171 protein-coding genes, 1 tRNA gene, 1 other RNA gene and 2 pseudogenes (1 of these 175 only partly in view) are annotated in these 194,728 nt (G+C 63.8%); 79 read left to right on the top strand and 96 right to left on the bottom strand.

Annotated features, from left to right (window positions below; genetic code table 11):
• Positions 1-97 precede the first annotated feature (97 nt).
• The 6 genes from ISG32_RS17180 to ISG32_RS17155 form a co-directional block, all read right to left on the bottom strand.
• On the bottom strand, positions 98-2,737 hold the full coding sequence (locus ISG32_RS17180) for a DUF6531 domain-containing protein (RefSeq protein WP_194772232.1): 2,640 nt from the start codon (positions 2,735-2,737) through the stop codon (positions 98-100).
• A 94-nt stretch (positions 2,738-2,831) separates the two neighbouring features.
• Positions 2,832-5,645 (bottom strand): type VI secretion system Vgr family protein, encoded by a 2,814-nt coding sequence (locus ISG32_RS17175; protein WP_267254035.1) that lies wholly within the window; start codon positions 5,643-5,645, stop codon positions 2,832-2,834.
• 244 nt (positions 5,646-5,889) lie between these two features.
• Positions 5,890-6,777: a LysR family transcriptional regulator gene (locus ISG32_RS17170; protein ID WP_194772231.1), complete on the bottom strand. Its 888-nt coding sequence runs from the start codon at positions 6,775-6,777 to the stop codon at positions 5,890-5,892.
• A gap of 68 nt (positions 6,778-6,845) precedes the next feature.
• The gene (locus tag ISG32_RS17165; protein ID WP_194772230.1) at positions 6,846-7,937 is read right to left on the bottom strand and encodes an ABC transporter ATP-binding protein; all 1,092 of its coding nucleotides are present in this window, start codon (positions 7,935-7,937) and stop codon (positions 6,846-6,848) included.
• Positions 7,938-7,972: 35 nt separating this feature from the next.
• Complete coding sequence (locus ISG32_RS17160) at positions 7,973-9,601, bottom strand: ABC transporter permease (RefSeq protein ID WP_228529897.1); 1,629 nt, start codon at positions 9,599-9,601, stop codon at positions 7,973-7,975.
• Between the two features lie 188 nt (positions 9,602-9,789).
• Entirely contained in the window at positions 9,790-11,142 is a 1,353-nt protein-coding gene (locus ISG32_RS17155) for an ABC transporter substrate-binding protein (RefSeq protein WP_228529884.1), read from the bottom strand.
• Positions 11,143-11,400: 258 nt separating this feature from the next.
• On the opposite strand from ISG32_RS17155, the gene nadA reads away from it, so the two are divergent.
• The 3 genes from nadA (at position 11,401) to ISG32_RS17140 (ending at position 15,105) form a co-directional block, all read left to right on the top strand.
• Positions 11,401-12,540, top strand: coding sequence for a quinolinate synthase NadA (gene nadA, locus ISG32_RS17150; protein WP_194772229.1), 1,140 nt, complete (start codon positions 11,401-11,403; stop codon positions 12,538-12,540).
• A gap of 14 nt (positions 12,541-12,554) precedes the next feature.
• On the top strand, positions 12,555-14,114 hold the full coding sequence (nadB, locus tag ISG32_RS17145; RefSeq protein ID WP_194772228.1) for an L-aspartate oxidase: 1,560 nt from the start codon (positions 12,555-12,557) through the stop codon (positions 14,112-14,114).
• A 178-nt stretch (positions 14,115-14,292) separates the two neighbouring features.
• On the top strand, positions 14,293-15,105 hold the full coding sequence (locus ISG32_RS17140) for an IclR family transcriptional regulator (RefSeq protein WP_194772227.1): 813 nt from the start codon (positions 14,293-14,295) through the stop codon (positions 15,103-15,105).
• 69 nt (positions 15,106-15,174) lie between these two features.
• On the opposite strand, the gene ISG32_RS17135 is transcribed toward ISG32_RS17140, so the two are convergent.
• The 5 genes from ISG32_RS17135 to ISG32_RS17115 all read right to left on the bottom strand — a co-directional run bounded on the left by ISG32_RS17135 (position 15,175) and on the right by ISG32_RS17115 (position 22,039).
• Positions 15,175-16,320 (bottom strand): D-alanyl-D-alanine carboxypeptidase family protein, encoded by a 1,146-nt coding sequence (locus ISG32_RS17135; RefSeq protein WP_194772226.1) that lies wholly within the window; start codon positions 16,318-16,320, stop codon positions 15,175-15,177.
• Positions 16,321-16,433: 113 nt separating this feature from the next.
• The gene (locus tag ISG32_RS17130) at positions 16,434-17,972 is read right to left on the bottom strand and encodes a 2-isopropylmalate synthase (protein ID WP_194772225.1); all 1,539 of its coding nucleotides are present in this window, start codon (positions 17,970-17,972) and stop codon (positions 16,434-16,436) included.
• 498 nt (positions 17,973-18,470) lie between these two features.
• Positions 18,471-19,487, bottom strand: a complete 1,017-nt coding sequence (gene ilvC / locus ISG32_RS17125) for a ketol-acid reductoisomerase (protein ID WP_194772224.1) — start codon at positions 19,485-19,487, stop codon at positions 18,471-18,473.
• Between the two features lie 111 nt (positions 19,488-19,598).
• The gene (gene ilvN / locus ISG32_RS17120) at positions 19,599-20,090 is read right to left on the bottom strand and encodes an acetolactate synthase small subunit (RefSeq protein WP_166066264.1); all 492 of its coding nucleotides are present in this window, start codon (positions 20,088-20,090) and stop codon (positions 19,599-19,601) included.
• A 167-nt stretch (positions 20,091-20,257) separates the two neighbouring features.
• Positions 20,258-22,039: an acetolactate synthase 3 catalytic subunit gene (locus ISG32_RS17115; RefSeq protein WP_194772223.1), complete on the bottom strand. Its 1,782-nt coding sequence runs from the start codon at positions 22,037-22,039 to the stop codon at positions 20,258-20,260.
• A 291-nt stretch (positions 22,040-22,330) separates the two neighbouring features.
• On the opposite strand from ISG32_RS17115, the gene ISG32_RS17110 reads away from it, so the two are divergent.
• The 6 genes from ISG32_RS17110 to ISG32_RS17085 all read left to right on the top strand — a co-directional run bounded on the left by ISG32_RS17110 (position 22,331) and on the right by ISG32_RS17085 (position 26,073).
• Positions 22,331-22,903: an RNA polymerase sigma factor gene (locus ISG32_RS17110; protein WP_194772222.1), complete on the top strand. Its 573-nt coding sequence runs from the start codon at positions 22,331-22,333 to the stop codon at positions 22,901-22,903.
• Entirely contained in the window at positions 22,900-23,361 is a 462-nt protein-coding gene (locus ISG32_RS17105; RefSeq protein ID WP_194772221.1) for a DUF3619 family protein, read from the top strand. Before ISG32_RS17110 ends, ISG32_RS17105 begins: the two co-directional genes overlap by 4 nt.
• A 221-nt stretch (positions 23,362-23,582) precedes the next feature.
• A complete protein-coding gene (locus ISG32_RS17100) occupies positions 23,583-24,254 on the top strand; it encodes a DUF3106 domain-containing protein (RefSeq protein WP_228529883.1) in 672 nt (223 codons plus the stop codon).
• 40 nt (positions 24,255-24,294) lie between these two features.
• Positions 24,295-24,867 (top strand): RDD family protein, encoded by a 573-nt coding sequence (locus tag ISG32_RS17095; RefSeq protein ID WP_194772219.1) that lies wholly within the window; start codon positions 24,295-24,297, stop codon positions 24,865-24,867.
• A gap of 191 nt (positions 24,868-25,058) precedes the next feature.
• On the top strand, positions 25,059-25,472 hold the full coding sequence (locus tag ISG32_RS17090) for a diacylglycerol kinase (RefSeq protein WP_194772218.1): 414 nt from the start codon (positions 25,059-25,061) through the stop codon (positions 25,470-25,472).
• Positions 25,459-26,073: an LOG family protein gene (locus ISG32_RS17085; RefSeq protein WP_194772217.1), complete on the top strand. Its 615-nt coding sequence runs from the start codon at positions 25,459-25,461 to the stop codon at positions 26,071-26,073. The genes ISG32_RS17090 and ISG32_RS17085 overlap by 14 nt, the downstream gene beginning before the upstream one ends.
• A gap of 174 nt (positions 26,074-26,247) precedes the next feature.
• Here the strand turns inward: ISG32_RS17085 and ISG32_RS17080 are convergent, their stop codons facing one another.
• On the bottom strand, positions 26,248-26,586 hold the full coding sequence (locus ISG32_RS17080; RefSeq protein ID WP_194772216.1) for a P-II family nitrogen regulator: 339 nt from the start codon (positions 26,584-26,586) through the stop codon (positions 26,248-26,250).
• A gap of 55 nt (positions 26,587-26,641) precedes the next feature.
• Positions 26,642-28,306, bottom strand: coding sequence for an NAD+ synthase (locus ISG32_RS17075; protein WP_194772215.1), 1,665 nt, complete (start codon positions 28,304-28,306; stop codon positions 26,642-26,644).
• Between the two features lie 362 nt (positions 28,307-28,668).
• On the opposite strand from ISG32_RS17075, the gene ISG32_RS17070 reads away from it, so the two are divergent.
• Positions 28,669-29,868: a GNAT family N-acetyltransferase gene (locus ISG32_RS17070; RefSeq protein WP_407645072.1), complete on the top strand. Its 1,200-nt coding sequence runs from the start codon at positions 28,669-28,671 to the stop codon at positions 29,866-29,868.
• Between the two features lie 67 nt (positions 29,869-29,935).
• On the opposite strand, the gene ISG32_RS17065 is transcribed toward ISG32_RS17070, so the two are convergent.
• From ISG32_RS17065 to ISG32_RS17055, 3 genes are all read right to left on the bottom strand, one after another.
• A complete protein-coding gene (locus tag ISG32_RS17065; protein WP_194772213.1) occupies positions 29,936-30,478 on the bottom strand; it encodes a chemotaxis protein CheW in 543 nt (180 codons plus the stop codon).
• Positions 30,479-30,818: 340 nt separating this feature from the next.
• Positions 30,819-31,358, bottom strand: a complete 540-nt coding sequence (ppa, locus tag ISG32_RS17060) for an inorganic diphosphatase (RefSeq protein ID WP_194772212.1) — start codon at positions 31,356-31,358, stop codon at positions 30,819-30,821.
• Between the two features lie 180 nt (positions 31,359-31,538).
• Positions 31,539-32,063, bottom strand: a complete 525-nt coding sequence (locus ISG32_RS17055; RefSeq protein ID WP_194772211.1) for an Mpo1 family 2-hydroxy fatty acid dioxygenase — start codon at positions 32,061-32,063, stop codon at positions 31,539-31,541.
• Positions 32,064-32,259: 196 nt separating this feature from the next.
• Between ISG32_RS17055 and ISG32_RS17050 the strand changes: the two genes are divergently transcribed.
• The gene (locus tag ISG32_RS17050; protein WP_194772210.1) at positions 32,260-32,817 is read left to right on the top strand and encodes a DUF2889 domain-containing protein; all 558 of its coding nucleotides are present in this window, start codon (positions 32,260-32,262) and stop codon (positions 32,815-32,817) included.
• A gap of 38 nt (positions 32,818-32,855) precedes the next feature.
• On the opposite strand, the gene ISG32_RS17045 is transcribed toward ISG32_RS17050, so the two are convergent.
• Complete coding sequence (locus ISG32_RS17045) at positions 32,856-33,698, bottom strand: type IV pili methyl-accepting chemotaxis transducer N-terminal domain-containing protein (protein ID WP_194772209.1); 843 nt, start codon at positions 33,696-33,698, stop codon at positions 32,856-32,858.
• A 162-nt stretch (positions 33,699-33,860) separates the two neighbouring features.
• Between ISG32_RS17045 and moaA the strand changes: the two genes are divergently transcribed.
• From moaA to ISG32_RS17020, 5 genes are all read left to right on the top strand, one after another.
• Positions 33,861-35,003, top strand: a complete 1,143-nt coding sequence (gene moaA, locus ISG32_RS17040) for a GTP 3',8-cyclase MoaA (protein ID WP_194772208.1) — start codon at positions 33,861-33,863, stop codon at positions 35,001-35,003.
• Positions 35,004-35,031: 28 nt separating this feature from the next.
• Positions 35,032-35,694 carry a molybdenum cofactor guanylyltransferase MobA gene (gene mobA, locus ISG32_RS17035; RefSeq protein WP_323745951.1) on the top strand — a complete coding sequence of 221 codons (663 nt, stop codon included), beginning with the start codon at positions 35,032-35,034 and terminating at the stop codon, positions 35,692-35,694.
• Position 35,695: 1 nt separating this feature from the next.
• On the top strand, positions 35,696-36,274 hold the full coding sequence (locus ISG32_RS17030) for a GNAT family N-acetyltransferase (RefSeq protein WP_194772207.1): 579 nt from the start codon (positions 35,696-35,698) through the stop codon (positions 36,272-36,274).
• Positions 36,275-37,579, top strand: a complete 1,305-nt coding sequence (gene moeA, locus ISG32_RS17025) for a molybdopterin molybdotransferase MoeA (protein WP_194772206.1) — start codon at positions 36,275-36,277, stop codon at positions 37,577-37,579.
• Positions 37,580-37,666: 87 nt separating this feature from the next.
• The gene (locus ISG32_RS17020) at positions 37,667-37,990 is read left to right on the top strand and encodes a thioredoxin family protein (RefSeq protein ID WP_194772205.1); all 324 of its coding nucleotides are present in this window, start codon (positions 37,667-37,669) and stop codon (positions 37,988-37,990) included.
• Between the two features lie 19 nt (positions 37,991-38,009).
• On the opposite strand, the gene rnhA is transcribed toward ISG32_RS17020, so the two are convergent.
• Together rnhA and ISG32_RS17010 are read right to left on the bottom strand one after the other, a co-directional pair.
• The gene (rnhA, locus tag ISG32_RS17015; protein ID WP_194772204.1) at positions 38,010-38,459 is read right to left on the bottom strand and encodes a ribonuclease HI; all 450 of its coding nucleotides are present in this window, start codon (positions 38,457-38,459) and stop codon (positions 38,010-38,012) included.
• Positions 38,460-38,466: 7 nt separating this feature from the next.
• Positions 38,467-39,303, bottom strand: coding sequence for a class I SAM-dependent methyltransferase (locus ISG32_RS17010; RefSeq protein ID WP_194772203.1), 837 nt, complete (start codon positions 39,301-39,303; stop codon positions 38,467-38,469).
• Here ISG32_RS17010 and gloB point away from each other — a divergent pair.
• A complete protein-coding gene (gene gloB, locus ISG32_RS17005) occupies positions 39,302-40,078 on the top strand; it encodes a hydroxyacylglutathione hydrolase (RefSeq protein ID WP_194772202.1) in 777 nt (258 codons plus the stop codon). The genes ISG32_RS17010 and gloB overlap by 2 nt on opposite strands.
• Positions 40,075-41,679 (top strand): transglycosylase SLT domain-containing protein, encoded by a 1,605-nt coding sequence (locus tag ISG32_RS17000; RefSeq protein ID WP_194772201.1) that lies wholly within the window; start codon positions 40,075-40,077, stop codon positions 41,677-41,679. The genes gloB and ISG32_RS17000 overlap by 4 nt, the downstream gene beginning before the upstream one ends.
• Positions 41,680-41,927: 248 nt before the next feature.
• On the opposite strand, the gene ISG32_RS16995 is transcribed toward ISG32_RS17000, so the two are convergent.
• The 5 genes from ISG32_RS16995 to dnaX form a co-directional block, all read right to left on the bottom strand.
• On the bottom strand, positions 41,928-42,980 hold the full coding sequence (locus tag ISG32_RS16995) for an ABC transporter substrate-binding protein (protein WP_194772200.1): 1,053 nt from the start codon (positions 42,978-42,980) through the stop codon (positions 41,928-41,930).
• A 200-nt stretch (positions 42,981-43,180) separates the two neighbouring features.
• Positions 43,181-43,579: an MAPEG family protein gene (locus ISG32_RS16990; protein ID WP_194772266.1), complete on the bottom strand. Its 399-nt coding sequence runs from the start codon at positions 43,577-43,579 to the stop codon at positions 43,181-43,183.
• Between the two features lie 119 nt (positions 43,580-43,698).
• Positions 43,699-44,289: a recombination mediator RecR gene (recR, locus tag ISG32_RS16985; RefSeq protein WP_194772199.1), complete on the bottom strand. Its 591-nt coding sequence runs from the start codon at positions 44,287-44,289 to the stop codon at positions 43,699-43,701.
• A gap of 33 nt (positions 44,290-44,322) precedes the next feature.
• A complete protein-coding gene (locus ISG32_RS16980) occupies positions 44,323-44,655 on the bottom strand; it encodes a YbaB/EbfC family nucleoid-associated protein (protein WP_194772198.1) in 333 nt (110 codons plus the stop codon).
• Between the two features lie 135 nt (positions 44,656-44,790).
• Positions 44,791-46,839, bottom strand: coding sequence for a DNA polymerase III subunit gamma/tau (dnaX, locus tag ISG32_RS16975; protein WP_194772197.1), 2,049 nt, complete (start codon positions 46,837-46,839; stop codon positions 44,791-44,793).
• 85 nt (positions 46,840-46,924) lie between these two features.
• Between dnaX and ffs the strand changes: the two genes are divergently transcribed.
• Positions 46,925-47,020: signal recognition particle sRNA small type (gene ffs / locus ISG32_RS16970), an RNA gene on the top strand.
• Between the two features lie 171 nt (positions 47,021-47,191).
• On the opposite strand, the gene ISG32_RS16965 is transcribed toward ffs, so the two are convergent.
• The 4 genes from ISG32_RS16965 to ISG32_RS16950 form a co-directional block, all read right to left on the bottom strand.
• Positions 47,192-47,647 carry a hypothetical protein gene (locus ISG32_RS16965; protein WP_194772196.1) on the bottom strand — a complete coding sequence of 152 codons (456 nt, stop codon included), beginning with the start codon at positions 47,645-47,647 and terminating at the stop codon, positions 47,192-47,194.
• A gap of 387 nt (positions 47,648-48,034) precedes the next feature.
• Positions 48,035-49,396 carry a TIGR03862 family flavoprotein gene (locus ISG32_RS16960; protein WP_194772195.1) on the bottom strand — a complete coding sequence of 454 codons (1,362 nt, stop codon included), beginning with the start codon at positions 49,394-49,396 and terminating at the stop codon, positions 48,035-48,037.
• A gap of 89 nt (positions 49,397-49,485) precedes the next feature.
• On the bottom strand, positions 49,486-52,971 hold the full coding sequence (locus tag ISG32_RS16955) for a UvrD-helicase domain-containing protein (protein ID WP_194772194.1): 3,486 nt from the start codon (positions 52,969-52,971) through the stop codon (positions 49,486-49,488).
• Positions 52,968-55,526: a PD-(D/E)XK nuclease family protein gene (locus ISG32_RS16950; RefSeq protein ID WP_194772193.1), complete on the bottom strand. Its 2,559-nt coding sequence runs from the start codon at positions 55,524-55,526 to the stop codon at positions 52,968-52,970. The genes ISG32_RS16955 and ISG32_RS16950 overlap by 4 nt, the downstream gene beginning before the upstream one ends.
• Before the next feature lie 135 nt (positions 55,527-55,661).
• On the opposite strand from ISG32_RS16950, the gene trxA reads away from it, so the two are divergent.
• Together trxA and rho are read left to right on the top strand one after the other, a co-directional pair.
• Positions 55,662-55,997 carry a thioredoxin TrxA gene (trxA, locus tag ISG32_RS16945; RefSeq protein ID WP_194772192.1) on the top strand — a complete coding sequence of 112 codons (336 nt, stop codon included), beginning with the start codon at positions 55,662-55,664 and terminating at the stop codon, positions 55,995-55,997.
• 306 nt (positions 55,998-56,303) lie between these two features.
• Entirely contained in the window at positions 56,304-57,566 is a 1,263-nt protein-coding gene (gene rho / locus ISG32_RS16940; protein WP_194772191.1) for a transcription termination factor Rho, read from the top strand.
• Positions 57,567-57,676: 110 nt separating this feature from the next.
• Here the strand turns inward: rho and ISG32_RS16935 are convergent, their stop codons facing one another.
• Both ISG32_RS16935 and ISG32_RS16930 read right to left on the bottom strand, forming a co-directional pair.
• Positions 57,677-58,822 (bottom strand): AAA family ATPase, encoded by a 1,146-nt coding sequence (locus tag ISG32_RS16935; protein ID WP_194772190.1) that lies wholly within the window; start codon positions 58,820-58,822, stop codon positions 57,677-57,679.
• A 41-nt stretch (positions 58,823-58,863) separates the two neighbouring features.
• Positions 58,864-59,709: an RNA ligase family protein gene (locus ISG32_RS16930; RefSeq protein ID WP_194772189.1), complete on the bottom strand. Its 846-nt coding sequence runs from the start codon at positions 59,707-59,709 to the stop codon at positions 58,864-58,866.
• Between the two features lie 566 nt (positions 59,710-60,275).
• On the opposite strand from ISG32_RS16930, the gene coaA reads away from it, so the two are divergent.
• Together coaA and ISG32_RS16920 are read left to right on the top strand one after the other, a co-directional pair.
• Entirely contained in the window at positions 60,276-61,214 is a 939-nt protein-coding gene (gene coaA, locus ISG32_RS16925) for a type I pantothenate kinase (RefSeq protein WP_323745950.1), read from the top strand.
• A gap of 111 nt (positions 61,215-61,325) precedes the next feature.
• Positions 61,326-62,528, top strand: coding sequence for an MFS transporter (locus ISG32_RS16920; RefSeq protein WP_194772187.1), 1,203 nt, complete (start codon positions 61,326-61,328; stop codon positions 62,526-62,528).
• Here ISG32_RS16920 and ISG32_RS16915 read toward each other — a convergent pair.
• Positions 62,521-63,939, bottom strand: coding sequence for a sigma-54-dependent transcriptional regulator (locus ISG32_RS16915; RefSeq protein ID WP_194772186.1), 1,419 nt, complete (start codon positions 63,937-63,939; stop codon positions 62,521-62,523). The genes ISG32_RS16920 and ISG32_RS16915 overlap by 8 nt on opposite strands.
• Positions 63,936-65,774: a sensor histidine kinase gene (locus ISG32_RS16910; RefSeq protein ID WP_194772185.1), complete on the bottom strand. Its 1,839-nt coding sequence runs from the start codon at positions 65,772-65,774 to the stop codon at positions 63,936-63,938. Before ISG32_RS16910 ends, ISG32_RS16915 begins: the two co-directional genes overlap by 4 nt.
• Here ISG32_RS16910 and ISG32_RS27770 point away from each other — a divergent pair.
• From ISG32_RS27770 to ISG32_RS16895, 4 genes are read left to right on the top strand one after another with little or no spacing between them, the layout of a single operon-like run.
• Positions 65,773-65,904, top strand: coding sequence for a hypothetical protein (locus ISG32_RS27770; protein ID WP_267254033.1), 132 nt, complete (start codon positions 65,773-65,775; stop codon positions 65,902-65,904). The genes ISG32_RS16910 and ISG32_RS27770 overlap by 2 nt on opposite strands.
• Positions 65,901-66,524 (top strand): DUF4166 domain-containing protein, encoded by a 624-nt coding sequence (locus ISG32_RS16905; RefSeq protein WP_194772184.1) that lies wholly within the window; start codon positions 65,901-65,903, stop codon positions 66,522-66,524. The genes ISG32_RS27770 and ISG32_RS16905 overlap by 4 nt, the downstream gene beginning before the upstream one ends.
• Before the next feature lie 15 nt (positions 66,525-66,539).
• A complete protein-coding gene (locus ISG32_RS16900; RefSeq protein WP_194772183.1) occupies positions 66,540-67,997 on the top strand; it encodes a TIGR01777 family oxidoreductase in 1,458 nt (485 codons plus the stop codon).
• 53 nt (positions 67,998-68,050) lie between these two features.
• Positions 68,051-68,548, top strand: a complete 498-nt coding sequence (locus ISG32_RS16895) for a flavodoxin family protein (protein ID WP_194772182.1) — start codon at positions 68,051-68,053, stop codon at positions 68,546-68,548.
• Positions 68,549-68,574: 26 nt separating this feature from the next.
• Here the strand turns inward: ISG32_RS16895 and ISG32_RS16890 are convergent, their stop codons facing one another.
• The gene (locus ISG32_RS16890; protein WP_194772181.1) at positions 68,575-68,937 is read right to left on the bottom strand and encodes a winged helix-turn-helix transcriptional regulator; all 363 of its coding nucleotides are present in this window, start codon (positions 68,935-68,937) and stop codon (positions 68,575-68,577) included.
• 171 nt (positions 68,938-69,108) lie between these two features.
• Here ISG32_RS16890 and ISG32_RS16885 point away from each other — a divergent pair, with 171 nt between their 5' ends.
• A complete protein-coding gene (locus ISG32_RS16885; protein WP_194772180.1) occupies positions 69,109-70,116 on the top strand; it encodes a zinc-dependent alcohol dehydrogenase family protein in 1,008 nt (335 codons plus the stop codon).
• Here the strand turns inward: ISG32_RS16885 and ISG32_RS16880 are convergent, their stop codons facing one another.
• Complete coding sequence (locus tag ISG32_RS16880) at positions 70,117-70,851, bottom strand: DNA/RNA non-specific endonuclease (protein ID WP_407645069.1); 735 nt, start codon at positions 70,849-70,851, stop codon at positions 70,117-70,119.
• A 619-nt stretch (positions 70,852-71,470) separates the two neighbouring features.
• On the opposite strand from ISG32_RS16880, the gene ISG32_RS16875 reads away from it, so the two are divergent.
• The 7 genes from ISG32_RS16875 to ISG32_RS16845 all read left to right on the top strand — a co-directional run bounded on the left by ISG32_RS16875 (position 71,471) and on the right by ISG32_RS16845 (position 80,903).
• The gene (locus ISG32_RS16875) at positions 71,471-72,229 is read left to right on the top strand and encodes an ABC transporter permease (protein ID WP_323745949.1); all 759 of its coding nucleotides are present in this window, start codon (positions 71,471-71,473) and stop codon (positions 72,227-72,229) included.
• On the top strand, positions 72,219-73,568 hold the full coding sequence (locus tag ISG32_RS16870; protein ID WP_194772177.1) for an ABC transporter ATP-binding protein: 1,350 nt from the start codon (positions 72,219-72,221) through the stop codon (positions 73,566-73,568). The genes ISG32_RS16875 and ISG32_RS16870 overlap by 11 nt, the downstream gene beginning before the upstream one ends.
• A gap of 16 nt (positions 73,569-73,584) precedes the next feature.
• A complete protein-coding gene (locus tag ISG32_RS16865) occupies positions 73,585-74,253 on the top strand; it encodes a class I SAM-dependent methyltransferase (RefSeq protein WP_194772176.1) in 669 nt (222 codons plus the stop codon).
• A 6-nt stretch (positions 74,254-74,259) separates the two neighbouring features.
• Positions 74,260-78,201 (top strand): glycosyltransferase, encoded by a 3,942-nt coding sequence (locus ISG32_RS16860; RefSeq protein WP_194772175.1) that lies wholly within the window; start codon positions 74,260-74,262, stop codon positions 78,199-78,201.
• A 2-nt stretch (positions 78,202-78,203) separates the two neighbouring features.
• Positions 78,204-79,304: a non-hydrolyzing UDP-N-acetylglucosamine 2-epimerase gene (gene wecB / locus ISG32_RS16855; protein WP_228529882.1), complete on the top strand. Its 1,101-nt coding sequence runs from the start codon at positions 78,204-78,206 to the stop codon at positions 79,302-79,304.
• Complete coding sequence (locus ISG32_RS16850; RefSeq protein ID WP_194772173.1) at positions 79,304-80,434, top strand: glycosyltransferase family protein; 1,131 nt, start codon at positions 79,304-79,306, stop codon at positions 80,432-80,434. The genes wecB and ISG32_RS16850 overlap by 1 nt, the downstream gene beginning before the upstream one ends.
• A 172-nt stretch (positions 80,435-80,606) precedes the next feature.
• Positions 80,607-80,903 (top strand): hypothetical protein, encoded by a 297-nt coding sequence (locus ISG32_RS16845; protein WP_194772172.1) that lies wholly within the window; start codon positions 80,607-80,609, stop codon positions 80,901-80,903.
• 18 nt (positions 80,904-80,921) lie between these two features.
• On the opposite strand, the gene ISG32_RS16840 is transcribed toward ISG32_RS16845, so the two are convergent.
• The 4 genes from ISG32_RS16840 to tolB are packed head-to-tail and all read right to left on the bottom strand — an operon-like array spanning position 80,922 to position 84,461.
• Complete coding sequence (locus ISG32_RS16840; protein ID WP_228529881.1) at positions 80,922-81,719, bottom strand: tRNA threonylcarbamoyladenosine dehydratase; 798 nt, start codon at positions 81,717-81,719, stop codon at positions 80,922-80,924.
• 22 nt (positions 81,720-81,741) lie between these two features.
• On the bottom strand, positions 81,742-82,524 hold the full coding sequence (gene ybgF / locus ISG32_RS16835; protein ID WP_194772264.1) for a tol-pal system protein YbgF: 783 nt from the start codon (positions 82,522-82,524) through the stop codon (positions 81,742-81,744).
• 2 nt (positions 82,525-82,526) lie between these two features.
• On the bottom strand, positions 82,527-83,078 hold the full coding sequence (gene pal / locus ISG32_RS16830) for a peptidoglycan-associated lipoprotein Pal (RefSeq protein ID WP_194772171.1): 552 nt from the start codon (positions 83,076-83,078) through the stop codon (positions 82,527-82,529).
• A 54-nt stretch (positions 83,079-83,132) separates the two neighbouring features.
• Positions 83,133-84,461, bottom strand: a complete 1,329-nt coding sequence (gene tolB / locus ISG32_RS16825) for a Tol-Pal system beta propeller repeat protein TolB (protein WP_194772170.1) — start codon at positions 84,459-84,461, stop codon at positions 83,133-83,135.
• Between the two features lie 128 nt (positions 84,462-84,589).
• On the opposite strand from tolB, the gene msbA reads away from it, so the two are divergent.
• Positions 84,590-86,383, top strand: coding sequence for a lipid A export permease/ATP-binding protein MsbA (msbA, locus tag ISG32_RS16820; protein WP_194772169.1), 1,794 nt, complete (start codon positions 84,590-84,592; stop codon positions 86,381-86,383).
• Between the two features lie 110 nt (positions 86,384-86,493).
• Here the strand turns inward: msbA and ISG32_RS16815 are convergent, their stop codons facing one another.
• The 6 genes from ISG32_RS16815 to mltG form a co-directional block, all read right to left on the bottom strand.
• Positions 86,494-87,240: an ankyrin repeat domain-containing protein gene (locus ISG32_RS16815; RefSeq protein WP_194772168.1), complete on the bottom strand. Its 747-nt coding sequence runs from the start codon at positions 87,238-87,240 to the stop codon at positions 86,494-86,496.
• Positions 87,237-88,049 carry a TatD family hydrolase gene (locus ISG32_RS16810; RefSeq protein WP_194772167.1) on the bottom strand — a complete coding sequence of 271 codons (813 nt, stop codon included), beginning with the start codon at positions 88,047-88,049 and terminating at the stop codon, positions 87,237-87,239. The genes ISG32_RS16815 and ISG32_RS16810 overlap by 4 nt, the downstream gene beginning before the upstream one ends.
• An 83-nt stretch (positions 88,050-88,132) precedes the next feature.
• Positions 88,133-88,492, bottom strand: a complete 360-nt coding sequence (locus ISG32_RS16805) for a PilZ domain-containing protein (protein ID WP_194772166.1) — start codon at positions 88,490-88,492, stop codon at positions 88,133-88,135.
• 28 nt (positions 88,493-88,520) lie between these two features.
• Complete coding sequence (locus ISG32_RS16800) at positions 88,521-89,537, bottom strand: DNA polymerase III subunit delta' (protein ID WP_194772165.1); 1,017 nt, start codon at positions 89,535-89,537, stop codon at positions 88,521-88,523.
• Positions 89,534-90,193 carry a dTMP kinase gene (gene tmk, locus ISG32_RS16795; protein ID WP_194772164.1) on the bottom strand — a complete coding sequence of 220 codons (660 nt, stop codon included), beginning with the start codon at positions 90,191-90,193 and terminating at the stop codon, positions 89,534-89,536. The genes ISG32_RS16800 and tmk overlap by 4 nt, the downstream gene beginning before the upstream one ends.
• Before the next feature lie 318 nt (positions 90,194-90,511).
• Complete coding sequence (gene mltG, locus ISG32_RS16790; RefSeq protein ID WP_323745948.1) at positions 90,512-91,513, bottom strand: endolytic transglycosylase MltG; 1,002 nt, start codon at positions 91,511-91,513, stop codon at positions 90,512-90,514.
• 45 nt (positions 91,514-91,558) lie between these two features.
• On the opposite strand from mltG, the gene ygfZ reads away from it, so the two are divergent.
• Positions 91,559-92,479 (top strand): CAF17-like 4Fe-4S cluster assembly/insertion protein YgfZ, encoded by a 921-nt coding sequence (gene ygfZ, locus ISG32_RS16785; RefSeq protein WP_194772162.1) that lies wholly within the window; start codon positions 91,559-91,561, stop codon positions 92,477-92,479.
• A 23-nt stretch (positions 92,480-92,502) separates the two neighbouring features.
• Here ygfZ and ISG32_RS16780 read toward each other — a convergent pair whose 3' ends face one another.
• Genes ISG32_RS16780 through tssH form a run of 3 tightly spaced genes read right to left on the bottom strand, consistent with a single transcriptional unit; the run spans position 92,503 to position 96,639 of the window.
• Positions 92,503-93,075 carry a hypothetical protein gene (locus ISG32_RS16780; RefSeq protein WP_194772161.1) on the bottom strand — a complete coding sequence of 191 codons (573 nt, stop codon included), beginning with the start codon at positions 93,073-93,075 and terminating at the stop codon, positions 92,503-92,505.
• Position 93,076: 1 nt separating this feature from the next.
• Positions 93,077-93,799, bottom strand: a complete 723-nt coding sequence (locus tag ISG32_RS16775; RefSeq protein WP_228529880.1) for a hypothetical protein — start codon at positions 93,797-93,799, stop codon at positions 93,077-93,079.
• Positions 93,800-93,852: 53 nt separating this feature from the next.
• On the bottom strand, positions 93,853-96,639 hold the full coding sequence (gene tssH, locus ISG32_RS16770; RefSeq protein ID WP_194772160.1) for a type VI secretion system ATPase TssH: 2,787 nt from the start codon (positions 96,637-96,639) through the stop codon (positions 93,853-93,855).
• A 294-nt stretch (positions 96,640-96,933) separates the two neighbouring features.
• Here tssH and tssA point away from each other — a divergent pair, with 294 nt between their 5' ends.
• Genes tssA through ISG32_RS16755 form a run of 3 tightly spaced genes read left to right on the top strand, consistent with a single transcriptional unit; the run spans position 96,934 to position 101,230 of the window.
• A complete protein-coding gene (tssA, locus tag ISG32_RS16765; RefSeq protein ID WP_194772159.1) occupies positions 96,934-97,977 on the top strand; it encodes a type VI secretion system protein TssA in 1,044 nt (347 codons plus the stop codon).
• A 56-nt stretch (positions 97,978-98,033) separates the two neighbouring features.
• Positions 98,034-100,436, top strand: coding sequence for a type VI secretion system-associated FHA domain protein TagH (tagH, locus tag ISG32_RS16760; RefSeq protein WP_194772158.1), 2,403 nt, complete (start codon positions 98,034-98,036; stop codon positions 100,434-100,436).
• Positions 100,433-101,230, top strand: coding sequence for a PP2C family protein-serine/threonine phosphatase (locus tag ISG32_RS16755; RefSeq protein ID WP_194772157.1), 798 nt, complete (start codon positions 100,433-100,435; stop codon positions 101,228-101,230). The genes tagH and ISG32_RS16755 overlap by 4 nt, the downstream gene beginning before the upstream one ends.
• A 14-nt stretch (positions 101,231-101,244) precedes the next feature.
• Here the strand turns inward: ISG32_RS16755 and ISG32_RS16750 are convergent, their stop codons facing one another.
• From ISG32_RS16750 to ISG32_RS16740, 3 genes are read right to left on the bottom strand one after another with little or no spacing between them, the layout of a single operon-like run.
• Entirely contained in the window at positions 101,245-102,681 is a 1,437-nt protein-coding gene (locus ISG32_RS16750) for an efflux transporter outer membrane subunit (RefSeq protein WP_228529879.1), read from the bottom strand.
• A gap of 17 nt (positions 102,682-102,698) precedes the next feature.
• Positions 102,699-105,851 carry an efflux RND transporter permease subunit gene (locus ISG32_RS16745; protein WP_194772156.1) on the bottom strand — a complete coding sequence of 1,051 codons (3,153 nt, stop codon included), beginning with the start codon at positions 105,849-105,851 and terminating at the stop codon, positions 102,699-102,701.
• A 12-nt stretch (positions 105,852-105,863) separates the two neighbouring features.
• Positions 105,864-107,057 (bottom strand): efflux RND transporter periplasmic adaptor subunit, encoded by a 1,194-nt coding sequence (locus tag ISG32_RS16740; RefSeq protein ID WP_228529878.1) that lies wholly within the window; start codon positions 107,055-107,057, stop codon positions 105,864-105,866.
• Between the two features lie 216 nt (positions 107,058-107,273).
• Between ISG32_RS16740 and ISG32_RS16735 the strand changes: the two genes are divergently transcribed.
• Positions 107,274-108,674, top strand: a complete 1,401-nt coding sequence (locus ISG32_RS16735; protein WP_194772155.1) for an ATP-binding protein — start codon at positions 107,274-107,276, stop codon at positions 108,672-108,674.
• An 8-nt stretch (positions 108,675-108,682) separates the two neighbouring features.
• A complete protein-coding gene (locus ISG32_RS16730; RefSeq protein WP_228529877.1) occupies positions 108,683-109,402 on the top strand; it encodes a response regulator in 720 nt (239 codons plus the stop codon).
• 20 nt (positions 109,403-109,422) lie between these two features.
• On the opposite strand, the gene ISG32_RS16725 is transcribed toward ISG32_RS16730, so the two are convergent.
• On the bottom strand, positions 109,423-110,406 hold the full coding sequence (locus ISG32_RS16725) for an AraC family transcriptional regulator (RefSeq protein WP_194772154.1): 984 nt from the start codon (positions 110,404-110,406) through the stop codon (positions 109,423-109,425).
• Positions 110,407-110,568: 162 nt separating this feature from the next.
• Between ISG32_RS16725 and ISG32_RS16720 the strand changes: the two genes are divergently transcribed.
• The 5 genes from ISG32_RS16720 to ISG32_RS16700 all read left to right on the top strand — a co-directional run bounded on the left by ISG32_RS16720 (position 110,569) and on the right by ISG32_RS16700 (position 114,934).
• Positions 110,569-111,627 carry a BKACE family enzyme gene (locus ISG32_RS16720; RefSeq protein ID WP_166302775.1) on the top strand — a complete coding sequence of 353 codons (1,059 nt, stop codon included), beginning with the start codon at positions 110,569-110,571 and terminating at the stop codon, positions 111,625-111,627.
• A gap of 111 nt (positions 111,628-111,738) precedes the next feature.
• Positions 111,739-112,737, top strand: a complete 999-nt coding sequence (locus ISG32_RS16715; protein WP_194772153.1) for a Bug family tripartite tricarboxylate transporter substrate binding protein — start codon at positions 111,739-111,741, stop codon at positions 112,735-112,737.
• 11 nt (positions 112,738-112,748) lie between these two features.
• The gene (locus ISG32_RS16710; RefSeq protein WP_194772152.1) at positions 112,749-113,165 is read left to right on the top strand and encodes a carboxymuconolactone decarboxylase family protein; all 417 of its coding nucleotides are present in this window, start codon (positions 112,749-112,751) and stop codon (positions 113,163-113,165) included.
• A 36-nt stretch (positions 113,166-113,201) separates the two neighbouring features.
• A complete protein-coding gene (locus ISG32_RS16705; protein WP_194772151.1) occupies positions 113,202-113,960 on the top strand; it encodes an SDR family NAD(P)-dependent oxidoreductase in 759 nt (252 codons plus the stop codon).
• Between the two features lie 38 nt (positions 113,961-113,998).
• Positions 113,999-114,934, top strand: a complete 936-nt coding sequence (locus ISG32_RS16700) for a BKACE family enzyme (RefSeq protein ID WP_194772150.1) — start codon at positions 113,999-114,001, stop codon at positions 114,932-114,934.
• Between the two features lie 119 nt (positions 114,935-115,053).
• On the opposite strand, the gene ISG32_RS16695 is transcribed toward ISG32_RS16700, so the two are convergent.
• On the bottom strand, positions 115,054-115,512 hold the full coding sequence (locus tag ISG32_RS16695; RefSeq protein ID WP_194772149.1) for a helix-turn-helix domain-containing protein: 459 nt from the start codon (positions 115,510-115,512) through the stop codon (positions 115,054-115,056).
• Positions 115,513-115,603: 91 nt separating this feature from the next.
• Here ISG32_RS16695 and ISG32_RS16690 point away from each other — a divergent pair, with 91 nt between their 5' ends.
• On the top strand, positions 115,604-116,083 hold the full coding sequence (locus ISG32_RS16690) for a DUF2938 family protein (protein WP_194772148.1): 480 nt from the start codon (positions 115,604-115,606) through the stop codon (positions 116,081-116,083).
• Between the two features lie 110 nt (positions 116,084-116,193).
• On the opposite strand, the gene ISG32_RS16685 is transcribed toward ISG32_RS16690, so the two are convergent.
• From ISG32_RS16685 to ISG32_RS16650, 8 genes are all read right to left on the bottom strand, one after another.
• Complete coding sequence (locus tag ISG32_RS16685; protein ID WP_194772147.1) at positions 116,194-117,573, bottom strand: spinster family MFS transporter; 1,380 nt, start codon at positions 117,571-117,573, stop codon at positions 116,194-116,196.
• Positions 117,574-117,726: 153 nt separating this feature from the next.
• Positions 117,727-118,965 (bottom strand): porin, encoded by a 1,239-nt coding sequence (locus ISG32_RS16680; RefSeq protein ID WP_194772146.1) that lies wholly within the window; start codon positions 118,963-118,965, stop codon positions 117,727-117,729.
• 278 nt (positions 118,966-119,243) lie between these two features.
• Complete coding sequence (locus tag ISG32_RS16675; RefSeq protein WP_194772145.1) at positions 119,244-120,899, bottom strand: fatty acid--CoA ligase; 1,656 nt, start codon at positions 120,897-120,899, stop codon at positions 119,244-119,246.
• Between the two features lie 24 nt (positions 120,900-120,923).
• On the bottom strand, positions 120,924-121,238 hold the full coding sequence (locus ISG32_RS16670; RefSeq protein ID WP_194772144.1) for a Rieske (2Fe-2S) protein: 315 nt from the start codon (positions 121,236-121,238) through the stop codon (positions 120,924-120,926).
• An 8-nt stretch (positions 121,239-121,246) separates the two neighbouring features.
• Positions 121,247-121,909 (bottom strand): DsbA family oxidoreductase, encoded by a 663-nt coding sequence (locus ISG32_RS16665; RefSeq protein ID WP_194772143.1) that lies wholly within the window; start codon positions 121,907-121,909, stop codon positions 121,247-121,249.
• An 18-nt stretch (positions 121,910-121,927) separates the two neighbouring features.
• A complete protein-coding gene (locus ISG32_RS16660; protein ID WP_194772142.1) occupies positions 121,928-122,497 on the bottom strand; it encodes an RBBP9/YdeN family alpha/beta hydrolase in 570 nt (189 codons plus the stop codon).
• Between the two features lie 17 nt (positions 122,498-122,514).
• Positions 122,515-123,363, bottom strand: a complete 849-nt coding sequence (locus tag ISG32_RS16655) for a TauD/TfdA dioxygenase family protein (RefSeq protein ID WP_194772141.1) — start codon at positions 123,361-123,363, stop codon at positions 122,515-122,517.
• Between the two features lie 133 nt (positions 123,364-123,496).
• Positions 123,497-124,477, bottom strand: a complete 981-nt coding sequence (locus ISG32_RS16650) for a quinone oxidoreductase family protein (protein WP_194772140.1) — start codon at positions 124,475-124,477, stop codon at positions 123,497-123,499.
• Between the two features lie 579 nt (positions 124,478-125,056).
• Between ISG32_RS16650 and ISG32_RS16645 the strand changes: the two genes are divergently transcribed.
• A complete protein-coding gene (locus ISG32_RS16645; RefSeq protein ID WP_194772139.1) occupies positions 125,057-126,847 on the top strand; it encodes an acyl-CoA dehydrogenase in 1,791 nt (596 codons plus the stop codon).
• Positions 126,848-126,871: 24 nt separating this feature from the next.
• Here the strand turns inward: ISG32_RS16645 and ISG32_RS16640 are convergent, their stop codons facing one another.
• Positions 126,872-127,846, bottom strand: coding sequence for an AraC family transcriptional regulator (locus ISG32_RS16640; RefSeq protein WP_194772138.1), 975 nt, complete (start codon positions 127,844-127,846; stop codon positions 126,872-126,874).
• 204 nt (positions 127,847-128,050) lie between these two features.
• Between ISG32_RS16640 and ISG32_RS16635 the strand changes: the two genes are divergently transcribed.
• The gene (locus tag ISG32_RS16635; protein WP_194772137.1) at positions 128,051-129,079 is read left to right on the top strand and encodes a Bug family tripartite tricarboxylate transporter substrate binding protein; all 1,029 of its coding nucleotides are present in this window, start codon (positions 128,051-128,053) and stop codon (positions 129,077-129,079) included.
• Between the two features lie 25 nt (positions 129,080-129,104).
• On the opposite strand, the gene ISG32_RS16630 is transcribed toward ISG32_RS16635, so the two are convergent.
• The 6 genes from ISG32_RS16630 to ISG32_RS16605 form a co-directional block, all read right to left on the bottom strand.
• Positions 129,105-129,551: a hypothetical protein gene (locus ISG32_RS16630; RefSeq protein WP_194772136.1), complete on the bottom strand. Its 447-nt coding sequence runs from the start codon at positions 129,549-129,551 to the stop codon at positions 129,105-129,107.
• Positions 129,552-129,615: 64 nt separating this feature from the next.
• Positions 129,616-130,554: an NAD(P)-dependent oxidoreductase gene (locus ISG32_RS16625; protein WP_194772135.1), complete on the bottom strand. Its 939-nt coding sequence runs from the start codon at positions 130,552-130,554 to the stop codon at positions 129,616-129,618.
• On the bottom strand, positions 130,551-131,237 hold the full coding sequence (locus tag ISG32_RS16620; RefSeq protein WP_194772134.1) for an RraA family protein: 687 nt from the start codon (positions 131,235-131,237) through the stop codon (positions 130,551-130,553). Before ISG32_RS16620 ends, ISG32_RS16625 begins: the two co-directional genes overlap by 4 nt.
• 65 nt (positions 131,238-131,302) lie before the next feature.
• Entirely contained in the window at positions 131,303-132,292 is a 990-nt protein-coding gene (locus tag ISG32_RS16615; RefSeq protein WP_194772133.1) for a Bug family tripartite tricarboxylate transporter substrate binding protein, read from the bottom strand.
• Between the two features lie 14 nt (positions 132,293-132,306).
• Positions 132,307-133,269 carry an amidohydrolase family protein gene (locus tag ISG32_RS16610; protein ID WP_194772259.1) on the bottom strand — a complete coding sequence of 321 codons (963 nt, stop codon included), beginning with the start codon at positions 133,267-133,269 and terminating at the stop codon, positions 132,307-132,309.
• A gap of 68 nt (positions 133,270-133,337) precedes the next feature.
• Positions 133,338-134,351, bottom strand: coding sequence for a Bug family tripartite tricarboxylate transporter substrate binding protein (locus ISG32_RS16605; RefSeq protein ID WP_194772132.1), 1,014 nt, complete (start codon positions 134,349-134,351; stop codon positions 133,338-133,340).
• 202 nt (positions 134,352-134,553) lie between these two features.
• Between ISG32_RS16605 and ISG32_RS16600 the strand changes: the two genes are divergently transcribed.
• Entirely contained in the window at positions 134,554-135,315 is a 762-nt protein-coding gene (locus ISG32_RS16600) for an IclR family transcriptional regulator (protein WP_194772131.1), read from the top strand.
• A gap of 6 nt (positions 135,316-135,321) precedes the next feature.
• Here the strand turns inward: ISG32_RS16600 and ISG32_RS16595 are convergent, their stop codons facing one another.
• Positions 135,322-136,692: a heavy metal sensor histidine kinase gene (locus tag ISG32_RS16595; protein WP_194772130.1), complete on the bottom strand. Its 1,371-nt coding sequence runs from the start codon at positions 136,690-136,692 to the stop codon at positions 135,322-135,324.
• Complete coding sequence (locus tag ISG32_RS16590; protein WP_194772129.1) at positions 136,689-137,378, bottom strand: heavy metal response regulator transcription factor; 690 nt, start codon at positions 137,376-137,378, stop codon at positions 136,689-136,691. Before ISG32_RS16590 ends, ISG32_RS16595 begins: the two co-directional genes overlap by 4 nt.
• Positions 137,379-137,599: 221 nt before the next feature.
• Here ISG32_RS16590 and ISG32_RS16585 point away from each other — a divergent pair, with 221 nt between their 5' ends.
• The 4 genes from ISG32_RS16585 (at position 137,600) to imm45 (ending at position 144,004) form a co-directional block, all read left to right on the top strand.
• Entirely contained in the window at positions 137,600-138,859 is a 1,260-nt protein-coding gene (locus tag ISG32_RS16585; protein ID WP_194772128.1) for a TolC family protein, read from the top strand.
• 6 nt (positions 138,860-138,865) lie between these two features.
• A complete protein-coding gene (locus tag ISG32_RS16580; protein WP_194772127.1) occupies positions 138,866-140,257 on the top strand; it encodes an efflux RND transporter periplasmic adaptor subunit in 1,392 nt (463 codons plus the stop codon).
• 18 nt (positions 140,258-140,275) lie between these two features.
• On the top strand, positions 140,276-143,422 hold the full coding sequence (locus tag ISG32_RS16575; protein WP_194772126.1) for an efflux RND transporter permease subunit: 3,147 nt from the start codon (positions 140,276-140,278) through the stop codon (positions 143,420-143,422).
• 171 nt (positions 143,423-143,593) lie between these two features.
• Entirely contained in the window at positions 143,594-144,004 is a 411-nt protein-coding gene (gene imm45, locus ISG32_RS16570) for an Imm45 family immunity protein (RefSeq protein WP_194772125.1), read from the top strand.
• Positions 144,005-144,018: 14 nt separating this feature from the next.
• Here imm45 and ISG32_RS16565 read toward each other — a convergent pair whose 3' ends face one another.
• Entirely contained in the window at positions 144,019-144,342 is a 324-nt protein-coding gene (locus ISG32_RS16565; RefSeq protein ID WP_194772124.1) for a hypothetical protein, read from the bottom strand.
• Positions 144,343-144,556: 214 nt separating this feature from the next.
• On the opposite strand from ISG32_RS16565, the gene ISG32_RS16560 reads away from it, so the two are divergent.
• The gene (locus ISG32_RS16560) at positions 144,557-144,898 is read left to right on the top strand and encodes a DUF4148 domain-containing protein (RefSeq protein ID WP_194772123.1); all 342 of its coding nucleotides are present in this window, start codon (positions 144,557-144,559) and stop codon (positions 144,896-144,898) included.
• 115 nt (positions 144,899-145,013) lie between these two features.
• Here the strand turns inward: ISG32_RS16560 and ISG32_RS16555 are convergent, their stop codons facing one another.
• From ISG32_RS16555 to ISG32_RS16545, 3 genes are read right to left on the bottom strand one after another with little or no spacing between them, the layout of a single operon-like run.
• Positions 145,014-146,324 (bottom strand): TRAP transporter large permease, encoded by a 1,311-nt coding sequence (locus tag ISG32_RS16555; protein ID WP_194772122.1) that lies wholly within the window; start codon positions 146,322-146,324, stop codon positions 145,014-145,016.
• 27 nt (positions 146,325-146,351) lie between these two features.
• A complete protein-coding gene (locus ISG32_RS16550) occupies positions 146,352-146,888 on the bottom strand; it encodes a TRAP transporter small permease (protein ID WP_194772121.1) in 537 nt (178 codons plus the stop codon).
• A gap of 29 nt (positions 146,889-146,917) precedes the next feature.
• Positions 146,918-147,910 (bottom strand): TRAP transporter substrate-binding protein, encoded by a 993-nt coding sequence (locus tag ISG32_RS16545; RefSeq protein ID WP_194772120.1) that lies wholly within the window; start codon positions 147,908-147,910, stop codon positions 146,918-146,920.
• Between the two features lie 523 nt (positions 147,911-148,433).
• Between ISG32_RS16545 and kaiC the strand changes: the two genes are divergently transcribed.
• The 7 genes and pseudogenes from kaiC to ISG32_RS16510 all read left to right on the top strand — a co-directional run bounded on the left by kaiC (position 148,434) and on the right by ISG32_RS16510 (position 154,648).
• Complete coding sequence (gene kaiC / locus ISG32_RS16540) at positions 148,434-150,176, top strand: circadian clock protein KaiC (RefSeq protein ID WP_194772119.1); 1,743 nt, start codon at positions 148,434-148,436, stop codon at positions 150,174-150,176.
• Positions 150,177-150,178: 2 nt separating this feature from the next.
• Entirely contained in the window at positions 150,179-150,538 is a 360-nt protein-coding gene (locus tag ISG32_RS16535; RefSeq protein ID WP_194772118.1) for a circadian clock KaiB family protein, read from the top strand.
• Entirely contained in the window at positions 150,535-150,882 is a 348-nt protein-coding gene (locus ISG32_RS16530; RefSeq protein WP_194772117.1) for a circadian clock KaiB family protein, read from the top strand. Before ISG32_RS16535 ends, ISG32_RS16530 begins: the two co-directional genes overlap by 4 nt.
• On the top strand, positions 150,879-153,197 hold the full coding sequence (locus ISG32_RS16525) for an ATP-binding protein (RefSeq protein ID WP_194772116.1): 2,319 nt from the start codon (positions 150,879-150,881) through the stop codon (positions 153,195-153,197). Before ISG32_RS16530 ends, ISG32_RS16525 begins: the two co-directional genes overlap by 4 nt.
• Before the next feature lie 73 nt (positions 153,198-153,270).
• A pseudogene (locus ISG32_RS27585) lies at positions 153,271-153,735 on the top strand (IS3 family transposase); the annotation flags it as partial.
• A gap of 198 nt (positions 153,736-153,933) precedes the next feature.
• Positions 153,934-154,155: pseudogene (locus ISG32_RS16515) on the top strand (arsenical resistance protein ArsH); the annotation flags it as partial.
• A 52-nt stretch (positions 154,156-154,207) separates the two neighbouring features.
• A complete protein-coding gene (locus tag ISG32_RS16510; protein ID WP_194772114.1) occupies positions 154,208-154,648 on the top strand; it encodes an acetyltransferase in 441 nt (146 codons plus the stop codon).
• 184 nt (positions 154,649-154,832) lie between these two features.
• Here the strand turns inward: ISG32_RS16510 and ISG32_RS16505 are convergent, their stop codons facing one another.
• The 9 genes from ISG32_RS16505 to ISG32_RS16465 all read right to left on the bottom strand — a co-directional run bounded on the left by ISG32_RS16505 (position 154,833) and on the right by ISG32_RS16465 (position 163,372).
• Positions 154,833-155,093, bottom strand: a complete 261-nt coding sequence (locus ISG32_RS16505) for a hypothetical protein (protein ID WP_194772113.1) — start codon at positions 155,091-155,093, stop codon at positions 154,833-154,835.
• An 88-nt stretch (positions 155,094-155,181) separates the two neighbouring features.
• The gene (locus tag ISG32_RS16500) at positions 155,182-156,042 is read right to left on the bottom strand and encodes a DUF3325 domain-containing protein (RefSeq protein WP_194772112.1); all 861 of its coding nucleotides are present in this window, start codon (positions 156,040-156,042) and stop codon (positions 155,182-155,184) included.
• Positions 156,039-156,341, bottom strand: a complete 303-nt coding sequence (locus ISG32_RS16495; RefSeq protein ID WP_194772111.1) for a DUF3649 domain-containing protein — start codon at positions 156,339-156,341, stop codon at positions 156,039-156,041. Before ISG32_RS16495 ends, ISG32_RS16500 begins: the two co-directional genes overlap by 4 nt.
• A complete protein-coding gene (locus ISG32_RS16490; protein ID WP_228529876.1) occupies positions 156,338-157,957 on the bottom strand; it encodes a PepSY-associated TM helix domain-containing protein in 1,620 nt (539 codons plus the stop codon). The genes ISG32_RS16495 and ISG32_RS16490 overlap by 4 nt, the downstream gene beginning before the upstream one ends.
• 78 nt (positions 157,958-158,035) lie before the next feature.
• Entirely contained in the window at positions 158,036-160,525 is a 2,490-nt protein-coding gene (locus tag ISG32_RS16485) for a TonB-dependent siderophore receptor (RefSeq protein WP_194772109.1), read from the bottom strand.
• Positions 160,526-160,719: 194 nt separating this feature from the next.
• On the bottom strand, positions 160,720-161,724 hold the full coding sequence (locus tag ISG32_RS16480) for a FecR domain-containing protein (protein ID WP_194772108.1): 1,005 nt from the start codon (positions 161,722-161,724) through the stop codon (positions 160,720-160,722).
• Positions 161,721-162,278, bottom strand: a complete 558-nt coding sequence (locus ISG32_RS16475; RefSeq protein ID WP_194772107.1) for a sigma-70 family RNA polymerase sigma factor — start codon at positions 162,276-162,278, stop codon at positions 161,721-161,723. The genes ISG32_RS16480 and ISG32_RS16475 overlap by 4 nt, the downstream gene beginning before the upstream one ends.
• A 184-nt stretch (positions 162,279-162,462) precedes the next feature.
• Positions 162,463-162,840 carry a nuclear transport factor 2 family protein gene (locus ISG32_RS16470; RefSeq protein WP_194772106.1) on the bottom strand — a complete coding sequence of 126 codons (378 nt, stop codon included), beginning with the start codon at positions 162,838-162,840 and terminating at the stop codon, positions 162,463-162,465.
• An 82-nt stretch (positions 162,841-162,922) separates the two neighbouring features.
• Positions 162,923-163,372 (bottom strand): carboxymuconolactone decarboxylase family protein, encoded by a 450-nt coding sequence (locus ISG32_RS16465; protein WP_194772105.1) that lies wholly within the window; start codon positions 163,370-163,372, stop codon positions 162,923-162,925.
• Positions 163,373-163,496: 124 nt separating this feature from the next.
• Here ISG32_RS16465 and ISG32_RS16460 point away from each other — a divergent pair, with 124 nt between their 5' ends.
• Entirely contained in the window at positions 163,497-164,426 is a 930-nt protein-coding gene (locus ISG32_RS16460) for a LysR family transcriptional regulator (RefSeq protein WP_228529875.1), read from the top strand.
• Positions 164,427-164,692: 266 nt separating this feature from the next.
• On the opposite strand, the gene ISG32_RS16455 is transcribed toward ISG32_RS16460, so the two are convergent.
• Both ISG32_RS16455 and ISG32_RS16450 read right to left on the bottom strand, forming a co-directional pair.
• A complete protein-coding gene (locus ISG32_RS16455; RefSeq protein WP_194772104.1) occupies positions 164,693-165,379 on the bottom strand; it encodes a DUF1971 domain-containing protein in 687 nt (228 codons plus the stop codon).
• A gap of 100 nt (positions 165,380-165,479) precedes the next feature.
• Positions 165,480-166,193, bottom strand: a complete 714-nt coding sequence (locus ISG32_RS16450; RefSeq protein WP_194772103.1) for a Crp/Fnr family transcriptional regulator — start codon at positions 166,191-166,193, stop codon at positions 165,480-165,482.
• 35 nt (positions 166,194-166,228) lie between these two features.
• Here ISG32_RS16450 and ISG32_RS16445 point away from each other — a divergent pair, with 35 nt between their 5' ends.
• The 5 genes from ISG32_RS16445 (at position 166,229) to ISG32_RS16425 (ending at position 171,322) form a co-directional block, all read left to right on the top strand.
• Positions 166,229-167,290, top strand: a complete 1,062-nt coding sequence (locus ISG32_RS16445) for a substrate-binding domain-containing protein (protein ID WP_228529874.1) — start codon at positions 166,229-166,231, stop codon at positions 167,288-167,290.
• Complete coding sequence (locus tag ISG32_RS16440; protein ID WP_194772102.1) at positions 167,287-168,066, top strand: ABC transporter permease; 780 nt, start codon at positions 167,287-167,289, stop codon at positions 168,064-168,066. The genes ISG32_RS16445 and ISG32_RS16440 overlap by 4 nt, the downstream gene beginning before the upstream one ends.
• A complete protein-coding gene (locus tag ISG32_RS16435; protein WP_194772101.1) occupies positions 168,059-168,715 on the top strand; it encodes an ABC transporter ATP-binding protein in 657 nt (218 codons plus the stop codon). Before ISG32_RS16440 ends, ISG32_RS16435 begins: the two co-directional genes overlap by 8 nt.
• Positions 168,694-169,134 carry a CopD family copper resistance protein gene (locus ISG32_RS16430; protein WP_194772100.1) on the top strand — a complete coding sequence of 147 codons (441 nt, stop codon included), beginning with the start codon at positions 168,694-168,696 and terminating at the stop codon, positions 169,132-169,134. Before ISG32_RS16435 ends, ISG32_RS16430 begins: the two co-directional genes overlap by 22 nt.
• A 70-nt stretch (positions 169,135-169,204) precedes the next feature.
• Positions 169,205-171,322: a TonB-dependent receptor family protein gene (locus ISG32_RS16425; protein WP_194772099.1), complete on the top strand. Its 2,118-nt coding sequence runs from the start codon at positions 169,205-169,207 to the stop codon at positions 171,320-171,322.
• Positions 171,323-171,599: 277 nt separating this feature from the next.
• Here ISG32_RS16425 and ISG32_RS16420 read toward each other — a convergent pair.
• The 10 genes from ISG32_RS16420 to uvrB form a co-directional block, all read right to left on the bottom strand.
• Positions 171,600-171,674: transfer RNA gene (locus tag ISG32_RS16420), tRNA-Val, on the bottom strand.
• 38 nt (positions 171,675-171,712) lie between these two features.
• The gene (dnaQ, locus tag ISG32_RS16415; protein WP_194772098.1) at positions 171,713-172,432 is read right to left on the bottom strand and encodes a DNA polymerase III subunit epsilon; all 720 of its coding nucleotides are present in this window, start codon (positions 172,430-172,432) and stop codon (positions 171,713-171,715) included.
• Positions 172,432-172,770, bottom strand: a complete 339-nt coding sequence (gene fdx / locus ISG32_RS16410; RefSeq protein WP_194772097.1) for an ISC system 2Fe-2S type ferredoxin — start codon at positions 172,768-172,770, stop codon at positions 172,432-172,434. The genes dnaQ and fdx overlap by 1 nt, the downstream gene beginning before the upstream one ends.
• A gap of 35 nt (positions 172,771-172,805) precedes the next feature.
• Positions 172,806-174,686, bottom strand: coding sequence for a Fe-S protein assembly chaperone HscA (gene hscA / locus ISG32_RS16405; protein WP_194772096.1), 1,881 nt, complete (start codon positions 174,684-174,686; stop codon positions 172,806-172,808).
• Between the two features lie 98 nt (positions 174,687-174,784).
• Positions 174,785-175,303 carry a Fe-S protein assembly co-chaperone HscB gene (gene hscB, locus ISG32_RS16400; RefSeq protein ID WP_194772095.1) on the bottom strand — a complete coding sequence of 173 codons (519 nt, stop codon included), beginning with the start codon at positions 175,301-175,303 and terminating at the stop codon, positions 174,785-174,787.
• Between the two features lie 311 nt (positions 175,304-175,614).
• Complete coding sequence (gene iscA, locus ISG32_RS16395; protein ID WP_194772094.1) at positions 175,615-175,938, bottom strand: iron-sulfur cluster assembly protein IscA; 324 nt, start codon at positions 175,936-175,938, stop codon at positions 175,615-175,617.
• Between the two features lie 5 nt (positions 175,939-175,943).
• Positions 175,944-176,357 carry a Fe-S cluster assembly scaffold IscU gene (gene iscU, locus ISG32_RS16390; RefSeq protein WP_194772093.1) on the bottom strand — a complete coding sequence of 138 codons (414 nt, stop codon included), beginning with the start codon at positions 176,355-176,357 and terminating at the stop codon, positions 175,944-175,946.
• An 80-nt stretch (positions 176,358-176,437) separates the two neighbouring features.
• Positions 176,438-177,658, bottom strand: a complete 1,221-nt coding sequence (locus ISG32_RS16385; protein WP_194772092.1) for an IscS subfamily cysteine desulfurase — start codon at positions 177,656-177,658, stop codon at positions 176,438-176,440.
• 135 nt (positions 177,659-177,793) lie between these two features.
• Positions 177,794-178,330 carry a Fe-S cluster assembly transcriptional regulator IscR gene (iscR, locus tag ISG32_RS16380; RefSeq protein ID WP_166070135.1) on the bottom strand — a complete coding sequence of 179 codons (537 nt, stop codon included), beginning with the start codon at positions 178,328-178,330 and terminating at the stop codon, positions 177,794-177,796.
• Positions 178,331-178,604: 274 nt separating this feature from the next.
• Positions 178,605-180,686: an excinuclease ABC subunit UvrB gene (gene uvrB, locus ISG32_RS16375; RefSeq protein WP_194772091.1), complete on the bottom strand. Its 2,082-nt coding sequence runs from the start codon at positions 180,684-180,686 to the stop codon at positions 178,605-178,607.
• Between the two features lie 174 nt (positions 180,687-180,860).
• On the opposite strand from uvrB, the gene ISG32_RS16370 reads away from it, so the two are divergent.
• The 10 genes from ISG32_RS16370 (at position 180,861) to ISG32_RS16330 (ending at position 192,030) form a co-directional block, all read left to right on the top strand.
• Positions 180,861-182,057, top strand: a complete 1,197-nt coding sequence (locus tag ISG32_RS16370) for an amino acid aminotransferase (protein ID WP_194772090.1) — start codon at positions 180,861-180,863, stop codon at positions 182,055-182,057.
• 272 nt (positions 182,058-182,329) lie between these two features.
• Entirely contained in the window at positions 182,330-183,115 is a 786-nt protein-coding gene (gene dsrO, locus ISG32_RS16365; RefSeq protein ID WP_194772089.1) for a sulfate reduction electron transfer complex DsrMKJOP subunit DsrO, read from the top strand.
• A gap of 17 nt (positions 183,116-183,132) precedes the next feature.
• Positions 183,133-184,179 carry an NrfD/PsrC family molybdoenzyme membrane anchor subunit gene (nrfD, locus tag ISG32_RS16360; RefSeq protein ID WP_194772088.1) on the top strand — a complete coding sequence of 349 codons (1,047 nt, stop codon included), beginning with the start codon at positions 183,133-183,135 and terminating at the stop codon, positions 184,177-184,179.
• A 56-nt stretch (positions 184,180-184,235) separates the two neighbouring features.
• Complete coding sequence (locus ISG32_RS16355) at positions 184,236-187,418, top strand: tetrathionate reductase subunit A (RefSeq protein WP_194772087.1); 3,183 nt, start codon at positions 184,236-184,238, stop codon at positions 187,416-187,418.
• 75 nt (positions 187,419-187,493) lie between these two features.
• Positions 187,494-188,171, top strand: a complete 678-nt coding sequence (locus tag ISG32_RS16350; RefSeq protein WP_194772086.1) for a response regulator — start codon at positions 187,494-187,496, stop codon at positions 188,169-188,171.
• On the top strand, positions 188,168-188,710 hold the full coding sequence (locus tag ISG32_RS27580) for a sensor histidine kinase N-terminal domain-containing protein (RefSeq protein ID WP_228529873.1): 543 nt from the start codon (positions 188,168-188,170) through the stop codon (positions 188,708-188,710). Before ISG32_RS16350 ends, ISG32_RS27580 begins: the two co-directional genes overlap by 4 nt.
• A gap of 72 nt (positions 188,711-188,782) precedes the next feature.
• Positions 188,783-189,634, top strand: coding sequence for a sensor histidine kinase (locus ISG32_RS27575; protein ID WP_323745947.1), 852 nt, complete (start codon positions 188,783-188,785; stop codon positions 189,632-189,634).
• 92 nt (positions 189,635-189,726) lie between these two features.
• Positions 189,727-190,497 carry a DUF1294 domain-containing protein gene (locus tag ISG32_RS16340; RefSeq protein ID WP_194772085.1) on the top strand — a complete coding sequence of 257 codons (771 nt, stop codon included), beginning with the start codon at positions 189,727-189,729 and terminating at the stop codon, positions 190,495-190,497.
• A 73-nt stretch (positions 190,498-190,570) separates the two neighbouring features.
• Positions 190,571-191,548, top strand: coding sequence for a hypothetical protein (locus ISG32_RS16335; protein WP_194772084.1), 978 nt, complete (start codon positions 190,571-190,573; stop codon positions 191,546-191,548).
• Positions 191,545-192,030 (top strand): type III secretion system chaperone, encoded by a 486-nt coding sequence (locus ISG32_RS16330; RefSeq protein ID WP_194772083.1) that lies wholly within the window; start codon positions 191,545-191,547, stop codon positions 192,028-192,030. The genes ISG32_RS16335 and ISG32_RS16330 overlap by 4 nt, the downstream gene beginning before the upstream one ends.
• A gap of 27 nt (positions 192,031-192,057) precedes the next feature.
• Here the strand turns inward: ISG32_RS16330 and ISG32_RS16325 are convergent, their stop codons facing one another.
• Together ISG32_RS16325 and ISG32_RS16320 are read right to left on the bottom strand one after the other, a co-directional pair.
• On the bottom strand, positions 192,058-194,520 hold the full coding sequence (locus tag ISG32_RS16325; protein WP_194772082.1) for a YgiQ family radical SAM protein: 2,463 nt from the start codon (positions 194,518-194,520) through the stop codon (positions 192,058-192,060).
• Between the two features lie 192 nt (positions 194,521-194,712).
• Positions 194,713-194,728, bottom strand: the 3' portion of a protein-coding gene (locus ISG32_RS16320) for a hypothetical protein (RefSeq protein WP_194772081.1). It continues 194 nt past the right edge of the window; only the last 16 of its 210 coding nucleotides appear in the window; its start codon lies off the right edge, out of view — the gene reads right to left on this strand; the stop codon is at positions 194,713-194,715.

Genomic DNA, 194,728 nt, shown 5'->3' with positions numbered 1-194,728 from the left:
ATGAACGGGGGAATGAGGGGTTGCAGTTGTTGCCACAACTCTTTGCTGATGGGGGCTCGGGACATGAGACTGTGAAGCATAAATGCTTTTGGAGCCCTCAAATTGAAGTTGTGTTAGCCGCTCTAAGGCGGCCTGCCTTGTCGTAGCCGTAACGGTGTTGCCCTTGGGCGGTATCGATCTGGATGAGCTGCCCTGCCACGTCGTAATGATGCTGTCGTTTAAACGCTTGGTCTTCCCCGATACGCGGGCTGTGGGTTTCCAGGAGGTCGACGCGTGACAGCGGATCGTAGGTGCGAATGGTTTCCACGGAACCGAACTGGCGCTTGGTTTCCCGGTGCAGCTTGTCGCGTTCGAAGTCAATGAGGCTACGACCGTCGAGCATCACGCCGTGCAGATGGCCCGAGCCATAGGTTTGCCAGGTGATGGCGGGCAGGCCTTCGTATATGGTCTGGGATTCGATGCCCAGTTCGTTGAAGCTGCGATCAACGCCGTAGCTCCAGATGGCTTCACCATTGGGGCCGGTGATGCTCTGGGTTTCACGGGTGATGCGGCCCAGGAGGTCGTGTTCGAATTCTGCGGCGATGAGGTTGTTGCCGAGTTCAGTCCGATGCCAGGCCTTGGTGAGCTGGCCGCCCTTGCCGTAGAGGAAATGTTCGGTGAACGCTTGCTCGCTTTCGCTGGCTTGGCCGATCTGCCGCTGGAGCAATCGGCCGCCCTTGTCGTAGTGGTGGTGGCTGATGGGGCCTTCGTCGTCGCTCTGCAGCAACTCGCCTGCGGCATTGAATGTGTATTGCTGGATGCGCCCGTCGAAATTCACCTGTTTGATAAGCCTGTCCATGACGTCGTAGTCAAAGGTGGTATGCGCGCCATTCTCGTTGGTCAGGCGCACGAGGCGTGCCGCCTCGTCGTAGTCAAAGCGCTGGGAATAGCCGCCGTAGTGATAGACCTTGGTTTGGCCTTGCGCGTCGCGCTCAAATCGTACGCTGTTGCCGTCCGGCCCGGTGATGCGAATGACGTCGCCCGCCTCGTCGTAGTCGTAGGTCGTCGTCTGGTTGAGCGCGTTGGTGCTGGCGGCGAGGCGTCCGCGCGGGTCGTAACGGCTGTAACTGAACGAGCCTTCCTCGCCTCGGGTCTCAATCGGTTGACCCCAGCGGTCATGGCGGTAGCGGGTGACGCTTCCCGAGCAATCCGTGTAGCTGGTGAGCTGATCTGCCGCGCTCCATGTGAGGTGTTTGGTGCCTCCACGGGCGTCGACGATGCGCTCAGGCTGCTCACTCCCTGCGTCGGCATAGTGGTAGCGCGTGATGTGGCCAAGTGCATCGGTGACGCTTGCCAATCGACCCAGTTCGTCATAGGCATAGGAGTCCATTGCCCCGTTCTCCCGCGTCGTGAAGGCGATCTGGCCTTGCATGTTGTAGTCGAACTGGATCTGCATGCCATCGGGCTGGGTGATGGATTGCAATGAGCCGGTGGAGATGTCGAGCTCGTAGCGGGTTTCGCGCCCAAGTGCATCAATGCTGGCGAGCTGACGACCGCTGTCGTCAAAGCGGCTTTGCGTGATGCTGCCATCGGCATGCTGGAGTTTGGCCACACGGCGCAAGCCCGCTTCGCCCTTGAAGTGGTACACGCGGGTGCGGCCCAGACTGTCGGTGACGGTGGTGGCGTCCTCGGCGTAATCAAAATGGTAAGACAGGGCACCCGGGTGATTCAGCTCGATCACCTTGCCCTGCTCGTTGTAGACATAGCTCACCGGTGGTCGCCCCGGATAGGCCAGTGCCGTCATGCGCCCCAGCATCTTCGGGTGATACTGGAAGCGTCGCTGCTGGCTGCCATCGCGGCCGTATACCGCAATGAGTTCACCGCGCACGCTGTATTCATAACGCACCAGCGGCTCGGTCAACGGCTCCGGCCAATGCGGGTCGTGGGTGAGATGAACGGCTGTGAGGCGCATGCCGTTGTCTGCGCCCCAGCCGTGCACGCCTTCATTGGCGATGAGCGGGAAGCTCTTGTGTTCGAGGCGGTATCTGCGGCCGGTGCCGTCTTCCACTGCGACGATGAGGCCATCACTGTTGCGACCGAGGCGTTGTGTGTGGCCGAAGCGGTCGTTCATTCCCAGCAGGCGCAATCGCTTGCCGGTGACCTCACCCTGCGGAGGCTGCGCACCCAGAATCCACCATGGGCCCAGCACGTTGTTGGTGACGAAGAACATGCTGGTGTTGCGCCTGTCGTCCGCATGCAGACCTTGCCAGGCCAGATCGAGCTTGGCCATCGGCAGTTCGGGGATGTCGTTCAAGCGCTCGAGTCCGCCGCGAACGATCCATAGGTTTTCGCTACGGCTGTAGGTGGCCTGACCGGGCTCGAGGGGTTCGAAGCGGATGCTGCGGCCTTTGCCGTCGTTCAGGGTGAGCAGTTCGTCTGTTTGGAGCAGGCTGACCTCGGAGGGCAACCACCAGCCGGGGCCGAGCAGTCCGACCGGGGCCGGGGTGTCGGTCTGGTAGCTGGAGTAGTCGCGCGAGACCACGAACGGCATGGCTCCGGGCAAGGCAAGGTCAACTTCGCCGTCTTGCACCTTGGCACCGAGCATGGGGTTGACCGGATTGGAGACCTTGACGCCGCCCGGGCAAGTGGAGCACGCGATGCCGCCCTGCGAGCCGATGAGCACCGTGCGCGAGCCTTGGATGATCGGACCGCCCTTGAGCGTCATGTCCGTCTGGCGCGCTGCTGGCAAACCTGTCATGGATGAGTTCTCCCTGATGTTTTTCTAAAGAAGCCAATGGGTGGCCAAAGGCATGCTGCGCGAAACGGTTTCGCGCAGCCATCGTCGCCAAAGCTCAAAATGTCGGCATGATCGGCACGCTGGTTTTGGGCGTGCCCATCGAGGCTGGTGATGACGATGACGCTCCGCCCAGCAGCCCGCCAGCCATGTTCAAGGCCCCACTGACCGCGCCGAGCTTGCCCTTGCCTGCGCCCATGGAGTTGGCGAGTCCGGCGACTTTGCCTGCGGCGCTCAAGGCTCCGCCGATGGTCGAGTTGCCGCCGCCGAGCATTCCGCCCACGGCTCCGGCGATGCCGCCGAGACCTCCTCCTGCGCTACCACCCATGAGACCACCGACTGCGCCAGCCAATCCGCCCAGCCCACCAAGGCCGCCGCCCGCACCGCCCATCATTCCACCAAGGCCTCCCATGCCGCCCATTCCGCCCATGCCTCCGAGTCCACCGCCGCCAGTGTCAGAAGCAACGAAAGAATTACCGCCGGGTGGGCCGCCCGCTCCGCCAGGGGCACCTGCGGCCGCGCCGTCTCCGCCGCCCGAGCCGTCACCGGCTCCGTCGCCCCCCTCTTCCTTGCCGTCTTCCTTGGGTGCGGCCGGTGGGGCCTTGCTGGCGCCGCAGTTCCACTGAACCATGCCCGCGTCGCCATTGAGCTCGCTCTCAGCCTGCAGCTCGATGTGCGCGCCCTTGAGGTAAATCCCGCCATCGCTCTTGAGCACGATCTTGGCCTTGCCGCAGACCAGCTCGAAGTGGTCTCCCACGGTGTGCACCGAGACCTTGCCCACCTCTTCGGTCTTGCGCTCGCCCACCTTGAGTTCAACCTTCTTGCCGATGGTCGCCGTGTAGGTCTGGCCCACCATCAGGCTCTTGGTCATGCCCACCTGGCTGGCCTGCATCAGGCCCACAAGAGAGTTCATCGCCAAGCCCACATTGCGGCTGTAGGCCAGGCCGATGTTCATCATCTTGGCGATGCCGGTGTTCTCCATGTAGGTGATGCCGATGGTCTCCTTCTTGTTCAGACCGATGTCGATCGTCTCGTTCTTGCCGACGTCCTCGGTGCGGTTGTCGCCGATCGAGATGGTCTCGTTGTGATCCACGCGCTCCTTGCGGTTCTGGTGGATGGTGATGGTCTCGTCGAGATCCACTTCCTCCGTGCGCCACCCATGCACATTGATCTTCTCGTTGCGGTCAACGATCTCGGTGCGGTCACGGTGAATGGTATTGAACTCGTCGCGGTCGATGACTTTGCGGCGGTCATTGCCCACCCATTTGTCCTCGTCATGCTCAACCTCGGTGAGCTGGTCTTTCTGCGCATGCAGCCAGAGTTGTTCTTCGCCTTTCTTGTCCTCGAAGCGCAGCGCATTGCAGTCCCCGGCCTCGGCCTTCATGCCGTCGCCGCCGGCACCGCCCAGACTCGAATGGGTCTTGATGCCCGACTGCGTCTTGTTGGCCGGCAGGTCCCATGGCGGCATCTGCATGGCGTTGTAGACGCGGCCGGTGATGATGGGGTAGTCAGGGTCGCCATTGAGGAAGTCGACAATCACCTCCTGCCCGATGCGCGGGATGTGCATCGTGCCGTAGTTGCTGCCCGCCCAGGTCTGGCTCACGCGGATCCAGCAGCTGGAGTTCTCGTCCATGCTGCCGTAGCGATCCCAGTGGAACTGCACCTTCACGCGACCATATTTGTCGGTGTAGATTTCTTCGCCCGCCGGGCCGGTGATGACGGCCGTCTGCGGGCCGGTGGTGTGTGGCTTGGGCGTCGTGCGCTGGCTGCGATACGGCACGCTCTTGGGCACGACGGTGAAGCTGATGCGGTACGTCGTCGGGCTGTCAATGCCCGCGCGCTTGGATGAACCTGAGCCACCCGCACCGTCGCTTCGGCGCACATTTTCTTCAAACCGGTAGTACGCCGACTCGATCAGATATTCCTTGTTCTGATCGCCCCGGATGTAGCGCGTGAGCGTGAACAGGTAACCCGGCGCGATGTTGCGCACATTGCCCTCGCCTTGCGCGATTTCACGCTGGATTTTTTGCTGCTCGATGCGCACACGTGCGTAGTTCTCGCCGTCGCCCGTGTCGGTGTAGCCGCCGGGCCAGTCATAGAGCTCACGGCTGTCGCCTGTGTGGCCCGCAGGCTGCTGCTGCTTGGTGTCCAGAATGGCCTTGGGCTTCTCGAAGTCGTAGTCGTCGGCCGCGAAGTGCCCGGACGCGATGTCCTCGGCATAGCTCCAGCCGTCGATGAAGTCCACGTCGTGGATGTGCGCAGCACGCTCGCTTGGGTAATAGGGAATCGAACTCGGACCGTTGGGCAGCGGCGAATGCGCGCCGATGTCATCGGCGAGCACCAGCTTGTGTCCGCCCTGCTGATGGGAGTGGAAGTAGTAAATTCCCTCCATTTCCATGATGCGCGAAACGAAATTGAAGTCCGTCTCTCCGTACTGCACCATGTAGTCCCAGCTGCGGTAATGGCCCGAGAGCTTGTCATCAATGCTGAAGCCATACGGTCCCAGCACCTCCTTGATGATCTGCGGCGCCGTCTTGAACTGGAAGATCTTGAAGTCCGAGCGCCGCGTCGCGTGCCACAACCACGGACGCAGCACCGCCTCGTAACTGAAGTAATCTCCATCGCGCCCGATGTAAGTGAACTGCGTCACCTGCCCCGAGAGAAAACGCTTGTCGCTGCCTGCGGATTCGGTGGTCAGATCGATCTCGATGCTCATGTCCTTGCCGAGCAGGCTCTTGGCGGGAATCGAAGCGCTCTTGCTGATCAGCCGCACGCGGTACTCAAACAGCCGCGAAATCTGCTCGCTGCCTTCCAGCGAACGGAACTCCAGTTGCTCGCCCAACGGGCTATGGGCGACAAAGGTCCTGGACATTGACTGATCTCCTCAGATTGCTCATTTGGGTTGCGCATTGGCGAGTCGGGAAACGGCACCGCTAATTACCAATTGTTATCGAATTAATAACATCGATAGAAATAATCAAGACGATAGCAAATGAGCTCAACACTTCGGAGATCGGATACAAAAAATCACATTAGTTGCGAGAACAAAATAGCTTCAGCGCCTGGAAAAATCGTCGCGAGCCGCTCAACCTTGCCACTCGACCGTGGTCAGGCACTCAACTGTCCGACAATCCCCACACCCGCCTGAGCTGTGACAACGTCGCAACAAGTGCCGGCTCGTGTTCAGTCGAGCGGGCATAGATGAACCCCAGTTGCGCGGGCACGCGTGCATGCGGCCAGATGACGAGTTCGTTCTTTTCGGCAAGATCGATGGCCTTGTCTTCTCGGAGCAGGGTCAGCCCCAGTCCGGCGCGCACCAGGCTTTCACCGGCGGCCATGGTGTCCGCTTCGAGGATCTGGTGCGGGGCGAGCCCCTGTCGGGCAAACAGCGACATCAGAAGCTGCTGGGTGTGGTGCTGTGCGGGCGTGGCGATCCATGGGAGCTGAGCCAGATCGCGCCAGCCCGCGCCGAGCACCTCGGCGCGCAGGGTTGCCGGGGCGACGATGCGGTAGTGCCGCGTCTGCAGGACCAGCGCCTCGAGTTCACGCGGCATGTTGGCGGCGATGTAGAAGGCGCCCTGCATGGCGCCCGACATCACTTGCTCGCAGAGTTCCTGCGCGAGGCCGTAGCGGGTCTTGATTTCGAGAAGCGGCAAGGCGGTGACCAGTGCGCGCAGCAGCGACCCAAGGCGCAGCGAATCGGGATCGGTGCTGGTTCCAATCACCAGCTGGCCGGTGATCTCGCCCTGAAGCTCCTTCGCTCGGCCCTGCAGATGGCCTGCGGCGTCGAGCACTTTCTGCGCATCGGCGAGCAGCGACTCGCCCGCGCGGGTGAGGCTGATGCGACCGGGCCTGCGGTCGAACAGCGCAACGCCCAGTTCCTCCTCGAGCGCCTTGATCTGCGCGGTTATGGCGGGCTGCGTCACGTGCAGCGCCTCGGCCGTGCGCGTCACGCTGCCGAGCGTGGCGGCGGTCACGTAGGCGCGCAGCTGGTACATCTCCATGCCGACGAGCCTACCGCAGCACGCTGCAGGCCATGCCTACTGGAATTCCCGTAGAGGGCGCAGAAAGCTCAGGCATCCAGATAGCGCATCTGGCTGGGCTCGATGCCAAGGCGCACCGCCGTCCCCGTGGGGAGCATGCCGATGCCCGAGTAATGCGGCTGATCGGCCACCACGGCGACCTCCCCGACGCGCACGCGGTAGCGCGAGAACTCGCCGAGGAATTCGGCGCTTTCCACGCGGCCATCCATCCAGATGCGGGACGCGTCGCCCGCGTCGTCGCGCACGGCGATCTGCACCTGATGCGGGCGAAAGGACACGGCCGCAGGCCCCACCGTAGGCGGCTCCGTCGGGCGTGGCAGGCGCAGGTTGCCGATGCCGGGCACATGAAACGACAGCGACTCGCCGCTCACCTGCGTGACCTCGCCCTCGAGCACATTGGCCGTGCCGACGAAGCCCGCGACGAAGCGGTTGACCGGGTAGTCATAGAGCCCCGTCGCCGAGCCCACCTGCTGCAGCACGCCCTTGTCGAGCACCGCCATGCGGTCGGCGGTGGTCATGGCCTCTTCCTGATCATGGGTCACGAAGATGGTGGTCAGGCCGAGCTTGTGCTGCAGGTTCTTGAGTTCTTCGCGCATCTGCACGCGCAGGTTCTTGTCGAGGTTGGACAGCGGCTCGTCGAGCAGCAGCAGCTTGGGTTCGATGACGACGGTGCGGGCAAGCGCCACGCGCTGCTGCTGGCCGCCCGAGAGCTGGCCGGGCCTGCGCTGGGCGAACTGCGAGAGCCCCACGAGATCAAGCACCTCGCCCACCTTGCGCTTGATCGCGTCGCGCGATTCGCGGCGCTCGACGAGGCCGAAGGCGACGTTGTCGAACACCGACATGTGCGGCCACAGCGCATAGTTCTGGAACACCATGCCGATGTTGCGCGCATGCGGCGGCACGGAGGTGATGTCCTGGCCGCCGACCAGCAGCTCACCGCGCTGGTGGCGGTTGAAGCCCGCGATGAGCCGCAGCAGCGTGGATTTGCCCGAGCCCGAAGGCCCGAGCAGCGCGAAGAATTCGCCTGGTTCGATCTTGAGATTCACATCGCGCAGCACCTCGTTGTTGCCATACGAGAGGCTGATGTGGCGGCATTCGAGAGACACGGGTTGGAGTTGCATGACGGGCAATCCTTCTTGGAATGGATGTGTTCTGTTCAGGCCGACTGCACCGTGGCGCGCGAACGCTCCACGAAACGATGCGAGAAGTACGTTCCGAGGCCGACGACGACCACCGCCAGCACGCCCAGTGCCGCACCCGGGCCACGGCCGGAGACGCTCTGCATGTAGAGGTAGATGCCGTAGCTCATCGGAGCCTGGCTCTCGCGCGAGACCAGCATGATGGTGGCCGAGAGTTCCACGGCCGCCGTGATGAAACTGGTGACGAAGCCAGCCATGATGCCGCCCGCCATCAGCGGCACCATCACGCGGCGAATCACGCTCATGCGCCCTGCCCCGAGGCTCTGCGCCGCCTCTTCGAGCGAAATGTGCACCTGCTGCAGCGCCGCCATGCACGAGCGCAGTGCATACGGCAGGCGCCGCACGGCGTAGGCCAGCATGATGAGCACCCAGGACGCGATCACCGGCGTGTCGGTGAATGGCAGGTTGACGTCGCGGAACAGGCGCAGATAGCCGATGGCGAGCACCAGTCCCGGAATCGCGAGTGCGACGGATGCCATGTAGTCCAGCCACTGCCGTGCGGGCAGTTTGGTGCGCAGGATGAGGTAGGCGATGGCCGTGCCGATCACCACGTCGATGGAGGCGGACAGCAGGCAGTACAGCAGCGTGTTGCCGATCATGCCGCTGGAGTCGCTGAACACCGTGGCGTAGTGCTCCAGCGTATAGCTGTCGGGCAGCACCGAGAAGCTCCAGACCTTGGCGAACGACATCAGCAGAATGCCGAAGTGCGGCGCCAGCACGACCAGCAGCACGAGCACGATCCAGCCGTAGGCGACGATGGCTTCCCATGCGGTGAGTCTGCGTTTCTGCAGCGCGCTGCCGCCCTTTTGCAGCGTGGCGTAGTCCTTGCCCTTCATGAGGCGCGCGGACATCCACAGCGCGGCGATGGAGAACACGATCATGATCACGCTGATCACATAGCCGAGGGGATCATCGAGCCCGACGGACGTGATGCGCAGATAGGCCTGGGGGGCCAGCATGTTGGTCACGCCCATGACGAGCGGCGTTCCAAGATCGTCGAACACCTTCACGAACACCAGCGCCGCGCCGGCCAGATAGCCCGGCATGGCGAGCGGAAAGATGATGCGGCGAAACAGCCGGAAGCCACGCGAGCCGAGGTTGAGCGCGGACTCCTCCATCGCACCGTCGATGTTGCGCATGGCCGCGACGAGGTTCAGCAAAATGAACGGAAAGTAGTGAATGCTCTCCACGAAGATCACGCCGGTGAGCCCGTCCATGATGGGTACGGTGAAGCCAAACCAGTCGTCAAGCAGCAGATTGACCGAGCCGCTGCGCCCGAAGATCAGCTGCAGCGCAACGGCCCCCACGAACGGCGGCATGATCAGCGGCAGCACGCCGAGCGTCTGGATCAGCAGCGCGCCGCGAAACTCGAAACGCACCGTGAGATAGGCGAGCGGCACCGCGATCAGGCTCGCGAAGAACACGCTCGCGAGCGACACCAGCACGCTGTTGATGAAAGATTCGGTGAACACGGTCTGGCCGAAGAAGTTGGCAAAGTGCCCGATCGTCAGACTGCCGGTCTCGGTGACGAAGGCGGTGTAGATCACCATGCACACCGGAACGATCAGAAAGGCCAGCAGGAACATGCCGATCAGAATGAAGGCGATCCATGGCCCGATGCCCACGAGGGCGGCCGAGGCTGGCGCGGGCGAGCCGGACGCCTGGCCCGCGGGGCCCTGCGCCGAGATGTTTGCACTCATGAAACAGCTCCCGTGAGGTGCCGCAGCGGCGGCAACCCACTCAAAGAACGACGTGATTCAGCGAATCGCCCGACTCACTTGGCCATGCCCCTGGCCTGCTGGGCCAGTTGCAGCGCCTTGGCGTAATTGGACTTGGCCTTGTCGGCCCACATCTGTTCCATGCCGGTCAATTCCTTGGCCACGGCCACGTCGCGGCGGCTCTTCTTGAAGAGCTCAAGGAACTGCGGATCGCCCGCATTCGAGGCCCCCACCAGCGGCGAGAACGCGAGCGAGCGCGCCTGCGACAGCAGGTCCTTGCCCTGCGCGTTCGGCTTGGCCTTGAGCGCCTTGTCGGCCTCGTGGATCGCCTTGGTCGCGGCCTGCAGTTCCTTCAGGCGGAAGGTCACCATCTGGTCGAAGAGATTGATCACCACCTGATAGCGCGACTCGGCCAGATTGGTGTCGAAATGCACCTTGGCGCGCTTGGCCACTTCCTGCGGAACGGGATAGCCGGCAGGCGCCTTGAGCGTGTTGTAGGGCAGGATCGGCAGACGGCTGATCTTGGGATCGAACAGCAGTTGCTGGCCCGCCGAGGACATGGTGAAGGTCATGAACTTCTTGGCCTCGTCCGCATTCTTGGCTCCGGCGATCAGCGCGATGTTGGCCGGCACGACGGCAGTCATCGACGGATAGACGAAGTCCACCGGAAAGCCCGAATACTTGCCCGCCAGCCCGAAGAAATCGATGACGATGCCGAGGCCGAACTGGCCGTTGTTCACGCCGTCCGGCACCGCAAAGCTGCGGTCGGTCACCGCTGCGGCGTTGCCCATCATCTCGAGCAGTTGGCCCCAGCCCTTCTCCCAGCCCTCGCCCTGCAGAATCGTCTCCACGGTGAGTTGCGTGGTGCCCGAGCGCGAGGGCGACGAGATCGCCACGTGGCCGAAGTATTCGGGCCGGGTCAGGTCACTCCACTCCTTGGGAGCCTCGAGCTTGTGCGCCTTGAGGTAGCGCGTGTTCCACATGATTCCGTAGCCCGCGAGCGCCTGGCCGTAGTACATGCCTTCGGGGTCGTTGAGCGGGAAGTTGCCGATCTTCGCAGGGGCGCTCTTGTTGACCGTCTCGGGGGCGGGCGTGAGCAGCTTGGCGCGCGCCAGCACCTCAAACGCATCGGGCGCGCTCGCCCACATCACATCGGGCCGCTGCCCCTCGGGCAGCTCGCGCACATAGGCCACCGAGGCGGTCGTGTTCTTGTTCAGGATCTCGACCTTGATGCCGGGGTTCGCCGCTTCGAAGGCCTTCTGGTAGGCGCTCGTGAGCTCCTTGGGAAACGATGTGAGCACGGTCACCGTTCCAGCCTGCGCGAAGCCCGCGCCGCACAACCAGCCGGTCGCAATGGCCACCGCTTTGACCGTTGTCGTCGCCGCCGCCATCCAGTTCTTCTTCTGCATGTCGTGTCTCCTGATGGTGATATTGAAGGGGATAGCCGGACTCTAGTCCCGCCCACCTCACAGGGCCAATCACAAGTTTTGATGCGACCCATCAGTCAACCAAGTGGTCGGGTATACCCGCGGCGCACAACTTCTGACCACATGGTGCAGAGGGATTGGAAAAATTGACGTTTCATATTGCTCAAAATGAGCATAATCCAGCCAAATCCATCCACCCCATTTCCATGCGGCGGATCCACAGACCCACCGGAGCGAGACATGCAGACCATCACCGTGCAATATGACCACCCCGACTCCGGCGCGAGTTGCGGCCTCAAAGGCGCCTGGGCGCGTGTCCCTTCAGACCCCGGCCCCGCAGAACGCGCGCGCAGCGAACGGCGCATCCGAGAACTGCTCCAGGAGCGCGACGCGGTGATCGTCGCCCACTACTACGTTGATGGCGCACTGCAGGAACTCGCGCGCGCGACCGGCGGCTGCGTCGGCGATTCACTGGAGATGGCGCGCTTTGGCGCGGAGCATCCCGCCTCGACCCTCGTGGTGGCGGGCGTGCGCTTCATGGGAGAGACCGCCAAGATCCTGAGCCCCGAGAAGACGGTGCTCATGCCCGACGACGACGCCACCTGCTCGCTTGATCTGGGCTGCCCCGCCGATGCGTTCAGCCGCTTTTGCGACCAGCATCCCGATCGCACGGTGGTCGTCTACGCCAACACCAGCGCGGCAGTGAAGGCCCGCGCGGACTGGGTGGTGACCTCCTCGGTCGGAAAGGACATCGTCGCGTACCTGCATGCGCGCGGTGAGAAAATTCTCTGGGCACCCGATCGCCATCTGGGTGCCTGGATACAGCAGCAGACCGGCGCGGACATGCTGCTCTGGCAAGGCTCGTGCGTGGTGCATGACGAGTTCAAGGCCGACGAGCTCGCCCTCCTCTCCAAGGACTACCCCGAAGCCGCGATCCTCGTGCATCCCGAGTCGCCCGCGTCGGTGACCGCCCTCGCACACGTCGTGGGCTCGACCACCCAGCTCATCGCCGCCGCCGGTCGCCTTGAGACCGACCGCTTCATCGTCGCGACCGATCAGGGCATCCTGCACGACATGCAGATGCGCTATCCGCACAAGCATTTCATGCCTGCGCCCACCGCAGGACAAGGCGCCAGTTGCAAAAGCTGCGCGACGTGCCCGTGGATGGCGATGAACAGCCTGGGCGGCATCGAACGCGCCCTCGGTTCAGGGATCGGTTCGGAGATCGGTTCCATCGAACTCGACGCCGCTCTGGCACAGGCCGCACGCGTGCCGATCGAACGCATGCTGAAGTTCGCTGCCGACGCCAAACAGCGCGTGCGCGCAAGCGGCGATTTCTCGAACGACGGCGCCTTGTTCAAACACTTCGGCCCCGCCTGAAAGGGAACGCCATCATGAACGACACACGTTCCACCGATGTGCTGATCATCGGCGCGGGTCTGGCGGCCATGGCGACCGCGCTCTCGCTGCCATCGCATCTGCAGATCGACATGCTCTGCAAGGGCCTGGCCCATGAATGCGCGAGCGCCTGGGCTCAGGGCGGCATTGCGGCGGTGCTCGATCCGGCGGACAGCATTGAAGCGCATGTGAACGACACGCTGATCGCCGGCGCGCACGTCAACGACGCGGATGCGGTGCGCGACATCCTCGCGCAGGCTCCTGCAGCCATCGCATGGCTGATCGAGCATGGCGTCGCATTTGACCTGCAGGACGACGGCCGCACCCTGCACCTCACACGCGAAGGCGGCCACAGCCATCGCCGCATCGCGCATGTGAAGGACCGCACGGGTCTCGCCGTGCACGAGGCGCTGCTGCGCGCCTGCCGCACGCGAGGCAACATCCGCATCCACGAATCGCACGCGGCGATCCAGCTGCTGCACGCGCATGCCGATTCGGTGAACACCTGCTTTGGGGCCTGGGTACGCCTCCCCGATGGTCAGGCCGTGCCATGGCGTGCGGGCCACACCGTGCTGGCCACCGGCGGGCTCGGACAGCTGTTCTCGCGCAGCACCAATCCGTGGACGGCCACCGGCGACGGCGTCGCCATGGCCGCGCGCGCAGGCTGTGGCGTGCGGGACATGGAGTTCGTGCAGTTCCACCCCACGGCCCTGCAGATCGACGGCCGCGCCGCAGGCCTCATCACCGAGGCGATGCGCGGTGAAGGCGCGCTGCTGCGCCTGCCGAGCGGCGAACGCTTCATGCCGCGCCACGACGCACGCGCAGAACTCGCGCCGCGCGACATCGTTTCGCGCGCCATCTATGCGGAAATGCAGCAAGGCGGCCTCACCCACGTGCTGCTCGACATCACCCACCAGCCGCGCGAATGGCTGGCGGCGCATTTCCCCTGTGTGATGCACTTGTGCGCCAGCCACGGCATCGACATCGCGACGCAGCCCATTCCCGTCGCGCCTTGCGCGCACTATGCGTGCGGCGGTGTGCGCGCCAAGGTCGACGGCAGTACCGATCTGCGCCATCTGCATGCCGTCGGCGAAGTCGCATGCACCGGCCTGCATGGCGCCAACCGGCTGGCAAGCAACTCGCTGCTCGAATGCGTGGTGATGGGTCGCGCGGCGGCAAAGACCATCGCGACGGCAAGTGTGACAACAGCGGCGACGCGGGTGACGGCCGCGCCGCCGTCCGTTCTGTGGACGGGCTCCATGGCCTCTGCGCCGAGCGACCTCGCGCAGCACTCGCCCATTGCGCAGGTGCTGGCGCATCTGATGGACGAGTGCGTGGGCATTCGGCGCAACCAGCAAGGGCTCAGCCAGACCGCACGCCAGATCAGCGCATGGCGGAAGATGCTGGGGGGCAGCGATCCCGCACTGAGCAACCGGCTCGAAGCCTGCAGCCTGATTGTGGATGCTGCACTGCAGCGCACGCAAAGCTGCGGTGCGCATGCCCGCACGGGCGCAGAAACCATCGCCCAGAACAGGTCAGAGATCGAAATGACATGAATCAAGTCATGCAATCGCTCGCTTCAACAGAACTTATCGCTGAATATCCAGATTCATCAATGCAGTCAAGCACTTGCACTCCAAAAAAAGGAGCATCTGACAGGTTTCCGCAAACAGTCGTCTCAGGCGTCAATTTCACAAGATAAAATGCCTCGCATCGTGAGACTCATGGTTTGCTATGAAAAAGAACTACTCAGACTCTCCCGCCAAGCCCAGCGTCCAGGTACTGGAACGCATGTTTGTGCTCATTGATGTCCTGGCCTCCCGAGAGGAAGCCATTTCACTCAAGGAAATCAGCGAAAAAACGGGCCTGCACCCTTCCACCACGCACCGCATCCTCAACGACCTGACGATTGGCCGTTTCGTGGATCGCCCCGAATCCGGCAGCTATCGCCTCGGAATGCGGCTGCTCGAGCTCGGCAATCTGGTCAAGGCGCGCCTGTCCGTGCGCGATGCCGCCATGGCGCCGATGCGCTCGCTGCACAAGCTCATCCAGCAGCCCGTGAACCTGAGCGTGCGCCAAGGCGACGAGATCGTCTACGTCGAGCGCGCCTACAGCGAACGCTCCGGCATGCAGGTCGTGCGCGCCATCGGTGGCCACGCGCCACTGCACCTGACGTCCACGGGCAAGCTCTTCCTCGCGGCTGACGACCCTCAGCGCGTGCGTGCCTACGCCACCCGCACCGGCCTGCCCGGCCACACGCGCAACAGCATCACGCAATTGCCTATCCTTGAGCGCGAACTCGGCAAGGCCCGCCAATATGGCATCGCCCGCGACAACGAGGAACTCGAACTCGGCGTGCGCTGCATGGCGGCTGGCGTGTTCGACGATCAGGGCCAACTGGTCGCCGGCCTCTCGATCTCCGCCCCCGCGGATCGGCTGGATGAAAACTGGCTGCCCAAACTGCAGACCACCGCCAAGGAAATCTCGCAGGCGCTCGGGTTCATCGAAGGCCAGCGCACCGCGTTCAACGGACCAGTCACGAACTGATCTACTCCGTGAAATGCAAAAAACCGCGCAGTGCGCGGTTTTTTATTGTGTCTCGACAAGCCAGCCGAATCAGCTGTCGCCGTGATTCGAGCTCGCCATCACGTGACCACCGGTGTGCGTGCGTTGCTCCACCCAGTTGCGTACACGTTCCGCATCCGCCAGACGGCTGAACTTGCCGGCCGAGTCGAGGAACACCATGATCAGCTTGCGTCCAGACACCTGTGCCTGCATCACGAGGCAGCGGCCCGCCTCATTGATGAAGCCGGTCTTCTGCAGGCCAATATCCCACGACGGGTTCTTGACCAGACGATTGGTGTTGTTGAACTGCAGAGTGCGGCTGCCGACTTCGACCTCATAGCTTGGCGAAGTGGTCAGCTCGCGCAGCAACGGGTCGTTGTGGGCCACGCTGACGAGCTGCGCCAGATCGCGTGCGCTCGCCTGATTGCTGCTCGAGAGGCCCGTGGGTTCGACATAGTGCGTGGAGCGCATGCCGATCTGGCGCGCCTTGGCGTTCATCTTGTCGACGAAGACCGCAAGACCGCCCGGATAGGTACGGCCCAGCGCATGCGCCGCGCGGTTTTCGCTCGACATCAGCGCCAGATGCAGCAGTTCGCCGCGGCTGAGCGTCGTGCCGACCGAGAGGCGCGAACGGCTGAATTTTTCGGTATCCACATCATCTTGAGTGATGGTGATGGACTCATTCATGTCCAGGCGCGCCTCCGAAACCAGCAGGCCCGTCATGAGCTTGGTGAGCGATGCGATGGGCAGCACGGCGCCCTCGTTCTTGCTCAGCAGCACTTCCTTGGTGTCCTGGTCGATGACCAGCGCCACGCTCGACTGCAGCGCCAACGGGTCCTGCACGTCATGCAGGCCGGCGATCTGCCCAAAGGACTGCGGCGGTGGCGTGTAGGCCACTGTGCGCACGGGCGCCTTGGCGCTGCGTGCGGAAAGGCGATTGGATTTGCTGAGTGATGCGGTCACGCGTCCCGATTTGCCGCGTGGCGCTTCCGCCGTCTTGCGTGCCTGCTTCTTTTCCGCAGCCTTGGCGACCGGTCGCTTGGCGCCGGATGACGCAGAAGAAGCCGACTGTTTCTTGGCGGCAACCGCTTTCTTTTTCTCGGCAGCGTGCACAGTCGGCGCGGCTAACGAGACGCTCAAGGCCACAAAGGCCAACGCGTGGAAAAAACGGGCTGCGATGCGGTTTCGGGCTTGCATCAAGATGCTCCAAGCGGCAATAAACGGTTTCAGTGTACACAATCAAAAAAAGTCGCACAAGATCAAGACCTTACGCGACTCTTCAAGAAAGTGAGTTAATTATAAAACCGTGCTCATCCTTGTGCGGCGACTCGCTCCGATTTACTTTGTAACTTATTCAACGCGCTCAGATAGGCTTTGGCTGACGCGACCACGATATCCGGGTCCGCGCCCACGCCATTGACCACGCGGCCGTTGCTCTGAAGACGCACCGTGACCTCGCCCTGGCTCTCTGTAGAACCGCTGATCGCGTTCACCGAATAGAGCACCATTTCAGCGCCGCTGTTGACATGGGATTCGATGGCTTTCAGCGAAGCATCCACCGGACCGTTGCCGTCGGATTCGCCCTGCACCTCCTTGCCTTCAGCGGTAAAGACCACTTTGGCGTGAGGGCGCTCGCCCGTCTCGCTGTGTTGGGAAAGCGACACAAAACCGAAGGAATCCTTTTGCGCTCCCGCATGTTCGTCGCTCACCAGCGCGAGGATGTCCTCGTCGAAGATGTCACTCTTGCGGTCGGCCAGTTCCTTGAAGCGGGTGAACGCGGCATTGATCTCGCCCTCGCTCTCCATCTGCACGCCCAGCTCCTGCAGGCGCTGCTTGAACGCGTTGCGGCCCGAGAGCTTGCCGAGCACGATCTTGTTGGCAGCCCAGCCCACATCTTCCGCGCGCATGATTTCGTAGGTGTCACGCGCCTTGAGCACGCCATCCTGGTGGATGCCGGAAGCGTGCGCGAACGCATTGGCGCCGACCACTGCCTTGTTCGGCTGCACGACGAAGCCGGTCGTCTGGCTGACCATGCGGCTCGCGGCGACGATGTGCTGCGTGTCGATGTTCACGTCAAGACCGAAGTAATCCTTGCGAGTCTTGATGGCCATCACGACTTCTTCGAGCGAGCAGTTGCCGGCGCGTTCGCCAAGGCCATTGATCGTGCACTCAACCTGGCGTGCGCCGCCGATCTTCACGCCGGCCAGCGAGTTCGCCACAGCCATGCCGAGGTCGTTGTGGCAGTGCACCGACCAGATCGCCTTGTCGGAATTGGGAATGCGCTCGCGCAGGTTCTTGATGAAGTCGCCGTAGAGCTCAGGGATCGCGTAACCCACGGTGTCAGGCACGTTGATGGTGGTCGCGCCTTCCTTGATCACCGCCTCGAACACGCGGCAGAGGAAGTCCGGATCGCTGCGGTAGCCGTCTTCCGCGCTGAACTCGATGTCGCCGCACAGGTTGCGCGCAAAGCGGATCGAGCTGACCGCCTGCTCGAACACCTGATCGGGCGTCATGCGCAGCTTCTTCTCCATGTGCAGCGGGCTGGTCGCGAGGAACACATGGATGCGCGCGCTGTTCGCACCCGCCAGCGCCTCGGCCGAACGCGCGATGTCGCGGTCGTTCGCACGCGAGAGCGAGCAGATGGTGGAGTCCTTCACCGCACCGGCGATGGAGCGGATGCACTCGAAATCACCATTCGAGCTGGCCGCAAAGCCGGCCTCGATCACGTCGACTTTCAGGCGCTCCAGCAGACGGGCGATGCGCAGCTTTTCATCCTTGGTCATCGAAGCGCCGGGCGACTGTTCGCCGTCACGCAATGTGGTGTCAAAAATAATCAGTTTGTCAGTCATCGTGGTCTCCAGAGCGCTGCAAGAAGAATGGCAGCCCCGCAAGTTGAAAAGAACCGTTTGCCAAGCGCAAAAAACAAATGGCCCGCTGCGCTTGCATACGGGCCATCGGATGAACAGTTCGCTCGCGCGCCAACATCACAGCCCGAAGGGCAGTAGAGCTAGGGCGAGAGCCAACGTTTTCATAGAACGACAATGTAGCACAACAGGCTTGGAACGTGGTTTTCGTCAGACTCCCGAACCCGAATCCCGGAGCGAGCCTGCGAAGCGCAGCAGACGTCCAAACGAAAACCCCAACGGCAAGACAGCCCCTCAGGCGCGACGCAAAGCCGCAGGCAGTACTGTCGTACGACAAGGCTTTGCAACAAAGCATGAGGGGCTGTCTTGCCCCCCCCCAAAAACGACCCACCATCGAAGCCGCAGGCTTCTTCAAAGAAAACAAAGAACCCCAAAAAACAAACGCCCCAAAAGGGGCGCTTGCATTTAACGGATCATCAAAGATCAGTTGCGGGTCTGGTCGACCAGCTTGTTCTTGGCGATCCAAGGCATCATCGCGCGCAGTTGGCTGCCGACGATTTCGATGCTGTGGTCAGCCGTGTTGCGGCGACGTGCAGTCATCGAAGGATAGTTCAGGCGACCTTCCTGGATGAACATCTTGGCGTAGTCACCGTTCTGGATGCGCTTCAGAGCGTTGCGCATGGCCTTGCGGGACTCTTCGTTGATCACTTCAGGACCCGTCACGTACTCGCCGTACTCGGCGTTGTTCGAGATCGAGTAGTTCATGTTGGCAATGCCGCCTTCGTAGATCAGGTCCACGATCAGCTTCAGCTCGTGCAGGCATTCGAAGTAGGCCATTTCTGGAGCGTAGCCGGCTTCGACCAGAGTCTCGTAACCCATCTTGATCAGCTCGACAGCGCCACCGCACAGAACGGCTTGCTCGCCGAACAGGTCGGTCTCGGTTTCTTCCTTGAAGTTGGTCTCGATGATGCCGGCCTTGCCGCCACCGTTGGCCATTGCGTACGACAGGGCCAGGTCACGGGCCTTGCCGGACTTGTCCTGATGCACGGCCACCAGGTGAGGCACGCCGCCACCTTGGGTGTAGGTGTTGCGCACGGTGTGGCCTGGAGCCTTGGGAGCCACCATCCACACGTCCAGATCAGCACGTGGGATGACCTGGTTGTAGTGCACGTTGAAGCCGTGGGCGAAAGCCAGCGAAGCGCCTTGCTTGATGTTCGGAGCGACGTTGTTGTTGTAGACCTCGGCGATCTGCTCGTCGGGCAGCAGGATCATGACGACGTCGGCAGCCTTGACTGCTTCATTCACTTCCATCACGGTCAGACCGGCCTTGCCGACCTTGTCCCACGATGCGCCGCCCTTGCGCAGACCGACCACGACCTTCACGCCGCTGTCGTTCAGGTTCTGTGCGTGTGCGTGGCCTTGGCTGCCGTAGCCGATGATGGCAACGGTCTTGCCCTTGATGAGGCTCAAATCACAGTCTTTGTCGTAGAAAACTTTCATGTTGGCTCCGGGGAATGGTTTTGGGGGTTGAAACTAAAAACTAAACGAAGAAGAAATGCAGCGAAAAACACTCTGCATGTGGTTTGGCGCGAGAGGGTGATCCCGTGCCGTTTACACGCGCAGAATCCGCTCGCCCCGGCCAATGCCGCTGGCGCCAGTGCGCACTGTTTCGAGAATGGCCGTACGGTCGATCGCCTGCAGGAACGCATCGTTCTTGCTCTGATCGCCCGTCAGCTCGACGGTGTAGCTCTTGTCGGTCACGTCGATGATGCGGCCGCGGAAGATGTCGGCCATGCGCTTCATTTCTTCGCGCTCCTTGCCGACCGCGCGCACCTTCACCATCATGAGCTCGCGCTCGGTGTAGGAACCTTCGGTGAGGTCGACGACCTTCACGACTTCGATCAGACGGTTCAGGTGCTTGGTGATCTGCTCGATCACGTCTTCCGAGCCCGTCGTCTGGATGGTCATGCGCGACAGCGAGGCGTCCTCGGTGGGAGCCACGGTCAGCGATTCGATGTTGTAGCCACGCGCGGAAAACAGACCGACCACGCGAGACAGGGCTCCGGGTTCGTTTTCCAGCAGAACGGCGATGATGTGTTTCATGATGTGTGATTCCTCTTTTCGCTGCCCTCCCCCGATGTCGGTAAACACCAGGCTCGGCAGGCAATAGATTCGTCAAAAAGCCGCCATTCTCGCGAATGGCGATGAAGGACCGGGAGCGGGATTACCCCTGCAACCCGGCATTATGGATGGTTGCGCTTCGAGAAGTCTTACAGATCTTCCGCGCCCAGCAGCATCTCGGTGATGCCCTTGCCGGCCTGCACCATCGGGAACACGTTCTCGGTGGGATCGGTACGGAAGTCCATGAACACCGTGCGGTCCTTGAGCTTGCGCGCCTCGCGCAGTGCGGGCTCCACATCCTGAGGACGCTCGATCAGCATGCCGACGTGGCCATAGGCCTCGGCCAGCTTCACGAAGTTCGGCAGGGAATCCATGTAGCTGTGGCTGTAGCGGCCCGAGTACTCGATTTCCTGCCACTGGCGCACCATGCCGAGGTAACGGTTGTTCAGCGCGCAGATCTTGATCGGCGTGTTGTACTGCAGGCAGGTCGCGAGTTCCTGAATGTTCATCTGCACCGAGCCTTCGCCTGTGATGCAGAACACTTCGGACTTCGGCTTGGCCAGCTTGATGCCCATGGCGTAAGGAATACCCACGCCCATCGTGCCCAGACCACCGGAGTTGATCCAGCGACGTGGCTCGTCGAAACGGTAGTACTGCGCGGCCCACATCTGGTGCTGACCCACGTCGGACGTGATGTAGGTATCAGCATCCTTGGTCATGTTCCAGAGCGTGTCCACCACGTACTGCGGCTTGATCACGCTGGTGTTGTCGCGGTCGTAAGCGAGGCAATCGCGGCTGCGCCATGTCTCGATCTGCTTCCACCACTGCGCCAACGCACCGGAGTCGGCACGGGTCGTGGTTTCCTTGATCATGTTGATCAGCTCGGTCAGCACGTCCTTCACATCGCCAACGATCGGGATATCAACCTTCACGCGCTTGGAGATGCTGGAAGGATCAATGTCGATATGAATGATCTTGCGATCGTTCTGAGCGAAGTGCTTGGGATTACCGATCACGCGGTCATCGAAACGCGCGCCAACAGCCAGCAACACATCACAGTTCTGCATGGCGTTGTTAGCTTCGATCGTGCCGTGCATGCCCAGCATGCCGAGGAACTTGGGATCGGATGCGGGATACGCACCCAGACCCATCAGCGTGTTGGTGACCGGGTAGCCCAGCATGTCGACCAGCGTGCGCAGTTCATTGCAGGCATTGCCCAGCAGCACGCCGCCGCCGGTATAGATATAGGGACGCTTGGCTGTCAGCAACAGCTGCAGCGCCTTGCGGATCTGGCCGCCGTGCCCCTTCTTGACCGGGTTGTACGAACGCATTTCCACGCTCTGTGGATAGCCGCTGTACGGGGTCTTCTTGAAGGAGACGTCCTTTGGAATGTCCACCACCACGGGGCCGGGGCGACCGGTGCGCGCGATGTGGAAGGCCTTCTTCATGGTCATCGCCAGATCGCGCACGTCCTTCACGAGGAAGTTGTGCTTGACGATGGGGCGCGTGATGCCGACGGTATCGCATTCCTGGAAAGCGTCGAGGCCGATGGCGGGCGTGGGCACTTGACCAGAGATGATCACCATCGGGATCGAATCCATGTACGCGGTCGCGATACCGGTCACGGCGTTCGTGAGGCCAGGGCCGGAGGTCACCAGCGCCACGCCGACGTCGCCGGTTGCGCGGGCATAGCCGTCAGCCGCGTGAACGGCCGCCTGCTCATGGCGCACCAGCACGTGCTGCATGGTGTCCTGCTTGTACAGGGCGTCGTAGATATAAAGAACCGCACCGCCGGGATAGCCCCAGATGTACTGAACGTTTTCGGCCTGAAGGGATTTGACGAGGATTTCGGCGCCCATCAGTTCCTGGGTGCCGGCATTGCCGCTGGCTGCTGCGGCTGCCGAGGTGATTTCGGCCTTGGAGATTTCCATGATGATGAACCTTTGTGAATTTCTCTAACGAAAAACCTTGGGTGCCCCTTGGTCGAACTCTTGTGAAGCCGCCTTGGAACTTGAGGCCTCGGTCATGAGCGACATGAGTTCTTCGCCGAACCGGGACCCGTTTGCGTTATTTGCTGCAGCGCACATTATTGCACTTTGCGGCCCTGCGCACAGCCCAGTGCTCAAAAAAACTACTCTGATGTCATAATCGCCGGATTAACAACCAAGTGGCCAGCTTCATTGTGCTGACCCAGTCAGTCCCCTTGCGGGACAGTTTTGCCATTGGCCTCCGAACAAGAACTGTCAGATTTCCTCAAGAGCGTAGACAAGCGTGCCTTCAAGCGCACGGTCTATCACGTTCGTGATGAGGAGGCCGCACTGGACATCGTCCAGGACAGCATGATCAAGCTGGCGGAGCATTACGGAGACAAGCCTGTCAACGAACTGCCGATGCTGTTCCAGCGCATCCTGTCGAACAGCACGCTCGACTGGTTCCGCCGACAAAAAACTCGTAACGCTTTGTTCACCAGCCTCAGCGACTTCGAAAGTCCGAGTGATGAAGCGGGGGATTTCGACCTGCTGGAGAACTACGCCATCGAGGGCGATCAGCGGGAAGGCAGCCAGAGCGCGGAAGACCAGATCCGCCGCAAGCAGATCTTCCACGAGATAGAAAAAGAGATACAGGAGCTGCCCGCGCGTCAACGAGAAGCCTTTCTCATGCGTTACTGGGAGGAAATGGATGTTGCAGAAACGGCCGCAGCGATGGGTTGCTCCGAGGGCAGCGTCAAAACGCACTGCTTCCGCGCCATTCAGACGTTGAGCAAGGCACTGAAGGCAAAAGGAATCGAGCTATGAACCGCCATATCTCCGACAATTCGAACAGCACAGCGGCAGACCGTTTCGCCCTTCGGGTGGTGGCCCGCCTCGACCAAGGCAGCAACGAGCTTCCTTACGACATCGCCGAACGCCTGCGTGCAGGCCGCATGCAGGCACTGGACAAGCGCAAGCGTCCTGCCGTCGTGGCGCAGCGTCCCGTGGTGGCCGAGCCCGTCGTTCTGGGCGTCGGCCACACAGCCACCATGGGTGGCGGCTGGGGCAGCGAAGGTGGAAACTGGTGGCGCGCTCTGGTGTCTGCAATCCCCGTCGCAGCGCTGCTCGTGGGTCTGTTCGTCGTGGGCGTGAACCAGAATGAAGCCGGCGCGAATGAAATTGCCGAGGTGGATGCCGCCCTTCTCACCGATGACCTGCCTCCAGAGGCCTATACTGACCCCGGTTTTCTGCAATATCTGAAAACATCCCAACACAAACCTTGAACCTGATCGGTTGACCACCGATTTGCATGCAGAGATTGGCGCCAGACGTATCCGACCGTTCCAGACCCAGCCTTGCAGCCGCCATCGTGGGGCTGCTGGTTTTGGCGTGCCTGACATTTGGCGCATGGAAAGCTGTCACGTACCTGGACATCGCGCCCACCATCTCGACGCCGGATGAGGCGCTCCCCTCGAAGCGATCCAATATTCGCCCAAGCTCGACCATGACTCGAGCGCCCCTGCCTGTCGCGCAGGGCGGTCCCATGTGGGGCGAACTCTCCAGCTCCCAGAAAGACGCCCTCTCGCCGCTGGCCACCCGCTGGAACCAGCTGAGCGAAGGACAGAAGCGCCACTGGCTGACTCTGGCGTCGAATTTCGACTCCCTGAGCGAGCAGGAACAGGCCAAGATGCTCAGCCGTATGACGGAGTGGGCCAACCTCAGCGCCCAGCAGCGCAGCCAGGCCCGGCTGAACTTTGCCGCCACGAATCGCCTGTCGCCGGACGACAAGCTCGCGCAATGGGAGGCCTATCAGGCCCTCAGCGAAGAGGAAAAGAAGCAACTCGCCGCCAAGGCCTCACGCAAGCCGTTCGGAGCTGCCGTGGTGGTCAAGTCGCCCCCATCCAAGAAATTGGTACGCATTCCGGCCGCGACAACGGTTGCGCCAAATCAACCCAACCCGCCGAAGATCCCTCCCATGACGGACTACCATGTGCCGCATGTCTTCCCTCCACCGGCGGCACCGCTTCCCAGCGCGCCCAACGTGGTGGAGACCGCGCCGGTCCAGGGCGCGTCGGCAACCGCTCAACCCCTGCCTCCCCTGACCCCGGCCTCGGCGCCGGACACCGAGGAAAAGGTGGATCTGCGGGATGTCACCTCGGTCAATTCACCTCAGTAGCCACCCGCATTCAGCTTTCACCCGCAGCCACGACCGTCGAATGAGTTCTCCGCTTCCCTCCGGCCCCATCGCCCGCCCAGACTCTCCGACGGACCTGCCTCCCGGCGCGGAAGGCAAAACGCCCTCTTTGCGGCGCCGCATGGCCTGCTGGCTGTACGAGGGCATGCTGATGTTCGGCGTGGTGTTCATCTCGGGCTATCTGTTCAGCGCCCTCACCCAGACCCGCAACGCGCTCGACAACCGTCATGAGCTTCAGGCGTTTCTGTTCGTGATCTTCGGGATCTACTTCGTGTGGTTCTGGGCCAAGGGCCAGACGCTTGCCATGAAAACATGGAACATCCGTGTCGTCGACCGGCAAGGCCGCTCCATCAGCCAGTTGCGCGCGCTCAGACGGTATGCGCTGTCCTGGCTCTGGTTTCTGCCACCGCTGCTGGTCAGCTGGGCCGCCAGACTCAGCGCCGCCGAAGCCCTGGTCATTCTGGGTGGCTGGATCGCCATCTGGGCGCTGCTCAGCCGCTTTCACCCTGAACGCCAGTTCTGGCACGACGCATGGGCAGGCACGCGCCTGATTCATTCTGCGCCGCTGCCACGCAGTCGCCGAGCCAAGTCCTGAGATCGTAAAAACGCTCTGACACGCTGAGCGAAACAAGGCATTCAGCCGATGTTCACACTGGCCGGGCAGGATCGAGCCTTCACATCTGCGCTACGATGTCTGGCCGAATATGCCCCGCACGTTCCAACTGATCGTGCACATCCGCGCCCGATGCTCCTTTCTCGCTGAATTTTTCCTCTGCCTCCATTCCCATGGCTCCACCACTTCCGCAGCCCTCCGCTTCACATCCACACAAGGCCCGCACCGGCCTCAATCGCTGGATTCACGCTTTCGGCTATTCGCTGCAAGGCCTCAAGGCGGGCTGGGGAGAGAAGGCGTTCCGTTCGGAGGCCTGCCTTGCGGTCGTCATGATTCCGGCGGCCTTCTGGCTCGGCGGTTCGTGGATTGAGGTCGCCCTGCTCGCCGGCTCGGTGCTGCTGGTGTTGATCGTCGAGCTGCTCAACACCGGCATCGAGGCGGCCATCGACCGCATCGGCCCGGAGCTGCACGATCTCTCCAAGCGCGCCAAGGACATGGGAAGCGCCGCCGTGCTGCTCTCCCTGCTGCTGTGCGGTGGCATCTGGATCACCGCCCTCTATCAAAGATTTGCCCATGCCATCCACTGACAAGAAGAAACCCGCCCCCACGTTCTCGGTCTGCGTCTACCTCGGTTCGCGCCCGGGCGAGAATCCCGCGTTCACCCAGTCAGCCATTCAGGTCGGCACCTGGATCGGCGAGCACGGCGGACAACTGGTCTACGGCGGTGGACGCAGCGGCCTGATGGGCACGGTCGCCGAGGCCACGCGCAAGGCGGGCGGACGCGTCGTCGGCGTGATCCCCAAGGCCCTCGTCGACAAGGAACTGGCCAACCAGCACTGCGACGAGCTGCACATCGTCGACAACATGCATGAACGCAAGGCCATGATGGCCGAGCGCAGCGACGCCTTCATCGCACTGCCAGGAGGCATCGGCACGTTCGAGGAGCTGTTCGAGATCTGGACCTGGCGCCAGCTCGGCTATCACGACAAGCCCATCGGCCTGCTCAACGTGGACGGCTACTACGACGGCATGCTGGGCTTTCTGGAGACCAGCGTCAAATCAGGTTTCATGGGCGAGTGGCAGATGGACCTGATCAGCGCTCACACCGACCACGACGCGCTGCTGCGCAAGCTGGTGCAGGAAGCTGGCAACAACATGTCGCAGATCCCGTTGCGCACGGTCATTTGAAGGTCTTGTGGCGCGGCGCTTCGACCTGCGCCACGCCTTGAGCGTCTTGAACGCATCGCGATGAGGTCCACTGCCCGATCCATCGCTGAATGCCGAATGCTGAATGGATACGGGCATGCGCGCATTGCACGCGCCGCCCTCCAATCAATGCGGGCTCTGAGCGTGTTGACGCTCTCAGACGGCCGCGTCGTCCAGATCGCCGGTGCGGATGCGGATCACTCGCTCGACTTCAGTCACGAAGATCTTGCCGTCGCCGATCTTGCCGGTGCGGGCCGAGTTCACGATGGCATCCACGCAGCGGTCCACGTCTTCCGCGCGCACGACGACCTCGACCTTCACCTTGGGCAGAAAGTCCACCACGTACTCCGCGCCGCGATAGAGCTCGGTGTGGCCCTTCTGCCGACCAAAGCCCTTGACCTCAGTCACAGTGAGGCCCGTGACACCGCAATCGGCCAACGCTTCTCGCACCTCTTCCAGCTTGAACGGCTTGATGACGGCGGTGATCATTTTCATGGCGGAGACTCCTGATGATTTTTCAAAAACGATCCAGACCCGACGAGCATGCTCGTCAGGCCCGGAATTTATTGGTGATGGGATAGCGCCAGTCCTTGCCGAAGCTGCGTCGCGTCACGCGCACGCCCACCGGCGCCTGACGGCGCTTGTACTCGTTGATCTTAATGAGTCGCGTGACCCGCTCGACGTCGGCCGAGGCAAAACCCGCAGAGACAATGTCGGCAATCGGCTCGTCGCGCTCCATGTAGCGCTCGACGATCGCGTCCAGCGCCTCGTACGGAGGCAAGCTGTCCTGGTCCTTCTGGTCGGGGCGCAGTTCGGCGCTGGGAGGACGGGTGATGATGCGATCGGGAATCGGATTCGCGCCCTTGCCGAACGGGTCGTTCTCGTTGCGCCAGCGCGCCAGCGCGAAGACACGCGTCTTGAGCACGTCCTTGATCACGGCAAAGCCCCCAGCCATGTCGCCGTAGAGCGTGCAGTAGCCCGTCGCCATCTCGCTCTTGTTGCCGGTGGTCAGCACCACCGAGCCGAACTTGTTGGACAGCGCCATCAGCAGCGTGCCGCGGATGCGCGCCTGCAGATTCTCTTCGGTCGTGTCTTCGGGAAGCCCGGCAAAGTCGTGCGCGAGTGCCGCCTTGAACGCTTCGAACTGCGGAGCGATGGCGATCTCCTCGTACTGCACATTCAAGCGCGCCGCCATGTCACGCGCGTCGATCCAGCTGATGTCGGCCGTGTAAGGCGAAGGCATCATCACCGTGCGGACCTTGTCCGCACCCAGCGCGTCGACGGCGATCGCCAGCACCAGCGCGGAATCGATGCCACCCGACAGCCCCAGCAGCACGCCGGGGAAACCGTTCTTGCCGATATAGTCGCGCACGCCGGTGACGAGAGCTGCCCACAGCTCGGCCTCCCAGCGCAGCACCGGAGCCATCTCGCCCGCGAGCTTGATCTTGCCGCCCTGCCGCTCAACGTCCACACGCGCCAATTGCTCGGCAAACGCCAGAGCGCGCATGGCAACCTGGCCGTCCGCGTTGAGCGCGAACGAAGCGCCCTCGAACACCACCTCGTCCTGCCCTCCCACCAGATGCGCATAGACCAGCGGCAGGCCGGTCTCGGCCACGCGGGCGCGCATGGCGTCTTCGCGCTCCGCGCCCTTGCCCATGTGGAACGGCGAGGCGTTGATGCAGGCGATCAATTCCGCACCCGCTTGCGCCGCGGCGCGCGCCGGCTCGGGGAACCAGGCGTCCTCGCAGATCAGCAGTCCGACACGCACCCCATCCACCTCGAACACGCAGGTGTCGTTGCCGGGAATGAAATAGCGCTGCTCGTCGAACACCTCGTAATTGGGCAGTCGCTGTTTGGCGTAGGTCTGCTCGATGCGGCCGTTGCGGATCACGCTGGCCGCGTTGTGGCAACGATGGCCGTACTCGCCGGAATGGGTGCCCGGAGTGGCGCGTGGATGCCCCACCACCAGCGCAAGCCCGGTCAGATCGGCCGTGGCGGACGCGATCTCGGCCAGCCCCTGCTCGCAGGCGGACAGGAAGGCGGGCCTCAGATAGAGATCCTCGGCGGCATAGGCGCTGAGCGCCAGCTCCGGCGTGAGCAGCAGGCGCGAACCTGCGGCATGCGCCTGGCGCGCGGCTTCGATGATTTTGCGGGCGTTGCCCTGGATGTCGCCCACAACGAAGTTGAGCTGGGCAATGCTGATGGGGAATGGCATGGTGCGAGCGAAAAAGACTGCGGGCAATTATGTCATTGAGCTTTCATCCTCGCGGGCAAGCGCGGAAAAGCCGCAGCGGGCACGTCGCTCAACCCACACGCCAACCCGCCGCAGTTGTCCCCAGCCGCACTGGACAGTCGTGTGGACAAGTTGAGGAGCACTTTGTATGCGATGCATAAGTGCCTGATTTGCAAGCGGAATTGAAGGGTCGCTCAAAAAATGGGCATCCTCGGACGCAAATCAAAGAATTCCAAGAAGGCTAAAAGCACGGATTCTTCCCTACGGCTTTCGAGGACGGGCAGTTTGGGCGATCATCGGTGCTCCAGACGAATTCAACCGAGCACGCCGCCATCTTGTCCGCCATCCCGCCGTCCGAAACCTCCGCCTCCGCCTCCAACGAAGACCCGGCCTACACGCTGGAGTTGCTGAACTCCGCGCAACGGGTCGACGCAGCGCAATGGGACCGGTTGCTCGCCGCGCAGAGCCAGCCCACGCCCTTCATGCGCCACGCCTATCTCGCGGCGATGGAGAGCAGCGAAAGTGCCAACCCAGACACCGGCTGGACGCCCGTCTTCTGCCTGCTGAAGAAGAACGGCGTGCTCGAAGCCGCCTGCGCGCTCTACGCCAAGACCCACTCCTACGGTGAATACGTGTTCGACTGGGCCTGGGCCGATGCCTACCAGCGCCATGGCCTGCAGTACTACCCCAAGGGCGTGCTCGCCGTGCCCTTCACCCCGGTCCCCGGAAGCCGCCTGCTGGCCACCGACGAGCAGGCGCGCACCCTGCTGCTGAACGGCGTGATCGACTGGGCGCGCGAGGCCGGACTGTCCTCCATCCACATGCTGTTCGCGGCTGACGAGGATCTGCGCGCAGCCAAGGACCTCGGGCTGATGCTGCGCCACACGGTGCAATTCCACTGGCACAACCGCCATTCGCAGACAGGCGCGCCCTTCACGTCGTTCGACGAATTCCTCGCGTCACTCAATCAGGAAAAGCGCAAGAAAATCCGCCAGGAGCGCAGACGGGTGCATGACGCGGGAGTCACCTTCGACGTGATCGAAGGCCAGCACATCAGCGACTCCGACTGGGATTTCTTCTACGCCTGCTACGAGCGCACCTACCTCGAGCACGGCAACGCACCCTATCTGACGCGCGCCTTTTTCGGGCACATGCAGCGCGACATGCCCGAGAACTGGGTGCTTTTCATCGCCAACCAGAACGGTCGCCGCATCGCAGCAAGCCTGATCGCCGTGCAGGACTCAGTGGCCTATGGCCGCTACTGGGGTGCGCTCGAGCGCGTGGACAACCTGCATTTCGAGACCTGCTACTACCAACCGCTCGAATGGTGCATCGCGCGCGGCATGGAGCGCTTTGAGGGCGGCGCCCAGGGCCAGCACAAGATGGCTCGGGCGCTCATGCCCGTTCAGACGAGCAGCGCCCACTGGCTGGCCCACCCCGGCTTCGCCGAGGCGGTGGAACGCTTTCTGGAACGCGAAGGACACGGCATCGCGCAGTACATGGACGAACTGCACGAGCGCAGCCCGTTCAAGCAGACGAGGTGAGCCGCTCTTGAGTCGCGCGAGATTCGTGCGCCATGGGTAACTGATCAGCAGATCAGCGGATCAGGGTTCAGGAGGCCGCAGCCCCTTCCGGCACAACGGCTCGCGCCTGCTGCAGCAGTCCCATCTCCGCCGGGCTCAGCAGCGCGGCGATGTCCACCACGATCAGCATCTGCCCCTCCACCTGCGCCATGCCGCGCACGTAGGTCGTGTCCACCGCGCCCTGAAACTGCGGCGCCGGCTTGATCGCGTCGTCCTGCAGCGCCACCACATCGGCCACCGCATCCACGACCGCGCCCAGCAGCATGTCCTCCACCTTGAGCACGATGACCACCGTGAACTCGTTGTAGGTCGCCTCGGCACAGCGCAGCTTCATGCGCAGATCCACCACCGGAACGATCACTCCCCGCAGCTGGATCACCCCCTTGATGAACTCCGGCGCATGCGCCATGCGCGTCGGCGGCTCATAGGAACGGATCTCCTGCACGCACAGAATGTCGATCCCGTAGACCTCCTCGCCCAGGCGGAAGGTCAGATACTTCGACACAGGCACGCTCGGCACCTGCGCCGCGCGGCGCGACGAACTGGAACGCAGAGAGGAAATGGGCAGCATGGGCAATGTCCGCAAATGAATGCTGAATGTTACTAGCTACAGAAACAAATCAACAATAGCCCCATTCACACGCCCACCCTCACCGCATTCAAACCAGCGGCCAGCGAAGCGTAGCGAGCGCTCGATCAGCCGCCCCAACGGCAATACAGGCCCTCAGGCTAGGCGTCTCACGCGCAGACAGTACTCATGTACGGCAAGCGTGAGCAACGACGCATGAGGGCCTGTATTGCCGCCTCCAAACGACCAACCCATCGAAGCCCAAAGGCTTCGTAGAACCAAAAAAGCCCACTCGAACAAACGAGTGGGCCTTGAACAAGGGGAAAAATCCCCAAGTAAAAACTCAAGCCTTCTTGGACTTCTCGTAGTTGGCTACGCCGTCGGTGAGTTCCTTGTGGGCTTCGTCCATGCCACCCCAGCCGAGCACCTTGACCCACTTGCCCGCTTCCAGATCCTTGTAATGGGCAAAGAAATGCTCAATCGCCTTCAGCTTGATCTCTGGCACGTCACCCAGCGTCTTGATGTTGGCGTATTCCTTGAGGATCTTGGCGGTCGGCACGGCCAGCACCTTGCCGTCCATGCCGGCTTCGTCTTCCATCTTCAGGATGCCGAGAGCGCGGCAGGGAACCACCACGCCTGGGGGCAGCTTGTAGGGAGTCATGACCAGCACGTCCACCGGGTCGCCGTCGCCCGAGAGGGTCTGGGGCACGTAGCCGTAGTTGGCTGGATAGAACATGGCGGCCGTCATGAAGCGATCGACGAAAATGCAGCCGGAGTCCTTGTCCACTTCGTACTTGATGGGATCGGATTCCATGGGAATCTCGATCACGACGTTGAAGGCTTCGGGCAGGTTCTTGCCTGCGGGGACATTGTTCAGGGACATGGTCGTCTCAACAGTTTGAGTGAATTGAGGAAATGAGGAATTGGGAAATTGCAGAATTTCTGATGTTTTGCCCGGCCCGACAGCCAACGATCCGTCAACGACGTCAAGCGGGAAACCGCCCATTTTAAGACCAAGCCCCTTGCGTGTAACTTTCGGGCGCTTTTTTTGCTGGACCGAACCTCAGGAAGCCGGCCCGCCCACACGCCTGCGCACCGGCCCGGCGCACTCTTCCACCGCCTGCCGGACCTCATTGCGCAGCCCCAGCGCAAAGCCCACTTCGGCGAGGACGAACAGCGGCCCAATCGCCAGTCCGATCACGTCGTCCACGAAGGCTGGCTTGCGCCCCTCGAAATAGTGGCCGACGAACTGGATCACCCATCCCACCACGAACAGGCCGATCCCCGAAGTCAGCCAGAAAGCCGTCGTTTGTGCCGCGCACCATTGTCCGGCGACCAGCATCGCGGCGATCACCAGCGCCATGCAGAAGCCATAGCGCAGATCCAGCAGAAAATAGAACACGCAAGCCGCAAGGCCCACCGCGAAGGCCGGCGTCAGGGGCATTGCGCCGAGCAGGAGCACAGGTCGCGACAGCAGAATCACCACGGCCAGCATGATCATCGGCACCCCGACGAGATGCGTCTGGATATTGCGCGGATCGCGGTGGTATTGGGCGTATTGCGTGAGCTGGTCGGTCAGGCTTCTCATGGCGTGTCTCCTGCGTCGAACCCCATCGCTTCGCTGCGAGAACAACCGAGGCGACAGCAAAACTTTCATGGCTCCCGCACAATGGGGCAAGTTTTGCGACAGCGCAATACCGTCCAGCCATGATGGACCGCTTGCGTCAGTGCCACCCAAGCCGGCGCCTGAAACTCAAAGAACAACTGCCTCGATCCGAACCACCATGCCCTTGTCCCCACCCGCTCCCCGCACCGCCAGACATGTCCGCCGCGTCACCTATCACGGGTACGAGCGCGAGGACGGCCTCTGGGACATAGAGGGCGAACTCCACGACAGCAAGGCCGAGGACACCCCCTTCATCCGCGACCCGAGCATCATTCGCCGCGCCGGTCAGCCGATTCACCACATGTTGCTGCGCGTGACCGTCAACCGTCAGCTCGTCGTGCAGGCCATCGAGGCTTCAATGGACGCCCATCCGCTCGGCGGCTGCCCCGAGGCGCTGGCGTCGCTGCAATCGATGGTCGGCTGCAGCATGTCGCGCGGCTGGCGCAAGGCCATCCAGACTCATCTCGGCGGCATTGCGGGCTGCACCCATATCCGCGAGCTGCTCTTCAACCTGGCCACTGCCGCGTTCCAGAGCATCCCCGCCGTCTTCAGCAGCGTGGGCGACGAGCCGCCGCGCCATCTGAACCAGTGCACCGGCTGGAGCTTCAACGGCGAGGGCGTCCGTGAATACTTCCCGCAGTTCTACGGACGCAACTCCAACGCCGCCGTGGAGTGAATCCCTTCAGCCGCTCTGTCGCACTACAGCTCTGTCGCTCAACCGATCACTGACTGCAGCGCGGTTTCGTAGAGTCCCGTCAGCTCGTCCGTCAACTGCAGCAACCGCTCGCTGGTGGTCGCCACATCTTCAAGACCGCGCGCATCGGGCTGGCGCTTGATCGCCGCCTCGAAAAACACGAATTGCGCCTGCCCCAGCTCCAGTGCAGTGCGAATTTGCGCGGTAGAGACCGGAGCCTCGGTCAGTTGCCTGAGCGAGGCCTGGAACAGCCCTAGGTCACCCGCCATCTGCTCACGCACGTCGCGCGAGTCAAACCCGGAGGCGATCAGCAGGTAATTCTTCGCCACCCTCTGCGACAGCATGCGCTGGCGACCGGCGACATTCACGATGCGCGCCGTCTGGGACTGGGTGAGCTTCTCGAACGCCTCGGTGGCCGTATTGGCCAGCATGAGCATCTGGTTGGACTGCTGGGAGACGGCCAGAAAGCCGTCCCTGCTCGCAGGGGTCGCCACCATGGCATCAAGCTTGACGGCGCTCGCGTGCACATCGGCGATGAAGCGCCCGACTTCCTTGGGCCAGTTCTGGCGCTCCAGCTCGGCAAGGCCCGCCTGCACCTGCTGGCGCGTCTGCTGCAAGACCTCACGGGTCCGCTCGACAAGCGTCTTCAGATATAGTTGCCCGTATGCCTTGGCCATGCGCTGCGACAGCGCGCGAAATTTGGCCGTCCGGTTGATGGCCGTGGCGATCGCCATGCGCTCCTGAGCCGTCAGAGAAACCGCGGCGGGCGCACACATGGCCATGACCAGCAGACGCACGGCGGTCCTGCGGCTGTTGCCACTGCAGACCTCCGGCTCGATCAATGTGGTGTCAATATCGTTCATGAAGCGAATTTTGCGCAGGGACAAACCCTTAAGTCCTGCTCACGAACGCATCACGTGATCCTTATTAACGGATATGCGATATTGACGGCACGCGCTCCAAAAATTGAAGAAATTCAAGGCTCCCGCGCACAGGCAGTTGTAGAAAACATAAAAACCACCCACATGGCAGAACGCGTCATTCCCATCGTCGATCAGCGCAAAGGCGCCTTGCCCGCCGTCGTGCCCGCGGGCGCGGCGACGCCCCTCGGCGCGCAGCTCATCGACGCCCACCAGCGGCCTCTGCGGGACCTGCGCATCAGCGTCACCGACCGCTGCAATTTCCGCTGCTCCTACTGCATGCCCAAGGACGTGTTCAACAAGGACTATCCGTACCTGCCGCACAGCGCCCTGCTGAGCTTTGAGGAAATCACGCGCCTTGCCCGTCAGTTCCTGCGCCTTGGTGTGCACAAGATCCGCCTGACAGGCGGCGAGCCGCTTCTTCGCAAGCACATCGAGCGCCTGATCGCCCAGCTCGCCGACTTACGCACGCTCGACGGCAAGGTGCCCGACCTCACGCTCACGACCAATGGTTCGCTGCTTGCGCGCAAGGCGCAGGCGCTGCGCGATGCCGGGCTCTCGCGGGTCACCGTCAGCCTCGACAGTCTCGACGACGCCATCTTTCGCGGCATGAACGACATGGACTTTCCGGTCGCCGAGGTGCTCTCGGGCATCGAGGCCGCGCAGAAAGCGGGCCTGAAGCACATCAAGGTGAACATGGTCGTCAAGCGCGGCACGAACGATCATGAAATCCTGCCGATGGCGCGGCACTTCCGGGGATCGGGCATCACGCTGCGCTTCATCGAATACATGGACGTGGGCTCCACCAACGGCTGGCGCATGGACGAGGTTCTGCCCTCGGACGACGTGATCCGCCTGCTGCAGAGTGAATTCCCGCTGGTGCCGCTGGCCGCCAGCTCTCAGGGTGAAACCGCCCGCCGCTGGGGCTACGCCGATGCGAGCGGCAAGCACGATCCCTCGCAAGGCGAAGTGGGCGTGATCAGCAGCGTCACCCACGCCTTCTGCGGTGACTGCAACCGGGCGCGGCTGTCCACCGAAGGGCAGCTCTATCTGTGCCTGTTCGCCGAGCAGGGCTATGACCTGCGCACCCTGCTGCGCGGCACCGCCTCGGACGACGAACTCGCCGCCGCCATCGCGAACATCTGGCAGGGCCGCCGCGACCGGTACTCCGAGCTGCGCGCCAGCCTGCCGCCCGACTCCGGCGAACATACCAAGCGCCGCGTGGAAATGAGCTACATCGGCGGCTAAACTTCCTTCTTTTCAGAAGGAAGCCTCCATCTCCGCTCCCCAACACTCCATCGAGAGCAGTCAAATCACCGGCCTCGTCCTTGCGGGCGGCCGGGGCACGCGCTTTGGCGGCGCGGACAAGGGGCTGCAGCCGTTTCTCGGCCAGCCGCTGGCGCGTCGCGCGCTCGACCGGCTCGCGCCGCAGGTGGGCAGCATCGCCATCAGCGCCAATCGCCATCTGGACGAATACGCCCGCTTCAAGGTGCCGGTCTGGAGTGATTCGCTCGTCGACTATCCCGGCCCGCTCGCGGGCATGTTGAGCGGACTGGAGCATGCCCAAAGCGACTGGCTGCTGACGGTGCCTTGCGATTCACCGCTGTTTCCGCTCGATCTCGCCGAGCGCCTGAGCGCCCGCGCCGCTGCCGACCACAGCCTCGTCGCCTTCGCCGCGGCGCCCGAGACCGACGCGAGCGGCCAGCGCACGCTGCGCACCCACCCCGTCTTCTGCCTGGTGCATCGCGACCTGAGAAGCAGCCTTGCGGCGTATCTGGCGTCCGGTTCGCACCGCGTCATGCACTGGCTGATGGCGCAGCCGCACAGCCAGGTGGCGTTCGACCAGCCGGGCGACGATCCCCTGGCCTTCTCCAACACCAACACACGCGAAGATCTCCAACGGCTTGAACTGGAGTTGACCGCCAGGCCCACCCGGTGACATGAACCCAGAAGCCGCACCCACGCCCATGACGACCACCTCCATCCGCATCGCCCTGCTCCAGGCCGCTGACGCCCCCGCCTACAAGGTGCTGCGCGACGCCTCGCTGCTGCGCACGCCCGAAGCATTCTCGACCGACTACGCCACCGCGGTCACCCGCCCGCCTGCGGTGTATTCAGCGCTGTTTTCACAGCCCGAACATGGCATGTTCTATCTGGGTGCGTTCACCGACGCCGGGCAGCTGGTGGGCAGCATCGGCTTTTCGCGCGAACAGCCGCGCTTCAAGCGCCATATCGGTCACATCAATGCAGTCATGATCGATGTCAATTTCGAGCACCGGGGAATCGCGCGACAATTATTGGAAGCCTGCATCGCCCACGCACAAGAAATAGAAGGCCTCGAACTGCTCGAACTCGGCGTGACCGCCAGCAGCGAGCGCGCCGTTCGCCTCTATGAACGTGCGGGCTTCCAGCCCTTTGGCAGAATGCCGCGCGCCGTCGTGATTGACGGCGTGGGCCACGACCACCTGCTGATGGTGCTCCCCCTGCCCCGCTGCCCTCCACTGAATGTGTCCGACTGAATGACTTCCCTCTCCACCATCGCCGCCAGCATCGCTCCATACGACGGGAACGACATGCCCGTCGATGCGGTGCGCGATTTCCTCGCGCGGATGATCACGCCCGTCACCGATGCGGAGCCCGTGGATCTTTTCGCAGCGCTCGGCCGCGTGGTCGCGGGTGACGTGATCTCGCCGGTGAGCGTGCCTCCGCACGACAACTCGGCCATGGACGGATTCGCCTTCGACGGCGCCCAGTTGCGTGCGGGCGAGCCACTGCTCCTTCGCTGTGTCGGCACCGCGCTGGCGGGACATGCGTGGTCTGGCGTCGTCCAGCCCGGCGAATGCGTGCGCATCATGACCGGCGCCGTCATGCCCGTGGGACTGGACACCGTCATCCCCATCGAGCTGACCACCACCGAGCACGATGGCGGCATCCACATCCCGGCCGACGCGGTTCGCACGGGAGCAAACCGCCGCCTCAAGGGCGAAGACCTGCTGCAGGGCGGCGTCGCGCTGGCAGACGGCGAACTCGTCACGCCCGCGGCGCTTGGCCTGCTGGCCAGTCTCGGGCTGAGCAAGGTCAAGGTGCGCCGCCGCCTGCGCGTCGCCTACTTTTCCACCGGCGACGAAATCCTCCAGCCCGGCGAGGCTCCGCGCGAAGGTGCCGTCTACGACAGCAACCGCTACACCCTGTTCGGCCTGCTGACCCGCCTTGGGATGGAGGTGGTCGACCTGGGTTCCGTGCGCGACGAGCCAGCCCTGATCGAGGCCACCTTCCGAGAGGCCGCAAGCCGCGCCGATGCCATCCTCACCAGCGGCGGCGTGAGCGGCGGCGACGCCGATCACACCAAGGCAATGATGCAGCGGCTCGGTGACGTCGCGTTCTGGCGCATCGCCATGCGCCCCGGTCGCCCCATGGCGGTCGGATGGTTGAACCGCGACGGTGGAATCGGCGCATCAGACGAGCAGCAGCGTTGCGTGCTGTTCGGCCTGCCCGGCAACCCGGTCGCGGCGATGGTCACCTTTCTCGCCTTCGTGCGCCCGGCCCTGCTGCAAATGATGGGCTGCACCCGCAGCGAACCACCGCGCCTGCGGGCCATCTGTACCGAGCCCCTGCGCAAGCGAGCCGGCCGCACGGAGTTCCAGCGCGGCATCGTCAGCCGCACGGTCGACGGAACGCTGGTGGTGCGCACCACGGGCAACCAAGGCTCGGGCATGCTGAGTTCCATGGTGCACGGCAACGGCCTGATCGTGCTCGGGCATGACCAGACCAGCGTGCAGCCCGGCGACTCAGTGGATGTGATGATGTTTGAAGGCGTGATCTGACGCGAAAAATCGGGCACAGCCCATGAAAGCCCTGCGTCGGAGGACGCAGAATCCTCTGCGCGAATACCCCCTCAGGAGACAGAAGCCATGCCGTTCACCGCCCGACATGCGGCCACGCCGCCCACCCGCGAAGCCGTCGACCAGCTCAAGGGCGCTATCGTGCTCGAATTCGGCACGCCATGGTGCGGCCACTGCCAACGTGCGCAACCGCTGATCGAGCAGGCCCTCGAAGACGAAGCCAACGTGGCCCACGTCAAGGTCGAGGACGGCCCGGGCCAGCGCCTTGGCCGCAGCTTCGGCGTGAAGCTCTGGCCCACGCTGATCTTTCTGCGCGATGGCCAGGAGATCGAACGCCTCGTGCGCCCCGAGAGCGCACAGAGCATTCACGAAGCGGTGGACAAAATCGCCTGAACCAAGACCCGAAAAGGCTTCAGATTCTGCCCAGCGCCTTGTCCACGCCCTTGTTCGCCAAGGCATCCGCGCGCTCGTTGCCCGGATCGCCCGCATGGCCCTTGACCCAGTGCCATTCGATCTTGTGTCCGGCGTTGGCCACCAGTTCGTCAAGCCGCTTCCACAGCTCCACATTTTTGACCGGATCACCCCCGGCAGTGCGCCAGTTCTTCCTCTTCCAGCCGTGAATCCACTCGGTGATACCCTTGCGCACGTACTGACTGTCCAGATACAGCGCGACTTCGCACGGGCGCTTGAGCGCCGAGAGCGCCTCGATCACCGCAAGCAGCTCCATCTTGTTGTTGGTGGTGTCCAACTCGCCGCCGAACAGCTCCTTCTCGGATTTGCCCGAACTGAGCACCGCCCCCCAACCTCCCGGCCCGGGATTGCCCTTGCAGGCCCCGTCCGTATAAATCACTACTTGCGTCACTGAATCACTACTCCTGATGAAAACGATGTGGCTGCGTATGCGCCACCGGCACCTGCGATGGCGCAGGCGCCTTCTGGGCGGCCGAGCGCCAGGACGGGCCGATCAGCCGCACGCCCTGCACCCGCTTGGTCGCCACGATCACGTAGGCCGCACCCAGAATCGGCCACCAGCGGGCTCCGAGCGCGTCCATCCATGCATAGGTGTCCAGCCAATGACTGGAACGCACGGCCGGTCTGTAACAACCGAAACTAATTGAATCCAACTCAAACCCCAGCAACCGCAGCCAGTCGCGCAGCCGGGCCGGAGCGATGAATTCGCCTTTGTCCGGCAGATACAGCGCCCCGCCCAGCCCCAGCCGACGGTGCAAGCGCGAACGCGCCTGCCGGATGCCCCACAGGCTGAACGGATTCAGCCCGCTGATCACCACTTGCCCCTCCGGCACGAGCACCCGCTCCACTTCGCGCAGCGCGGCGTGCGGATCGGTGCAGTCTTCCAAAGCATGCGGAAGCAGCACCAGATCAAGGCTGGCTTCGCCAAACGGCAGCATTTCCGGCTCGGCATGCAGGTCCGCCTTTTGCAATGATTCTTTTGAATCATCTGGCTGCTCGCTATCGGCAAGCGCCTGCCTCTCTAGTATCATGGCCTGCGCCTGACCCAGCGCAAGAAAACGATGCGGCATGCGATTGGCCCGCAAGCCCACGAGCCGTGGCATCCCCAGTTGCAGCGCATGGTAGCCAAACCGGTCCGCGACGAGCTCGTCAAAGCGCTCCTGCTCCCACTCCAGCACATAGCGTCCCGGGGGAGTCGTAAGCCAGTTGTGCAAACTTATAATTTCGCTGTTCATGAACCTGTTGCCACTGCCCGCTTTCTCCGACAACTACATCTGGATGATGCACGATGGCAAGAGCGCCATCGTGGTGGATCCGGGCGATGCCGACGCCGTCTTCGACGTCCTGCGCGGCTCGGGATTGTCGCTGGCAGCCATTCTAGTCACCCATCACCACGGCGATCATGTCGGCGGGGTGGAAGACCTGCATGCGGGCACCGGAGCGCGCGTCTACGGCCCGGCGCACGAGATCATGCCCGATCCCATCACCCGCCTCGTCCAAGGGGATGTCGTCGAAGAGATGGGTCTCCAGTTTCACGTCATTGATGTGCCCGGCCACACCTCCGGGCACATTGCTTTTTACTGTCCCGATCTGGACGGCACGCCCGTGCTGTTCTGCGGCGACACCCTGTTTTCCGGCGGCTGCGGTCGCCTGTTCGAAGGCACGCCGGCGCAGATGCAGACATCGCTCGATGCGCTCGCCGCCCTGCCCGGCGAGACGCGGGTCTGCTGCGCCCATGAGTACACACTTTCTAACTTGAAATTCGCGCGTGCCGTGGAACCCGGCAACGCCGCACTGCTCAAGTACCAGAAGGATTGCATCGCGCTGCGTGATGCGGATCAGCCCACGCTGCCGTCCAGCATCGCCACCGAGCTGGCAATCAATCCCTTTCTTCGCACGCGCGAGTCCGAGGTCGCCCAGTCGGCCAAGGGGTTCGATGCGCGTGTCAACCCAAGCGATGCGACGTCCGTCCTGACGGCGTTGCGTGAATGGAAAAACAACTTCCGATGAGACTTCTCCAAATTCTCGGACTCGCCAGCCTCGTCTGGCTCGCTGGTTGTGCGACCAACAATGCCCCCGCGCCCAGCGCGCCAACGGGCAAGCCGGCCACGGAAACCACCTCCGTGCCGCAGCACATCACCCCCAACTATCCCAGCGGTCCGCTGAGTCCCATCTCGCCGTATGAGCTGGGCAGCACCAACTACGACGTGACAGGCATCAAGGCACCGGCCGATCTGTGGGACCGCATCCGCCGCGGCTTCGCCATGCCCGATCTGCAGAACGAGCTGGTGCGCGACCGCGAGCAGTGGTACTCCACCCGCCCGGACTACATGTTCCGCATGACCGAGCGATCGAGCAAATACCTGTTCCACATCGTCGAGGAACTCGAGCGCCGTGGCATGCCGACCGAGCTCGCGCTGCTGCCCTACATCGAGAGCGCCTTCAACCCGCAGGCCGTCTCGACCGCCAAGGCCGCTGGCATGTGGCAGTTCATGCCCGCCACGGGCACCTATTTCGACCTCAAGCAGAACGCCTTCCGCGACGACCGCCGCGACGTGCTCGCGTCCACCCGCGCCGCACTCGACTACCTGCAGAAGCTCTACGGCATGTTCGGCGACTGGCACCTGGCGCTGGCCGCCTACAACTGGGGCGAAGGCAGCGTCGCCCGTGCCATCGCGCGCAATGAAAAGCTCGGCCTCGGCACCAGCTACCAAGAGCTGAACATGCCCAACGAGACGCGCCTGTACGTGCCCAAGCTGCAGGCCGTCAAGAACATCGTGGCCAATCCCACGGGCTTCAACTCCGAGCTGCCGCTGATCGAGAACCATCCGTACTTTCAGGCCGTGGACATCACGCGCGACATCGACGTGTCTCTGGTCGCCAAGCTCGCAGGCATCCGCGAAGAGGATTTCCGCGCGCTCAACCCGTCCTACCACAAGCCGGCGATTCTGGCCGCCGGCACGCCGCGCATTCTGCTGCCTTGGGACAACGCACAGGTCTTCCGCAGAAACCTCGAGGCGCACAACCAGGGTCAGTACGCAAGCTGGACCGTCTGGAGCGTGCCCAACACCATGACGGTGGCCAACGCCGCAAGCCGCCTCGGCATTGACGAGACCGACCTGCGCCGGGTCAACGGCATTCCGCCGCGCATGATGATCAAGGCCGGTTCGGCCCTGATGGTTCCGCGCGCCGCCACCACGCAGCAGGACGTTTCCAGCCAACTGGCCGACAACGGACAGATCTCCTTCACCCCCGAGATCGTGAACCGCCGCACCGTCGTGCGCGCCAACAAGCGCGGCGAGACCGTGGCCGCCATCGCCGCCCGATACAAGGTCAGCGCCTCCGACGTGGCCGACTGGAATGACGTCAAGACCTCGAGCCGCTTCAAGGGCGGCGAACAGGTCACCATGTACCTGCCGGTGCGTCTCGCGTCGACCTCGTTCGCCAACAATGCGCGCTCGTCAAGGTCGCATGAAACCGCCTCCCACGCCCGCGCTTCAGGCAACGCCTCTGCCAAGAGCAAGGGTTCCGCAAAGACGCCAGCAAAATCGGCAGCAGCCACTCCACGCAAGGCAGCAGCTGCGGCGCCCGCCTCCAAGCGCAAACGCTGAGCGCGAGTGCTGACAAAGCAAAGGGCCTGCAGACGATGGTGTCTGCAGGCCCTTTGCTTTTGTGTCCGCTCCAGGGAACCTCTGCACGAATCGATCGTCAAGCGGCTAGATGCAGATCGGGATGGGATTCAAGGCGGAAACCGCAGTGATAGCCGTAGCTATCACGAGGATTTTCAACGCCGAAGACCGCCCGAGGCTGCGCTAGCACGCGTCGATCTGATTCGTGCAGAGGCTCCCTATGGCGTCTTCTAGACCTGGAATTTCTCCTTGGCCCGCATCACCCATTCGTTGTTGTAGGTGAGCGCCAGATTCACGCGCGGCGCCGTCTGCCTCTCGCGCAGCCGCGCCACCGCCCTGAGCGCCGTCGCCGGACCTTCGCCGGGCATCAGCCCATCGGGAGACAGCGTCTGCCGCACCTTCTCGAACGCCGCGAGATAGGCACCGCGATCATCAAGCCAATACTGCATCGGCACGATGCGCGCCAGATCGACCGGCCCTGCCGTCTGCATCCACTTGAGCGCATGCACCATCGCGTTCACCAGCGACTGCACCTCGCGCAGATGCCGCTGGGCATACGCCTGCGGCGCATACATGCAGGCCCCAGGCATGGGACCACCATAAAAATCAGCCGAACCCTTGAGCGTGCGGGTGTCGGCAAGAATCCGCACCTCGCCGCGCTGCTCGAGCAGCGTGATCAGCGGATCGACATGACACAGCGCATGGACGCGCCCCTGCCGCAACGCGGTGATCGCCGCAGAGCCCGTGCCCACGCCGACAAACTCGACCTGATCGGCGGGAATGCCCACCTGCATCAGCCACAGATTGGCAAAAAACTGCGATGACGATCCTTGAGCGGCCACGCCGATGCGCAGCTCCTTGACGCTTTCGACCGGCTTCTTGGGCCAGTTCTTCACCGAAGCGGCCAGCACCATCTGCGGCGTGCGCCCCATCAGCACCAGACTGCGCAGGTTGAAGCCGAGCGCCTGCTGCTCGATAAGACGCTCGTACGCGCCGCACCCCACGTCCGCGCGACCGCTTCGCACGGCCTCGAGAGCCGGCGCGCCGCCGGGAAAATCCTCGATCTCGACCCGCAGGCCCTCGTCCTTGAAGTAGCCGAGCCGCTCCGCCACCGTGAGCGGAAGATAGTAGAGATCGCCCTTGCCCCCCACCGCGATGCGCAGCGGCGCATTCGCGCGCGCTCCCACCTGCGCCCGCACGGAGCTCTGGGCGGCGGCGCACGCCACGAGTGCGGATACCGCTCGCAAGCCCAGTTGTCGACGGGAAATGGAAGAAGAGGTCATTTCAACAAAATGCTGCACTGCAGCAATAATGCCCGAGTGTGCCCCGGAACGTCATCAGGGGCAATCCCTGAGGAGAACTACGTAGACCGGATTGCGCCGGATAGTTCCCGTGATCCGCTCTCCAGGACAAGCGGCCCGATGGACAGCCATCCCGCCTGCGGACAGGCATGGCGTCAGGCATCTTGAAGCGCAGGGAAAGCTCAGCGATATCCGAGAAACAAGATGCCGATGTTCACCAGGAAGCCCGCGCCCCAGATCATGCTGCGCGCCATCGGAAGATCGCCAACGTACATCACGATGTAGAGCACGCGCAGAAACACGAAGGCCAGCGCCAGCATGTCGAGCGGTGTCTGCGCCGCGCCGAGCTGGTGGGCGATGATGACCGCACCGATGAAGAAAGGAAGCGTCTCATAGCTGTTGGCCTGCGCGGCGTTGGCGCGGGCGCGCCAGCCGGACTGATCGGCCAGCCAGCGACGCGGATCGTGGTTGTCCTTGTCCATGCGGAAGCTGCCGCGCTTGGCCAGCATCGCGCAGCCAATGGGCAACAACACGGCGACCAGAATGCACCAGTAGGCAACGGTGAAACGCGCGACATGCATGGACATGCTCTTCCCTCTTCTGCGGATTTCGCAGCTATTAAAAGAAGAGCATTTTAGGGCACCGAAATGCCTTGTGCGCCGCCGATGAGCGCAAACAGCTCAGCGGAGTTCAGCGCTTTTCAGCGCCGATCCGCGAGCGCATGGGCGATCGTGCCCAGATCGACGAATTCGAGCTCGCTGCCCACCGGCACGCCGCGCGCCAGACGCGTGACCTGCACGCCGCGCGGCCGAAGCGCCTCGCCAATGGCATAGGCCGTGGCTTCGCCCTCGGCGGTGAAACTGGTGGCGAGGATGACCTCCTGCACCACGCCATCGGTGGCACGCTCTATGAGCTTCTTGACGCCGATGTCCTTGGGGCCGACGCCATCGAGCGGCGAGAGCCGCCCCATCAGCACGAAGTACAGGCCCTTGAACGCCCCGGTGCGCTCCATCGCGGATTGGTCCGCGGGCGTTTCCACCACGCACAGCCGCGACACGTCGCGCCCCTCATCAGAGCAGACCTCGCAGACCGCGCCTTCGGTGAACGTGTGGCAGCGCTCGCAATGGCGGATCGAGCTGGACGCCTCGTGCAGCGCGCGCGAGAGCAGTTGAGCGCCTTCGCGGTCATGCTGCAGCATGTGAAACGCCATGCGCTGCGCAGACTTGATGCCGACTCCGGGCAGTCGCCGCAGCGCCTGAATCAGAGCGTCCAGAGAACTCGTGTCAGACATCGGCGCTCGCGTATCCGTTCAATGCAGCGGCGATCAGAAGGGGAACTTCATGCCGCCAGGCAGGCCCGGCATGCCGGCGGTGATCTTCGCCATTTTCTCCTGCGAGGTCTCTTCGGCCTTGCGCACAGCGGCGTTGAAGGCTGCCGCCACGAGGTCTTCCAGCATGTCCTTGTCGTCGGCCAGCAGGCTCGGGTCGATGGTCACGCGCTTGACGTCGTGCTTGCAGGTCATCACCACCTTGACGAGACCTGCACCGGACTCGCCTTCGACTTCGATGTTGCCCAGTTCGTCCTGAGCCTTCTTCATGTTGTCCTGCATGGCCTGTGCCTGCTTCATCAGACCGGCGAGCTGTCCCTTGTTGAACATGGTGAATTCCTTTGCTTTTTATGAATGGGTTGAATGGGTGAAAAACGGACGAAAAAGAACGAAACAGCCATTGTGCGACGAAAGCGCGAGCCTGCAGAAACCGGACGGTCTTTGCGGCCCGGCCCCGATGCCGGGTCAAGCCGGACGGATGCTCCCCGGAACGATCTTCGCCCCGAAGTCCCGGATCAGCTGCTGCACGCGCGGATCGCTCTGAACGATGTCTTCGGCCAGCTTCTGGCGCTGGGCGGCTGCATAGGCGTTGCGGCGCGACGGGCTGTCCTGGACCTTGCCGACCTCCACCGAAATCTGCCGCGTGTGCCCCGCCGCCTCCAGCGCCGCGCGCAGCTTTTCGCGCGCCGCGGGCTGATTCAGCGATTCGCGCTCCACGCGCAGCAGCCAGTGGTCCTGATCGCGTGCGATCAGCTGCGACTGCAGCGCCAGCTCGCGCACCAGCGCATGGATGGAGCCCGCAGCGACCATCTCCTGCACCGTCTGGTACCAGACCTCGCCCTCCGCCGTCGGCACCAGGCGCTGCAATGCGGAGTGCCCACCCAGGCTGTGCGCCTGCGTGCGCATGCCCGGCTCGGGCGCATGACGCACCGGAATGTCGAAAGTATCGGCGTCGGGTGGAGGCATGCCGTCGTCATGCATCTCCACGGGAGGATGCGCCACCTCCTCGGGCGTGCGCACCGGAAGGCGCATGGCCGCATGGCTCTGTGCCTGGGGCTGGGGTTGCGCCTGGGCTGGTGCTTGTGACTGAGACGGCGAAGACTGATGGGACTGGCGCTGCTGCGGCGACTCGACATGTGGAGCAGAAGGCGGCCGATGTGCAGGCGCTGGTTCTGGCTCCGGTTCAGGATCCACCCGCACGGCGACAGGCGGCCGCATCGCCACGACCGGCTCCGGCGCCGCACGCTCCACTGGGCGCTCTACGAGGCGCTCGGCGGGACGCGAACCCACCGGCGGAGCTTGATGCCGCTCAACCGCCGGAGCGGGTTCAGACTGCGTCAGAGTTTTTTTTTCAGCCTCGACTGGGTTGCCAGCCGTTGATGCGGTGCCTTGCGTCGCGCCATCCGACGGCTTTTTGAAAGCCAGCAGGCGCAGCAGCACCATGGTCAGCGCCGCATATTCATCGGGTGCCAGACCCAGCTCGGCTCGGCCGTGCAGGCACATGCTGTAGAGCAGTTGCGTCTCATCGGCCGGCATGATCGTCGCCAGACGCGCCATCTCCTGCGCCTCGGCGTCATGCGGATCGATGCTCGCCGCCATGTTCGGCACCGCCTGCAGCACGGCCATGCGCTGCAGCACCGTGCTCATTTCTTCCAGCGTCGACGCGGCGGACAGCCCGTTCGTGCGCAGCTCGTCCACCGTCTCGACCACCGTGCGGCCATCGGCGCGAGCGAGCGCGTCAATCAGGCGGAACACATAGGTGCGGTCCACGCTGCCCAGCATCTGGCGCACGCCCGCTTCCTCGAGCTTGCCGCTGCCGAAGGCAATCGCCTGATCGGTCAGGCTCAGCGCATCGCGCATCGAGCCCCGCGCCGCGCGCGACAGCAACCGCAGCGCACCCTGATCGGCCTGCACCTGCTCCTCGCCCAGCACCCGCGTGAGGTGCTCCAGCACCGTCTCGGGAGCCATCGGGCGCAGGTTGAACTGCAGGCAGCGGCTGAGCACCGTCACCGGCACCTTCTGCGGATCGGTCGTGGCCAGCACGAACTTGAGGTATTCGGGCGGCTCCTCCAGCGTCTTCAGCATGGCGTTGAACGCCGTGTTGGTCAGCATGTGCACCTCGTCGATCATGAAGACCTTGAAGCGGCCCTGCACCGGCTTGTAGACCGCCTGCTCCAGCAGCCCCTGCACCTCGTCCACGCCGCGATTGGACGCGGCGTCCAACTCGGTGTAGTCGGGGAAACGGCCGCTGTCGATGTCCATGCACGCCGGGCAGACACCGCACGGCGTGGCCGTGATGCCGCCCTGCCCATCCGGCCCCTGGCAATTGAGCGACTTGGCCAGAATGCGCGACACCGTCGTCTTGCCAACCCCGCGCGTACCCGTGAACAGATAGGCATGGTGCAGCCGCTGCTGCGTGAGCGCATTGGTCAGCGCCTGAACGACATGCTCCTGCCCCACCATCTCGGAGAAGGTCTTGGGACGGTATTTACGGGCAAGCACTAGATAAGACATATCGGTCGATTCTACGGCCCCTTGGCAGCAATAAATTCCCTTCATTTGCTGCAGCGCCACACGGACTCGGTTTACAATGTCAAGTGACGGGCCCCCTCGCATGGGGAAGCGGCCAACCGGGTCAGGTGGGGAACCAAGCAGCCCTAACTGTGAAACCAGTGCCGAGGTAAGGCTCGTCACCTTCTTCAGGAAATCTCTTTGTTGACAAGAGCTTGTCCGCCTGAACAAGGAATTCCTCTGTTGTGTGTCACTTTGGTGTGTCACCGCTCCATGGTCTCGCGGGGAATTGGGCTTGTCGAATGCCGACGCAGGCCGTCGTCGCCCGCGTCCTCCTCACACCTTTCCCCTCACGTCACTGCGGCTGCCCCGGGGCCCTGTCGGTCGCCAGAATCGTTGCCAGAGTACTGCCCCCAAGCGCGGCGCAGTCTTTGCCCGGTGGGGTGGTCCATTTGATCGCCACGCCGTTGACGACGGGTCGCACCATGCGCCACGGCCAGAAACCGAAGCGCTGCGAGCCGGCGTAGTTCATCACGGCGTCGGCGCCGAGGCTTTGGGCCTGGCTGGCGAACTTGGGCAGGATGTCGCGTACGCCGCCGTAGGTGCCTTTGCCGACCTTGAGCTTGCGCAGCGTCTGGAACTTGACGTCGGACGGCGGCGGGCCTGGAAAAAAGCAGATCTGCGCGGCTTCCGCGCTGATCACCGGAGCGGGTGCAGCAGCAGCGCCAGGAGCTGGTGACTGCGCGAAATCGACTTCCGGCTCGACCGCCAGATCGGGTTCCTGTTCAGTTTCCTGTTTGGTTTCCGTCACTTCCCCCGCCACACCGCTGATGACCGGCTACACATGGCTTTCATTGGCGATTGCAGCGGCCGACATCAGACCTGCCGCCATGCAAATTCCCAACATCTTCTTCATTTTGGAATCACCCCTCAAATGACATACGTCTTGTTTCAAATGGGGTGGATTCTAGGGAAGGATGCCTTGGCAAAAGCTGACTTCCATCTATTTCAGCACCGATAACCAACTGCCTGCAAACGGACGGCCTGCCATGCAGGACAGCCCATGCGACTGACCATGCATTGCAGAAAACCATACCGATCCCGGCTGTGCCGGCTCCATGGCTTGTGAGTAACCGGGTGGTTTCGATGGTTCCAGCGGCGAATCAAAATACCCCGGATTTCATCCCGGGGCTTGCGCTCAGGCGGCCAGATGCCGGGCGGCTCCCTGCCCCGCCGCGCGGCCGCTTGAGAAACAGGCGGTGAGCAGGTAGCCTCCGGTCGGAGCCTCCCAGTCCAGCATTTCGCCCGCGCAGAACACGCCGGGCAGCGCGCTCAGCATGAACTGCTCGTTGATGGCGGAGAGTTTGACACCGCCCGCCGTGCTGATCGCCTCGTCGATGGGGCGCGTGGCGACCACGGTGATCGGCATGGCCTTGATGGCGCGGGCCAGCACGACCGGATCGAGCATTTCTTCCTTGGACAGTTGCTCATAGAGCATCGCCGCCTTGATGCCGTCGAGATGCAGGCGGCTCTTGAGATGGCTGCTGAGACTGCGCGAGCCACGCGGGTGGCGCAGTTCGTCCAGCACGCGCTCGGCCGTGAACGCGGGCAGCAGATCGAGCTCGAACGTTGCATGGCCGTTGGCTGCGATCTCGTCGCGCAGCAGCGCTGACACCGCGTAGATCAGGCTGCCTTCAACACCCGTGGCAGTGGCGACGAATTCGCCGCGACGCTGGAAGCGACGGCCTTGGCTGTCAGTGAACGACACGGCGACTGACTTAAACGGCTGACCGGCAAAGCGCTCAGTGAACAGCGGGCTCCAGCCGATGGCGGACGACTCGTCCGACTGGCCCAGCATGCCGCGCAGGAATTCCCGGCGCGTTTCGCCCTTGCCCCCGGCCGGCGCATGCACGCGTGCCACGTCAAAGCCGCAGTTGGAGGGGCGCAGCGCAGCGACCTCGACACCATCGGCCTCCAGCAGCGGAGCCCATTGGCCGTTCGATCCCAGCCGCGCCCAGCTCGCGCCGCCCAACGCCAGCACCACGGCCTTCGCGCTCACCTGCGCGGGCGATTGAGGAGTGGTGAACTGCAGCACGCGGGTGCCGGGCACCTCACTCGCGCCCCAGCCCTCGAAACGATGGCGCATGTGGAACACCACGCCCTGCCCGCGCAGACGCTGCAGCCACGCGCGCAGCAGCGGCGCAGCCTTCATGTCCTTGGGGAAGACGCGGCCCGACGTGCCGACGAAGCTCTCGATGCCAAGCCCGTGCGCCCAGGCCTGGAGTTCATCCGCGCCGAACTGCTTGAGCCACGACTCAATGCTCGATTGCGCATCGCCGTAGCGCGAAACGAAATGCTCGAACGACTCGGAATGCGTGAGGTTGAGCCCCCCCTTGCCCGCCAGCAGGAACTTGCGGCCGACCGAGGGCATGGCGTCGAACACGTGCACCGACACGCCCGGCCGGGCGGCCGCTTCCGCCGCCATCAGACCGGCGGGGCCGCCGCCGATGATCGCGATGTCGCATTGCAGGAGATCTGGGGTGCTTGGAATATCTGACATGAAAAAACAATCGACCGATACGGCGCGCGCAGCGTGATTCAGCGGTCAACAGAATTCTGCCGAGCGATGACCTGCGCGTCCGTGAAAACTCAAAACAGCGAACCCTGCTCCGGTGCTTTCGATGCCTCCGGAATCGTCTGGGAAACGCTTGCAAGGGCCGTATTGTCCGCTCTGGCGCGCGGCTTTGCTGGCTGGGCGGAAGCAGCCTCGTCCGACAGCCCGGATTCCAGCACTTCGATCAGCCGCCCATCGCCGCTCAGAAAGGCCGCATGCACGCGGCCCTCGTGGCCCAATTGCTGCGTTGTGGCCCGCAGGTAGCGCTGGAGCTGTTCAATGAGCTGCGGCTGCTTCTGCGGCGCGGCAGCGGTCTTGTAGTCGAGCACCCACCACTCCACCCCGCGCTCCGCCGTGGCCTTGCGGCGCACCAGCCGATCCAGGCGCAGGCTCTGGCCCTGATAAACCAGCGGCGCCTCGTTGATCGCGCGGTCGATGACCGAGGGATCCCACGCCCACGCGCCCTCACCTTGAAGAATGCACTGCGCGATGCCGGCGGCGTTTTTGGCGGTCTCCGGCGTGAGTTCGAACTCGCGCGCCAGCCGCGACACGCGTGCGTCGCTCCAGCCCGATGCGCGCAACTGCGCGAGCGTGGGGCCGACCATTCCTGCTTGCTCGAGCAACTGGTGCATCGCCTCGCCCTGGCGCGACGCAGGCGTTGACGGCGTTGCCTGCGGCACGGCATCGGTGAGCGGCGCGCCGCCCGCTGCATCCTGCGTGTCAGGTTGCGTCGCCGCGTATTCAGGCAACTCGAGAATGCGGGCCACCGCCGATTGCGACGCTTCCACCTGAGCTCCGTTCGCCTCGGGTGCGGGAATGTCGCTCATGCACTCTTCGAGCCGCGCCCACCAGGTCGCGGACGCGGGAGCCCTGCCCGGCTGCGTCGCCGAGATCACAAGGCATTCCTTGGCGCGCGTCATCGCCACGTAGAGCGTGTTGAGTTCCTCGCGCTTGCGTTCGCGCTGCTCCGATTCAAGCAAGGCCTCGGCGCTCGGCGGCGGACTCGATTCGCTCGCGAGGAAAACGAAATGCTGCGGATACTCGTGCTCGCCGGGCCAATCGACCAGCGCGCCCATGGTCTCGGCCTTCTGGCCGGCGGCGTCGGTGTCGAGCATCAGCACGCACTGCGCCTCAAGCCCCTTCGCGCCGTGCACCGTGAGCAGCCGCACGGCGCTCAGGTCCGCCCGCCCAGGCGCCTGCATGCCGGGCCGCTTCATCGCGCGCACAAAGGCATAAGGCGTGAGGTAGCGACCACCATCCAGCGCCAATGCCGACGCCAGCAAGGCGCGCAGATTGGCCAGCACCGCGTCGCGCTGCGTGACCACCGATGCCGCCGCGAATCGCGCGAACACGTCGGCATGGCGGTAGATGGCCTGCAGCGCATCGTGCGGGGGCTGACTCTGCACCCAGCCGCGATACATGGCAAGCCGCGCGGCCGCGTCCTGCAGCGGCGCGCTGAGCCGATCGCCCGCGCCCGTCACCACGTCAAACCACGACGACTGCGACCATTCGGGTTCGGTGCGCAGCAGCGCGATTTCCGTCAGCGCATCGTCCTCCACGCCAAACAGCGGGGACTTGAGCGCGCGTGCCAGCGACAGGTCGTGCGCGGTAGACACCAGCACGTCCATCAGCGCGATCACGTCCTGCACCTCGGGCGTTTCGCTGAGCTCGGTCTTCTCGGGCTGAACGCAGGGGATGTGCAGCGCACGCAGTGCCGCTTCCATTTCGGCAAGACGCGCACGCTTGCGAGCAAGCACCATGATTTCTCTGGCGGGAATGCCGCTTCGGATCTGCGCCACCACCCACTGCGCGGCCTGCGCGCTCTCGCGCATGCGCAGCGTCTCTTCGGCCTCGTGGCGCGGCACAGTCAGGCTGTCGCGCCATTCGGCGGGCTCCGCCGCATCGGCCGAGGCGTCATCTTGATCGCCCTCTTCGTCCGCAATCTTCGGCAAGCGCCAGAGCAGGCCGGGAACCGTCGATTCCGTGGTGTGATCGCGAAAGCCCGCGTATTCCTGCTGGGCCTGTGCCGCCTGCATCACCTGATTGACGGCAGCGATCAGTCCCTTGGCGTTGCGGCGCGTATGGTCGCAGGCGAGCACATCGCCCTCCAGCCCTTCGCGCACAAAGGTCTGCGCAGCCTTGAACACCTGCGGCTCCGCGCGGCGAAAGCGGTAGATGCTCTGCTTGGGATCGCCCACGATGAACACGCTCGGCGCGCCCGATCCACCGCCCGCTCCCGCGTAGCCCGACAGCCAGGCGTGCAGCGACTGCCACTGCAGCGGATTGGTGTCCTGAAACTCATCCACCAGCAGATGACGCACGCGCGCGTCGAGGCGCTCCTGCACCCAGCCGCTCAGAATCGGATCGGAGAGCAGCTTCATCGCCGTGCGCTCGACGTCGTTCATGTCGATCCAGCCACGCTCGCGCTTCAACGCGCCGAACTGCGCGATCAGCACGCGCGACAGACGCGCCACGCGCTGCTGGTGCTGCCAGGCCGTGTGCTGGCGCTGCGCCGCGCAAAGCTGCTGCAGTTCCAATTCGGCATCCTGCGCCACATCGAACTTGCGCAGATGGGTGGTCAGCCGGTCTTCCTTGGCAACGAAAAAAGCAGCGCGCAGCAGCGCGAGTCGCTTGTCGGGGTCGGGCTGCAGAAAGGCGTCGACCACCGCATCAGCAGCCTTCTGTGGCGTCTTGGCGCTTTCGCTTCCAAGCGCGGCAGAACGTGCATGCCAGCGCGTGCTCGCCGCCTCGCTCATCAGCGCATCGCTGGGTTTGGCAAGTCCTTCGAACTCAGGAAACTGTTCGGTGAAATGCGGCACGGACGCATCAATCACGCCCGCCTCGTCAGCCAGCGTGAACTCGACGCGCTTGGACAACGCCGCCTCCAGCGCCTTGTGCGTCTGCGAGCGGCCATGCAGCGCGATCGAACGCTCGTAGTCGGCGCGCAGAACGGCGTCCTGCGTCACCGCCGCGAGAAACGGTCGCCACACCTCGCGCACGGCCTCGGTGTCATCCTCCAGCAATTCGTAGTGCGCGGGCATGCCGAGGTCCTGCAACACCTGCAGCGGCGCAGTGCCGAGCAGCGCAGCGAACCAGCTGTGGAAGGTGCGGATCTGCACCGGGCGGCCGCTGTCCAGCGTCCTTCGGTAGAGCGTCTGCAGCGCGACGGCCTGCTCCTTCACGCGCAGCGCATCCACGCCGCGCGCGAGCAGTTCCTTCTCGAGTTCATACGCGGGCTTGTCAGCAAAATCCTCGAGCCATTCCTGCAGGCGCTGGCGCATTTCGCCGGCCGCCTTCTTGGTGAAGGTGATCGCCAGAATCTCGTGCGGCTCGGCTCCATCAAGCAACGCGCGCAGCATGCGCGAGACCAGCATCCAGGTCTTGCCCGCGCCCGCGCAGGCCTCCACCGCCACGCTGCGCTGCGGATCGCAGGCGATTGCGTAGAACGCCTGGCGCGAAACCGGCTGGCCGTTGTGCTCGTAGGCGGCGGTGGTCGTCGCTGTTGTCGTGTTGATCGTCATGCCCAGAAATCCTTGCGGCACAGACCGCGCGCGGCGCAATAACCGCAGACCGCGCCTTCTCCGAGAGCGGGCATCGGCGCGCCGTCGTCGATGCGCGCCATGTCGCTCAGAATGCCCGCCACCAGCTCGTCGCGCAGATGCACCACGTCCTCCTGCTCGAACGTGCGGGTCTCGCCGCGCTCGCCCACGTTCACATAGGCCGCTCGCGGCACATCGTCCTGCAGCAGCGCTGCGTAGAACGCGAGTTGAATGTCTTCCGATCCGGCCACGATGCGCTTGCGCGTGACCTGTTCGTTCTCGGTCTTGTAGTCGATCACCAGACGCACCGGCTCGCCGCCACCCTCGGGCCGCGTCATGTCGATGCGGTCGAGCTTGCCGACCAGCGTGAGGTGCCCAAGCGGCTGCGTCGCGTCGTGCTCGGCCACCGTGAAGCTCGCACCCTCCTGCTCGTGCTTGACCAGCCAGCGCAGATAGCCATCGCGCAGCGCGGGCCAGCCCGCGGAGAACGGCAGAAAATCACCCTCATCCAGGCGCAGCTCGCGCGTGGCGCGGGCGGCGCTCTCGTCCATCAACGCGCTGCGTTCATCGACATCGTCGGTGGGCCGCTCGAGCAGCGTCACGTGAAAGTGCTGCAGCGTCGCGTGCAGCCAGGTGCCGAAGTCACGCTTGTCGACCTCGGCATCGAGCTCGTCGGCCTCCTGCAGACGCAGCTGACGCAGCGCATAGAAGCGATACGGGCAATGCCGCAGATCGGAATAAGCGGAGGACGACAGCTTGTGCACCGGCAACTGCGCGGCCGAAGGCGCAGGCATTTCCAGCAACTGCACAGGCACCTCGCGCGCCACGCGTGCGTCGCCGCCCGCGCGTGCACCCGCATCCAGTTCCAGCGCCAAAACCAGCGGGCTGGCGAGCAGCGGCTCGCCGCCTTCATCGCTCGTGCGCCAGAGAATGTCGACATGCGGCACGCGCATCGCCTGCGCCCAGGCCGCGCGCTGCGCCGCCTCATGTTCATCGCGCGTGGGCAGCCCCAAATCCTCGCGCTGCGTGCGGGTCCACGAGCCCGGAGGTTCGGGCGCCGTCAGCATGCGCTTTTCGTCGCAGCCGGGCAGCACCAGTGCGCTGAACGGACGCGCGAGCAGTTGCGGCATCGGCAGCACGATGACCGGCGAATCCCGGTCGGAATCGGGCCGGAAACGCCCGGCCTCCATCACGTCGTTGGCCCAGTTGTTGAACTGCGAGAGCCCCATGCGACGCTCCGATCCGCTGAGCAGATCCAGATCGGCCTCCAGCCCTTCCAGCAGACGCAGTTCGGCGAGCACCTTGGCGCCCGCGAGGTCCTCATTCAGCACATCCCAGCAGCCGGTCTGTTGCAGCTGACCGCGCAGCGACGTCAGCCACTGGGTCAACGTCTTCGTGCCCTTGAGCTCGCCGCGCCACGCATCGATCTGCTCGCACAGCGCCGAAACCTCGGGCTTGTTTCGCGGCTCGTACTTGCGCGCATGGCTCCATTGCCGAACGCCCAGACCACGCAGCCAGCGCTCGAGCTGAGGCAGCGCGGGCACGGTCTCGGGCGGCAGATGCTTGAGCCAGTCGAGCACATCATCGCTCGCGGCATGCCATGCCGCGGCACGCAGCGTCACAATGATCTGCGCGGCCTTGCGGGTGGTGGAGAGCGTCCAGCCGTTCTCGTCCTTGACGGGCACGCGCGCCTCGCCGAGCAGCGCGACGATGCGCCGCGTGAGCGCGCGATCCGTCGCCGCCAGCGCCACCGGAACATGCCCATCCGCGAGATGCTGCATCACGCACGCGGCGGCCAGCTGCGCCTCGTCTTCCGCGTCCAGCGCCTCGTGCAGGGCCACCAATTGCGCGGGCTCGAACGGCTCGGCAGAAAACGCCTCGGGCAGCGACACGGCCACTCCCGCCTCGCCCCATCGGGCAAGCAGCGTCTTGGCCAATGGATCGGGATGAAAACCTTCGAGCGCGACCAGCATGTGCACGGAGTTGCGCACGCCTTCGCCGAACAGCACGTCGGTCGCGGGCGTGGTGGCAAGCACCCATTCGAGCGCCACTCTGGCGGCGGCCGCCTCGAGCTGCAGCGCCTCCGCGGTCAGCGGCAGACCGAGATGCGTGCGCGCGGTCTCGGCCCATGCCTCCCGTTCACCGGGCTCGACAGAGGCCACGAGCGTGGACAGCTGCTGGGCCATCTCCAGCATCAGACCGAGCATCGCATCCGTCTGCGCGCCAAAGCCCGCTGCCTCCAGCAGGCTGCGCCCCGTCAACGCGTCGCAGGCCACGTCGAACTGGAACCCGCTGCCCGAAGGCGGCTCCGCGCCCAGCGTGGTCGCCCAGTTGCGGGTCGTCTCGAAACGCGGCATGAAGCCGTCGGGAAACAGCGCTGCCCATTGTTTCTGCGCCTGCGCCATGAGTTGCGCATAGGGAACAAGCACCACGACGCTCGCGGGATGCACGCCCCGCCCCACCGCCTCGTCGGCCACGCGCGAAAGCACGCGCTTCCAGCCCTCGGCCACCAAATTGTTTGTCGCTATTACTGTCATAGCATCCTATTGCGCGGCCATACCATGATGCGGGGATTCAGTTTCTGTCACAATAAGTTCTAATGTAAGGGATCCAGCTCTCTATCGGATCCTCCTGCTACAGCCATATCAAACAGCTCTATCAAGGAAAGCCAAATGGCAAACGATCTCATCAAACACATTTCGGACAGCAGCTTCGAAGCCGACGTGCTCAAGGACAGCGGTGCTGTTCTGGTCGACTACTGGGCCGAATGGTGCGGTCCCTGCAAGATGATCGCCCCCATCCTCGATGACGTGGCCACCGCCTACCAAGGCAAGCTCACCATCGCCAAGATGAACGTGGACGAAAACCGCGAAATCCCTGCCAAGTTCGGCATTCGCGGCATCCCCACGCTGATGCTGTTCAAGAACGGCGAACTGGCCGCCACCAAGGTGGGCGCGCTGAACAAGTCGCAGCTCACGGCGTTCATCGACCAGCAGCTCGCGGCCTGATCCCGCCCGCTGAAACTGTCTGCGCCGGGTCTTCGCCCATGCCAACGAAGGCCTCGCGCAGCAGCTTCAAGCTCCCCTTTTCGCGCACCGATCCACCCCGCGCGAGAGCGAAATGATGCAAGGCTTGGTAAACAGCGCTGCTATATCGCTCGATTTTCTGTAATAATCCAGTTCGATCTCTTCGCCGCACTTCACCCAAAAGTCACGGCCCTGTTCAAGATCATCGGCTTGCCAAGCGCCACATCCGGCCCGCACGGCTTACAGCTCTCCCAGATTTCAAAATCCGCTCCGTTCAGGAGTCACCCCATGCACTTAAACGAACTCAAGGCACTGCACGTGTCTGAAGTCCTCAAGCAGGCTGAAGAGCTTGAGATCGAAAACGTCGGCCGCATGCGCAAGCAAGAGCTGATGTTCGCCATCATCAAAAAGCGCGCCAAGGCTGGCGAACAGGTCTTTGCCGATGGCGTGCTCGAAATCCTGCCCGACGGCTTCGGCTTTCTGCGCAGCCCCGACACCAGCTTCACCGCAAGCACGGACGACATCTACATCTCCCCGAGCCAGGTGCGCCGCTTCAACCTGCACACCGGCGACATGATCGAAGGCGAAGTGCGCACGCCCAAGGACGGCGAACGCTACTTTGCCCTGACCAAGCTCGACAGCGTCAACGGCGGCCCGCCGGAGCAGAACAAGCACAAGGTGATGTTCGAAAACCTGACGCCCCTGTTCCCCAAGGAACAGATGCGTCTCGAACGCGACATCAAGGCCGAAGAGAACATCACCGGCCGCATCATCGACATCATCGCCCCCATCGGCCGTGGCCAGCGCGCGCTGATCGTCGCGCCTCCCAAGAGCGGCAAGACGGTGATGATGCAGCACATCGCGCACGCCATCACCGCCAACAATCCAGACGTTCACCTGATGGTGCTGCTCGTGGACGAGCGCCCTGAAGAAGTGACCGAAATGCAGCGCACGGTGAAGGGCGAAATCATCGCATCGACCTTCGATGAGCCCGCAGCGCGCCACGTGCACGTCGCAGAAATGGTGATCGAGCGCGCCAAGCGCCTGGTCGAATTGAAGAAGGACGTCGTGATCCTGCTGGACTCGATCACCCGCCTCGCCCGCGCCTACAACAACGTCGTGCCGTCCTCCGGCAAGGTGCTGTCCGGCGGTGTGGACTCCAACGCGCTGCAGCGCCCCAAGCGTTTCTTCGGCGCCGCCCGCAAGGTCGAGGAAGGTGGCTCGCTCACCATCATCGCCACCGCGCTGGTCGATACCGGCAGCCGCATGGACGAAGTGATCTTTGAAGAATTCAAGGGCACCGGCAACTGCGAAATCCACCTGAACCGCCGCCTCTACGAAAAGCGTGTGTTCCCGGCCATCGAGATGAACAAGTCCGGCACCCGCCGCGAAGAGTTGCTGCTCGCGCCCGAGATTCTGCAGAAGACCCGCATCCTGCGTCAGTTCATGTACAACATGGACGAGATCGAATCCATGGAGCTCATGATCAAGAACATGAAGGCGACCAAGACCAATGTCGAGTTCTTCGACATGATGCGTCGCGGCGGCTGATCCCCGGATCACCCCTCATGAAAACGCCCCGCATGCTGCAAAGCGTGCGGGGCGTTTGATTTTGCGGGCTTGAAGAACCATTCCGCCGGCCACATCCACAGATCCACCGGTCAATCCTGGTGGACCAGCATCTCCAGCGCATGCGCCTCGGTCGGCACGGGCACCTCCCATTTGTGCAGCATGCCGAGCAGCGCGGCGTTGGTCAGCGTCGTGTCACGCTTGCCGTTGCGCGCGAGCAACTCGGCCCGGCTCGCCTCCAGATGCACCAGCCGTACCGTTGCGCCGTAGTCCAGACACAGATCCAGCGACTTGCCGCGCATCTGGCGCGAGAGGTGCGTGGCGTTCCAGACGAAACGGCGCTTCTCGCGCAGCAGCCCCTTGGCCTTGTCGATGGCACGGTGCGCCACCGCACCGTCGTTCTGGCCGTGGCGCAGCCCGAGCTCGGCACGCGCATCATCGAACGACACCACAGGCCAGCCCGCGCAATGCGTCGCCACCCAGGTGTTCTTTCCGCTCGCTGGAAGGCCGCACATCAGCACCACCTCAGAGCCCGGCTCCGCGTGCAGCGCGTAGTCGGGATGCAGTTGCGCGCCACGGAAATAGCGCACCGCCGTCTCCGCCGACGCGAACGCGCGCGGCGTGCGCAGGCAGCCCTCCTCCTCGGCCATCTCGCGCACCAGATCGATGTTGACCAGCACACCCTCCACATCCGGGCAGACGCGGCCGACGATGTCGGCGCGCGCGAGCATGCACAGCAGATGCACGTCGACCTGCCACGACAGCTCGCGCACGATGAACTCCGGCGAATGGCCGCGTCGCGATTCGGCGAAGGCGAAGAACGGCACCTGATGCACCGCGATCAGCCGACAGATGGCCTCGCGCTGATGCACCGGAGCACCGGCCTCCCACAGCGCGATGCGCGCATCCACCGCGCCCTTGCGCGAATGGCCGGGCTGCGAGATGCGCCCATCATCGCCCACCACCGTGGTGGAGCACTTGGCCACGTCGTGCAGCAGCGCGGCGAAGAACACCGTCTCGCGCTCCTGCACCGTGAGCTGCGCATAGTGCGCATCTTCCAGCAAGGCGCGCACCACCATCTGCGTATGCGTCCACACATCGCCTTCGGCGTGATAGACCGGGTCCTGCGGCGTGGTCCTGGCCAATTCCAGTTGGGGAAAGGCGTCGAGACAGGCCGCAAAGTCCACCTCGGCGCCTGGCGGCGGCACGAGGGTTTGCAAGTTTTTCCAGTTCCACATGGGAATCTCCTCGGGCGTCGAGCGCATGCTTTTCAGCGCGCTCAACGCCATTGTTTGCTGATCGTGCCCGCAAAGAGGTCGACGCCGTCCCGCAGCCCGTTGGGCACGATGGGGCGTTCGCTGTGGTGCGAGCCGGAGTTCAGAATCACCTGAACGAAATCGGAGCGAACGAACTTGTAACGCTCCAGAGTCTGACCGTTCTCCTCGACCTTGATGTACAGGCCTTCCGCGCAATCGGACGGATCGGTCTGCCGCCAGCACAGCGCGAGATCAAGCCCCTGACGCTGAACCGCCTGCTCGAACTGCGCGCGCCAATGCACGCTGCGTCCCAACGACGGCGCAATCATCGCCAGCAGATCCTTGATGCGCCTGGGTGCAACGCCGCTGTAGAGCACCGGCACCGACACCACCGGCAGATCGGCCAGCAGCGCGTGGCGCCCGGGCGTGTCGAGAAAACACGCCCGGCTGCGGTCCCACAGATCGAACTCGGCGAACCAGTGCGGCAGCGCGTCGTAGAACACCGAATGCTTGGCGTACAGCCATTCGCCGTACATCACATATCGGTCTTCAAGACGCGACAGCAGCGCCGATTCATGCGCCCTGGCCCATTGCTTGAAGGCGTTGAACTGCCGCTCGCGGCCGCCCATCTGGTCGACCGCCAGATAGTGGCCGCGCGACTGCAGCAGCAGGCCCCCGCCCGCCGAGAAGCTCAGCGCCGAATTGGCGCCGTCGAGCTTTTCCTCGACCACGATGTGGCGACCCGCCAGGCGCTCGTAGGGCACGCAATCGTTGTGGTCACCGGCCTGCAGGCGCGATCCCTGCAGGTGCGGCGTGCGCGGATATTTGAGAATGTCCAGACTGGACAGGTGTGAAATTTGCGAAGTCATTTCGTGCTTTCCGTGAATTGAAAAGAAAAGCCGACGACAACGACATGCGCCGCAATGAAGCGAGGGGAGACAACGCCGATGCCCGCGCACCAGCGCAGGGAAAGGGTTGGAAACCGTGGAAATTCAGCGCGCCGCCCGACATGAGATTCGGGCGACAAGGCATCCACACACCGCAGCGCACACGCGAGAAAATCCCTGATGCGAAACCGGGATAGCGTGTGACGAAGTCGTTCAGCAGGAACGTGCGCGGCGGGACATGATGGGCCTCTCGAAGAGAAAACTGATTGAAATCAAAGGAAGGCCGCGAGTGTAGTGCGGCTCCGGGCCGCATCGCAAGCGCCGTGTAGCACAAAAGCGTCAGACGGGCGCCTTCGGCAGGAAATCAAGCTTGTGACACATTTGCGTCATCCGGCCCCCATCCCACCGTCCTGCGGTGCAACAATACGGCCAAACGCAAGGGGCTTCGGCCTTCAGCCAAAAGAGACAGACCTCCCAGAGGTGCCCAATTGAACCCTCCGTCCTCGCTCCTCTCCTCGCCAAGGCACATCCCCGCTGCAGCCGCCGTCGTGACGCCCCCGCGCCTCGAGCCGCCGTATGTGATCTTCAACCGCAGCCAATGGGCCGCATTGCGCAGCCCCGAAGACCACGTGCCCTCGCGCGCGAGCATCGAAATGCTGGGCGGCGTGAACGATCCCGCGCTGCAGATCGAGGTGGAAGAGATCTTTCTTCCACTCACCCGCTTCATCAACTCCCACATCCGCGCGGCGCATGAACTGAGCCGCATCGTGTACAGCGGATTCGACAGCGCGGGCTCGTTCCGCGCCACGCCCTACGTGATCGGCGTGGCAGGCAGCGTGGCCGTGGGCAAGAGCACCTTCGCGCGCGTGCTGCGGGCGGTGCTCGCGCAGGCCATTCCGGGCCGCAGCGTGGAGCTGGTGACGACCGACGGTTTCCTCTATCCCACGCGCGAGCTGCAGGAGCGCGCGCTCATGGGCCGCAAGGGTTTCCCCGACAGCTACGACCTGCCCGCGATGCTCGAGTTTCTCTCGGCGGTGAAGTCCGGCAAGTCAGGGCTCAAGGTGCCCGTCTACTCGCACGAGGCCTACGACATCGTGCCCGATGAATTCGAGCGGGTGGATCGTCCCGACATCCTGATCTTCGAAGGTCTGAACGTGCTGCAGACCAAGAACATCGCGGCGGCGGTGGCGTCCGATTTCTTCGATTTCTCGATCTATCTCGATGCTGAATCCGCGCTGATCGAAAAGTGGTACATCCAGCGTTTCGTGAAGCTGCAGCGCACGGTGTTCCAACGCGAAAGCTCGTACTTCCACCACTACAAGGACCTGAGCGAAGGCGAGGCCATCCAGGTCGCGCGCGGCATCTGGCAGCAGATCAACCTGCCCAACCTGCTCGACAACATCGCGCCGACGCGCGGCCGCGCACGCATCGTGCTGCGCAAGGGCGAACAGCACCAGATCGAAGAAATATCGGTCAGGCAGACCTGAGACCGGTCTTTCCCGGTGGCGTCAACACGGCATCGTGGAATCGATATAAGCTATCGCTGATAAACAACCCGTTCGTCCGTCGGCGGGTGCAAACGACAACAGCGAGACAACATGACCGCCTCCACACCCGACCATCCCGATCAGGGTCGCAACCTCGGCCTGCTGATCGCCGCGCAGGCACTCGGCGGAGCATCACCGCCGATCATCATTTCGCTGGGCGGGCTGGTCGGGCAGCAGCTGTCGAGCAACCCCTCCGCCGCGACGCTGCCGGTGAGCCTCTACCAGCTCACGCTCGCGCTGTGCACCCTCCCCGCCGCGTGGCTCATGCACCGCATGGGGCGACGCTTCACCTACATGATCGGCGCGCTGATGGGAGCGGTGTCGGGCGCCGTCGCCGCCCAGGGCATCGCGCAATCGGACTTCACGCTGTTCTGCATCGGCACCGCGTTCTCGGGCTTCTACGCCGCCTGCGTGCAGAGCTACCGTTTTGCGGCGGCCGATGCCGTGATGGGCGACTCGGCTGCGCAGGCGCGCGCCATCTCGCGCATCATGATCGGCGGACTGATCGCGGGCATCATCGGCCCGCAGATCGTGATATGGACGCGCGACGCCCTGCCCGGCACGCCGTTCGCGGGCAGCTTCTACGGGCAGGCGGCACTCGCGCTGCTGGCCCTGCCGCTGCTCGCCTGTCTGCGCCTCCCCAAGACCCAAACCAAGGTCGTCGATGGCGAGGCCAGGCCGCTGATGGAGATCGTGAAAACGCCCAAGTTCATCGTCGCCGCAGCCGCAGGCGTGGTGAGCTACGGGCTGATGGCCTTCCTCATGACCGCAGCGCCGATGGCCATGGTCGGCTGCGGCCACAGCATCGGCGAAGCGGCGCTCGGCATCCAGTGGCATGTGCTGTCGATGTTCGCGCCAAGCTTCTTCACCGGCAAGCTCATCAACCGTTTCGGCAACCGCACCATCACCTCGCTCGGCCTCGTGATGATCGGCGCGGCCGGCGTGATGGCACTGCTCGGACTCGACCTGTTCCACTTCTGGGGCGCGCTGGTGCTGCTGGGCGTGGGCTGGAACTTCGGCTTCATCGGCGCGACCTCGCTGGTCACCGAGTGCTACCGTCCGGCCGAGCGCGCCAAGGTCCAGGCGCTCAACGACTTCCTGGTCTTCGGCACCGTCGCGACAGCGTCCTTCGGTTCGGGCCAGCTGCTGCACACCGTGGGCTGGAACGGCATCAACAGCGGCATGCTGCCGCTCGTGGCCATCGTGCTGGTGCTGCTCGGGCTGCAAAGCCGCAGGCTCAAGCCCGCTACCTGAGCCCCAGCCGCGCCAGCTTCTTGATCAGCCCCACGCGCGAAATGCCGAGCACCCGGGCGGCCTCGGACTGATTGCCGCCCGACTGCGCCATCGCGTCGCGGATCATGCGGGTTTCGAGTTCCTGGATCGCAGCGTCCATGCTGCCCTGCGTCGTCGATTTGTCGGCAGCGGCCGTCGCCTCCGGCAGCTCCGTGCTTTCGCCGCTCGCGAAGCGCAGCAGGTCGGCGTCGACCGTATGGTTGTCGGGCAGGATCAGCGCACCCGCAGATTCGACCACGGCCTTGAGCTGGCGCACGTTGCCGGGCCAGTCGCGCGTCTGCAGCCATTGCAGGGCGTCGGCGCTGAGGCGGGCGTTGGGCGTCACTCCGTGCAGAAAGCGCGCGGCCAGCAGAGGCACGTCGGTGCTGCGGTCCGCCAGCGCGGGCGTGCGCAGCACCATGCCTTTGAGACGGTAATACAGATCCTCGCGAAAGCTGCCATCGCGCACCATGGCCTCGAGATCGCGATGCGTCGCGGCCACCACGCGCACGTCGGCTTTCTTCTCCTGCCTCCCGCCCACCGGCATGAAGGTGCCCTCCTGCAGAAAGCGCAGCAGCTTGACCTGCATGAGCGCGGGCATCTCGCCCACTTCGTCAAGAAACAGCGTGCCGCCATGCGCGGTTTCGACGAGCCCCAGCTGATCGCGATGCGCTCCGGTGAAGCTGCCCTTGAGATGGCCGAACAGCTCGCTCTCCAGCAGCTCGGCCGACAGCGCGCCGCAGTGGATGATGGCGAACGGCCCATCGCGCCGGGGACTGCACTGGTGCAGCGCGCGCGCCACCAGTTCCTTGCCGGTGCCCGTGGGGCCCAGCACGATCAGATTCACCGAGGTCGCTCCCACGCGCCGCACCATGGCGCGCAGCTGCTGCATGGCCGCAGCCTGTCCGATCAGGCCCATTTCATCGGGCTGCTGGTCGGCTTTGGCGTTGCGCAGCTCGCGCACCTGGGCATCCAGCCGCGCTTTGTGCATGGCGCGCATGACGACCATCCGCAGCATCTCGGGATCGATGGGCTTGACGAGAAAGTCCCAGACGCCGAGCTCCACCGCGCGCAGCGCCACGTCACGATCGCCATGCCCGCTGAGCACCACCACCACGGCCGATGCAAAGCGCGCAATGAGCGACAGCCCCGCCTCCGGGTCCATGCTGGGCGGCATCGCAAGATCGAGCAGCACGACCTGCGGCGTGTCGTTCTCGAAGGCCTGCAGCGCCTCGTCCACGTCGCCCGCGACAGACACGCGATAGCCGAGCTGGCGCAGAAACGATGCGCCGAGCCGCTGGTACGCCGGTTCGTCGTCGACCAGAAGGATGTGGCCCGAGGCTGCGCTCGACGGATTCGGTGATGTCGTGGATGCTGCGGTGGTCGAACTCATGATGCGGTGTTCTCGGTCGTCGGAAAAGTCAGCGTGAAGCAGGTGTGCCATGGTGCGCGCTCGGTCAGCTCGGCCGTGCCGCCATGCGCGGACATGATGCGAGCGACGATGGCAAGGCCCAGCCCCGTGCCGCCGGGACTGCGCGAGGCGAAGGGCTGGAAGAGCCGCTCGCGCAGATCGTCGGGGATGCCCGGGCCGTCGTCGCAGACATGGACCAGCACCGCGCCGTCGCGGCGTTCGGCGTCGATCAGCACCCGCTTGGACGCGGCCGACTGGCGTGCATTGGTCAAAAGATTGACGACGGCCTGATCGAAGCGCACGGGATCGAGCCGAACGGGGAATGCGTCGCCCAGTCCGGGGCCCGTTTCCACCTCGGGCATGCGGCGGATCAGCGCGGAAATGCGTGCGGCGATGTCGGTATCGGCCAAGTGGATTTGCCACGGCTTCGCGTAGTCGAGCAGGTCTTCGGTCAGCCGCGAGATGCGCGTGATCTGCTCGCCGACCTCCTGCCGCGTTTCCTGCGGCGCCAGCGCGACCGCCATGGCGATGATGTTGAGCGGGTTGCGCAGATCATGAGCCACGGTGGTGGCGAGCGATCCGAGCTCGGCCAGCCGCGCGTTCAGCTGGCTTTCGCGCTCGCGCTGCCGTGCGATTTCGGAGCGCTCGACGTTCGCTGCCGCATCGGCAAGCAAGGTGCCGAACAGTTCGGCCAGATGGAGCTGGCCCGGTGGCGCCTCCTCGAATCCGAAAAGCTGCGTCTGCCACTCGCCCGCGTGGTCAGAGCACACCAGCGTGGGCTCTGCGCCGTTGTCCTCCGTGGCGGTCTGGCTCAGTGCCTGCGCGTTCGCATCACGAGCGATCCGGGTCTGAATCTCCATGCCCATGCGCTGCGACAGCATGGCGGTGGCCCTGGCCTGCAGTTGCTCCATGGTGTCCGCCTGGCTGAGCTGCATCCGCCATTGCCGCCAGTCCTCCGCCGACAGCGTGCCGCCCGGATACACCAGCCGCGACGCGAAGTTCCATACGGGCCCGCGCAGCGCAAGCGTGGTGGCGGCCACCGCGATCGCCACCACCCAGCGCGACTCGAACGGCAGCAGCACCGTGAGCGGCACCACCAGCACCCCCAGCGCCATCAGAATGACCGACGCAAGCGCGCGCCGCGCCCAGACGTTGGCCACGAACACGCGGTAGCGCAGGATGCCGTAGACCAGAATCACGGGAAAGACGGGCGCGGCCAGCACCTGCCATGGATAGACAGGAATCTTGAGCGCTGCGAACGCGTAGCCCGACATGGCCAACAGCCCCCAGCCGCAGGAAATCGCCACCGCGCCAATCTGCCTGCGCCGCTGGGCCGAGGCCGCGTGAAAGAACGTCATCAGCAGCGCCAGAATGCCGAGCGCCGCAAAACACGCCCATACCAGACTCGTCATCCAGCCCACATGGTTGGGTACGACCACCCACTCCACGCCGGTGAACGGCTCGAAATGCTCGAACTCGCCGGGCGAGCGCAGCAGCGCATGCAGGGCGGTGAGCGCCGCGCCCGCGTAGGCCGCATGGATCCAGCGCCTGTCGATGGGCGAATGGCAGAAGATCAGGCAGAAGTGCAAAAACGCCGCCGAGGTGAGCGGCAACGTGGACAACAGCGCCATCGCGAGCGGCGCGGTCGCGATGCCGAACCAGTTGGGCAGCTCGTTGCCGACGATCCAGGTCGCCACACCCGCAAGGAACACCACCAGCAGCCGCGCCCCGCGCACCTGGTTGGCCCAGACCAGCAGCACCGCGCTGAGGGCGATGGTTTCGAGCAGGGTGAGAAACAGCGCGACATGAATGGCCATGGCCGCCACTGTAAACGGCGTTTACGCCACCGGCAATCACGCTGTATACGAAGTTGACAACACAACAAACAACTTCAATCAAATCAACAACTTGCGAATTGGCATGGTTGCTGCACCAACCCGTGCATGAACACCCTGCACCACTCCCCCACCACCGAAGGCCCTGCGCATGCTGCGTTGGATATTTCCGCACTGGTGGGTGCGGCTTCCTGGCAGACGCTGTCTCCCGCGATCCGCAGGCGCTTCGCGGCGGCGCACGACGACGTGAGCTACGTCGGCGAGATGGAGCTGCGCGCTTCGTGGATTGGGCGCGTCTTCGGACTCGCGGCCAGCCTGCTCGGCAGCCCGCTGGCCGCCTCGCGCAAGAACGCGGTGGCGGCCAGGGTGAACGTCCGCAACGACGGCAATGGCGGCGTGGTCTGGGAGCGCGTTCTGGGCGGCCAGCAGGTGCGCTCGACCAAGCGGGTCGGCCCGGACGGTGCGCTCGAGGAGTGCACTTCGGGCGGCCTCTCCATGCATCTGGACGTGTTCGTCGACGACGGCGCGCTGGTGTTCCAGAGCCGTGGCTACTTCCTGCTGCTCGGCCGCATGCGCATGCCCGTTCCCGGATGGCTCACGCCCGGCACCTGCCGCGTCGAGCACCGCGACGTCGGCCCGGGCCAATTCCGCTTCACGCTGACCATGCAGCATCGGCTGTGGGGTCGCACCTTTCACCAAACCGGCGTCTTCAACGACCCGCATCCCCTCTGAAACGGAGGTTTCACCATGACGACCATGACCACTCTCATCTTCTGCGTGCTCGGCTTTCAGACCATGCTCGGCGGATTCGACAATCTCTGGCACCACGAGCTGCACGCACGCCTGCCGCAGCGGACGTCCGCACGCTACGAACTGCGCCTGCACGCCATGCGCGAGGCCATCTACGGCGCGCTCTACGTCGTCTTCGCCTGGATACAGATCCAGGGCTGGTGGGCCATCGCCGTCGGCGCTCTGCTGCTGGTGGAAATGGTGGTGACCGTCGCCGACTTTCTGGAGGAAGACCGCTGCCGCAAGCTGCCGCCCTTCGAGCGCGCGCTGCACACCGTGCTCACCGTGAGCTACGGTCTGCTGCTCGGCCTGCTCGGCCCGCGCCTCTGGGACGCGGCGCGCCTGCCGACCGAACTGGCGTTCACCTACCACGGGTTCTGGAGCTGGTTCTGCACGCTCGCGGCGCTCGGCGTGACGACCTGGAGCATCCGCAACGCCATTGCCGTGCGCAAGATGGGCCACATCGCCGATGCCGACGCACAGGCGGCCCCGCCCGCTCCACAGGCGATCGGCGCGCCCACCGTGCTGGTCACCGGCGGCACGGGCTTCGTGGGATCGGCCCTGGTGCGTCAACTCCAGCGCGAAGGTCGCCGCGTCATCGTGCTGAGCCGCGACCCGCTGCTCGCCCGTGCCAGTTTTGGCGATGACGTCTGGGTGATCGACCGCCTGAGCGACATTCCCGCCGAAACCCGCATCGACGCCATCGTGCATCTGGCGGGCGCCAATATCCTCGGGGGCCTGTGGACCCCAAGCCGCCGCCGCAAGCTGCTGCAAAGCCGCCTGCAGATCACCCGCGACCTGCTCGCGCTGATCGAGCGCCTCGAGCGCAGGCCCGAGGTACTGGTCGCCGCGTCGGCCGTGGGCTTCTACGGCACGGCGCACGGCAACGCGCGCATCGACGAATCGGCCGCCAGTGATCCGGGGCGCTTCCAGTCGGACCTCTGCGTCGCCATCGAGCGGGAGGCCCTGCTTGCCGAACGCCTGGGCACCCGCGTGGTCTGCGTGCGCCCCGGCATCGTGCTCGGCGCGGGGGGCGGCGCGCTGCCGCCACAGGCACTCGCCACACGACTGGGGTTGGGCGCCATCATTGGCTCGGGGCGTCAGTCCATGCCATGGGTTCATGTGGATGATCTCGTCGGCCTGATCCGCCACGCCATGTCCGAGCCCGTGCTGCACGGCGCGCTCAACGCCGTCGCCCCCGACATGGTCTCGCAGGACCAGTTCGCGCGCACGCTCGCCACGGTTCACCGCCGCCCCCTGTGGATGAAGATGCCAGCGGGCGCTCTGCGGACGATGCTCGGCGAGATGTCGGAGTTGCTGCTCGACGGCCAGAACGTCGCGCCGACCAAGGCGCTCGCCAGCGGCTACTGCTTTCGGCACCCTGCCCTGCGCGGTGCGCTGGAAGCCTCCGTCTGAATCGTCCTCCGAGTCGCCACGCGATCGGTTTGCGGGATATGCTTGGCGGCACCATGTCCCGCAAAACCCTGCTCATCGTCTACCACTCCCTGACCGGCGGCACCCGCCAGATGGTCGAGGCCGCGCGCGACGGTGCGGTGCAGGAGAGCGGTGTCGATGTCCGCCTGCTGCCAGCCACGGACGCGCAGCCGGAGGACGTGCTTGGGGCCGATGGCTACATCTTCGCCACTCCCGAGAACCTCGCGGCGATCAGCGGACTGATGAAGGATTTTTTTGACCGCTGCTACTATCCCGCGCTCGAGCGCATCAACGGTCGTCCGTATCTCGCGCTGATCTGCGCGGGCAGCGACGGCAGCAACGCCGCAAGGCAGATCGCCCGCATCGCCACCGGCTGGCGACTCAGGGAGGTGGCCGAGCCGCTGATCGTCTGCACCCACGCGCAGACACCCGAAGCGATCCTCGCGCCCAAACAGATCCACCAGGAAGATCTGCAGCTCTGCAGATCCCTCGGTGAATCACTCGCGTCAGGCCTGACGCTGGGTATCTTCTGAGATTTCAGGCATTGGATGCGCGCAATCTACACGCATGCCACTTCGCGTGCCACGTCCTCACCCGACTGCGCCAGCGCCGCATACCCCAGCCCCCATGCCCGCATCGCCTCGAGCACCGGCTCGAGCGACAGCCCCAGTTCGGTGAGTTCATAGTCCACGCGCGGCGGCACCTCGGCATAGACCGTGCGCTGCACGATGCCGTCGGCCTCCAGCTCGCGCAGTTGCAGCGTGAGCATGCGCTGGGTCGCCGAGGGGATGGCGCGGCTCAGCTCCATGAAGCGCTTCTTTCCGCGCATCAGGTTGTAGATGATGATGGGCTTCCACGTGCCGCCGATCACCGAGAGCGTGACTTCCACCGAGCAGCCGCTTTTGCCATTGAGTCGCTTCATGAAATATGCCTCCGGCCCAATACTTACATTTTTAATACTACCCAACAAATATGTTGGTTCTTGGAAAAAGGCAGCTTACTGCGCAAGATGACGCCGCGCACCGGACTTCGCGAATTCCCCTCGGTGCAAACCTCTCCCCCACATTCATCCCGACAGCAAAGGATTCCATTCATGAAAGCCATTCAACTGCAGAGCCCCGGTGGTCTGGAGCGCCTCCGGTCCGTCGACCTGCCCGAGCCCGCCGCGCCCAAGGCGGGCGAGATCCAGGTGCGCGTGCACGCCAGTTCGCTGAACTACCACGACCTGGGCGTGGTGCTCGGCAAGCCCGGCTCAGCCGACAGGCTGATTCCCATGTCGGACGGCGCGGGCGTCGTGACCGCCGTGGGTGCGGGCGTCAGCGAGTTCAAGGAGGGCGACGCGGTGGTCTCGTGCTTCTTCCCGACCTGGCAGGCCGGTCCCGCGACGATCGCCGACTTCCTCACCGTGCCGGGCGACGGCATCGACGGCTTTGCGCGCGAGCTGGTGACGGCTCCCATCACCTCGTTCACCCATGCGCCCAAGGGCTACACCCACGAGGAAGCCGCGACGCTGACCACGGCGGGCCTGACCGCATGGCGCGCGCTGGTGATCGACGGCGGCATCAAGGCGGGCGACACCGTGCTGGTGCTGGGCACGGGCGGCGTCTCGATCTTCGCGCTGCAGATGGCCCGCTCCATGGGCGCGCGCGTGATCGCCACCACCTCGTCAGCCGCCAAGGAAAAGCAGCTGCTCGCGATGGGCGCATCCGACGTCATCAACTACCGCGACAACCCCCAATGGGGCGACAAAGTGCTGGCGCTGACGGGCGGACGCGGTGCCGACATCGTCGTGGAAGTCGGCGGCCCGAGCACCCTGCCCCAATCGATCCGCGCCTGCCGCGTGGGCGGCCACATCGCGCTGATGGGCGTGCTGACCGGTTTCGCGGGCGACATTCCGACCGTCGAGCTCATGCGCAAGCAGCAGACCCTGCGGGGCCTGATCGTGGGCAGCCGCCTAGACCAGCAGGACATGGTGCGCGCGCTCGAGCGATTCGACTGGAAGCCGGTGATCGACAGCCAGTACCCGCTCGAACAGATCGCGGCGGCCTTCGAGCATCAGAAGGCCGGCAGGCACTTCGGCAAGGTCTGCCTGAGCTTTTGATCACCTGATTTCGACGCCAGGCAGCAGCTCCATGCCAAGCCGCTGCTCCAGCTCTCCGTAGCTGATCGGGCGGCCCGCCTGACCCTGCGCGGAGTTCTGCTGCCAGTGCGCCCATGCACGCTTGGAAGTCGCGTCATAGACCAGCTTGAACAGCTGAGTCGGCACGCTGACGCGGTCCTGCCCGATGGTCTGTCCCCGCGATTCAAAAACCGGGCCGGTGATCACATAGACATCGCCCTTGGCGCGCAGCGCGTAGCTGCGCGTGTCCTTTTCGATCTTCGCCCACGGCCCGCTGTTGTGCGCCGAGTTCTGCGGCACCATGTTGGCGAGGCTGAAGCTCTGCGCCATCGCCTCGGGCGTGGGCATGTCGGCCGCTGGCGCCATGTGGCCGCGCGCAAAGCCCGAGCCCCGGTAGTCCTCCAGCTCCGAGCGCTCGCTGCGCGGCAGCCGGGCATCGGCGAAGAAGCGGTCCGTGCGCTGCTCTCCCTGCGCGTTCAGCACCGTCTGCCGATTGAGCCGTTCGGCCACGAACACCGGGGTGCGCGTGCTACCGCTGTGCAGCACGGCAAATGCGTTGTAGCAAAGCTCGCGCAGCTTGGGCGCCGTGGGAACGCGCGGCGCGATGCCGCCCGCGAAGAACTGCGGGCAGGCCTCGAAACGGGTGGCCGACAGTGCGCCACCGGGGACCGGCGACGGTGACGGCAAAGGCGTTGGCGTGGAGGCGGACGTCGACACGGACGTGTGCCCGCGCAGAAAAGCCTCAAGAGCAGCCTCGGCCTCACCCTGCAACCAAGGAAGCGTTCCGCAACTGGAGATCTGTGTGGCCACCGCCGTCGATCCCAGCAGCCAAAGGCCCAGACGACGCAGCGATGATGAAGAGAGGGAGGAAAGGGAAAAGGCACTTGAGGCACGCGAGCCCGCAGCTTTGCGCTTGCGTGGCTGCTTCTTTTTGTTCTTGGCAGTCATTCGACTGCAAGTTTATAGGCGGATCAAGCGCCTCAAACCAAACTCATAGCATCCAAGCGATCGGCGCAATCATTGACCCGCGACAAGACGCAAAAAACCGTCCATCGTGGGCCACTGTCAATGACACAAATCACACATATTTTCACATATTTCCCCGCCGCGCCATAGGCGTTTCCTCCCTTCGCGGACCGGTTATCATTGGCATGCTCAACCTGCGTTACCGTCGGTGTCCCACACCCACTCTGGTTAATGGTGCATTCAATCAAAAAAATAGCGAGCCGAATTAATTCAAATGCCCATCGACAACAGGAATGCTTGAATGAATCCTCACGCAAGCAAATCGATCTCCCCCATACAACTGACAAAGTCACTGCTAGAGAATCGCGGCTTGATCAAAGGCCTGATCAAGCGTGAAATCATTGGCCGCTATCGTGGCTCGTTCATGGGGCTGCTCTGGTCCTTCGTGAATCCGCTGCTGATGCTGGCGGTCTACACCTTCGTTTTCAGCGTCGTATTCAAGGCCCGCTGGACCGGCGGAGAAGGCTCGAAGACGGAATTCGCGATGGTTCTCTTCGCGGGAATGATCGCATTCAATCTTTTCTCGGAAGGTCTGCTGCGCGGCCCGTCATTGATACTGGGAAACGCGAACTACGTGAAGAAGGTTATTTTCCCTCTGGAAATATTGCCGGTCGTGGTAATGGGATCGGCCATTTTCCATTTCCTCATCAGCTTCAGCGCCTGGCTGATTTTCTATTTTCTTCTGTTTGGAGTCCCGCCGGTCACCCTGCTCGAACTGCCCATCGTGCTGCTGCCGCTGGTGCTGATGTCGCTCGGCCTCGCGTGGCTGCTTGCCTCGCTGGGTGTGTTCCTGCGCGACATTGGCCAGATCATCGGCGTGCTCACCATGGTGCTCATGTACATGACCCCGATCTTCTACCCCATCGCCGCGCTGCCCGAGGAGTTCCAGCGGCTGCTCAGCCTCAACCCGCTCACGGCCAGCATCGAGCAGGTGCGCAACGCCATGATGTTCGGAGGCCCGCTCGACTGGGCCACGTGGCTGCGTCAGATGCTCATCGGTCTTGTTGTCGCGTGGCTCGGATTTGCGTGGTTCCAGAAGTCTCGCAAGGGGTTCGCCGATGTCGTCTGATCTCGCCATCCGCATCGAGCAGCTGAGCAAGTGCTACCAGATCTACGCCCAGCCGCGCGACCGCCTCAAGCAGATGCTGCTGCCCAAGCTGCAGCGCGTCACAGGCCAGCACCCCAAGCGCTACTACGACGAGTTCTGGGCGCTGCGGAACATCTCTTTCGAGATCCGAAAGGGCGAGGCCGTGGGCATCGTCGGGCGCAACGGCAGCGGCAAGTCCACGCTGCTGCAACTGATCTGCGGCACGCTCACGCCCACCCTCGGAACCGTGGAGACCCAAGGCCGCATCGCCGCCCTGCTGGAGCTGGGCTCGGGCTTCAACCCCGAGTTCACCGGCCGCGAGAACGTCTATCTCAACGGCGCGATCCTCGGCATCGACGAGGAGCAGATGAATGCGGTCTTCGAGCGCATCGTCAAGTTCGCCGACATCGGTGACCACCTCGACCAGCCGGTCAAGACCTATTCCAGCGGCATGTTCGTGCGCCTCGCGTTCGCGGTCCAGATGCATCTGGACCCCGAGATTCTCATCGTCGACGAGGCGCTCTCCGTGGGCGATCAGTTCTTCCAGGCCAAGTGCTACGCCGCCATCCGCACGATGATGGACAAGGGCACGACGGTGCTGTTCGTCTCGCACTCCGCAGCCACGGTCAAGGCGCTCTGCCCCCGCGCCGTGCTGCTGAGTCACGGCGATCTGATCGTCGACGGACCGGCCAGCAAGGTGCTCGACCGCTATTTCGTGCTCGGCTCGCTCGAGGCCAATGCGGGCAACGCCGGCACCGCCGGTCAACCGGACACCGCGGCCGATCAAGCTGACCAGCCAGCCGCAGCCATCACCTCATCGGTCGCACAGCCTGCATCGCAGGTCGTCTCGCTGCTGCAGCCTCCGTTCGACCGCCGCGTGTCGCACCGCGTGGGCTCGGGCCAGGCACAGTTCGTGGAATGCCGCGTGCTGGCCGACTCCGACGAGGCCATCGTCGTCGAAACCGGATCGACCCTGCGCGTGCAGGCCGTGCTCGACGTGCGCGAGGACTGCCCGCAGGAGGGCGAAGTCGGTCTCGTCGTCAGCACCACCGAAGGCGTGGAACTGTTCGCGATCAACTCCTTTTTCAGCGGCACCCGCATCCCCGCGATGAAGGCCGGTGAGAAGCGCGTGCTCGAATTCGAATTCGTCTCCCCGCTCTCGAGCGGCGCGCGCTATCGCATCGACCTCGGCTACCGCATGCCCGTGCAGGGCGAGTACGTCGACAAGGCGTTCGCGGCGGCCGGCTTCAGCGTGGTCAATCAGGGCGACCGGATCATTCCGCTGCTCTTTGACGTGCCCGGAAAAATCACCATCGCCTGAGCAAGGGACAAAAGACATGACCACCTATCTTCCCGAACTCGGCATCTCCGATCTCGTGCACGCCGTCGAATCACGCGACTGGTCGGTGGTCGATCAGCGCCTCGGTGAACAGCAGTTCGAGCGCCTCGGCCTCGACCGCGCACTGCGCATCGCCTCCGACCTCGCGCTGCGCCACGGTTCGCTGCGCGGCCTGCGGGTGCTCGATGTCGGCTGCAACAACGGCCTCGTCGCCAAGACGCTCGCTGCGCTCGGCTGCAACGTCGTCGGCATCGACAACGGCGACGTCGACAATCAGGGCCTGTACTCCGACCTGCACAGCCAGACGCAACGCGCCGGTTTCGAATTTCACCGCCAGGACCTGTCCGACTTCCTGGCCAGCGATGATCGCTACTGGGACTGCATCCTGCTGCTGAGCGTGACCCACCACTGGGAATCCGGCTACGCCATGTCGGGCGAACGCCGCTATTCCGACGACGACATCCGCAACCTGCTGGCCACGCTGTTCGCGCGCACCCGCGCCAGCATCTACTACGAATGCCCCGCCAAGGAGCCGGGCTTCGATGCCGGTTTCGGAGTCAATTTCCTTCTTCGCTATTGCAGCGAATTGCCAAAAATGAGAACCCTGGGACACACGATCGGGCCGAACGGCTACCCGCGTGAGTTCTGGGCGCTGGATATGGAGTAGCAGCACATGCCAATCAAAAGTCTTGTAGACAACCCGCAGAACAAGGCAGAGTTTTCCGTTGGCCGCGATATCGAACTTGTCTATTGCTCGGACAGCTGCCTGCTCCAAACGCTCAATGACCACTCCCGCATCGTCCGCACCGGACAGACGCCGGCCACCGCGCTGACGGTGATTCTTGACGCAGACCGCCTGCTGGTTCCCATCGCCGGAAATCCACGCACGGACGAGCACATTCTTGGCGCGCAACACGGCCACTCCAGCGCTCGCGCCAACTGGACAAAACTCGTCGGCAGCCGCCACGCATCGCTGATGCCGGTCCACCGCGTCTGCGATTGCATGGCGGAAACGCAGATTCTGGAAGGTCAGGAGTTCGACGACGCCGGAACCACGCCCGCGTGGAAGAAGGTTCGCAGCATCGTGGGCAAGACCACCAGCCGTGAGCTCAGTGGAAAGCCCATCGCCTTCGATCAATGGCGCATCTGGATGGGCGACCTGGCACAAGGACTGGATGAGCTGGAACGGCTGGGTCTCGCACACGGCGATCCCTACCCCTTCAACGCCGTTCGCCATTTGCAACAAGCCACCTGGGTGGACTTTGGCCACATGACCAGCGATGCCGAGCAGCTTTACAAGGATGCATGGGCATTCGTGCTGTTCACGGTTTTGCACACCCAGAGTCAATGTTCGACGTACAGCCCTGCCTTGCTGCAACGCATTGCGTCTGCGATGGAACGGGTTGATCAACCCGGCCGCTTTGCGCGAATTCGGGCCGTTCTGCTGCAGTCATTTGGCGACCAAGTGCCGATGGACGATGTCCGCACGCCCGGCCTGATCTTCGTGAAGGCCGTGACGGAGAACTCCCAGAATCTGTTTGCCCACCCCGCTGTCCCTCAGTTGATACTCAAAGCGGCGGCGCAGTATTTTTCGGCCTTCATGCACCATGTGAAGCACGGCAACTACTCATTTGCAGCGTTTCAGACTGAACTTCAGCGTCATCGTTTTCAAGAAGAAGAAATGCTGCGCCTCACCGTTCCTCGCGCAGAGCATTTCAATCAACTGGATGCCCTCCGGACCAGTCAACAGCAGGTTGTGGCGCAGCGGGATGAGGAAATTGCCCGCGTCCGTCAGACCGTCATCCACAAAGATGAAGAGATCGCGAGAGTCACGCAGTCTTTGCTCGGGAAGGATTCCGAGATTGAAGAACACCGGGAAATTCTGGTCAGAAAAGAAGCAGAAATCGCCAACCAGAATCAGCGGCTCGCGGAAAACGAGCGGCAGGCAACCCAGATTCGCCACGAACTCGACTCGCTCTTCAAACGCCACGAACAGGTCTTGAACAGTCGCTCCTGGCGCTTGACGCGTCCATTGCGCGCCGCTGCCCGCTTTGCAAAATATGGTTTCAATTACCCTGGCGGAAGACAGGCACTGTATCGATTCGCCGCGAACGTCGGACGCAAGTTTCCGTTTCCGTTCTGGTTGAAGGCGCGCGTGCGCGCGGCACTCATCCCCAAGGCACCGCTGATCGCGGCCCCTACCAGAGCGTCTGCTCCGTCCACAGACTCCGCGACATTCACTCAGGCGCCCCAGGCATCCAACTCGCTGGTGATGCGCCCCGAATGCTGCGGTCTGGTGAAAGACCTGGTCAGCGTCGTGTTGCCCGTCTACAACCAGGCCTACCTGATCGCCGAATCCATCGACAGCGTGCTTGCGCAGACCTACCAGAACTTCGAGCTCATCATCATCAACGATGGCTCCAAGGACGATGTGGAAAAAGTCCTGGAACGCTATCTGGACCACCCAAAGATTCGTTGCTACACACAGGCCAACCAGCGCCTGCCTAAGGCGTTGAGCAACGGTTTCGATTTCGCACGTGGCGAATTCCGAACCTGGACTTCGGCAGACAACATCATGGAACCGCGCATGCTGGAGGAACTGGTCGCCAGGCTGCGCGGTGATCCCAGTCTGGGCATGGTCTATGGTGACTATCTGGCCATCGATGATCGCGGTGAGCTGCTCAAGGACACTTCCTGGCGTGCACACAATCGGCCCGATCCGAAAAGTGCCGAGATCCGCCTGCCGCATTCCACCGAGACGCTCAACACCGTGCAGGACAATTTCATCGGGCCGTGCTTCATGTATCGCGGCTGGATCGGAAGCTGCATCGGCGACTACGACACTCAGTTGGGCATCGAGGACTACGACTACTGGATGCGCATAAACGCATTCTTCCCGCTCGGCCACGCTGGCAACGACCGCATGCTCTACCGATACCGTGTTCATGACAACACGCTGAGCGCCCAAGCGCAGGAGCACAAGATTCTGGACAAGGTCCAGCTTCTGATGGAGTACGAAAAGGAACGTGCTGCGCAATACGGCAAGCCACTGATCTATGTCGCTGACCAGCGTGGTGCGGACTGGCTTGCTCAACATGGAGTGGCCCCCGGCAGCATCCACGCGTTCGGAGCACTGGCTCCGACCGAAGCGCTGCTTGTGCTCGGCAGTCAGACTGCCGAAGAGCACCTGCCCCGATTGCGCGATGGCCATCAGCCAGTAGCCGTGCTGCTCGACCCCGCGGATATCCGATATGACAAGCTGCGCCAGTTGCTGCAGAGCACGCACGCGGTTGCACTGGTGGGCGATGGCCTGAGCGCGGAGCGTGTACGGTTGATTGCAAGCTGCCCCATTCTGGATTGCCAGGCACCGAGTGCGCTTTCCGCCGTGACGGCGTTTGCGAAGAACCTGATGTTCATTCGCGCCACACGCGATCCGCAGGCCATGCAACGCGCAGTGCCCGCAATCATCCGCTCGCAGCGGCAGCGGCATGTATTGCTGCAGGTCGACAGCTTCACCCAAGGAGGGATGGAAAACGTGGTGATCGATCTCGGTCTGTCGCTCAAGAGCAGCGGCTACCGCGTCACCATCGCCAATTTTGGCAATTCTGGCGACGCGGCGGTCAAGGCGGTGGAGCGCGGACTGGACGTCGTTCCTCTGTCCTCCGGGCTGAGCGACGACGCCTATCTGGCGTGGTTGAGCGAAAACCGCGTCGATCTCGTCAATGCCCACTACAGCATCCGTGGTGCCGCGGCCTGTCACCGCGCCGGAATTCCGTTCATCCAGACCGTACACAACTCCTATGTCTGGCTCGACGCTGAACAGATCGCCCGATATCGCGAGGCTGACCTTCATACCACCCAGTATCTCTGCGTATCGGTCACTGCAGCGCGCTATGCGGATGTGGCTCTGGGACTCGACGCCGGCAAGATGCGCGTAGTCCCCAACGGCATCGACCCGGAGACCATCGACGCAGAGCACTTCACGGAAAATCGCTCAGACCTGCGCTCCGTCTGGGGCGTCGATGCGGACGCACCCGTGTTCGTCAACGTCGCCTCCATCATGGCCACCAAGGCCCAGTTGCCGCTGGTGAAGGCCTTCGCCCGCGTGGTCGAGCGTCAACCCAAGGCCCGATTGGTGTTGCTGGGAACATCGATGGAAGCCGCTTACCAAAGCGCCGTGAAGAACGCCGTGCGAGACCTCGGGCTGCAGAACCATGTGCTGTTCGCGGGTTATGAGCGCAATGTGGCGCGCTTCTATCACGCAGCCGACGTGTTCGTTCTGCCGTCGTACTGGGAAGGCTGGAGTCTGTCTCTCGGCGAAGCCATGGCGAACGGTCTCGGTTGCGTGATCACCGATGTGGGCTCGGCCTACGAATTCGAGGGTCGCGACAACGTCGAGGTGGTGTCACCGCCGTTTGGCGACATCACCGCGCTGAACTACCAGAACCTTGGGCATTTCGTGTACGGCACTGACGTCGACTTTGAGGAACGTCTGGCCTCTGCGATGATCCGCCTGATGCCTCATCGCAGAGGCTCGGTCGATCGCGATCTGGCAAAGCATCTGGATCGAGCCATCGCCTACCGCATGTACGCCGACTACTTCTCCACACTATGACCATGAAAAAGAAAATCCTCTGCGTGGTAGGTACCCGCCCCGAAGCCATCAAGATGGCGCCCGTCATTCTGGCGCTCCAGCAGGAGCCGTGGGCCGAGGTACGCGTGCTGGCGACGGCGCAGCATCGGCACATGCTGGATCAGGTCAACCAGTTCTTCGGGATCACTCCCGACATCGATCTAGACATCATGCGTCCCAATCAGGCGCTCACCGAGCTCACCGCGCGACTGCTGATGAAGCTCGATGAAGTGCTGGAGAGCGAACGTCCCGACGTGGTGCTGGTGCAGGGCGACACGACGACCGTGATGTCCGTGGCGCTGGCGTGCTTTTATCGTCGCATTCCGATCGGTCATGTGGAGGCCGGTCTGCGCACTTGGGACATGCAGAACCCGTTTCCCGAAGAGGCCAACCGGGTGATCACCGGCAAGCTCGCGCGCTGGCACTTCGCGCCGACCGAGGGCTCGCGCCAGAACCTGCTCAAGGATGGCGTGCAGGATGCCGATATCGTCGTCACCGGCAACACGGTGATCGACGCGCTGCTGATGAGCGCGTCAAAGGATCTGGAGATCGGCATCGAACTCGATCCGGGCAAGCGCCTCGTGCTCGTCACCTCGCATCGCCGCGAGAACTTCGGGGAGCCGTTTCGCAACATCTGCCGCGCGCTGCGCACGCTCGCCGAGAACAATCCCGAAGTGCAGTTTCTCTACCCGGTGCATCCCAACCCGAACGTCAAGGATGTAGCCTACGAATTCCTCGACAAGCTGCCCAACGTGGTGCTGTGCGCGCCTCTGGACTACGCGCCGTTCATTGCCGCGATGAAGCGCTCCACCATCATCCTGACCGACTCGGGTGGCGTGCAGGAAGAAGCCCCTGCGCTCGGCAAGCCCGTGCTGGTTCTGCGCAGCGAAACCGAGCGCCCCGAGGCGGTCGAGCAAGGCGTCGTCAAGCTGGTGGGCTCGAACTACGACCTGATCGTCTCCGAAGCGCAGCGCCTGCTCGACGATGAGAACGCCTACCGTGCGATGGCGCGCGGCATTTCCCCCTATGGTGACGGCAAGGCCGCACAGCGCATCGCCGAGACTCTGCGCCGGGATTGCGTTTGATGCGTCTCGTCTACCTCTCGCCGGTGCCTTGGAACAGCTTTGCCCAAAGGCCGCACAAGTTCGTTCAGTGGTTTCACGATCGGACCGGCGAGCCCGTGCTCTGGATAGAGCCATACCCGACGCGCTTTCCCAAGCTGCAGGACGTCAAGCGCCTGCAGGCTGCGGCCGCGTCCGAAGAGCAGCAGAAGGTGCTGATCGAGACGCCGCCGTGGCTCACGGTGGTGAAGGCCGGGGGCCTGCCCATCGAGCCGATTCCCGGCTCGGCGATGATCAATGCACCGTTCTGGCAATCCGTGTTCGATGCCTATGAGCGCTTTGCCGACGGCCATCGGATCTGCCTCGCCATCGGCAAGCCATCCCTGCTTGCGTTGAGCCTGTTGAATCGCGAAAAGCACGCGACCTCGCTGTACGACGCGATGGATGACTTTCCGGCGTTCTACGACGGTTTTTCGCGCGTGGCGTTCGCCCGCCGCGAACGGCTCATTGCAGCCAAAGTTGAGGTGATCTGGGCCTCGAGCACGGCGCTCACTGAACACTGGGCGCGTCACCACGGCAACGTGCATCCGGTGCTCAACGGTCTCGATCTCGCTGCCATGCCCGCGCCTGCGGCTGCGCGCATTGTCGGTGCGGACTCGCGCAAGGTGTTCGGCTATGTCGGAACCATCGCGTCATGGTTCGACTGGGACTGGGTGATCACGCTGGCCGAGAGCCGCCCGGACGACGAGGTGCGCCTGATCGGCCCGGTCTTCGCGCCGTCCACGCGCCCCCTGCCCGCCAACATCCAGATGCTGCCCGAGCGCCACCATGCCGCAGCGCTCGAGGCCATGCTGGATTTCGATGTGGCGCTGATTCCGTTCAAGAAGAACACGCTCACGGGCTCGGTCGATCCAATCAAATACTACGAGTACCGCGCCCTCGCGCTGCCCACGCTGTCCACCGATTTCGGCGAGATGAGCTTTCGCGCCGAGGAGCCCGGCGTCTTCATCAGCCGGGACCTTGGCGACGTCGCCCTGCTGGCCGAACTCGGACTGCGCCATCCGCGTGATCCGCAACAGGCTCTGGCCTTTGCCGAGGACAACGCCTGGGAACACCGCTTCGACGCGGCGCGGCAGTTCATCCGCATGCAGTGACGTGGCTGGCCGGTAGTGGTGGTTGGCCTAAGAGCGTGTTTCGGCCTGCCGACCCACAACGATTTCCGCGCTGGGCCTACAGCGCAGGCGCGCACTCGGTGCGTAGGATTCAAGAAGGGGTGGTCGTCTGAACCCACCGAAACCAACGAATTCAAACGTACCGAAGGAGTGCATGATGATCACCCCAGAGAATTCCACGCTGGAGTTTTCCACCCGCCTCGCGTTGCATGAGGCCGTGCTGGCCCAGTTGGTGGCGCTGGTGATGCGTGCGCAGAGCGATCCGCAGAGGCAACTGGCCTCGTTCGAGCAATCGCTGGTCGAATCCATGGGCACCATCGGACGTACGGACCGGCAGGATTTCTCGCTGGATCAGGCGGTATGGATGCGCAACCAGCACGAATACGGCAAGCAGCTCGCCACCGAATTCGCCACGATGGTGGCCGCATACATGCCCAAGAATGGCGGTTGACGCGGCAGCGTCAGTTGCTCACTTGCCCGCAAGCCGGTCCAGGACCACCCCGGCGGCGCACATGCCGAATGTGGACGTCACTGTCACCACTGAGCCATAACCCGCGCAATTGAGCGAGCCATCGCCCTCCCCGCCGATGTTGCACGATGCGTGCGGCGGAGCCACCGGCTCCTTGCTGAAGACGCACAGCGTGCCGATCTTCTTGCCTTCCTTGGGTGATCCGTGGAACTTGCGCAGACGGTAGCGCAGTTGCGCGAGCAGCGGATCGTGCGTGGTCTGCGAGAGGTCCGCCACGTCGACCAGGTGCGCCTGGCGCTTGCCTCCGGCGGCACCGATGCTCACGAACAGCGTCTTGGTCCTGAGCGCCCATGCCGCCATCGCGGTCTTGGCGCGGATCTGGTCGCAGGCGTCGATCACCGCATCCACCTTGTCGGGCAGCAGTGCGGGCCAGTTCTCCTCGTCAACGAACTCATCGACGCAGGTCACTCGGCAGTGGGGATTGATGTGCGCGATGCGCTCGCGCATGGCCTCGATCTTGGACTGCCCGACGGTCGTGTCGAGCGCATGGATCTGGCGGTTGATGTTGGACTCGGCCACATGGTCGAGATCGATCAGCGTGAGCGCCGCCACACCACTGCGGGCCAACGCCTCGACCGTCCACGAGCCGACGCCGCCGATGCCGATCACGGCCACATGCGCGCCGCGAATGCGGGCCGCGCCTTCGACGCCATACAGCCGGGCGAGGCCACCAAATCGACGCTCCAGATCGGCGTCATCAATGGCGGCTGCCCCGCCCTGCTCTTGCTCGTTCACCAAGTTGCCGTCACCGTCGTCATCATCACTTCATCTTCGACAGACGCTCTTTGGCGGCTGCGGCGGCTTCCGATTGCGGGTACACGCGGATCAGGTCTTCCAGCGTCTTGCGTGCTGCACGGGTGTCCTTGAGCTCCACCTGGCAGTTGGCGATGGACAGCGCGGCTTCGGGCGCACGTGCGTGGTCCGGAGCGTTGGTCATGATCGACTTGAAGTTGTTGATCGCGTTGGTGTAGTCGCGCTGCGCGTACTGCGCATTGCCCAGCCAGAATCGTGCGGATGGCATGTAGCCACTCTGAGGATACTGGCGCGTGAAGGCAGCAAAGGCCTGGCCCGCTTCGGGGAACTTGCCCGTGCGGAACACGGTGATGGCCGCTTCGAAATCGCGCTTCTCGGCAGGATCGGCCTTGAACTCCTTGCCGTCGACGTTCACCGAGACCGGCTCGAACTGGCGCAGACGCTCATCGGTCGCCTTGGCCACGTCCTTCATGCGCTGCTGCAGGTCGGACACGTCCTTCTGCAACTGCTCATTCTGGCCGCGCAACCGCGCCTGTTCGCTCTGCAGAGACTGAATCTGTGTCTGCAGGTCGAGCAGGCTGCGGCGCATTTGCGCTACATCGTCTCCGGAACGCTCTGTGTTCCTCTGGGAGGACTGCTGCATCGCGTCCACGCGCTGGCGCATCTCCAGAATCGCACGTCGTGCCTCAGCATCTTCGAACAGCGCCGCATGTGCCGAGGCACCCAGCAGCGAGCTGGCGCACAGCACCGCAGCCATCAGCGGAAGTTGTGGAGAAAATGAGCGCTTCATCATCAGCGGTACGAGAATTCAACGCGACGGTTTTGGGAGAAAGCGTCTTCAGAGTTGCCCTGCGATGCAGGCTTTTCCTTGCCGAAGCTCACGGCTTCCATCTGCGAATCAGGCACGCCCAGCAGAGCCAGCGAACGACGCACGGCTTCCGCACGCTTTTGGCCCAGCGCCAGGTTGTATTCGCTGCCACCGCGTTGGTCGGTGTGGCCTTCCAGGTTCACCTTCTTGGCGTTGTTGGCCTTCAGGAAACGGGCGTGGCCTTCCAGCACGGATTGGTATTCGGACTTGACGGTATAGCTGTCGAAGTCGAAGTAGACGATGTGAGCCACGCCCACGGGGCCCTGGCCGGCACGTGCCGAGCCGTTCATGTCGGCGGGCGTCACGGTGCTGGAACCGGTGCCGCTGCCGGCACCGTTGCTGCCTTGGCCGGTGGTGGAAGTCGCGCCCTTGTCTTCGACGGGGGCGTCATCGAGCTTCACGCCGGAGCTGCAACCTGCCAGGAATGCAGTAACCGTCAGTGCAAGTGCTGCACGTTTGAAATCAAAACGAATCATGAAAGTTCTCCTGAGGAACCAGTACTATGAAAAAAATTGAGGAAAAAACACTGCTTACTTCTGATACGGGGCCCACGAGGGTTCCCGGATGTCTCCACTCTGGCCCGCAAGGCGGGCCTTGATCTTGCCGTCCAGCGTCGTCGTCATGAGCGCATCGCGTCCGCCGTGTTGGGAGGCGTAGACGATGAGCTTGCTGTTGGGAGCGAAGCTGGGGCTTTCGTCAGCTGACGTGTCCGTGATGGCCTGAACGGATCCCGACTTCAGATCCATCACGTGCAGTTTGTATGCGCCGCCAACCCGCGAGATGTAGGCCAGATATTGGCCATCGGGGCTGATCGACGGGGAAATGTTGTAGGAGCCGCTGAAGGTCACGCGCTCGGCGCTGCCGCCGCCCGCGCCCACACGGTAGATCTGCGGCGCACCGCCGCGATCACTCACAAAGTAAATGCTGCGGCCATCGGTCGAGTACACCGGTTCAGTGTCGATGCCGCTGCTCTGCATCAGGCGCCTGGGCTCGCCGCCGCCACTGGCGCCGATGGTGTAGAGCTGAGAGCCGCCATCGCGGCTCAACGTCACCGCCAATGTGTTGCCATCGGGCGACCAGGCGGGCGCGCTGTTGGAGCCACGGAAATTGGCGATCAGGCGGCGCTTGCCGGACGAGACGTCCTGCACGTAGACGACCGGCTTGCGAGATTCGAACGACACATAGGCCAGTTGGGTGCCCGAGGGCGACCATGCGGGCGAGATGATCGGCTCGGAGCTTCCGAACGCCAACTGCGAGTTCTCGCCGTCGGCATCCGCCACCCACAGGGTGTAGCGGCCACCGTTCTTGGTGACGTAGGCAATGCGCGTCGAGAACACGCCGCGCTCGCCGGTGAGCTTTTCGTAGATGTAGTCGGAGATGCGGTGCGCGACGAGGCGCAGATCCGCCTGGGTCACCACATAGCTCTGGCCGCCGAGGTCCTGCGCCTTGATCACGTCCCACAGACGGAAACGCACATCGAAGCGACCATCGCCCAGACGGTTGACGCTGCCTACGGCGAGCGCCTCGGCCGTGCGGGCACGCCACGCGGCCAGATCGGGGCGCGAGCTCTCATCGAGCTGCTCGCCTGCCGCGTCGACGCCGATGAAGACGCCGCTGCGCTCCAGATCGGCCCGCACGATGGAGGAAATCTTCTGGGGTGATTGCGCCTCGCCCTTGAACGGGGCTATGGCGATCGGCCGTTGCTTCATGCCGACGCCGGTGATCTCGACCTTGAACTGCGCCAGCGCAGGCAATGCGGAGAGAGAGGCAATCGCAGCGACAGCTTGTCGCCGGGGGACGCGCAGAGTCTGCGCAAAGGAGGATGTATTGAATTTAGGGAAAATTCGGTCAATAGTCATTGTGTACCAACGAAATACCGTAGACGTGCCGGGTAACAGAGCTTCGCATGTTACACATGGCCTAGCAAGCCATGTGACAAACTGTGCTGAAATCTGTAAACAACGCTGAGCCTTAGAATCCGCCCTCAATGCAATCCCCGAATCATAGCGCTGTGCAAACAAATTTGCCGGGCTCCACTCAATCCTTGTCACTTCTGCAACGTCTGAAGCGGCTGCTGCCTTACTTTGGAAACCAGCGTCTGGGCTGGGCTATCGCCCTTGTGGCCACCCTGGTGGGAGCTGCCACGGAACCCCTGATGCCGGCGCTGCTTAAACCACTGCTTGATCAGGGCTTCACTCAAGGATCACTCAGTCTCTGGATGGTTCCCCTGTTTTTGATAGGACTGTTTTTTGTACGCGGTCTCGCGCAGTTCTGCGGCGCCTATGCGCTCGCCCGCATCGCCAACGAAGGCATGCTGAAACTGCGCACCCAGCTGTTCGAACGGCTGCTGGTGACCAACATGAGCCTGTTCTCGCGTCAGTCCGCCAGTGCGCTCTCGAACACCGTGGTCTACGAGGTGCAGACCGGCTTCAACGCGCTGGTGCAGGCGCTGATGGGCATTTCGCGCGACGGCTTCACCGCCGTGGCCCTCTTTGCCTACCTGATCTACCTCAACTGGCAACTCACGCTGATCGTGCTGGTGATGGGCCCCGCCGTCTCGTGGATCATGAAGACGCTCTCGCGCCGCCTCTACAAGCTCACCAAGAGCAGCCAGCAGGCAACCGACGATCTTGCCTACGTGGTCGAAGAAAACGTGCTCGCCCACCGCATGGTGCGCCTGCACGGTGCCGAGGAAGGCCAGACAAAGCGTTTCAGCGTGCTGAGCCGCAATCTGCGCACGCTGGCGATCAAGTCCACCATTGCCTCGGCCGCCATGACGCCGCTCACACAGCTGCTGGCTTCGGTCGCGCTGTCGGCCGTGCTCTGCATCGCGCTCTGGCAAAGCCATGGCAATCTGGCGACCACCGATGTGACCGTCGGCGGCTTTGCATCGTTCATCGCCGCCATGCTGATGCTGATCGCGCCGATCCGGCGCCTCGCCGACATGGCCAACCCGATCACGCGCGGCGTCGCGGCGCTTGAACGCGGCCTGATGCTGCTGAACGACACACAGACCGAAGAAGGCGGCAGTTACCGCAAGGAACGCGCAGAAGGCAGCATCTCGCTGCGCGATGTGACCGTGTCGTTTGAATCGGACATGATGCCTGCCCTCAACCGCCTGTCGCTCGACATCAGGGCGGGCGAGATCGTCGCGCTGGTCGGCCCCTCGGGTGCCGGCAAGACCACGCTGGTGAATCTGCTGCCGCGCTTCATCACCCCCTCTTCCGGCGAGCTTTCCCTCGACGGGGTGCCGCTCAAGGACTGGAACCTTCCTTCGCTGCGCTCGCAGTTCGCGATGGTGAGCCAGGACGTGGTGATGTTCAACGACACGATCGCCGCCAACGTCGCGCTGGGCTCGGACATGGACGAAACCCGCGTACACGACTGCCTCAAGGCCGCCAATCTGGCGGGCCATGTGGCATCGCTGCCGAACGGCATCCACACCGTCGTGGGTCACAACGCCACCCAGCTCTCCGGTGGGCAGCGCCAGCGTCTGGCGATTGCACGCGCGCTCTACAAGGACGCGCCCATCCTGATTCTGGACGAGGCCACCTCGGCGCTCGACACCGAATCCGAGCGTCTGGTGCAGGAAGCCCTGCAGCGCCTCATGAGCGGTCGCACCACCCTCGTCATCGCCCACCGCCTGTCCACCATCGAGCACGCCGACCGCGTGGTGGTGATGGAGCGCGGCCAGATCGCCGAGCAGGGCACGCATGCCGAGCTGATGGCGCTGGGCGGACTCTATGCCCGACTGCAGGCCCATTCACCGGTTCACAACTGACGCGTTTTCTACGGCATTTCACGCCAACCTCGACATAAAAAACGGGCCATGCAGTCAACCTGCATGGCCCGTTTTACGTACGTCGGACTCAGGATCCGATGTGCAGTTGGTTACCAAGTTCCCTTTTGAGCGGGCGCTGCAGGTGCCGCTGGCGCACCCGGAGCCGCGGCATTCGGCTTGCGCGCCGAAGCCGATTGCCTGCGCTTGCGGATCGCGTCGTTCACCACCTGCACCATGTCGTTGCGATCGGCCTGCTGAGCAAACTCCACAGCGGTCAGACCCTTTTCGTTCTTGATGGTCGGATCAGCCCCCTCCTCGATCAGCAGTCTGGCCGCGTCGGCCGTGCCGTAGCGCACGGCCATCATCAGCGGCGTCGTGCCGTTGGGCGAGGAAGCGTCGATGTAGGCGTGGTTCTCGAGCAGCAGCTGGATCATCGGCACGGCCTGTTCGGTGGTGCATGAGGCCGCGTAGTGCAGCGGTGTCCAGCCGGTCTTGTTGACGTCGCCGTCGCGCGCGATCAGCGCCTTGGCGGCCGGGATGTTGCCCTTGATCGCCGCGATCATCAGCGCGCTTTCATCCTTCTTGTTGCGCTGCTCGACCTTGATCCGCTTGGACTGCATCAGCGCGTCGAACGCACGCTGCGACTCGCGCTGCAGCGCCATGACCAGCGCTGGCTGACCTTCGGGGCTGAGCGTATTGGGATCAAAGCCGCGCTGCAGAAGCGAAGTGATGCCGCTCGCGTTGTCGCGGATGATGGCGGTGAAGAAATCGTCAGTGACGCTGGCGTGCGCACAGGCGGACAGCAGTCCGGCGGACGATGCGGTCAGCCAGAGCATGGTTTGCCGACGGTTGATCATGCTGCGTTGCTCCCTTTGAGAAACAGTTCATCGAAATTGCGGCTCGTCGCCTCGGCGATATCTTGCACGCTGGTGCCCTTCACTTCCGCCAGCTGCTTGGCAACAAAAGGCACATAGGAAGGATTGTTCACCTTCCCACGGTACGGCACGGGCGCGAGATACGGGCTGTCGGTCTCGATGAGGATGCGATCCATCGGCACGAACGCGGCAACGTCGCGCAGGTGCTGGGCATTCTTGAAGGTGACGATGCCGGAAAACGAAATGTAGTAGCCCAGATCCAGCGCCGCGCGCGCCACCTCGGCCGTTTCGGTGAAGCAGTGGAACACCCCGCCCGCCTGGTTGCCCGCCCCGTCCTCGCCCTCTTCGCGCAGCAGGCGCAGCGTGTCGTCCGACGCGCTGCGGGTGTGGATCACCAGCGGCTTGCGGCAGGCCCGCGCCGCGCGGATGTGGGTGCGAAAGCGCTCGCGCTGCCATTCAAGATCGGCCACGGTGCGCCCGCCCTTGCGGTCTTCCATGCCGTAGTAGTCCAGCCCCGTCTCACCAATGGCGATCACGCGCGGCAGCGCGGCGCGCTCCAGCAGATCGTCGAGGCTCGGTTCAGTCAGGCCTTCGGTGTCGGGATGCACGCCGACCGTGGCCCAGAAGTTGTCGTAGCTCGTCGCCAGCTGGTGCACGCCCTCGAACTCCTCCATCGTGGTGCAGATGCACAGCGCGCGGTCCACCTGGGCCTCGACCATGGCGGCGCGGATGGGCACGAGCCGCTCGAGCAGCTCCGGGAAGTTGAGATGGCAGTGTGAGTCGGTAAACATATCGCGTCAAAAAACAAAAAGCCGGCACATTCGCTGCCGGCTCGTGGTGCGCTGCGGCGCGCAGCGCCCAGTGCAAACAATGGTCAGATGGTCTGCGTCGGACGGTCCGAACCGAGGCTGGAGCCCAGAATTTCTTCGATTCTGGCGCGCAGTTGGCGGGACTTGTCGTCTTTGGGGAACTGCACGCCAATGCCCTGCGTGCGATTGCCGGAAGCGCGCGCCGGGGTGACCCAAGCCACTTTACCCGCAACCGGATAACGCTGCGTATCGTCAGGCAAAGTGAGCAGCACGTAGACGTCGTCACCCAGCCGGTACTCCTTGGCCGTGGGCACGAACACGCCGCCATCCTCGAAGAACGGGATGAACGCCGCGTACAGCGCGGCCTTTTCCTTGATGACCAGCTGCATCACGCTGGGGCGGGCGGCGGTGGTAGGTGTGCTCATATCGGGTGTCAGGTATGTAACGCCTTGTTCAGGCCTTCGAGTTTATGGCGTTTTTCGCCTGCGCGACAAGTGCTTCGAGCATCAGCCCCCCGTTGAACGGGTGGTCCGCCGTGCGCGCCTGTTGCGAAAGTGTCTTCGCCCAACGCGTGAGCGGCAGCATGGCCGGTGCACGAGGCAGATCCGCCAGCGCAAAATAGCGCGGCTCGGCCCCCGCCTGCACCGACAGCAGATCGTGGCAGAGCTTCTGCAGCGCCTCGATGGCCTGCGCCGGACTCCAGTCAGAGACGGCGGACACATCACCGCGCGCCACCGCCTTGGGAAACAGACTCCATGCCTGCGGGCTGCGCCCAGACTTGGCCAGCGCCAGCGCGTCCTCGGGTCGCCCTCCGCTTGCACGCAACAGCGACTGCGCCGTGTCGGCGGCGATGCCCTGCGTCTGCAGCCAGGTCAGCATTTCCGCCTCGGCCGGCCACTGCATGGTGTGGCCCATGCAGCGACTGCGGATGGTCGGCAGCAGTTCATGCGCCGCCTCGGTCGCAAGCACGAAACGCACGTCTCCGGGCGGCTCCTCCAGCGTCTTGAGCAAGGCATTGGCCGTCACATGGTTCATCTGTTCGGCCGGATAGACCAGCACCGCCTTGCCGCGTCCACGCGCCGCCGTGCGCTGCGAGAACTCGACGGCATCGCGCATCGCCTCGACGCGGATCTCGCGGCTCGGCTTGCGCTTCTTGTCATCAATCTCGCTCTGCGCCTTCTCGGGCAACGGCCAGCCGAGCGCCATCATCTGCGTCTCGGGCATGAGCACGCACAGGTCGGCATGCACGTGCACATCGATGCCGTGGCAACTCTGGCACTGGCCGCAGGCACCGTGTGCGGTGGGCGCGTCGCAAAGCCAGGCACGCACCATGTCCAGCGCCAGACTGAACTGACCCATGCCTGAAGGACCCTGCAGCAGCCAGGCATGGCCGCGCTGGGCCAGCAGGGCATCGCGCTGCGTGGCGATCCAGGGCGCGACCACATGAGGGGTGACGACGTTCTCGCTCATGCGCCCTCTCCCGCCTTCAACAGTCCGCGTGCCGCCATCGCCGCCATCACCTGCCGGGCAACGCTTGCGCGGTCCTGCGACGAATCGATCCGCGCAAACCGAGCCGGATCGCCCGCTGCGCGGTCGGCATAGCCCTGCGCGACACGCTCGAAAAATGCCTCCGGCTGCGCCTCAAACCGATCCGGTGCCCGCGCCGCCGCGAGCCGCTCGGCCGCCACCTTGGGCGGCACGTCAAACCAGATCGTCACATCGGGATTGCGCAACAGCGCCGCATCGGGCGCGAGGCCCGTCTGCACCAGCGCCTCCAGATAAGACAGCACCTTCCGGTCAAAGCCCCGCCCGGCCCCCTGGTAGGCAAAGGTCGCATCGGTGAAGCGGTCACACAGCACCACCTCGCCGCGCGCCAGCGCAGGCTCGATCACCAGCCGCAAATGGTCGCGCCGCCCCGCAAACGCCAAGAGCGCCTCGGTCAAAGGATCCATGGCCTCGTGCAACAGCATCTCGCGCAGCTTCTCGGCCAGCGGCGTTCCCCCCGGCTCCCGCGTGAGCGTGACCACACGGCCCGCATCCCGAAACGCCTGAGCCAGCGCATCAATGTGCGAGGACTTGCCCGCACCGTCGATGCCTTCAAAGGAAATGAACAGACCTTGGCTCATTTTTCGTTCTTCTTCAAATCAAACATGAAATCAATACCAGTCCCAAGAAGCCCCAATACGGACTTCAACCGCAGCGGGCCAACGAAGCCACAGAGCGCCGGAACCATCCACCACAACGCCGAGAAAGGCTTTCAGGCTAGGCGTCGAAGCCGCAGACAGTACAAGCGTACGGCAAGGCTTCGCAACAACGCATGAAAGCCTTTATCGGCGCCTCCAAACGAATGACCAATCGCTGCCGCCAAGGCAGCGCAAGCCCCAAACTCCGCCCATTCTAAAGATCAAGAAAAGGCAGGTTCACACAAAGATGAACCAAGAAACTCAACGCTGCCCGCGTTGATATCGATTGACGGCTCGGTTGTGCTCGTCGAGGGTGGCGCTGAAATGGCTGGACCCATCCCCCTTGGCGACAAAGTACAGCGCCTTGGTCCGCGCAGGCTGCACGGCGGCCAGCAGAGCCGCCTTGCCGGGCAGCGAAATGGCAGTGGGCGGCAGCCCCCCACGCGTGTAGGTGTTCCATGGGGTGTCGGTCTGCAGGTCCCGCTTGCGCAGATTTCCGTCAAACTTGTCGCCCATGCCGTAGATGACGGTCGGGTCGGTCTGCAGCAGCATGCCGATGCGCAGGCGGTTGGTGAACACGCCCGCGATCTCGGCGCGGTCCTGGGCGCTGCCGGTTTCCTTTTCCACGATGCTGGCCAGCACCAGAGCCTGATCGGCCGATTTGAGCGGCGTGTCCGACTCGCGCTGCGACCACGCGGCTTCAAGGCGACGGTCCATCGCATGCATGGCGCGCTTGAGCACGGCCAGATCGCTGCTGCCCTTGGCGTAGGCATAGGTGTCCGGAAAGAAACGCCCTTCCGCCGCCACGCCTTCGCGGCCCAGCGCCCGCATGATGTCCTCGTTCGACATGGCCGCCGTGTCCTGCTTGAGCGCATCGGCCTTGGCGAGCGCGCCGCGCATCTGCTTGAAGGTCCAGCCTTCCACCACGGTCACAGCGCGCAGCGTCGACTCGCCGCGCGCGAGTTTCTGCAGCAGCTCGTAAGGCGTTGTCCCGGTTGGAATTTCGTAGTTGCCGGCCTTGATCTGGCGGTCCTGCCCCGACAGGCGGAACCAGTAGTACAGCAGGCGGGCGTCGGTCTGGACACCGGCCTTCACGGCCGCGTTCGCCACGCCGCGCGGCGTGGTGCCGGGTTCGATCTCCAGCTCCAGCGCCTCGCCGGGCGTGTCGCTGGCGCGCAGCGTCAACGGCGCGTGCAGCCACCAATAAGCCGCGCCCGCAGCAGCCAACGCCAACAGCATCAATAAAACGAAGATTCGACGCACAACCCTACCAACTCAATGAATGGAACGGGGCATCATAATTCACCCATGAACCACACTGCGTCAGTGCCTTTCGACGGCGTTACACCCCCCTTAGAACATCTCGGCGTGATTGGCGTGATCGGCGACGACGCGGCCAGTTTCATCCACGGTCAGCTGACGCAGGACTTCGCGCTGCAAAAGCCCGGCGAGGCGCGTCTGGCCGCCTTTCTCAACGCCAAGGGCCGCATGCAGGCCAGCTTCATCGGCATCAAGCGCTCGGCCGACGAGATCCTGCTGATCTGCTCGCGCGATCTGCTGCCCCAGACCTTGAAGCGCCTGTCGATGTTCGTGCTGCGTGCCAAAGCCAAGCTCAGCGACGCGACGAATGATTTCACCATTTACGGATTGGCTGGCAACGCCGCCCCGGCCAATGCCGCGCCATGGACCGTGTCCACGCAAGGCGACGCCAGCGTCGTCCAGCTCTACCCCGCCGATGGCCAGCCGCGCGCGCTGCAGGTCGCGCCCGCCGGTTCGTCAGCGCCCCAAGGCCAGCCGCTCAGTCTCGAACTCTGGAGTTTGAGCGAGGTGCGCAGTGGCGTCGCCACGCTCACCCAGCCGGTGTTCGAAGCCTTCGTGCCGCAGATGGTGAACTACGAGTCGGTCGGCGGCGTGAACTTCAAGAAGGGCTGCTACCCCGGCCAGGAAATCGTTGCCCGCAGCCAGTTCCGGGGAACGCTCAAGCGCCGCACCTATCTCGCGCATGTGGACGCCAGCGAACTGGCCATCGGCACCGAGGTGTTCAACGCAGGAGATGCCGAGCAGCCCGTGGGTACCGTGGTTCAGGTGGCCTCGTCGCCGAATGGCGGACTGGACGCGCTGGTGTCGCTGCAGATCGCCTCCGCACAGGAGCCGCTGCACGCGGGCTCGGTCAGCGGTCCGGCGCTGCAGTTGCAGCCGCTACCCTACGAGCTGCTCGCGGATATCTGACCATCACCTGACCATCCCACCATTCAACCGCCCAGGTCCTTCAGATCGGCCGCGTTGCATTGCGGCCTGACCTCGGCCTCGTAGCCGAACGAGCGGTACAGCGTCTGCGCCTTGCGCCCGGACTTGGCGATCAGGTTGACGCCTTCCGTGCCGTAGCACAGATGCGCGCGCATGGCGGTGCGACCAGTACTGGCCTTGAGTGCATAAGGCCCCGTGGCCGACGCCTGCTTCGCCGAGACGGCGATGGCGTCGTAGCCGACTTCGAACTTGCCCTTCAGGCGATGCTTGAGCGCATAGCCGACCGGCGCGTCGCCGCAACCGCCCGAGATGCTCTCGGACGGCTGGGGCAGCTCGGTGAGTTCGTCACGGTCGACTTTCACGCAGCATTTGAATTGCCCCTTCTTTCCGGCGGGCAGCTGAATGAAAACCGGCTGATCGGGCGGCAGGGGCTTGGTGAAATGCAGCTGCGCCGCGCCGTCCTCGCTCACCGACACGATGCCGGGAACGACCTGCGCCGAGGCCGACATCGACGCCGATATCGAGACCAGCCCGAGCGCCGCGATGCAAGCGCCCCACCGGCGCGATGTGAACCGCATGTCAGTGCCCATCCGCAGACCAGTGCGGTGGATCGCTCACCAGCTTGTGCACGCCGTAACTGGCGCCCACCGTGTGCAGGTCCGAGGCCTTCTTGATCGTCACCTTCTTGCTCGCGCCGTCCACGATCGTCTTGCCGATCATGCCGTTGATGTTCATGTCGATGGCTGTGCGCCCTGCATGATTGGTGGTCAGCGACGGGCGATGCACGATGCCGTAGGCCGACACCATCGCCTTCGCGGCGTTGACCGACTTCGTTTTGTCACCGTGGTCCCATTCGATGTCCACCCCGGTGTAGGCAGGCACCTTGTCCGGCTGTATCGTGCCCTTGGCGATGTCCCACGCGTAGTGCATGAGATAGGCTCTCTCGAGCGGCCGATAGGTCGCCGAGATGCTGACGCTGCCGCCCGCGGCATTGATCGCCGCGATGAAGGAGTTGACGGCGTCGCGAAAGCCCGCGGTCAGGTCTTCCGTCGAGGTGCTGGTGGGGAACTCCGCCACCCATGCCGCCCCGCTCAGCCGGCTTTGGGCCACCGCCGGAGCGGCCGCCTGCGCCTCCGCCTGCGTGGCTGCGGGCGTTGCGGCATTGAGCGCGAGCACGTTCAGCGCACCGGTAGGCACGCACGATTGCACGTCCGCCGAGCAGCCATGCGCAAACGCGCTGTGGAACCACTCACGCTGCGAACTGGTGTTGCCCACGGCTCCCGGAACGATCAATACCGTCATGGCGTCACTCCTTTGAGTTCATGCTTGTTCGCGCAGAAATCGTCAACAGGCTCTCATGCGAATTCAAGCGTCAGGTCCTTGTCATTGGCTGTGAGCTTCACCGAATGCAGCGGCTCGCCGTTCATCGTGCGATGCAGGATCTCGCGGCTGATGCCCGCGAGCACGTGGTTGGACAAAATCGCGTCGACCATGCGGCCGCCCGATTCGATGTCGGTCGCTCGCGACATGATCGCATCCACCGCCGGCTTGTCCCACTCGAAGGTGATCTGGTGGTTGTCCGACACGCGGCGCTGGATGTGGCCGAGCTTGAGCGCGACGATGCGCGCCAGCATGTCGGGAGCGAGCGGGTAGTACGGCACGACGGTGAGGCGGCCGAGGAACGCGGCCGGGAACACCTTGAGCAGCGGCTCGCGCATCGACGTGGCGAGCGAGGCCGAATCGGGCAGCAGATCGGGGTCGCTGCACATGCTCATGATGAGATCGGTGCCGACGTTCGACGTCAGGATGATCACCGTGTTCTTGAAGTCGATGAGCCGCCCTTCGCCATCTTCCATGAAGCCCTTGTCGAACACTTGGAAGAAAATCTCGTGCACGTCCGGGTGGGCCTTTTCCACCTCGTCGAGCAGCACCACGCTATAGGGCTTGCGGCGCACGGCCTCGGTCAGCACGCCGCCCTCGCCATAGCCCACATAGCCCGGAGGCGCGCCCTTCAGGGTCGAGACCGTGTGCGCCTCCTGGAACTCGCTCATGTTGATGGTGATGAGATTCTGCTCACCGCCGTAGAGCGACTCGGCCAGAGCCAGTGCGGTCTCGGTCTTGCCGACGCCGCTCGGGCCGACCAGCATGAACACGCCGATGGGCTTGGATGCATCCTCTACCTGCGCTCGCGATATCTGGATGCGCTGGGCGATGGTGTTCAGGCTGTGGTCCTGTCCGATCACGCGCTTGCCCAGCGTGTCGGCCAGACGCAGCACGGCGGCGATCTCGTCCTTGACCATGCGGCCCACGGGAATGCCGGTCCATTCAGAGACCACGGTCGCGACGGCCTGTTCATCCACGGCGGGCAACACCAGCGGATGCTCGCCCTGCAGTTGCTGCAGCTCGCTCTGCGCGGCTTCGAGTTCCTTCTTGAGCGCAAGGCGCTCCTCCTCGCTCAACTCCGGTGCGGGCTCGATCGCTTCAGCAATCTGCTCGACCGCGTGAGCCGCGGCAGCCGTGTTGGCGCTGCTTTCGGCGGCGGCCTCGTTCTCCTGCAGATGCGGCAGAGGCGACAGGCTGCCCAGCGCCGCCTGCGGATTGAGTTTCTTGCGGAGTTCAAAAACCTTTTGCACCAGCGCGTGCTCGGCCTCCCAGCGCTGCTGATGTTCCTTGAGCAGCGAGGTCAGTTCGTCCAGTCGCTTGGCGATCTGGCCCGCCCGATCCGCATGGCCGATGCCGATGGACTCCTCGCGCAGCAGAATCTCGCGCTCGGTGTTCAGCAGACTCATCTCGCGCTCGATGGCCTCGACCTGCACGGGCGTCGCATGCTGGGTGAGCGAGACGCGCGCGCAGGCCGTGTCCAGCAGGCTCACCGCCTTGTCCGGCAACTGGCGCGCGGGAATGTAGCGGTGCGAGAGCTGCACGGCGGATTCGATGGCGCGGTCCAGAATCAGCACCTTGTGGTGGGCCTCCATCTGCGCTGTCACGCCGCGCAGCATCGCCACCGCCTTGTCCTCGCTCGGCTCGTTGATCAAAATGGTCTGGAAACGCCGCGTGAGCGCCGGGTCCTTCTCGATGTACTTCTTGTACTCGGCCCAGGTCGTCGCGCCGATGGTGCGCAGGTTGCCGCGCGCCAATGCCGGCTTGAGCAGATTGGCCGCGTCGCCCGTGCCCTGCGCGCCGCCCGCGCCCACCAGCGTGTGGATTTCGTCGATGAACAGAATGATCTTGCCCGGGCTGGCCTGCACCTCGTCGATCACCTGACGCAGGCGCTGCTCGAACTCACCCTTCATGCTCGCGCCCGCCTGCAGCAGACCCACGTCAAGCGTGTAGACCGACACGTCGCGCAGCGGCGGCGGCACGTCGTTGGCGACCACGCGCGCTGCAAAGCCTTCCACCACCGCCGTTTTGCCCACGCCCGCCTCGCCGGTCAGCAAGGGGTTGTTCTGGCGACGGCGCAGCAGGATGTCGATGATCTGGCGGATCTCGTCGTCGCGCCCGGTGATCGGATCGAGCTGGCCCTGACGCGCCTTCTCGGTCAGGTCCACCGCATACTTCTTGAGCGCGCTGCCCTTTGCGCCGCTGGCGCTGCCCACGGCCTGGCTGGCCTCACCGGCCTGCGCGCCGCCCGACATGCCGCTGCCGTCGCTGGCCGGCTGGTTTTCCTCGGGCGAGGACTTGATGATCTGCACCAGATCGGCGGCCACCGCATCGGGTTGGAGCTTGCGGAATTCCGGCGACATGCGGTGCAGCACGGCGCGCAGATTGGTGGTCTTGAGCAGACCCACCAGCAGATAGCCGCCTCGGATCACATCGTCGCCATAAAGCAGCGTCGCGTAGATCCAGGCGCGCTCGATGGCGGTATCGATGTGCTCGGAGAAATCGACGATGGCCGTCGCGCCGCGCGGCAGGCGGTCGAGTTCGGCGGTGATGTCCTTTTCCAGCGTCGCCGGATTGAGCTGGTAGTGCTTGAGCACCTGCCGGAAGTCCGAGTCCTGGTCCTGCACGATCTGATGCACCCAATGCACCAGTTCCACGTAGGGATTGCCACGCAGCTTGCACGTCACCGTGGCGGCCTCGGCGGCCCGGAACATCTGGGTGTTGAGCTTGCCAAACAAATGGTTACGACTAATTTCAGACATCAGTACCTCAAGAGACCACGACCAAAAATGAAGCGCGCTGCCAAAGGACCGGACCCGGTGCGCAAACTGCCAGACCGCCCTCCCACAAAGCTCTGTGCGCGGTGCCATCGTGTGCAGCGAGACAGCTCCGGCGCACTTCGAGCCACCGGAAACGGCCTTTGCCCGGGATTTCGTCATCCTCCCGTACAACCTCGTTGCATTAATGCAATCTATTACATCATCACGATTTCACACACATACACTATCATGGAAGATAGCATATAGAAATGACACTCGTCGAGTCGATAGGAGAGAATGGTGGAAGATTTCAACATCGGTGTGGATTGGACAACACCCATCTCCGAGGAAGCCCCATCCGGGAGGGACACCGAATACGACACCAAGTTTGCCGAACTCGAAACCGCGGCCATCGCCACGGCTGAGCAGCAGTACGGCGACACGGTGATCGCGGGCAAGGAGCCCGACTGGCAACTGATGCTCAAGCTCGCCAGCGAGCTGTCCGCGCAGACGCACGACCTGCGCGTGCTGCTGCCGCTCACGCGCGCGCTCACCCGGCTGCACGGGCTGCCTGGCCTGCATTACGGCATCGCCAGCGTGAACACAGTGTCACAAAATTTCTGGCAGACGCTGCATCCACAGCTCGAAATCGACGGCGAGGCCGATCCGCAGATCCGCTTCAGCGCCTTGAGCAACTTCGCCGACGTCGACGGACTGACCTCGGACATCCGCCAAAGCGTGGTGCTCAACAGCCATCTCGGCGTGTTCACGGTCAAGGACCTCGAGCGCCTTCTGGAATATGGCTCGCTCGACATCAACGGCGTGACCATCACCGATGCCCAGCTCGAGCAGATCGTGGCCGACGTGCGCAAGTCGGACGACGCTCCGATGCTCGAGTTGCCGAACCGCATCGTGGCCGAAATCAACGCCCTGCAAAAGCACTACGCCGAGCAGATGGGCTCGGAATACCAGCCCGATCTGAACATGCTGGTGCGTCCGCTGCAAAAGATCTCGACGCTTCTGGCGCAGGGTACGTCGGCGGCGACAGAAAGCACCGCAGCCCCTTCGGAAGACGCCGATGCGCCCGCAGGCGGCACGCATGCGGGCTCGGCGGTCAAGGGCGTGGGCGGCATCAACTCCCGCAAGGAGGCGGTGCGTCAGCTCGAACTGGTCAGCCGCTATCTCGAGATCAATGAGCCCACCAGCCCGGCCCCGTTTCTGATCCGCCGCGCGATGAAGTTCATGGAGATGAATTTCATGGACATCCTCAAGGAAATGGCGCCCGACGGCCTGAACCAGGCGTCGTTCATCACCGGAGTGGACCCTTCGCAGGATGCTTGAACCATGGACTCGAGTGCACGACCGCATGAGCTGCGGGCACCACGAAAGGATTTGAAATGCAGTTGCGCCTGAAAGCCCAGGCGGCCTACGCCAACGAAACGCCACCGCCCATCGAGGGCCTGTTTGACACCGCCGGTGGAACGCTTGGGCGCGACCCGCGCTGCCAGATGGTGCTGGTCGATCCGATGCGCAGAATCTCACGCATCCAGGCCCAGATCGTCTGGGAGAACAACGCGTTTCACCTGCTCAACGCGAGCACCTCCAACCCCATCTACGTGAACGGCCGCGAACTCGGCCCGGGCGGCCGCTCGGTGATCGGCGCGAAGGAAGAGTGGCGCACGGGCAACTACCTCATCGACGTCGAACAGCTGGCCAGCGCGGCGCCCACAATGGCCGAAGCAACGGTCGCCGCGCACACCGTCAGCGCAGCCGCCTCGGCGCCGCTGCAGGAAGCTATCCCGCAAACGCCCAGCCCACTCGATTCCATGGATCCGCTGGCCTCGTTCGATCCACTGCAGACTTCGGCACTGTCGCCGGTGGAGCACTCCCCGTTTCCCGAGCCGCTCATCCCTGCCCCCGCCACTGCGACGGCGGCCGAAGCTGTTCCGGCAGCCGTTCCTGCCGTTGTGCCCGCCATCACCGCAGCGCCCAACTACGCCGATTTGCCCAGCCCCGCCTCGGTGATGAAAGGCCCGTTCGATGACCTGCTCGGCGCGCCCGTGGCACCGGATGCAGCCGCCACGCCGTTCGCGCCCTCCGCCCAGACGGGCCACGAGCACCTGCCGGACGACCCGTTCGCCATGGCGTCGCTGCCGACGCCGCAGCCCATGCGTGCACCCATCCAAAACCACAGCGTCGGCGATCCCTTTGCCGACCTGATGGGTGCGCCCATCGACTCCCACATGTCGAATGCGCCAGCCCATCCCCTCCATCACGGTGGGCATGCACCCCGCGGCAGCGCTACCGCCAACGTCATTCCGGACGATTTCAATCCGCTGGCGCTCAGGGGCGTGTCGCCCCGCAACATGGACGATCCGCTCAGCGACCTGCTCAATCCGGGCAACGTCAAGGACATGTTCCCCGAGCGCTCGCTCGACGCGATCTTTCAGCCGACCGAAGGCTCCATCGACTCGATGACCGTCGACCCGCTGCAGGCCGCGCACCACCAGTCCTTCATGGACGCATCGACGCGCGTGGACCCGCTGGCCATCTTCTCCGAGGAGCGCACCGAAGACGCGCTCAACCCCGAGATGCTGTTCGGCAACCCCAACGTCCGCGAGAAGACGCAGAGCGATCACACCTCCGAGCTCGGCTCCTATTTCCGTGCGCCGCGTGCGCTGCACGATGCCTCCACAAGCGGCAGCGTTGATGATCCGCTGCAGGCGTTCTCACAAGCCCCGGCCCTGCCGGCCGATCTGGATCCGTTGGCCCCGCTCGCACCAGTCGCACCTGTCGCGCCAGTCGTCCCATTTGCGCAAAATGCACCGATCGCGCCGAACATGGTGATCGGAGGCTCTTTCGCCGACTCTCCTGCTCCCGTGGATCAGGGTCTGCATGTGACCACGACCACGACGCCGCCAGCCACGTCGCCCCAGCCGATCCACAGCCCCGCAGCGCCATCCGGGCAACCGGGCGCATCGTCCAATGCGGTGAATCTCGACGCGTTCTTTGACCTGAGCGGCGCGCCCGACAACGCTCTGATGGGATTGGATGCGGTGCCGGTGGCTGCGCCCATGGCAGCTCCGCCGGTTCAGGCGCAGGAGGCTTCGCTGACCCCGCATCCTGTCGGTGTTCCGCCAGCGCAGGTCGCCACCGAACCAACGCCCTCCCCGCCTTTGGCGCCGCTGGACGACAACGCACAGCAGCTGCTCGACGCCTTCAAGCGCGGCGCGGGGCTCAACGACTGCCGCTATCCGCAGCAGCTCACGCCCGAGATGATGTTCATGATCGGCCAGATGCTCGGCAACAGCGTGCAGGGCTGCATGGACCTGCTGAGCTCGCGTGCTGCGGCCAAGCAGGAGGTGCGCATCGCGGTCACGCTGATCAACGCCGAGGCCAACAACCCGCTCAAGTTCCTGCCCACCGGCGCCGCCGCGCTGGCGCAGATCTTCGGCCCGCGCATGCCCGGTTTTCTCAGTGGTCCGGCCGCCATCGAGAACGCCCATCTCGATCTGCGCGCGCACGAGGTCGGCATGATGGCCGGAACGCAGGCCGCCGTGCAACGGCTGTTCGAGCGCTTCGATCCGCAGGAGATCGAGCAGCAGCTCGACGCACAGGGCCGCCAGCGCACGCTGTTCGCCGCACAGCGCAGCGCGCGGCTGTGGGAGATGTATTGCAGCCGCTTCCAGTGGCTCAAGGAAGAGATGAAGAACCAGACGCCCGCGTCCTGGGGCACCGAATTCCACAGTGCCTACCAGAACGAAACGGACAGCATCGACAGAAAAGGACCCAGGAAGTGACGACCACCCCGCCAGCTTCACTCGAAGAGGATTCCGTGGCCCTGAGCCACTACTCGCGCTCGCATCAGGGCGACCGCAGCTACAACGAAGATGCCTACTGCCACGCGCGCGATGGCGAGGTCATCTCGTTCGCCGTGGCCGACGGCATGGGCGGCGCGGCGGGCGGCATGCATGCCGCGGCGCTGGCCATGGCGGCCGTGCGGCAGAACCCGCTGAGCTTCAACCCGCAAGAGTTCTCCCACCAGATCGTCGCGATCTCGGACGCGATCAAGCTCGAGCAATCGAAGAACTCCGAGCTGTCGAGCATGTGCACCACGATCGCCGAACTGCGCATCGACACCTACTCGCAGCGCGCGCTCTGGGGCCATTGGGGCGACACGCGCATCTACTGGTTTCGCGACAACGAACTGCTCACCGTGACCGAAGACCACAGCGTGGTGCAGAGCCTCGTCTCCGCCGGCCTCATGACCGAGGAGGACGCGGCCAACTACCCCAAGCGCAACGTGCTGCTCGGCGCGGCGGGCGCGAGCAGCGAGGTGGGGCCCAGCGTGCTCGACGCGCCCGTGGCGCTGGCTGACGGCGACGCGTTTCTGATCTGCACCGATGGCGTCTGGAGCATTCTCAACACCGCCTTCATCGAAGACAGCCTGGGCCGCGCGGCCAGCGTGCAGGCCTGGATCGACACCCTCATGGAAGAAGTCGAGCGCACCGGCAGCGGAGAGAACGACAACTTCACCGCCACCGGCGTATGGATCACCTCCGGTTGCGAGAAGACCATCTCGCCGGGACTCTGAGTGCAGCTCGGCCGTCAGCCACCCAGCACCTTGTAGAGATTCACCCGGCTCACCGCGTCGCTGAGCTGCAACGTGATCAGCGACTGGCGCGCGCCGTAGAGCGAGCGCTGGGCGTCGAGCGCCTGCAGATAGCTGTTTACCCCGTTGCGGTAGCGCGCGTCGGAGAGCTCGTAGCTGGTCTGTGACGCCTTGACAAGCGCGTGCTGAGCGTCAAGCTGCTCGCCAATGTGGGAGCGCACGCTCATCGCGTCGGCCACCTCGCTGAACGCGCTCTGGATGCTCTTTTCGTACTGCGCGATCTGGATGTTCTTCTGGATCTCTGCCATGTCGAGCGAAGCCTTGAGCGCACCGGCATTGAAGATCGGCAGCGAGACGTTCGGAATGAACGACCAGGTGCGCGTGCCAACGTCGAACAGATTGGACAGCGAATCACTGCCGCGCCCCGCCGAAACGGACAGCGACACCTTGGGGAAGAATGCCGCGCGCGCCGCGCCGATGTCGGCATTCGCGGCCTTGAGCGCGTGTTCGGCGGCCAGCACGTCCGGCCGTTTGAGCAGCGTGGTGGACGCGATTGAATCCGGCAGCGCCGCGAGCGCCACGCCCTCGCTGCCATCGTTGGCCATCGACGGCAGCAGGTCCTCGCCCACATGCGATCCGACCAGCAGATCGAGTGCGTGACGGGCTTGCTCGAGCGCCGTGGCGTAGCCCGCCGCATCGACGCGCGCGCTCTCCACGCTGGTCTCGACCTGACTCACGTCGACGGCCGAGGCCACGCCGAAGGCACGCTTGTTGCGCGTGAGCTCCAGCGTCTTGCGCTGGCTTGCAAGCGTCTCCTGCGCGAGCGCAAGGCGCTGCTGATACGCGCCCACGGTCAGCCAGCCGCTCGCCACTTCGGCGATCAGGCTGATGCGCGCGCTGCGGCCGGTTTCCTCAAGCGAGAGATAGCTCTCCAGCGCCTCGTTCTTCAGGCTGCGCACGCGGCCGAACAGGTCAAGCTCCCAGCTCGTGAAGCCCACGCTCAGGCCCGCCGAACGGCTGGCCTGGCCACGCATGCCACCGCTCGTGTCCGACACCGCGCTGCGCGCCGCCGTCTGGCTGGCTGTGGCCGCGATGCTCGGAAACAGGTCGGCCGACTGGATGCGGTACTGCGCCTGCGCTTTCTCCACGTTCAACAGGCTCACGCGCAGATCGCGGTTGTGGGCCACGGCCTGCTCTATCACCTGCCTGAGCCGCGCATCCACGAACACCTGCTCCCACTGCAGAGCGGGCAGCTCCTGCGCCCCATCGCCCGAACCTCCTGCATTTTCTGCATGCTCCCCGGCGCCGATGACCGATGCCACCGACAGCGCGGGCTGCACATAGTCGGGCGCCATGCTGGCGCAGCCGCCGAGCAAAAGCGCCATCGCGCAGACCACGGCGCGCATGCCGTTCTTCCTGTTTATCCTGTTCATCCTGCTGTTCATTGCGTTCATGGCTGCACCACCAGATTCTGTTCGGACGATTGTTGCGACGCACGCGGCTTGGCCTTGAACACGCTGCGCACGATCACGTAGAACAGCGGCACGAAGAAGATGCCCAGCAGCGTGGAAGCCAGCGTGCCGCCGAGCACGCCCGTGCCCAGCGAATGGCGGCCACCCGAGCCCGCGCCCTTGCTGATCACCAGCGGCAGCACGCCGAGCATGAAGGCGAATGAGGTCATCAGAATCGGGCGCAGACGCTGCTGCGCGGCATGCAGCGTGGCGTCGATCAGCGACATGCCCTGCTCCTCCTGGAGCTCCTTGGCGAACTCGACGATCAGGATGCCGTTCTTCGCCGCAAGGCCGATGGTCGCGAGCAGACCCACCTGAAAGTAGACGTCGTTGCTGAGACCGCGCATGGCCGTGAACAGCAACGCGCCGACGATGCCGATGGGAACGGCCAGCATCACCGAGAACGGGATCGACCAGCTCTCGTACAGCGCCGCAAGACACAGGAACACGAACAGCAGCGACACGGCATAGAGCAGCGGAGCCTGCGAGCCCGATTGCTGCTCCTGGAACGACAGCCCCGACCACGCGTAGCCGAAGCCGCCGGGCAGCTCCTTGACGAGGCGCGCCATCTCGGCCATGGCCTCTCCCGAGCTCACGCCCGGCGCGGCCTGACCACTGATTTCCATCGACGCCGTGCCGTTGAAGCGAGCGAGCGCGGCGGCCGCGTTGCCCCAGTTCGTGGTCGAGAACGATGCGAACGGCACCATCGCGCCACTGGCGTTGCGCACCGACCAGCGGCTCAGGTCGCCGGGCAGCATGCGCGCGTCGGCATCGCCCTGCACGTACACCTTCTTGATGCGGCCCCGGTTCACGAAATCGTTCACATAGGTGCTGCCAAGCGCGGTGGCGAGCGTGCTGTTGATGTCGCCCTGCGAGATGCCCAGCGCTCCGGCCTTGGCGTCGTCCACGTTGATGTTGAAGGTGGCGGCGTCCTCCAGACTGCCGTAGCGCACCGCCTGCACCTTGGTGCTTTTCGCCGCGAGCGCCAGCAGCTGCTGGCGCGCCGCGACCAGCGCCTCATGTCCCGCGCCATTCTGGTCGAGCAGCTGCAGCGTGAAGCCCGCGCTCTGACCCAGCCCCGGAATGCCCGAAGGCGCAATCGCGAAGATCTGCGCATCGCTGAAGCGCTGCATCATCGCCATGGTGATGCGCCGCCCGATGGCGTTCGCATCGGCCTTGCGCAGGCTCCAGTCCTTGAGACGAATGAAGCCCATGCCCGCGTTCTGTCCGCTGCCAGAGAAGCTGAAGCCCGCCACCGCCATCACCGAGTCCACCTCGGGCTGCTCACGCACATAGTCGGACACCGCATCCATCACTTTCAATGTCTGCTCCTGGGTCGATCCCGCAGGCAGCTTGATCTGAACGAACAGGGCCCCCTGGTCCTCTTCGGGCAGGAACGAGGTCGGCAGGCGCATGAACAGCAGCGCCATCGCCGCAAGAATCGCGGCGAACACGACGAGGCTGACCGTTCGGTTCTTCGTGAACCGCTTCACCCCGCCCGCATAGCCGCGCGACATGCTGTCAAAGCGTTCGTTGAACCACGAGAAGAAGCGCCCGAGCGGCCCGCGCGGCGTGACGTGGCCGCCCTTTTCGATGGGCTTGAGCATGGTGGCGCAGAGCGCCGGAGTGAGCGTCATCGCGACCAGCACCGACAGCAGCATGGCCGATGCGATCGTCACCGAGAACTGGCGATAGATCGCGCCCGTCGATCCGCCGAAGAAGGCCATCGGCAGGAACACCGCCGTGAGCACCAGGGCGATGCCGACCAGCGCGCCGGTGATCTGGCCCATGGACTTGCGCGTGGCCTCGTACGGCGAGAGACCTTCCTCGCTCATCACCCGCTCGACGTTCTCCACCACCACGATGGCATCGTCCACCAGCAGGCCGATGGCAAGCACCATCGCGAACATCGACAGCGTGTTGATCGAATAGCCGAACACCGACAGCACGCCGAACGTCCCCATGAGCACGACCGGCACCGCAATCGCGGGAATCAGCGTGACGCGCCAGTTCTGCAGGAACAGGTACATGATCGCCACCACCAGCACGATGGCCTCGAACAGTGTCTGCACCACCTCGTGGATCGAGATCTTCACGAACGGCGTGGTGCTGTGCGCGATCTTGTAGGAGAGACCGCTCGGGAAGTACGGCGAGAGCTCCTTGAGCTTGGCCTCGACCGCGTCGGACACGTTCATCGCGTTCGCACCCGAACCCAGCTCGATGCCGAGCGCGGCGGCGGGCTTGCCGTTGAACTTGCCGACCGTGGAGTACGACTGGCTGCCCAGTTCCACGCGCGCCACGTCCGACAGGCGCACCACGGCTCCGCTGCCGTCGGACTTGAGCACGATGTTCTTGAACTGCTCCACCGACTGCAGGCGATTGCGCGACTTCACCGTCGCGTTGAGCAGTTGGCCCTGCACCGCGGGCACCTCGCCGAGCGAGCCCGAGGACACGTCGGCGTTCTGCGCGTTGAGCGCGGCGGAGATGTCCGACGGCATCAGCGAGTAGGTGCGCATCTTCTCGGGATCGAGCCAGATGCGCATCGCGTACTCTGAGCCCATGACCTGCACGTTGCCCACGCCGTTCACGCGGCTGATCGGATCCTTCACCGAAGACGACATGTAGTCGGCGATGTCGGTGCCGTCCATGCTGCCGTCTTCCGAGTGGAACGCCAACACCATGAAGATGGTGCCCGAGGACTTGGTGACGGTGACGCCGGTCGCCTGCACGCTTTCGGGCAGCTTGGACTGCGCCTGCTGCAGCTTGTTCTGCACCTGCACCTGCGCGATGTCGGGATTGGTGCCCGACGCGAAGGTCAGCGTGACCTGCGCGCTGCCTGCCGACGTGCTGCTCGAGCTCATGTAGAGCAGGTTGTCGAGGCCCGTCATGTTCTGCTCGATCACCTGGGTGACAGAGTTTTCGGTGGTTTCAGCGGATGCGCCGGTGTAGGTGGCGCGGATCGACACCGAGGGCGGCGCGATGTCCGGATATTGCTCCACGGGAAGCGTGGAGATCGACAACAGGCCCGCAAGCGTGATGACGATGGCGATGACCCACGCGAAGATGGGCCGGTCGATGAAGAAGCGTGACATCGATGATCCCTCTCAACGTGCGCCGGCCGCGCTGGCAGCGTTCGCGGGGGCCTGCACCGGAGCGGCGTCCGGCTCCACGATCTTCGCTTCCTGCCCCGCGCGCGCCTTGCTCGCGCCGCCGACGATGATCCGCTCGCCCTCCTTCAGGCCGCCGGTGACCACCCACTGCTCCTTGATCGCGTCGCCGGTCTGGATCAGCCGCTCTTCGACCTTGCCCGACTCGCCCACCAGCTTGACCACGGGCTCTCCCTTGGTATTGCGCGTGACGACGCTTTGCGCGAGCAGGATCGCGCGGTCGTTCACCGCCGATGGCATCACCGCCTTCACGTAGGTGCCGGGCAGCAGCAGGCCTTCGGGATTCGGCACCATCGCGCGCAGCGAAACGTTGCCGGTGCCCGTGTCGACGGACGTGCCGATGAACTCCAGCGTTCCCTGATGGGCATAGTCGCTGCCGTCCTCGAGCACGATCTTCACCGGCACGCGGCCGTTCACCGCCTTGAGCGCGCCGCTGGCGATCTGCTTGCGCAGCGCGAGCAGCTGGGCACTGGTCTGCGTCACGTCCACATAGATGGGATCGAGCTGCTGGATGGTGCTCAGCGCGTCTGCCTGATTGGCCGTGAGCAGCGCGCCCGGCGTGAAGCTCGAGGTGCCGATGCGGCCGCTGATGGGTGCGGTCACCTTGGTGAAGTCGAGGTTGATCTGCGCCGCGCGCACCGCGGCTTTGGCCGACACGACGGCGGCCTCGTTCTGGCGCAATGTGGCGACCGCGTCGTCGCCCTCCTGCTGGCTGATGGCGTCGATCTTCACGAGATTCTGATAACGCTCGGCCTTGGGCTTGGCCGCGAGCACCGCCGCCTCGGCCTGCGCAAGCTGGCCCCGGGCGCTCTCAAGACTGGCCTCGTAGGTGCGCGGATCGATCTGGTAGAGCAGCTGCCCGGCCTTCACGTTCTGGCCCTCGGTGAACAGCCGCTTCAAGATGATGCCGCCGACCTGTGGCCGAACCTCCGACACCATGTGCGCCGCCGTGCGGCCCACGAGCGACTGCTCCATCACCAGTTGCCGCGCCACCACCGGCTGCACGCTGACCATCGCCACCGGCGCGGCGCCCGCCCCGCCCGGAGCACCGGAACCTCCCGGCCCCTGCGCCGCCTGTGGCTGCTTGCCGCAGCCCGTCACCAGCCCTGCGGTGATCAGCGCAAGCGACAAAAAAGAAAGGCGGCTGAAGTGCCGCCTGCCGGAAAAAGAGCATGCAAACGAGGCCATCTGACAGGTGTATGGATTGGAAAGCACCCATGTTCGATTGCAAATGTGCAGGAAGTATGGAATTCCCCGCGACTGCCGCGCAGGTTCCGCAGCCCGGTTGACGGGGCGCATCGCTCTGGTGCCCAATCGAGCGGTCTTCCCACTTTTCGAGCACGTTCCATGCGACTGAGACTCTCGGTCAAACTCTTTCTTGCGATTCTTGCCGCCTGCGCCGTCGTGCTCGCCATCAACGGCGTCTTCGCGCGCCACTTCTTCACCCGCGACTTTCTGGGCTATCTCAACGAGCAGGGCGTCGAGCGCATGCGCGGCGTCGCGCCGCTCGTGGGCGCGGCCTATGCCGAACATGGCGACTGGGAGTTCTTGCGCACCAACACCAGCGCCTGGTTTCACATGATGCGCCCGCCGGACGGATCGGAGCCGCCGGTGCGCGGCGTGCCTCCGGTATCGGACCAGACCGGCGCGGTGCTGCGTCTGGCGCTGTTTGACCTGCAGGGCAATCTGATCGCCGGCAACGCCAACGCCAGCATCGAGAACGACTCCACGCGCCTGCCCGTGCTGAGCGGCGGCGCGCAGGTCGGCTGGCTCGCGATGGTCCCGTTCCAGAAGGCCATCAATGCGGGCGACGTGCGCTTCTACAACGCACAGGTGCGCGCCCGCTGGGTCAACGGGGCGGCCTCGGTGCTCGTGGCCGCGCTGATCGCGCTGCTGCTCACCGGCACCCTGCTCAAGCGGCTCAAGGTGCTCACGCAGTTCGTGCACAGGCTCGCGCAAGGGGACTACTCGCAGCGCATCGCGTCGATGAACCGCGACGAGATCGACCGGCTCGCCAGCGACATCTCCCAGCTTGCCGACAAACTCGAGAACATCGAGCAGAACCGCCGCGCCTTCATGGCCGACATCTCGCACGAGCTGCGCACGCCCCTGGCCGTGCTCAAGGCGGAGCTCGAGGCGATTCAGGACGGAATCCGCCCAATGAACCTCTCCACGCTCGCACCGCTGCAAAGCGAGGTGCAGCAGCTCCACAAGCTGGTCGATGATTTCTACGACCTTGCGGTCACGCAGACCGGCCAGTTCAGCTACGAGTTCGAGAACATCGACCTCCGGCGGATCGTGCGCTCCACCGCCGCCAACCTGCAGGCGCGCGCGGCCGACAGAAGCCTCGCGCTGCAGCTGGACGCCGAAGAGGCGCCGGTCTTCATCCATGGCGACGAGAGCCGATTGCAGCAGCTCATCTCCAATCTGCTCGAGAACGCGATCCGCTACACCGATGCGGGCGGCCGCATCCGGGTGCAGATCCACGAGTCGGGCGGCGAGGCCCATGTCTGCATCGAAGACTCCTCCCCCGGCGTCGAGCCCGAGCAGCGCGAGCGCCTGTTCGACCGCTTCTACCGCGTCGAGGCCTCGCGCAACCGCGCGAGCGGCGGCAGCGGCCTGGGCCTTGCGATCTGCAGGAACATCGTCGAGTCGCACGGTGGCCGCATCCATGCCGAGGCATCGACGCTCGGCGGCCTGCGCATCGTCATCTGCATACCGCTGCAGGCACGGCACGCGGTGGTCTGAACCAGAGCATGAACATGACCAGCGACGACCAGACCACCCTCGCCGGCGACGCCCTCATCCTCATCGTCGAGGACGAACCGCGCCTCGCCTCGGTGCTGGGCGACTACCTCAAGGCCGCCGGCTTTCGCACCGAATGGATCGCCGACGGGGCGCAGGTGCTGGACGCCTACGCGCAGCGCCACCACGACCTCGTCCTGCTCGACCTGATGCTGCCCCACCGCAGTGGCGTGGACCTGTGCCGCGACCTGCGCGCGCGCAGCGAAGTGCCCATCATCATGGTGACCGCGCGCGTCGACGAGGTGGACCGCCTGCTTGGGCTGCAGGTGGGCGCGGACGACTATGTCTGCAAACCGTTCAGCCCGCGCGAGGTAGTGGCCCGCGTCACCGCCGTGCTCAGGCGCTATCGCCACTCGCCCGCGCAGATGGCGCAGGTGCTCGAGATCGATGAGGCCAACTTCGGCGCGCGGTTTCGCGGCAGGCCGCTGGACCTAACGCCGGTCGAGTTCCGCCTGCTCAGCTCGCTCGCCGCCGCGCCGCTGCGCGTGTGGTCGCGCGGCCAGCTCATGAACCGGCTCTACCCCGACCACCGCGTGGTCGTGGACCGCACCATCGACAGCCACATCAAGAACCTGCGCCGCAAGCTGCTCGACGCGGGCAGCGAGGACGAACCGATCCGCTCGGTCTACGGCGTCGGCTACCGGCTCGAGGTGCTGGACAACGGCAACTGATCAGGCAGATCCGTCGCCCGTCACTCGTCGCCCGCCGCCTGCTTTTCACTCATCCCTCGCTTCCACCGCGAGAACGCGCTCAGGCTGCTGAAGCCCAGCAGCGGCGCGATGTCCGAGAGCTTGCGGTCGCCGTAGCCCATCAGTCGCTGCGCCTGTTCCGAGCGGATCTCGTCGAGCAGCCCGGTGAACGTCGTGCCATGCGCGAGCAGCCTGCGGTGCACCGTGCGCCGGTCCACGCCCAGATGCATGGCGATCTGGTCGGCATTGCAGCGCCCCGTGGGCAGGAGCGCGGTGATCAGCTGCTCCACCTCATCGCGGAAAGTGAAGCCCTTGCCCTCCAGATCGTCATGCACCAGTTGGCGAACCTGCTGGCGCATGGCGGGGTCGGCGAAGTGCAGCGGCGCGTCCATGTCGCTCGACAGGAGCGCGATGCCGTTGTAGTCCTGCGAGAACAGCAGATTGCTGCCGAGGATGCTGCGATGCCACGACAGATTGGCGGGCGGCGGATGCATGAAGCTCACGCTGCGCGGCTGCCAGTCCTTTCCGAGCGCAAGGCACAGCGTATGGTAGAGCGCGCCCATCGCCAGCTCCACCGACTGCCGCCCCGCCCCCACCGACGGCAGCAGCAGCTGCTCGATCACCGCGACGCCGCCCGCCTCGTGAATCTGCGTGGTCAGGCTTTCGTTGTGCAGATAGAGATAGCGCGTGAGCGTGTCGAGCGCATGGCGCAGCGTGGGCTCGTCGCGCGCGAGCATGCCCACCACGCCGAACGACGACAGCCGCCGCGTGACCGACAGGCGCAGCCCGAACGCCTCTTCGCCCGACACCTCGGCCGAGAGCTCCATCAACCGCATCACCGAGGCCGCAGGAATGCGCAGCTCCGTGTTGTCGAAGCACGAGCGCGGCAGGCCCACGGCCGCGAGCATGTCGAGCGGCACGAGTCCCACGCTGGTGGCCAGATCGGCGTAGTGGGTGAGGCTGGCGCTGCGCATCAGGGCGGTCATAGAGGTTTTCCCTTGGTGTCCCAAAAGGACAAATCAGTGTCCCGAAACGTCAAACACCAACGCGACTATATCCCTAAATTCAGGGCCATCGGAGACCGCTTCCAACACGTTCGCCAAGCGGCCTTCATCCACCAAGCAATCGACCCTTTTGAAAGGCACACCATGAACTTCCTCGACGGCCACCTGTTCCCCGAAAACCAGCAACCGCTGATCATCACCGCCGCGCCCTACGCGCCCTCGTGGATGCCCGACGACTTCCCCGGCGAAATCGCGGTCACGATGGAAGAGCAGATCCAAAAGGCGGTCGACTGCTACAACGCCGGCGCGCAGGTGCTGCACCTGCATGTGCGCGAGCTCGACGGTCGCGGCAGCAAGCGCCTGTCCAAGTTCAACGAGCTGATCGCAGGCGTGCGCGCCCGCGTGCCCGAGATGATCATCCAGGTGGGCGGCTCGATCAGCTTCGCTCCCGAGACCGACGGCGCCGCCGCCAAGTGGCTCTCGGACGACACGCGCCACATGCTGGCAGAGCTCGATCCCAAGCCCGACCAGGTCACCGTGACGGTCAACACCTCGCAGATGAACATCCTTGAGCAGTTCGACGCGCGCGACATCAAGGGCACGTCGATGGAAGACCCCGCCGTCTTCAACGCCTACAAGGAAATGACCGTTCCCGCACAGCCGGGCTGGGCCGAAGAGCACATCCGCCGCCTGACGGAAGCGGGCATCCAGAGCGCCTTCCAGTGCTACAACATCAACAGCTTTGAATCGGTCGAGCGCCTGATGCGCCGCGGCATCTACAAGGGTCCGCTGGTCATGAACTGGGTGGCCATCGGCGGCGGCATGGATGCGCCGAGCATCTACAGCCTGGCCAACTTCGTGCGTGCCGTGCCGGACGGCGCGATCCTCACGGTCGAGGCCTCGGTGCTCAACGTGCTGCCGATCAACATGATGGGCATCGCCATGGGCCTGCACGTGCGCTGCGGCACCGAAGACAACCTCTGGAACCAGACCCGCACCGAAAAGATGGGCACCGTCGCGCAAATCGAGCAGCTGGTGCGCATCGCCAAGGAGTGCAGCCGCCCCATCGCGACCCCTGCGCAAGCGCGCGAGATGTGCCAGATCGGCGTGTTCTACGACACCACCGAAGAATCGCTCGAGAAGAACGGCTTCGCACCGAACCGCAATGGCGGCCAGCAGGGCTTCCTGCGCAAGGTGGCCTGAGTTTCGCGGTGGCTGAACGCCACCTGAAAGCCTGAGAAAAACGAAAAAAAGCAGAAACGCGCGCGCAGGGCTCGATTGCAAGCCCTGCGCCGCGCATTCCGAAAGAGACAAATGCATTCCACAGCTCCCCTCCTCACACGCCGCGCCTGCATTCCCATCGTGTTCGGTGCGCTGCTCTCGGCCCTGCCCGCAGCGCAGGCGCTGGCCGACAGTGCCTGGCCCAGCAAGCCGATACGCCTCATCGTGCCCGCGCCCGCAGGGGGCGCCTCCGACATGATCGCGCGCACCATCGCCGAGAGCCTGCGCCAGGATCTCAAGCAAACCGTCATCGTCGAGAACAAGCCCGGCGCGGGCGGCATCATCGCGGTCGAAACCATGCTCGGCTCGCGCGATGGCTACACCTTCGTGCTCTCGCCCAACTCGCTGGTGACCGAGGGCCCGCACAGCTACAAGTTCCGCTTCGATCCGTTCAAGGACCTCGCGCCCGTGGCCGAGGTCGCGAGCGTGCCGCTGGTGCTCGTGGCCGATCCGAAACTGCCGGTGAAGAACGTCGCCGAGATGGTGGCCTATGTGAAGGCGCGGCCCGGCAAGGTGTCGTATGCCTCGTACAGCCCCGGCACGCTCTCGCACATCAAGGGCATGCAGTTCAACAAGGCCGCCGGGCTCGACATGGAGCACGTGGGCTACAAGGGCTCGCCACCCGCGCTCACCGACGTGATGGGCGGACAGATCCAATTCATGTTCGACGGCATGGGCACGGCCCTGCCGCTGTTCAAGACCGGCAAGGTTCGCGCGCTGGCCGTCACCTCGCCCGAACGCTCGCCCTTCATGCCCGACGTGCCGACGCTGGCCGAGGTTGGCTATCCGAATCTCAGCCAGATCATGGGCACCTCGGTCTGGTCCACGCCCGACATTTCCATCGACGTGCGCAAGCGCCTGCAGCAGGAGCTGCTCAAGGCCGTGGCCTCCACATCGGTCAAGAGCCAGCTCTCGGCGCTTGGCATGGACGCGGGCAAGCCCCAGCAGTCCATGAGCGAGCTCGCCGAATTCCTCAAGCGCGAAAACGAACGCACCGGCCAGTCCCTGCGCGCCATGAACTACCAGCCCTGACCCGACACCCCATGACCGAACCCAAGCACAATCCCCCCGCCACCCCCATCAGCGACCGCCTGCGCGAGAGCGGCTACTGGAATCCCGAGTGGAACAGCTTCACCGAGCTCGACCCCGTGTGGACCGAAAAATTCCTCGACATGGCCATGCACCCCATGACCAAGGGCCTCATCGAGCCCAAGGTCTGGGAATTCATCTCCATCGCGGTCGACGCTTCCTGCACCCACATGTACGGTCCAGGCACGCGCCGCCATATCCGCCGCGCGCTTGAGCTCGGCGCGACCAAGGAAGAGATCGCCGCCGTGCTGCAGGGCGTGAGCGTGCTCGGCCTGCATGCCAACAGCATGGGTGCGCCGATGCTGCTCGAAGAAGTCGCGCGTTTCGAAGCGAACGCCAGCACGAGCGGCACGGACCAGCCCTCCCGCTGAACCCGTATTTCAGCACTCAGAGAAATCATCATCGTCATGAACACAGCATTTGAAAATCAGGTGGTGCTCGTCACCGGAGCCACCGCCGGCATCGGCCGCGCCGCCGCCATCGCGTTTGCGCGCGCGGGCGCCAGGCTCGTCGTGAGCGGCCGCAACGAAGCGGCCGGCGCACAGTTGCAGGCCGAGCTGCAAGGCTTGGGCGCACAAGCGCATTTCGTGCGCGCCGACGTGGCCGACGAGGCCCAGGTCGCGCACCTCGTTGACCAATGCGTGCAGCGCTTCGGCCGCCTCGACGCAGCGGTCAACAGCGCGGGCCTCGAAGGCGCGCGCGGCTCCATCATGGAGCAGACGGTGGAGAACTACACCGCCGCCTTCAACGCCAACGCGCTCGGCACCTTCCTGTGCCTCAAGCATGAAATGCGCGTGATGAGCGCCCAGAAATCCGGCTCCATCGTCAACCTCTCGTCCACCATGGGCAGCCGCGGCAACGCGCTCGCGCCGATGTACGTGGCGAGCAAGCACGCCATCGAGGGCTTCACCAAATCCGTCGCGCTCGAGGCCTGCCAGCACGGCGTGCGCGTCAACGCCGTCGCGCCCGGCCCCATTGCCACCGAGATGCTCGACCGCATCGCGGGCGGCGCGCAGAACATTCCGATGGTCGCAAGCACCATTCCGATGAACCGCATCGGCACGCCCGACGAAGTGGCCGACGCGATTCTCTACCTCGCATCGAAGCACGCGAGCTACATCACCGGCCAGATCCTGCACGTCAACGGCGGCAAGACCGCCATGTGAGCGGCCACGCAGTCACACCCATCATCCCAAGGAAATCCATGGCCGCACCCCAGAAGAAAGTGATCGTCACCTGCGCGATCACCGGAGGCATCCACACGCCCTCCATGTCGCCCCACCTGCCGATCACCCCCAAGCAGATCGAGGACGAAGCCGTCGCCGCCGCCGAAGCAGGCGCCTCCATCGTCCACCTGCACGCGCGCAACCCAGAGACCGGGCAGCCCTCGCAGGACCCGGCGCTGTTCCGCCAGTTCCTGCCGCAGATCGCCGCGCGCTCGGACGTCATCATCAACCTCACCACCGGCGGCGCGCCCAACATGCTGGTGGAAGAGCGCCTGCAGCCCGCGCTCGAGCTCAAGCCCGAGATCGCCTCGCTCAACATGGGTTCGATGAACTTCGGTCTCTATCCCATGCTCGCGCGCCAGAAGGAGTTCAAGCACGACTGGGAGCGCCCCTATCTCGAAGGCTCGGAAGACCGCGTGTTCCGCAACACCTTCAAGGAGATCCGCTACATCCTCGAATCCTGCGCCGACAACGGCACGCGTTTCGAAATCGAGTGCTACGACACCAGCCATCTCTACACCGCCGCGCACTTCATCGACCGGGGCATATTGAAGCCACCGTTCTTCATCCAGTCCGTCTTCGGCCTGCTCGGCGGCATCGGCACCCACCCCGAGGACGTGCAGCACATGCGCCGCACGGCAGAGCGCCTGTTCGGCAGCGACTACTACTGGTCCGTCCTCGGCGCAGGCCGCAGCCAGATGCCGCTGGCCACCATGTCGGCCACCATGGGCGGCAACGTGCGCGTGGGCCTCGAAGACTCGCTCTGGGACGGCCCCGGCCAGCTCGCCACCAGCAACGCCCAGCAGGTGCGGCGCGTCGTGGACATTCTTCGTTCGCTCAACCTGCAGGTCGCCACGCCGGATGAAACGCGGGAAATGCTCAAACTCAAGGGCAAGAACGCCGTAGCGTTTTGATTTCGCCGCTGCGCAGATGACAAAGGCCGCCGGAATGGCTTGTTCCGGTGGCCTTTTTCATGAGCCTTGCCGCTGCTGTCAGGTGCAGCGCTCGCGTTCATCGAGAGCACGCATCGGCGTCAAGAACCCGTCCGAGATCGCTTTTCGGGGCGCGCAAGCCCCGTCCCCGCCGTCGCGGGCAACGCGGCGAATTCACCCACGCTCGCGGCCCGCATCAGCCGCTGGAACACCGGGCAGTCGAGATGGCTGCTCTCGGGGCATTCGGCGGCATGGCGCAGACCGTCGCGCACGGCCTTCAGCTGGCGAATGTTCCGGTCGAGCTCATCCGCCTTCGCGAGCAGCATGCCGCGATCCACGCGCGGTCCTGCACCGTCCGCATGCAGCATCACGCCGATCTCTTGCAACGAAAATCCCGCAGCCCGCCCAAGCGCGATCAGCGCCAGCCGCTCCATGACATCCGCGCCGAAGACCCGCTGGCGCGCGTCGCGGCCAACCGATCGGATCAGCCCCTTCTCCTCATAGAACCGCAAAGTCGCGGCCGTCAGCCCCGATCGTCTGGATACTTCGGAAATATTCATGCGATGCCCCGTTGTTTCGCTTGCGCTCAAGTCGACTTGAGCTTCTACAGTCAAACCGAACTGTAGTTGGACACAGTTATACGGAGCTTTCATGAGTGATTGGAAAGGCTGGGCCGAAGCCTTCATCGTCGGCATCGGCGCAACCGCGTTGATGGACCTCTGGTCCTGGGCCCTGCGCCGCATCGGCATCCCCACGCTGGACTACGCAATGCTCGGGCGCTGGTGCGGACATTGGAAAACTGGCATCTGGTTCCACGCGCCGATCCAGAAATCACCACCGACACGGTATGAAAGGCCCATGGGCTGGGCGCTGCACTACCTGACCGGAATCGCCTTCGCCGCCCTCTGGCTCGCCCTCGCCGGAGAGTCACCGGGCGTGGCCTCCGCCCTGCTCTTCGGCGCCATCACCGTGCTCGTGCCATGGCTGCTGCTGCAGCCCGCACTGGGCGCAGGCATCGCCTCATCACGCACCGCGCGGCCATGGATGAGCAGAACGGTCGGGGGGCTCACGCATCTGGTGTTCGGGATGGGGATGTGGCTGGCGTTGTGGATGTGCTCGATGGCGAAATGATGCAGCTCCACAAAAGAGCTGCACTGAAGTCTTGTCACAAGGCCCGATCAGTCACCGCGCGCTCCGCCGTTGCGCAGGCGCGTGGCACCCATCGCGGCCGTCCCGCCCGCTCAAGCGTGGGCCTTGGTGAAGCCGCTCACCTTGCCCTGGCTTGAACCATCGATCGCAGCGGGTTCAATCTCGGCATCCGCCTGCTCCAGCATCTGCGCCGCGAGTGCGGCGTCGGCTTCGTAGTGGCGCGATGCCTTCCAGTAGAAGAACGAGGCGAAGAAGCCGGCTGCGGGGATCACGGTGAGCGCGGTCTGCAGGCTCCAGTGGTCGGAGATCACGCCACCGAGAAAGGGTCCTATCGCGAGGCCGAACAGGTTGATCGCGAAGGCGTGGACCGCCGCACCGGTGGAGCGCAGGCCGGGATGCGTGACGTCGAGGATCGCGCTGACGGAGACGCCTACGGTGCAGGTCATCATCGAACCACCCGCAAGAATCAGCACGAACTGCGCCATCTGCGTGAGCGGCAGCGTGAAGGCGGCGATGAATAGCGCGGCAGTGACCAGGGTGGTGATGCTGAGCAGCGCCAGCTTGCGCGAGCCACGGCGGCGGCTCACGCGGTCGGCCACGGCACCCCAGAACAGCGCGCCGAATGCGCCGATCAGCACCAGCACGGCTGCGTACTTGGCGGCGGTGACCACCGGCATGCCGTGATAGCGGTTGAAGAAGCTGGGCATCCACGACCACATGGCGGAGACGACGATCATCTGGAACGAGCCCGCGACACAGAGAATCCACATGGTCGGGCCGCGGCTCAGAGTGCGCAGCAGGCGCGCGATCTTTTCCTTGCCACCGCCGCTTTTGATCGAGGGCGTCATCTTGACGATCACGTTCTTGTAGTCAGGCACGAGCAGAAAGGCCAACGCCATGATGAGCCCCGGAAAGCCCACCGCGCCGAAGGCCGCGCGCCAGCCCCAGTGCTCGGCGATGACGCCGCCCAACACCACGCCGAGCACGGCGCCCACCGAGCTGGCGGCGAAGAACGCGCCGAGCAGCGTGGCGTGCAGACGCTTGGGGAACAAGGCGCTGATGAGCGCCGAGCCGACCGAGCCATAACCGGTCTCGCCCACGCCGACGACGGCGCGCGCGGCGAACAGCTGGCCGTAGTTGCGCGCGAACATGCAGGCTATGGTCGCGCAGCTCCAGATCGAGGCCATCACGAAGATGCTTTTGACGCGGCCGAAGCGGTCGGCCAGCATGGCGACGGGGATGCTCCCCAGCGCGACGACGATCGAGATCACCGAGACCAGACCGCCGAGCTGCTTGTCCGACAGGCCCCACTCCTCCTTGAGGTGCGGGAACAGCGAGACGATGATCTGGCGGTCGATGTAGTCGGACATCATCAGCAGAAAGATCATGGCGAAGGCGAACCAGGCCCGTGGGCGGCTGACGCTGTTTTCGAGCCTGACAGCGGACTCGTCCTGTGCGTGGGTGGTAATCATGAAAGTCTCCGTCCCTTGGAGGGGGTTGGTCACGGCCCCTGTCATCCGCCACGTCGCCCGGTTGGAATTCCGGGCGCCGGGTGGCCGATGATCGTCGGTCTACCGTGATGATGATTCAAATCGGCGTTCGTGTCGCGTTGCCCGCAAAGCCACTCAGAACGTGTGGCGCACGCCCGCCATGTAGGCGCGGACGTTGCGGTCCGCAGCCACGGGCGTGGCGTACATCGGGCTCATGGCCATGTTGTCGCCCTTGTTGGTCACGTAGGCACCCTGCAGGTAGAGCCAGGTGCGGCGCGACAGCAGGTATTCGGCACCCATGACAAACTGGGTCGCCTTGTGGCCGTCGTTCTTGTTGTCGCGAACGTAGTAGTAACCGGCCAGCAGGTTGAGCTGCGGCATGGGCTTCCAGCCAAGGCCGAAGTTCAGCATGTCGAGGCTGTCGGAGCCGCCGGGCATCACCACGTGCGAGGGGTTGCGCGCCGCGTAGTACTGGCCACCGACGGTCCAGGCGCCTGTGCTGTAGAGCGCGCCTGCCGCGTAGAGCCGGTTGGTGTTCGCCGTGGGCGAGAAGCCCGCAGCTTCGGCCGCGCGCGTACCGGCAGCGGCGTTGCCGCCGGCGGCCGCCGTGTGCAGCGCGACGGCCGTGCCGTAGTTGTTGCCGTAGCCGTTGTAGTACAGCGCCGAGAGCTTGAGGCCGCCGTTGGTATAGAGCGCCGTCACCGACTGTTGGGAGTTGCCTTTGCCGCGCCCTTCGCCGAAGGAGTAGGCGAAATCGAGCTTGAGGTTGTTCCACACGGGGGCGGTGTAGACCAGCGTGTTGTCGTCGTATATGGTGCCGAAGGCGACGTTGGAGTTGTTGCCGATCCAGGACTTGCTGGCCGCGTTCATCGACACCAGCGCGGTGAGCGTGGAGCCGAAGTAGCGCATGCCGCGCACGTCGGTGTGCATCATCGCCCAAGCGGCGGGCGAGAACTGGCGGCCGAGCTTGATCTCGCCGAAGCTGCCCGACAGGCCCACGGTCGACATCTGGTTGAAGAACGAGGTGGTCGCGCTCGAGTTGGGGCCGCCCGCCGTGCCGTTGGCGAGGTTGAGGTTGCCGTGCAGATGGAAGGTGGCCTTCATGCCGCCGCCCAGATCTTCGACGCCCTTGAAGCCGATGTTGCTCGCGCCGAGCCCGCCGTCCTTTGCACGGGTGTCGGTGGTGTCATGCGCGCTGGTGGGCAGATAGCCGGTGCCGCGGCTGTAGTTGGACATGTTGAGCAGGCCCATGTCCATGGCGCCGGTGATCGTCACGCTGCTCTGCGCCCATGCGGGCATGGCGGACAGGCACAGTGCGGACAGGGCTGTCGCCGTGGTCAGGGCCAGCGGGCCGCTCCATTGTTTTGCTTTCAAGTTGTCTCCTGGATGGATCTTTTGAGGGTCTTGTCTTGCGCTGCGGGCATTGCTCTGGAGCGCCGCATCGCTGACCGCAGTGTCACTTTCCGGCCGCTTCCGGTTTCGGCTTTTGGCGCCATTGATTTCTCTATCCGCGCCACTAGGGGATTCCGATAGGTTGTCGTAACCCGATGTTTTTGAAGGATTTTTCAGAAATTCGAGTAACTCACCCAGCAACGACGAAAGGCCCGTCGGAGCAAACTCCGACAGGCCAGATCGCGATGTGGATTCAGCGTTTAGATCGCCTGGGGAGGCGACGCGCGAAGCTGCTTCTTGTTGACCTTGCCAACGCTGGTCTTGGGGATCTCCGCGACAAAGCAGATGCGCTCGATCTCGGGCACGGCATAGGCGCTCAAGCGGCGCGCGCTCACGTGGCCGAGCAGGTGCTCGCGCACCGCCTGCGCACTGACCTCGCCTTTGGCCACCACATAGGCCATGGGGCGCTCGCCCCATTTCGCATCGGGCACGCCGATCACGGCGGCCTCCTGCACGCCGGGCACCTGGGTGATGAGGCCTTCGACCTCGATGGACGAGACCCACTCGCCACCGGTCTTGATGACGTCCTTCAGGCGGTCCACGATCTGCACCACGCCGTCGGCGTGCATCACCGCGATGTCCTGCGTGTGCAGATAACCTCCGTGCCAGAGCTCTTCGGACGCCTCGGGTTTCTTGAAGTACAGCGGCGTGAGCGCGGGCGAGCGCAGCACGATCTCGCCGCGCGTGACGCCGTCGCGCGGCACGTCCTGCATGTTCTCGTCGACCACGCGGAAGTCCACCATCAGCGAGGGACGGCCCGTGGAGCAGCGCAGCTTGAGGCCATCCTGCGCGGACAGCGGCTCGGCCTGCACCGGCGCGAGCGCAAGCGAGACGACCGGGCCGGTCTCCGACATGCCATAGCCCGCGAACACGTCCATGCCCTTGGCGAGCGCAGCCTCGCAGAGACCCGGCGGCAGCGCCGAGCCGCCGATGATGACCTTCCAGCCCGAAAGATCCTGTCCCGATTTTTCCGCGCCGCTCACCAGCATCTGCAGGATCGTCGGCACGCAATGCGAGAACGTGACCTTCTCGGTCTCGCGCAGTTTGAGCAGCACCTCGGGCAGATAGCGGCCCGGCAGCACGGTGCGCAGGCCGAGCAGGATGGTGATGTACGGAAAGCCCCAGCCCAGCACGTGGAACATCGGCGTGATGGGCATGTAGACATCGGCCGTGGACAGGCGCTGCGAGCCGCCGGGCGAGCACACGCTGAGCGCCGTCGCCATCGCGTGCAGCACGATGTGGCGGTGGCTGTAGCACACGCCCTTCGGGTCGCCCGTGGTGCCGGTCGTGTAGAAGGTCACGGCCTTGGCGTTCTCGTCGAGCTCGGGGAAGTCGAACGCCGCGCTCGCCTTGGTGACCAGCGCCTCGTATTCACCGGCCAAGGCCAGCGTGCTCTCGACCGGCTGGCCGTCGTCCGACAGCACGATGATGGTCTTGAGCTTGGGCATCTGGTCGCGGATCTGCTCGATGACCGCAAGGAAGTCGGTGTGCACCAGCAGCACCTCGGCATCGGAGTCATTGAGCGTGTAGAGAATCTGCGCGGGCGAGAGGCGCACGTTCACGGTGAACAGCGTGGCGCCCATCATCGGAATGCCGAAGTAGGACTCGAGATAGCGGTGGCTGTCCCAGTCCATCACGGCCACGGTCGTGCCCGGGCGCGTGCCAAGCGACGTGAGCGCGTTGGCGAGCTGGCCGATGCGGCGGTTGAAATCGCGGTAGCGGTAGCGCATCTCGCCGCGGTAGGTGATCTCCTGATCGCCATGCAGGCTCATGGAGTTGAGCAGCAGCTGCTTGATCAGCAAGGGATAGGTGTAGGCCGATGCGGTGGGCACCAGCAGGTTGTCGGATGGGTTCATTGCAATTCTCTGAAAATGGGTGAATCAACGGGAGGGTCGCAGCAGCAGATCGCCATCGACCACGTCCACGGCAAAGGTCGTCAGGCGCATGCCGGGCGAGCCCACGCACTCGCCGCTTCGGATGTCAAAGCGCAGGCCATGCGCGGGGCAGCTCAGTCGGTGGCCTTCGCAGGGGCCGCTCGCGATGGAGGCACCCGCGTGCGGGCAGCTGTTTTCCATCGCGAAGTACTGGCCGTCCACGTTCATCACGAGGATGGATTCCCCCTCCCCCATGAACACCAGCTTGCGCGCGCCGGGCGGCAGTGCATCGGCGCGGCCTGCGGGAATGGACGCCGGCATCAGCGCTCTCATGCGCTCACCCCATGCGGCAGGGCCTGCGCCATCGCGGCGAGCAGCTGTTCGGCGGGCACCGCGCCTGTGATCTGCACCCGCTCGTTGAACACATAGTGCGGCACGCCCTGGCTCGACAGACCGCACGAGCGCAGGCCGGCCTCCATGAGCTGCTCGGGCGAACATGCCACGCCCGCAGCGCCCGCGAGCTCCAGCAGCACGCGTGCCTGGCCGATGTCACGCCCCTGCACGAAATACGCGTCGTAGAGGCTTTCGACGAAGTCGCACATCGCGATCAGGCCGAGCTGCTCCTGCGCCACGTTGACCAGCGCACAGGCCAACGCCGAATTGGGAAAGCGCTCGATGGCATCGAACGCGAGCGTGATTCCCACGGGCCGCGCGTGGGCCTGCACCTGCGCGCGCCGCGCGAGCACGGCCTCGCGGCTGCCAAGGCGCGCCTCGTAGAACGCCTGGTAGGCCACGCCCTCGGTCGGAATGTGCGGCAGCAGCGTGCTGGCGTGCCAGCGCAGCTGCAGCGCGATGCCGGGGTCGTGCGCCAGCAGGCCGCGCAGAGCCGCGCGCAGATGGCGCAAGCCGATCCAGCACCAGGGACAGATCAGGTCGAGCGCGTAGTCCACGCGCAGCGCGGGAGCGCGGTCCAGTGTGGTGTCAGTGCTCATGTCGGATGCCTCGCTGCTTCAGGGACGCGCGAGTTCGCCGAGCAGCGCGTGCACGCCGTCCCAACGACCATAGCCCGCAGCGGGATTCAGGTGGCCGACCTCGCCGAGATCGACGAGGCGCGCGCCCCAGTCCCCGGCCCTCTGCTCCATGCTTTCGAAGCGCGCCAGCGGATCATTGCGGCTGGCGGCCAGGATGGCCGGAAACGGCAGCGCCGCGCGCGGCACCGGTGTCCAGCCGTTGGACTGCAGTTGCGACTGCGCGGGATAGCCCTCGGGAAGCGGCTCGTCGAGATCGGCGGGCGTGGCCAGCAGCGCGCCGCGAATCGGCCTTGAGAACTGCGTCGCCCAGTGCAGCGTGGTGATCACGCCCGCGCTGTGCGCGACGAGCACCACGGGGCCTTCCACGCTGTCGAGCGTTTCGACCAGCGCCTGCACGCGCGCCACGCGGCTGAGCTTGTCGTGCTCGAGCGGCGGCACCGTGACGGAGCGCGGCAGTTCCTTTTGCAGATGGGTCTGCCAGTGGTCTTCCACATGGTCGCGCAGACCGGGAACGAGCACGAAGGTGAGATCGGCGGGATAGTTGTGCATCAGTGGTCTCGCCTCGCTCAGAACGGCCGCGTGCCGATGATGCCCGCGCGCTCCATCTTGCGGTTACATGCGGGGTAGTCCATGACGGCGTAGTGCTGGGTCGCGCTGTTGTCCCAGATCGCGATGCTGTTGGGCTTCCAGCGCCAGCGCACCTGGTACTCGGGGATCTGCGCCTGGCTGATCAGATAGCGCAGCAGGTCGCCCGAGCCCGGGCTGTGGTCCTGACCGACGCGCACGCGTGAGGCGGTGTGGAAGTTGGTGAAGTGCGTGGTGAAGCCGTTCACATAGAGAATCTTCTCGCCCGTGTCGGCATGGGTGCGCACCACCGGATGCTCCGGATCGGGGAAGCGTTCTTTCAGCGCCAGACGCTTGTCCGTTGGCATGGCCGCACCGAAGGTGCACTCGATGCTGTGGCGCGCGCGCAGGTCGGCGATCTGCTCCTTCACCGACTGCGGCAGGCGCTCGTAGGCGAGGACCATGTTGGCCCACATCGTGTCGCCGCCGACGGTCGGGCATTCCACGCAACGCAGCACCGCGCCGAACTGCGGCACCTCGCGCCAGGTGGTGTCGGAGTGCCAGGAGTTCTCGTAGCGCTCCGGCGGGCTTTCGGCCGAACGGTAGATCTGCAGCAGGCCGGGATTCTCAGGATCGCTGCCGACGACCGGATGGTCTTCGAGATCACCGAACTTGCGCGCGAACGCGACATGGTCGGCGCGCGGAATGTCCTGATCGCGCAGAAACAGCACGCGGTGCGTGAGCAGCGCCTTGCGGATCTCCGCAAACAGCGCATCGTCGCGCACCGCGTCGCTGAGGCTCACGCCGGTGAGTTCAGCGCCGATGGAACAGGTCAGTTGTTCGACTCGCATAGTGTCTTGTCCCCTTGTGGGTGTTGAAATCGGTTGTTCAAAGTACGTCGCATCGGTCACCGCATTCGAAACTGGCGCGCGCCAGACGGGAGCGGCCGAGCAAGGGCCGCCCCGCAGCGAGGACTGCCTCGTTTCAGACGGTGAAGATGGCGCTGCCGATGATCTTTCGCGCTTCCATGTCGCGATGCGCCTGCACGGCATCGGCCAGTTCGTAGCGCTTGCTGATGTCAGCGCGGATGCGGCCCGAGGCGATGTGGTCGAACAGCTCCGCAGCCAGCGCGGCCTTCTCCGCCGGGTCGGCCAGATAGTCGGCCGATGCGGGACGGGTGAGGAACAGCGAGCCCTTCATCGCGAGGATCTGCGGATTGAACGGCGGAATCATTCCCGACGCCGTGCCCACGCAGACCATCAAACCACGGCGCTTCAAGCTGTTGAGCGAGCCTTCGAAGGTATCCTTGCCCACGCTGTCGTAGACCACATGCACGCCCTGCCCGCCGGTGATCTCCCGCACGCGCGCCGCCACGTCCTCGTGGCTGTAATTGATGGTGTGATCGCAGCCGTGCGCCTTGGCCACCTCGGCCTTGGCGTCGGACGACACGGTGCCGATCACGTTCAGCCCCTGCAGCTTGGCCCACTGCGACACCAGCAGGCCCACGCCACCCGCAGCCGCGTGCAGCAGAATCGTCTCGCCCCCCTTGAAGTCGTAGATGCGGCGCATCAGATACGCAGCCGTCAGACCGCGCATCGTGATCGCGGCTGCGGTCTCGAACGTGATGGCGTCGGGCAGGCGCATCAGCGTGGACGCGTCGATCAGGCGCTCCGTGCTGTAGGCGCCCAGAGTGTTGTGCGCGCCGGTGTAGGTCACGCGGTCGCCCACCTTGAAGGCCGTGACGCCAGCGCCCACCGCCGTGACCGTGCCACACGCATCGCTGCCGATGCCCGATGGCATCGGCGCGGGATAAAGACCGCTGCGGAAATAGGTGTCGGCAAAGTTCAGCGCCACCGCGCCATGCTGAAGACGCACCTGGCCCGCGCCCGGCGCACCGACTTCCACGTCCTCGTACTTGAGGACTTCGGGGCCACCAACTTCGTGGAAACGGGTCATCTTTGCCATGGGGAAACTCCAATCAATCAATCAACTAAATATCAAACACTCAGTGCATGAATGCGTCGCGGGTTTCGAGAATGAAATTGATATTCATCGAATATCCAATACCCGCAAACGCATTCACTTCCATTCAATGCCATCGCCGGATTTCAGCGAGAAACCAAAATCAATGAAAGGCATGGAAGCAGTGGATTGGACTATATGGATTCAGGCGAAGAATATTTCTCTATTCGCGCCAAGTTTTTCCCCAAAAGCGTCACTCATGGAAAACACCTAAGCCCTCGAAAGGCTGCCTCACCGGCAAGCAGAAACACCATAAACCATTGATCTATAAGCAAAATATCAAGAACAAGGTCAGTCGCCAAATTCGCATTCACAAGAAAGGCAGACGAGGCGTGCATGAAGTTGGCGCGATTTGAAAAAATCAGCGCAACGAGAAAACAAGATATTCAAATTAGAATCACCCCGCGACAGCGCACCTGTTCACCAAGCATATTCAACCGCGACACAATGCCCTTTCGTTATTTTCGAAAGTGACGCAGGCGCGTTCCCCTCTGATTTTCATTGTTTCCCCGAGGTATTCCGATGTCATATTCCGCCCCCATCAAGGACATGCTTTTCAACATGCGGCATCTCGCCGGCATCGACGCGCTGGCGCAGATTCCCGAGTTCGAGGATTTCGATGCGGACACGGCGCAGGCCGTGCTCGAGGAATGCGCGAAGTTCAGCGAAGGCGTGCTCGCTCCGCTGTACCGCGAGGGCGACATCCACCCGGCGAGCTTCGAGGGCTGCCACGTGACCACCGCGCCCGGTTTTCGCGACGCCTATCATCAGTTCGTCGCAGGCGGCTGGCAGAGCCTGCAGCATCCATCCGCGTTCGGCGGACAGGGGCTGCCCAAGACCATCAGCGCGGCCTGTGCGGAAATGTTCAACAGCGCCAACCTCGGCTTTTCGCTGTGCCCGATGCTGACCGACGGCGCCATCGAAGCCCTGCTCACCGCCGCCAGCCCCGAACTGCAGAACGCGTATCTGCACAAGCTGGTGAGCGGCGAATGGACCGGCACGATGAACCTCACTGAACCGCAGGCGGGCTCCGATCTCGCGCTGCTGCGCACGCGCGCCGAGCCGCAGGCCGATGGCAGCCACAAGATTTTCGGCACCAAGATCTTCATCACCTACGGCGAGCACGACATGACGGACAACATCGTCCATCTGGTGCTGGCGCGCGTGGCCGGCGCGCCCGAGGGCGTCAAGGGCATCAGCCTGTTCGTCGTGCCCAAGTTTCTGCTCAACGCCGATGGCGCGCCAGGCGAGCGCAACGACGTGCACTGCGTGTCCATCGAGCACAAGCTCGGCATCAAGGCGTCGCCCACCGCCGTGCTGCAGTTCGGCGACCATGGCGGTGCCGTCGGCTACCTCGTGGGCGAAGAGAATCGCGGGCTCGAGTGCATGTTCGTCATGATGAATGCGGCGCGCTACGGCGTGGGCATTCAGGGTCTGGCCGTGGCCGAGCGCGCCTATCAGCGCGCAGCCGCCTATGCCCGCGAGCGCGTGCAGAGCCGTCCGGTGGACGGCAGCGCCAAGAATAGCGTGACCATCATCCACCACCCCGACGTGCGCCGCATGCTCATGACCATGCGCGCGCTGAACGAGGGCTGCCGCGCGCTCGCGTGCGCCGCCGCTGGTGCGTTCGACCGCGCCCACGCGCACCCCGACGCGCAGGTGCGCGGCGAGCAGATGGCGCTCTACGAATTCATGGTCCCGCTTGTCAAGGGCTTCACCACCGAGTCGAGCGTCGAGGTCTGCAGCCTCGGCGTGCAGGTGCATGGCGGCATGGGCTTCATCGAGGAGACCGGCGCCGCGCAGCACTACCGCGACGCGCGCATCCTGCCGATCTACGAAGGCACGACCGCGATTCAGGCCAACGATCTGGTGGGCCGCAAGACGGCGCGCGACGGCGGCGCCCTCGCCCACTCCATCGCCGCGCAGATCGCCGAGACCGAAGCCGCATTGCACGCCAGCGGCAGCCCGGCAGCGACCGTGATGGCCGATCGTCTGGCCAGCGCGCGCAATGCGTTTCTCGACGTGGTGGACTTCATGGTGTCGAACGCCAAGGAGCGCCCGAACGAGGCCTATGCGGGCAGCGTGCCCTACCTGATGCTGACCGGCGCGCTGCTCTCCGGATGGCAGCTGGCGCGCTCGCTGCTGGCGGCCGAGCAGGCACTGGCCGATGGAGACGACGCGCCCTTCATGCGCGCCAAGGTGAGCACGGCGCGCTTCTTCGCCGAGCACATTCTGGCCAAGGCACCCGCGCAGGCCGACAGCATCCGCCACGGTGGCGGCTCGGTCATGGAGCTCGCGATGGACGCGTTCTGACCGGGCCCCGCCGCCGCAAGAAACTCACGCCGGTCGCGTCTGCCGCCACTGGCGTGGGCTCATGCCGAAGTTCACATGGAACCAGCGGGTGAACGACGCCTGGCGCGAGTAGCCGGTCAGCGACGCGACCTGACCGATGGAGTAGCGGCTGTTGTTCATGTAGCGCAGCACCAGGTTCTTGCGCACGGTGTCGAGCACCTCCGAGAAGCTGGTGCCGCTGTGGTCGAGCTGGCGCTGCAGCGTGCGCGTGCTCAGGTGCATCTGCTCGGCCACGCGCTCGATGCAGGCCTGCTCCAGCGGCATCAGCAGATAGATGTTCTTGCGCACCTCCTGCAGCAGCGCGTTGTCACCAAACGCGCGCAACGGCATGACCACGCTCTCCGCATAGCGCACCAGTTCAGGATCGGCAGCGGGGTTGGTGGCGTTCATGTCCACGGTGCGCAGCACCATGCCGTTGAACTCGCTGTTGAAGCTCACCGGGCAGCCGAAGAACTGCTTGTGCTGGTACTGCTCTGCGGGCGGCGGATGCATGAAGCGCACCTCCTTGGGCGACCACGCCGCGCCGAGCACGGCCTGACAGGTGCGCATCGCCACGCCCAGCACCAGCTCGCAGGACTGCGTCTGCGGAATCTGCGAGTCGATCAGCAGCTCGAAGCGCAGGATGCTGAGATCGCCCGACTGCTCCAGCGAGATCGCCGTGGCGTCGTTGAGCAGCTTGCGGTATTGAATGGCGCTCTGCCACATGTCGCGCAGGCTCGGCTGGTGGCGCATCAGCACGCCCAGAATCCCGAAGTCCAGCGTCTGCCGGTTCTGCGCCATCTGGATGCCGAACGCCGAACAGCCCGACTCCTTGGCCGCCAGATCGAGCAGCTTGCACAGCGTCTCGGCCGAGATGTGCCGATCCGATTCGACCAGCGCGCTCGCATCCAGTCCCACTTGCCTGAGCAATTGGTGTGAATTCACGCCTTGCAGATTGCAGACGTTCAAAAAACCGTTCAAGGTCACGGTCCTGACCAACGTATCCATAGCGCACCATCCGAAAAACGAGGCGAAGTTTTGACGACTTCACTTTGATCCCTATCAGGGTTTATACCGCATGGCGCGTTATGAGAAATCAATGTCGTGAAATGAGAAATTCAAACAGGCCATCTGCCTACAGTCAATGGTACGAGTTCACTCGACCTATGGCAGGAAACCAGAGACATGCACAAACCACACAACAACCTCCACGTCCCCGCCCGTCGTAGCCTGCTGCGCGCCGCATCGGCCATCGCCCTCGGCGCTGGCGTGAGCGGCTTCACCGGCCTGTCTGTCGCCGAAACCAAGCCCACGTCCGCGTGGCCCGACAAGCCCGTGCGCCTCGTCGTCGCCGGTCCTGCGGGCGGCTCGGCCGACGTGGTGGCACGCGCCCTGGGCGACCAGCTCAACCGGCTGTCCAAGCACCCCTTCATCATCGACCCCAAGCCCGGCGCGGCCGGCGTCATCGCGGTCAATGACCTGCTGCAGGCGCCCGTGGACCCGAACACGCTGCTGGTCGGCGTCAGCTCGCTCGTCAGCGAAATCCCGCACATCGTGAAGATGCGGCAGGACACCCGCAAGGCCATCGTGCCCCTGGCCGATCTCGCGCGCGGCGGCATCGTGCTGGTGACGGCACCCGGCGTCGCCGCGAAAAACCTCGCGGAAGTGATCCAGCTGAGCAAGTCGTCGCCCGCAGGCCTGAGCTACGCCTCCTACAGCCCCGGCACCATGTCGCACGTCGCGGGCCTGCTGCTCGCGCAGGCAACCGGCGCCAAGCTCGAACATGTGGCCTACAAGGGCTCCACCGCAGGACTCAACGACGTCATGGGCGGCCATACCCCGCTGATGTTCGACGGCCTCGCCACATCCCTGCCCTTCATCCGCTCGGGCAAGATCAAGGCGATCGCCATCACCTCCCCTCAGCGCTCGCCCCTGCTGCCCGACGTTCCCACCTTTCAGGAGGCCGGCCTGCCGCAACTCACCTACACCGGCTGGATGGGCCTGTGGGCCAACAGCGCCCTGCCCGCAGACAAGCAACTGATGATCCAGCAACTGGTGCAACAGGCCATGGACACGCCAGAGTTCAAGCACGCGCTGACCCAGTCCGGCTTCGAGCCCGGCAGCCGCCGCAGCACGCAGGCACTGCACACGGAACTGCTCGCGGACTACGAGCGCGTGGGAAAGGTGTTGAAGGGGGCGAACATCAAGCTGTGACGGGCAGATGAGCTGGCGTCCTCCTTCAATCCGAGGGAGGCGCCCCATCCTCCTCGAACGCCCCATCCGGCAGCCGCGTACCGCACCACGGGCAGTGTCTCGCGAAGACGTACTCGCCATTGATGCACCAGCACGGGTCTTCATAGCGAAAGAGCTCGAACGAAAAGCGCACGCGCGCGTCGAGTGAGGTCACCGCGTCAAACATGCTCAGGCAGCAGTACCGCGCGACACGCCCTCGCCGCGTCACACGCTCGGGATTCAGCTCGTCAAGCAACGCTCCCGCCCAAGCCTGACACTGCGCGCAATCTTCGCAGTGCAAAGCGGCGTCGAAGATCGACTGTTCAGGAAAACCTGACCGCTCGACCTCGATGCATCCAGTGACCGCCAACTGAAGCGCCGCGTCGTCGCGCAGGCGTTCCCGTTGGGCGGAGAGGACTTGTCTTGCAGAGGTGCATGCGGCGATCGTTGTCATGCGCGAATGGTAGCGGCTTGCGCTCTCTGCCGGCTCCTGCTGCCCCAGACAGTCAGAAGTCAGATCAGGCCGCGATGGTTCCGCCGGACTTCGCCAGCACGGCAAGCGCGTTGCGCGCCGCGCCCAGCCCCATGTTCACGTAGGCGTCACCGGTGACGCCTCCAATGTGCGGACTGAGGATGAAGCCCGGCTGGTTCTGGAAGGAATGGCCCGCCGTCATCGGCTCCACCGCAAAGCTGTCCAGCCCCGCCATGCGGACCTGTCCGACCTGCACCGCCGCCAGCAGGGCCGCTTCGTCAATGAGGCCACCGCGCGCTGTGTTCACGATGATCACTCCCTTGCGGCACTTTGCCAAGGTCTGTGCGTTGATCATCTGGCGGTTGTCCTCTGTCAACGGGCAATGCAGCGAGACCACGTCCGACTCGCGCCAGATGGTCTCCAGATCGGCCTGCTCCACGTTCTCGGGCCAATGCCTGGCATAGGGGTCGAATCCGAGCACGCGCATGTCCAGTGCCGCAGCCATGCGCGCGAAACGCTGGCCGATGGCGCCCATGCCCACAAGCCCGATGGTCTTGCCACCAAGCTCAAGGCTCTTGTGCGTGGCCTTGTCCCAGAGGCCTTCATGCATGCGCTCATCGAGCTGCGGAACCGACTTGGCACAGGCCAGCAGCAGCGCCAGCGCCTGCTCCGCGACGGCCGAGGCGTTGGCGCCGATGGCGGCCACCACCTCGATGCCGCGCTGCTGTGCAGCGACTTTGTCGATGGTGTCGGTGCCGCTGCCGTGCTTGGAGATGACCTTGAGCGATGGCGCCGCATCCATGGCCGCCGCGCCCACCTTGCTGTAACGCACGATGATGGCGACCGGATCATGCTCGCGGCACAGCGCCACGATGTCATCTTCGGTGGGGGTCTTTCCTGCGTAGACGATGTCGTAGTCGGCCAGCAGCGCGAGCGCCTGCGGAGCAAGGTCCGCGGCGGTGATCAGAATGCATCCTTGGCTCAAAGCACTTCTCCTTCCTTCAGCATACCGGCGGCACGCAGTGCGGCCGGCAGCCACGCGGATGCCGTGTCGCCACGCGCGATGGCTTCGATGCGGGTCGCTTCATCGGCCACCTTCCTGACAGCCAACGGCATCATCGCGGCGGCCTTCGCGCGCTCTATCACCACCACGCCATCGGCATCACCCACCACCAGATCGCCCGGATTCACGGTCACGCCACCCGCGGAGATCGGATGATTGATGCGCCCAGGCACGAACTTGGTCGGGCCCGCAGGATTGAAGCCCGCGCTGAATACCGGAAAGTCCAGATCGAGCAGCTCGAGTCGATCACGAATCGCGCCATCGACGATCACGCCACCAAGCCCCAGCTTCTTGCAGGCGCTGAGCATCAGCGTGCCCATGAGCGCAGCGGTCTGATCGCCCTTGCCGTCGATGACCAGAATGTCGCCGGGACGGGCCAGCGCGATGGCCGCGTGGATCATCAGGTTGTCGCCAGGGCGCACCTCCACGGTGAAGGCCGGACCGGCGAGCTTCATGCGCTTGTGCACTGGAGCAACGCGGCTGTGCATGGTGCCGCGCCGACCCGCCACGTCGGCGAGGATGGCGGCTTGGAAAGTGCCTGCCTGCTGAACGACGTCGCTTGCGACGCGTTCGATGTTTCGGATGATTTCGGGGAGCTGGTTCATGATGGTGTGTTTGCGCTTGACAATGAATGAAAGTAAGGAGGTAAGAACGGCGTGGATCGGCGGGCTCAACCCGCTTGAATGTTTCCTTCGCGAATGACCTTGCCCCACTTGGCGAAGTCGGCCTTCTGCGTTGCGGCGAGCTGCGCCGGAGATCCGCCCACAAGCGTCACGCCAAGCTTGTCCGCCAGCGCGACTACGGCTGGGTCCTTGAGCGCCGCGTTGATTTCCTGATTCAGCCGCTGGACGATGACGGCCGGTGTCTTGGCCGGTGCAAAGACCGCCTGCCACTGCTCGACCACGAAATCGCTCAGACCCACTTCCGCCATGACAGGCACATCAGGCAACGCCGACAGACGCGCGCTTGATGTGACCGCCAGCGCACGCAGCTTTCCAGCCTGCACATGCGGAAGTGCTGCCGCTGCCGGTGCGAACATGAACTGCACCTGCTCCCCCAGCGTGTCCTGCAGCGCGGGCGTGTCGCCCTTGTACGGAACGTGGATGAAGCTCGCACCCGTGCGCTGCTGCAGCAGCTCGCCCTGCATTTGCAGAATCGTTCCGTTGCCGCCCGAAGCAAAAGCCAGCTTGCCCGGCCGGGCCTTGCCCGCCGCGATCAACTCGGCCACCGTATGGAACGGCTGCTTCGCACCGACCACCAGAATGTGCGGAATGGTGCCAATGGTGACGACGGGCTCGAATCCAGCAATCGGGTCGTAGGAAAGCTTGCCCATCAGGTGCGGCGCAATCGCCTGCGGACCGATCGAGGTGCCCAGCAGCGTGTAGCCATCAGGCGTCGCCTTGGCGACGAACGCTGCACCGATGGTTCCGGTGGCACCGGGCTTGTTGTCGACGATGACGTTGGTGCCCAGCGCACCACCCACGCGCTGCGCCGCGTTGCGCCCAAGCACATCGGTGCTGCCACCCGGAGGATATGGAACGACCCAGGTGATGACGCGTCCCTTGGGCCAGTTGTCCTGCGCCAGAGCGGGGCCAAAGGCGATGCTCGCGCCAATTGCCGCAAGCAGGTCGCGTCGAGAAATCGAGTGAAGAGACGTCATGAGGTTCTCGTGAGTTATGAAATGAAAAAGTCGGTAGCAACCGCCGTCGGCATGGTTGTTGATGTGGCTGACGCTGCGGTCGGCACATCAAACCCATACAAGACCGCCGGGTTGTGCACCAGGACCTGTTCCAGCGCGGCCGTCCGAGCAGACTGCCCCGCCCAATGGGCCAGGCGGTCGATCTGGCGCGCGTCGTCGGGCATGGGCTGCAAACCAGCGCTCGCCGTGGCGTGCGGCCAGTCGCTGCCCCAGATCACGCGCTCCGGGGCGGTGCGCAGGTAGTCCGTGGCGAGCGCATCCAGCGCCGGGTCTTCCACACTGCGCTGCTCACTCACGATGTAGCCACCGGAGAGCTTGATCCATGCAGCGCCGGAATCGAGCAGATCCAGAATCAGACGATGCGCCGGATGACGCCCACGCATGGCGGGAGAGATGCGTCCGAAATGGTCGAACACCATCGGCACCGGCAGGCGGCGCAACACGCTCTCCATCTCCACCAGCGCATCAGCCGCCATCAGGATCTGCATGTGCCAACCGAGTTCTGCGATGCGCTCGGCCACGGGCAACAGCGTCTCGGTCGAACCGACCACGCCCAGCGACAGGTTGAACCGCACGCCGCGCACCCCCAGGTCATTCAGGTGCTGCAACTCGGCATCGCTTTCGCTGCCATCAATGACGGCGACACCGCGCGCAACGTCCGAACCCAGTCGGCGCAAGCCTTCCGTCATGCAACGGTTGTCGGTGCCATAGGTGGATGGCGTCACCAACACCACGCGCCGCGTGCCGATCCTGCGCTGCAGCGCCTTGTATTCCTCCACCCCTGCATCCGGTGGATGCAGCCGAGCCTCGGGCGCTGAGGGAAACCGATGGTCGTAGACATGCACATGGCAATCGCAACCATCCGCCGGGATCCGTGTTTCGGGGAATCCATGACCTGCCGAAAAGGGCGCGGAAGCATCCCTGCATTGATCCTGCATGTTTTGATTTCCTGTCAGCAACGAAGAACGAGAAGAAAAAGGAAGATCGATGCCGGGGAACGCCGTACTCAATCGATGCTGGCGCCCGAAGCCTTCACGATCTTCCCCCAGCGCGGCACTTCGGCCGCGAGGAACTGGCTGAACTTCTGCGAAGTACCACCGAGCACATCGCCGCCTTCGGAGCGCAGCTTTTCGATCACATCGGGCTGGGTCAGCGCTTCGTTGATGGCGGTATTGAGCTTCTCGACCACCGCGGCAGGCGTGCCCTTCGGGGCCAGCACGCCATACCAGGAGATCGCCTCGAAATCCTTGTAGCCGAGCTCGGCCAGCGTCGGCGTATCGGGCAACTGCGGCGAGCGCTTCAGCGAGGTCACGACAATGGGGCGCAGCTTGCCGTTGCGCACATGTCCAAGCAGCGTGGGAATCGCCGACATGTAGAGATCGATGCTGCCGCCCATAAGGTCGGTCATGGCCTGCGCCGCTCCTTTGTAGGGCACATGGCGCAATGTGATGCCGGCGGCGTTTTCCGCCTGCTCGCCCGCGAGGTGGGCTACCGTGCCGTTCCCCGAATAGCCGAGCGTGAGTGCATCCGGCTTGCCCTTGGCCGCAGCAATCACGTCAGCGAAAGTCTTGTACTTGCTGTCCATGCCCGCCGCCATGACGATGGGTGCCGAGGAAACCAGCGCCACCGGCACCAGGTCCTTGAGCGGGTCATATGGCAGCTTGGAATACAGCCAGGGATTGATTGCCAGATTGCTGGTCTGGCCCATCACCAGCGTGTAGCCGTCGGGACTCGCCTTGGCAGTCGCGTCGACGCCAAGATTGCCGCCAGCGCCCGGTCGGTTGTCGACCACGATGCTCCACTTGGTCCGGTCCGTGATCTTCTGCGCGACCGCGCGCGCAATCATGTCGGTGCCGCCACCGGGTGGGAACGGAACAATCAGACGAACGGGCTTGTTGGGATAGCCATCCTGCGCGGCAGCGGGCTGGGCAAGTGCTACGAGCGCCGTGAGCCCCAGTGCCGCCGCACCGACCAGGCGCAGACGCGCGCGTTGAAATCCCGAAATGCGTTGATGTGCCATGGTTTGTCTCCGAATATGCAAAGTCTGGAAAGTCACATCCGGGTGGCATCCCGAACATGGACGGACTTTACGAAGGAGTTTCACTCTATACAATAGCGTTGCGCACAACGAAACACATTGCACTGTGAGAAATACCAAATCTGCCCCTGCATCACCCATCGGCAAGCCCCGCGTGCTCCGCTCCATCGTCAAACCAGACGACATGTCCGAGTCGTCTGAAGACGAACAAAGCAGCGGCCCGGGAGGCGGTGGCGTCATCGCGGTAACGCGCGCGCTGCATCTGCTCGAAGCCTTCAATCTCGGAGAATCCCAGCTCCCGCTGGCCGAGCTGAGCCGCCGCTGCAATCTGCACAAGACCACGGTGCTGCGCCTCGCGCGCACGCTGGCGCTGTCGGGCTACATGGTGCAGCGTGAAAATGGTGAGTGGCGACTCGGCCCCGCTGCCGGTTGGCTCGGTGCGCGGTATCAGGCCGGATTCGATGTGCAGAACGAACTGGAGCCCGCCCTGCGCGAGCTCGCCCAGCAGATCGGTGAAAGCGCCGCGTTCTACGTGCGCGAGGGCAATGTGCGCACCTGTCTCGTACGCGTGGAGGGCCCGCAGGCGCTGCGGCACCATGCACGCATGGGCGAAGGTCTGCCCCTGGATCAGGGCTCGCCGGGCCGCGTGCTGCTGGCCTTTGCGGGTGAGCCCGGAGAACTCTACGAACAGATACGAAAACGCGGCTACCACTGGTCCATCGGCGAACGTGAATCGGGTGTCTCCACCGTGTCCGCACCGGTATTCGGCATGCACTGGCGACTGCTGGGGTCGCTATGCATTTCGGGCCCAGCCTCGCGACTACCCCAGGCGCGGCTCGAAGAACTCGCACCCGCGGTGATCACCGCCGCCAACAAACTTTCGTATGTGCTGGCCGCAAGCTCAAGCACGCCCTTGCAACGCCAGACGGCCTCCTGGCATCCGTGAGCGGACTCAACCAGCCCCCTGCCCCGGCACTACGATTCCGAACGTCGTTCGCCCATCCATCGATTGCGCGAACGTGCTGCCGCCGTGCATCTTGGCGATGGCCTGCACGATGGCCAGACCCAGGCCGTGGTTGCGGTCGGCGTTGTGGCGTGCGGAGTCTGCGCGGTAGAAACGGTCGAAGAGGTGGCGCAGATGGGTCTGGGGAATGTCGGCGCCCGCATTGGTCACGCTGATCATGGCGACGGCGTCGCGCTCTCCGTCCTGCTCGCGCGCATCGATGCCGATGACGATGGTGGAGCCCGAGGTGGCATAGCGCGTGGCGTTGCTCAGCAGGTTGGAGACCGCGCGGCGCATGAGCGGGGCGTCGATGCGGGCGTCGGCGTCGCCGTGCACCTCGACCTTGAGATTCGCGTCGAGCGCGACCGCCTCGTAGAACTCCACGACGTCGTTCACCACGCCAGCGAGGCTGCAGACGCGGGTCTCGCGCGCGCCGACGCCGCGGTCCGCGCGCGAGAGAAACAGCATGTCGCCGACGATGCCCGCGATGCGCCGCAGGTCCTCCAGATTGGACTCGAGCACCTCGCGCATTTCCTGCACCGCGCGCGGCTTTCTGAGAACCACCTCGGTGCTCGATATCAGCGTGGCGAGCGGCGTGTTCATCTCGTGCGCCACGTCGGCGTTGAAGGATTCCAACTGGCGATACGCGTCGGACAGACGGTCCAGCAGCGCATTGAATTGGGTGACCAGCGGCAGCAGTTCCTGCGGCAGACCGCCGCCATCGAGCCGGCGCGCAAAATCCCGCGCCGACAGCTCGCTGATCTGCGCGACCAGCGACTGGATGGGCCGCAGGCTGCTGCGCACCAGCAGTCCGCCGAACAGCGACAGCAGCAGCGAGCCGGCGATCATCGACGCGAACAGCGTCCAGGCAAGCGCGCGCAGCAGCGCGTCGTCGGGGCGGCGATCCATCACCAGTGTGGCGACGGCGTCATGCACATGGTCCATGTAGGGTGACGTGACCTTCACCGCGAACGTGCGCTTGAGCGTGTGCTCGGACCCGAGCGCGGGAACGCGGCTGTCGTAGAGCACAGCGCCGTCCTTGTCCACGATGAAAATGGAGTAGTCGTCATGCCCCGCGAGAAAATCGGTGAGCATGTGGCCCAGCGACTTGCCCTTGTGCTCGGTGCTGTCGTCGGCCAGCACATGGACGAGCGCGCGCTGCTTCTGGTCCATCATGTCTTTCTGGCGCGCGGACAGCGTGGTGTCGAAGACCAGGTAGACCGCAATGCTCACCGCGCCGAGGCCCAGCATCGACAGCAGCGCCAGCCAGCGCGACAGCCGCCGCCCCAGATGCGGAACGCCGCTGGTCGCATTGCTCATGGCTGCTCTCGACTCTCCAGCACGTAGCCCATGCCGCGCACCGTGTGGATCAGCGGAGTCGCGAACGGCTGGTCCACCTTCATGCGCAAGCGGCGCACCGCGACTTCCACCACGTTGGTCTCGCTGTCGAAATTCATGTCCCAGACCTGCGAGGCGAGCTCGGTGCGCGAGAGCACCTCGCCCTGCCTGCGCAGCAGCAGCGCGAGCAGGTTGAACTCCTTGGCGGTGAGCTCCAGCCGCACGCCCGCGCGCACGGCCCGGCGGCGGATCAGGTCGACCTCGAGATCGGCCTCGCGCAGCGCCGTGGGTTCGGGTGACGAGGGATGGGACTGGGCCCGGCGCAGCAGCACCTGGATGCGCGCGACCAGTTCCGAGAACGCGAACGGCTTGATCATGTAGTCGTCGGCTCCTCCCTGCAGCCCACGCACCCGGTCTTCGACATCGGCGCGCGCGGTGAGCATCAGCACCGGCGTGGACTTGGTCTGGCGCAGCGCCGCAAGCACCGACAGACCGTCGATTCCCGGCAGCATGCCGTCGAGAATGATGACGTCGTAGTCCAGCTCCATCGCGAGGTGCAGGCCTTCGATGCCATCGGTCGCGACGTCCACCACGTAGCCCTCTTCGGCGAGGCCCTTGCGCAGGTACTCGCCCAGTTTGGCCTCGTCTTCGATCAGCAGCAGTCTCATGCCGCGCATTTTCCCGGATTTGGCGCGCGGCCGCAGATTACAAATTTGTAATCTTCCCGACGCCTTGCTGACCATCGGCGCTCTCTACATTCTGCGCAGCCGCACATTGGGGACGCTGCAAGCGGCAGCGGCCCTCCGCCCGATTTCCGCCGCTTCATTCCGATGGCGGCATTCACGGCCCTGTGCGCAAGAACGAACGACAGATTTCCAGAGAAGCACACATGGCCTCCCCTTCCTTTCCGCTGCATCGCGCGCTCGCGGTCTCCGTGCTCGCGCTCACGTTGTCGATCCGTGCTTCGGCCGAATCCCCGCACCGCACCACGTTGGCCGAGGCGCTGAACAAGTCTCTGGCCGCAAACCCCGGCCTGCAGGCCGCCCGCCATGGCGCGGCCGCGACCGAGGGCGCGGTGCTGCAAAGCCAGGCGCGCCCGAATCCCGAGCTGGCCTTCACGCAGGAGGACACGCGCTCGCAGACCCGCTCAAGCACCGTGCAGATCAATCAGCTCATCGAGCTGGGCGGCAAGCGCGAAGCCCGCATGCGGCTCGCGGAAGTCGAGCGGGCGACGGCCCATACAGCACTTGCCGAGGCGGAGGTGGCGCTGCGCTTTCAGGTGGCCAATCATTTCAACGATCTGCTGCTCGCCCAGCAGCGCGTGGAATGGGCGCGCCAGACGCAGGAACTGGCGGCCCGCGCGCTCGACGCCGCGCACAAGCGCGTGCAGGCCGGCAAGGTGCCGCCGCTCGAGGCCAGCCGTGCGCAGGTGGCCGAGGCCAATGCCGGGCTCGAGGTGCAGCAGGCGCAGTCGCAGGTGCTGGTCGCGCAGCAGAACCTCGCATCGCTCTGGGGCGGAAAGGCCGCCGAGATCGGCGAGGCCAAGGGAGATTTCTCGGTCCCGGTGGAGCCCCCCTCGCTCGAGCGGATCGAAGAGCGCCTGAACCAATCGCCCGCCATGGTGCTCGCGCAGCACGCGCTCGAGCAGAGCCGCGCGGCGTCGGAACTCGAACGCGCCAAGCGCACGCAGGACCCGACACTGAGCCTCGGCGTCAAGCGCGCGAGCGAAGTCGGTCGCAATCAGGTGGTGCTGGGCGTCAGCATTCCGCTGCCGCTGTTCGACAGCAACGCGGGCAATCAATTGCAGGCGCTGCGCAAGGTGGATCAGGCCGAACAGAAACTGCAGGAGCAGCGGTTGCAGCTGCAGGCCTCGGTGCTTGCCGCCCGGCAGCAATGGCTGGGCAGCAACCGGCAGGTCGCGCTGCTGCAAGCGCAGGTGCTGCCCACGGCGCAGTCGGCCTACGACGTGGCTGTGCGCGGCTTCACGCTCGGCAAGTTCAATTTTCTGGATGTGCTCGATGCGCAGCGCACGCTGTTCGACGCCCAGCGCCTGCTGCTCGAGCAGCTCATGAACTCCCATCGCGCGAGCGCCGAAATCGATCGGCTGCTGGGCACGTCCTCCTCCTTCATCACCCCATCCGGAACCTGAACGATCATGTCCGAGAAAACGTCCTTCGACTCCTCCCTCACCACGCCCAAACACTGGATAGCCGTGGCCGTGATTCTGGCCTGCGGCATGGTGGGTGGCGCGCTCATCCTGCGCACGCCCGGTGCACCGGCAGCATCCGCCGGGCACGCCGATGCGGACTCGCACAAGGATGGCGAGCACCAAGACGAGAAGCCCGCTAGAACCGCTACAGCCCCCACAGCTGCCGAACCCGCCAAGCCCGGCGATCACAAGGAGGCGGCAGCTCACGACGATCACGAACATCACGATGACGAAGCCGAAGCCAAAACAGGCAAACCGGCTGTCGTGACCAAGGCCCAGGCCGACGAGCATGGCCATGATCACGAAGAAGAGGAAGGCGTCGTCAAACTCAGCGAAGCGCAGTCCGGCGCCATTGGCATCACGCTCGGCAAGGCCGGTCCCGCCGCCATCCGCAAGCTGCTGACGCTGCCCGGCGAAATCCGTTTCGACGAAGACCGCACGGCCCATGTGGTGCCGCGCGTCGCGGGCGTGGTGGCCTCGGTGCACGCACGATTGGGCGAACAGGTGCGCAAGGGCCAGCTGCTCGCGGTGATCCAGAGCGCGACGGTGTCGGACCAGCGCAGCGAGCTGCAGACCGCGCAGAAGCGCCTCGCGCTGGCGCGCACCACCTTCCAGCGCGAAAAGCAGCTGTGGGAGGAAAAGATCTCCGCCGAGCAGGACTACCTGCAGGCCCGCCAGGCCATGCAGGAGGCGGAGATCGCCGTCGCCAATGCGTCGCAGAAGCTCTCGGCCATCGGCGCGGGTACGGGCGGTGCCAGCGGCTACGAGCTGCGCTCGCCGATCTCGGGCACCGTGGTCGAGAAGCACCTCACGGTCGGTGAATCGGTCGCGGAGAACACGGCCTCGTTCACCGTGTCCGACCTCGGGTCGGTCTGGGCCGAGATGAACGTCTCCGCGCCCCAGTTGCCTCTCGTGCGCGTGGGCTCGTCAGTGACGGTGCGCGCCACGGCATTTGAATCGCGCGCCGAGGGCAAGGTCGCCTATGTGGGTGCGCTGATCGGCGAGCAGTCGCGCGCGGCCCCGGCGCGCGTGGCGCTGGCCAATCCCAAGGGCATGTGGCGGCCTGGCCTGTTCGTCGACGTCAGCGTGCTGGCCGACGAGTCGCAGGTGCCGGTCGCGGTCGAGGCCGCGGCCATTCAGCGCCCCGATGGAAAGGAGAGCGTGGTGTTCGTGCCTGCGGATGGCGGCTACAGGGCCCAGCCAGTCCAGCTGGGCCGCAGCGATGGCAAGACCACCGAAGTGGTCTCCGGGCTCAAGGCCGGGCAGGACTATGTCCGGAATGGCTCCTTCATGCTGAAGGCCGAACTGGGCAAGGCATCCGCCGAGCACACGCACTGACAGGAAGCGGTACATCCCATGTTTGAGCGCATCATCCGCTTCGCCATAGAGCAGCGCTGGCTGGTCATCATCGCCGTGTGCGCGATGGCGGTTCTCGGCGTCTTCAGCTATCAGCGTCTGGCCATCGACGCCGTGCCCGACATCACCAACGTGCAGGTGCAGATCAACACGCAGGCCCCCGGCTACTCGCCGCTCGAGACCGAGCAGCGCATCACCTACCCCATCGAGACGGTGATGGCCGGTCTGCCGCATCTGGAGCAGACCCGCTCGCTGTCACGCTACGGGCTCTCGCAGGTCACCGTCATCTTCAAGGACGGCACGGACATCTACTTCGCGCGCCAGCTCGTCAACGAACGGATCCAGGAAGCGCGCGAAAGGCTTCCCGCCAACATCTCGCCGAGCATGGGACCGATCTCCACCGGCCTCGGCGAAATCTACCTCTGGACCGTGGAGGCCGAGGACGGCGCGAAGAAGGAAGACGGCACGCCCTACACACCGATGGATCTGCGCGAGATACAGGACTGGGTCATCAAGCCGCAGCTCCGCAACGTGCCCGGCGTCACCGAAATCAACTCGATCGGCGGCTTCGCCAAGCAGTATCTGATCGCGCCGCATCCCGACAAACTGGTGTCCTACGGCATCTCGATGGACAAGCTGGTCACCGCGCTGCAGAACAACAACACCAACGTCGGCGCGGGCTACATCGAGCGCCAGGGCGAGCAGTATCTGATCCGTGCCCCCGGCCAGGTGCGCAACGTGGACGATCTGAAAAACGTCATCGTCACCACCGCCCAGGGTCAGCCGGTGCGCATCCGCGATCTGGCAGATGTGGAGCCGGGCCGCGAGCTGCGCACCGGCGCGGCCACCGACAACGGTCGCGAGGTGGTGCTTGGCACCGTCTTCATGCTGATCGGCGAGAACAGCCGCATGGTCTCCAAGGCCGTGGATGCGCGCATGGACTCCATCCGCAAGAACCTGCCCGAGGGCGTGAAGATCGTCACCGTCTACGACCGCACCACGCTGGTCGAAAAGGCGATCGCCACGGTCAAGAAGAATCTGGTCGAAGGCGCGGCGCTGGTCGTCGTCATCCTGTTCCTGTTCCTCGGCAATCTGCGCGCGGCGCTGATCACGGCGCTCATCATCCCGCTGTCAATGCTGTTCACCTTCACCGGCATGGTGCACTACCGCATCAGCGCCAATCTGATGAGTCTCGGCGCGCTGGATTTCGGCATCATCATCGACGGCGCGGTCGTCATCGTCGAGAACTGCGTGCGGCGCCTCGCGCACGCCCAGCAGCACAAGGGCCGGCTGCTCACGCGCAGCGAACGCTTTCACGAAGTCTTCGCCGCCGCCAAGGAAGCGCGCAGGCCGCTGCTCTTCGGACAGCTCATCATCATGGCGGTGTACCTGCCGATCTTTGCGCTCACCGGCGTCGAGGGCAAGATGTTCCACCCCATGGCGCTGACCGTGGTGCTGGCGCTCGCCGGGGCCATGATTCTGTCGATCACCTTCATCCCCGCTGCGATCGCGCTGTTCATCGGCAAGCGCGTGGCCGAGAAGGAAAACCGCCTCATGACATGGGCGCGCAAGGCCTACGAGCCGCTGCTTGGCGGCGTGATGCGCATGCCGCTGGTGGTGATCGCCACCGCCGTCGTGGCCGTGACGCTGAGTCTGCTGCTCGCGTCCCGCATGGGCAGCGAGTTCGCGCCCAATCTCAACGAAGGCGACTTCGCGATCCAGGCGCTGCGCGTGCCCGGCACCAGCCTCACGCAGTCGCTTGAAATGCAGATGCAACTGGAGAAAACGCTCAAGGAACAATTCCCCGAGATTGACCGCATCTTCGCGCGCACCGGCACGGCCGAGATCGCGTCCGACCCCATGCCGCCCAACATCTCGGACGGCTACATCATGCTCAAGCCACGCGCCGCATGGCCCGACCCCAAGCGCAGCCGCGAGGACCTGCTCGCCGCCGTGCAGCAGGTCGTCGAAGCCATTCCGGGCAGCAACTACGAGTTCTCGCAACCGATCCAGCTGCGCTTCAACGAACTGATCTCCGGCGTGCGCAGCGACGTGGCGGTGAAGGTGTTCGGCGACGACACGCAGGTGCTTGAGCGCACCGCGCAGTCCATCGCCGCGATGCTGCAGAAAGTGCCCGGCGCTTCCGAGGTGAAGGTCGAGCAGACCACCGGTCTGCCAATGCTCACCGTGCAGGTGGACCGCGAAAAGGCCTCGCGCTACGGCCTCAACATGGGCGACGTGCAGCAGACCATCGCCACCGCAATGGGCGGCCAGGAGGCGGGCACCGTGTTCGAAGGCGACCGGCGCTTCGACATCCAGGTGCGCCTGCCCGAATCCATCCGCAGCGACCTCGCAGCGCTCGAGCGCCTGCCCATCGCGCTGCCCCGCGTGGGCGAGAGCCGCCAGGGCTTTGTTCCGCTCTCCGCCGTCGCATCGCTGGACCTCTCCCCCGGCCCCAACCAGGTCAGCCGGGAAGACGGCAAGCGCCGCATCGTCGTGAGCGCCAACGTGCGCGGCCGCGACATCGGCTCGTTCGTCGAACAGGCCCAGCGCGAGCTTGACGGCGTAGCCCTGCCCAGCGGCTACTGGACGCGCTGGGGCGGTACGTTCGAGAACATGCAGTCCGCCCAGAAGCGCCTGCAGATCGTGGTGCCCGCCGCCCTGCTGCTGGTGTTCACGCTGCTGTTCGCGATGTTCGGCAACGTGCGCGACGGGCTCATCGTCTTCACTGGCATTCCATTCGCGCTCACCGGCGGCATTCTTGCGCTGTGGCTGCGCGACATCCCACTGTCGATCTCCGCCGCCATCGGCTTCATCGCGCTCTCGGGCGTCGCCGTGCTCAACGGCCTCGTCATGATTTCATCGATACGCGGCCTGCGCGAAACCGGCATGTCAGTCCCCGAAGCCGTGCACACAGGCGCCATCTCGCGTCTTCGTCCAGTGCTGATGACGGCACTGGTCGCATCGCTCGGATTCGTCCCCATGGCAATCGCCACCGGCACAGGCGCCGAGGTGCAGAGACCTCTAGCGACGGTCGTGATCGGCGGCATCCTGTCGTCCACGGTGCTGACGCTGCTGGTGCTGCCGCTGCTCTATCGATTGGTTCACCGAAAGGATCCGTCGGAGGAAGGGGACGTGAAGACGTAAGGCACAAGGCGTAAGGCGTTCCGGGTCCTTTGAACTCACAGCCGGAGGCAGCGCTCTGGTTGGTCGGATCAAACCGTACAATTTCGATGCAACAGAAGCAACGGCCAACTTCGCAATGGCAAATGGCCGCGCACCGGTGGTCTGCCACCGACTTTGGGGAGTGACCCGCACATGCTGACAAAGGGACCCGTCATCGCTGGAGTCAAGCCCGGCTGGAGCCAGCTTTCGAGCGGGCCGTCCAAGGCCGTTTTCCGCGGGACGGTGTTTCGATGCCTCAAGGCCGTTTGGCCATATGAGACTGTCGTCGACTTCATGGTGGTGATCGATCATGACTCGCCTTGCGGCTTTGCCCTGATCGTCGCGACCGGCTACAAGGCCGGTCACGTTCTCGTGCGACTGCCGGCAGAAGCCAAGGCAGCGGATGCACAAGCACTGTCCACCGAGTGGATCGTCGCCAACTGGGCGAAGTGGATTTATCCCGAGTGCCCGCTTCACCTCGTTCAGGTGATCGAGAATTATCCGGCTGAGGCTCGGATTGAAGGCGATGCGCCATCGGAGTCTCGCGACCTTCACGTGCCGTAGTCGGCCATGAGCGATCATCGAAGCTGGACAAAAAAGGTCTGGGAAATTTTCATCTGCTCCATATGGCGATCCAAAGTTTGGAAAACGCCATCGATAAACGAATCTATATCCTCCTTTTCCCCATAGCCAATAGCCATTTGCAAGGAGGAAATGCGGTGTACAACCTCATTGGTACGCCAAGCTTTTGAGCCGCTGATGACACCTTCTGGATAGGCCGAATAGTTCCCTCGAGCATCCTGCGAGAAAAGAAAAATCAACCGTCCAAGTTCCGTAATTTGTTCAAGCCGCTCCTTCTTAAGAAAATCCTGCAACTGGTCTTGGAAGTAAGAATTAGTCATTGTCGGCATTCTGATTAATTTGAGTGAGCTGACCTGGCTACCAAAGCCCAATGCAGCGAACCTCGCAGGTCGCATGAGCCACAGCAGCGCATTGCAGCAATGTAATGATCCCGTTGCCATCCTGTCAGTGCCCATTTTCAACAATGAACCTATCTCGCAAGCATCCGCTTCGAGATGATTTCAACCGATTGGAAAGAAAGGCTCCGACATCATCATGCGCAAGACTCGCCATACCCTCCTCGCCGCTCTCACGTTCGCAGCCATGGGCTTCACCGCAGCAGGCACCGCATCGGCCAGCAGCTACATCCACTCCACCCATTCGGAGAAGGGCTACGTGATCCATCCCGAGCATTTCAAGAGCGACAAGACCCGTACCCAGATGCAGGCCGAGACGGCCGAGTTCGTGAAGAACGGCGGAACGGACCGCTTCCGCAGCAGCATCTATCCCCCGCTGGAATCTCAAGACTCAACGATGACGCGCAAGCAGGTGATGGATGAACTGAAGAACGAAAGCCCCGCGCAGCGCAAGGCGAGGCTTGAAATGATGCGCGGCTGATCACCATCATTGAGGCCAAAAGGCACCTTGCCAGCTGGAAACTTCAGACTGGCAAGGTGCAATTGGAATTCAACGAAGACACACCGTCAATCCGCGCGCAAACGAAGAAACGGTGCTATTTTTCCTTGCCCATGACGACATCCGGCAGGATGGTCACGATCTCGGGGAACACGGTGATCAGCAGAATGCACACCACGAGGCAGAAGAAGAACGGGATGGCCGCGAGGGCGATGGTCGTGCTGTCCTTGCCGGTCATGTTCTGCAGCACGAACAGGTTGAAGCCCACGGGTGGTGTGACTTCGGCGATCTCCACCAAAAGCACGATGAAGATGCCGAACCAGATCAGGTCGAAGCCCGCCTGCTGGATCATCGGCAGCACCACCGCGCTGGTCAGCACGATCATGCTGATGCCGTCAAGCGCCGTGCCCAGCACCAGATAGACAACCACGAGCACGCTGATCAGCGCGAACGGCGACAGGTGCATCGAGTTCACCCACTCGGCCAGTTCGCGCGGGATGCCGGTGAACGCCATGGTCTTGGTGAGAAAGGCCGCACCCGCCAGAATGAACATGATCATGCAGCTGGTGCGGGTGGTACCCATCAGGCCTTCCCAGAAGTTCTCCCAGGTCAGCGTGCGGCTCCAGAGCGCGAGGCCCAGCGAGCCGAACACGCCGTAAGCCGCGCATTCCGTCGCCGTGGCGTAGCCGGTGACGAGCACGACAATGATGAAGACGATCAGCACCGCGACCGGAATCAAATTGCCGGACTTCTTCACCTTCTGCATGAAGCTCGACGGTGGATCGGCCGCGGGCACCTTGCCCGGGTTGCGCAGGCTCCACCAGCCGATGTAGCCCGAGAACAGCAGCATCAGGAGAATGCCCGGCAGGAACCCGGCCAGAAAGATGCGGATGATCGAAGCGTCCGCCGCCACCGCATAGACCACCATGGTGATCGACGGCGGAATCAGAATGCCCAGCGTGCCGGCAGTGGCGAGCGAACCCAGCGCCAGTTTTTCATCGTAGCCACGGCGCAGCAGCTCCGGCAGGGCGACCTTGCTGATGGTCGCGCAGGTTGCAGCCGACGAGCCCGACACCGAGCCGAAGATGCCGCAGCCGAGGATCGTCGTGTGCATCAGGCGGCCGGGAACGCGGTTGAGCCAGGGACTCAGGCCCTCGAACATTTCCTCGCTGAGCTTGGTTCTGAACAGGATTTCTCCCATCCAGATGAACAGCGGCAAGGCCGCCAGCTCCCAGCTCGCGTTGCTTTCCCAGAAGGCCGAGAACAGGTTCTTGCCCGGCTGCGTGCTGGTGAAAAAAGCCTGCCCGACCCAACCGCAGATCGCCAGCGTCATGGCGATCCAGACTCCGCCGCTGAGCAGCAGCATCATCAACAGCAGCAGGATGCCGCCTATCATCAGAACGTCCATGGGATTCTTTCTGGATCGATGTCGTCGTCAAATGTCGGACGAGAAATCGCCACGCGCATGCCGCTCTTCCACCACGCGCACGAAGGTCGGCACGCCGCCCCGGAGCACGATGACCAGCTCGTCCACCACGGCCACCAGCAGCAGCACCGAGCCGACCGCGAAGGTCATCTGCGGAATCCACATCGGCAGCGGCAGCAGGCCCTGCGCGATGTCGTTGAACTCCCAGCTCTCGTAGGTGAAGAGGCACGCCGACCATGCGAGATAGGCCGTCGAAACGCTGCCGATGACGAGCGAGAGGATTTCCAGCGCCCGGCGATGCGCGGGCTTGACCTTCTCGAGCAGCAGGGTCACGCGCACGAAGTCGCCGTTCTTGAACGCATAGGCCATGGCCAGAAAGGCCGCCGCGGCACACAGCCAGGCGACGATGTCGTTGATCGCGCCAGTGCGCGCCCCGAACTCGCGCATGATGCTCTGGGCGATCATGAGCACGCAGATCAGGGCGATGCAGCTGGCTCCCAAAACGCCTGCAGCAAGGTACAGGCGATCAAGAAAGCGACGCAGCATGATGGAGGTTTCCCGCCTGCTTTTTGCTTTTATTTGGCGGCCGGCGCGCTCTTGCGATACGCGCTCACGATGGCCTCGCCATCGGCACCGGACTTCTTCAGCCAGTCGGAGAGCATCACGTCACCCACCTGGCGCATGTCCTGCGCCAGCTTGGGCGACGGCTTGTGGATCTTCATGCCCTTGTCCTCAAGGCCCTTCATGTAGAAGGCCGTCTTCTCCTGGCTCAGCGCCCAGCCGCGCTTTTCGGCGGCTGCGGCTGCGGCCGCCAGCGCATCCTGCGTGGGCTTGTCGAGCGCATCGAACGCCTTCCTGTTCACGATGACCGCATTCTTGGGCAGCCAGGCCTGCAGGTCGTAGAAGTTCTTGATGCTTTCGTAGATCTTGCTGTCGTAGCCGGTGGAGCTCGACGTCATCATCGCCTCGACCACGCCGGTCGCCATCGCCTGCGAGAGTTCGGCGGCCTGAATCGTCACCGGCTGCGCGCCGACCAGCTCGGCGATCTTGGCGGTGGCCGGGCTGTAGGCACGCCACTTGATGCCTTTCAGATCGGCCACGGAGGCAAGCTCCTTCTTCGAATAGATGCCCTGCGACGGCCATGCCACGGAGTACAGCAGCTTCATGTTCTGCGAGGCCAGCAGCTTGTCGAGCACGGGACGCTGCGCGTCCAGCAGGCGCTTGGCATCCGCGTAGGACGTGGCGAGAAACGGAATGCCGTCCGCGCCATAGATGGGGTTCTCGTTCTCGAAATTGGCGAGCAGGACCTCACCGATGGGCGCCTGACCGCCCTGCACCGCGCGCTTGATCTCGTTGGCCTTGAACAGCGCCGCGTTCGCGTGCACCGTGATCTTGAGCTTGCCCCCCGTCGCCTGATCCACGTCGGCCGCGAACTTGGTCAGATTCTCTGTGTGGAAGTTCGACGCGGGATAGGCGGCCGCCAGGTCCCATTTCGTCTGCGCCTGGGCCACCGCGCAGGTCAAGGAGAACAACGCAACCGCCGAAAGTGTGAAAAGTCCGCGCTTCATGGAATATCTCCAAAAAAGTGATGTCGAAAACCCTTTTTCCGCCCGTCCGCCCATCCGCCCGTCACCCCAAAAACTCCTGCGACCTGCGATTCGCAACCAGCGTCGAAGCGGCACTCGGCCTGCACGCAGATGGTGCACGTGAAAGCGCATGCATCCGAAATCGACGTCAAAGGGCCGCTTTTGCGGCCCCTTCCCGGAGGAATGTACCCATCGTCACTTTCTGCCTGATATTAGGCATTTCCCTGAATCATTTGAAACCGCCAGTGACACATGCCGAGCCAGACACACCTTAGCGTCGTTTCACCGTCGTTTCCGCGTCGTCTCGCCGTCCCGTCGGGTGCTTGCAATCCGTTCCGAAACAACGGTGGCTGTTGCCGGACGATCAGCACCTCCAAGTTTGAATGCGGCGCCGGACAGGGAGTGGTTGTGAGAGGAGCCCTATAGCATCCGGGATTCTGACAATACAATCAGTCAATCGCAGTACAGGTTGACTACGTATAATTTCTATCAAGGTGTTATGCCTATGCGCAGCAATTCTTCCAAAAAAGCCGTCCGTCCAGACCTGACGCTGGCGAAGACGCCCACCGGCATTCGAGGCCTCGACGAAATCACCGGAGGCGGGCTGCCGACCGGGCGGCCCACCTTGGTGTGCGGCGCGGCGGGCTGCGGCAAGACGTTGCTGGCATCGGAGTTTGTGGTGCGGGGCGCGGCTCAGTACAAAGAGCCGGGAGCCATCATCCTCTTCGAAGAGACAGCCGAAGAGCTCACCGCCAACATGCGCTCCATCGGCTACGACCTGGACGCGATGCAGCGCAAGGGCCAGTTGGCGATGGACTTCATCCGCGTGGACCCTGCCGAGCTGGTGGAAGCCGGCAGCTACGACCTGGAGGGCCTGTTCATCCGCATCGGCCATGCCATCGATTCCGTGGGCGCCAAACGTGTGGCGCTCGACACGATCGAGACGCTGTTCAGCGATATCGCCAACCATGCCGTCCTGCGCGCCGAACTGCGCCGTCTTTTCCGCTGGCTCAAGGAGCGCGGCGTCACCGCCGTCATCACCGGCGAGCGGGGCAACAATGCGCTTACCCGCTACGGTCTCGAAGAGTATGTCGCCGATTGCGTGATCCTGCTGGACCACCGCATCATCGACCAGGTCTCCACCCGGCGCCTGCGCGTGGTCAAGTACCGCGGCTCCGCCCACGGCACCAACGAATACCCGTTTCTCATCAGCGCCCACGGTATCTCGGTGCTGCCCATCACCTCGCTCACGCTGGAGCACCAGGTCTCCAACGAGCGCGTGTCCACCGGCATCGTCGGGCTGGACCGGATGCTGGGTGGCGCCGGCGTGTACCGCGGCAGCAGCCTGCTGATTTCGGGATCGCCCGGCACCGGCAAGAGCAGCGTCGCCGCTGCCTTCGTGGATGCGGCCTGTGCGCGCGGCGAGCGCGCCGTTCTGTTCGCCTACGAAGAGGCGTGCAGCCAGTTGGTGCGCAACATGCAATCCATCGGCATCAAGCTGCAGCGCTGGATCGACAAGGGCCTGCTGCGGGTTGAAGCCACGCGCCCCACGCTGCAGGGGCTGGAGCAGCATCTCGTGCAGATGTACAACCACGTGACCGAGTTCAAGCCCAGCGTGGTCGCCGTGGACCCCATCAGCAACCTGACCAACCACCAGAACGAGAGCGACTTGGCACTGGCGCTGATGCGCCTGATCGACTTTCTGAAGACCGAAGGCATCACCGCGCTGTTCACCAGCCTGAACACCGAGAGCGCCGGCACGCCCGGCTCTCAACTCGGCGTATCGTCGCTGATGGACACGTGGCTGTGGCTCAGCAACATCGCATTCAATGGAGAGCGCACCCGCACGCTGCAGGTACTCAAGTCACGCGGCATGCCGCACTCCAACCAGGTGCGTGAATTCGTGTTTTCCAACCATGGCGTGGACCTGATTGATGTCTACATGTATGGCGACCAGGTATTGACCGGCACCGCGCGCGTCGCCCACGAGGCCCAGGTGCAGGCAACGACGGCCCTGCGTGATCGCGACCACGAGCGCCGCATGCGCGATCTCTCGGACCGGCGCAAGGCGCTGGACGCCCAGATCGCCGCACTGAATGTGGCCGAGCGCGAGCGGGAAGGCCAAGTCAAGTTCGATATTGCACGCGAAAAGCTGGAAGCCGAAGGCGCGCTGAACCGCGCCCGCAGCATCTCCGCGGAGCGCAGCACCGTATCCAATGGTCGGCGCAAAAAGCAGGACAGGAAGTAGCCATGGCAGCCAATACGCTCACTCCTCGCGATGAAGCGGCCCCCACCGCCACCACGCCTGAATGGCGCCTGCGTCTGTATATCGCCGGCAAAACCACGCGCGCCGAAACGGCCCTGCAAAACCTGGAACAGTTGTGCGAAGAACATCTGGCGGGCCGCTACAGCATAGAGGTGATTGACCTGATCCAAACGCCCACGCTCGCTGCGGGAGACCAGATTCTGGCGGTGCCCACCGTGGTACGCCAGATGCCCGAACCCATGCGCCGCATCATCGGCGACCTGTCCAACCAGGAGCGCGCGCTGGTGGGTCTCGACATCCAACCCATCTCCTCCGGCAATGGCGCGCCGATCTCGTCGTCATGAAAAGCGAAGTCCCTCCCGAAGGCCATTCCACCCTCGAATCGCTCAGCGCCGAGGCCGCCGCAGAGGTGGTGCGGTTTCGCCTTTATGTGAGTGCGGTATCGCCCCTGTCGGCTCGGGCCATCGTCAATGCCCGCCAGTTTCTGAATGCGCACCTGCCCGGTGCCTACGAGCTGAACGTGCTCGACATTGCCACCCATGTGGCCGATGCCAAGCGTGACCAGGTGATTGCATCGCCCACGCTGGTGCGGTATGCGCCTCTGCCCAGTCGCCGTGTGGTCGGCGACCTTTCGGATGTTGCGCGCATGCGCGACTGGTTCTGCCTGCAACCGCCTGCGAGTCCATGATGCGCTCCGGCCACTCAACCGGGGCAGACACCCCATCGGACATCGCTGCGCTGGCCGCGGAGAATCAGGAACTGCGCCTGCGCCTGCGCGAACTGGAAGACACGCTGGGAGCCATCCACGCCGGCGAAGTGGATGCACTGGTCGTCAACGACGACATCTACATTCTGGAAAGCGCCAACGCCACCGACAATCGCCTGCGCCAAGGCGTGCTGCTGCAGATGAAGGACGCGGTCTTCGCTTTCGACCGCGACGACAAGCTCATCTTCCTGAACCAGTCCGCCGAGCAGCGCTATGGCATTCAGGGCGATGCCGCTCTGGGGCGTGACAAGGCCAGCCTGTTCACCGAAATCCAGGACGAGCATCTGTCGGTGCGGCCGGAGCCGCTGAATTCCGGCTCGCCACTCCCCTCCGATCCGCCGCGCGCAGACATCCCTGCCATCCATCGCCTGCACGATGGCTCGTCGATCTATGTCGAGCAGAGTCTGTCCACGCTGCTCGATCCTTCGGGTCAAAGCTTTGGGTCTTTGCTTGTGGTGCGCGACGTCACGGAGTCGCGCCGCACGTCCATGCGCCGCGATGCCCTTGCCCGCTTTGGCGAGTCGCTGCGCGAGCTGGATACCCCTGTCGATGTGGGCGACAAAGCCGTGCAGATGCTGGGCGAAACATTGGAAGTGCTGCGCACCGGTTTTGTGCGCTTCGATCTTCCGGACAACAACATGCGCGTGGCCTGCGAATGGCTGTCCCCCGGCGCATCCACCATTGCCCATCGCGTGCGTGCCAAGGACTTCGGAGACCTGATCCGCGAGCTGGAGCATCGCGCCACGGTCAGCGTCAGCGACGCGAGAATCGACCCGCGCACCCGCCATATGGCGGCGCTGCTGGACAGCCTCGACATTCGATCACTGGTGTGCGTGCCCTATCTGCAGGAAGGGCGCCTGTATGCGGTGCTGTTCATCCACAACGCCCAAGTTCGCCACTGGACGAATGCCGACCTGTCCTTCATCAGCGAAGTGGCGGAGCGCACCGAGGCGGCGGTTGATCGCGTCAACAACGCTGCTGCCCTGCGCCAGAGCGAGGCGCGTCTGCGTGAAGTCAACGAGAGTCTGGAGGCCACCGTACAAGCCCGCACGCAGGAGCTGATAGGCGCTCAGGAAGCCCTGCGCCAGTCACAAAAAATGGAGGCCGTGGGCCAACTCACCGGCGGCATCGCGCACGACTTCAACAATCTGCTGGCCGGCATGAGCGTGAGCCTCGAGCTGATACGCCGGCGCCTGCAGAAGGCGCACTACAACGACATCGATCGCTACTTGGACATGGGCAGCGAAGGCATCAAGCGCGCCGCATCGCTCACCCAGCGCCTGCTGGCCTTCGCCCGCAGACAGACGCTGGACCCGCGCGCCACCGACATCAACCGTCTGGTCACGGGCATGCAGGAACTCATCGAGCGCTCCATTGGGCCCAACGTCTCGCTCACGGTGGTCGATGGCGAAGGCTTGTGGATTGCGAGGATCGACGTGCCGCAGCTCGAGAACGCCCTGCTCAACCTCTGCATCAATGCACGCGACGCGATGGCGCCCGCAGGCGGCAAGCTGATCATCGAGACCAGCAACCATCTGGTGGAGGGACTGGAAGCGGCGACCCACGAACTGACTCCCGGAGAGTATGTGGCGCTGAGCGTCACCGACACCGGCGTCGGCATTCCCAGAGAACTGATCAACCGCATTTTCGACCCATTTTTCACCACCAAGCCCACCGGCCAGGGCACGGGCTTGGGCCTGTCGATGGTGTACGGCTTTGTGCGCCAATCGGGCGGTCAGGTGCGCGTGCATTCGGAGCCCGGCCAGGGCACGACGATGCGCATGTACTTTCCACGCCATTTCAGCGAAGAGGATGCGATGGAGAGCACCCGCAACACCAGCGCCGTGCCCAACGGCAAAGGCAAGCGCATCATGCTGATCGACGACGAAGCCACCATCCGCACCCTGATCGCCGAAGAGCTGCGAGAGGCCGGCTATGTGGTGACCACCGCCGAAGATGGCCCCTCCGCCCTGCGCATTCTGGAAGGACCCATCGAGATCGACCTGCTCATCACCGACGTGGGCCTGCCCGGCGGCCTCAACGGCCGCCAGGTGGCCGACGCCGTGCGCGAGAAATGGCCCGCACTCAAGGTACTGTTCATCACCGGCTATGCCGAAGTGGCCACCGTGGACAACGGCCTGCTGGCACCCGGCATGCATGTACTGACCAAACCCTTTGAGATCGCCGAACTGGCCGACAAGATCAAGATGCTCAGCAACGACGAAAGAGCTGCCTGATTGGTTTGGCATATTTCAGTAGCAAGGGCGGATGCAAGTGGTCATGGCGGCTTTCCGCTTGAAGGCCTCATCGAATGTGCTCAATCGGCAATTCAAAGCGCAGCGTCCGGACCAGTTTCGAGTCTTGGACTTCACCTTTGTCCCCGACATGGCAGGAGCAGATGTTTGTGGCTTTTGTGATTGATGTCCAAGTCCGCTGGATTGCGGGCTGGCGGGTCAGTACAGGCTTGGTGCTTGATGCGTAGGTGATGGCTCTGTGGCGTCGCCGACCCACGCGTGCTGTCATCGTGCATTCAGATCAGGGCAGTCAGTTCACCAGCCATGATTGGCAGGACTTCCTGGACGATCACAATCTGCTCTCCAACATGAGCCATCGGGGCAACTGTCATGACAACACCGTAGCCGAGAGCTTCTTCCGGTTACTCAGGCGTGAACGTATTCGTCGACAGATCTATCCAACGCGCGATGAAGCGAGGGCGATGCCTTCAACTACATCGAGATGTTCTACAACCCAAAGAGGCGTTACAGCACCGCCTGAGATGTGTCTCCGGTAGAGTTCGAAAGACGTCATTCCCAGCGGATCAAGCGTGTCTAGGGAAGACGGGACTATTCATAAATGCATTTGCAGGCCTCCGATTGAAGTTTCGTTAGCCTCTCTTAAAAAGTCCAGCAACACATGCACCATTGCGGCAAGCAGTCGCTGGTGCGTCAGCCACGTCAAGAGTGGGCGCGCGGTACCATTCCCAACCCAAGCTCTGTGGCCAAGGCCTACGAGGAGTTTGAAGCAAACGGACGCATGAAGCCATCGGCGTATTACGACCGCGTTGTGGATGTGATGGAAGAGCTGATGAAATTCACGCTGCTGACCCGTGACATCGCGCCGTACCTGGTGGACCGCTACAGCGAACGCAAGGAAGAACGAGCAAAAATGCACGCTAAAACCATGGCGAACATGTGAGCGAAACTGCTGCAGTCAGTCATCGTTCAGCATCCAAGTGAAATAGAAAAAAATGACCTCCATACGAACAAGCCGACCCGAGGATGGTGAACGTGCCGTTGAAATATGGCGCCGCGCGGTGGATGCGACGCACCATTTTCTGACTGAAACGGACCGCCAAGCCATTGACGCGATGGTGTCCGATTTTCTGCCACAGGCTCCACTCTGGCTGGCCGTGGACTCCAGCAACTGTCCATTGGCTTTCATGCTTGTTGACAATGGGCATATGGAGGCCTTGTTTGTTGACCCTGAACACAGCGGCAAAGGCATTGGCGCAGCACTGATAAGACATGGTCTTTCGCTTCATCCCAGCATGACCACGGATGTCAACGAGCAGAACACCCAAGCTGTAGGGTTCTACGAAAGAATGGGCTTTCAACGCACAGGCCGCTCACCGCTTGATGGGCAAGGCCGCCCTTATCCCATCATTCATCTGAAATACGGCGCGATCTGAAAGATCGCACCCAACCGGCGGCGAGCTATGGCATCACCGCCGCTCCACGCCGCTACTCGACATCACCTGCCGCAGTTTGCTCGGCAGAAGCATGTTCAGTGACCCAAAAGCTGTTTCCGGTCTTGGTCCTGAAAGCCAGCGCAATTCGGCAATTTGACTGCTTTGTGTCTGGAGAGAGGACCATTCACTTCTGCATCCAACGCGCACGGCGTACCGGGGAACGCAGGATTTCTTCCTGCTCCACGACTGTCTGCAGACCGGGACCTATGTCGAAGAGCACATAGAACGGCTGCGTCGGTTGTTTGAAGGTGAGCGTAGAGCGCGCATCGAGTCTGGCGTCAAGCAGGGTTTCGCCGCTGTGCGCGATGACCTCCATGCGCGCGCCGGGCATCTCCTGTCCGTCGTTGTTGGCTCCGCGGCAACGCACTGTTTGCGTGTCCAGCATGACGCAACGGGCCACGGGCTCGTGCGCTGCGACATGAAGGGACGCGCATGCAGCGCATACGCTCAGCAGGCGGCGGAAAATTCTGCGATCAGGGCTGTGCATCGGGCGCTTTCCTTTGTTGTTCAAACCATGCCACTGTGCCGGGCGAGACTTGATCCATGCGCCAGAAGGTCTGATGCACATTGCCATCCTTTCCGGTCACTGTCAGCCACAGCTCGCTGTCGGCGCGCAAGGTATCCGGCAGTGAGATTTCGGCACGACGCTCCCAACGCTGTCCCATGAAGCCCATGCCCGTCGCACGCAGGCTGCGCGGCTGGTTGACTTTGAGCGTCGCCAACCGGATGTGCTGGTCGCATGCATCGCAGAAGCGCAAACGGAACTCTTTCATCGGGATGTCCATGTCCACAAGCTGGGGCGGGTTGCGGTCGGATTCGACCAGCGTGAATGTCCACGGGCCGACCTGCCCCGTGAGCGCGTAGCTGCGCTCGAGCGGCGGCAACTGCACGCGCGCAAGCCCGGTGGCGAACACGATGCTCGTGGCAAGCAACAGAAGCGCCGCGATGGTCCTCGCTCCGCGTCGTGGGGGCGAAGTCGGTGCCCCATTCCCTGGCTCGCCATTTGACTGGACTTGGCGCTGCGGCTTGTCTCGCGCGGGCGGCTGCCACGGCCAGCGCGGGAAGATAAACACCCACGCGAGCGCCGCAATGCTGAGCCAACCCAGCCACAGCGCGATGCCGACACCCACGTCAAGCGCGGTGATGGCATAGGCGAGCGAGAGCGCCAGCAGCAACCATCCCGCGACGCGCGCCAAACCTTGCCAGCGCCGAGAGGGCGTGCGGCCCAGCAGATGCTCGCCGTGCCGCTCGGTCGCAAAGGCCAACGACAGAAACGCCAGCAAACCCAAAACGAGCACGAGCAGATGCGTGCCGGTCAACGTGTCGGGCGTCATGTCTTGCCTCCCGCATGGATGGCCCACGCCATCGCCGTGAGCACGGCCGCCGTCGCAGCCACGCCGATCCATGCGCGCGTGGCACTGCGCGTAGTGAATACCCAGATCACCGCGACGGCATAGACAGCAAAGCCGAGCATGGTGGCCCAGAGCAGCGCCTGCGCGCGCGTGGCCGGCCACAGCTGCGCCATGAGCACCGTGGCGGCGGACGCGAGCGCGTAGCCGCCGAAGGCTGCGGCCGCCACACGCGAGGCAACGGCCAGGCGGTCGCTGGTCGGCATGGTTTTGTTTTGGCTCATGCGGCCTCCTTCGCCGTTGCGGAATGTGGTTGCGCGACCGTTCGGGAGGCGGGCAGCAGACGCCGTTGCACCTTCACGGCCATCAGCGCGAAAAGCGCGGCCAGACCGATCTGAGTGAGATCGAAACCGGCAAACACCCAGTCTCCAGCCGCGAGGCTGTTGAGCAAATGGCGGTCGGTGGTAAGCGCGTTGATCACCGGCACCAACGCGAACGCGAGGCAACTGCCCCACAGCAACTCCACCCAGGCGCGCGCGAGCGGGCGCGCCATCGCGTAGAACAAAGTACCCAGCCACGCGGCGAACACCGCATGGAACTCCCATGCCGAGCGATCCGCAATCTCCAGCGGCAGCAGCCGGTTGGCCCAGAAATACGCCGCGAGCGCCAACGGCAGACCGGCGATGGTGGCCACGTTCAATATCTCCACCAAACGCACGCCGAAACGCTCGTCAACGTCCCTGCCGCTTGCCAGATGGTGTCTGCGGCGTTTGACGGTCCAGAGCACCAATCCCGTGCCGATCATGGCGCAGCCGAGCAGCCCCGCGACAAAGTACAGCCAGCGCCCCCAGATGCCCGCGAACAGTCCTTCGTGAAGATTCAGCATCACGCTCTGCGTGAGTCGCGCGTCACCACCGGAGTTGGGCTCCTCAGGGAGCGCAGCGCCCGTGTCGGCATCAAATCGCAGCTTGGCGGGATTCCAAAAATCCAGTTGGCCGCCCTGCGTATGGGTGATGACGATTTCCGCAACCTCGCCGTCACCCACATGCCTCTCGACGACGACGGACGCGATGCGGTCAGGCCCCCACCGCTTTTCGGCCTGATCCACAAGCGCCGCGATGTCCGCCTTCGGGCGTGCAAACGGCGCGTGGGCATGGCGGTCGAGCAGTTCGTCATAGAAGGCCTTGTTGGCCGCCTGATTGCTGCCGTATTGCACGTCGCGCCCGGCAGGCATGTAGGTGAAGAGAAAGAACACCAAACCGCTGTAGGTGATCATCAGAAAGAACGGCAGCGCCATGACGCTGACAGCGTTGTGCGCATCCAGCCAACTGCGTTGCCCCTTGCCGGGACGGAATGTGAAGAAGTCCTTGAAGATCCGCTTGTGCGCGACCACGCCGCTACATATGGCCAACAGCATCAGCATGGTGCAGATGCCGACCAGCCGGATCGCCCAGTCATAGGGCAGATAGCGCAGCATGTAGTGCATGCGGTAGAGACCGAACCCGCCCGCCGTGGCGCGCGGCTGCACCTCGCCCGGCAGCAGCGCGCCGGTCAGAGGATCGAGGCGCTCGTTGCCGCTCACGCCGCGCTCATGACCGGGCTTGGGAGCTTCCTCCCAGCGGATCGAAAACTCCTGCCAGCCGCGCGGCGACAACGCTTCGTGCGGCAGCGTGATGCGCCAGCTGTTTGCCGTAGGCGCCAGCTGTTCGAGGCGATCCAGCGCCCTGCCAAGCACCTGCGCCCTGTCGGCTTCGGGAATCGCCACGCGCTGTACCTGCGGACGCTCGGGCTGCATCCAGCGCGTGATGTCGTACTGGAAATAGCCAGGCGTGCCGGTCGCGAAGACGAAAAACAGCACCCAGCCCACCACGAGGCCCGTCCAGGTGTGCAGCCAGGCCATGCATTGGCGAAAGCCCTCCTTCATCGCCGCGACTCCCCTGTCTCCGGCTCAGCCGGGCTTTGTTTCGAATGCGTCGACTCAGAAGTCATACCGCATGCCCACGTTCACGCTGCGTGGCGCGCCCCATGTGTAGAAAAGCCCTGACGCGCTGAAGTTGGTGAGCCCTGAAAGATATTGCTTGTCGAACGCATTGTTGATGTTCAGGCTGAACGAGAGATGCGGGTCGACCTGGTAGCGTGCCATCAGATCGAACAGCGCATAGGCGTCCTGCGACAACGTGGCGGCGCTGTTGTTCACCGAGGTCTTGGTCTGCCAGCGCGTGGATGCGCCCACTGTCAGGCCGCGAAGGTCGCCGTCGAAGCGGTAGGTCGTACCGAGCTTGAACTGGTGCTTGGGATACTTGCTTGCGTTGTTGAGCGAGCTGCTCTGCTGCACCAGACTGCCCTGCGCCTGCCAGCCGCGCGCGAGTTCGCCCGACAGCTCGAGCTCCCAACCGCGCCGGGTGGCCGAAGAGACCGCGCGGTAGGCGGTGTCGCCGCCGGGTGTGAGTCCGCCGCTTTCCTCCGCCGTGTTCTTGGTCTTCATCCAGAAGTGGGCGATGCTGGCGTTCAGGCGCTTGTCGAAGAACTCGCCCTTGGCGCCGATCTCGTAAGTGTTGCCCTCTTCGGGCTTGAGCGTGGTGCCACGTTCGTCCTGCGCGGTCTGCGGCTGGAAGATGTTGGCGTAGCTCGCATACAGCGACACGTTCGGATGGACCTCGTAGACCAGTCCCGCATACGGCGTGACCACGCCGTTTTCCTTCATGTCGTAGTTCCACCAGAACGGCGTGGTGTCGCGCTCTTCAAAGCGCGTGACGCGCAGCCCCGCGATCACCTGCAGCGGATCGGCCACGCGGAAGCGCCCGGCCGCATAGGCATAACGCTGCTTCTGGCTGAAGCTGTTGTCGCCGTAGTTCAGCTTGCTGTAGTCGGGCATGGGCAGCGCGGCCCCGCCCTGGGCCATGTTCACGCCGAGCTGGTCGAGCGGCACCAGATTCAGCGAGTTGAGCGGCAACTGCACATTGCTGTAGAAGCGCGAGATGCCCGCTCCTGCAAGCAGCTCATGCGAGCGACCAAGCAGATCGAACGAGCCCTTGACGTCCAGATTCACGGTCCAGTTGTCGGTCTCCATGTTGCGCCAGCGGCCGAAGCTCGCGCGGTCCTGATCGTAGTAGTAGCCCGCGATCATGTCGTCCATGGTCACTCGCTGGTGCGAGAACTTGAGGGCCGCCGTCCAGTCATCGGCAAGGCGCTGCTCCAGACTGCCGAACAGATTCAGCCCCTTCTGCTCGTAGCCGCCCCAGGGCGCTCCGGTGTTGAACGAGCGCGGCATCCACGCCACTTCTCCGCCTGCGCGCGTATAGCGCTGGATGGGCTGGGTCGTGCCTATGCCCTTGGCGTCGCGCTCGCGGTAGGTCAGGCCGACGTTGAGCAGCGTGTCGGGCGTGAGATCGGCCTCCAGCGTGCCGAACAGCATCTTGCTGCTGGACTTTTCAAAGTCGCGAAAGCCGCCCGAATCCATGGCCGACGCCACCAGCCGGCCACGCACCGAACCCGATTCGTTGAGCGGCCCACCCACATCGGCCTGCGCACGGTAGGTGTCCCAACTGCCCGCGTTGGCACGCACGTTGGCCTGAAAATCCCGCGTTGGACGCTTGCGGATCATGTTCACGGTCGCGCCGTAATTGCCCTTGCCGACCACCAGACCGGACGAGCCCTTGAGCACCTCCACACGGTCGACCTCGGCCATGTCGTCAAGTGAGAACATGGTGCTGGTGAGGTAGTACCAGCCGCTCGTGACCTGCGCCATGCCATCGGTCTGCAGATTCACGCTGGTGCCGCGCGCCTGAAAATCCGAGGCGTTGTTCTGACGGTAGACCGCGATGCCGGGCGTCTGCTCCATCACGTCGGTCAGCGTCTCGAGCTTGAAGTCATCCATGCGCTGGCGCGTCATCACCGACACCGACTGCGGCGTTTCGCGCAGCGACAGATTCAACCCGGTGGCCGTACGGCTCGGGCCCTTCTGCGTGTAGCTGCCAGTGCCTTCGGATGCGGTGCCCGCATCCGCCTTGGCGGTGACGGTGACCGTTGCGAGTGCAGTGGCGCCCGCCGCAACGGGTGGGCTCACCTGCGCATCCGCCCTGCGCGCGCGCAGCCCGTAGCTGCCATCGGCCTGTACAAAAGCCTCCAGCCCCGAATTGGCCAGCAATGCCGACAGCCCGGCCGATACGCTGTAGCTGCCCTTGAGCCCCGCCGTGCTCTTGCCCTCGGCCATGCTGCCGTTGCCGACGAGATAGATGCCGGCCTCCGCCGAAAACCGTGTCAGCGCCTGGCTCAGCGGCCCTGCGGGAATGTCGTAGCTGCGCGCGGCCTGCGCTGCGGTTGTCGTCTGCGCGAGCGCAAGCGGCGCATGGCTGATCGCGCCAATGCCGCTGGCGACGATCAGCAGCGGGATCGCCAGTTTGCGGGTTGAATGGTTCTTGCTGCGCAGCTTGTTGCTGATGGCGCGCTTGGCTCTGCGTACGGACATGGACGGCTTGCTCCGGCTAAGGAAATGGGAATGCGATGAGGCGAAATCCCCATCGCCAGCCAGCCGCGTGCCCTGGCGTGAACGAGCGCAGGATGGCTTGGCGATGAGGTCTTCTCATGGAACAAAACCAACGAGACGTCAAAACCCGGAACCTGAAATCGAAAAAAACTGAAAAATATTTGAAAGACGCTGAATCAGCGCCGCGCCTCGATGCTGGTCCACCACGGCAGCGGCTGCGCGATGCGCACGGGCAGCGCAGAAGCGAGCATCTGCAGCGCCCGGTCCGTGTCGTGCGCCGGAAAGCTGCCGTAGACGACCAGATCGGCCACGGAATCGGCAACGCCCAGATGGCCCTTGCGGTAGCGCCCGAGCTCCCGCACGAATTGACCAAGAGGCAGGTTGTTGGCCACTAGCGAGCCCTGCGTCCACATCTGGCGCGCCATGTCAGCCGCATCGGTCTGCGCGACATCGTGCATCGTGAATGACGTCTGCCGGCCCGCGCCGACGACCAGTGTCGCGTCCGACGTCGCGGTGCGGATCTCGACCGCTCCTTCGTAGACTGCCAACTGCGTGCTCGACTCACCCAGCTGCACATTGAACCGCGTGCCCAGCGCGCGCATGCGGCCCTGACGCGTCTGCACCAGCAGCGGCCGTGGGTCCTTCGCGGTCTCGACGAACACCTCGCCGGAAATCAGCACAATGCGGCGCTCCGCCGCCCCGAACCGGACATCGACCGCGCTCGCGGTGTTGAGCCACAAACGCGTGCCATCGTCCAGCGTCATCCGCCGCTGCTCGCCCGTTGCGGTGCGCATGTCGGCGGCCAACGCCATCACGCCATCGGGCAACCAGGACTGACGCCAGCACAGCGCACCGACCACACCGCCGCTCGCCAGCAGCGCCACGCTCGCGAGCACGCGGCGTCGGGACCGCAGCCGGTCGTCCACCGCGTGGAGCTGCTGCGCGACATCACGCGCCTGCGGCAGCGTGCGCACCGGCTCAAGTGCACGGCTGATGTCCTCCACGTACTGCCAGGCCCGCGCGTGCGAGTCCGCCGCCGAAACCCAGATCTGCCACGCAGTCCGCTGTCGCGCGCTTGCCTTGCCGTCGCGCAGACAGGCATACCAATGCGCCGCCTGCTCCAGATCCGCGTGCGACGGCATGGAGGAAGCGTCGGCGCTCGCGCCCTGCCCCAGCTTCATGCAACCATCCCCTCCTGCCTAAGCTCGGCGGCGGTCTGACGGGCGTTCAGAGAAAGGCAGGCGAGCATCGCCTGCGCCACATATTTGCGCACCATGCGACCCGAGATGCCGAGCTCGGCGCCCACCTCGTCGTCCGTCATGTCGCACACCACCGCCAGCGTGAACGCCCGCGCCGCCTTGGGCGACAGCGACTGCAGCGTGCGCACGATCTCTTCCAGTGCCTGCAGCACGATGGCCTGGCGCTCGCCCGACGGATAGGTCGCCTCAGGCGCCGCAGCCAGAATGTCGAGCCAGGCGCGCTCGATCTCCTGCCGATGCCAGAGATTGATGCACAGGTTCTGCGCGGTGGTCCGCAGATAGGCCCGTGCCTCGCCAGCGCTGCAGAAGCGACGCTGCGTCTTGCCGACGAGCAGCCGCACGAAGGTGTCGTGCGCCAGATCGGCCGCCTCCGCCGCCGAGCCCAGCCGACGGCGAAGCCAGCCCATCAACCAACTGTGGTGATCGACGTAAAGCGCAGCGATCTCGGAGTGCGGTGGACTGGAGGCTGTGGACATGGCGGATGCGCCGACGGCTTCAATGCCGACTCGCTTTTAAATGAGAATGATTTTTATTATTGTATTCTCAAATTGCGAAAGCGCGCACGCCCTTGCTTGCACTGCGCAGCCAGTGCGGGGAAGACAGAAGACGAGCGTGAGCAGGTACCCGTGCTTCCAAACATCGTGCCTACCCCGATGGGGACTACCAAATTTCGTTTGTCGGCGTCCCTTGGTGATATCGCAGTTGCCACTGACCATCAACCAACAGCCAAATTGATGACCTTAGCGTGTGCCGGCTACGGGTTCCGTTCTGATGTTGATGTGCTGCGCGATAGGTCAGAAGCGCCACTCCCGGTCCCAGCTCCGTTACCGCATAGGCATCAGCCACCATGTCACCAGCAAGAGATTCATTGCTGAGGGCTTCAACAACGGCATCTCGTGAATACTTCTGGCCTGACTGTCCGATCTCTTCAAATTCAGAATGCAGCAGCTCCATCACGCGCGCTGCATTTGCACGAATCACTGGCTGGTGGAGTTCTGCCTCAAGTCGCGAAAGCTGGAGCGTCAGCGCTGCGTTCATCAATGCACTCCTAGAATTCGTGATGCACGCAGCATAGCCGTGCGGCGGCTAAAAAAGGTACCGCCGTACCGCCATACCGCCGTTAGGCAGCCGCCTTCGGTGTATTCCTGAAGCTGATCGCCATGCGGTTGTAGGCATTCATCAAACTCACAGCCACAGTCAGGTCGACCAACTCCTTTTCGCCAAAAACCGCTTTCGCTTGCGCGAAGTCTTCGTCAGGTACGCCCGTATGCGCGACAAGGGTGACCGATTCTGCCCAAGCCAGTGCGGCTCGTTCACGGTCATCAAACAACCGCCCTGCTTCGCGCCACGCCTGAAGCAGCGCCAGTTTCTCGACCTTAACCCCCTTGGCGAGCAAGTCACGCGTGTGCATGTCCAAACAATAGGCGCAATTGTTGATTTGAGAGACGCGAAGGTAGACAAGCTCGACCAACTCTGCCGGCAAGCCACTTTTCATCACATAACCGTAGACACCTCCCAACGCCGTAGAAGCACCTGGAGCCACTTGGTCGTAGTCAATACGAGCTGTCATCTCACATCCTTGTCATTGCATGAACCCCAAAAGGCGGGGCAAGCAGTTACTGTATTGAATAATATGACTCGGATAAAGGTGCTAGATTCGCACCCATTAAACGACTTTTCGGATAATGATGGCGATGGATCGTATCGAGGCAATGCGCGCCTTTTGCCGCATCGTGGAGCTGGGCAGCTTCAGTGGCGCGGCGGAATCGTTGAACCTTGCCAGCACCACGATTTCCGGGCAAATACAGGCTCTGGAGCGCGTGCTGGAGGTGAAACTGCTGCACCGAAGCACCCGCAAGGTCTACCCCACCAATGAGGGAGCAGCCTACTACCAGAGGGCTCGCAAAGTCATCGAGGACATTGATGATCTCGAAAGCTCGGTTTCGATGAGCCGGGGCGTAGCCAGAGGCAGGGTCGTGGTGGAGATGCCAACGGCGGTGGCCATCTATCTGATCATTCCGGAGTTGCAGGACTTCGGAAGACGATACCCAGAAATCAGTCTTGAAGTCGGTTGCAGCGAGCGCACCGTGGGCCTGATGCAAGAAGGAGTGGACTGCGCCATCCGCGGTGGCGAGATCGCCGACCAAGAGCTTATTGCACATCCATTGGGACTGATGCGGTTTTGCTTGTGCGCTTCGGCCAACTACCTGCAATCGCGACCACCGATCACTCAGCCAACGGATCTGGTCCGGCATCAACATCTGAGATTCAAGTTTCCCGGAACAGGCAAACGGTATATGCCCCGACTGAGGCATGCAGATGAAAGCTACCCCCTATCCCAAACACCTCACCTGGTTTTCAACAATGCCAGTGCGATAACCGCAGCAACCGTGGCAGGTTTGGGAATAGCAGCCGTGCCGCGAGCCGAGGTGGAACACCTTTTGCAGACCGGCGCACTGATTGAGCTTCTCCCTGACTGGGAGCTGGACAGCATGCCGCTGTCCCTTGTCTATCCGCCAACGCACCAGCTTTCCAAACGTGTCCAAGCATTCGCCAAGTGGGTATCGGAGATGTTTGACACCCATCCTCTATGGCATAGGAATGCCATGGGCGTTGATCGCTGAGGGCAGAAGGCCTGCTTCGAGTCGGCAGCTCCATTTCGGAATCGACCAAAGCGGGCCTCAGTCGGCTGCACGGGTCAACGCTCCTTCGTGAACGTCGGCATTCAGCGTGATTCTGATGAGCGACCGCTATAGATTTCAGCCGTCATTGAGCTGTCCAACGTTGGAGTCCAGCAAGCAGCCTGAAGTTGACTTTCTAACGTTCGCTGCAATCTCGCCCCTGAAATCTCATAGCGTCAGGTTGCCGCACACCCACTTAACGGCTTTCCCTACTCTGGATCGCGTGAGCAGAAGTCAATTTGAAAGGAACCCTCCGATACGAATTCGACGTGGTGCGGAGTCTGTGGCTGAACCAGCAATTGCATACCTGCCTCCAGAAGAATCGTGCGCGGAGGGTCCTCGTCCAGTGTGAAGACCAGACTGCCACTCAGCATACGCACCACTCCCCAGACTCCTGACTTGGTGCTGTGGGTGTTGCGCAGGGCAGCAGGAAGCTTGTCGTGCGTGAACACGGGCGAGCTTTTGTACACGGCCAGATCTGGAGGAATGTCAGTCTGCCAGATTTGGGTGTCAGGACGCTCCTGACTCCGATAGTGCTCCCACAGCCGCACGGCAATGCGTTGAGCCATGGGATCGACCACGGCCTTGAGCGCTTGTAGATCCAGCTCGGACGTAGTCTCTTCAAACAGCTTCAGCCACTGCTCGAAATGCCGCCATGTCAGTCCCGGCAGACGGGCATGTTTGGGCATGGGTTCGCCCGTGAAATCGTTTTGGCGCAGCACCAGCCACGCCCAGAAATCCACGAGTTTTTGCAAGTGCGCATCCCAGTCGTGGATATGCCCGTTGAAGACCGGTGCAAGCATGGGGTCCCTGCGAACCCGGGCGTAGAACTGATGAACCAGTTGGTGGATGTGCTCTACCGTGATGGCCGGATCGGCGGGTGTCGTTTGTTGCATGCGTGTCTTTCGGATGCACGCATTCTTGGTGAGTGGCGGCTCGCGGGCCAATGACAAATGTCAAGATGGAAAGGCTGCTCGCAGGGTGTCTGCAGCGGGACTAAAACGCGCGTGCAGCGCCATGAGTTAGTTGACGCAAAAAAGGCCGATCGCGCAAACCCCATTCGCGCCCACGTCCTGTCACATAGCCGCACGTCTGCCAGTGAGCGAACAGGCGACTCAAGGTTTCTGCCCGCACGCCCAGACGCGATGCCAGCTGTCTCTGGCTCAGCGGGAGCGTCACATCATCGCCCTGCTCCTCGCTCAAACGCAGCAGATAGAGCGCCAGCCGTTGCGGCGCGGAGCTTGCCGTGAGCCACTCCACTTCGTTGACATGCTGGTAGACCGTCGAGCTCAATAGGTTGAGCAGCTTGAGTGCCACCTGCGGGGCCTGAAGGCAGAGTTCGTTGAGAGGCTTGCGCGCCAGACGCAGGCACACGGCCTCGCCGCTCGCACGGGCGTGCATTGGATACCTGCCGTGCTGCATGAACATGGCGGCAATTGCCACCAAACGCCCCACTCCGAATGCATTGAAGACACGCTCCTCTCCATCCAGCCCGTAACGCAAGACTTCCACCGAGCCCTTCACCACGAGGTAATACCACTCGGCCTCGGCACCTTCATGAAAGAGAAATTCATCCACGTCCAACTCGATCGAGATGACGTTCTGGGCCAACTGACGCAACTGCTCCGTATTCACGTCCGCAAACAGCGGCAGCGTTCCCAATTGCTGCGTGGCAATTTCTGGCCAATTTAACGAATTGACTTTTGTCATTGGATTAAACGGATTGGTGCGGCAATCATATGTGAATGATAACAATTCTCAAATACAAACCTACCCAAGGCAGACAAATCGCTGCTTCTGGAGGTCTGTTTTCATTTCGTTGCGCGCGCCTGCTCTCGTTCGCCGTGATGCTCGGGTGTATCGCCGTCGGCGCCCAAGCCGAACAGCGCGATAAGCTTGTGCTGGGAGGTCCGGGCGCAGTGGTCAGCTATCCGCTGATGCACATGGTGCACACACAGGCGCTCAAGGCGCATGCCAAAACCGTGGAGTTCCGGCTGTGGGACACGCATGACCAACTGAATTCGCTGCTCGCGCACAAGCAACTGGATTTCAGCGCAAGCCCGACGACACTTCCCGCGCTTCTTGCCAATCGAGGCCAGTCGGTGCGTCTGCTCAATGTGTCTGTGTGGGGATTGATCTGGCTGATCAGCACCGACCCGAAGGTCAAGGGCTTTCAGGACCTCGCGACGCAGGAGCTACTCTCGCCGTTTCAGCATGATCTGGGCGACGTGCTCATCGACACCTTGCTGACCAGCCAGCAGACAGCAAGACAGGAAGGCGAATCGGTACAACTGCGCCGCACCCGCAGCGGCCAGGATGCGATTGCGCTCATGCTGTCTGGCAAGGGGCAGCACGTGGCTTTGGCAGAGCCACTCGGCAGCATGCTTCTGTGGCGCAGCGAGAGCCAGACGGCCAACGGAAAATCGCCCAAGTTGTATCGTGTGCAAAGCCTCGAAGAAGCTTGGGCCCAGCAATATCCCAAGCAGCCCACCCTGCCCCAGGCTGGCTTGATGGCCAATGGCGATGCAGCCCTTGATGCCGCCCTGACCCGCGCCGTAGATGAGGCCTATGCCAACTCCGCGCGCTGGTGCAAAGCAAACGCTCTCGGCTGCGCGGAAATCGCGAATCGCCATTTGCCGCACATCCCGGTAGCGGTGTTGCGCAACGCCATCGAGATAACGCATCTGGAGAGCCGCACAGCCCAAAACGCCAAATCGGAAATCGAGGCGCTGTACCGGCTGATTCAGCAAAAGCACCCCAAGGTGATTGGCAACCAGTTGCCGCCAGAGAAGTTCTACGGACCATGAACATTCCCGCCTCATCAGCCACGCGAACATCACGCGTGTGGGTGGCTGCAGGTCTGCTCGGCGTCGTGATCGCATGGCAGTTCACTGCCGAGCGTTTGGGGCCGCTGCTCATGGCCACGCCCCTGCAAACGCTACAAGCGATTGGTCCGCTAGTCAGCAGCGAACGGTTCCTGCCTGCGGCTCTGACTTCACTGGTTCGTGCAGCCATCGGTATTGGCACCGGCTGTCTGTGTGGGTTTGCGCTAGGTTTGATGGCAGCGGCGCGTGCACAGTTGCGCGGCTTGCTGGAACCATTGCGCTGGCTGCTGATGTCGATTCCCGCCGTGGTCGTGGTGCTGCTGGCCATGCTCTGGTTTGGCCTTGGCTCGTCAATGGTCATCTTTCTCACGGCCCTCATGACCGCACCGGGCCTCTACGTGAACACGGTCAAAGGCATGCAGCAAGTGGATCGGCAATTGCTGGAGATGACGCATGTCTACCGCTTTGGCTGGCGGCTGCGATTGGAGCATCTCTACATTCCGGCGCTCACCGCACCACTGAGCGCAGCGTTGCTGATCGCCGTGAATGCCGGCGTGCGGCTGGTGGTGATGGCTGAGGTGCTGGGTGCGGACAGTGGCGTTGGTCACGCGCTCGCCAATGCCCGTGCCACCTTCGACAGCGCCGAACTCTACGCTTGGGTAGTTCTCATCGTCAGCTTTGTCGGAGTGTTGGAACTCGCATTGATCCAGCCACTGCAGCGCCGCCTCGGCCGTTGGCAGGAGGTGCGCAATGCTTGAACTTGCCAACGTAACGCTGCGCTATGGTCAACAGACGGTGCTGCGCGATCTGAGCATGACCCTTCGCAGCGGCGAAAGCGTCGGATTGCTCGGCCCCAGCGGCTGCGGAAAAAGCTCGTTGCTGCGCATCGTTTGTGGACTGCAGGAGCCGAACAACGGCTCGGTTCGCAACCGCTTTTCGCGCACGGTGATGCTGTTTCAGGAGCCGCGCCTGCTTCCTTGGCGCAGCGTGCAAGACAACCTTACGCTGCCATTGATTGCGGCAGGCATTCCTTTCACACAAGCAGAGACACGCGCCACCCATTGGCTGCAATGCGTGAAGCTGGACGGCTCAGTCGCAAAGGCTTGGCCACGTGAGCTTTCGGGAGGCATGGCCCAGCGCGTGTCTCTGGCGCGCGCACTCGCAATGCAACCGGATCTGCTGCTGCTCGATGAACCTTTCAGCGCGCTCGACCCAACGCTACGCCAAGACATGGCCGAGCTTTGTCGCCAGCGTATTTCAGACACTGGCGCCAGCATGCTTTGCGTGAGTCATCACCCGCAGGAACTTGCCTCCATGGTCGATCACTGCCTGGAAGTGCGATCCATGCAACTGCACCACGTTTCGGATTTTTCAACGAGTACACCATGCATTACCCCATCCTGCTAACTATCCATCTGTTTGCCGCGCTGTTCTTCATCGGCGTCGTCGCCTTTGAAGTATTAATGCTGGAGGCGATACGCAAGCAGTTGCCACGCGACGTCATGCAACAACTCGAGGGCGCGATTTCCGCACGCGCCCGAAAAATCATGCCGTGGGTGCTAATCGCGCTGTTCGGCGCGGGCATCAGCATGGCGCTGTATCAATACCGCCCGCTGCTCGCTGCACCGTTGGCCAGCACCTTCGGTCTGATGCTCTGGATCAAGATTGCACTGGCCTTCAGCGTTCTGTGCCACTTCTTCACCGCCATGAGTCTGCGACGTCGCGGAAAGCTGCAAGGCAAATATTTCAAGCGAATTCACCTGAGTGTGTTCACGCACATGGTCTTCATCGTGCTGCTGGCCAAGTGGATGTTCTACGTTCACTGAATCCATGCGCAACTGGCTCGCTCTTATTTTCCCGCCCTCGGCTCCGTTTTCCACCTCCTTCATCTTCGCCATGACTAACAGCACTCCTGCGCCCACGCTGCGGCACACACCCCTATTTCTTTTGCTGCTGAGCTGCTTCGGCCCCGCCCACGCGCAAAGCCAAGTCACGCCCTCACTGCCCGAGGTCAGCGTGGTTGACTCCAGCAGTGAAAGTCCCGATCTGGAGGCTCGCCTCGCCAAGGAAAGAACACGGCTAAACAATGTGCCCGGCGGTGTCAATCTCGTCGCACCACAGGAACGCGTACGTCTTCAAACCCTCAACGACGCCCTGGCCAACCAGCCCGGCATCGTGGTTCAGGAATTCTTCGGCGGTATCGATCAGCCGCGTCTGAACATTCGCGGCTCAGGTATTCAAAGCAACCCCGTCAACCGCGGCGTGCTGTTGCTGCAGGATGGAATGCCGCTGAACGAGGCCGATGGCTCCTTCGTCATGGGCCTGCTGGAGCCGCGCAATGCGGGGCTGATTGCCGTGCGTCGTGGCGCCAATGCCGAGCACGCTTCTGCCAACACACTGGGCGGCGAGCTCGACTTCCAGTCGATCACCGGCGCGCAACTCAATCGCGTCGACGCCAGCATCGGCAGCTTTGGACGCAAGAGCCTCTCCGCGTCCGTTGGCGGGCAGGCAGAGGACTGGGATGCCCATGTCTTCGCAAGTCATGACGAGGCCGATGGCTATCGTCACCATTCCGCTTCCAAGCGCAGCAGCCTGCATGCCAATGCGGGCTGGCGCTCGGGTAGTCTGGAGAATCGCACCTACCTCTCGTACACCGATCTGGAGTTCGAGATCCCCAACGTCATTCCGGGATCGCGGCTGCGCAGCGATCCGAGAAGCGTGCTGGGCGACTACAACGAGCCAGCCGACAAATCCAACAACATCTACATCCGTGACCCCAACCGGCAAACCCAGCAACTGCGGCTGGCCAACCGCACCACGTGGGGCACGGATGCGCTGCGCCACAGCTTCGGTGTGTACTGGCAATCCGTGGATGACACCTTCACATCGCCGACGATCTCCAGCCCCACCGACGGTCATACCTTCGGCGCGCAATGGACAAGCCACGGACGCAGCGGCAATCTGGAATACCACTTCGGCCTGCACTGGGCCCGCACGGACATGGATCGTGATCTGCGTGTCGTCAACGGCACCACCGGCGAACGCCTGCCCGCTCCCGCCCAGTACAAGCTGCAAGCCGAGAACCGAAGCGCCAACGCCGGGGTGAGCTGGAACATTGCGCCCGACTGGAAGCTCATTGGCGACCTGCGCTATGTGCAAGCCATTCGAGATGCCTCACAGCAGACTACCGGCACCCAGCTCAACCAGCAATGGAATTCCGCTACGCCACGCGTTGGTGCCATCTGGCAAGCCAGCGACGCCACGCAGGTGTTCGCCAATTTGAGCCGCAGCAGCGAGGCGCCAACATACTGGGAGATCATTTCCGGCGACGTCAGCAACCCCATGAACACCGCCACTTTCAGCACCAGCATGAATCGCTTGAAGCTGCAGCGTGCCTGGACACTGGAGGCGGGCACACGCAGTCGGTTCGGCAAGGGACGCAACGCAGGCGAGTGGTCAATAAGCGCATACCGCAGCCACGTGGACGACGAACTCATGGCCGTCACCAACGCCAATGGCACATCGGCAGGCACCTTCAACTACAACGGCCGCACCGTCCATCAAGGCATCGAAGCCGGTCTAAAAGGCCAATGGGCCGTCGGCAACGGCACCATCCGCTATCAGGGCGCATACACCTTCAACGACTTCCGCTTCCGCAATGGCGAGTTCTCTGGCAACACTATTGCAGGTGTTCCCAAACACCTCCTTGGAGCCGAAATCAGCTACCACCATGGTGCTTGGAGCGCAGGCCCCACACTGCGTTGGCAACCTACCAAAACCCAAACCAACCACGCCAACGTCGCCGGCACAGAACAGGACAGCTACGCCCTGCTCGGTCTGCGTGTGACATACCAACCGCACAGAAACTGGCACGCATATCTGTCCGTGGACAACCTCACGGACCGTACCTATGCGAGCGCCTTCGTGATCCGCAGCACAGGCACGTCGGCCATGCCAACCTTTCTGTCGGGCAATGGACGCAGCATCCATGCGGGGTTGAGCTACCGGTTCTGAAGTCTGGACTGCCCGGCGGAGGTGCACCACCTCGACCTCCTGGGCAGGTGCAGTTTGCGTTTGCAATTGGCGTTTGTGCATTTCTGCCTCTCGCGCCACAGACCAAGCCTCGGCTTCGGCCTTGCCTTGTGCCTGCGGCACGTTGCGGAGTTCATTGGCGCAAAATTGGAACCGGGTCACAAAATGACGTGCCAAACATGCTCCAACGGGATGAACCGGGCGAATCACCAAAAACAAAAAACCCTCTTAAATCAATGATTTAAGAGGGTTTCGTATTTGGTGGGCGATACATGGATCGAACATGTGACCCCTGCCGTGTGAAGGCAGTGCTCTACCGCTGAGCTAATCGCCCGTCGTCTTGCGACAAGATCTCTATTATGGCACGGAAATTCAGTCAGCCTGGGTTGTTTGCCAGATTGTTTTTCCGCCGCTCGACTTGTCGATCTGCTTGAGTACGTCAAGATGCGCCGCGATCTCTTCGTCGCTGGCCGGGATGACCTGCAGTTTCAGGCTGCTGAAATCGATGGCGGCCACGCGTACGGTGCTGGCGTTCTTGTCCTTCGAATCGTCATCCGAAATCAGCAAGGCCTCCTGGCCTCGGGTCATGTTGATGTAGACGTCGGCGAGCAGCTCGGCGTCGAGCAAGGCGCCGTGCAGCGTGCGGCCCGAGTTGTCGACTTCAAGGCGATCGCAGAGCGCATCCAGCGAGTTGCGCTTGCCGGGGAACATCTCCTTGGCCATGGCCAGGGTGTCGATCACGTTCTCGACGTAGGTCTTGACCGGCTTGCGGCCGCAGAGCTGGAATTCCTTGTTCAGAAAGCCGATGTCGAAGGCCGCGTTGTGGATGATGAGTTCCGCCCCTTGCAGGTACTCGACGATTTCCTCGGCGAGTTCGGCGAACTTGGGCTTGTCTTTCAGGAACTCGTTGCTGATGCCGTGCACCCGAAGCGCGTCTTCATGGCTGTCGCGTTCGGGGTTGAAGTAGATGTGCAGGTTCTTGCCCGTGAGCTTTCGGTTCACGAGCTCCACGCAGCCCAGTTCGATGATGCGGTCACCCGTTTCAGCGGAAAGGCCCGTGGTTTCAGTATCCAGCACGATCTGGCGTGACATCAGTGGTTCTCCTTGGCGTGGTTGATGGAGTACTTGGGAATCTCCACCGTGACGTCTTCCTTGGCCAGAATGGCCTGACAGGACAGTCGCGATTGTGGCTCAAGTCCCCAGGCCCGATCGAGCAGATCCTCTTCCTCTTCCTCGGCTTCGTTGAGCGAGTTGAGACCCTGGCGCACGATGACGTGGCAGGTCGTGCAGGCGCAGCTCATGTCGCAGGCATGCTCGATGTTGATCTTGTTGTCGAGCAGCGCTTCGCAGATGGAAGTGCCTGCGGGCGCGGTGATTTCGGCGCCCTGCGGGCAGTACTCGGGATGCGGAAGAATTTTGATGACGGGCATGTGGGTTCGCTTTGTGTTCTTTCTCGGGCTGCGGGTTACAGCGCCTGGATGTTCTTGCCTGCCAGCGCGTCGCGGATGCCGCGATTCATGCGCTCCGCCGCGAAGTGCTCCGTGCCTTTGGCGAGGGCCTGCGTACCAGCTTCGAGCGCGGCGGCGTCGTCACTGTTCGAATGCAGTTGGCGCAGCGCCTGCATGAGCGCATCGATGTCGGCGCGCTCTTTTTCGCCCAGCACGTCGCCGTCGATGTCAAGCGCGCTCTGCGTGGCCATGAGCAGACGCTCGGCGTCCACGCGGGCTTCGACGACGGCGCGCTGGTGCATGTCCTGCTGCGCGGTAGCGAAGCCGTCTTCGAGCATCTTCGCGATCTGGTCGTCTGAGAGGCCGTATGACGGCTTGACGTCGACCTTGGCCTCGACACCACTGCCCTGCTCCTTGGCACTCACGCTGAGGAGTCCATCGGCATCGACAGTGAACGTCACGCGGATGCGCGCGGCGCCAGCAGCCATCGGCGGAATGCCGCGCAGTTCGAAACGCGCAAGGCTGCGGCAGTCGGCCACGAGGTCGCGTTCGCCCTGCACCACGTGAATGGCCATCGCGGTCTGACCATCCTTGTAGGTGGTGAAGTCCTGGGCCTTGGCAGTGGGAATGGTTTCGTTGCGACCGACGATGCGTTCGACCAGACCGCCCATGGTCTCGATGCCGAGCGAAAGCGGAATCACGTCCAGCAGGAGCAGATCACCGGCGGAGTTGTTGCCAGCGAGCTGATTGGCTTGAATGGAAGCGCCAAGCGCCACGACTTCGTCGGGATTCAGATTGGTCAGCGGCGTGGTGCCGAAGAAATCGGCCACGGCCGCACGCACCTGCGGCATGCGAGTGGAGCCGCCCACCATGACCACGCCCTGCACTTCTTCGCGTGCAAGCTGGGCATCGCGCAGCGTGCGGCGCACGGCACTCAGGGTGCGTTTGGTGAGCTCCGCCGTCGCGGCATCGAAGTCGGCGCGGGTCACCGCGTGATCGAGCGCCTTGTCAGCCAACGTGGCGGTGAACTGCGCGCTGTCCGCATCGGTCAGCGCTTCCTTGCAGGCACGTGCGGCGATACGCACGGCCGTTTTCTCTTCGGGCGTGCGGGCCGTGAGGCCGTGCTGCGCGAGCACCCAGTCGGCCAGCGCGGTGTCGTAGTCATCTCCGCCGAGCGCCGAATCGCCCCCCGTCGCGATGACTTCGAACACGCCCTGCGTGAGACGCAGAATGGAGATGTCAAACGTGCCGCCGCCGAGGTCATACACGGCGTACAGGCCTTCGGCAGAGTTGTCGAGGCCGTAGGCGATCGCCGCCGCCGTGGGCTCGTTGATGAGGCGCAGCAGGTTCAGGCCCGCGAGCTTGGCCGCGTCCTTGGTGGCCTGACGTTGCGCGTCGTCGAAATATGCGGGCACGGTGATGACCGCGCCGTAGATGTCGTCGTTGAAGCTGTCTTCGGCGCGAAAGCGCAGCGTCGCCAGGATCTCGGCGCTCACCTCGACGGGCGACTTCACGCCGCCTGCGGTGTGGATCGCCACCATGCCTTGCTGGGCCTGCTGGTCGGCGCCCTGCGTGCGCAGATCGTATGGCAGCGAAGCGCGGTCGGCGATGTCGGCCAAGCCGCGCCCCATGAAACGCTTGACCGAGGCAATCGTGTTCACGGGGTCCTGCAGGCGCGAGGCGACGGCGTCGTAACCGATCTGGCGGCCGCCGCCATCCATGTAGCGCACGACGGATGGGAGCAACACCCGGTTCTGCTCGTCAGGAAGGCACTCCGCCACTCCGTGGCGCACGCCGGCCACCAGCGAGTGCGTGGTCCCCAGATCGATGCCCACCGCGATGCGTCGTTGATGCGGGTCAGGGGATTGACCGGGTTCGGAAATCTGCAGGAGCGCCATGGAATCTGTCTTTGTGTTCTGAAGGGATGGAAAGCGGATGCCACTCGAGGACATCACCGGTGGCCTGCGCACGCTGCGGGCCGCCACCGTCACACGCTCTATTGTGCTAGTTGCTCGTGTTTCGCATCAACGTCGTGTGCAAAACGCGCAATGAACATGAGGGCTCTGATCTCCTGCGCCGCCTTGGCAAAGTCCTTGTGCTCGTCGATCAGGCTTGCCAGCTTGGCCAACGCCTGCTTGCGCGCAGCCTGCACCATGTCGTCCAGTTCATCAAGCGCGTCTTCGCCGGTAGCGTCGTCAAGCGCTTCGCGCCACTCCATCTGCTGCATGAGAAACGCGGCCGGCATGGCCGTATTGTCTTCCGCTCCGATGGAAACGCCATTGAGTTCGCACAGATAGGTCGCCCGCTTGAGCGGGTCCTTCAGGCGCTGATAGGCCTCGTTGATGCGCACCGACCACTGCATCGCCACGCGCTGCGCGGCACCGCCCTGCGCAGCAAAACGGTCAGGGTGGGCCTCGCGCTGCAGGTCTTTCCAACGCGCATCAAGCTGCGCGCGATCCTGAGCGAACTGCATCGGCATACCAAACAATTCAAAGTCGTCAGATTGAAGATTCATGAAGAAAAATTGGAATTCGGTTTTCAAACAGCGACGCCCGCAGAGACAGCCACACCCGGAACCACCCCCACAATGACGAGACAGGCCCTCAGGCGCGACGCAAAGCCGGAGACAGTACGCCTGTACGGCGAGGCTTTGCAACAAAGCATGAGGGCCTGTATCGTCATCTCAATACGAAGACTGCCAACGCCCCAGTAAGCCTCGCATTCGTCACGCGTTAAAAACCAAAAGAAAACCTAAAAAAAGAAAACCAGAAAAAAACCGCCAGCACGAGACGCGGTGGCGGTTTTGGCTTGGCGAGCCTGGAGGGCTCACACGCGGAAGCTCTCTCCGCAACCGCAGCGATCACGCTCGTTGGGATTGTTGAACTTGAAACCCTCGTTCAGGCCCTCGCGCACGAAGTCGAGCTCGGTGCCGTCGATATAGGCCAGACTCTTGGGATCGATCAACAGCTTCACGCCATGGTTCTCGAACACGATGTCTTCAGGCGCCTGATCGTCCACGTATTCCAGCTTGTAGGCCAGACCGGAACAGCCAGTCGTCTTGACACCCAGACGCACGCCCACGCCTTTTCCACGACGGGAAAGATAGCGACTCACATGCCGGGCGGCGGCTTCGGTCAATGTCACTGCCATGTTGATCAGGCCACTGTCGAGTCGGCCACCACGGTTTCGCCGCGCTTGGCCTTGTAGTCGTTCACGGCCGCCTTGATGGCGTCTTCGGCCAGGATGGAGCAGTGAATCTTCACGGGAGGCAGTGCCAGCTCTTCGGCGATGATGCTGTTCTTGAGCGCCGCCGCTTCGTCGAGCGTCTTGCCCTTGACCCACTCGGTCACGAGCGACGACGAGGCGATCGCCGAGCCGCAGCCATAGGTCTTGAAACGTGCATCTTCGATCACGCCGGTCTCGGGGTTCACCTTGATCTGCAGCTTCATCACGTCGCCGCAGGCAGGTGCGCCGACCATGCCGGTGCCGACCGTGTCATCACCCTTGTCGAACGAGCCCACGTTGCGGGGATTCTCGTAATGGTCGATCACTTTGTCTGAATAAGCCATGGTGTTTCTCCTTTTTCTGCGTCGGCCGGTGGGGCTTGCCTCTTCGCGGGGGCGCAGCAATCAATCTTCAAAAAATGAAATCAGTGTGCAGCCCACTGGATGGTGCTCAGGTCCACACCGTCCTTGTACATTTCCCACAAGGGGCTGAGCTCGCGCAGCTTGGCGACGTTGTGGCGGATGGTGGAGATCGCGTAGTCGATTTCCTCTTCCGTCGTGAAGCGGCCGATCGTCATGCGCAGGCTGCTGTGCGCCAGTTCGTCGCTGCGGCCAAGGGCGCGCAGCACATAGCTGGGCTCGAGACTGGCCGAGGTGCACGCGGAGCCTGACGACACCGCCAGCCCCTTGATGCCCATGATCAGCGATTCGCCTTCGACGAAGTTGAAGCTCATGTTCACGTTCTGAGGAACGCGGTGCTCCACGCTGCCGTTGATGAACACCTGTTCGATGTCGCTCAGGCCATCCATCAGGCGCTTCTGCAGCGCCGCGGCCTTGGCGTTCACCTCGTTCATTTCGAGCTTGATGATGCGGAAGGCTTCACCCATGCCGACGATCTGGTGCGTGGGCAGCGTGCCCGAACGCATGCCACGCTCGTGACCGCCACCGTGGATCTGCGCCTCCAGACGGATGCGCGGCTTGCGGCGCACGTACAGCGCGCCCACGCCCTTGGGGCCGTAGGTCTTGTGCGCGGTCATGCTCATCAGGTCGATGGGCAGCTTGCTCATGTCGATCTCGACACGGCCGGTGGCCTGCGCCGCGTCGACGTGGAAGATGATGCCCTTTTCGCGGCAGATCGCACCGATGGCCGGGATGTCCTGGATCACGCCGATTTCGTTGTTCACGAACAGCACGCTCACGAGAATGGTGTCGGGGCGAATCGCGGCCTTGAAGGCTTCCAGATCCAGCAGACCGTCTTCCTTGACGTCCATGTAGGTGACTTCAAAGCCCTGGCGCTCCAGCTCGCGCATGGTGTCCAGCACGGCCTTGTGCTCGGTCTTGAGCGTGATGAGGTGCTTGCCCTTGCCCTTGTAGAACTGGGCAGCGCCCTTCAGCGCCAGATTGATGGACTCGGTCGCGCCGCTGGTCCACACGATTTCGCGCGGATCGGCACCGATCAGGTCGGCCACATGGCCACGCGACTTCTCGATGGCTTCTTCAGCCTCCCAGCCCCACGCATGACTGCGCGATGCCGCGTTGCCGAAGTGTTCGCGCAACCAGGGGATCATCGCGTCGACGACACGGGGATCCACCGGAGTGGTCGCGCCGTAGTCCAGGTAAATGGGGAAATGGGGAGTCATGTCCATGGCTATCTCGCTTTAGCGATCTGGCTGGCGAATGTCAGTTGTCAGAATGGTTTTGAAAAAGAGCAGTCCTTGGGCCGTGGCTGCGCTGTTGCCTGATGGACTGGCGCATCAAGCAGCGGGCGCGGCCACCCGCGCTCAGGACTTGGCGAAGGCGTTGCCCAGTGCGAACACCGAGTTCGGTGCGTTCACGCGGATGGGCTTGACCACCGGAGTCGTCGAGATCGCGCGACGAGCCACCGGCTTGTCTTCGATCTGCACGCCCTTGGCGAGTTGGTCGTCGACCAGCTTCTGCAGCGTGACGGAGTCCAGGAACTCCACCATGCGCTGGTTCAGCGAGGCCCACAGCTCGTGCGTCATGCAGCGACCCGCTTCGCCCAGGCAGTTTTCCTTGCCACCGCATTGCGTGGCGTCAATAGGCTCGTCCACCGAGACGATGATGTCGGCCACGGTGATGTCACCCGCCTTGCGGGCCAGCGTGTAGCCGCCGCCGGGGCCACGAGTGGACTCGACCAGCTCGTGACGGCGCAGCTTGCCGAACAGCTGCTCCAGGTACGACAGGGAAATCTGCTGGCGCTGGCTGATGGCAGCCAGAGTGACAGGGCCATTGTTCTGGCGCAGGGCCAGATCGATCATGGCAGTGACCGCAAAACGGCCTTTGGTTGTGAGACGCATCGCAAGCTCCTTGTAGGTTCAGGCTTGATCGTTTGATAAACACCTCGAGTGACTCTTTCAGCCACTCTGGCACCCGTCTCCGCCCGCTCTCCGGCGCCGCAAAAACCCTAAGGTTTGCCCGCCAGAGCCCTAAGTATTGTGGGGTTGTTTTCTTGAGTAATTAGCCCAAGTATATCACCAATCCCTATTGTTTTTGTCGGGTAACAAATCCTATCGTCGAGATAGTGCGGTTAAATAATTCCTTTCGCCCCGAACACGCCCCGCGCAAACCGCGTCAGGCTTGGCGCTCCGAGCCGCCATGCGCACCGAAGACGCGGTCCTTGAGCTTCGCCAACTGATCGCGCACCCGAGCCGCCTGCTCGAACTCCAAGTTGCGCGCGTGATCCATCATCGCCTTTTCCAGACGCTTGATCTCGCGTGCGATGTCCTTCTCCGACATCTCCTCCAGCTCCAGATCACGCGCCGCCTGCTGCTGCATGCGTTGCGAATCCTGACCGGCCTTCTCGCTGTAGACACCATCAATCAGGTCTTTCACCTGCTTGACAATGCTGCGCGGCGTGATTCCGTGGGCCTCGTTGTATGCGATCTGCTTGGCGCGCCGACGTTCCGTCTCCCCCATGGCTTTTTTCATGGAGTCGGTGATCCGGTCAGCGTACAGAATCGCCATGCCCTCGGAATTGCGCGCCGCTCGGCCGATTGTCTGGATCAAACTGCGTTCGGCGCGTAGGAATCCTTCCTTATCTGCGTCCAGAATCGCGACCAGGGAGACCTCGGGGATGTCCAGCCCCTCGCGCAGCAAATTGATGCCGACCAGCACATCGAACGCGCCCAGGCGCAGGTCGCGGATGATTTCCACGCGCTCGACGGTATCGACGTCGGAGTGCAGATAGCGCACCTTCACGCCGTTGTCCGAAAGATACTCGGTGAGCTGCTCGGCCATGCGCTTGGTGAGCGTAGTAATGAGTACGCGTTGATTCTTTTCGACTCGAATGCGTATTTCCTGCAGCACATCATCCACCTGATGCGTCGCCGGCCGCACTTCCACGATCGGATCGACCAGACCCGTCGGGCGCACCAATTGCTCAACCACCTGCCCTGCGTGCGTCTTCTCGTAATCCGCCGGCGTGGCGGAAACAAAGACCACCTGCCGCATGCGCTGCTCGAACTCCTCGAACTTGAGCGGTCGGTTGTCCAGCGCCGACGGCAGGCGAAAGCCGTATTCCACCAGCGTGGTCTTGCGCGCGCGGTCACCGTTGTACATCGCGTTCAGCTGGCCGATCATCTGATGGCTCTCATCAAGGAACATGATCGCGTCCTTGGCAAGATAGTCAGTCAGTGTGCTGGGCGGGTCGCCCGGCAGGGAGCCCGAGAGATGGCGGGTGTAGTTCTCGATGCCCTTGCAGTGACCCACTTCGCTGAGCATCTCGAGATCGAAGCGCGTGCGCTGCTCAAGGCGCTGCGCCTCCACCAGCTTGCCTTCCTTCACGAAGAACTTGAGGCGCTCGTCCAGTTCCTCCTTGATGGTCTCGACCGCCGCCAGCACCTTGTCGCGCGGCGTCACGTAATGGCTGCTCGGATAGACGGTGAAGCGGGGAATCTTCTGAACCACGCGGCCGGTGAGCGGATCGAAAAGCTGCAGGCTGTCCACCTCGTCGTCAAACAGCTCGATGCGCACCGCCAGCTCGGAATGCTCGGCTGGAAACACGTCGATGGTATCGCCCCGAACCCGGAACTTGCCGCGGCTGAAATCCTGCTCGTTGCGCTGGTACTGCATGCGAATGAGCTGGGCGATCGCGTCGCGCTGGCTCAGCTTGTCGCCCGAGCGCAGCGTCATCACCATGCGGTGGTAGCTCGAAGGCTCGCCGATGCCGTAGATCGCCGACACGGTGGCGACGATCACCACGTCGCGCCGCTCCAGCAGGCTCTTGGTGCAGGACAGGCGCATCTGCTCGATGTGCTCGTTGATCGCGCTGTCCTTCTCGATGAACAGGTCGCGCTGGGGCACATACGCTTCCGGCTGGTAATAGTCGTAATAACTCACGAAGTATTCCACGGCGTTCTTCGGGAAGAACTCGCGGAACTCGCTGTAGAGCTGCGCGGCCAGCGTCTTGTTGGGCGCGAACACGATGGCGGTGCGGCCCAGCCGCGCGATCACGTTGGCCATGGTGAAGGTCTTGCCCGAGCCCGTCACGCCAAGCAGCGTCTGGAACGACTCGCCGTCGTTCACCCCCTCGACCAGTTTGGCGATGGCCTCGGGCTGATCCCCCGCCGGAGGATAGGGCTGGAACAGCTGGAAGGGCGAATCCGGGAAGGAGACGAACTCGCCTTCCTTCACATCAGTAATGACTTCATGCATGACTTGTAAACGCAACTATGACTTGCGCCGTTAAAATCGAGGGTTGCCCCTCAAGGCAAATGGATCGGATGGCTCGCTCGCGCTCGTTTGCGAACCACATTTCATCCTTTCTTTCGGCCGAGGCTAGTTTAGTTGGGGGCAGCTCGCCAGATTTCCACCCTTCAAGGACTTTTCATGTCTCTCTTCACCGCCGTCGAGATGGCCCCTCGCGACCCCATTCTGGGTCTGAACGAACAATTTGCCTCTGATTCCAACCCCAACAAGGTGAATCTCGGCGTGGGCGTGTACTTCGACGATAACGGCAAGCTCCCCCTGCTCCAGTGCGTGCAGGCCGCTGAAAAAGCCATGATGGACAAGCCAACGGCACGTGGCTACCTGCCCATCGACGGCATCGCCGCCTACGACAACGCCGTCAAGGCGCTGGTGTTCGGCGCGGACTCTGACGTCGTCAAGTCCGGCCGCGTCGCCACCGTGCAGGCAGTGGGCGGCACGGGCGGCCTGAAGCTCGGCGCTGACTTCCTCAAGAAGATCAACCCCAGCGCCAAGGTGCTGATCTCCGACCCCAGCTGGGAAAACCACAAGGCCATCTTCACCAACGCGGGTTTTGAAGTCGGCACCTACGCGTACTACGACGCGGCCAACCGCAAGGTCAACTTCGAAGGCATGCTGGCCGACCTGAACGCCGCTGCCGCCGGCACCGTCGTCGTGCTGCACGCCTGCTGCCACAACCCGACCGGCTACGACATCACCGCCGAGCAATGGGACCAGGTGATCGCCGCCGTGAAGGCCAAGAACCTCGTGGCCTTCCTCGACATGGCCTACCAGGGCTTCGGCCACGGCCTGAAGGAAGACGGCGCCGTGATCGGCAAGTTCATCGCCGCCGGCCTGAACATCTTCGTGTCGACCTCGTTCTCCAAGAGCTTCAGCCTGTACGGCGAGCGCGTGGGTGCCCTCTCCGTGGTGGCCACCGACAAGGACGAAGCCGCCCGCGTGCTGTCGCAACTGAAGATCGTCATCCGCACGAACTACTCCAACCCACCCATCCACGGCGGCGCCGTGGTGGCGGCCGTGCTGAACGACGACAAGCTGCGCGCCCAGTGGGAAAGCGAACTGGCCGAAATGCGCGTGCGCATCAAGGCCATGCGCCAGAAGCTGGTCGACGGCCTCAAGGCCGCCGGCGTGAAGCAGGACATGAGCTTCATCACCACGCAGATCGGCATGTTCTCGTACTCGGGTCTTTCCAAGGACCAGATGGTGCGCCTGCGCTCCGAATTCGGCGTCTACGGCACCGACACCGGCCGCATGTGCGTGGCCGCGCTGAACAGCAAGAACATCGAGTATGTCTGCAAGGCAATTGCCGCCGTGATCTGATTCGCGCGACTCGTTGTCACCAACAAAAAGCCGTCTCTTTCGAGACGGCTTTTTTGTTTTCAGACGTGCTCCCAGCCCCGCATCGACACAACAAAAACCCAATGCGAAAAGTGATTCAGTCAGGGTATTAATACTCTCTTAATCCCGAATAACAATAATAAAAAGTTTATAAAAAACAACCAAAATCAACGAGTTATGGTTGATTTGATTTGAATCAATTCAAATAATCCGCATTTTATTTGACGTTTGAAAATGCTATTTATATTGCCTGCATGGCAAATATCAACGGAATTTTCAAGCCTCAAGGCGATCAGCAAAGCAAGCGCGGTTTTTTGCAGGAACTGATAGCGGTTGCCACTTCCTTCGGGCTCGCGGCAGCGACGCCCACGGCACAGGCCAACCCGCTGAATCCCGGCCAGCCACCGCGACGTCCCGGCATGCAGGGCAAGCGCTTCGGCATGCTGGTGGACATGCGCAAGTGCATTGGTTGTCAGGCCTGCACCGTGAGCTGCTCGGTCGAAAACCAGCCTCCGATCGGACAGTTCCGCACCACGGTGCTGCAGTACGAAATCGACAAGCCCGATGGCAGCGCACCGGCGATGGTGAGCCTGCCGCGTCTGTGCAATCACTGCGACAACCCGCCCTGTGTGCCTGTCTGTCCGGTACAGGCCACATTCCAGCGCGAAGACGGCATCGTGCTGGTGGACAACGAGCGTTGCGTGGGCTGTGGCTACTGCGTGCAGGCCTGCCCTTACGACGCACGCTTCATCAACCATGACACGCAGACCGCCGACAAGTGCACGTTCTGCGAACACCGGCTTGAGGCCGGGCTGCTGCCCGCCTGCGTCGAGAGCTGCGTCGGCGGTGCGCGCGTGATCGGCGATCTCAACGACCCAGACAGCGAAATCAATCGCCGCATGGACGAGCGCAAGGACGAAATCAAGGTGCTCAAGCCCGACATGAAGACCTCCCCGCGCGTCTTCTACATCGGATTGCCGGACGAGTTCGTCAATGGCGTCGACGGCCAGGCCAGCGTGCGCCTGGTCTCCGGGCACTGAGCTCAAAGGAGCACACCATGCAAATCATCGAACTGCTCACACCGCACTACGAAGCGGCCTGGCTGCCTTGGGCCGTGCAGTATTTCTTCCTCGTCGGCATGGCCACGGGCGCTGCGCTGCTGGCCAGCTGGGGCACATGGGCGGCCGCCGACAGCGCGCCGGCCAAGGCGTTGCCGCTGGCCATCGTGCTGCTGGCGGTGACGGCCGTCGCCGCACCCGTCTCCCTGCTGGCCGACCTGCACCAACCCGCCCGCTTCTGGCACTTTTACGCCCACTTCACCCCGTGGTCGTGGATGTCGCTCGGCGCGCTGCTGCTGCCGCTGTTCGTTGGCCTGTCGGTTGCGCTGTGCGCCGCCTGGTGGCTCGGCAAGCACGGCTGGATGCGCCTGATCGCCGCAGCGCTCGTCGTCTCCGCGCTGACCATCGTGGCCTACACCGGTGCCGAGATCGCCGTGGTGCGCGCCCGCCCGCTGTGGAGCAACCCCTGGGTGCCGGTCAACCTCGCGCTGACCGCGTGGCTGGCCGCCGTCGGCGCCATGCTGATCCTCAGCCTGTGGGTGCCCGCCGGCCGCCACGCCAAAGTGCGCGCCTGGCTGGGATTTCTGGGAGGCGCGCTGAGTCTCGCGCTGCTGGCAGTGGCCGGCATCTGGATGGGCTCGGGCATCACCATGCGCACGCCATCGTTCCTGAACGCCATGCACCTGTACGAACTGTTCCCCGTCTGGCGCATCAGCCTGTGGCTGTCCGTGGTGCTCGGCGTGCTCGTGCTGCTGTTGTGGTTCAGACCGCAGTTGTGGCTGCACTCGCGTGCACTCAGCGTGGCGCTGGGGGTGGCGGTGTGCGCCGCAGCGTGGGGGTTCCGCTGGGCGCTTTTCATGGGCGTGCAAGGCGTTCCCAAGTACGGCGCGGGTCTCTATGTCTATCACATGCCGCTGGGCGGCGACGGCCTGATGGGCGTGCTCGGCGTGTTTGGCCTGTGCATTGCCCTGACGACGCTGGTGCTCTGGGCCCTGGAACTGTGGCCAGGCCGCCACCAGCACGCGCTCCCCGCTGCCAGCGCCTGAGGCCCCGCCACCGCCAACAGCCAACAGCCAACAGCCAACCGATCAAGAGTTTCATCATGACTGACAAGACATCGCCCCGCACTCCCGACAACAGCGCCCAGCCCGCGCCCGACAACCGCCGCAGAACCCTGCTGCGCTCCGGCCTCGCAGCCGGTGGCATGGCCGCCTTCGCCGCCGGGTACGGCGAAACCATCGCCAAGGGTGCCAAGGGCTTGGTGACCGGAACGTCCGGCACCCCCACGGCCAGCGCCACCCGCGGCAATTCGCTGGTGCCCGAGTTCCGCATCGACCCCGTCACCGGCCTGCTCAACACCCAGCCCGGCCAGACCGTGAGTCCGTCCAGTTGCCTGGGTTGCTGGACCCAGTGCGGCGTGCGCGTGCGTGTGGATCACAAGACCAACCGCATCATCCGCATCGCGGGCAACCCCTACCACCCGCTCGCCACGACCCGCCCCGCGCCCATGGATACCCCGGTGCGCGAGGTGTACGCCATGCTCGGCGGCGACAACGGGCTCGAAGGTCGCGCCACCTCGTGTGCGCGCGGCTCGGCCATGCTGGAACACCAGACGGCCGCGCACCGCGTGCTCACGCCGCTCAAGCGCGTGGGGCCGCGCGGGTCGGGCGAGTGGAAAAGCATTTCCCTCGAGCAGCTCGTCCAGGAAATCTGCAATGGCGGCGACCTGTTTGGCGAGGGCCATGTCGATGGCCTGCGCGTGATTCGCGATCTCGACACGCTGATCGACCCCGAGAATCCCGAATACGGCCCCAAGGCCAACCAATTGCTGGTGACCGACGCCTCCAACGAAGGCCGCACGCCGCTGCTCAAGCGCTTTGCCGGGCCGTCGTTCGGCACGATCAACGTCGCCAACCACGGGGCGTACTGCGGCCAGTCTTACCGCGTCGGCACCGGCGCGGCACTGGGCGACATCGCAGGCATGCCGCACGGCAAACCCGACTGGCGCCATTCGCGCTTCGGTCTTTTCATCGGCACCGCGCCCGCCCAGTCGGGCAACCCGTTTCAGCGTCAGGGACGCGAACTGGCCGAGGCCCGCTCGCGCGACGACAACACCTATCGCTACGTTGTGGTGTCGCCGCTGCTGCCCACGTCGTCCAGCCACGCGGCGGGCGACAACAACCGCTGGCTGCCGATCAAGCCCGGCACCGATCTGGCGCTGGCCATGGCGATGATCCGCTGGATCATCGACAACGAACGCTATGACGCCCGCTTCCTCGCCCAGCCCGGCCCCGCCGCCATGGCCGCTGCGGGCGAGGTCTCCTGGAGCAACGCCACCCACCTGCTGATCAACGATCCCGGGCACCCACGCCACGGGCAATTCCTGCGCGGTGCCGACATGGGCTGGCCGATGCCCACGCCCATCGACGAGAAGACCCCGGCGCAGGATGTGTATGTGGTGCGGCTCGCCAACGGCAGCCTCGCGCCGCACACGACCGACCAGCCCGCCGAGCTGTTTGCGCAAACCCACGTCACGCCGGTCGCCCGCGAAGACGCGCCCGCACCGACGGAGCTGCCCGTGTGCACCGCGCTGTGGAAGCTGCGCGAAGAGGCTCACCGTCAGTCTCTCGCGGAATATTCCGAGCGCTGCGGCGTCCCTGTGGCCGAGATCGAGGCGCTGGCCCGCGAGTTCACCAGTCACGGCAAACAGGCCGTGGCCAACTCGCATGGCGGCACCATGAACGGCTCGGGCTTCTACACCGCCTACGCCATCGCCATGCTCAACAACCTGATCGGCAACCTCAACGTCAAGGGCGGCTGGATCATGGATGCGGGCCCGTTCGGTCCGTTCGGCCCCGGACCACGCTACAACTTTGCGCAGTTCGAAGGCGCCGTCAAGCCCAAGGGCGTGGCGCTCTCGCGCACCCGTTTCCCGTACGAGAAAACCAGCGAGTTCAAGCGCAAGAAGGATGCGGGGCAGAACCCCTACCCCGCCAAGGCACCGTGGTATCCCGTCCCCGGAGGCATGAGCAGCGAAATGCTGGCCGCGGGAATGTTGGGCTACCCCTATCCGGTCAAGGCGTGGATCAACCACATGAGCAACCCGATGTACGCGATCTGCGGCTTCGAGAACACGCTGGCGGACGCCGTGAAGGATCCGAAGAAGCTGCCTCTGTTCGTCTCCATCGACCCCTTCATCAACGAGACCTCGGCGTTGGCCGACTACATCGTGCCCGACACGGTGACCTACGAGAGCTGGGGCATCGGCGCGCCCTGGGCCGACGTGGTCGCCAAGTCCAGCACCGTGCGCTGGCCCACCGTGGAGCCGGCCACCGCGCGCACCGCGGAGGGTCGCCCCGTGAGCTTCGAGAGCTTCATCTTCGCCGTCGCGAAGGAACTCAAGCTGCCCGGCTTCGGCAAGAACGGCATGTCCACCAAGGAAGGCGAGCCGCTCGACCTTGACAGTGCCGAGGACTTCTATCTGCGCGGCATGTGCAACATCGCCTACCAGGCTGGCAAGCCCGTTGCCGAGGCCTCGGACGACGACATCGCCATCACCGGCGTCCAGCGCTGGATGGCCGAGCTGGAAAAGCGCGTGAAGCCCGAGGAGGTCCGCCGCGTCGCCATGGTGATGAGCCGTGGCGGGCGCTTTGACGCTGTCGACGACGCGTGGAGGGGCGATCACCTCAAGACCCAGCACAAGTTTCCCGTGCAGTTCTGGCACGAGGGCCTGGCCAGGATGCGTCACTCCATGACGGGCGAGCGCTATAGCGGATGCCCGACGTGGTATCCCACGCGCTTTGCGGACGGCTCGGCCATGCGCGAGCACTTTCCTGAAAAGGACTGGCCGCTGTCGATGAGCTCCTACAAATCGAATCTGATGAGTTCCATGTCGATCGCGGCCTCGCGCCTGAGGCAGGTGCATCCGCACAACCCGATCTCCCTGAACCATGACGACGCGAAAGAACTGGGCATTGCCAACGGCGACCCGATCGAAGTGACGTCGCCCGGCGGCAGCCTGCGGGGCGTGGCGCTGGTGCGCGGCGGCATCATGCGCGGGGCGATCGCCATTGAGTACGGCTACGGGCACAAGCAGCTCGGCGCAGCCGCGCAGCAGATCGACGGCAAGCCCATGGCGGTCAATCCGCAGCATGGCAACGGCGTGAACCTGAACCAGCTGGGCTTTGGCGACCCCACCCGCCCGGCCCGCGACAACGTGTGGATCGACTGGGTATCGGGCGCGGTCGTGCGCCAGGCTCTGCCAGTGAAGGTGCGGCGCGTCTGAAGCGACTTCAGGCGCCGTCGCGACATCCAAAGGAATGTGCATGTCGGAATCCTAAAATCACCCCATGAGGACTCCATGCACATTCTGATCGTCGAAGACAACTCACTGGTGGCCAGCGGCATTCGCACCGGGCTGATGCTGCACGGCTTCGCCTGCGAGATCGCGGACAGCGCCGCCGCCGCCCAGCGCAGCATGGCCAGCGGTCATTTCGACGCCTGCGTGCTCGACCTCGGCCTGCCCGACGGGGATGGCATCACGCTGCTGCAGCAATGGCGCGGCAACGCGTCCACCCTGCCCGTGCTGATCCTCACGGCGCGCGACACGCTGGAGGACAAAGTGCTCGCGTTTCAAAGCGGCAGCGATGATTACCTCACCAAGCCGTTCGAGCTCCAGGAACTGGCTCTGCGCCTGCAGGCTCTGCTCAGGCGCGTGCGCGGCAGCGCCACCGACTCTCTGCAACTGGGCGATCTGCAGGTCAACACCGCCAGTGGTGAGGTGCTTCGCGGGAACGAACGCATCGAGCTGTCGCGCCGCGAATGGGCGCTGCTGCAGGCGCTGCTGCAGGCGCGCGGGCGCGTGCTGAGCACCGCGCAGCTGCACGACAGCCTGTACGGTTTCGACATGGATGTGGGCAGCAATGCCGTCAACGTGCATGTGCACCATCTGCGCAGAAAGCTGGGCAACGACCTGATTGAAACCGTGCGCGGCGTGGGCTTTCGACTGGGCGCGCGCCACAGCGAGCACAGCGCATGACGGGCCGCCCCTACAGTCTGCGCCGCCATCTGGTGGGTGGCATCATCGCCACCACCTGCCTCATGTGGGGCAGCGTCGCCACGTGGCAGTTCGCCAGCATGCAGCGCGAGATGCGCACCATGCTGGATGAGCGATTGATGGCCTCCGCCAAGATGGTGGCCGCCGTCGTCGAGCAGATCCGCCCTGGGCCGCACGGCTCCGGCGCGCTCTCCCGAGCCGAGCCAACCTTGCAGTCGCTGATCGCCCGCGATGGGGTGGAGTGCGAGGTCAGTCTGGTGCGCAGCGAAGTGGACGTGATTCCCATCGCCCGCACCGGCAACGCGCCCGACCTGAGCGCGCAGACCGAAAGCGGCTTCGGCCATGCCATCAAAGGCGGCAAGCCGTGGCGCACCTACGTGCTTGAACATCAGGGCATCAGGGTGGTCACCGCCGACCGGATGGATGTGCGCGAGCACCTCGTGCAGTCCATGCTGCGCACGCTGGTGCTTCCGTTCGTGCTGACGCTGGCCGGCATCGCGCTGATGAGCTGGTGGATCTAAAACCGCAGCCTGCGGCCACTGGAGCGCCTGCGCCGTGAATTGAGCGAGCGTCCGTCGCATGATTCCTCTCCCGTGCAGTCAGGCCAGGACGTGCTCGAGATTTCGCCGCTGGTGAAAAGCCTCAACGCCTTGCTTGCCCGCATCCACGCGGCCGTGGAGCGCGAGCGCCGCTGGACGGCCAACGCGGCGCACGAACTGCGCACGCCGCTCACCGGCATCAAGACGCATGTGCAGATCGCGCAGATGTCCATGACGAACGAGCCGGGCCCCGCTCGAACCGCCATCACGCGGGACGCCCTGCACAACGCGCACACAGGCGTGCAGCAACTGCAAAGCACTCTGGAGCAGCTGTTGCAGCTTGCGCGCATGGAAAGCGCAACGGAAGGTGATGGCGGCGGCATGCCGATGCGCAGCGATGCGGGCGAGATGCTCAGGGCCTTCGAGCAGGCATGCGCGCAATCGACCGCACGCGCCGTGACGGAGCGGCCGCATTGGACCGCGCCACTGACGCAGCAGATCGAACCTCCACCGGACGATCCGCAATGGCATCACGCCTGCGTGGCGCTGGCACCGGCCTTGCTCGTGAGCGCGATCACCAACCTCACCGACAACGCACTGCGACACCAGAACACCGCCGAGCCCGTGCTGGCGACCTTGGCGCTGCGCAAGGAATCAGACCGGCTCTGGCTGGAAGTCCACGTGCGCGACCATGGCCCCGGCATGGAGGCCGACGACATCGCGCTGTCCACGCAGCGCTTCTGGCGAAAGACCCAGACCAGCCAAGGAAGCGGCCTCGGCCTTACCATTGTCCAGCACATTGCCGAGAGCGCAGGCGGCGAACTGGTGCTCCGCGCCGAGCACCCCGGTCTGAGCGCCGTGCTTCGACTGCCCATCGACAACACCACGCTGCCGCGCGTTCATTGACCCACCTCCCCTCCCTACAATAGCCGCACAACACCGGCGCGAGATTCGACACCGGAAACCACCGACTCATAAAAAACACACGCCGGGCACACATGCGCAAACAGGGAACCATCCGCCGCTGGGACGATGCACGCGGCTTCGGATTCATCGACAGCGGGGACTCGCGCGACGTCTTCGTGCATGTGCGGGACTTCGCCCGAAGTGGCGTCTCGCCGGTTTCAGGCATGCAGGTGACGTACGAGGAAATCCAGGTCGGCGGCAAGGGACCCCGGGCGATGGATGTGCGCGCCGTCAATGCGTCGACGGCTTCTGCGGCCTCGGCAGGACGGTCATCGAACGCAGCGACGTCCACCGCACGGACGGCGGAGCGACGTGGCGACAGGCCGCGTGAGGCGGCCTACCGCACGAACGCCCCCGGCAGCGCCAGACAGACGCGGCCTGAATCCCGCCGCCCGGCGAGCGCCACCGCTACCGCTACCGGCAGCTCGCTGGCGATGTTGCTGATGCTGGTCTGGCTCGCCTTGCTGGCGGGCGGCGTATGGTTTCAGCGCCTGCCGTTCTGGGTGCTCGGAGCCATGCTGGTTTTGAACCTCGTCACTTTCATGGTCTACGCCCTCGACAAAAGCGCCGCCCAGTCCGGACGCTGGCGGACCAGTGAGAAACAACTGCACCTGATGGCGGTACTGGGCGGCTGGCCAGCGGCCTGGTTTGCACAGCAGGCCTTGCGGCACAAGTCGTCCAAGCAGGAATTCCGCACGGTGTACTGGCTGACCCTTCTTGTCAATGTGGCAGCGCTGGGAGCTCTGGTGTTTGTGCCAGGCTTGGGTGGCTATCTACCGGAGTTCGCCCACATGCTGCGATGACGCCGATGGAACCCCGCGCCCTGCACTGTTACTTAGGGAGATACCACCCCGGAAGTCGACAGGAGAGCGCCACATGCCCGTCAGCAATCAGTCCATCCAGCACACCTTCATCCAGGGCAGCCCCAAGGGCACGGAGGACGCGCCGTCCACGCTCAAGAGCAAGAACCACGTCCTCAGCGTCATTACCAACCCGCATGAGGCCGGACGCGCCAAGGCGGCCGATCTGGCCGGTCGGGGCACGTTTAGACAGAACTGGGTCAGCCGGCTCTCTTGCATCGGGCTCTTCACCAGTACCAAACTGCGCAACGACCTGCTCCAGAAAAGCGGGGCGTTGATAAACCAGCTCAGGCACGACAAGTCGTATATCGACCACTCGGACCGCATCTCCAAAGACATAGAGACACTGAAATCGGAGTTGGAGACACTACGCGACACCAGCCCGAAGGACTACGCCGCAGTGTCCTGCTTCATAGAGGATGCCGTCGCCACACTGACCACCGATGAACTCCAACGATTTGTGCTGATCCTGGAGGATTCACCCGAAACGTCCAAACCAGACAGTCGATCTGCCCTGAATGCCAATTCGCGCACTCGCAGGGCGCTGGGGGACGAGGCACCAAGACAACTCACACTATTCAGGCAGACCAACATCATGGCTGGACCGCGCGAAGCCAAGGTGTTTGACGACAACCTGTACTCCATTCTTGGCAAGGGCATTGCCAAGAACGTCGCAGCCCAGGTCGTGCAGGAGGCCCAGCAGCATCCCCAAAAAGGTATGCGAGCAGCCTATGACACCGTGGCCGACGGGATCACACGCAAGTGTCCTGGTCTGGCCATGCACGTTGTCGTTGACGCCATGATCTACGACTTTCATGCTCAAACCGGCATGAAGCATCTCGACGAGAACTTCATACACGGACATCCGCTGAAAGGTGCGCTGCAATCCCAAGACAGCTTCGGAGAATATACCCTCAAGCCGGGCTCAGACACGCTACGCGAATTCGCAGCCGATCTCGCCAAACAGAAACTTCAAGGAGAAACCACAGCATGAGCACACTGGACCGCATGCTCCAAGGCTTGACCGCATCCGCCGGATGGGGCCAGGGCGCTATTGCCTTCAACGAACAAGGAGTTGCCAGTTTTGATGTGGATGGCCAACTTGTCATGCAACTGGAGCGTGTCCGGGACGATCGCGCGCTACAGCTGTACGCTGGCGTTGGACTAGTTCCCGCCATGCATCGCGAAGCACTGTACCGACAGGCGCTGGAGGCGAATCTGTTTGGTGGCGAAACTCGCGATTCGGTGCTGTCGATCGATCCAGACTCCAATGAACTGATGCTGAGCCAGTTGGTCCAGCCCTCCGTGGTCAGCGATCACGACTTCGTTGCATTGCTGGATGATTTCATCGAAGTCGCCTTGCGCTGGCAGGAGCGGCTCAAGGCCATACGTTGGCAGCTGCCAACGAGCGATACGAGAGATGAATCAACACCCTCCTCCGCCAGCTCCCTGCATCTCAATCCGCCCTTCATCTAGGGAGCCTGACCCGGGCCATGCAGCCACTCAACGCGGCTTGCGCGGGCCCCCACCCGGCTTCTTGCTCGTCACGCCCGCACGCGGAGGCAGGCCTGTGTGCTGGGTGAGCATGCGGCCCGGCGCGGGCTGGCCGGGCTTGGTGAAGCGCACGTCGACTTCCTTTTCCTTCTGCGGCCTGGAAGCACCCAGCGGCTTGGTGGCCTTGCCCATCGCGTAGGCCTTGGCCTGCTGCGACACGACGGAGCGCGAGCCCACGCCCGTGCCCTGCGTGCTGTTCTTCTTGCGCGCGCTCTGATACCCGCCATCGACCAGCGGCTGGAAGGTGGGGATCAGGTGCTGCTTGCCGTTGCCGATCAGATCGGCGCGGCCCATGGCCTTGAGCGCTTCGCGCAGCATCGGCCAGTTGTTGGGGTCGTGGTAGCGCAGGAAGGCCTTGTGCAGGCGGCGGCGCTTTTCGCCGCGCACGACGTCGACGGACTCCTCGTCGCGGTCGCGCATCTCGCGGCGCACCTTGGTCAGCGTGTTGCGACCGGAGTGGTACATCGCGGTGGCCGTGGCCATCGGGCTCGGATAGAAGGTCTGCACCTGATCGGCGCGGAATCCGTTTCGCTTGAGCCAGATGGCGAGGTTCATCATGTCCTCGTCGCTGGTGCCGGGGTGGGCGGCGATGAAGTAGGGAATCAGGTACTGCTTCTTGCCCGCCTCTTCGCTGAACTTCTCGAAGAGCTGCTTGAAGCGGTCATAGCTGCCGATGCCCGGCTTCATCATCTTGTTGAGCGGCCCGGCTTCCGTGTGCTCGGGCGCGATCTTGAGATAGCCGCCGACGTGGTGCTGCACCAGTTCCTTCACGTACTCGGGCGACTTCACGGCCAGGTCGTAGCGCAGGCCGGAGCCGATCAAAATTTTCTTGATGCCGGGGAGCTTGCGGGCGCGGCGGTAGATCTTGATGAGCGGACCGTGGTCGGTGTGCAGGTTCTGGCAGATGCCGGGGAACACGCAGCTCGGTTTGCGGCAGGCGGCCTCGATCTCGGGGCTCTTGCAGCCGAGGCGGTACATGTTGGCCGTGGGACCGCCGAGGTCGGAGATGGTGCCGGTGAAGCCCTTCACCTTGTCGCGGATGTCCTCGATCTCCTGAATGATGGAATCTTCCGAGCGGCTCTGGATGATGCGGCCTTCGTGCTCGGTGATCGAACAGAAGGTGCAGCCGCCGAAGCAGCCGCGCATGATGTTCACCGAGGTGCGGATCATCTCCCACGCGGGAATCTTGGTGGCACCATCGTGGCTGCCGTTCTCGTCGGCGTAGCTCGGGTGGGGGTTGCGGGCATACGGCAGACCGAAGACCCAGTCCATTTCCGCCGTGGTGAGCGGGATCGGGGGCGGATTCATCCACACGTCGCGCGCGGTCACGCCCTCACCATGGGCCTGCACCAGCGCGCGGGCGTTTCCGGGGTTGGTCTCGAGATGCAGCACGCGGTTGGCGTGAGCGTAGAGAATCGGGTCGGACTTGACGTCTTCGTAGCTCGGCAGACGCAGCACCGTGCGGTCGCGCGGCGGCATGCGGTGCTTGCCCTTGCCGCGCAGCGCGGGGTTGGGCATGAACTGAATGGTCTGCTCGCCTGCGGCGGCTGACGTGATTGAAGTAGCTGCGGGGTCTGTGCCGTCTTCCTTGGAGCAGGTCTGGCCCTGGGCCTCCGCCTGCTCGCTGGTGGTCTGGTAGGGGTTGATGTGCGGCTCAACGACGCCCGGCTCGTCCACCTCGGAGGAGTCCAGCTCGAACCAGCCCTCTTCCGACTCGCGGCGGAAGAAGGAAGTGCCGCGCACGTCGGTGATCTTCTCGACGGGCTCCTTGGCGGCGATGCGGTGGGCGACCTCGACCAGCGCGCGCTCGGCATTGCCGTACAGGAGGATGTCGCACTTGCTGTCCACCACGATGGAGCGGCGCACCTTGTCGCTCCAGTAGTCGTAATGCGCGATGCGGCGCAGGCTTCCTTCAATGCCGCCGAGCACGATCGGCACGTCCTTGTAGGCCTCGCGGCAGCGCTGGCTGTAGACGATGGCCGCGCGGTCCGGGCGCTTGCCGCCGACGTCGCCGGGAGTGTAGGCATCGTCGCTGCGAATCTTGCGATCAGCCGTGTAGCGGTTGATCATCGAATCCATGTTACCCGCCGTCACGCCCCAGAACAGATTGGGCTTGCCCAGCGCCTTGAACGCGTCGGCGCTCTGCCAGTCCGGCTGCGCAATGATGCCCACGCGAAAGCCCTGGGCCTCCAGCACGCGGCCGATCACCGCCATGCCGAAGCTCGGGTGATCGACATAGGCGTCGCCCGTGACCAGCACGATGTCGCACGAATCCCAGCCGAGCTGGTCCATTTCCGCGCGAGACATCGGCAGAAACGGCGCCGGACCGAAGCGCTTGGCCCAGTACGGGCGGTAGCTGGTCAGCGGCTTGGCAGCGCGGTGAAAGAAGGAAACATCAATGGGAGCGTTCATGTGCGGGGTCCGTGGGAGGCCGGGCATTGTAGGCGGTGGAGGTGATTTGCGCTTCCCACGTCTGCGGAGCCCTCAGCGGCCGTAGGCTCAAACCGAGGTCAGGGCCAGTGCCAAACCCTGAACTGAAACCGGGACGGAAACAAAAAACGGGCGCAAGGCCCGTTCCATGGATTCATCGAGAGCGAGGTGATTTCACCATTCGCCCATC

This window comes from Diaphorobacter caeni (assembly GCF_015354245.1).
GTDB classification, from domain to species: domain Bacteria; phylum Pseudomonadota; class Gammaproteobacteria; order Burkholderiales; family Burkholderiaceae_C; genus Diaphorobacter_A; species Diaphorobacter_A caeni.
This window is presented reverse-complemented; position numbering and strand designations above follow the sequence as displayed.

Bases quoted from the DNA above. Each gene is read 5' to 3' on its own strand.
- ISG32_RS17180 (WP_194772232.1), bottom strand. From the start codon at position 2,737: ATGACAGGTTTGCCAGCAGCGCGCCAGACGGACATGACGCTCAAGGGC.
- ISG32_RS17175 (WP_267254035.1), bottom strand. From the start codon at position 5,645: ATGTCCAGGACCTTTGTCGCCCATAGCCCGTTGGGCGAGCAACTGGAG.
- ISG32_RS17170 (WP_194772231.1), bottom strand. From the start codon at position 6,777: ATGGAGATGTACCAGCTGCGCGCCTACGTGACCGCCGCCACGCTCGGC.
- ISG32_RS17165 (WP_194772230.1), bottom strand. From the start codon at position 7,937: ATGCAACTCCAACCCGTGTCTCTCGAATGCCGCCACATCAGCCTCTCG.
- ISG32_RS17160 (WP_228529897.1), bottom strand. From the start codon at position 9,601: ATGTTCCTGCTGGCCTTTCTGATCGTTCCGGTGTGCATGGTGATCTAC.
- ISG32_RS17155 (WP_228529884.1), bottom strand. From the start codon at position 11,142: ATGCAGAAGAAGAACTGGATGGCGGCGGCGACGACAACGGTCAAAGCG.
- nadA (WP_194772229.1), top strand. From the start codon at position 11,401: ATGCAGACCATCACCGTGCAATATGACCACCCCGACTCCGGCGCGAGT.
- nadB (WP_194772228.1), top strand. From the start codon at position 12,555: ATGAACGACACACGTTCCACCGATGTGCTGATCATCGGCGCGGGTCTG.
- ISG32_RS17140 (WP_194772227.1), top strand. From the start codon at position 14,293: ATGAAAAAGAACTACTCAGACTCTCCCGCCAAGCCCAGCGTCCAGGTA.
- ISG32_RS17135 (WP_194772226.1), bottom strand. From the start codon at position 16,320: ATGCAAGCCCGAAACCGCATCGCAGCCCGTTTTTTCCACGCGTTGGCC.
- ISG32_RS17130 (WP_194772225.1), bottom strand. From the start codon at position 17,972: ATGACTGACAAACTGATTATTTTTGACACCACATTGCGTGACGGCGAA.
- ilvC (WP_194772224.1), bottom strand. From the start codon at position 19,487: ATGAAAGTTTTCTACGACAAAGACTGTGATTTGAGCCTCATCAAGGGC.
- ilvN (WP_166066264.1), bottom strand. From the start codon at position 20,090: ATGAAACACATCATCGCCGTTCTGCTGGAAAACGAACCCGGAGCCCTG.
- ISG32_RS17115 (WP_194772223.1), bottom strand. From the start codon at position 22,039: ATGGAAATCTCCAAGGCCGAAATCACCTCGGCAGCCGCAGCAGCCAGC.
- ISG32_RS17105 (WP_194772221.1), top strand. From the start codon at position 22,900: ATGAACCGCCATATCTCCGACAATTCGAACAGCACAGCGGCAGACCGT.
- ISG32_RS17100 (WP_228529883.1), top strand. From the start codon at position 23,583: ATGACTCGAGCGCCCCTGCCTGTCGCGCAGGGCGGTCCCATGTGGGGC.
- ISG32_RS17095 (WP_194772219.1), top strand. From the start codon at position 24,295: ATGAGTTCTCCGCTTCCCTCCGGCCCCATCGCCCGCCCAGACTCTCCG.
- ISG32_RS17090 (WP_194772218.1), top strand. From the start codon at position 25,059: ATGGCTCCACCACTTCCGCAGCCCTCCGCTTCACATCCACACAAGGCC.
- ISG32_RS17085 (WP_194772217.1), top strand. From the start codon at position 25,459: ATGCCATCCACTGACAAGAAGAAACCCGCCCCCACGTTCTCGGTCTGC.
- ISG32_RS17080 (WP_194772216.1), bottom strand. From the start codon at position 26,586: ATGAAAATGATCACCGCCGTCATCAAGCCGTTCAAGCTGGAAGAGGTG.
- ISG32_RS17075 (WP_194772215.1), bottom strand. From the start codon at position 28,306: ATGCCATTCCCCATCAGCATTGCCCAGCTCAACTTCGTTGTGGGCGAC.
- ISG32_RS17065 (WP_194772213.1), bottom strand. From the start codon at position 30,478: ATGCTGCCCATTTCCTCTCTGCGTTCCAGTTCGTCGCGCCGCGCGGCG.
- ppa (WP_194772212.1), bottom strand. From the start codon at position 31,358: ATGTCCCTGAACAATGTCCCCGCAGGCAAGAACCTGCCCGAAGCCTTC.
- ISG32_RS17055 (WP_194772211.1), bottom strand. From the start codon at position 32,063: ATGAGAAGCCTGACCGACCAGCTCACGCAATACGCCCAATACCACCGC.
- ISG32_RS17050 (WP_194772210.1), top strand. From the start codon at position 32,260: ATGCCCTTGTCCCCACCCGCTCCCCGCACCGCCAGACATGTCCGCCGC.
- ISG32_RS17045 (WP_194772209.1), bottom strand. From the start codon at position 33,698: ATGAACGATATTGACACCACATTGATCGAGCCGGAGGTCTGCAGTGGC.
- moaA (WP_194772208.1), top strand. From the start codon at position 33,861: ATGGCAGAACGCGTCATTCCCATCGTCGATCAGCGCAAAGGCGCCTTG.
- ISG32_RS17030 (WP_194772207.1), top strand. From the start codon at position 35,696: ATGAACCCAGAAGCCGCACCCACGCCCATGACGACCACCTCCATCCGC.
- moeA (WP_194772206.1), top strand. From the start codon at position 36,275: ATGACTTCCCTCTCCACCATCGCCGCCAGCATCGCTCCATACGACGGG.
- ISG32_RS17020 (WP_194772205.1), top strand. From the start codon at position 37,667: ATGCCGTTCACCGCCCGACATGCGGCCACGCCGCCCACCCGCGAAGCC.
- gloB (WP_194772202.1), top strand. From the start codon at position 39,302: ATGAACCTGTTGCCACTGCCCGCTTTCTCCGACAACTACATCTGGATG.
- ISG32_RS17010 (WP_194772203.1), bottom strand. From the start codon at position 39,303: ATGAACAGCGAAATTATAAGTTTGCACAACTGGCTTACGACTCCCCCG.
- ISG32_RS17000 (WP_194772201.1), top strand. From the start codon at position 40,075: ATGAGACTTCTCCAAATTCTCGGACTCGCCAGCCTCGTCTGGCTCGCT.
- ISG32_RS16995 (WP_194772200.1), bottom strand. From the start codon at position 42,980: ATGACCTCTTCTTCCATTTCCCGTCGACAACTGGGCTTGCGAGCGGTA.
- ISG32_RS16990 (WP_194772266.1), bottom strand. From the start codon at position 43,579: ATGCATGTCGCGCGTTTCACCGTTGCCTACTGGTGCATTCTGGTCGCC.
- recR (WP_194772199.1), bottom strand. From the start codon at position 44,289: ATGTCTGACACGAGTTCTCTGGACGCTCTGATTCAGGCGCTGCGGCGA.
- ISG32_RS16980 (WP_194772198.1), bottom strand. From the start codon at position 44,655: ATGTTCAACAAGGGACAGCTCGCCGGTCTGATGAAGCAGGCACAGGCC.
- dnaX (WP_194772197.1), bottom strand. From the start codon at position 46,839: ATGTCTTATCTAGTGCTTGCCCGTAAATACCGTCCCAAGACCTTCTCC.
- ISG32_RS16960 (WP_194772195.1), bottom strand. From the start codon at position 49,396: ATGTCAGATATTCCAAGCACCCCAGATCTCCTGCAATGCGACATCGCG.
- ISG32_RS16955 (WP_194772194.1), bottom strand. From the start codon at position 52,971: ATGACGATCAACACGACAACAGCGACGACCACCGCCGCCTACGAGCAC.
- ISG32_RS16950 (WP_194772193.1), bottom strand. From the start codon at position 55,526: ATGACAGTAATAGCGACAAACAATTTGGTGGCCGAGGGCTGGAAGCGC.
- trxA (WP_194772192.1), top strand. From the start codon at position 55,662: ATGGCAAACGATCTCATCAAACACATTTCGGACAGCAGCTTCGAAGCC.
- rho (WP_194772191.1), top strand. From the start codon at position 56,304: ATGCACTTAAACGAACTCAAGGCACTGCACGTGTCTGAAGTCCTCAAG.
- ISG32_RS16935 (WP_194772190.1), bottom strand. From the start codon at position 58,822: ATGTGGAACTGGAAAAACTTGCAAACCCTCGTGCCGCCGCCAGGCGCC.
- ISG32_RS16930 (WP_194772189.1), bottom strand. From the start codon at position 59,709: ATGACTTCGCAAATTTCACACCTGTCCAGTCTGGACATTCTCAAATAT.
- ISG32_RS16920 (WP_194772187.1), top strand. From the start codon at position 61,326: ATGACCGCCTCCACACCCGACCATCCCGATCAGGGTCGCAACCTCGGC.
- ISG32_RS16915 (WP_194772186.1), bottom strand. From the start codon at position 63,939: ATGAGTTCGACCACCGCAGCATCCACGACATCACCGAATCCGTCGAGC.
- ISG32_RS27770 (WP_267254033.1), top strand. From the start codon at position 65,773: ATGGCCGCCACTGTAAACGGCGTTTACGCCACCGGCAATCACGCTGTA.
- ISG32_RS16910 (WP_194772185.1), bottom strand. From the start codon at position 65,774: ATGGCCATTCATGTCGCGCTGTTTCTCACCCTGCTCGAAACCATCGCC.
- ISG32_RS16905 (WP_194772184.1), top strand. From the start codon at position 65,901: ATGAACACCCTGCACCACTCCCCCACCACCGAAGGCCCTGCGCATGCT.
- ISG32_RS16900 (WP_194772183.1), top strand. From the start codon at position 66,540: ATGACGACCATGACCACTCTCATCTTCTGCGTGCTCGGCTTTCAGACC.
- ISG32_RS16895 (WP_194772182.1), top strand. From the start codon at position 68,051: ATGTCCCGCAAAACCCTGCTCATCGTCTACCACTCCCTGACCGGCGGC.
- ISG32_RS16890 (WP_194772181.1), bottom strand. From the start codon at position 68,937: ATGAAGCGACTCAATGGCAAAAGCGGCTGCTCGGTGGAAGTCACGCTC.
- ISG32_RS16885 (WP_194772180.1), top strand. From the start codon at position 69,109: ATGAAAGCCATTCAACTGCAGAGCCCCGGTGGTCTGGAGCGCCTCCGG.
- ISG32_RS16870 (WP_194772177.1), top strand. From the start codon at position 72,219: ATGTCGTCTGATCTCGCCATCCGCATCGAGCAGCTGAGCAAGTGCTAC.
- ISG32_RS16865 (WP_194772176.1), top strand. From the start codon at position 73,585: ATGACCACCTATCTTCCCGAACTCGGCATCTCCGATCTCGTGCACGCC.
- ISG32_RS16860 (WP_194772175.1), top strand. From the start codon at position 74,260: ATGCCAATCAAAAGTCTTGTAGACAACCCGCAGAACAAGGCAGAGTTT.
- wecB (WP_228529882.1), top strand. From the start codon at position 78,204: ATGAAAAAGAAAATCCTCTGCGTGGTAGGTACCCGCCCCGAAGCCATC.
- ISG32_RS16850 (WP_194772173.1), top strand. From the start codon at position 79,304: ATGCGTCTCGTCTACCTCTCGCCGGTGCCTTGGAACAGCTTTGCCCAA.
- ISG32_RS16845 (WP_194772172.1), top strand. From the start codon at position 80,607: ATGATGATCACCCCAGAGAATTCCACGCTGGAGTTTTCCACCCGCCTC.
- ybgF (WP_194772264.1), bottom strand. From the start codon at position 82,524: ATGAAGCGCTCATTTTCTCCACAACTTCCGCTGATGGCTGCGGTGCTG.
- pal (WP_194772171.1), bottom strand. From the start codon at position 83,078: ATGATTCGTTTTGATTTCAAACGTGCAGCACTTGCACTGACGGTTACT.
- tolB (WP_194772170.1), bottom strand. From the start codon at position 84,461: ATGACTATTGACCGAATTTTCCCTAAATTCAATACATCCTCCTTTGCG.
- msbA (WP_194772169.1), top strand. From the start codon at position 84,590: ATGCAATCCCCGAATCATAGCGCTGTGCAAACAAATTTGCCGGGCTCC.
- ISG32_RS16815 (WP_194772168.1), bottom strand. From the start codon at position 87,240: ATGATCAACCGTCGGCAAACCATGCTCTGGCTGACCGCATCGTCCGCC.
- ISG32_RS16810 (WP_194772167.1), bottom strand. From the start codon at position 88,049: ATGTTTACCGACTCACACTGCCATCTCAACTTCCCGGAGCTGCTCGAG.
- ISG32_RS16805 (WP_194772166.1), bottom strand. From the start codon at position 88,492: ATGAGCACACCTACCACCGCCGCCCGCCCCAGCGTGATGCAGCTGGTC.
- ISG32_RS16800 (WP_194772165.1), bottom strand. From the start codon at position 89,537: ATGAGCGAGAACGTCGTCACCCCTCATGTGGTCGCGCCCTGGATCGCC.
- tmk (WP_194772164.1), bottom strand. From the start codon at position 90,193: ATGAGCCAAGGTCTGTTCATTTCCTTTGAAGGCATCGACGGTGCGGGC.
- ygfZ (WP_194772162.1), top strand. From the start codon at position 91,559: ATGAACCACACTGCGTCAGTGCCTTTCGACGGCGTTACACCCCCCTTA.
- ISG32_RS16780 (WP_194772161.1), bottom strand. From the start codon at position 93,075: ATGCGGTTCACATCGCGCCGGTGGGGCGCTTGCATCGCGGCGCTCGGG.
- ISG32_RS16775 (WP_228529880.1), bottom strand. From the start codon at position 93,799: ATGACGGTATTGATCGTTCCGGGAGCCGTGGGCAACACCAGTTCGCAG.
- tssH (WP_194772160.1), bottom strand. From the start codon at position 96,639: ATGTCTGAAATTAGTCGTAACCATTTGTTTGGCAAGCTCAACACCCAG.
- tssA (WP_194772159.1), top strand. From the start codon at position 96,934: ATGGTGGAAGATTTCAACATCGGTGTGGATTGGACAACACCCATCTCC.
- tagH (WP_194772158.1), top strand. From the start codon at position 98,034: ATGCAGTTGCGCCTGAAAGCCCAGGCGGCCTACGCCAACGAAACGCCA.
- ISG32_RS16750 (WP_228529879.1), bottom strand. From the start codon at position 102,681: ATGAACAGGATAAACAGGAAGAACGGCATGCGCGCCGTGGTCTGCGCG.
- ISG32_RS16745 (WP_194772156.1), bottom strand. From the start codon at position 105,851: ATGTCACGCTTCTTCATCGACCGGCCCATCTTCGCGTGGGTCATCGCC.
- ISG32_RS16735 (WP_194772155.1), top strand. From the start codon at position 107,274: ATGCGACTGAGACTCTCGGTCAAACTCTTTCTTGCGATTCTTGCCGCC.
- ISG32_RS16730 (WP_228529877.1), top strand. From the start codon at position 108,683: ATGAACATGACCAGCGACGACCAGACCACCCTCGCCGGCGACGCCCTC.
- ISG32_RS16725 (WP_194772154.1), bottom strand. From the start codon at position 110,406: ATGACCGCCCTGATGCGCAGCGCCAGCCTCACCCACTACGCCGATCTG.
- ISG32_RS16720 (WP_166302775.1), top strand. From the start codon at position 110,569: ATGAACTTCCTCGACGGCCACCTGTTCCCCGAAAACCAGCAACCGCTG.
- ISG32_RS16715 (WP_194772153.1), top strand. From the start codon at position 111,739: ATGCATTCCACAGCTCCCCTCCTCACACGCCGCGCCTGCATTCCCATC.
- ISG32_RS16710 (WP_194772152.1), top strand. From the start codon at position 112,749: ATGACCGAACCCAAGCACAATCCCCCCGCCACCCCCATCAGCGACCGC.
- ISG32_RS16705 (WP_194772151.1), top strand. From the start codon at position 113,202: ATGAACACAGCATTTGAAAATCAGGTGGTGCTCGTCACCGGAGCCACC.
- ISG32_RS16700 (WP_194772150.1), top strand. From the start codon at position 113,999: ATGGCCGCACCCCAGAAGAAAGTGATCGTCACCTGCGCGATCACCGGA.
- ISG32_RS16695 (WP_194772149.1), bottom strand. From the start codon at position 115,512: ATGAATATTTCCGAAGTATCCAGACGATCGGGGCTGACGGCCGCGACT.
- ISG32_RS16690 (WP_194772148.1), top strand. From the start codon at position 115,604: ATGAGTGATTGGAAAGGCTGGGCCGAAGCCTTCATCGTCGGCATCGGC.
- ISG32_RS16685 (WP_194772147.1), bottom strand. From the start codon at position 117,573: ATGATTACCACCCACGCACAGGACGAGTCCGCTGTCAGGCTCGAAAAC.
- ISG32_RS16675 (WP_194772145.1), bottom strand. From the start codon at position 120,899: ATGAACCCATCCGACAACCTGCTGGTGCCCACCGCATCGGCCTACACC.
- ISG32_RS16670 (WP_194772144.1), bottom strand. From the start codon at position 121,238: ATGCCGGCGTCCATTCCCGCAGGCCGCGCCGATGCACTGCCGCCCGGC.
- ISG32_RS16665 (WP_194772143.1), bottom strand. From the start codon at position 121,909: ATGAGCACTGACACCACACTGGACCGCGCTCCCGCGCTGCGCGTGGAC.
- ISG32_RS16660 (WP_194772142.1), bottom strand. From the start codon at position 122,497: ATGCACAACTATCCCGCCGATCTCACCTTCGTGCTCGTTCCCGGTCTG.
- ISG32_RS16655 (WP_194772141.1), bottom strand. From the start codon at position 123,363: ATGCGAGTCGAACAACTGACCTGTTCCATCGGCGCTGAACTCACCGGC.
- ISG32_RS16650 (WP_194772140.1), bottom strand. From the start codon at position 124,477: ATGGCAAAGATGACCCGTTTCCACGAAGTTGGTGGCCCCGAAGTCCTC.
- ISG32_RS16645 (WP_194772139.1), top strand. From the start codon at position 125,057: ATGTCATATTCCGCCCCCATCAAGGACATGCTTTTCAACATGCGGCAT.
- ISG32_RS16635 (WP_194772137.1), top strand. From the start codon at position 128,051: ATGCACAAACCACACAACAACCTCCACGTCCCCGCCCGTCGTAGCCTG.
- ISG32_RS16630 (WP_194772136.1), bottom strand. From the start codon at position 129,551: ATGACAACGATCGCCGCATGCACCTCTGCAAGACAAGTCCTCTCCGCC.
- ISG32_RS16620 (WP_194772134.1), bottom strand. From the start codon at position 131,237: ATGAACCAGCTCCCCGAAATCATCCGAAACATCGAACGCGTCGCAAGC.
- ISG32_RS16615 (WP_194772133.1), bottom strand. From the start codon at position 132,292: ATGACGTCTCTTCACTCGATTTCTCGACGCGACCTGCTTGCGGCAATT.
- ISG32_RS16610 (WP_194772259.1), bottom strand. From the start codon at position 133,269: ATGCAGGATCAATGCAGGGATGCTTCCGCGCCCTTTTCGGCAGGTCAT.
- ISG32_RS16605 (WP_194772132.1), bottom strand. From the start codon at position 134,351: ATGGCACATCAACGCATTTCGGGATTTCAACGCGCGCGTCTGCGCCTG.
- ISG32_RS16600 (WP_194772131.1), top strand. From the start codon at position 134,554: ATGTCCGAGTCGTCTGAAGACGAACAAAGCAGCGGCCCGGGAGGCGGT.
- ISG32_RS16595 (WP_194772130.1), bottom strand. From the start codon at position 136,692: ATGAGCAATGCGACCAGCGGCGTTCCGCATCTGGGGCGGCGGCTGTCG.
- ISG32_RS16590 (WP_194772129.1), bottom strand. From the start codon at position 137,378: ATGAGACTGCTGCTGATCGAAGACGAGGCCAAACTGGGCGAGTACCTG.
- ISG32_RS16585 (WP_194772128.1), top strand. From the start codon at position 137,600: ATGGCCTCCCCTTCCTTTCCGCTGCATCGCGCGCTCGCGGTCTCCGTG.
- ISG32_RS16580 (WP_194772127.1), top strand. From the start codon at position 138,866: ATGTCCGAGAAAACGTCCTTCGACTCCTCCCTCACCACGCCCAAACAC.
- ISG32_RS16575 (WP_194772126.1), top strand. From the start codon at position 140,276: ATGTTTGAGCGCATCATCCGCTTCGCCATAGAGCAGCGCTGGCTGGTC.
- imm45 (WP_194772125.1), top strand. From the start codon at position 143,594: ATGCTGACAAAGGGACCCGTCATCGCTGGAGTCAAGCCCGGCTGGAGC.
- ISG32_RS16565 (WP_194772124.1), bottom strand. From the start codon at position 144,342: ATGACTAATTCTTACTTCCAAGACCAGTTGCAGGATTTTCTTAAGAAG.
- ISG32_RS16560 (WP_194772123.1), top strand. From the start codon at position 144,557: ATGCGCAAGACTCGCCATACCCTCCTCGCCGCTCTCACGTTCGCAGCC.
- ISG32_RS16555 (WP_194772122.1), bottom strand. From the start codon at position 146,324: ATGGACGTTCTGATGATAGGCGGCATCCTGCTGCTGTTGATGATGCTG.
- ISG32_RS16550 (WP_194772121.1), bottom strand. From the start codon at position 146,888: ATGCTGCGTCGCTTTCTTGATCGCCTGTACCTTGCTGCAGGCGTTTTG.
- ISG32_RS16545 (WP_194772120.1), bottom strand. From the start codon at position 147,910: ATGAAGCGCGGACTTTTCACACTTTCGGCGGTTGCGTTGTTCTCCTTG.
- kaiC (WP_194772119.1), top strand. From the start codon at position 148,434: ATGCGCAGCAATTCTTCCAAAAAAGCCGTCCGTCCAGACCTGACGCTG.
- ISG32_RS16535 (WP_194772118.1), top strand. From the start codon at position 150,179: ATGGCAGCCAATACGCTCACTCCTCGCGATGAAGCGGCCCCCACCGCC.
- ISG32_RS16530 (WP_194772117.1), top strand. From the start codon at position 150,535: ATGAAAAGCGAAGTCCCTCCCGAAGGCCATTCCACCCTCGAATCGCTC.
- ISG32_RS16525 (WP_194772116.1), top strand. From the start codon at position 150,879: ATGATGCGCTCCGGCCACTCAACCGGGGCAGACACCCCATCGGACATC.
- ISG32_RS16510 (WP_194772114.1), top strand. From the start codon at position 154,208: ATGACCTCCATACGAACAAGCCGACCCGAGGATGGTGAACGTGCCGTT.
- ISG32_RS16505 (WP_194772113.1), bottom strand. From the start codon at position 155,093: ATGCTGGACACGCAAACAGTGCGTTGCCGCGGAGCCAACAACGACGGA.
- ISG32_RS16500 (WP_194772112.1), bottom strand. From the start codon at position 156,042: ATGACGCCCGACACGTTGACCGGCACGCATCTGCTCGTGCTCGTTTTG.
- ISG32_RS16495 (WP_194772111.1), bottom strand. From the start codon at position 156,341: ATGAGCCAAAACAAAACCATGCCGACCAGCGACCGCCTGGCCGTTGCC.
- ISG32_RS16490 (WP_228529876.1), bottom strand. From the start codon at position 157,957: ATGGCCTGGCTGCACACCTGGACGGGCCTCGTGGTGGGCTGGGTGCTG.
- ISG32_RS16485 (WP_194772109.1), bottom strand. From the start codon at position 160,525: ATGTCCGTACGCAGAGCCAAGCGCGCCATCAGCAACAAGCTGCGCAGC.
- ISG32_RS16480 (WP_194772108.1), bottom strand. From the start codon at position 161,724: ATGAAGCTGGGGCAGGGCGCGAGCGCCGACGCTTCCTCCATGCCGTCG.
- ISG32_RS16475 (WP_194772107.1), bottom strand. From the start codon at position 162,278: ATGTCCACAGCCTCCAGTCCACCGCACTCCGAGATCGCTGCGCTTTAC.
- ISG32_RS16470 (WP_194772106.1), bottom strand. From the start codon at position 162,840: ATGAACGCAGCGCTGACGCTCCAGCTTTCGCGACTTGAGGCAGAACTC.
- ISG32_RS16465 (WP_194772105.1), bottom strand. From the start codon at position 163,372: ATGACAGCTCGTATTGACTACGACCAAGTGGCTCCAGGTGCTTCTACG.
- ISG32_RS16460 (WP_228529875.1), top strand. From the start codon at position 163,497: ATGGATCGTATCGAGGCAATGCGCGCCTTTTGCCGCATCGTGGAGCTG.
- ISG32_RS16455 (WP_194772104.1), bottom strand. From the start codon at position 165,379: ATGCAACAAACGACACCCGCCGATCCGGCCATCACGGTAGAGCACATC.
- ISG32_RS16450 (WP_194772103.1), bottom strand. From the start codon at position 166,193: ATGACAAAAGTCAATTCGTTAAATTGGCCAGAAATTGCCACGCAGCAA.
- ISG32_RS16445 (WP_228529874.1), top strand. From the start codon at position 166,229: ATGATAACAATTCTCAAATACAAACCTACCCAAGGCAGACAAATCGCT.
- ISG32_RS16440 (WP_194772102.1), top strand. From the start codon at position 167,287: ATGAACATTCCCGCCTCATCAGCCACGCGAACATCACGCGTGTGGGTG.
- ISG32_RS16435 (WP_194772101.1), top strand. From the start codon at position 168,059: ATGCTTGAACTTGCCAACGTAACGCTGCGCTATGGTCAACAGACGGTG.
- ISG32_RS16430 (WP_194772100.1), top strand. From the start codon at position 168,694: ATGCATTACCCCATCCTGCTAACTATCCATCTGTTTGCCGCGCTGTTC.
- ISG32_RS16425 (WP_194772099.1), top strand. From the start codon at position 169,205: ATGACTAACAGCACTCCTGCGCCCACGCTGCGGCACACACCCCTATTT.
- dnaQ (WP_194772098.1), bottom strand. From the start codon at position 172,432: ATGTCACGCCAGATCGTGCTGGATACTGAAACCACGGGCCTTTCCGCT.
- fdx (WP_194772097.1), bottom strand. From the start codon at position 172,770: ATGCCCGTCATCAAAATTCTTCCGCATCCCGAGTACTGCCCGCAGGGC.
- hscA (WP_194772096.1), bottom strand. From the start codon at position 174,686: ATGGCGCTCCTGCAGATTTCCGAACCCGGTCAATCCCCTGACCCGCAT.
- hscB (WP_194772095.1), bottom strand. From the start codon at position 175,303: ATGAATCTTCAATCTGACGACTTTGAATTGTTTGGTATGCCGATGCAG.
- iscA (WP_194772094.1), bottom strand. From the start codon at position 175,938: ATGGCAGTGACATTGACCGAAGCCGCCGCCCGGCATGTGAGTCGCTAT.
- iscU (WP_194772093.1), bottom strand. From the start codon at position 176,357: ATGGCTTATTCAGACAAAGTGATCGACCATTACGAGAATCCCCGCAAC.
- ISG32_RS16385 (WP_194772092.1), bottom strand. From the start codon at position 177,658: ATGGACATGACTCCCCATTTCCCCATTTACCTGGACTACGGCGCGACC.
- iscR (WP_166070135.1), bottom strand. From the start codon at position 178,330: ATGCGTCTCACAACCAAAGGCCGTTTTGCGGTCACTGCCATGATCGAT.
- uvrB (WP_194772091.1), bottom strand. From the start codon at position 180,686: ATGCATGAAGTCATTACTGATGTGAAGGAAGGCGAGTTCGTCTCCTTC.
- ISG32_RS16370 (WP_194772090.1), top strand. From the start codon at position 180,861: ATGTCTCTCTTCACCGCCGTCGAGATGGCCCCTCGCGACCCCATTCTG.
- dsrO (WP_194772089.1), top strand. From the start codon at position 182,330: ATGGCAAATATCAACGGAATTTTCAAGCCTCAAGGCGATCAGCAAAGC.
- nrfD (WP_194772088.1), top strand. From the start codon at position 183,133: ATGCAAATCATCGAACTGCTCACACCGCACTACGAAGCGGCCTGGCTG.
- ISG32_RS16355 (WP_194772087.1), top strand. From the start codon at position 184,236: ATGACTGACAAGACATCGCCCCGCACTCCCGACAACAGCGCCCAGCCC.
- ISG32_RS16350 (WP_194772086.1), top strand. From the start codon at position 187,494: ATGCACATTCTGATCGTCGAAGACAACTCACTGGTGGCCAGCGGCATT.
- ISG32_RS27580 (WP_228529873.1), top strand. From the start codon at position 188,168: ATGACGGGCCGCCCCTACAGTCTGCGCCGCCATCTGGTGGGTGGCATC.
- ISG32_RS16340 (WP_194772085.1), top strand. From the start codon at position 189,727: ATGCGCAAACAGGGAACCATCCGCCGCTGGGACGATGCACGCGGCTTC.
- ISG32_RS16335 (WP_194772084.1), top strand. From the start codon at position 190,571: ATGCCCGTCAGCAATCAGTCCATCCAGCACACCTTCATCCAGGGCAGC.
- ISG32_RS16330 (WP_194772083.1), top strand. From the start codon at position 191,545: ATGAGCACACTGGACCGCATGCTCCAAGGCTTGACCGCATCCGCCGGA.
- ISG32_RS16325 (WP_194772082.1), bottom strand. From the start codon at position 194,520: ATGAACGCTCCCATTGATGTTTCCTTCTTTCACCGCGCTGCCAAGCCG.